The sequence below is a fragment of the Geodermatophilus sabuli genome, from assembly GCF_900215145.1.
GTDB classification, from domain to species: Bacteria; Actinomycetota; Actinomycetes; order Mycobacteriales; family Geodermatophilaceae; genus Geodermatophilus; species Geodermatophilus sabuli.
The window spans coordinates 1-223,780 of the sequence record NZ_OBDO01000009.1; the positions used below are offsets into that span (position 1 = coordinate 1).

Here is a 223,780-nt window from a genome sequence, read left to right on the forward strand (position 1 = left end):
GTGGTCACCGACACCATCGAGACGTTCACCGAGAACGGCGTCCAGGTCTCCTCGGGCGAGGTGCTCGAGGCCGACGTCGTCGTCACGGCGACCGGCTTCGACCTCAGCGTCTTCGGCGGCATCGCGTTCACCGTGGACGACGAGCCGGTCGACTTCCCGGACACCGTCACCTACCGCGGGCTGATGTTCAGCGGCGTGCCCAACATGGCCTACGTCTTCGGCTACTTCCGGCACAGCTGGACGCTGCGCGCCGACCTCATCGCCGACTTCGTGTGCCGGCTGCTGCAGCACATGGAGGAGAAGGGGTCGACGATGGTCGTCCCGACGCTGCGGGAGGACGAGGTCGACATGCCCCGCCGCCCGTGGGTGGACCCGGAGAACTTCAACCCCGGCTACCTCGCGCGCTCGATGCACCTCATGCCCAAGCAGGGCGACCGCGAGCCCTGGATGCACCTGCACGAGTACTACGAGGAGAAGGACATCCTCCCCGTCGCCGACCTCGACGACGGGACGCTGGTCTACAAGTGAGCCCGGTGCCGCGGCGCCCGGCATGCAGCCGGGTGCCGCGGCGCCGCTCTCGACGTGCGGCGCCGTGCCGGGTCAGGCGGCGGCGGGCGCAGCGACGAGGCCGTGCTCGACCAGCGTGTCGTGGACGGCCACCGCGAGCACGGCGATCTGGTCCTCGACCGACGCGCTGTTGAGCCCCACCGCCATGATCAGCCCGGACTCCGGCAGGAAGATGTGCAGCGTCCGGAAGCCCAGCGTGCCGCCCTCGTACATCCAGAAGGTGCCGAAGCCCTCGGCGGTGAGCTGGACGACGCCCAGGCCGAACCCGCTCGGGTCGGCCGGTGACGTCGACGCGATCGGCTCCCCGGTCGCCGTCGACACCAGGCTGGTCAGCTCCGCCTGCTGCTCGGCGGGCAGCAGGCGGCCGGAGTAGAGCGCCCGCTCCCAGCGGGTCAGGTCACCCGTCGTCCCGATCATGCCGCCGGCCCCCCGGCCCCAGGACAGCGTGTCCCGGCTGACGTCGCGCCCCAGCAGCGGGGCCAGCTCCGGGATGTCGTCGCGGGCGAAGTACCCGGCCGGTTGCCGTTCGGCCAGCCCGGGTGGGTAGAGGTGCGGGCGGTAGTGCAGGTCGTCGAGGTCCAGCGGGTCAAGGAGGCGTTCGTAGAGCTCGTCCTCGTAGCTCTCGCCGGTGACCCGCTCGACGACCATCTCGGCGAGCACGTAGTTGGTGTTCGAGTAGCGGTAGCCGGAGGTGGCCGGTGCGCCGACCGCGTAGCCGACCAGCTGCTCCGCGGAGAAGTACCGCATCGGATCGGCGAGGTAGTCGGTCCAGAACGCGGGCCGCTCGTCGTAGTCGGGGATGCCGCTGGTCATGTTGAGCAGCCGCCGGATCGGGACGTCGGCCCACTCCGGGTACTCCGGCAGGAAGGCGCCGAGCGGGTCGTCGATGGACAGCCGGCCCTCCGCCTCGAGCTGGAGCAGCAGCACCGAGGTGAACGCCTTGGTGTTGCTGCCGATCTGCCACAGGCCGTCCTCGGGCACCGGCTCGTCACCGTCGACGGTCGTCGTCCCCGCGGCCACGTCGACGCGCGGACCGCCGGGCAGGCTCACGGTCAGCCCCACGGCCGAGACGTGCTCGGCCGCGCCGCGGTCGCGGAGGTACGTCTCGAGGTCGGCCCGCAGGTCCGCCCGGAGGGCGTCACCCCCCGGGGGCGTCGCGGCGGCGGGGAGCACCCCGACCTGCGGGGCGACCAGCCCCGCGAGCACCACCAGCACGGCGAGGACGGCGCGGGCCGCCTGCGCGGGCGCGGACAGGGATCGGGCTCGCTGTTCGGTCATCGGGGCTCCCCCGGCGAGGACGCGGACGGATCGGGTGCCTGCCCCCGGCAGGCTCCTCCGTCCGGCCCGTTTCCGACACCCCCCGGTCCGTTCCGGGATCAGCCGCCCACCAGGTCGGCGGCCGCCTCCCGCCACCGCTGACCGGCGGGTGGGCCGCCGCGACGTCGTCCGGTGCAGGCCGCTCTGGCCGTTGCCGCGGTAGCCCACCGGCCCCCGCGGTGAGCAGGGTGCGGTCGTCGGGCAGCGTGACGGCGTTGATGGAGCGGACGGGGCTCGGGTACTGCCCGGCCGGCTCGTACCGCGGGGCGGGGTCGGTCAGGTCCGCGACGTCGGAGGTTGCCGTGGACTCCTCGCTGTCGCCGACCGGGCCGCCGCCGACGATGCCGACCCGCTGGTCCTGGGCGGGGGCCAGCAGGAAGGAGGTGCCGGCCTCGGGCGGGAGGGTCCTTCGACCCTGCGCCCGTGCCGAGCGCTGCGTCCGCAGCCCCCTCGCCGTTGCCCCGACCGGGGCGGGCCGTGCTTCGTTGGGGTGACCCGAGGGCTCCCACCGTTGTGATGTGGCTCACCGACGCCGAACGCTCCCCCTTCGAGCCGACTTGGGGGACGTGGTGGCGATGGCGTGGTGGAACTGGGCTCTGGTCCTGTGGGCGATGGGAGCGACGGCGGGGGCGGCCTGGCTCGCCGTCGTCCTGGCTCAACGTGTCGAGCGGCGGGAGGGGCAGCACCAGGAGTCCGACGACCTCGGCTGGCTCCTCGACGAGGACAGCGGACGGCTCGCCCCCGCGCGGATCCCCACGCCCCTGTTGCTGCTCGCCCGGCTGCGCCACGCCGTTCCCGACCGGAGCCGGTGACGCCCCCGGTCCTCGCGGCGCCGCGGCGGCCGGTCAGGACCAGACGTCGGGGGTGAGGAGGCCGGGGTCCCGGAGCGCCCGGCCGATCGCCATCGCGGTGACGCGGACGGGGTGGACGAGCAGGGGCGCGCTGCCCTCCGCGTGCTTCACGACCAGCGACAGCGCCGCCACGACCGACCCGTCCGGCCCGACGACGGGCGCGGCCACGCTCACGTAGTCCAGGTCGACCGTCCGGTCGGCGAGCGCGTAGCCCCTCTGCCGGACGTCGGCCAGCACGCGCACCAGCTCGGCGGGGTCGACGCAGGTGTGGCGGGTGTACCGCCGCAACTCCCCCGCCAGCACCTCCTGGCGGACGTCCTCCGGCGCGTGCGCGAGCAGCACCAGCCCGATCGCCGTCGCGTGCAGCGCGTAGCGCCCGCCGACGCGGGGGCGGTGGCGGGCCTGCCGCGGGTGCTGGAACCGCTCGATCGACACCAGCTCGGAGCCCTCGCGGATCGCCAGCTGCACGCTGCAGTGCGTCGTCTCGTAGAGGTCCTGCATGTACGGGCGCGCGACGCGCTGCAGCCCCATCGACCGCGGCGCCAGGGAGGCGACCTCCCACAGCCGCAGGCCGATCCGGTACCTGCCGTCGTCGTCGCGTTCCAGCGCGCCCCAGTCGCTCAGCCGCCGCACGATCCGGTAGGCCGTGGCCACCGGGATCCCCGAGCGGCGGCTGAGCTCCGACAGGGACTGCCGCACCCGCCCGCCCTGGAAGGTGCCGAGGATGGCGAGGGCGCGGTCGACCACCGACCGGGACGAGCCGGCCTCGCCCGCGCCGTCCAGCTCCTGCGCCGTCACCTCGCCATCCTCTCCTCCGTGCGGGCCGCGGGTCACCCGCCGATCGGCGGGGCCTCCACCCGCGCGATCGACGCGGGCCACTCGCGGGGGTGGCCGAAGACCTCGACCACGGCCGACACCCCGGCGTTGTCCGCGCCGGCCACCACGACCTGCACCGAGCCGGGCGAGCCCAGCACCGGCACGAGGTCGGGGTCGGTCCCGCGGCCGGCCTGGTCCGGCACGGCGTCCGGGTGGTCGGCGGGCAGCCGCCAGCGGGTGTGCCGGGAGATGGCGTCCTTGCCGACCGCGGCGAGCTCGGCCCTCGGCCGGACGGCGTGGGTGAGGAGGAACCGCCGGGTGTCCTCCTTGCTCCAGCCGGCGTCGGCGAACACCCGGGCGTGCTCGGGGCCGAGGACGACGAAGGCGCTGGTGTACTCGTGCAGCAGCGCGCCGGTGCGGGTGATGGTGTCGACGACGTCGCGGGCCAGCTGCTCGGGCGAGTGCGTGTGGCGGGCCTCGACGTGCACCACCGAGCGGATGACCGTCGCCGTCACCGTGCTGTCGCCCGCGGCCAGGCCGCGCTCGACGTGCAGCGGCTCCCACGGGCTGTCCTCCTCGTTCGCGGCGATGCACGCCGTGTACTTGGCCGGCGTCGCCTGGGTCGCCTGGTCGAGCTGGTGCGGCTGCAGGCCGAAGACGTTGATCGCCGCGAGCCGGATCGCCCGCCCGATGGTGGCGTTGGCCGGGAAGCCGGAGCCGAACACGTTGCCGCGGCTGTTGAGGCCGATCCGGTCACGCACCGGCCCGTTGACGATCAGGAACGGGGCCGTGCCGGTCGTGCTCTGCCAGATCCCGCGGACGGGGTACGGCTCGGTGGCGAGGGCGTCCCAGGCGGCGAGGACGACCGGGAAGAAGTCCGGCCGGCACCCGGCCAGGGCGGCGTTGACCGCGGCGAGGCGGACGGTGAGCTGGCGGTTCAGGTGCGCCATGGTCAACAGCACCTCGTCGGGGTCCCGCGTGGTGACGGCGAGGAACTCCTGCAGGTACTCCTCGGTCACCGGCACCACGGGCAGGCCGTCGGAGAGGCCCTGGCGGGTGTAGTGGTCCATGGCCGCGCGGATCTGCGCCGCGTCGACCAGCGGAGCGTCGGCGAGCGGCGTGCCGGGGGCGTCGTCGAGAGCGGTCATCTCAGGCCTCCACCCCGAGGATCCGCAGCACCTCGGGCATCGCCCCGCGGGCGCGCTGGGCGATCTGCTCGCCGTCGAGGCTGGCCACCGGGTGCTGCACGGCGATGAACTCGAAGCCGGGGAAGCCCTCCAGCCCGGCCATGGCGCGAGCCGACATCAGGAAGGAGTCCGAGCAGATGCTCACGGCGGGCAGCCCGGCCCGCTCGAACAGGACGCCGTCGGCCACGGTGGCCGCGCTGCACGAGCCGCAGTCCCCGATCGCGGTGATGACGACGTCGCACTCGCGGACGATCCGCTCGATCAGTTCCGGCTCGGCGGGGGTCCCGAAGTAGTCCTTGACGTAGGAGCGGGGCTCGGCGACGTCGTAGCGCTGCCGCAACTCGCCGGCGATCGCCGTGAGCAGCGCTGTCGCGTTGGGCTTGGTGTTGTCCAGCAGGCCGACGGTCAGGCCGCGCAGGCTCGTCGGTCGCGGGGCGAGCGTGCTGTCGGCGGCCTTGTTCCGCCGGCCGGTCGGGTCGACGAGCGGCGCCAGTGTGGCCGTGGCTGTCATGTCCCGGGCACCTCCAGATCGCGTTCAGGGGCGGGTGAGCGCGATCACGGAACCAGCGCGGCAGGGTGGGCGGGCAGTGGGGTTCTCAGCAGGTGAAAAGCCGTGCCGCTTCACGTGGCCGGCGCCGCCCGACCGGCCCGGCCACCGGCAACGGCACGAGGTCACGGGAGGCCGACGAGACCGAGCGGTGCCGTCACAGCAGGTGACGCTCGCTGGCGAGTCGTGGCTCGGCACGTCAGCACGTGCCGACCACTCGGGTGGAGATGGCGTTCACTGCTCGAACTGCAGCCGCATGCCCGGAGACGACCGGATGGTCGGACAGTGACCCACGGACTGGGGACGCCATGGAGAAGGCACCTGCATCGCCGCTCGGTCGAGTGCTGTACTTCGCGTCCTCAGCTGTCGGCGGCGTCTTCCTGGCCACCTTCTGGTGGAACCTGTTCCCGGGAGACCTCGTGTTCGGCCTGGTGCGTTGCTTCAACGAAGGATCCGCGACGTGCCCCCCGAAGCCGACCTTCCCGTGGGCCTTCGTGATCGGCTGCGCGGTCGTCGGAGTGGCACTGGGGCTCGGCTCATCGCTGATGCAGACGCAGCCGGCGAGAGGCCAGGGAGCTCCGCGCCCGCCCCGCCCAGGCCCTGCTCCGGCGCAGCAACCGGGGTACACCGTGCCACCACCCCCCACACGGCCCACCTCGCCCGGTACCCGAACCGGGGCGCCGACTGCCGGGACAGGGCCGGCCGAGCAGGCTGCGACGCCTGGGGCACGTCCTCCCGGCAGCGCTTCGGCGGGCGATCGGAAGCCCCGCGGCATGTTCCTCGCCGATGCCCGGTTCAACGGCCTCATGACCGCCAGTGGCCTCGTGGTGGCCATCATCGCCCTGTTCAAGTGACTGCCGCAGGCCCCCACTCAACGACGCTCTCGTGACGAGCGCGCCAGGGACCATGCGGATCTGCTCCTGCACCTCACCGTGCACGGCGGCACCGAGATCGACGTGACAGTCGCGCTCGACGACGAAGCCGGCACGAGGAGTGCGCGTCGCTGGTGACCAGCTCAACTCCGGTCAGGCCGCGGGCGGTCAGGTCCCGAAGAATGCCAGCCAGCCGGCGCCGTCCTCGGCACTGGTGACCTGCAGGCCCCGAATCCGGCTTTCTTCGCCGTTGTTGACCTCGTACCGCACGCCCTCGGTCGGTGACTGCGTCCAGGCAACCCGGATGGCAGTCGTGCTGATCGCACCGACCGTGAACCCGCTCGGCGGCGCAGGTGCCGCCTGTGCGCTCGCCGTAGCAGGGAGCGCCCCCATTCCGATCGAGCACGCGAGTGCCGTGAACGCCGCGAACAGCCCACGTCTCCGACCCGCACGACCGCGTGTTGCCGTTCCGGCCATCCCAACCACCTCCGCTGCAGCGCTCGCTGCCGCTGTCACGCCGGAGAAGGCGCCGGACCGCAGTGCCACCGCCCGGGCGCAGATCGCGTCGCCCTCCCCTCGGCGCGGGCGTTGAGCACCGGTGCCTGCCACCGCGGGGTTGACCTCACCCGCGGTCACGTGTCTCGGATCCGCGTAGCGGCGCGGTTGCCTCCGCCGCCGTTTCGCCCGGCCGCTCCGGCTCGGCGGCAGGACACTCAACCAACAGCACAGCACCCACGAACAGAGCGAAAGGTCCCCGCCGCCCGGGCCGCGGGGACTGCTTCTACCACCGTGATCTCTCCCAGCCCTTCCGTCGCGGCCCCAACGACGGTGGTCGAGCCTGGGCGCCGCTGCCCGGGCTCGTGCTCCCTCGTGGGCCGTCCATCAGAGGCCCTGCCACTGCGACTGCTGTCGCGAACGCACGAGGGGCGAGGCGTCACATCTGTCGACTCCTCCGCCGATGTCTACGCCATGAGCCAGGTTCGAGAGCCGTTCCCCGGAGATCCGGTGCCCGAGTGGGTCACCGATCCCAACATCGCGGAATTCATCCTCAACTACCAGGGCAACAATGATCGCTTCGACACCTGGCTCATGAAGATCAAGGAGGGGGCGGTCGCCCAGGCGCAACTCGACACCCTCAAGGAACAACGGACAACGCTGAAATGGCAGAAGGCTTCGACGGCCCTAGCGGTGGTGGCCGCTCTCCTCGCAGCGCTGAGCGTCCTGCTGCAGGTCCTTCTCGATTAGCCCCCCGGTCAGGGTCCCAAGCCTCCAAGGCCAACCGCCGCCGTCCCTCGACCCGTTTCAGCGGTCGGGGTCAGCGAGCACGTCAGAAGCGGGATAGCCGGATTGGACGCGAGGACAGCCACGGATCCCTGACTCGAGGCCATCCGGACTGTTGGTATCGCCGATGGAGGCTCAGCCCACCTGTGGTGTGCTCAGCGCCCGCCCTGCCCTTGGTCGCCGATCTCGGACCAAGGTCATACCCGGTTCACCATGAAGTGTCTCGACCTCCGGGTCGTCGAGGTGCCGCTGCAGCGGCCCGAACCCGGCCACCCGGTCCAGCACGTCGCGGACCACGGAGTCGGCGTTCCCGATCGGCGGCAGCGCCGAGGTCAGCGACCGCTCGGAGTAGTCGGCGACGACGTCGCGCACGAGCAGCCGCACCGGCGCCGGGTCGGTGAACGGGTCCAGCCCACGGTGGCGGATCGGCTCACGCACCTCGCCGTCGGCCCGTCGAGCTCCTTGCACGACCGCCGAGCGCGGGAGAACCAGACCGTGGTCGCGAAGTCCGTCCGAGCCTCCTTTTGCCGGCGTTCCTCGTGGGTTGCCGGTGCTGCAGGACCGGCAGTGCGCGAGGAACGCCGGCAATGCACCGGCCGCTCAGGGGTCGACGTAGCGGTCGCGCTCGACGACGAACTGACCGGTCGCGGTGTTGGCGTCGATGAACTCCGGCAGCAGCGGGATCCGCACGGTCACGGTGACGCAGACGGAGAACTCCTCCCCCGGCGTCAACGACGGCGTGTAGCTGCCCGCGGCGGCGCAGTCCGCACCCGATGGCGCGTAGGCCAGCCGGACGTCGGTGGCGTCGACCGCCTGGTCCTCCACCGCGAGCCGCGCCGCCAGCTCCGCCCGCGTCGCACCACTGACCGGATCGGGCGCGGTGCCCATCGCCCGGCCGGCCTCCCGCGCCGCCGCGGTCGAGGCGAACACCCCGCGCTGCACGGCCGAGAACCCGGCCACGATGTAGACCAGCGGCACGAACACCACGATCGCGATGAACACGAACTCGACCAGCGCCGAGCCGCGCTCCCCCTCGAGCCGGCCCAGCCGGGCGCGCAGCCACCTCACGCCGCGGCCTCCTTGACCGCCCGCCCGGTCACCTCGACCGGCAGCAGGTTGCCCAGCCCGGCCAGCAGCGTCGGCACCGACCCCGAGCAGCGGACCACCACCAACGTCAGCCCGGATCCGTCGGTCTCCTCGAGCGAGCTGCAGACCAGCCCCTCGGCCGTCTGCACCGACGTCGCCCGAGCCACCGTCGCCACCGTGCGGTCCGCGCCCGTCGACGAGGCGACGTCGGCCAGCGCCGCGTACCGGGCGCCCTCCTGCGCGCTCGCCGTCACCACGTTGCGTACGTGCACGTAGACCGCCACCTGCAACACCGCCAGCAGCAGCACCACGACCAGCACCGACACGAACACGAACTCCACGACGGCGCCGCCCCGCTCGCCGTCGTCCCCGGGCGGCCCCTCTGCAGGGTCGCGCCGCGAACCTGCGAGTGGCCGGGGGCAGAGGGGTCGCTTCTCAGCCACCCGTCGTGACGGAGTCCAGCGCGTTGGTCACCGCGGAGACGATCGCCTCCCGGAACGGGATGAGGATGGCCAGCACCAGCGCGGCCGTCATCACCGTGATCATCACCCAGCCCGGGACGTCACCCCGCTCGGGGTCCTCCCCCCTGAGCCGGTCGCCCAACGCGGCCAGCACGGCCAAGACCCCCGTGAACTGCGGCATCAGATGTCGTCCTTCCTGTCGAGTCCGCCGGCTCATCGCGCCAGCGAGACGATGCTGATCAACCCCGGGAACAGGGCGAAGAGAACGGTGACCGGGAGCACCAGGAAGACGACCGGGACCATCATCGCGATCTCCTTCCGGCCGCCGGCCTCCAGCAGCCGGCGCTTGCCGGCCTCGCGCACGTCGGCCGCCTGCGCACGCAGCACCTCAGCCAGCGGGGTGCCGCGCTCGATGGCCACCAGCAGGCCGTCGATGAAGCGGGCGAGCGCGTCGACCGAGGTGCGGTCGGCGACCTGCTGCAGCGCGTCGACCAGGGGCACCCCGGCCCGCGCCCGGCCGAGCGCGGAGCCGAGCTCGCGGGCCAGCTCGCCGCCGGAGAGACGGGTGACCCGGGCGATCGCCGCCGTCGGGCTCTCCCCCGCCGTCACCGCCAGCGCCAGCAGCTCGGCCACCACCGGGAACTCCGCCAGCAGCAGCTCCTCCCGCCGGCGCACCTGCTGGGTCAGCCACCAGTCCCGGCCGAGCACCCCACCGACCAGGCCGGCGACACAGAGCAGCGCCGCCGAGAGCACGTTGAGGTTGCCGGCCAGCAGCGAGCCGACCCCGGCGACCAGCGCGGCGCCGAGCAACCCGAGTCCGCCCCAGACCACCTGCTCGATCCGGAGGTCCTCGACGGTGGTGTCGCCGCCGAGCGCCTCGAGGCGGCGGCGGACCGCCGTCCGGCCGCCCAGCACACGGTCGACCAGCCGGGCGCCGTCTGCGATCACCGGCCCGAACACCCGCCGGGCGGCGTTGAGCAGCCCGGTCTCGGTGGCCGTCCCCAGCAGCCGGGACGGCGGTGGGGTGTCGTGCACGTACGGCGCGAGCCGGTCGACCAGTCGCACCGACCGGAACGGCGGGGCGAACGTGACCACCAGAAGGACGCCGGCAGCCACCGCGAGGCCGAGCAGCATCCCGGCGAGAGCCGCACTCACTGCGTCACCCCGCCGCTCCGCGGCCCCTTCGCCCCGTTCCCGCGGCGCTGCCCGTCGACGCTCACTGGAGCACCCGCACGTCCTGCGGCAACCGGCCGATCTGCAGCATCACCCGGTAGGCGACCAGGCAGACCGCCGCGCCGCCGATCAGCAGCGCGGTGCCGAGCGGCGAGTCGTAGGCGTCCAGGGTCGTCGACTGGGTCGCGAGCAGCAGGAGCACCACCCAGGGCGCGGCGACCGCCAGCCGGGCCGCCTGGACCACCCACCCCTGGCGCGTCTCCAGCTCGGCGCGGGCGCGGGCGTCCTCGCGGAGGAAGGTGGCCAGCGTCCGCAGCACCCGGCCCAGGTCGCTGCCGCCCACCTCCCGGGCCACGCGCAGCGTCTCGACGATGCGGTCACCCACCGGGTCGGCCAGGTTCTCCTTCAGCCGGTCCAGGCACTCGCCGAACCGGCCGCTGGAGCGGTACTCGGCGGCGAAGCGGGCGAACGGCGTGCGCAGCGCCTCCGGGCCGCGGGTGCCCAGCGCCGCGAGCGCCTCGGGCAGCGACAGCCCCGCACGGACGGCGGAGGCCAGGTTGTCCACGGCCTCCGGCCACACCTCGCGCAGGTCCGCCTGCCGCTTGACCGCCAGCCGCCGCACCTGGACCGCCGGCAGCGCGGAGCCGAACGCCGCGAACACCAGGCTGACCGTCACCGTGCCGGTGGTGAGCAGGACGACCACCAGCACCAGCATGCCGAGCCCCACCTGCAGCGCCGTCAGCTGGGCGGCGTTGATGCCGGTCAGGCCGGCGGCCGCGAGCCGCTGCTGGCGACGTGACGGGCTGCGGGGACCGGTTCGGCGCTGCGGCGCGCGGGGACCGCTGCGCCAGACCAGCAGCAGGCCGACGCCCAGCAGCAACCCCAGCAGTGGCCCGGTCGGGGTCACGACCTCCACCGGGCGTCGTCGAGCAGCGCCGGCAGGTCGAAGCCGTGGGCGGCGAAGCGCTCCGGGTGCGGCGGGTAGCCGTCGGCCCGCACCAGCCGGCCCTCCCGGGTGGTGAAGACGTCGGCGAGTTCGATGACGCCGTCCTCGGCTCGGCCCGGGAGCGCGGCGATCTCGCGCACGCGCCGCCGCCCGTCGGGGTCGCTGCCGACGTGCACCACGAGGTCGACGCTGGCCGCCACCGTCGGGACGACGAAGGCGTGCCCGATGTTCTCGCCGGCCAGCAGTGGCAGCGTGCACATCTTCACCACGGCCTCACGCGCGCTGTTGGCGTGCAGCGTGCACATGCCCGGCAAGCCGGAGTTGAGCGCGATGAGCAGGTCGAGGCATTCCTCCTGGCGCACCTCGCCGACGACGATCCGGGAGGGCCGCATCCGCAGCGCCTCCTTCACCAGCCGGCGCAGCGGGATCTCCCCGGCACCCTCGAGGTTGGGCTGGCGGGTCTGCATCGCCACCACGTCGGGCAGCGGCACCCGCAGCCGGAAGCTAGTCCCGCTGCACAGGTTCCCGCAGACCTGACCTAAGGAGAGGCCGGCATGCGAAGCCGGGGCGCCCACCGGAACCACCTCGAATGACCCTTACGCAGGGCCGCGGAGGAGGCCCGGTGGGTCCGCGGGGTCCCGACGCTCACGGAGTTACAAGGATCACCATGAACATGACGGACCAGCCGACGGCGCACATGCCGAGGAACAACCCGGCCCAGGCCATCCCGGTCGGCGCGCGTACCGCCCGGGCGGCACCTATGCCAAGGGCACCGAACACGGTGCCGAGCACGCCGAGGACCAGGCCGATGACCGGTAGCCAGAACAGCACTGCGCCCAGCAAGCCACAAATGAAGCCGGCGATAGCCTGGCCACTGGCCACCCGTCGTGGAGGAGACCAGTGCCCCGGCGGCGGAGGAGGCGGCCAGTATCCAGGCGGCGGCGGAGGCTGGTGCACCGTCTCAGCATCCTGATGAGCCGCTGCCATGTCGTCCCTCGAAAGACTGACTCATGGTCAGCTCGGGTCTTCTCTGCCGTACCGTCCCTCGACTTGCCAAGGCCCCGCATCCCGGCGGGCCACCCCACTGGGCGCTCCTAGGCCGGGCGCGATGTGCATGGCGAGCACATTAGGTCGGGGCACGTGGAGCTCGAAGACAAGCCAACTACACAGGCCGGACTGATCTTCACCCATTTGGGGGCTCGTAGCCCTGTGGTATCGCAGTACAAGATCACCGAGTTACAGCTACGAGCCGCGAGGAAGTCCTGTCATGCCTGTCCGACCATCCTTGCCGGTCGCGTTCATGTTGACGGCACTCACGACCGTGGCAGGACTAGGACTCACGGGCTGCTCAAGCGAAAGCAACGCTCCGACGGTTGGCGAGATGGCTGAGGTATTGATGCCCATCCCAGCACCGGGCCAGACCGAGGCGGAGGCTCGAGACGAGGCCTACCTGCGCATCCTTGCTCAGCGACCAAACCTGAGCACAGATGCCACCAGACTTTTTGACCTGGCGGATGTGACCTGCAGGGGCTTCGTGACCGGCGGAACCGGCGAAGACGTCGCAGCGGACCTCCTCGACCGCGGACTCTCGGGCGCCGACGCCTCGTTCGTTGCTGCGCTGGCGACGTATGCCTACTGCCCCCTGTTCTTCGAAGACGTCGTGTATCTCTAAGGCTGCACGGCCACCGACTGCTCTCGGCCGGCCCTCATCGCCAAGGGTCCCTGCCGGTCCCACAAGCCCGCGTCTGCACAACGTAACGTCCGAGCAGCGTGCAGTTGGCTGATAGCCAATCCGGGGAACTTGTCATGCGGTTGACGGATCCATCGCCGCGAGCGGCACTTAGGTAATCCGTCAGCGATGAAACGGGCTAAACGTGCGGTGGGCCCCCACCCATAGGGGTGGGGGCCCACCGAAGCCCTTCCGGTACGCCGATTACCGGTGCGTCCGCCCTGATTTGCGTTCGCCTGGTCTATGCCCGGCCTAAGCCGACCGCCTGCCGCCCTTCCCCAGCAGCATGTAGATGCTCACCAACAACAGGGTCGCCACCATCGTGGCCAACCCGCACGCTGACCCACTGGCCTGCCACCCCAGGACACCGGCGACGATGCCCAGGAGGCCGACCACTATGGTCAGCGCCCGCTGCGAGCCCCGGAACTCCGACCGGAGCCGACCCTCCAGCACAAGGGCCCAGCGGACCTCGGCCTTATCCTCGATGAGCTGACCGCCGTACTCGGCGCCCTCCTCCTCGGGCTCGTCGGCCGACAGGGATTCTGGTGGACTGGCTGACACCAGCGCCTCCGTCCTCCAACTCACGCGGTATCAGGGGTTCGTCCCCCGACGTGGGACCGCGTGCTTGGTCTGATCGGTCAGGGATCGATCACGTGCCGCTCACCTGACCAAGGACACATCGCTCGGTTTCTCACGGGTTCCTCCTCCTGTGGGGTTCCTCGGGCCGGATGCCCGAGGTCGTGCGTACCGGAGCTCGCTCGGCTCCGGTACGCATGCCTGACTGTACCCAGGGTGTTAGTTTTCTGCCACCTTCTAGGTTCGGCATGCAGTCATCTGATCGTCAGCAGCGCGAGGAGAGTGCGTCTACAGCGGGAGGGCCGAGCTCGATCGAGGGCATGCCGACGCCGAGAACCAGCAGGTCCGACGGGGGTGCTTGGCAGGGTGAGGGTGGGGGGAACTTCCACGCCTGCTGCACAAGCAAGTGACAACCGTAGACCTGGGGCATACAGTGTTGTGTCAGTGGCGATGGTCCACCCGACACACAAGCGGTTGCAGAAGCGCAACCAGTTAGGGAGTCCTAATGGCAGAGCGGAGAGGGAGGTCGGTGCGGGTGGTTGACAGCTCGCCCGCCCCTGAGGCGCCTCGCCGACTCGTGGTCGAACTAGGCCGCAAGACGGCCGAGGACCTGGCCTGGTTGGTCGAGGCCGACAACCTCAACAAGACGACAGTCGTCAATCGCGCCGTGCAGGTCCTGCGTCGCGTGATGGAAGCGCAGCATCACGGCGGCAGCGTGACGATCGAGGATCCCGTGCGGGGGAAGACGGAGACCTTCGTCATCGTCTAGCCGCGGGGCACTTACAACGAGGCTGCGCCCTCCCGGACAGTCCGGGAGGGCGCAGCCTCCTTGTTTTGGGGTCGGGATAGGCCCGCTAGCGATGGGCGTTACGCCTCGGCCCGCACTGGGGTCCCGGGACTCCAGGAGTTCCTGGCAGCGCGCACAGCCTGAACCCCATACCGATCCCAGGGCGGGCAAGGTGGACATGTCGACCTTGCCCACATACCGGTCGGGTGCGGCCACCTCCAGGAACACCTCTCGCTTACCGTGGGTGGCCCAGCAGTTGACTGCCCTCAGGGGGCCGACGGGTCGGGCTCAAGGGGAGGCCATCCCCAGCGCTCTCGGCGGTTGTCGTCCGCGATGCTGATGCTGACGTTCGTGATGCGCGCCCCCGGCAACTCCTTCGGCTCGTATCGCAACAACGTCAGTAGCGCCGTGTTCACCGCAGATTGGGCTTCCTCTCCAAGCTCGACGGCCGCTCCCTGCCCCTGTCGCGCCGCGATGAAGCCCGCGTCCCGCAGCTCCAGCTGATTCGTTACCTCAACCAGCAACTCGATCGTGATGCGCTTCTCTCTGCTTTCCGCCACAGAGGAGCACTCTTCCGTCTCCCTCCGACGTGACGGCAGCCGACACGCTGGTCGGGACGGGTCGCCGCTGCTCCCAAGGCTGAGCGGCTCTGGACTGTCCGACAGCGGGCGGGCCCCGGGGGGAGAGAGATGTTTCATCCCGGGGTCAGGGTTTCCAGCCCCTAGCAAGAAACACGAGCAGCGAGCGCCTGTGACAGCTTCACCAGCTTTGCCGAACTGCAGCGCCGGGACTACAGGCTCAAGCCATCCCGCTCCGAGGTCCGGAGTTCTTCGATCCCTCGTTCGGCATCCTGGATGCGCGCAAGAGCAAGAGCATGGAAGATCCGCACGTGCTCCGCCCTTATGTTCGCGCTCTCCTGCGTCGGAAGCAGCTTGCTCCCAACGGCTGGCGCTGCCCCCACGCCTTCATTGGCGTCAATCAGTATCGGAATGCCACTCCACCAAGAGCTGACTATCACATCGGGGCCCGCGTAACCGCCCGTGGGGTACCGCTCTCGGTGGTGGCGACGCACAGAGGGCAGCACGTTGCCCTTCTCACGGCCCTCCCGCGCCTCCCGCATGGCATCGCGTAGTGTTGCAAGGAGTTTGCTAGCGCGTAGGGACGCGTCTTCCGACGTTGCAATCGTCGACTGGCGCTCGGCTGGCTTGGCGTCCGCGATCACTCTGAGCCGCTCGTCTACTGGCCGGCCGAGGCGCTCAAGCAGCTGGATCTCCAACTTGGCGGCCGCAACCTCGTCCTCGGTGACGCGCACGTGCCTGACGTTGTCGGCCACGGTCACACCACCTTCCTCGGCTAGTCCGAACCCTCAGCCTCCATGGGAAGAGGGAGTTGTGCAACGTTCTCATCCGCAGCGTCACCCAGGCGATCGAGGGCGGCAGCGGTTGCCGACCGCACAACGCCGGCGGCTGCTGCGAGGTGCGTCGGGTGGATGTCGGGATCTTCAAGCATCGACTCGAGGACCTTGATGCCAACCAGGCGCTTTCTGGCGTCCTCCGAGGCGACCATCTCACAGGCCCAGTGGAAGTGGCTGAGGAACTCGGCCTGCGCGCTGGTCTGTGCGGCGAGCGCTGCGGTGTCGCGGCTGGCGTTGGCGGCTTCCACCGCGGCTGCCACCTGCGCGTCCGCGGCTCGGATGGCGGCGGTCACCTGTGCTTCGGCCGCCTGTATCGCGGCCGCCACGTTTGCCTGGGCCGACTGGACCGCTGCATAGACGGTGGTCTTGTTGGTGTGTCTCACGCCGAGCCAGGTGAGGAGCGGAGTGCCGACCAGCACAGCAAGGCCCACGATGGCCTCGATAGTCCCCAAGCGTTCCCCCCGTGCCGAGCGGTGTGACAGCAGCGCTACGAGGACGGTAGTGGGCGGGTTTGACACGCTAGGGACCGTTGGGACAGATCAGCCGGTTCTGAACGATTTGCCCCTAGGCATCGTTGCCGCATCGTGATGTCCCACCCCATCGGCTCATGACTTCCTCGTAGCGGGATGAAGCGACGTCCGTCCTGAATGTCGTGGCCCTCGCCTAGACCCGGACGCCGCTTTGGTCCACCACCCGGAAGGTGCCACTGCCAAGGAATTGCGTGCGGCAGACCTGTCCCATGCCAGCCGCGGTGGCCGGCATGGGACAGCCGCAGTCCGCGGTGGTTAGGGCACGGGGCGGCCGTCGATGCACATGACCCGGCCCATGAGGCGGGTTTGTCGTCCATCGGACGTGACCGTGCCCCGGATCACGGTTCCGTCGCGTCCCGCGGTCGCCGGCCAGGCGGACACGGCCGACTCGGGCTCGACGTGCGGACCAAGCAGCGCCCGGGCGTTGCGGCTACGCGGGTGCGGTGGGGGCAGACTGGCGCGGCGGACAGTACTGACCCGAACCGGGTCGTCGCAGAACGCCAGGTGCTGCACCTCCACGCCCTGCCGGACCAATTGACCAGGGCTGTAGCGCAGCATCCGGAGGTCGTCGCGGAACTGGATGGAGGTTCCCAGCGGCTTGTCCTGGAAGTAGGCACGGGCAAGCAGCTCGTCCTGCCGCTCCCCCTCGTCGAGTTCAACCCACATGTCCAGGTCCATCGGCCTCAGCTCGGCTGCGACCACGGTGCCAATCTGCGGACCGTCGTGCTCGTCCACCACGGGTACCGCGCCGCGTGCAAAGGTCAGCGCCTGGTCGCCGATCACCTCATGCAGCCAGGTGTCCCCGAACGGGACCAGCTCGGGACGGCGCAGGTCGTAGGAGACGAGCAGGATGCGCCCTGCCGGTTCAGTGCGGCCGCGCACGGCGCGCGACCGGCTCAGGGCGTTGGCCAGCCGCAGGTCCGGGGACTGCACCCGCCGGTCGTCCCAGTGGTCGTGGGCAGTCAGCGCGCGCAGCTTGTCCCACACGTCCCAGCGGTCCACGCCGCTGCGCTCGAGCAGATCCAGCGCGCGGGCCTGGCGGGCGAACGTGTAGCCCCGGGTCTGCTCCAGCTCCATCGCCAGGGTGTGCAGCTCCAGCGGCATCGGCGGGGTGTCGTCGTAACGAATCATTGCCCTGGCTCCTGCGGTCGTTTCGGGTGGCTGGCCGGATGGTTCGGCCAGTCGTCGTGGGGGTGGTCCATCGGCCAGCGGGCGCAGCGCCGGGCCGCATCCAGGTGGCCACAGGCGGCCGTCAGCACGTTCGTGGCCGTGGTCAGGTCCCGGTGAGCCGCAGCCATCGCTGCCGCGTCCTCGGGGCCGCTCTTGAGGTGCCAGAACGCCCGTGCCAGCAGCCAGTCCGTCTCCGCGGTCAGGCTTACGACCGCGGTCAACGCGTCCAGCTCGGTGCTCACGGCGCGCAGCAGGGCGTCCGGGTCGGTGCTGCGCTCGGAAGGTTCACGGGGCATGGCGCGCATAACCGCACCCCCGGGTGGACCCGGGCGGCTGTCCGGCTGGCCACGCCAGTAGGGCGTTCAAAACGTCCGCGGCGACTCTTCGGCGCTCGGAGTGGCCGCTGCCCCCTGTGGCTGGCTGTGGCTGTCCATGCCCGGACTGCCCGTCTGTCCGTCCTAAAGGACGGACAGACGGAGGACATGTCCGCGGACGGGCGGACACTCGCGGACGCTCGGACATCAGAGGCCCTCGCCCTTGCGGTAAAAGGGCCGCGAGTCACTGCCCTCGTTGACCAGGGCACCTGCGCTGACCAGCTCGTTCAGCGATCGGTGGAAGCTGGCGGGCGGTAGGTCGGCGACGTTTCGCAAGTCGGCCTTCGAGGCCCCGGTCGCCCCGAACGCGGACATGAACACGGACATGAGGGCCTGCGCGTTGGGCTTCATGTCCGCGGCCAGCGCGGACACGACGACCCCACTGTCTAGGACGGGGCTGAGCTTGAGCTGCAGGGTGTCCTCGCGCGGCCCGTCCTTGCGCTTGGTGCGGCTCATCTTCATCAGCCGCGGATCGCCGTCGGTGGTGTAGACGGTGTCCACGCCGGCCTCCAGGGCGCTGCTGCCCCGGATCGTTGACCTGTCCTTGCCCGTGTGGTGGGCAAGGACGACCGTGCCATCCCCGGTGGCCGTTCGAAGTCGATAGAGGGCGTCAACGGCCATGCCCATGTCGCGGGCGCTGTTCTCGTCAGCGCCAACGATGCAACGAGCCAGGGTGTCCAGGACGACGAGGCTGTGGCCGGCGGCCAAGGCACACAGCTCGGCGACGGCGCCTTCGTCCAGCAGGTTCACCGGCTCGGGTAGGACAGAGAGGGCGTCGTCAGGGATGGTGCGCCGCCATCCGTACTCCCAGGCCGCCCAGCGCGCGTGCAGGCCGTGGGCTCCCTCGGCCGCCACGTACAGAACACGGCCCTGCTCGACAGGTCGGCTTATCCACGGCCTGCCGGTGGCGACGCAGGCGGCCCAGTCCTGCAGCACAAACGACTTCAGCGAGCCGAAGTGCCCTGCGACCACGGTGACGGTGCGACGGTCGATTGTGTCGGCAATCAGCGGCTGAGGCTTGGGGAGGCTGGCAAGGGCGCCCCGACTCAACAGGCGCTCCCTCAGCCTGGACGACCCCGCAGGCCGGTCCGCCTCAGGTAGGCGGGCAGCGGCCAGGCGATCGGTCAAGTCGGTCAGCGGGGTCGGGGCCACGTCGTCGTCTCCGTTCGGCAGGTCGGTGGCTGGCCCGCGACGCAGCGCCCCGTCGCGGGCGGACCGCAGGGTCTTGCGGCACTCCCCCTCCGCCAGCCCGGCTCGCATCCCGGCGGCCACCAGTCGCTCGGTGACGTCCTTCGCTAGCACTGCACGGGCCAGCGCCACCCGGTAGCAGCGCAGGCCGGCGCTGTTCAGCGCACCGTTGCGCGCCCCCTCCGGGGTGCTGGCCACGGTCTCCGCCTCCCCGGTCAGCACCGCCTCACCCCAGCGCCGCTCCAGTTGGGATGACGTCAAGTCGCTGGGGAAGCCCACCGCGGGCGCCTCAGGGGCGTGGCGGCCGCCGTAGGCGCGCCGCTCATCCCAGGCGCGGAGGAAGTCGATCCCCCGGCCCTCGTCGTCCGCAGCTCCCGGGTCGCCAGCCCGCTTGGCGTCCCACGCGGGGTAGGTACCGCGTGGCTGCTCCGGAGTGCTTGTCGGCCGCTGGCCGGCACGGCGCTCCCGCCAGGCGGCCAGGTAGTTCACCGGCTGGTGCTCGTCCGCGGGCTCTGCTGGAGCCACGTCCTCCGCGTCGGCCAGTTCCGCAAGGTGTGCCTCGCGCTCACTGGTCGGGCCGCTCATCGGTCGGCTCCCGGCTCATTGGCGAGCGTCGCGCTCAGGGCGTCCGCGGTCAGGCTCAGGTGGATGCTGTGGAACCGCAGCGCCTCGCGCAACGGTGCGGACAGCTCTCCCCGCCTGGTCGCCACGACGGATGCCGCGTGTTCGGCGAGGTCCAGGGCGTCCAGCAGGCGGCAGCGGGCCGACAGCAGCGGCCACGGGTCGCCGTAGACGGCGTGCTCAGGCAGGGCGTCGTGCTGGCCCGGGTCGATGGTCGGTCGTACTGTCACGGTTACTGACTCCTTGGCCGGTGGTCAGCTGCGGCGCCGCGTTCCCATCCACGGGGACGCGGCGCCGACCCGTTTCGCGGGCGCACCATGGGCCCGCGGCCGGGTCAGGCAGCGGGCTGGGTGGTGGAACGGGTCGGTGAGGCGGACGCACCTCGCAGCAGCAGCGCCAGACGGTCACGCTGCTCGCCGGACAGCTCAGGGGCCTGGGCGACGGTGCGCCGGATGTAGTGCTCCACGCGGGCGACCGCGAGGTCGCGGCGCGCTTCTTGCGTCTGCTGAGCGTCGGCCCCGTGGTGTCGGGTGTGGACGGCTAGGCGGGCTCGTTCCCGCTGCCAAGTGGTTGCGGACAACCCTCGGTCCTCCGGTGGGCGCGCTTGTAGCGCCCACCGGGTGAGCGGGCCTGGCTCGGCGAACGTCCCCGTCGCCGCACAGGGCTCGCATCACTGCGAGTAGTCGAGAGCTTACTAGACGCTCTAGAACGGGGTCGGGATCAAGACGCTGATGTCCAGGTGCGCCACCCCTCGCGTGTGCAACCAGGTCAGGAGCGCGTCGAGCTTCTCCGCCCGGAAGTCAACCGTGCGGCACTGGCCCGGCACAGGACCTGGGCAGCGCGGGCACTGGAACCGCCAGGAGGTCCGCGAGGTGCCAGAGCCCTTTCCGGCAGCCGGGTCAGGGGCGGTCACCCACCGCCCGCCAGAGGCGATAACCCAGGGCCCGCCAGGTGCGTCGGCTTCCGCTGCATGATCCAGGGTCCACAGGTCGGCGATGTGGAGGTGCTTGTGGGTTCCCACGCCGGTGCAGTGCACGTCGATGAGGGCGGGGAGAGGGCCGTCTGTCTTGGGACCAACCTGCTCAAGCACGGCGGTCAGGTCGGCCGGGATCAGACCCCGTGGTGCGCTCGCGATGTCCCTGGCCATCGGTTCGCGCCACTCGGGGGGACGGTGGCTCAGGCCCTCAGCCAGCCACCTGTTCAGGTCCGTCACTCCGGGGTCCTCCAGTTAATCCGCACCGTCTCGGGGTCGAACCGGCGGGCACCGCGTCCTGGCGGCAATAGGGAGACCGCCATGAGGGTGTCGATGGCCGCGCGGCGCCGGTCCAGGTCCAGTGCGTCCCACGTAGCGCGCACATCGTCCGCGGTGACCAGCTCGCCGAGCACCGGTATGCGGCCGGCATCGGCCATCTGCCTCTCGATGGCATCCAGGCGGGTGCGCGCCCGCTCGGTACCCCGAGCCAGCTGCGCCGCCGTGATGGCACCGTCGGCGAACAGGTCTGACAGCTCCCCGAGCCGAGCCCGCAACGCGCTGGCTTCCTCACGCAGCACCCCCACGTCCGGCCCCTCCCCCGGCACCGTCAACAACTCGGCCGCGTCCGGCCGGGACAGCCGAGCGACCACCAGTGCGGCCACTAGCTCGTCAATCGGCACGGCCCCTCGGGAGAGATGCCCGCGGGAACGCCCGCACCGGTAGGTGCGCTGCCCGTGCTGCGTGCGCCCGGTGATGACCACGGCCCCGCAGTGGCAGCGAGCCAGCCCAGCCAGCAGGTAGCGGCGGGCGGTGGTGGGGGTGGTGCGGCGCGACGGCTCGTCCAACAGCGCCACGGCGGCCCGGTAGGTGTGTTCCGGGACGATGGCGGGCCAGGCGCCCGCGCCGTACTCCTGCCCGCAGTGCACGACGATGGCGGCATTCCGCGGGTTGCGCAGCGTGTAGCGCACCCCGTCCGGCCGCCAAGCTCCCCCGACTGCCGTGGTGAACCCAGCGGCGTTCCACTGCGCCGCGATGCCTCGCAGGCTGGCCCCCGCCAGCAGGTGCCGGTACCCGTCCCGGATCAGCGCCGCCTCGAACTCGCGCAGCTCCATGCCACCGGGCTCGTAACCGACCGCGCGGCGGCCGCCCGCCGGCGGCTTGCCGAGCTCGGCGCGCTGGAGGTTGGCCCGCTTCTGCCGGGCCGACTTCCGCTCGATCTCGCCCCGAGCCACGGCCCCTTTGATCCGGGCAAACAGACGGCCATTGTCGGTGGACAGGTCAGCGTTCCCACCCACGGTGGCCAGCGCGAGCCGGTGGCGGTCGGCCAGATCGATGAAGTGTTCGAGCTCCACGGGCCGTCGGTGCAGCCGGTCGAGGTCCCATGCCACGACCGCGCCGACCCGGCCAGCCTCCACGTCAGCCAGCATCCGTGTGTAGGCAGGTCGCGCCTTGCCACTGGAGGCGCTGGTGTCGTTGTCCACGTACTCACCCGGCTCCCAGCCGCGATCAGCACAAAGCTTTAGGCAGTCCTCGCGCTGACGGGCGATGGCCAGACCGGTGCCGTCTCTGTCGAGCGACTGGCGTAGGTAGACAGCAGCGCGCAGGTATGGATCGTCAAGTCCCACATGCGCAACGTTACGGTGTTCCGCAGCTCGAAGACCTCCTCGCAGGTGACCACCCGCTCCCGCGCCGGGATCGCGGCACACAAGCAGTTCAGGAGCGTCGTCTTGCCGGCCTGGGTGCCGCCGGCGACGAGGATGTTCAGCCCGGCCGCGACCGCGGCCTCCAGGAACCGGGCCGCGTGCGCCGTCAGCGTGCCGAGCGCGACCAGCTCGTCCAGCGAGTGCGCCTGCAGCACGAACTTCCGGATGTTGACCGCCATGTGCCGGCGGGTGATGTCCGGGATCACCACGTGCAGCCGCGACCCGTCCGGCAGGGTGGCGTCCACGAACGGCGTCGACATGTCGACCCGCCGTCCCGAGGTGCGCAGCATCCGCTCCACCAGGTCCGCCAGCTCGCCGGCGCCCAGGATGGTCGTCGTCAGCTCGCTGCGGCCCCGCCGCGCGACGAAGACCCGGCCCGGCTCGTTGACCCAGATCTCCTCGACCTCCGGGTCGTCGAGGTGCCGCTGCAGCGGCCCGAACCCGGCCACCCGGTCCAGCACGTCGCGGACCACGGAGTCGGCGTTCGTGATCGGCGGCAGCGCCGAGGTCAGTGACCGCTCGGAGTAGTCGGCGACGACGTCGCGCACGAGCAGCCGCACCGGCGCCGGGTCGGTGAACGGGTCCAGCCCACGGCGGCGGATCAGCTCGCGCACCTCACCGTCGACCACCTCCAGCGCACTGGTCGCAGTCGGCACGCCCACCCCCGTCGGCCCTCGAGTTCCTTGCAAGACCGACGGACTGTAAGAGAACGGGACCGTCCGCAGGGCCCGCTGCTGACGGTCTGTGGACGGCCACGCGGAACGGCCACCCGGTCGGGTGTCACCCACGCCGGGCCTCGACGGCGGGACGGCGACCGGGTGTGATCGCGGGCACTCGTGCCCTGCGTGCCGGGGGCGCGCAGGGCACGAGCCTGCGCCTGGCAGACTGCGCAGGGCGGTTCAGCCCACCGGCGCGGCCATCACCACGACGTTGTCGGCGTAGTTCCCGGTCCGCTCGTCGAACGCCCCGCCGCAGGTGATCAACGCCAGCTGCGGCGGCCCGTCGGTGCGGAACAGCTCCGGCGGCAGCGCCGACTTCGGGAACGAGGTCCGCGAGACGACGGCGAACCGGTGCACGGCGCCCCCGGCGTCGGTCACCTCCACGACGTCCCCCTCGCGCAGGGACAGCAGTCCCTCCAGCGGGCCGGACCCGTAGCGCGCCGAGTCGACGTGCCCGGCGACCACCGCCGTGCCCACGGCGTTCCCGGGCACCGCTCCCCCGGCGTACCAGCCGAGCACCGTCGGCCGCTCCGGCAGCTGCAGCGACCCGGATGCCAGGACCCCGACCGGCACCAGCGGCACCGGATCGGCCGTGGCCGGCAGGACGACGGCCGTCGGCGCCGCAGCGACCGGCGGGGGCGGGAGCGGTGCCTCGACCGGAGCAGCCGGGACGACCGGTGGAGCCGGTGACGGCGCCACCGCCGCCACCGGCTCCCCGATCTCCGGCGCGTCGGCCCGGGGCGGCGCCTGGGTGAGCGCGAGCCCCGAGCCGACCAGCACCGTGCCCGCGACGACCAGCACCAGGTGCCGGGCGCGCGGCCGGCTCACTCGACGGTCGCGCGCCGGCGGACCAGCCCCGCCGTCCCGGCCACGAGCGCCAGCGCGCCGATCCCGGTCAGCACCCACCCGGTCGTACCGAGCCCGTCGGTGGCCGCCTGGCCGCCGGTGCCACCGGGCACCGACGTCGGGACGCCGTACGTCCGGGCCGCGTCACGCAACTGGGCCAGGTGCTGCTCGACGACCGGGGTCGCCGTGCGGGCCAGCTCCAGCACCGTCGGGTCCGAGCCGCCCTGCAGCTCCCGCTGCGTCGCGGCCAGCGTCGTGGAGTGCGACCCGATCTGCTGGGCGATCCAGGCGGTGTCGAACTCCTGGCCGCTGTTCTGCTGCACCTCGGCCAGCTGCTGCTGCTGGGTGGCGCTCGGCTCGGCCGGCAGCTCGACGCCGAGCTGCTGGGCCGCCTGGGTGAGCTGGGTGTCGAGCTGGGTGTGCATCTCGATGAACATCGCGCCGAGCTCACGCACCTCCGGCGTGGTGGCCGCCTGCTGGGCGGCGTTGCCGGCGGCGATCTCGGCGAGGTTGCTCTGGTGGGCGGCCTGCATCCAGGTCACGTCCTGGTCGGACGGCGCCGCCAGCGCCGGGCTGGAGGTCAGGACGACGGCACCGATGACGGCCGCCGGGACGAGGGCGAGACGGGACAACACGCGCATGCGGGGACTCCGATGGGCTGAGCGACGACGGCCGGACTCCCGCCCGGCGCCGGTGAGGACGCGCCCCGGATACCCCGGTCGACTGTGAGCCACGCCACAAGAACGGCGGCCATCATGTTGATCACCGCGGGACGGCGCCGGCCCGGCGCCACTCCTGCGGCGACGTCCCGTGCGCGGCCCGGAACCGGCGGATCAGGTAGCCGGCGTCGGCGTAGCCCACCCGGCCGGCGATCGCCTGCACGGTCAGGTCCGTCTCGGTCAGCAGCCGGCGCACCTCGGCCAGCCGGCGCTCGGTGATCCACTGCTGCACTGTCCGCCCGGTGCGCTGCCCGACCACCGTCGTCAGGTGGCCCGCCGACAGCCCCACCTCCGCGGCCACGTCCCGCAGCGAGATGGGCTGGGGATACCGCCGCTCGACCACGTCGAAGACGGCGGCCAGCAGCGGCTCGTCCCGCAGCCGCAGGTGTCCTGGGACGTCGGCGGCCGCCCGCGCGAGCTCGACCAGCAGCAGCGTCAGCTGCGCGAGCGCGGCCTCGACGTGGCCCTCGCGGCGCTCCCGCAGCTCCCGCTCCAGGTCGGCGAAGCGCCGCACCCACGCCGCGCGGTCGGCCTCGGCCACCGACAGCCGCTGCACGCCGCCCGCCCGGTGCCCGACGAACGGGAACAGCAGCGGGTGCGCCCGCCACGACCCGAGCGAACCGGGGCTGCGCCGCTCCACGGCGTCCGGCGGGAAGGACGCCGTCCACACCGCCGCGTCCTCGTGCGACGTCGAAAACTCGGGGTCCACCACCTCCCCGGGGGCGACCACGACGACGTCCCCCGCCGAGAGCTGCCACGTCCGGCCGTCCAGCACGAGGACGCCCGAGCCCCGCTCGACGTAGCTGAGCGAGAGGAAGTCGTGCGCGTGCGCCCGGTTCGGGAACCCGGGCGGCTCGTGGTCGCCCTCGAACCGGGAGACCGTCACCGGGGGCAGCCCGGGCACCCGTGCGTAGCCGTAGACCGGTGCCCCGTGGACCGTCCGGCCGGTCGGCACAGAGGTCGGCACGGAGGTCGGCAGAGCACCCGAAGAACGTCCCATCGCGTCCGAAGCACCGCCCTTGTCGCCCGGGGGGACGGGGCCGAGGGTAGTGGGACCACAGGAAGATCGGACAGGAGACGACATGGGCGAGACGACCACCGGCCCCCGGCCGCGGACGACGGTGAGCGGCGCCGGGCGCGAGTACCTCCCCGGGATGAGCCGGGCCTGGCTGCTGCCCCTCTACGACCCCATGACCCGGCTGATGGGTGTCGAGCGCATCCACCGGCGGCTGCTCGACCAGGCCGCGCTGCGCCCCGGGCAGACCGTCCTGGAGATCGGCTGCGGCACCGGCAACCTGCTGCTCGCCGCCAAGGAGACCCAGCCCGCGGCCACCGCTGTCGGCGTGGACCCGGACCTCGCCGCGCTGGCCCGCGCCGACCGCAAGGCGCGCCGCCGCGGCCTCGCCGTCCAGCTGGACCGCGGGCACGCCGAGGAGCTGCCCTACGCCGACGACAGCGTCGACGTCGTGCTGTCCTCCTTCATGCTCCACCACGTGCCCGCCGACCAGCAGGAGGCGGCGGTGCGCGAGGTGGTGCGGGTGCTGCGGCCCGGGGGCGCGCTGCACCTGGTCGACATCGCCGGCGACGAGCACGGCCACGACCACGCGCACCGGGGCCACCGCGGCCACCAGCACAGCCTCGCCCGGCACGTCGTGGCGAGCCTGCCCGACCTGCTGCGCCGCGCCGGATTCGGCGAGGTGACCGAGACCGGCTCCGGCACGCACCGCTGGGTCGGCCGGTTCAGCTACCTCCGCGCGACCCCCTGAGCCGCCACTGCCCGTCGGACCACCAGGTGCGGCGGGCGGGCCAGGGTCTGGGCGACCACGCAGTACCGCTCGGTCAGCTGCCCGAGTTTGGCCAGGGTGGCGTCGTCGGCGTCGGTGTCGAGCTCGGCGTCCACGGTGATCTGCGCCAACCCGACCGGCGCGTCGCGGGAGACGCCGAGCGTGCCGCGGGCGTCCATGTCGCCGCGGGCGGACAGCCGGGCGGAGCGGATCTCCACGCCCATCGCGGTGGCGACGCTGCGCATCGTGACCCCCGCGCAGGCCACCAGGGCCTGCAGCAGCATGTCGCCGGAGCAGGCGTCGCTGCCGTCGCCGCCGGTGGCGGGGTGCAGCCCGGCGCGGACCGGCCCGGCCCAGGTCTGCACCGTGCACGTGATGCCGGGGTCGGAGAACTCCGCCTCGGCGTGCATCGGCACCCGGGCGTGCTCCGGGTCGTCGCGGTAGCGCTGCTTGAGCGGCGCCTGCAGGTCTCGGAGCGCAGCGGCGTCCACGGGGTCTCCTCCTCGCCGGGGCTCCCATGCTGGCCCGGCGGCACAGCCCCCGCCAGGGCCCGCGGCGCCGCTACCCTGCCGCGCATGGCCACCTGGTCCGACGTCCGGGACGCGGCGCTGGCCCTGCCGGAGGTGGCCGAGCGGCCCGGGCAGGAGACGCTCCAGTGGCGGGTCCGCGACAAGGGCTTCGTGTGGGAACGCCCGCTGCGCAAGGCCGACCTCGCCGCCCTCGGCGACACCGCGCCCGACGGGCCGGTCCTCGCCGCGTGGGTGCCCGACCTCGGCGCCAAGGAGGCCCTGCTCGCCGACGACGCGGGCGTCTACTTCACGACCCCGCACTTCGACGGCTACCCCATCGTGCTGGTGCGCCTGGCGGAGATCGACGCCGGCGAGCTCGCCGAGCTGGTCACCGAGGCGTGGCTGGCCCGCGCACCGAAGCGGCTGGCCCGGCAGTACCTCGACGGCCCGCCGGACGAGGTCGACTAGGCCGCGGCCGGCACGACCGGCTCATCCCGCGACGTGCCGCGCCAGCTCCACCACCGCGTCGACGAACACGTCGCCGTCGAGCAGCGCGCGGTCATTGTGGTCTGCTCCCGGCACCTCGACCAGCCGGTGCAGCCGCGCGGCCGCCCCGGCGACGGCGCGGCTCTGCGCCGGCGGCACGATCGAGTCGGCACCGCCCAGCACGACCGTCGTCGGCACGCGCACCGTCGCGATCCGCTCGGCCACCGGGAAGCGGTCCCGCAGCAGGGCGCGGACCGGCAGGAATGGGTAGTGCACGCTCCCCACGGCGGCCAGGTCGACGAACGGCGAGCGCAGCACCAGCCCCGCGGGCGGGTGCTCGGTCGCCAGCTCCGTCACGACCGCCGCGCCGAGGCTCTCCCCCAGGTACAGCAGCCGGCCCGGCGGCACCCCGGCGTCCTCGACCAGGTGGGCGCGGGCCGCGCGCACGTCCCTCGCCAGGCCGGCCTCGCTGGGGCTGCCCGGGTTCCCGCCGTAGCCGCGGTAGTCGAACAGCAGCACCGCCAGGCCGTGCCGGGCGAGGGCATCGGCGAGCGGCGCCCGCACCCCGCGGTGCCCACCGTTGCCGTTGGCCACCAGGACGGCGGGCGCGTCGGGGCCGGCCCCGGGCACGAACCACGCCCCCAGCCGCAGCCCGTCGGAGGTCTCGAGGACGACGTCGCGCCCGCCGGGCAGCACCGACGCCGCCGGCGGCACCGGCCCCTGGTCGGGCAGGTACACCAGCCGGCGCTGCAGCCCCCACAGCAGCCCGGTCAGCACGACCAGCACCACCGCGAGGACCGCCCCCGCACGCACCGCACGCCGGAGCCCGCGCGGCGCGACCATCTCACCGGCGGCCGGGCAGCACCGCGTCGATCAGGTGCGGGCCCGGCTCGGCCAGCGCCGCGCGCACCTGGTCGGCCAGCTCCTCGGCGGTCGTGGCCCGGGTCGCCGGCACGCCCATCCCGGTGGCGAGCGCCACGAAGTCCAGCCCCGGCCCGCCCAGGTGCAGCAGCTGCCCGGCGCGCTCGCCGTCGCCCTGCGCACCCACCCGCGACAGCTCGTGCTCGAGGATGGCGTAGGAGCCGTTGTCGCAGACGATCGTGGTGACGTCGAGCTGCTCGCGGGCCTGGGTCCACAGCGCCTGGACGGTGTACATGGCGCTGCCGTCGGCCTGGAGGGCGATGACCGGCCGGTCCGGGCAGGCGACCGCCGCCCCGACCGACATCGGCAGCCCGTCGCCGATGGCCCCGCCGGTCAGCGACAGCCAGTCGTGCCGCGGTGCGCCCGAGGTCAGCTCGGCCAGCCCCACCCCCGAGGTGAGCGCCTCGTCGACGACGATCGCCCCCTCCGGCAGCAGCGCGCCGACCACCGCCGCCAGGGCCCGCGGGTCCAGGTCGCCGGTGGGCAGCTCCGGGCGGGCCGCCTCCAGCAGCCGCGGCTCCGCGTCGGGGGCGGCCAGCGTGGCGAGCGCCTGGGCCGCGGCGACGCCGTCCTCCCCCGGTGCCGACAGCACGTGCACGGTGCACCCCTCGGGCACCGGCGTCCCCGGGACGTCGGGGTAGCCGAAGAAGTGCACCGGCGCGGTCGCCCCGGCCAGCACCAGGTGCGCCGTCCCGGCGAGGGAGGCCATCGCCATCTCCGGCGGGTAGGGCACCTTCGCGACGTCGGGCAGCCCCGCTCCGCGCACCATCCGGGCGGGGAAGGTCTCGCTCATCAGCCGGGCGCCGGTGCCGGCCGCGACCCGGCCGGCGGCGAGCAGCCCCTCCTCGCAGGCGACGACGTCGCCGCCCAGGAGCAGCACGGCCGGCTCCCCGGACGACAGCGCGGCCGCGACGTCGGCGACCACCTGCTCGGGCACCCGCGGCGCCGGGCGCACCGGGACCGGGTCGGCCGGCTCCGCACCCTCCTCCCACGAGACGTCCGCCGGCAGGACGAGGGTGGCGACCGCGCCGCGGGCGGCCTGCGCCACCGCCTCCGCGGCGTCGGCGGCGACGTCGGCGGGCGCCAGCGAGCGCCGTACCCAGGCCGACACCGCACCGGCGAGCGCGTCGATGTCGGACTCCAGCGGAGCGTCCAGCCGCTTGTGCGACCGCGCGTGGTCGCCGACCACGTTGACGACCGGTGCCCCACCGCGCCGGGCGTTGTGCAGGTTCGCCAGCCCGTTGCCCAACCCCGGCCCGAGGTGCAGCAGGGTCGCCGCGGGACGGCCGGCCATCCGGGCGTACCCGTCGGCCGCGCCGGTGGCCACCCCCTCGAAGAGGGTCAGCACCCCCCGCATCTCCGGGACGTCGTCCAGCGCGGCGACGAAGTGCATCTCGGAGGTGCCGGGGTTGGCAAAGCAGACGTCGACGCCGGCGGCGACCAGGGTGCGGATGAGCGCCTGGGCCCCGTTCACCCGCGACCGCCCGGCCGCCGCCGCTGGATCGCCGTCACGGGAGGTTGGGCATCCCGACCTTGATCTCGCGCACCTCGAAGTGCGCCATCGTCGCCCCGCCGGTCGCGAAGTTCGCGACGTCGGCAGCGGCCGACTGCCCCTCCGGGGACGCGAAGGCCTTGCCCATCGCCTCCTCGGACTCGAAGTCGATCTCGGCGACGAAGTAGGGCGCCGGCTGGGAGGGGTCCAGCGACTTGCCGTGGCCCACGGTGAACCCGATTACGCCGGGCATCTCCATCGCCAGCGGCGCGTGGGTGTCCCGGTAGTACTCGTCGAACGCGCCGGGGTCGGTGGGCTGTCCGTAGCTGACCACGAGCCGGTGGACCATGTGTGCACCTCCGCATCGGCCGGGCCTCGCTGCCCGGGAGTGGCCCCACCTTGGCAGGTCGGGGGCCACTCCCGCGACCGCTAGAAGGTGATGACCAGGCGCCCGCGGACGCCGCCGGCCTCGAGTACGCGGTGCGCCTCGGCACCCTGCTCGGCCGGGAACGTGCGCGCCACGCGGAGGGTCACGACGCCGTCCTCCACCAGCTGCCGCAGCTGGTCGAGTTTCTGCTGCTCCTCGCCGTAGCTGCGCACCAGGACCGGGTGCACCCGCAGCCCGCGCTGTCCGTCGCCCCGGTAGCCGCGGACGGTCGTCACGGTGCCGCCGTCCTTGACCGCGGGGAGCACGAGCTCGTCCTGCACCGAGCCGTCGGCCAGCCCGTCGACGCCGTCGGGGTACAGCTCGCGGATGCGGGCGGCGACGTCGTCCCCGCGCCGGACGACGACGTCGGCGCCGAGGTCGCGGACCAGCTGCTCGTCGGCCTCCGAGGCGTCGGCGACGACGGTCAGGCCTTCCTGCTTGGCCAGCTGGACGACGTAGCCGCCGAACGCGCCGGCGGCGCCGGTCACGGCGAGCACCTGACCGGGCTCGAGCGCCATGAGGTCCAGCGCCAGCCGGGCGGTGAGGCCGTTCATCGGCAGGGTCGCCGCCTCGGCGTCGCTGGCGCCCTTCGGCGAGCGGGCCACCGACGCGGCCGGGACGACGAGGTCCTCCCGGTAGCCGCCGTGCGCACCCGAGGGCAGCACGATCGCCATGACCCGCTCCCCCACCTGCAGGTCGGTGTCGACGTCCGGGCCGATCTCGACCAGCTCGCCGGCGGCGTCCATCCCGGGCACGTAGGGGAACTGCTTGACCGGGTCGCGCTGGGCGTAGGCGCCGTTGCGGGCGTGGGTGTCGGTGGGGTTCACCGTCGCCGCGGTCACCTGCAGCCGCACCTGCCCCGGGCCCAGCGGCTCCGCGGGGACGTCGATGACGTGCAGGGCCTCCGGCCCACCGAACTCGGTCACTCCGACAGCTCTCATGCCCGCAGCCAAGTCGGTGGCGGCCGCTGGTGTTCCGGGGCTTCCGCACCGCAGAACGCGACGCGCCGGCGGACGGGGAATGGCGGGCCCTCGTCCGTCGCTGAACACCTCGACCGCCCGCACGACCCGCGAGAGGTGCCGCATGCCCGCACTCCTGCAGGACCGGTCCACCGACGGCTCCCCCGCACGGTCGTCGCGGCGCCGCCGGCGCCTGCGCCGCCGGCTGGTCGCCGCCGGCATCGGCCTGGCCGTGCTCGTGCCCGTGTCCGCGCAGCTGCGGGACTGGCTGCCCGACAACCCGTTCGGGCAGGAGGTCGTGGACCGCAGCACGACGCCGCTGCTGCTGGCCCTCGACGACCTGCACGAGTACCACGCGGCCACCGGCACCTTCCAGGTCGTCGTCGACCGCGAGGTGGACACCCGCTACGTCCCCTCGGTGATCAGCGGTGAGCGGGTCACCTACCTGGCCACCGGCACCGCCGACGCCTCGGTCGACTTCGAGGGTCTGGACGACGGGCGGGTGAGCCTGTCCGACGACGGGCGGACGGCCACGATCGTGCTGCCGGCCCCGCGGATCGGCGAGGTGCGGATCGATCCCGCGGAGAGCCGCGTGCTCGACCGCGACCGCGGGCTGGTCGAGCGGCTCGGCGACGCCGTGGGTGACGACCCGGCCGCCGACGACCCCGAGCTGTTCGTCCTGGCCGAGCGCCGCCTCGCCGCCGCGGCCGCCGAGAGCGACCTCCTGGCCCGTGCGGAGGACAACACCCGCACGATGCTGACGACGCTGGCGCGGTCGCTGGGCGTCGACGAGGTGGCGGTCCGGTTCGAGGCGGCCCCCGGCACCGATGGCTGAGGCCCGTTCGCGGACTGTCGTGCCCTGCCCGCCGGCGTGGCAGGGCACGACTGTCCGCGGAACACCCCTCCGAGAAGGGGGCGGAGCCGCCGGCGTCAGCGCTTGAGCGCGTACTCCTTCAGCAGGCCCCGGCTGATGATGGTCTTCTGGATCTCGCTGGTGCCCTCGCCGATGAGCAGGAACGGCGCCTCGCGCATCAGCCGCTCGATCTCGTACTCCTTGGAGTAGCCGTACCCGCCGTGGATCCGGAAGGACTGCGTGGTCACCTCGGCGCAGTACTCACTCGCCAGCAGCTTCGCCATGCCGGCCTGGACGTCGTTGCGCTCGCCGGAGTCCTTGCCGCGGGCGGCGTGGACCATCATCAGGTGCGCGGCCTCGACCTTGGTCGCCATCTCGGCCAGCTGGAAGGCGATCGCCTGGTGCTGGGCGATCGGCTTGCCGAAGGTCTCCCGCTGCTGGGCGTAGGCCACCGCCAGCTCGAAGGCCCGGATCGAGATGCCGCAGGCGCGGGCGGCGACGTTGACCCGGCCCACCTCGACGCCGTCCATCATCTGCGTGAAGCCCCGGCCCGGCGTCCCGCCGAGGACGTCGGCGGCCGAGGCGCGGAAGCCGTCGAACACCAGCTCGGTGGTGTCCACGCCCTTGTAGCCCATCTTGTCGATCTTCCCGGGGATGGTGAGCCCGGGCAGCACCTCGCCGAAGCCGGCCGGCTTCTCGATGAGGAAGGTCGTCAGGTTCTGGTGCGCCTTCGCCGCGCCCTCCTCGGTGCGCACCAGCGCCGCGACCAGGGTGGAGGACCCGCCGTTGGTCAGCCACATCTTCTGGCCGTCGATGACGTAGGAGTCGCCGTCGCGCACCGCCTTGGTGCGGATGCCCGCCACGTCGGACCCCAGCCCCGGCTCGGACATCGAGAACGCCCCGCGCACCTCACCGGCGGCCATCCGCGGCAGCAGCCGCTGCTTCTGCTCCTCGGTACCGTGCTGGACGAGCATGTAGGCGACGATGAAGTGGGTGTTGATGACGCCGGAGACGCTCATCCAGCCGCGGGCGATCTCCTCGACCACCAGCGCGTACGTCAGCAGCGACTCCCCCAGCCCGCCGTACTCCTCGGGGATCGTGAGGCCGAAGATGCCGAGCTCCTTCAGGCCCTCGACGATCTCGGTCGGGTAGACGTCGCCGTGCTCGAGCTCCTGGGCGTTCGGGATGATCTCCTTGTCCACGAAGCTCCGGACCGTCGCCAGGATCTCCTGCTGGACGTCGGTCAGGTCAGCGGTCTGCGCCAGACGGGTCATCGCGTCGCTCCTCCGGGACTCCGGTGTCCGTGGTTACCGGTGAGTATGGAGCACTCCCTCCGGCGCCCGTCGTGGCCCTCGTCACGTCCGGCCGGACGGTCGGCGTCGTGCGGGTGACCGCCCGGCGCGCCGCCGTCCTCACCGCCTGCCTCCTGCTGGCCGGCTGCGGCGGCGAGGCCGCTGACCCGGAACCGCGTGCGGAGCCGGCCCCCGCCGAGGCCGGGCAGTCGGCGGCGTCGACCGCCGACCCGGCGACGGCGACCACCCCCGCGGAGGCCGCGCTGGCCGTGGCGCTGCGCGCCGAGGACCTCCCCGCCGGCTGGACGGTGCAGGCCAACCCGGTGGCCGACGGCGACCTGTCCGACGACCCGAGCCTCGAGGGCATCTGCGGTGTCTCCTTTCCCTCGGAGGCACACCGGACGGCGAAGCACCCCGTCGTCGGGCTGGACCCCGAGGGCACCGCGACGGTGGTCTCCGAGGCGATCGCCTACGACTCCGCCGACGCCGGCGCACTCGCGCTGACCGAGCTGCGTGACGCCTTCGAGTCCTGCCCGGCCGGCGACCGGACCCTCGTCGAGCCCCCGGCCGTCGAGGGGCTCGCCGGCACCGTCGTCGCCGTCCGCTACCGGCTGGCGGACGGCACGACCCAGGACGTCGTCGCCCAGGGGCGTGGCGCGGTGGTGTCGGTGCTCATCGCGGAGGATCCTGCGGCGGGCGCAGCGGCGGCCGGGAGCATCGCCACCCGGATGGCGGCCCTGCCCGCGCCGGCGATCGGCGGCTGAGCCGCCCCACGACGAGAGGACCCGCATGAGCAGCGACGACGGCCTGTACCGGGGCGATGCCCCGAGCTCCCCGCCGCCGCACCAGCCGGCCGTCGGCGCCGCGCCGGGCCACGGCGCACCGCCCGGCTACGGCCCGCCCCTCGGGTACGCCCCGCCGCCCGGACACGGCGCCGGCTACGGCCCGCCTCCCGGCTACGGCCTACCTCCCGGCTACGGCCCGCCTCCCGGCTACGGGCCCCCGCCCGGCTACCCCGGCCACTTCCGCCGGCCCACCAACACGATGGCCATCCTCGCCCTGGTGATGGCCTTCGTCTTCGCCCCGGCCGGCCTGGTCCTCGGGGTCGTGGCCCGCCGGCAGATCCGGGAGACCGGCGAGGAGGGCGACGGCCTAGCCCTGGCCGGGATCATCATCGGGGCGATCGCCTGCGCGCTCGTCGTCCTCGCGTTGGTGCTGTGGTTCGTCGCGCTCGCCTCGCTGTCGAGCGTCTCCTTCGGCCCCTGAGGAGGCTCCGTCAGGACTCCGGCGGGGTGAAGGACGTGGTGCGCTGCATGCCGGCGGCGCGGCCCTTGCCGGCGATGACCAGGGCCATCTTGCGGCTGGCCTCGTCGATCATCTCGTCGCCCAGCATCGCCGAGCCCTTGGCGCCGCCGGCCTCCGAGGTGGACCACTGGTAGGCGTCGAGGATCAGCTCGGCGTGGTCGTAGTCGGCCTGGGACGGCGCGTAGATCTCGTTCGCCGCGTCGATCTGGCCCGGGTGCAGCACCCACTTGCCGTCGAAGCCGAGCACCGCCGAGCGCTTGGCCACCTCGCGGAACGCCTCCACGTCGCGGACCTGCAGGAACGGCCCGTCGATGGCCTGCACCCCGCGGGCGCGGGCGGCCATCAGGATCTGCATGAGGATGTAGTGGAACGGGTCGCCGGCGTAGTCCGGATGCAGCGCGCCCACCACGAGTGACTTCATGTTGATGCTGGCCATGAAGTCGGCCGGGCCGAAGATGATCGTCTCGATCCGCGGGCTGGCGAACGCGATCGCGTTGACGTTGATCAGGCCCTGCGCGTTCTCGATCTGCGCCTCGATGCCGATCCGGCCCACCTCCAGGCCGGTGGACTTCTCGATCTGGGTGAGCAGCAGGTCCAGCGCCTGCACCTGGGCGGCGTCGACCACCTTGGGCAGCATCAGGCAGTCCAGGTTCGCCCCGGCGCCCGCCACGACCTCGATCACGTCGGAATAGGTCCACTCCGTCGTCCAGTCGTTGACCCGGACGGTGCGGATCTTCTCCCCCCACCCGCCCTCGTTCAGCGCCGCGACGATGTTCTTGCGCGCACCCGGCTTGGCCAGTGGCGCGCAGGCGTCCTCCAGGTCGAGGAACACCTGGTCGGCCGGCAGGCCCTTCGCCTTCTCCAGGAACCGCGGGTTGCTGCCCGGGACGGCGAGGTTGGAACGGCGGGATCGGAGCTCGGCCACGGTGCCTCCGCTTCAAGGGATCAGGTCGTCACCGGAGACTAGCCAGGAGGGCAGAAATGGCCATTTCCGCCCCTCAGGTGGCCGGTTCCACCAGGGTCGAGGGCCGGCTGGCCCGCACCACGAGCGCGACACCGACGACGACGAGCAGCACGCCGGGCAGCGCGAGCAGCGGCGGCACCTGCCCGAGCAGTACCACCGCGAACAGCAGCGCCCCGGGCACCTCGAGCAGGACGACGAGGGAGACGACCGTCGGGCCGACCGAGGAGAGCACCAGGTTGAGCAGCGTGTGGCCGAGCAGCTGCGCGCAGACCGTGATCGCCGCGATGAGCAGCCAGTCCCTCCCGCTGAAGCCGGCCAGCGGGGCGTCGACCACGACCGCGCCGACGGCGATGGCCAGCGCGCAGACGGAGTAGCAGACCACCGCGTACGCCGAGGTGGTCAGCCGCTGCCGGGCCCGCGCGCCGGCCAGCACGTACCCGCCGGCGCAGATGGCCCCGAGCAGCGCCAGGGCGTCCCCGGCCAGCGCCCGCACGCTGACGCTGACGTCCACCCCGGCGATGAGGGCGACGCCGACCACCGCGAGCACCAGCCCCCACCAGATCGCCGCGGGCAGCCGCACGCCGCTGAGCCGGGTGGCCAGCGCCGTCCAGACGGGGGTCGTCGTGACCAGGGCGGTCGAGGCGGCGACCGTCGTCATCGACAGGCTGGGCAGCCAGGCGGCGAAGTGCGCGGCGAGGAACAGCCCGGCCACCACCGAGCTGCCGAGGTGGCGCGGGCGCAGGCCGGCCAGGGTCGACCGGTCCCGGAGCAGCAGCACCGGGAGCAGCACCGCCGCCCCGCCCACGTTGCGCCAGAAGGCCAGCGCCAGCATCGGCGCGGTCACCAGGGTGGTCAGCGGCGCCGACAGCGAGATGCCGAGGACGGCCAGCGCGATGATCCCGACGTCCCGGCCGCCGGGCCGGTGCACCGCCCACGCGGCGGAAGCGGTGGACGCGGCGGGAGTGCTCAGCGCGGCACCCGGATCCGGCCCCGGGCGACCGGCACCACCGCCCCCTGCACGGTGGCCGCGGTGGCCCGCCCCCCGGCGGCGGTGACGGTGCAGGTCAGCACCGACGGGCGGCCCAGCGCCTCACCCTGGCGGACGACGTAGGACGACGTGCCGTCGGGGGCGAGCAGCCCGGCGGCGACCAGCCAGACGCCCGCGCCCAGGGCGGCCGAGCCGGTGGCGGGGTCCTCGCCCCACGCCAGGTCGTTCGCGAACACCCGCGCGTAGGCGGTGGAGGTCGCGGCGTCCCACGACAGCACCGAGACCCCTTCCCCCACGCCGAGCTCGCCGAGGAGCGCGGGGACCGGCGCCGCGTCGTCGACCACCTCGGGCCGGACCGCCAGGAAGCCGAACGGCAGCCCGCACCCGGCGACGTGCGCGGGCAGGCCGACGACGTCGGCGGCCGACAGGCCCATGGCCTCGGCCAGCACCCCCGGCTCCGGGCCGTCCTCGAGCGTGGGCCGCCCGCCGGAGAGGGTGGCGCCGTCGTCGTCCACCACGACGTCGAGGACGCCGGCGCCGCACTCCTGGCGCACGGTGCCCGCCGGTGACCGTCCGGCCCGGACCAGCGTGTGTGCCGCGCCGACGCTCGGGTGGCCGGCGAAGGGCAGCTCGGCGAACGGCGTGAAGATGCGCACCCGGTACGTGGCGCCGGAGCCCTCGGTCGGCGCGCACAGGAACGAGGTCTCCGACAGGTGGAACTCGAAGGCCAGCGCCTGGCACTGCTCGGTGGTCAGCCCGTCGGCGTCGAAGACGACGGCCAGCGGGTTGCCCGCGAACGCGCGCGGGGCGAAGACGTCGACGACCTCGTACTCGAGTTCGGGTCCAGGGGACGACACGCCGCCGACGGTAGCCTCAGCGCCGGCGACCTGGCCTCGTGAGGTCACGCGCATCCAGCTACCGCACCCTCGGCACGGAGCCGACGAGCGCCATCGAGGAGGTTCCGTGACGACGGTGACGAGGGCCTACGTGTCCCGGCTGGCCGGGCTGCCGGTGTTCGACCCCAACGGCGACCGCGTCGGCAAGGTCCGCGACGCCGTCGTCGCGCTGCGCGTGGGGACGGCGGCTCCCCGGGTGCTGGGGCTGGTGGTCGAGGTCGCCGCCCGCCGGCGCATCTTCGTGCCGATGGGCCGGGTGACCGCGGTCGACACCGGCGCGGTCGTGCTGGCCTCGGGCACGCTGAACCTCAAGCGCTTCGAGCAGCGGGCCGGCGAGACCCTGGTCCTCGGCGAGCTGCTGGACCGCTCGGTGCGCATCGCGGAGTCCGACCGCCCGGCGCACGTGGTCGACGCCGGGATGGAGCAGACCCGCACCGGCGACTGGGTGCTGTCCCGGCTCGCCGTCCAGGAACCCGGCCGGCTGGGCCGCCGCGGGCAGCTGCACACGCTGGCCTGGGACGAGGTCACCGGCCTGGCGCTGCCGCAGACCGGCCAGGGCGCCGAGACGCTGATCGCCACCTACCGCGAGCTCAACGCCGCCGACCTCGCCCACGCGCTGCAGGACCTGCCGATCAAGCGCCGGCACGAGGTCGCCGAGGCGCTGGACGACGAGCGGCTGGCCGACGTCCTCGGGGAGCTGCCGGAGGCCGACCAGATCACCATCCTCGGCACCCTCGCCGAGTCGCGCGCCGCCGACGTCCTGGAGGTGATGGACCCCGACGACGCCGCCGACCTGCTCGCCGAGCTGTCCAACGTGGACCGCAACCGGCTGCTGGAGCTCATGGAGCCCGACGAGGCCGAGCCGGTGCGCCAGCTGCTGCAGTACTCCGAGGACACCGCCGGCGGGATCATGACCAGCGAGCCGGTGATCCTCTCCCCCGACGCCACCATCGCCGAGGCGCTGGCCCGGGTGCGCGAGCCGGAGCTGACCCCGGCGCTGGCCAGCCAGGTGTACGTGTGCCGGCCGCCCTCGGCCACGCCCACCGGCCGCTACCTCGGGCTGGCCCACATCCAGCGGCTGCTGCGCGAACCGCCGTCCACGCTGGTCAGCGGGGTTCTCGACGACCTGGAGCCGCTGCGTCCGGAGGCCCCGCTGGCCGAGGTGACCCGCTACTTCGCCACCTACAACCTGGTCGCCGCCCCGGTCGTGGACACCCAGGGCCGGCTGGTGGGCGCGGTCAGCGTCGACGACGTGCTCGACCACCTGCTGCCCGAGAACTGGCGCGAGCGGGCCCGCCGTGGCTGAGGGCCGCCGCCTCGACGTCCCCCGGGGTGCGCGCGGGTTCGGCAGCTTCCTGCGGCTGGACCCCGACGCGGTCGGCCGGTTCGCCGAGGGCATCGCCAGGTTCCTCGGCACCGGCCGGTTCCTCGCCGTCCAGACGGTGATCGTCATCGTCTGGATCGTCCTCAACGTCTTCGCGATCCGCCTGCAGTGGGACCCCTATCCCTTCATCCTGCTCAACCTGGCGTTCTCCACCCAGGCCGCCTATGCGGCGCCGCTGATCCTGCTGGCCCAGAACCGGCAGGCCGACCGCGACCGGGTGCAGGCCGAGGAGGACCGCGCCCGCGCGGCGTCCACCCGCGCCGACACCGAGTACCTGGCCCGGGAGCTGGCCTCGCTGCGGGTCGCCGTCGGTGAGCTGGCCACCCGCGACTTCATCCGTGGCGAGCTGAACCGGCTGGTCCACGACGAGGACGACGAGCACGGCGACCGGAAGAAGAAGGGCGGCGGCAAGAAGCGCCGGGAGGTCGTGGACCCGACCGTGTGACCACCCCGGGCCCGCGACGGGCGGGCCCGACCCGACGTGACACGCTGCACTCCCTGCAACGTTGCACACTGTGCAGCCCGGGTGCATGATCGTCGCCGTGGCTGAACGGGGTCTGCGCGAGCGGAAGAAGGCCGGCACCCGCGAGGCGCTGGCCGCCGCCACGCTGCAGCTGGCCGTGGAACGCGGCTGGGAGCACGTGACCGTCGAGGCGATCACCGCCGCGGCGGACGTGTCCTACCGGACGTTCTTCAACCACTTCTCCGCCAAGGAGGAGGCGCTGCTGGTCCCCGCCGGCCCGGACCAGCCCCGCCTGTCGGCCCGGCTGCGCGCCCAGCCGCCCGGCACCGCGGTGCTCGACGCCGTCCGGGCCGCGCTGCACGAGGAGCTGGCCGAGCTCGAGCGCGACCCCGCTGCCCTGCGGGACCGGATGACCGTCGTCCTGGCCACCCCCTCGCTCATCCCCCGGCTGGTCGAGATGGGCTCGGCCGACGAGCGGGAGACGGCCCAGGCCATCGCCGAGCGCACCGGCCAGGACGTCGAGGCCGACCTCTACCCCGCCCTGCTCGCCGCCGTCGTCTCCGCCGCCGTGCGGGTGACCCTGTGGCGCTGGCAGCAGCTCGGCGGCGCGACCGGGCTGGTGACGGTGGTCGACGAGGCGCTGGACGCCCTCGCCGGCGGGCTCCCGCCCCCTCCACCGGTCGCCTGACCCCTCCCGCACGCCTCTCCCCCGACACCCCCACCGACAGGAGCAGCATGTCCACGACCGCCGAGTCCGGCACCGCCGGGGCGGCCACCACGCAGGCCAGGATGAGCCGACGGGAGGTCCTCCAGGCGCTGTCCGGCCTGATGCTGGGCATCTTCGTGTCCATCCTGGCGGCGACCGTCGTCTCCAACGCCCTCCCGGTGATCATCGCCGACCTGAACGGCAGCCAGTCCATCTACACCTGGGTGGTCACCGCCGAGCTCCTGGCCATGACCGCCTCGGTCCCGCTGTGGGGCAAGCTCGCCGACCTGGTGAGCCAGAAGCTCCTGGTCCAGCTGTCCCTGGCGCTCTTCGTCGCCGGCTCGCTGCTGGCCGGGTTCTCGCAGGACACCGGCACGCTGATCGTGGCCCGGGTCATCCAGGGCCTGGGCGCCGGTGGCCTCACCGCGCTGGTCCAGATCGTGATGGCGGCGATGATCCCGCCGCGCGAGCTGGGCCGGTACGCCGGCGTCTTCGGCGCCGTCTTCGCCGTCGCCACGGTCGCCGGGCCGCTGATCGGCGGCGTCATCGTGGACACCTCCTGGCTCGGCTGGCGCTGGTGCTTCTTCATGGGCGCCCCGTTCGCCCTGGTCGCGATCGTGCTGCTGCAGAAGACGCTGAAGCTCACGCAGGTCCGCCGCGGCGGCGTGCACATCGACTGGCTGGGCGCGCTGCTGATCACCGCCGGGGTGAGCACCCTGCTGATCTGGGTCACCCTGGCCGGCAACGAGTTCGACTGGGCGTCCGGCACGACGGCACTCATGGTCGGCGGCGCGGTCGTGCTGCTGGCGCTGGCCGTGCTGGTCGAGTCCCGGTCGCCCGAGCCGGTCATCCCGCTGGACATCTTCCGCAACCGCACGGTCACCCTCACCACGCTGGCCAGCGCCCTCGTCGGCATCGCGATGTTCGGCGGCACGGTGTTCCTGTCGCAGTACTTCCAGATCTCGCTGGGCTACTCCCCCACCGAGGCCGGGCTGCTCTCGCTCCCGATGATCGCCGGCCTGCTCGTCTCCTCGACGGTGGCCGGTGCACTGATCACCAAGACCGGCACCTGGAAGCGGTTCCTCGTCGCCGGCGGCGTCCTGATGACCGTCGGCTTCGGGCTGCTGGCCACGATCGACGCGCAGACCTCGATCTGGGTGCTCGGCGCGTACATGGTGGTGCTCGGCGTCGGCGTCGGCCTGCTCATGCAGAACCTCGTCCTCGCGGCGCAGAACGACGTCCCGGCCCGTGAGCTGGGGTCGGCCACCTCGGTGCTGTCGTTCTTCCGCAGCCTCGGCGGCACGGTCGGGGTCAGCGTGCTCGGCGCGGTGCTGGCCAGCCGGGTCGCCGGCGACCTGAGCGTCCTCGGTGGCGGTGCGGCCGAGGGTGGGACGACGGTCCCCGACGTCTCCAGCCTGCCGCCGGAGATCGCCGGCCTGGTCCAGGACGCCTACGGCAACGCGACCGCGGAGCTGTTCCTCATCGCCACCCCGCTGGCCGCCCTGGCGCTCCTCGTCGTCCTCTTCATCAAGGAGAAGCCGCTGAAGACGACCTCGGGCGCGGAGCGGCTGGCCGAGGAGCAGGCCCAGCTGCCCCTCGCGCACTGACGCACCCTGATCGGCGAGCTGCCGTGGTCCTCCCCGCGGAGGGCCACGGCGGTTCCGCGTGCGGGGCCGGTTGCGTCGTACCCCCGCGGCACGATCGGCCCGTGACGCGCACGCACACCGTCACCGGGTCGCCGATCGGCCCGCTGACGCCGGTGACCGAGGACGGCGCGCTGGTCGCGCTGTTCATGGAGCTGCCCGGCCGCACTCCCGACGCGGCCGTGCTCGGGCAACGGGACGACGCCTCGTCCGCCGACGTCGTCCGCCAGCTCGGCGAGTACTTCTCCGGCGAGCGGACGGCGTTCGACCTCCTCCTGCGGCCGTCCGGGAACGAGCTGCAGCTGGCCGTCTGGCGGCTCATGGCGGAGATCCCCTACGGCGAGACCCGCTCGTACGGCGCCCTCGCCCGGCAGCTCGGCGACCGGACCCTCGCCCAGGCCGTGGGCGCGGCGTGCGGGCGCAACCCGCTGCCGGTCGTCGTCCCGTGCCACCGGGTGGTCGGTGCCGACGGGAGCCTGGTCGGCTTCGGTGGCGGGCTGCCCCGCAAGCGGTTCCTGCTCGACCTGGAGCAGCGCGCCCAGCGGCTGTTCTGACGCCGGATCAGCCGGCGAGGACGTGCACCAGCGCGCCGGCAGCCCCGGCGAGCACCAGGACGACGATGAACGGCGCCCGCAACGCCAGCGCGACCGCGGCCACGGCGAGCCCGGCCAGCCGACCGTCGACGACGATCGCGCCGTCGGTCGTGGCCGCCTGGACGGCGACCAGCGCGGCCAGCAGTGCGGCCGGGACGAAGTCCACGACCCGCGCCACCCACGGCTGCTCGACCCAGGCGGCGGGCACCGACAGGCCGGCCAGCTTGAGCAGGTAGCAGCCCACCGACCCCGCGACGACCGCCACCCACAACGCGGTGCCGGTCACGCCGCCCCCTCCGCCGCCGCCGTCCTCCGGGGCCGTCCGGCGAGGGCCACGGCCACCACCGCGGCGATGACCTGCACCCCTACCGGCACGAACGGCGTCAGCGCCAGCGCCACCACCGCCCCGCCCACGGCGACCCGCCGCTGCACCGCCGCCTCGGGGTACGACCGCCGCAGCCGCGGCCAGAGCAGGGCGAGGAACGCGGCCGGGACGACGGCGTCCAGCGCGGCCAGCGCGGCACCGCTGAGCGCGGCCGCGCCGAGCGAGCCGACCACGGTGGTGAGGTTCCAGACGACGAAGATCGTCGCCCCGCCGGCGAGGAAGGCCAGCCGCGCCAGCTTCCGGTCGGGCGCGGCGATGGCCAGCGCCGTCGTCTCGTCGATGATCCAGTGCGCCGTCCCGAGCCGGGGCACGACGCCCCGCAGACGCAGCAGCGGGACCAGCCGGACGCCGTAGACGGTGTTGCGGGAGCCGAGCAGCAGTGCACTGCCGACGGCGGCCAGCGCGCTGCCGCCCGCGCCGAGCACGCCGACGAGGGCGAACTGGCTGGCGCCGGTGAACATGAGCAGCGACATCGTCACGGCCTGCCACAGATCCAGACCCGCGGCGTCGGCGGCCGCGCCGAAGGCCACGCCGTAGAGACCGACCGCCAGCCCCAGGCCGACCGCGTCGCGGAGGGTGGCGGAGCGCTCGGCGGACACGGCGTCGAGGTTAGGACCGCCGGCCGACGGTCCTGCCGACCCCCTCGGTGCGTACCGGATCACTCCGTCGGCGGCGCGGCAGCCCCCGCGCGCCGCCGTACAGTGGCAGGTGACCCGTGCGCGCAGGTCGCCGCCGCCTCTCGGCGGGCCGGCCCGGGTCCCCCGTCGAAGGAGACAGACGCAACGATGTCCGCCCCGCTGACCGGCACGCCGGCGCTCGACGCCGTCACCGCCGCTCTGGCCACCGTGCAGGACCCGGAGATCAACCGCCCGCTCACCGAGCTGGGCATGGTCAAGGACGTCCAGATCGCCGAGGACGGCGCCGTCCGGGTCGAGGTGTACCTCACCGTGTCGGGCTGCCCGATGCGCGACACCATCACCAACCGGGTCACCCAGGCCGTCTCGGCCGTCCCCGGGGTGACCTCGGTGCAGGTCGGCCTCGACGTGATGGACGACGAGCAGCGCGCCGAGCTGCGCCGCACCGTCCGTGGCACCGACGCCGCCGACCCGGTGATCCCGTTCGCCCAGCCGGGTTCGCTGACCCGCGTGTACGCCGTCGCCTCCGGCAAGGGCGGCGTCGGCAAGTCGTCGGTGACCGTCAACCTCGCCGCGGCGCTGTCCAGGCGCGGGCTGTCGGTCGGCGTGGTGGACGCCGACATCTACGGCCACTCGGTGCCGCGGATGCTGGGCGTCGACGACAAGCCGACCCAGGTCGACAACATGATCATGCCGCCGCAGGCCTACGGCGTGAGGGTCATCTCGATCGGCATGTTCACCCCCGGCAACACCCCGGTCGTGTGGCGCGGGCCGATGCTGCACCGTGCGCTGCAGCAGTTCCTCGCCGACGTGTGGTGGGGCGACCTCGACGTCCTCCTGCTGGACCTCCCGCCCGGCACCGGCGACGTCGCCATCTCCATCGCCCAGCTGCTGCCCAACGCCGAGATCCTCGTCGTGACGACGCCGCAGCTGGCCGCGGCCGAGGTGGCCGAGCGGGCCGGCGCGATCGCCACCCAGACCCACCAGCAGGTGGTCGGCGTCATCGAGAACATGTCCTGGATGGACCTCCCCGACGGCTCCCGCGTGGAGGTCTTCGGGTCCGGGGGCGGCCAGACCGTCTCCGACGCGCTGACCCGCACCCTCGGTGCGCGGGTCCCGCTGCTCGGCCAGATCCCGCTCGACACCCGGGTGCGCGAGGCCGGCGACGCCGGTGCCCCGGTCGTGCTGGCCGACCCCGAGTCCCCCGCCGCCCAGGCGCTGACCGCGATCGCCGACGGGCTGGCCAGCCGTCAGCGCGGGCTGTCCGGCATGTCGCTGGGGCTCACCCCGGTCCGCCGCTGACCTGACCGACGCCTCGAGAGGCCGGCTCCCCACCCGGGAGCCGGCCTCTTCGCGGTCGCCGGACCGCCCGCATCGCCGGCGTTCCTCGTGCCCAGCCGGGGCTGCAGGACCGGCGATCTGCGAGGAACGCCGGCAATGGGTGGACTACGTCGCGTCGGGGTCGAACGGCGGCGGGGTGGCCGCGTCGCGGGAGCGGACGGCGTCACGGCCGGCCACGGTCGCGCCCGCGCCGGCCGTCGCCAGCCCGGCCGACCCGGTGGCGCTGCCGCGGCGCACCGCGGGGGCCCCGTCGTCGGCGAGCAGCTGGTTCCGGATGAACGTCTTGGGGTGGTACTGGCGCAGGTCGAGGTCGCGCAGCCTGGCGAGGTCGTCGCCCAGGGACTCGTCCATCTGGGCGCGGACGCCGGTGATCGCCTCGCGCACCTTCCTCAGCCCCGTCGCGGCGTCCTTGGCCAGGTCCGGCAGCCGTTCGGGCCCGAAGATGAACAGCGCGGCGAGCGCGAGGACGATGATCTCGCCCCAGCCGATCGAGTCGAACACGAAACCGCTCCCGTCGTCCCGCGGACCACCTGCCGCCGCGGTCCTCCAGCCTAGGCGCGCGAGAGCGCCGGGTCAGTGCCCCGATCCGGGGGGTGGCCGGGGTCTCAGGCCTCGTCGAGCGTGGCCTCGACGGTCGTGGAGGCCCCGCCGCGGATGAGCTCGATGCGGACCGTCTCGCCCGGTTCGTGGGCGTCGACGGCGACGACGAGCTCCTCGGAGCTGCCGACCGCGTCGTCGTCCACCGCGATGATCACGTCCTGCTCCCGGATGCCGGCCTCCGCCGCGCCGCTGCCGGGCTCGACGTTGACGACGAGCGCGCCGTCCCGGGTGCCGTCGGTGACCGAGCGGGCGTTGACACCCAGTGCGGCGTGCACGGCACGGCCGGTGCTGATCAGCTGCTCGGCGATGTCCCGGACGGTGTCGATGGGGATGGCGAAGCCGAGGCCGACGCTGCCGCCGCCGAGGGAGGCGATGGCGGTGTTGATGCCGATGACCTCCCCGGAGCCGTTGACCAGCGCGCCGCCGGAGTTGCCGGGGTTGATGGGGGCGTCGGTCTGGACGGCGCTGATGACGGCGTTGGTGTCACTGCCCTCCCCCGACAGCCGCACCGGCCGGTCCAGCGCGCTGACGATGCCGCTGGTGACCGTGCTGGCCAGGCCCAGCGGGGAGCCGATCGCGACGACGGGGTCGCCGACGACGACGTCGCCGGACTCGCCCAGCGCCGCGGTGAGCAGGCCGGGCTTCTCGACCTTGAGGACGGCGATGTCGCTGGCCGGGTCGCGGCCCACGATGCGGGCCGCGGAGCCGCTGCCGTCGGAGAAGACCGCGCGGATCTCCGCACCCTCGACGCCGTCGGCACCGGAGATGACGTGGTTGTTGGTGACGATGTAGCCGTTCTCGCCGTCGACGACCACCCCGGAGCCGGTGGCGCCGGCCTCGCCGAGGCGGACCTCGACGGAGACCACCGTCGGGGTGACCCGCTCGGCGATGTCGGAGACGGAACCCGGTTCGCGGGAGACGCCCTCGCTGGTCTCGTTGAGCTGGGCGCCGGGCGCCAGCAGCGGGGTCTCGCTCGCGGTGCGGGTCAGCAGGTAACCGGCGGCGCCGCCGATGGCACCGACCAGCACGACGGCGAGCAGGACCAGGACCGACAGCCGGATCGACAGGTCGCGCAGCCGCAGCTTCCGGCGGCCCCTCGCGTCGACGACGACGGGGCCGGGCTGGTCCTCCGGCTCCTCGAAGACCGCCGGACCGGTGAGGCCGGCCGGGGCGTGCGGGTCCCGCCAGGGGTCGGAGCGGGCGTCGGGCTTCCACCACGGCCCGGTGGCGGTGCGGCGGCGTCCCGGCCGGCCGCCCGGCGGCTCTTGGAGCCCGCGCCGATCCGGTCCGGGCGGCGCGAACGCGCGCAGCACCGCCTCGGGCGGCGGCGGCGGGAGCGGGCGCGCCGGCGGGGCCGGTCGGTCGCCGGCGAAGCTGCCCTGGACGGCGGCCGGCCGCCCGAAGGCGGCTCGCTGGGAGGGATCGGGCGCCGGAGGGCGCAGGACGGCGGGGCGGGTGCCGCCGGGCGGGGGGTCGAAGCCGCCGACGCCGGCCCCCGGGCGCGCGAAGACCTCGTCGGGGACCGGTGCCTCGTCGGCCGGCCGCGACTGGTCGGGGGCCTCCGGGTTCTCGGGCAGCGGGTCCTCCCCGGACGCGGTGTCGGTGCGGCTGTTCAGGGTGTTCCGCCGGGGCGACCGACGGTGGTGTCCAGGATGATGGAGCGCACCACCGGCGGGGCGATCTCGGTGCGCTGCTCCGAGGAGGAACCGGCCACCGAGGCCGGCTCCCGGGGATCGGTGTCCGGGACGTCGGCGGGGAGCCCCAGGGCCAACACGGTGACACCGAGGCCGAGCCCGGCGATCGTGCCGGCGACCCCGCGCCGCAGCCACCGGGCATGGCCGGGGCGCTCGGCGGCCGGCGGGGGCGGCGTCAGAGGCACCGACCACGAGCCGGTGGGGCCGGAGACGGTCAACTGCCCGGGCCCGGCGCTCAGCCCGCCGCCGGCACCGGGGACGTCTGCGGTGAAGGGGATCGCGCACAGCCGGGAGAGCAGGTCACCGGGCACCGCGACCTCGGAGCAGGTGTGCAGGGCGTCCTTGGCCTCCCGCTGGGCCTGTACGGCCATCCGGCACTGGGCGCAGCCGGCCAGGTGCCGGGCGGCGCGGGCAGCGGGACCGCCGGCCAGCTCGCCGTCCACCAGGGCGGCGATGGCCTCCTGGGCCAGGTGGCTCTCGGGGATGTTCACCCCGCGCTCCCCTCCGCGACCACCGGGCGGCGCGGTGCCAGGTGCGCCAGGGCCTCGCGCAGCTGGACCCGGCCGCGGTGGATGCGGCTGCGGACCGTGCCGAGCTTGATGCCGAGGGTGGCCGCGATCTCCTCGTAGGTCAGCCCCTCGATGTCACAGAGGACGACGGCGACGCGGAACTCCGGTGACAGCGCGTCCAGCGCCGCCTGCACCTGCGGGTCGAGGTGGGTGTCGGAGTAGACCTGCTCGGGGCTCGGCGCGGTGCCGGGCAGGCGCTCGGTGTCCTCGGGCAGCGCGTCGAAGCGGATCCGCTGCCGGCGCCGCACCATGTCGAGGAACAGGTTGGTCGTGATCCGGTGCAGCCAGCCCTCGAAGGTGCCGGGGGAGAAGTCGGCCAGCGAGCGGAACACCCGGACGAACGTCTCCTGGGTGAGGTCCTCGGCGTCCTGCGGGTTGCCCGACAGCCGGTAGGCCAGCCGGTACACGCGGGCGGAGTGATCGCGCACGACCTGCTCCCAGGTGGGCGCGACCCACACCTCGACGCCGGACACGGCGGCCGGCTGCGCGGGGACGGCGGGGTCGGACACGGCTCCAGGATCGCAGACGGGGGCCGTTGCCTGCCCGCCCACGTCGGCGGGGCGGGGCGGGGCAGCTCGCTCGGGGCGCACGTCTTGCTCAACGGGCGGTTCGCCGCCCCGTGTTCCCGTTCACAGCAAGCTCACAGCCCAGCCGGTCGTGGGCGGTCACCGGCCGGCGGGCCACTACCCTCGCCCGTGATGAGCGCCGCGACGACGACAGGGCAGCGGGCACCGCGGCGCGCGCCGGCGAGCGAGGAGCGGAACCGGTCCGGAGCCGGGCGGTGAGCGCCCCGGGACCGCGGTCCGGGAGGGACGGCGCCGCCTACGCCGACCGCTTCGCGGCCGAGACGCCGGCCCTGGCCACGGCCCGGGCGCGGGCGGCACGGCTCGGCGGCCCGGCGCCGGTGGAGCCCGCGGTCGGCGCCGCCCTGGCCGTCCTGGCCGCCACCGGCGGCGCCCGCGCGGTCGTCTCGATCGGCAGCGGCGCCGGCGTGGTCGGGTTGTGGCTGCTGGAGGGCATGCGGCCCGACGGCGTCCTCACCGCCCTGGACGGCGACCCCGAGCAGCTGCGCGCGGCCCGCGTCGCCTTCGCCGAGGCCGGGCACCCGGCCGGCCGCACCCGGATGATCTTCGGGACGCCGGGCGAGGTGCTGCCCCGGCTGTCCCCCGGCGCCTACGACATGGTCGTCTGCGCCGGGCGCCCCACCGACTACGCCCGCCACCTGGACTCGCTGCTGGAGCTGGTGCGGGTGGGCGGCACGCTGACCTGCCACGGGCTGCTCGAGGACGACCGGATCGCCGACCGCACGGCCCGGGACGAGCAGACCGTCACCTGGCGGGAGCTGGCCCGCAGCGTGCGGGAACACGAGTCCCTGACGTCCGCCGTCCTGCCCATCGGGGCGGGCCTGCTGGTGGCGACCCGCCGCCGCTGAGGCGGTCCCCGGCGCCGGGGCGGCTACCGGGTCAGTCGGTGCCGGACTCCATCGCGGCGCGGTCGAGCAGCTCGTCCTCCTCGGAGACCGCTCCGCGCGAGGCGATCGCCTGCGCCCCGCCCGCGGCCATGGCGCCGATCAGCCCGGTCTTGGCCGCCTGCGCGGCCCCGATCGATGCCGGGGCGACGCCGCCGACCATGCCGATCGCCGCGTACTGCTCGAGCTTGGCCCGCGAGTCGGCGATGTCCAGGTTGCGCATGGTGAGCTGGCCGATGCGGTCCACCGGGCCGAACGCGGAGTCCTCGGTGCGCTCCATGGACAGCTTGTCCGGGTGGTAGCTGAACGCGGGGCCGGCGGTGTCGAGGACCGAGTAGTCCTCGCCGCGCCGCAGCCGCAGGGCCACCTCGCCGGTGACGGCCATGCCGACCCACCGCTGCAGCGACTCCCGCAGCATCAGCGACTGCGGGTCCAGCCAGCGCCCCTCGTACATCAGCCGGCCGAGGCGCCGCCCCTCGCTGTGGTACGTGGCGAGGGTGTCCTCGTTGTGGATCGCGTTGACCAGCCGCTCGTAGACGATGTGCAGCAGGGCCATCCCGGGTGCCTCGTAGATGCCCCGGCTCTTGGCCTCGATGATGCGGTTCTCGATCTGGTCGGACATGCCCAGGCCGTGCCGGCCGCCGATGGCGTTGGCCTCCAGCACCAGGTCGACGGCGGAGTCGAACTCCTTGCCGTTGATGCTGACCGGCCGCCCCTGGGCGAACCCGATCGTGACGTCCTCGGGGGCGATCTCGACGGCGGGGTCCCAGAACCGCACGCCCATGATCGGCTCGACGACCTCGATCCCGGCGTCCAGGTGCTCCAGCGACTTGGCCTCGTGGGTCGCGCCCCAGATGTTGGCGTCGGTGGAGTAGGCCTTCTCGGCGCTGTCCCGGTAGGGCAGGTCGTGGGCGAGCAGCCACTCCGACATCTCCTTGCGGCCGCCGAGCTCGGTGACGAAGTGAGCGTCCAGCCACGGCTTGTAGATCCGCAGGGAGGGGTTGGCGAGCAGGCCGTACCGGTAGAACCGCTCGATGTCGTTGCCCTTGTAGGTCGAGCCGTCGCCCCAGATCTGGACGTCGTCCTCGAGCATGGTGCGCACCAGCAGGGTGCCGGTGACCGCCCGGCCGAGCGGGGTGGTGTTGAAGTAGCTGCGGCCGCCGGAGCGGATGTGGAACGCGCCGCAGGTCAGGGCCGCGAGGCCCTCCTCCACCAGCGCCGCCCGGCAGTCGACCAGGCGGGCGATCTCCGCGCCGTACGCCGTGGCCCGCCCCGGCACCGAGGCGATGTCCGGCTCGTCGTACTGCCCGATGTCCGCGGTGTAGGTGCAGGGCACCGCACCCTTGTCGCGCATCCACGCGACCGCCACCGAGGTGTCGAGTCCGCCGGAGAAGGCGATGCCGACGCGCTCGCCGACCGGGAGTGAGGTGAGGACCTTGGACACGAGAAGAAGTATGCACGCCGCTGCATGATCATGCACAGGCGGGGGGGCGCGCCCACCCCGGCGGCCTACACCAGGGCGCGGGCCCCCTTGCCGAGGACGGTCACCCCGCCGGCGCTCACGTGGTAGCGCTCGCGGTCGCTGGAGAGGTCGACGCCGAGGCGCGCCCACGGCGGGACGACGACGTTCTTGTCGAGGATGGCCCGCCGGACGTAGGCGCCCTCACCGACGAACACGCCGTCCATGAGCACGCTGTCCTCGACCCGCGCCCCCCGCTCGACCCGCACGCCCGGGGAGATCACCGAGTTGTGCACCGACCCGCCACCGATGATCGCGCCCGCACTGACCATCGACTCCTCGGCCCGGCCGCCGAGCACGAACTTCGCCGGGGGCAGTTGCGGCGGGAGGGTGAGGATCGGCCAGCGGTCGTTGTAGAGGTTGAAGATCGGGGTGACCGACACGAGGTCCATGTGCGCGTCGAAGTAGGAGTCGATCGTCCCGACGTCCCGCCAGTAGCCGTGGTCCCGCTCGCTGGCACCCGGGACGATGTTGGTGGAGAAGTCGTAGACCCACGCGTCGCCGGCCTCGGCCAGCATCGGCATGATCGAGCCGCCCATGTCGTGGGCGGAGTCCTCGTCCTCCGCGTCGGCCCGCAGCGCCTCCAGCAGCGCGTCGGTGGTGAACACGTAGTTGCCCATGGAGGCGAAGCTCTCCTCGGGCGAGTCCGGCAGGGCCGGCGGGTCGGCGGGCTTCTCCAGGAACCCACGCACCTTCCCCTCGGCGTCGGCGTCGATGACCCCGAACTCGGTCGCCTCGGCCCGCGGCACGCGCAGGCCCGCGATGGTGACCCCCGCCCCGGTCTGCACGTGCTGGTCGATCATCTGCGCCGGGTCCATGCGGTAGACGTGGTCGGCGCCGAAGACCATGACGATGTCGGGCCGCGCGTCGTAGATGAGGTTCAGGCTCTGGAAGATCGCGTCGGCGCTGCCGGTGTACCAGCGCGGCCCGAGCCGCTGCTGGGCCGGCACCGGGGTGATGAAGTTCCCCAGCATCTGCGACAGCCGCCACGTGGTGGTGATGTGCCGGTCGAGGCTGTGGCTCTTGTACTGGGTGAGGACGGCGATCTGCCGGACCTCGGCGTTGACGAGGTTGGACAGCACGAAGTCGATGAGCCGGTAGTTGCCGCCGAACGGCACCGCCGGTTTGGCCCGGTCCGCGGTCAGGGGGGCCAGCCGCTTGCCCTCACCGCCGGCCAGGACGATGCCGAGAACCCGAGGACCGCCACGCATGTCACGCAACGTAGCCGCTGGGCGGGGCTGTCGCCGCCTCACGGCGCATGGCGGTCATCCCGAGTAGGAGACGGCTGCCTGGTGCCGGACGGAGCCGCCCCCCGCGGGGTACCGCCGCGAGCCTGCGAGCGGTGGGGGCAGGAGGTCCTCCTAGGGTGCGGCGCGTGCGCATCGGCATGGTGACCCGCGAGTGGCCGCCGGACGTCTACGGCGGCGCCGGGGTGCACGTGGAGCACCTCGCGGCGGCCCTGCGGGCGCTCCCGGACGGGCCCGAGCTCGACGTCCACTGCTTCGGCGGGCCCCGGGAGGACGCCACCGGGCACGCCGTCCCGGCCGGCCTGTCCGGTGCCAACGGCGCGCTGCAGGCCCTGGGGGTCGACGTCGAGATCGCGGGAGCGCTGGCCGGCGTCGACCTGGTGCACAGCCACACCTGGTACGCCAACGCCGCGGGCCTGTTAGCCGCCCTGGTGCACGGGGTGCCGCACGTGGTGACCGCCCACTTTCCCGAGCCGCGCCGGCCGTGGAAGGCCGACCAGCTCGGCGGCGGCTACCGGCTCTCCTCGTGGGTGGAGCGCACCGCCCACCTCACCGCCGACGCGGTGGTGGCGGTCAGCGCCGGTATGCGCGACGACGTGCTCGCCGTCTACCCGGAGCTGGACCCCGCCCGGGTGCACGTGGTGCACAACGGTGTCGACGCCGAGGCCTACCGGCCGGTCGAGGCGCCGGACGTCGTCCGGAGGCTGGGGGTCGACCCGGCCCGGCCCTACGCGCTGTTCGTCGGGCGGATCACCCGGCAGAAGGGCGTGCCGCACCTGCTGGCCGCCGCCGAGCAGCTGCCCCCCCCCGACGACCCCACCACCTTCGAGGCCGGGCTCGCCACCCGCGTCGCCGAGCTGCTCGCCGATCCGGACCGCGCCGCGGCGATGGGCGCGGCCGGCCGGGAGCGGGTGCTCGCCGAGTTCGGCTGGCCGGCCGTGGCGCGGCGGACGGTCGACGTCTACTCCGCCGTCCTCGGCGCGCGGAGCTGACCGCGCCGCTGGGGTACCGTCGCTGCGCCGGCTCGTGCCGGCGACGCCCGTGCAGCGAAGTCCGGTGGGAACCCGGCGCTGTCCCGCAACTGTGAGGGTCCTCGTGGCCTGAGCCAGATCGCCTGCCGCGCGTCCTGTACCGACCCTCGCGGCAAGGGTCGCGCATCGGGCGTCGGGTGCCCGTGGGCGGCACGCGCTGCCTCCCAGAGAGACCTCCCTTGCCCCGAACGACTCCGCGCCGGTCCACCCCCGCCGCGCTGCTGCTCCCCCTGCTCCTCGCCGTGTCCGCGTGCGCCGGTGACGACGCCGCCACCGGGGACGCCGGTGCCGCGACCACCGCCACCGGGGCCTTCCCGGTCACCGTCTCCGGCGACGCCGGCGAGCTCACGATCGACGAGCGCCCGGAGGCCATCGTCTCGATGTCGGCCTCGGCCACCGAGATGCTCTTCGCCATCGGCGCCGGCGACCAGGTCGAGGCGGTCGACACCACGTCGGACTTCCCGGCCGAGGCACCGACCACCGACCTGTCGGCCTTCACGCCCAACGCCGAGGCGATCGCCGCCCACGCGCCCGACCTCGTGGTCCTCAGCGACGACCTCAACGGCATCGTGGACGCCCTCGACGCGCTCGAGGTGCCCACCCTGCTGCTCGGCGCTCCCGACACCCTCGAGGAGAGCTACGCCCAGGTGCAGACCCTCGGTGCGGCCACCGGCCACCCCGACGAGGCCGCCGACGTCGTCGCCGACGTGCAGGACCGGATCGCCGCCGCCGTCGAGTCCGTGCCGGCCGAGGTGCAGGGCATGCGCGTCTACCACGAGCTCGACCCGAGCTTCTACTCCGCGACCAGCGAGACCTTCATCGGCAGCGTCTACTCCGCCTTCGGCCTGGAGAACGTCGCGGACGGCGCGGCTGATGCCTCCGGCGGCTACCCGCAGCTGTCCGCGGAGTACGTCGTGGGTCAGGCGCCGGGCCTCGTGGTGCTCGCCGACACCGTCTGCTGCGGGCAGACCGCCGCCGCGCTGGCGGAACGGCCCGCCTTCGACACCGTGCCGGCCGTGCGGGAGGGCCGGGTGTTCGAGGCCGACGACGACATCGCCTCCCGGTGGGGCCCGCGGGTGGCCGACTTCGCCGAGTCGCTGGCCGCCGTCCTGCGGGGCTGAGCGGAGCCGATGACGGCCACCGCGGACGGCACCCGCAGCCCCGCCGCACCCCCCGCTGCCCGGACCCGCCACCGGGCGGCGCTGGTGCTGTGGGCCGCCGGGGTGGCGCTGGTGCTCGCGATGCTGGCCGGGGTGTGGGTCGGCGCGCTGCCGCTGCCCCCCGGCGCGGTCGTCGCCACCCTCGCCGACCGCGCCCTGGCGCCCCTGGGCGTCGACGTGGGCGGGGGGCTGGAGGGCACGGGAGCCGCGGTGCTGCTGCAGCTGCGGCTGCCGCGGGTGGTCCTCGCCGCCCTCGTCGGCGCGGGGCTGGCCGTCGCCGGCGCCGCCTACCAGGGGGTCTTCCGGAACCCGCTGGCCGACCCGTACCTGCTGGGCGCGGCCGCCGGGGCCGGCCTCGGCGCCACCCTCGTCATCGCCTACGCGCCCGGGACCTCGCTCGGCCCGGTCGGCGTCGTCCCGCTGGCGGCGTTCGCCGGCGCCCTGCTCGGCGTCGGCTCCGCGCTGGCGCTGGGCACCGCGGCCGGCGGCTCGCACGGCCCGACGCTGCTGCTGGCCGGCGTCGCCGTCGCCTCCTTCCTGGCCGCCGCGCAGACCCTGGTCCAGCAGCAGAACACCGATGACCTGCGCGAGGTCTACGGCTGGCTGCTCGGGCAGCTGGGCCGCGCCCAGTGGTCCGACGTGCTGCTGGTGCTCCCCTACCTCGGCGTCGCGTGCGTGGTGCTGCTGCTGTGCGGGCGGGCCCTCGACGTGCTGGCCGTCGGCGACGACGAGGCCCGCTCCCTCGGCGTCCACCCGGGCCGGATGCGGCTGCTGGTCATCGTCGCGGCGTCCCTGGCCACCGCGTCGGCGGTCGCGGTGAGCGGGCTGATCGGGTTCGTCGGGCTGGTGGTGCCGCACATCGCCCGCCGGCTGGTCGGCGGCTCCAACGCCCGGGTCCTGCCCGCGGCCCTGCTCACCGGCGGCGCCTTCCTCGTGGTCGCCGACCTGGTGGCCCGGGTGGTGCTCGCGCCGGCCGAGCTGCCGATCGGCGTCGTCACCGCCTTCGTCGGCGCCCCCTTCTTCGCCGGGCTGCTGTGGCTGGGGGCGAGGCGGCGGTGAGCACCCCCGGTGCCGGCGGCGCCCGCGTGGAGGTCCTGGGACTGAGCGCCGCGTTCGGCCGCACGCGCGTGCTCGAGGACGTCCGGCTGGCGGTGGAGCCCGGCGGGTGGACGGCGGTCATCGGCCCCAACGGGTCGGGCAAGTCCACCCTGCTGCGCTCGGTGCTCGGGTTCCACCCGCACGAGGGGATGGTCCGCGTCGACGGCGTGCCGACCACCGGGATGCCCCGTCGCGAGCGCGCCCGCCAGCTCGCCTACGCCCCGCAGCGCCCCGTCGTCCCCGAGGGCGTGAGCACCGCCGACTACGTGGCGCTGGGCCGGACGCCGCACCGCTCCCTGCTGGCCGCGCCCCGGCCGGGCGACCACCGGGTCGTGGCCGAGGTGATGGGCCGCCTGGAGCTGACCGGGCTGGCCGACCGGCTGGTGACCACGCTCTCCGGTGGTGAGCAGCAGCGCGCCGTCCTCGCCCGGGCGCTGGCCCAGCAGCCACGGGTGCTGCTGCTGGACGAGCCCACGGCGGCGCTCGACCTCGGCCACGCGCAGCAGGTGCTCGACCTCGTCGACCGGCTGCGCCGCCAGGACGGCCTCACCGTCCTCAGCACCCTGCACGACCTCAGCCTGGCCGGGCAGTACGCCGACCGGCTGGCGCTGCTGTCCGCCGGCCGCGTCGTGGCCGAGGGGCGCCCGGCCGACGTCCTGACCGCCGACGCGCTGGCCAGCCACTACGGCGCCCGCGCGGAGGTGGTCGCCGGCCCGCACGGCCCCGCGGTCCTGCCGCTGCGCGCGCCCGACGGCGACCGGGGATGATCGTCGGCCGGACCGCTGCCCGGGGCCGGCCACGCGCGGCGGGCCGGCCGGGCGGCCCGGACCCCCGAGGAGGAACCGCGTGTCGCAGGCCGCCGCGCCGGTGCTGCAGGTCGGCCTGCTCGCCGCCCCAGGCGCCCCCGCCGAGCCGGCCGGGTGGCTGGCCACCGAGCTCACCACCGAGCTGACGGCGGCGCACCCCGAGGTCCGGTGGGAGCTGCGGGCCGTGGAGGACGGGCTGGTGCAGCCCCCCGCGGACGACGACGGAGATCGTGGTGGCCACCCGGCGCCGGCGGCTGGCCGAGGACTGGGACCTCGCCGTCGCGCTCACCGAACTGGGTCCGGCTCACCGCGGTCGCTGGAGCTGGCCTGGCTGACCTGCTCGCTGGCCACCGTCGGCGGCGCCCTCGGTGCCGGGCTGGAGTCCGACGAGGCGGTGCGAGGCCGCCTACACCTACCGGTCCGGCCAGGTCGTGGAGGAAGCGGGAACGGCCGGGTCCGTTTCGTCGAGTGCCCGGCGCGGCGATGACGGATGATCGGCCCGTGTCCATCGCCGAGCGCTTCTCCGCCGCGGTGGGCGACGTCTCCGACGCCGACCTGGCCGGGCCGGAGCTGCTGCCCGTCCGGCTGTCCCGCGCGTGCGCCCGGATGCTGGGCGTCGACGCCGCCGGGCTGAGCGTCCTCGACAGCTCCGGCCGGCGCGTTCCGCTGGGGGCCAGCTCGGACGCGGCCGAGGTCGCCGAGCGGCTGCAGTTCACCGCCGGCAGCGGCCCGTGCCAGACCGCGCAGGAGCACCGGGAGCCGGTGTTCGCCGTCTCCGCCGACCTGCACCGCCGGTGGCCGACGTTCGCGTCCCTGCTCGCCGAGCGCACCCCCTTCCGCGCGGTGGTGGCCCTCCCCCTCGGCGAGACGCTCGCCGGCCGGGGTGCCCTGGACCTCTTCTTCGCGGACGAGACGGCGGTGACCGGGCTGGACGTGTTCGAGGCCATGGCCGTCGGCGACCTGGTCACCTCCGCGCTCGGCGAGGCCGCCGTGTGGTCGCCGTGGTCACCCGACGGCGGGCCGGCCTGGTTGCACGGCCCGGTCTCCCGGCGCCGGTCAGCGGTCTGGGAGGCGATCGGCCGGCTGAGCCTGGCCCTGGACACCGGGGCGGCTGCGGCTCTGGACCTGCTGCGCGCCGCGGCCTGGTCGGCGGACCGGTCGGTCGATGACCTCGCGTCCGACGTGGTGTCCGGCCGGCTGGACCCCACGACACTGCACCCGGGGGCCGCCGACCCCCCTCGGTGAGGCCCCGGCCCGCCCCTCGGGCACCGGCGACGGCGGTGCTCCCCGCGATTGGGGGTCGGCCACCCCCGCCGTTCGGCTGTCGCGGCGCGCCGGGACGGCGACGACACTGTGCGTACACGGGCGCAACCCCCGTGCGACTGGCCGGACAGTGGCGTGGGTACGGTGCCCACCGCTCGGTCCCCGGAGACGATGGAGGAGGTGGCGCGTGATCAAGGTCCTGCTGGCCGACGACCACGCGTTCGTCCGCGACTCGCTGACCGAGTTGCTCTCGGCGAGCGGGGACGTCGACGTCGTCGCCCAGTGCGAGGACGGCGAGCAGGTCCTCGACGCCGCCCGGCGCACCCACCCCGACGTCGTCCTCCTGGACCTGGCCATGCCCCGGGTCACCGGGTTGCAGGCAGCGCGCGAACTGCTGGCCGCCCACCCGGACACCCGCGTCGTCGTCCTGACCGGCTCTCTCACCCCGGCGCTGGTGGCCGAGGCCCAGGAGATCGGCGTCGTGGGCTACCTGCTCAAGGACGACGACCCGGGCGCCCTGCCCGGACACGTGCGGGCGGTGGCCGCCGGTGGCACGGCGTGGAGCGACGCCGCAGCGTCAGCGGCCACCCCCCGGACGGGTGGAACCGGCTGTGATGAGAGGAACTGAACGGCACAGTCTCGTGCACTCTGTGTGTCGATCCGCTCATGGCACGGTGCACCCACCGGGATCCAGGTCCTGACCTGTCTCGTGACCCCTGGTCAGGTGCTCGTCACCCAGGTGCTGTGTGCGGGCTCCCCCCGCGCGGCGGCCGGGAGACGGGGTACGACTACGGGGGTAGGACATGACGCTCGCCCAGCTCGACGGCAGCACCCGCATCGACCAGATCCGGGTCCTGGTCGTCGACGACCACCGCACCTTCGCCGAGCTGCTCTCCGGCGCGCTCGCGTCCGCGGGCATGCAGGCGGTCGGGACGGCGCACTCCGCGGCCCAGGCCGTGGCGATGGCCCAGGACCTCCAGCCCGACGTCGTGGTCATGGACATCGAGATGCCGCGCCAGGACGGGCTGGCCGCCACCCGCCGGCTGCGTGAGGTCGCCCCGAACGCCGTCGTCGCCGTGGTGACCGCCCATCGCGACCCCGACTGGGTGGTCCGGGCCGCGCAGGCCGGCGCCTCGGCGTTCATCCCCAAGGACGGCTCGCTGGCCGAGATGATCGACGTCCTGTCCCGGGTGCAGGCCGGGCAGATGCTCGTCGCCCCCTCCACCTTCGCCGGTGGCCCGACGTGCGCGCCGGCCGCCTCGCCCGACCGCATGGCCCCGCCGCAGCTGACCCGCCGCGAGCAGGAGGTGCTCGACTGCCTCGGGCGCGGCATGCAGGTGAAGGCCATCGCCCGGGTCCTCGGGATCACCCTGGAGACCTGCCGCGGTTACGTGAAGTCGCTGCACGCGAAGCTCGGTGCCCGTTCCCAGCTCGAGGCCGTCGTCAAGGCGCAGCAGTTGGGGCTCCTCGGCTCCCTGAATGAGCACTGAGACGCCCTCTGCGCCCGCTACCGCCGCTCCCGCCGGCACCACGGGTCGTTCGCGACGCCGCGCCCCGGGCGTCCGGCGGGAGCTGGCGGCCTTCTGCCTGACGGCGCTGCTGACGCTGCTCGTCGTGTCGGCGGGCACCATCTGGCTCAGTGAGCGCATCGCCCGGACCAACGCGCTCGCCGAGGCCGAGCGCGCCGCCGAACGGCTCGGCGAGATGCTGGTGACGCCGGTGCTGACCGAGGCGCTGGCCGGGGTGCCGGATCGGTGGGAGGAGCTCGACCGCGACGTCCGGAACCGGATGAGCGACGGCTCGGTGACCAAGATGGTCGTCTGGCGCGCCGACGGCCGGATCCTCTACGCCAGCGACCCCCAGCTCATCGGGCAGGTCCTCCCCCCGTCCGACGAGCTGCGCGCGGCCATCGCCGGGGAGACGGTGTCCTCCGTCGACGAGGCCCCCGAGACCGCGACGGGCGCGGATGGCGCGCTGCTGGAGGTGTACGCCCCCCTGCGGGTGCCCGGCGAGGAGCTCGCCTTCGAGGCGTACTTCGCCTACGCGGGCATCGACCGGCAGGCCGCGCTGCTGCGCGGCGAGATCATCCCGATGGCGATCGGGGCGCTCGTCCTGCTCCAGGTGGTGCAGATCCCCATCGCCGTCTCCCTGGCCCGGCGGGTGCGCCGGCAACAGGCCGAGCGCGCCGCGCTCATGCAGCGCACCGTCGAGGCCTCCGAGCGCGAGCGCCGGGCGATCGCCGCCGACGTGCACGACGGTCCGGTGCAGGACCTCGCCGGCGTCAGCTACGCCCTCTCCGCCCTGCGCGGCGCCCTGCCCGAGGACCGCCAGCCGACGGTCGACAAGCTGGTGGGTGCCGTCCGGCACGCCGTGCAGTCGCTGCGCCGGCTGATGGTCGACATCTACCCGCCCGACCTCAGCGGCCCCGGCCTGGGTGCGGCGATCTCCGACGCCGCCGAGCCGCTGCGGACCGAGGGCGTGACGGTGCTCATGGACGCCGCGCCGTTGCCGGACATGACGCCGGACGCTGCCGCGACGCTCTACCGCACGGCCAAGGAGGCGCTGGCCAACGTGGCGCAGCACGCGGGTGCCACGCACACCTGGATCACCCTCGAGGGCACCGACCTGCTCGACAGCGGCCCGGCGGTGCGGCTGGAGATCGCCGACGACGGGGTCGGGTTCCCCGCCGGCGGGACGGACCGGCGCCACGAGGGGCACCTGGGCCTGTCCCTGCTGCGCGACCGCATCGTCGACCTGGGCGGCACGATGACCCTCGGCGAGCGCAGCGGCGGCGGCGCCCTGCTGACCGCAGTGGTACCGCCGAGTCACGGTCAGTGACGCAAACGGCCGTCTGACCTGCACAGACCCCCCATTTGCGGGAGCCCCGCATCCCCTCGGAACGGGCTGTGACGAGGGGGGCCTGAACGGGAGAGTTCCACTACCGCGTCCGAGCCCGCGGCAGTGAAGGAGCCTTCCCGATGGACCTGCCCAGCCTGAACCGCCGTGACGTCCTGAAGGTGTCGCTGGCCGGCACCGCAGTGATGGCACTGCCCTTTCAGGCCGTGCTGTCGGCGAAGAGCGCCTCCGAGCTCGACGAGTCGAAGCTGCCGAAGCCGTACGCCGCCGCGTTCCGCGCGCCCCGGGTCGCCACGCCGGTCGCCACGGACGACGTCCCGGGCAACGACTACGGAACCCGGCCCGACACCGGCGCCGTCATCCCCGGTGGCGCGTACAGCGGCACCGACTACTACCGCATCGAGCAGAAGCCCACGACGGTCGAGTTCATCAAGGGCATCAAGACCACGATGTGGGGCTACAACGGGGAGGTCCCCGGCCCCACCATCCGCACGTACGTCCAGAACGGCCAGGCGCGCCGGGTGGTCATGCAGCAGATCAACCGGCTGCCGGCCAAGCACCCGACGCTGGGCTACGTCCCGTGGACCTCCACGCACCTGCACGGCTCGCCGTCCAAGCCGCAGTTCGACGGGTACGCCGGCGACCTCACCCAGCCCGGTGAGTGGAAGAACTACGAGTACCCGAACAACTGCACCCCGCGGACGGCCTGGTACCACGACCACGGCGTGCACCACACCGCCCAGAACGTCTACATGGGCCTGGCCGCGCAGTACCACATCGTCGACGAGGCGCTCGAGCAGCAGCTCGGCATCCCGCGGCACCGGCGCGACTGGCCGGCCGGTCACCCCCAGTACGAGTTCCCGCTGATCATCAGCGACGTCATGTTCGCCAGCAACGGGCAGCTGATGTTCGACGCCGACGGGGAGTCCGGCCTCTACGGCGACGTCATCCTCGTCAACGGCGTGCCGTGGCCGAACATGAAGGTCGAGCCGCGCTCGTACCGCTTCCGGGTGCTCAACGGCTCCCTGGCCCGCGGCTACAAGCTGCGGCTGAGCAACGGCAGGCCCTTCACGGTCATCGCCACCGACGGCGGCTTCGTGCACGAGCCGCAGACGGTCACCTCGTTCACCATCGGCATGGCCGAGCGCTACGAGATCGTCATCGACTTCACCAGCATGAAGGGCTCGAAGGTCCAGCTGCTGAACAGCGGCGTCAAGAACGCCCGGGACTTCGCCCACACCGGCAAGGTCATGCAGTTCGAGGTCGGCACCGCGGCGCCCACCAGCCTGGAGGGCAACGGCCCGCTCGACACGGCGGCGTTCGCCGCCCTGGAGCACCCGGCGATGAAGCTGACCACCGGCGAGTCCACCGCCACCCGGCACATGCGGCTGGAACGCACCAACGGCCTGTGGGTGATCAACGACCAGACCTGGGACGACGTCGTCCGGTCCAACTACTCCAAGGTCTTCGCCAACCCGGCGCCCAACTCGGTCGAGATCTGGGAGATCGAGAACTCCTCAGGCGGCTGGTTCCACCCGCTGCACGTGCACCTCGTCGACTTCCAGGTGCTGGACCGCAACGGCCAGCCGCCCCGCCCCGAGGAGCGCGGCCCCAAGGACGTCGTCTACGTCGGCGAGAACGAGACCATCCGCGTCCTCATGCGCTTCGAGCACGAGGAGGGGCGGTACATGATCCACTGCCACAACCTCTCGCACGAGGACCACGACATGATGATCCAGTACCAGGTGGGTCATCACGACATCGACTGCGACTCGATCAACACCTGCCCGCCGCAGGGCGGTGAACCGCCGGAGCTGACGCCGCGGACGCCGCCGGCCGAACCCGAGGCCCCCGGTGGGGGCAGCGAGCTGCCGGGCGACGGGGAGGTGCCGGAGACGCCGGAGACGCCGGAGACGCCGGAGGTGCCGGAGGTGCCGGAGACGCCGGAGGTGCCGGAGACCCCGGCGCCGACCACACCGTCCACGCCGCCCCGGCGGGGCACGGCGCCCACGACGGCGCCCACCACCCCGGCGCCCACCACCCCGGCACCGACCACCCCGGCACCGGCACCGGCCCCCACCACGTCGGCCGCGCCGACCACGCCCACACGGCGTACGCGGTGACCGCCGTCCACGCCGCCCCGGCGGGAACCGACCGGGCGGCCGCGCCGGCCCGCCGCGTCTCCCGCTGGCAGCTGGTGGCGGCGCTGGGGCTGGCCGCCGCCGGCGGGCTGCACGTGGCCGCCGCGGTGGACCACCTGGAGTCCGGTGAGCTGGCCGTCGGCTTCTTCCTCCTGACCGCGCTGGCCCAGGTGGGCCTGGCCGCCTGGCTGGCGCTCAGCGCCCTCACCGGCCGGCGGCCCAGCCCGGAGCTGACCGCTCTCTCCGTGCTGGGCACCGTGGGCCTGCTCGCGCTCTACGTCGTCGCCCACACGACCGCCCTGCTCGACGCCTTCGCGGTGACCGACCCGGGCACCGGGGGCCACGCGCACGACGTCCCCGGGCGGGAGATGCTGACCGTCGACCCGGTCACGGGCGTCGACTTCACCCAGGGCATGCCGGTCGCCGTCGACGGGCCGGTGGCCATGGACGGCGAGCCGGTCGCCGCGGCCGGGCACGGGCCGGAGTCGGTGGGCACGGCCACGGTCGGCGCCGAGCTGCTGGCCCTCACCGCACTCACGGCGCTCCTGCCGGCCACCTGGCGCGGCCGGGCCACCAACGGACTGCTGGCCCTGGGCGGGCTCGCCTGGGTGCTCTGGTTCACCGGCGTCCTCGGGTGAGGAGCGCCCCTCGGACAACCGCTGCGGTCGCTGGTGACCCCCGCACCAGTGACCGCAGCGGTGGGCGGCACCGGGCTCCCCGCCCGGGTACCGCCGCCCGATCGGCCGCCGTGGTCACCGGTGACCCCCGCACCGGTGACCACGGCGGTGCCGTGCCCGACGTCGGGGACGGCGCCCCCCGGTCACCTGCCGCGACTCCCGGTGCACCCCTGAGCCGCGGCGGCGCGCTGCGGCGGCGGCTCGGCAACCTGGCGGTGTGGGCGGCGGCCGGGACGGCCCTGCTGCTCGTGGCGTCGATGGCCGGCCTGCTCCCGCTGCAGCTCATGCGGGTCGACTCCGGCAGCATGATCCCCACCATCGCCTCCGGGGACCTGCTGGTGGTCCGGCACGGGCACGGCCCGGTGCAGCGCGGGGACGTCGTCGCCGTGCACCACCCGCTGGAGGACGGGCTGCTGGTCAAGCGGGCCGTCGCCGTCGGCGGTGACCAGGTGGGCCTCGAGGACGGCGTCCTGGTGGTCAACGGCGAGCCGGTGTGCGAGCCGGCCATCGACCCCGCCCTGATGGACGGCGTCTGGTTCGGGCCGGTGACCGTGCCCGAGGACGCCCTGTTCCTGCTCAGCGACAACCGCGACGGGTCGATCGACTCCCGCGCGTTCGGGCCGGTGCCCACCGACGGCCTGGTGGGCTCGGTCGTGGGCCGCGCGTGGCCGCACCCGGGGGCGCTGCCCTCGCCGTCCGCCGGCTGCTGACCGCACCCGTCCTGCTCCGTTGCGCGCCCGCGTCGGGACCTGCGTACTCGTGGCCATCAGCGCCCGGTGGCGGGTCAGAGTGCCTCCCGGATGTCGCGCGGGACGGTGAGGTGCGCCGAGGGGACGATGCCCAGCGGCAGTGCGGCGGCGAATGCCGGCGAGCACCGAGGAGAGACCTCGCCTGACTGTGGGCCGGAGCGCACCTCCCGCCGGAACAGCCGTTCGCGTGGGGCCGCTGTACCGGGTGTGGGAGCCGACCCGACCCCGACCGCCGTCCACCCCGACCTCTCCCGGCTGCTGCCGGTGCGCGAGATCCACGCCGAGCCGGCCGCCCTCGCCTCCCCCCGGGGTCAGGCGGTCCTCGCCCGGTTCCCGGGCGCCGAGGTGGTCGAGGTGGCCTCGCACTGGCAGATCCCCACGCTGCACGGCAACGCCGGCAACGTCGACCGCTGGGTCCGGGTGAAGTCCGAGACGCTGGTGCTCGGCGTCAAGAAGTCGCTGTCGGCGCGGCCCAACGGCCGCTCGGCGAACTGGATCGCGCCCTCGACCGCCAACGGGTGCGCGATGGCCTGCGCCTACTGCTACGTGCCGCGGCGCAAGGGCTACGCCAACCCGATCACGGTCTTCACCAACATCGAGCAGATCACCGGCTACCTGCGCCGGCACGCCGCCCGGCAGGGCCCGAAGCCGCAGGCCGACGAGTGCGACCCGGGGAGCTGGGTCTACGACATCGGCGAGAACAGCGACTGCTCGGTCGACGCCCTCGTCAGCGACAACGTGGCCGACCTGGTCGCCACCTTCCGCGACCTGCCGGCCGCGAAGGCGTCCTTCGCCACCAAGTTCGTGAACCGGCAGCTGCTCGACCTCGACCCGCAGGGGCGCACCCGCATCCGCTTCTCGGTGATGCCGGAGGCCGACGCCAGGGTGCTCGACGTGCGCACCAGCCGGGTGGGCGAGCGGATCGCCGCGGTCGACGACTTCGTCGCCGCCGGGTACGAGGTGCACCTCAACCTCTCCCCCGTCGTGCTGCGGGACGGCTGGGAGGTGGACTGGACCCAGCTGCTGCAACGGCTGGACGACGAGCTGTCCCCGGAGGCCAAGGCGCAGGCCGCCGCCGAGGTGATCATGCTGACCCACAACCGCGAGCTGCACGAGGTCAACCTGGGCTGGCACCCGAGGGCCGAGGAGCTGCTGTGGCGGCCGGACCTTCAGCAGCCCAAGCGCAGCCAGAACGGCCAGTGGAACGTGCGTTACCGCAACGACGTGAAGCGCGCCGGCCTCGACCGTCTCCAGACGCTGATCGCGCGATGGACGCCGTGGCTGCGCGTCCGGTACGCGTTCTGAGCTCGTCTCCCTGTCGACATGACCACTTGTCGACGAAGAGTGCTGGGAGGATGACCGACCGTGTGGGATCGTTGAGCTCCCAGCTCGAGGAGAAGAGGAACACCGAGGCGATGGCGTCCGAGTTCGACTCCGCCGTCGCTGCACCCTTCCTGCTCACCGCCCTCCCGGACACGGTGGTCGTGGCCGACGCCACCGGCCACATCTCCTACGTGAACCCCGCGGTTCGGGTGCTGCTCGGGTACGAGCCCTCGGCGGTCCTGGGGCTGCCGCTGGAGGCGCTCGTGCCCGAGCGCGTCCGCGGAAGGCACGGTGCCGACTTCGCCCGTTTCCTGACCACGGGGCACGGCGAGCTGGCCGGGCGCACCACCCAGCTGCCGGCGCTGCACGCCAGCGGGCACGAGGTCGCCGTCGACGTCACCCTGGCGATGCTGCCGCCGCCCCCGGGCGGCGGGGCGGAGCAGGCCGGCGTCGTCGCCGTCCTCCGTGACGCCAGCACGACGATCCTGCTGGAGCGCCAGCTGCTGGTCGGCCGCTACCTCACCGCGACGCTGCGGGTGACCGAGGCACTCACCGAGGCGCCCGACGCCGACGTCGCCTTCCGGGACCTGTTGCCGACGCTGTGCACCGAGCTCGACTGGGACACCGCCACCCTGTGGCAGCCGGACGCCGCGACCGGCCGGCTGCTCCACGCGCGCACCTGGACCGCGCCCGGAGAGCAGCCCGGCGCCCTGCACGCGGAGTCCCGGACCCGGCGGTTCCGGCGCGGGGAGGGGCTTCCGGGGCTGGCCTGGGCGCAGCGGTTGCCGGTGGGCGTCGAGGACGTGTGCAGCGACCCCCGCTTCACGCGCGCCGCGGCCGCCCACTCCGACGGGCTGCGCAGCGCGGTTGCCTTCCCGGTGCTCACCGGCGACACCGTCCTCGCCGTCTGCGAGCTGTTCTCCCGCGGGCAGCGGTCGGTGCCGCCGGAGCTGGTGGAGGTGCTGGCCCACGCCGGCCGGCAGATCGGTCAGTTCCTGGGCCGGCTGCGCGCGGAGTCCGACGTGCGCGAGCTCGCCGACACCCTCCAGCGCAGTCTGCTGCCCTCCCACCTGCCCGCCATCCCGGGCGTGGAGCTGGCCGCCCGCTACCGCCCGAGCGGGGGTTCGGCACTGGTCGGCGGCGACACCTACGACGTCATGCCCCTGCCGGACGGCCGGTGGATGGTGCTGATGGCCGACGTCTGCGGCACCGGCGCCGAGGCCGCGGCAGTCACCGCCCTCACCCGGCACACCGCCCGGGCGGCGGTGGCCTCCGGCGACCCGGCGGAGGTGCTCCGTGCCGTCAACGCCGCCCTGCTGCACGAGCAGGCCGACGGTCCGCTGCGCTTCGTCACCGCCTGCTGCCTGGTCCTCTCCCCCGGCCCGGACGGCGTGCGGGCGACGGTCGGCGTCGCCGGCCACCCGCTGCCGCTGCTCACCACCCCGGCCGGCACCACGGAGGTGGGCGTCGTCGGGCGGCCGCTGGGAGTCGACGCGGACCTGCACCTCGACGTGGTGGACGTCGAGGTACCACCGGGGTCGACGCTGGTGCTCTACACCGACGGGGTGACCGAGGCCCGCGACGACGTGGGCGCCCAGTTCGGTGAGGAGGGGCTGGCGCGGGTGGTCAGCAGCGCACCGGCCGGCGCCGAGGCCACCGTCGCGGCCGTGAACAGCGCCGTCGACGAGCAGTTGCACCGTTCCCGGCACGAGGCCGACGACCTCGCCGTCCTGGCCCTCGCCGTCCCCACCTGAACGCGGCGCTGCTCGAGGCACAGGAAGCCGTTCCCCACGTCTCGACGCCTCGGACGTGGGAACAGCCTCCCGTGCCTCATCCGGTCTGGCCGGTGTCGGCGTGCGCCGTCCCCACCGGCTTGGACTCCGGCGACCCGCGCTGGCGCAGGTACACCGAGAACACCGCCATCGACCCCACGGCCAGCATCTCCGACTGCCAGTTCTGGAAGGACCGGTTCCAGAAGTCTGCCTCCCCGAGGTAGCCGACCCAGCCGACCGGGTCCTGCCGGTCGGCGAGCTGCTCGGAGTTGAACGCCGCCCAGCCGGCGATCGACGAGGCGACCCAGGTCAGCAGGAAGAGCCCGCCCATGACCAGCCCGAGGGAGCGGGAGAACAGCGCCGTCCGCCACCCGCCGGTGCGCGCCCACGCCGGGGAGTCGTGCTGCGCGTGCGGGCCCATCCGCTGCTCCCGCGCCGACTCGGTGCCCTCCTTGCCCGGCTCCTTCGACTCCGAGGAGCCCCGCTGCACCAGCCACACCGTGGCGAAGGTGTACAGGAAGAACTGCAGGTACTCCGACTGCCAGTTCTCCATGACGTCCACGCCGAACGACGACGAGGTGACGTAGTCGAGCAGCGACACCGGCGGCAGCCCGTTGGCGACCTGCTGCGCGTTGACGTCCGCGGCGCCGGAGATCGCCTGTCCCACCAGCGTGACGAGGAACAGAGCCCCGAACGCGAGGCTGAGCGCGTTGGCGCGGAGGAAGCCGTACCGGGCCTCGCTCATCGGCCCATCAGTCCCAGCGCGGTCACGTAGACGACGCCCAGCAGGACGACCAGCAGGAACCCGACGAACACCGCACGGACGCCGTTCACGACTCCACCTCGCAGTCGTAGGGGGCCTCGCCCCGGGCCTGGCAGGCGGCCGCGACGACCCGCCACCCCGCGGCGGTCTCGGTGAGGAACACGGTGTCCCCGCTCAGCCGGACCTGCGCGTTGCCGCCCCAGACCTCCACCCCCTCCACCGCACCGCCCTGCAGGGGGATCTGGCCGATCGCGTCGGCGCACGAGGCCGACTCCTCCGACTCCAGCGCCGTCAAGGTGGCCGGAGTCAGCAGCGCGCACCGGTCGGCCGGGTCGGCGGCGTCGTCCTCGAACGCGGCCGCCACCGCACCGGCGTCGTCCGCCCCCTGGCCCGCGCAGCCGGTCAGCAGTGCCACGGCCGCCAGCGCGCCGGCGGCGGCACGGCACCTCCTCGTCGAGGTCCTCACGTGCCCTCCCGCTCCTCAGCCGGGTGCCGGCGGTGCTGGCCGGACCGACCGCCTACCCGGCCCCGGCCCGACCTGAAACGATCTTCACCCGGCCGGGCGAAACCGGGTGCCGTGCCGGGTGCGGCTACCGTCGCAGTGTGGCGCGGGTGGTGGTCGTCGGCGCCGGGATGGGCGGCCTCGCGGCGGCGGCCCGGCTGGCGGCCCTCGGCCACCGGGTGACCGTGCTGGAGCAGGCCCCCGGGATCGGCGGCAAGCTCGGCTGGTTCGCCCGCGACGGCCACGCCTTCGACACCGGGCCGAGCCTCATCACCCTCCCGCAGGTCCACCGCGACCTGTTCGCCGCGACCGGCGTCGCGCTGGAGGACGTCGTCGACCTCGTCCGCCTCGACCCCGCCGTCACCTACCGGTTCGCCGACGGGACGCCGCTGGCCGTGCCCGGACGCCGCGCGGATGTCCCGGACGCCGTCGACGCCGTCCTCGGCCCGGGGACGGGCGGGCAGTGGGCCGCGCTGACCGCCCGCGCCGAGGCGATGTGGCAGGTCACCGAGCAGCCGTTCCTGCGCTCGCCGCTGGCCGGCGCGGCCACCCTCGCGCGGCTGGCCCGCCGCGCCTCCGACGTCGCCACGGTCGCGCCGTGGCAGACGCTGCGCGGCGTCGGGACGGCGTACCTGCGGCATCCCCACCTGCGGACGCTGCTCGACCGGTACGCCACCTACTCCGGCTCGGACCCGCGGCGGGCCCCGGCCGTGCTGGCCACGGTGCCCTACGTCGAGCAGGAGTTCGGTTCCTGGTACGTGCGCGGCGGCCTGCGCCGGCTGGGCGAGGCCGTCGCGGCGCGGGCGGTCGACCGGGGCGCCGTCGTGCGTACCGGGTGCGCGGTGGAGCGGGTGCTGGTCGAGGGCGGGCGGGTCTGCGGGGTGCGGCTGGCCGGCGGCGAGGTGCTGCCGGCCGACGCCGTCGTCTCCGGGGCCGACGCCGCCGCGCTCTACGCCGACCTGCTGCCGCCGTCCCGGGCGACCCGGCGGGTGCGCCGCGACCTGGCCCGCAGCACGCCCTCGCTGTCGGGCTTCGTGCTGCTGCTGGCCCTGCGGGGGCGGACGCCGGGGCTGGCCCACCACACCGTGCTCTTCCCCGCCGACTACGACGCCGAGTTCGACGCGGTCTTCGGCACCGGGCGGTACCGCGGCGCGCCGCGGCCGGTCGACGACCCGACCGTCTACGTCAGCGCCCCCGACGACCCCGCGACCCGGCCCGACGCCGGCGCCGAGTCGTGGTTCGTGCTGGTCAACGCCCCCCGGCACGACCCGGACGGCGGCGTCGACTGGGACGCCCCCGGGCTCGCCGACCGCTACGCGCAGCGGGTGCTGGACGTGCTGGCGGCGCGCGGCCTCGACGTCCGGGACCGGGTCCGCTGGTGCGTCGCCCGCACACCGGCGGACCTGGAGCGCGACACCCGCAGCGTCGGTGGCTCCATCTACGGGACGTCGAGCAACGGCGCCCGCGCGGCGTTCCTGCGCCCCGGCAACGTGGGGCCGGTACCCGGGCTGTTCCTCGTCGGCGGCTCCGCCCACCCCGGCGGCGGGCTGCCGTTGGTGGCGCTGTCGGCCGAGATCGTCGCCCGCCTCGTCGGCCCCGCCTGAGCGGATCGGCAGCACCGGCCCGGGCGCCGACCCGGCGCCGAGATCGGCGATCTCGGCGCCATGGGCGTCCGATGCCGCCGAGATCGGCGATCTCGACCCGCCGGTGGGCGATGTCAGCTGCGGGCGGCGCCGTACCCGAGCAGAGCGGCCAGGCCCAGCGCGCTGCGTGGCGCGTAGGCGCTGCGCCAGAGCCCGCCGTGGGCCGCGGCGTGCGCCTCGTCCTGCCACGGGTGCTCGCACGCGGGGCCGCCGCCGGTGTGCAGGTCGTGCACCAGGAGGGCTGCCATGAGCACGTTCGAGGTGGCCGGCTCGAACACCTCGACGCCGAACCGGTGGGCGCCGGCGTAGGCCGCGGCCAGCGCCCGGTTCTTCACCACCGAACGGGTGCGGGTCGGGGGTGCCACGTTCATCGACACCGTCGTCCCGGCCGCCCGCGCGGTCGTGGCCCGCCACCGCTGCAGCCGCTTGGCCAGCGCGTAGTTGGGGCCCTGCTGCGCCACCAGGCTGTCGGCGACGCCCGGGTCGGAGCCCGGCACGTAGGCCCGCTGCAGCAGCCGGCCGGCCGAGAGGGTGCGCAGCGGCCGGCCGACCAGCTTGCCCACCCGCGACCGGGCGGCGTAGGCGCGCACCGACTGCTCCACCGCCTCCGCCGGGACGGCGAAGACGTCGGTCGGCGTGGCGAGGAAGGCCAGCGCGAGGTCCTCGCGAGCTGCGGCCAGCCGCGCGGTGAGGGCGTCGACGGCCACCGACACCCGCACGTTGGTGGCGCCGTCCGCGTAGACGTAGTTGCCCAGCACCAGCCGGCCGGGCAACCCGGTGACCCACTCGGCGACCGCGGGCACCTCGGCGATGAGGTCGGCGCCGGCCGCGGCCGTGACGTCCCCCGCCCCGACCCCGGCGGCGGGGTCGCCCACCGGCAGCAACAGCGTCCCGGCCCCGCGGCGGGCGGTGTCGAGCACCCGCTCCCACAGCGGTGCGCGCGGCAGGTCGACGCCGGCCACGCGGGCACCCCAGCGCAGCAGCGCGGTCAGCGGCCCCATCTCCGCGCCGGCACCGAGCACGACGACGGTGGTGTCCGGCAGCGCCAGCCACTCCGGGTGCGCGGCCACCGTGCGCACCGCCTCCGCGCACGACGGCTCCACCACGCCGGCGGCGACCCAGGCGTCCAGTTGCCGCAGCAGCGCGTCGCCCTGCAGTCGTCGGCCGTGGAAGGGCAGCGTCAGCTCCCGCTCCGGCTCGGCGGTGCCGCGCACCTCGGCCGTGCCCAGGGCGCGGCCGGCGGGCCCAGACCCCAGGACGTCGAGCCCGGCCTCCCCGTCCGCGCCGGCCACCCGCATCCGCGCGTGCACGGCGGCCAGCCCGGCGTCGGCGACGGACAGCGCCGCGGCGCGCGAGGAGAGCCCGGCCTCCACCAGCCGGCGGAAGTGGGTCAGGTAGCCGGCCCGCCAGTTGGTCTCGCGCTCGGCGGCGGCCGCCCCGGTCGGGTCCACCGGGCGCAGCGCGTCGGCGACGACGGCCCGGCCCAGCGCCGCGGTGCTGCGCCGCCCGTCCGGGCCGGCCGGGAAGACGACCCCGCGCTCCTCCCCGGCCATCAGTCGACGGTCATCGGGGCGTCGACCGGCGCGCCGGCCTCCAGCCACCGCAGCAGGGTGCGGGCGCCGTAGCCGGTGCCGCCCTTGACGACCTCCGCGTCGTCGGAGCCGGCGCGGGCCGGGCCGGCGACGTCGAGGTGGGCCCACGGCAGCTCGCCGGCGAACGGGCGGAGGAACAGCGCGGCGGTCGTGCCGCCGGGGTTGCCCGGCGCGTTGTTGGCGTCGGCGACCGCGCTCTCCAGCAGGTCGGCGTGCTCCTCGGCCAGCGGCATCCGCCAGACCGGCTCGCCGGCGTGCCCGGCGGCGGCGCGCAGCGCGTCGGCCAGCCCGTCGGAGGTGGCGTACAGACCGGCCGTGCGGGTGCCCAGCGCCACCTTCATCGCACCGGTCAGCGTGGCGACGTCGACCAGCACGGTGGCGCCCAGGTGCAGGCGCGCGTGCGCCAGGCCGTCGGCGAGCACCATGCGCCCCTCGGCATCGGTGTTGAGCACCTCCGTCGTCCGGCCGCCGACGTGCCGGACGACGTCGGACGGCCGGTACGAGGAGCCGGAGACGGCGTTCTCCGCGGCGGGGACGACGGCGGTGACGGCGACCGGCAGCGCCAGCCGGGCGGCGGCGTCGACGGCGGCCAGGACGGCGGCGCCGCCGGCCATGTCGGTCTTCATCTCGCGCATACCGGCGGTGGGCTTGATCGAGATGCCGCCGGTGTCGAAGGTGATGCCCTTGCCGACCAGGACCGGGTGGTGGCCCGCGGCGGCGCCCGGCGGGCGATAGCTCGCCACGATCACGCAGGGCGGGGTGGCCGAGCCGCCACCGACGGCGAGGACGCCGCCGAAGCCGCCGGCCCGCAGGTCGTCGGCGTCGAGCACGTGCACGGTGACGTGGTCGAGGCCGGCGAGCCGCTCCCCTGCCTCGGCGGCGAGCCAGGCGGGGTCCTTGGTGTTGCTCGGCGTGTTGACCAGGTCGCGGGCCCAGGCGACCGACCGGCCGGCGACCTCGCCCGCGCGGGCGGCGGCGACCGCGGCCGGGTCGCCGGCGTCGGTGGCGACGACGGTGACGGTGGCCAGCCGCGGCGGGTGCGGCGCCGACGTGTCACGGAAGCGGTACCCGGCCAGCAGCGCGGTCTCGACGGCGACGCGGACCTCCTCGGCACCGGCGGGCGCGGCGGCGTCGTCGACCGGCAGCACCAGGCGGCGGGCGCCGTGCTCGGCGAGGGTCTGCGCGCGGCGGACGGCGACGCCGACGCAGTGGCGCAACTCGGGCAGGGTGGCGTCGCCGACCCCCACCGCGACCACGCTGCGCGGGCGCCGGCCGGGGACCGGCACGTTGGTGACAGCGCCCGGCCGGCCGGTGTTGCCGGTGTCGCGCAGGGCGCCGGCGAGCAGTGCGGCGTCCACCGGCGCGCCCGGCCCGGTCAGCCAGGCCGGCAGAGCGGCGCCGGAGCCGACCGGCACGGCCAGGACGTCGTCCTCCCCGAGCTCGGGGAGGGTGGTCAGGACCTCGACCCGCGGCAACGGCGCGGCCCCGGTCGCCGGCGTGCTGCCGGCGGCCGGGGCCGTGTCGTCCTGCGCGGGGCTGCCCGGGGGCAGGCTCGCAGGGGTGTTCAGCTGGTCGCGCCCTTCAGTGCCTCGGACAGCGCCGCGGCCTCGTCGGGCGACAGCTCGACGACCAGGCGACCGCCGCCTTCGAGCGGTACGCGCATGACCAGGCCGCGCCCCTCCTTGGTGACTTCCAGGGGACCTTCACCCGTGCGCGGCTTCATGGCCGCCATGCGTGCCTCCTTCATCGGCCACCCGCAAGCCTGGTGAGCTGCGGTGCGGCTGCTCGTCGATGCTGTGAGCTCCACTGCCCATGATCCCGTATCCGGCGCTCAGGACCAACACGAGCCCCCCTGCGTGCCGCGACGGGGTGACACCGTTCCTCGCTGCGATGCTCCCGCGGCTGTCCTCAGGCGATGCCTCCCGGCCTGACTCCGCGCCCCGGTCCGCTCCTCGCTCGTTCCTCGCTGCGATGCTCCCGCGGCTGTCGTCAGGCGGGGGCGGCGCGGAAGCAGTCGGCGACGTGGTCGTCGACCATGCCGGTCGCCTGCATGAGGGCGTAGGCGGTGGTCGGGCCGACGAAGGCGAACCCCCGCCGCTTGAGCTCCTTGGCCATCGCCACCGACTCCGGGCTGGTGGCCGGGACGTCCGCGAGCGTGGCCGGGCGGGGACGCGGCCCGGCCGGCGCGAAGGACCACAGCAGCGCGTCCAGACCCCCGGGGACCTGCTGCGCCGCCCGCGCGTTGGCGATCGCCGCCCGGATCTTGGCGCGGTTGCGCACGATGCCGGCGTCGGCCATCAGCCGGGCCTCGTCGTCCTCGGTGAACGCCGCGACCGCGTCGATGGCGAACCCGGCGAACGAGGCCCGGAACGCCGGCCGCTTGCGCAGGATGGTGATCCAGGACAGCCCGGACTGGAACGCCTCCAGGCAGAGCCGCTCGAACAGGGCGTCGTCGCCGTGCAGCGGCGTCCCCCACTCCTCGTCGTGGTAGACGACGTACTCGGGCGCGCTCTCGCCCCATGCGCACCTGACGAGGTCTGCACCACGGGTCCGTTCCACGCCCGGGACGCTAGCCGCGGCCACCGACGGTCCGGGCCGGTTACGGTCCCCGGGATGACCGGGACGGCGGCACCCCCGCGGCCGGCCGCTCCGGAGCGGCCGGCCGTGGCCCGGCTCCCGCTGACCGGGCTGGCCGCCGCCGTCGCGCTGCTGCTCCTCGCCGTGTCGGGCCGCTACGGGTACCACCGCGACGAGCTGTACTTCCTGCGCGCCGGGCGGGAGGCGGCGTTCGGCTACGTCGACCAGCCGCCGCTCACCCCGCTGCTGGCCGCGACGGTCGACGCGCTGGCGCCGGGGTCGCTGGTGGCGCTGCGGGTGCCGTCGGCCCTGGCCGCCGGGCTGGTGGTGGTGCTGACCGGGCTGCTCGCGCGGGAGTTCGGCGGCGGGCGGGCGGCACAGCTGCTGGCCGCCGCCGCCATCGGCGTCTCCGCCTTCCTGCTGGCGGTCGGCCACCTGCTGTCGACGTCGACGTTCGACCTGCTGGCGTGGACGGCGCTGTCCTGGCTGCTGGTGCGGGCCTTGCGCGACGGCGGCGCGGTGTGGCTGGCCGCGGGGGCGGTGGCCGGGGTGGCCCTGCAGAACAAGGTGCAGCCGGCCTTCCTCGTGGCCGCGGTGCTCCTCGGCGTCCTGGTCGCCGGACCACGCGTGGTGTTCCGCTCACCCTGGCCGTGGCTGGGCGGCGCGCTGGCGCTGCTGCTGTGGGCGCCGAACCTGGCCTGGCAGGCGACGAACGGCTGGCCGCAGCTGGCCCTGGCCGAGGCGATCGCCGCCGGCAGCTCGGGTACCAGCGAGCCCTGGTACCTGTTCCTGCCCTTCCAGCTGGTGCTGGTCAGCCCGCTGCTGGTGCCGGTGTGGGGAGCCGGCTGGGTTCGCCTGGCCCGCGACCCGGGGCTGCGGCCCTGGCGGGCGTTCGCGGTCGCCTACATCGCCCTGGCGGCGGTGTTCCTGCTGACCGGCGGCAAGCCCTACTACCTGGCCGGGCTGTACCCGGTGCTGCTGGCAGCCGGGGCGGACCCGGTGCTCCGGTGGGTCCGGCGGGGCGCCGGCCGCCTCCGGGCCGGGCTGGTGGCGGCCGCGCTGGTGCTGAGCCTGGCGATCGACGCGCTGCTGATGCTGCCGCTGCTGCCGGTCGGGGCGCTGGCGGGCAGCCCGGTCCCGGCGGTCAACTACGACGCCGGCGAGACCGTCGGGTGGCCGGCGTTCGCCGCCACCGTCGAGAGCGCCCGCGACCGGCTGCCGGCCGGCGAGCCGGTCGCCGTCCTCACCCGCAACTACGGCGAGGCCGGCGCGGTCGACCGCTTCGCCCCCCGGCTGGCCCCCGCGTACAGCGGGCACAACGCCTACTGGTCGTGGGGGCCGCCGGGTGAAGAGGTCACGGCCGTCGTCGCCGTCGGGTTCCCGGAGGAGCAGCTGCGGCGCTGGTTCGGCCGCGTCGAGCCCGCCGGCCGGGTGGACAACGGCGTGGGGTTGGACAACGACGAGCAGGGCGTGCCGGTGTGGGTGGCCGCCGACCGGCTGGTGCCCTGGTCGCAGCTCTGGCCGCAGCTGCGCCGGCTCGGCTGAGCCGGCCGCGGCCCGGGCCGCTCAGCTCCGCAGGTCGAGCACGCCGATCGGGACGTCGGCCCACAGCTCCCGGGACACCTGCTCCGGGTAGCGGCGCACCCCGCCGCGCTCGCCGACGTCGAACACCCGGGTCAACTGCCGGTCGTCGTCGTGCGCGGGCCAGCCGGGCTCCCCGTCGCGGGCGAACGCCGTCCAGGCCGCACGCAGCTGCGCGGACACCTCGGCCGCCTCGGGCGGGGGCGTGGGGCCCAGCAGCTGCAGGGCGATCCCCTGGTCGAGGACCCCGAACACCAGCGGGACGTCGAGCACGTGGCAGGCGCCCAGGACACCGCCCGCCCCCGGGGCCGGCCAGGTCAGCTCGTAGAGGTGGCTGCGCCCACCGCCGGCGCTGTGCGCGCGGACCAGCTGCAGGCTCGGCATCCGGAACATCCGGTCGGAGTGGACCAGCACGTACCGCTCCTCGGCCCCGGCGCCGGGGAACGCCGCCCGCATCCGCGCCGGAGCGTCCGGGCCGGGGCCGAAGACGGCGGCCGCCTCGTCCGCCAGCTCGTCGGTGACCTGCCCGACGAGGCCGCCGAGGGCGAGGAAGAGCCGCCACTCGTCCCGGTTGTGCCCGACCACCAGGGGGACGTCGCGCGCGGCACCGGCGGCCAGCCCGGTCCAGGGATCGGTGGGCAGCACCTCGCCGTCCACCACCGGCGAGTAGGGCGTGGGCGTGTGCGCCACGAGGCCCCAGCGGTCGAGGGAGGCCATCCGCCGGTCCAGCTCCGACAGCGCGGCCACGAGCCGCTCCGGCGGGACGTCGGCGAGCGCGGCCGCCGACGGGGCCAGTCCGAGCGGCGCGGTCAGCTCGGCGCTGACGTCCCGGGCGAGCGCCGGGGTGAAGTACGTGCCGGGCACGCTCTGCGCGACCGCGTGGGCGAACAGGCCGGCCGCCGCCGGCATGACCAGGAGCGAGGCGATCGCCCCGGCGCCGGCGGACTCGCCGAACAGGGTCACCCGGGCGGGGTCCCCGCCGAACGCGGCGATCTCCTCCTGCACCCAGCGCAGGGTGGCCACGACGTCGAGCAGCCCCCGGTTGGCCGGCGCACCCTCCAGCTCGGCGTAGCCCTCGACGCCGACCCGGTGGTTCGCGGTGACCACGACGGCCCCGGAGCGGGCCAGCGCCGAGCCGTCGTAGCCCGGTTCCGCCGACGACCCCATCCGGTAGGCGCCGCCGTACACCCAGACCAGGACGGGCAGCCCGGCGGCTCCCGGGTCCGGCGTCCAGACGTTGAGGGTGAGCCAGTCGGTCGGGTCGTGGCGCACCGGCCCCGTCGCGGCGGGAGCCGGGGGCGGCGGGCCCATCCACGCCTGGGGTGGGGGCGGCCCGAAGACGTCGGCCTCCCGGACGCCGTCCCACGGCTGCGGCGGCCGCGGCGCCTGGAACCGCTGCCCACCCACGGGGGGCGCGGCGAACGGGATGCCGCGGAACACCGCGGTCCCGTGCTCGGTGCGGCCGCGGACGGCGCCCGCGCGGGTGCGGACGACCGGCTGTTCGGTCAAGGAGTTCCTCCGTTGCTCAGGGGACGGCGGCGTCGACGTCGGACAGTTCGCAGCGGGCGCTGCGCACGGGGCTGCGGCGGGTGGCGAGCACGCAGCCGAGCACGATGAGCGGCAGCCCGACGGCCAGGCCGAGGGTGAACGGCTCGTCGAGCAGCAGCACGCCGAGCAGCACCGCGACCGCCGGGTTGAGGAAGGTGATCACCAGCGCGCGCTGCGGGCCCACCTCGCGGATGAGCGCGAAGAACAGCGCCAGGGCGACCGCGGTGCACAGCACGCCGAGGGCCAGCACCGACAGCAGCGCGTCGGCCGGGGCCCAGACCGCCTCGTCCAGCTGCGGGGCGGCGAACGGTGCGTAGACGACGGCGGTGACGGTGAGCGCGATCGCGCTGGCGGCCACGCCCGGGACGTCGGGCAGCTTGCGGCTGACGATCATCGGCGCGGTGGCGTAGCCGACGACCACGAGCGCCACGGCCAGCAGCGGCGGCAGCGCCAGACCCTCGACGTCGAGGCCGAGCAGGACGGCGATCCCGACCACGCCCAGCCCCATGCCGGCCAGCCGCACCGGTGTGAGCCGCTCCTCCTCCCCCGCCAGGCGGGCGGCCAGGGCGGCGACGAAGGGGACGCCGGCGACCAGCAGGCCGGTGAGCGAGCTGGACAGCGTCTGCTCAGCGTAGGAGAGCAGCAGCCAGGGGCCGGTCATCTCCAGGACGGTGAACGCCAGCAGCGGCTTCCAGTGCCGCAGCGCCGGGCGCAGCTGGCCGCGGGCCACCGTCCAGGGCAGCAGCAGGGCCGCGCCGAGGACGCAGCGGGCGAAGACCACCATCACCGGGGAGAGCTCGCCGACGGCCACCTTGATGAGCAGGTACGGCACACCCCAGATGAGCGCCATCGCCAGGAACAGCGCCCAGCCCCGGCGGCTCATCGCTGCCCGCGCGCAGCGCTGCACGACTCCACGGCGGACATCCTGCACGACCCCACCGACGTCCCCCCGGCGGTTTCCGGCCGCGACATGCGACGGCCGGGGAGGCCGGCCCGTTTCCGGCCGTCCCGCGGGGGCACCGGTCGGCCGTGACCGATGCCCGCGTCGTGCCCGGCCGGCTGCTGCTCTCCGGGTTGCTGTCGGGCGCCGGCCTCATGGGGGCGGTCGACGAGATCGTCTTCCACCAGCTGCTGCACTGGCACCACTTCTACGACCGGGCCAGTGGTGCGGCCGGCCTGGTCTCCGACGGGGTGCTGCACGCGGCCACGCTCTCCGCGGTGGTGGCCGGGCTGGCGCTGCTGGCCGACGTCCGGCGCCGCGGGGAGTTCGACCGGCTGCGCTGGTGGGGAGCAGTGCTGCTCGGCGCCGGCGCCTTCCAGCTGTGGGACGGCGTCGTGGACCACAAGCTGCTACGGGTGCACCAGGTCCGCTACGGCGTGGACCTCGCCCCGTACGACGCCGCGTGGATCGGTGCGGCGGCGGTGCTGGTCATCGCCGGCGCGCTGCTCACGCTGCGGACCCGCCGCCGGTGACGGCGCTCGCCGGCCTGCTGACGGCCGCGGTGCTCTACGTCGCGGCGACCTGGCGGTGCCGGGCGCCGTGGCCCCTGCGGCGGACGGCGTGCTGCCTGGCCGGCCTGGCCGCGGCCGGCGCGGGGTGGGCCCTGGCCGGCGCGCACGGCGACCTGCGGACGCACATGGCCGGCCACCTGCTGCTCGGCATGCTCGGACCGCTGCTGCTGGTCCTCGCCGCACCGGCGACCCTCGCGCTGCGGGCGCTGCCGGTGACCGTGGCGCGGCGGCTGGCCCGGGCGCTGCGGACGCCGCCGGTCCGCTGGGCGACCGACCCGCTGGTCGCCGTCCCGCTCAACGCCGCCGGCCTGTGGGTGCTGTACGGCACCGGACTGCACGCCGCGGCCGCGCACCGACCGGCGCTGGCCGCGCTGGTCTCCCTGCACGTGCTCGTCAGCGGGTACCTGGCGACCGCGTCGGTACTGGCCGTCGACCCGGCGCCGCACCGGCGCGGGGTCGGGGTGCGGGCCGGGGCGCTCGCCGCGGGCACGGCGGCGCACGACGTCCTGGCGAAGTGGCTCTACGCCGCACCGCCGGCCGGGGTCCTCGCCGCCGAGGAGGGGGCGCGGCTCATGTACGACGGGGGCACCGTCGTCTCCCTGCTCACCGCCGCGGTGCTGTGGCGGCGCTGGTACGTCAGCCGCGCCGTGGTCCGGCCCGCGGCCGCAGCGCCTGCCCGACCATGGGCGGCGTGGACGCCCCGGACCGCTTCGCCGCGCTCGTCGACGCCCTCGCCACAGACCCCGGGGTGACCCCGCCCGACGCCGACGGCGCACGCCGGTTCGGCTCGGGCACCCTGCGCGCGGGCGGGTCGATCTTCGCGATGCTCGCCGTGGACGCGGTGGTGCTCAAGCTGCCGAGCGACCGGGTGGCTGCGCTGCTGGCCGACGGCGCCGGGCGACCGTTCAGCAGCGGGAAGGGGCAGCCGTACCGGGAGTGGGTGGCCCTCCCGGACGGGGACCCGGCGACCGACCTGGCGCTGGCCCGTGAGGCACTGGCGTTCGTCCGCTCCCGCCGCCGCTGAGCTCCGGGTCACCGCGCGGGCCGGTCCACCGGGACGAGGACGCCAGCTCGAACGGGCGTGGTGACCGTGGACGGGAACACCGGACAGGACACTATCCTGCATGATAGTATCGTCGATGACAGTGACATGGAGGCCTCGTGGTCGTCTTCATCGGGCGCGACGAGCAGCTCCGCCTGCTGGACCGTCAGCTCGACGTGGTCCGCACCGGAGGTGCCCGGCCCGGTCGCGCGCTGTTGGTCCGTGGCCGGCGGCGGGTGGGCAAGTCGCGACTGATCGAGGAGTTCATCGAGCGCGCGGGCGTGCCGCACGTGTACTTCACCGCCTCCAAGCAGCCGCCCGCTGAGGAGCTGCGCCTGTTCGCCGCAGAGGTCGCCGCCTCCGACCTGCCCGGCGCGGCGACGTTCGCCGCAGTCACCCCCTCCACGTGGGAGGCGGCGCTGAACCTGCTCGCCACCGCGATCCCACCGGATGCGCCCAGCATCCTGGTCATCGACGAGCTGCCGTACCTGACCGGCGACGACGATGCGTTCGAGGGGACGCTGCAGAAGGTGTTCGACCGGGTGCTGGCCAGGCACCCGGTGCTGCTCATCGGTGTGGGGTCGGACCTGGCGATGATGGAGGCGCTCAACGCCTACGGCCGCCCCTTCCACCAGCGCGCCGGGGAGATGGTCGTTCCCCCGCTGAGTCCGCTGGAAGTGCAGGCGATGCTCGACCTGGAGCCCGCGGACGCCTTCGACGCCTACCTGGTGACCGGGGGGCTCCCGCTGATCTGCGACGAGTGGCCTCGCGGCCTGTCACTGTGGGAGTACCTGGAGGAGGCGCTCGCGCACTCCACCTCGGCACTGCTGGTGAGCGCGGAGCGCGCACTGGCTGCTGAGTTCCCCACCGAGGCCCAGGCCCGCCGCGTCCTGTCGACGATCGGCGCCGGAGAACGCACGTTCAGCACGATCGGGCAGAGGGCCGGCGGGCTGCAGCAGGCGTCGCTGAACCGCTCGCTGACCCAGCTGAAGGACAAGCGCGTCGTCGCCGCAGACACGCCGCTGTCGACCAGACCGTCCCGGGAGACCCGCTACCGGGTCGCCGACCCCTACCTGCGGTTCTGGCTGAGCTTCCTCGGCCCCCACCTGGCCGAGGTCGAACGCGGGCGGGGTGACCGGGTACTGGCCCGCATCCAGGCGTCGTGGACCTCCTGGCGCGGCCGGGCCATCGAACCGGTCATCCGCGAGAGCCTCGTGCGCCTGCCCGCCGAAGACCGCGGCGGCGCCGACGGCGTCGTCGGGGGGTACTGGACCCGCACCAACGACCCGGAGATCGACCTGGTGATCGCCGACCGCGAGCCCGTGGCCAAGCGCATCGACGCCGTCGGGTCCATCAAGTGGCTGGAGGACGAGCCGTTCGACAGCAGCGACCTCGGCGCGCTGGTGACCCACCGCGGCCGGCTGCCCGGCGCCGCTGCCGACACGCCGCTGCTGGTCGTCTCCCGCAACGGCAGCGCCGTCAGCGGTCCGACCGTCCTCGGCCCCGAGCAGCTGCTGGCCGGGTGGCGCCGGCGTCGGTAGCGGCGCCGACCGCAGCGATCGTCGCCCCGCGCGGGTGAACCCGTGGCTCTGCCCCGCTCGGGCCGGACGCCCGGGTCACCCGCCCTTCCACCCGGAAGACTCCTCGCATGGTCGATGGACGGTCCGTGGGGGGCGAACGACTCGCGTGGTCCGGTCGCGACTGGCGGATGCCGGCATGGCTCTGGGTCGGCCTGGCGACGATGTTCGTCAGCGTGCTGCACATCGTCATCGACTTCGGTGTCGGCCTGTTCGACCTGCACGGGACGCTGAGTCCGACCGAGGCGGCGACGCTCGTCGGCGTTGCGCTCATCCAGGTCTGGTGGGCGATCTCCTTCATGGCGGGCGCTCTGGGCAACGGCGGCGGCGTTGCCAGCGCCGGGATCCTCGGCGCCGGCTGGGCGGCGCTGACCAACGGCTTCCCGATCGTCTACTGCCCGCCCGTGTGCGAAGAGGCGCGGCCGCTGACCGACCTCGGCCACGTCGGCAGCATCGTGTTCGGCATCCTGCTCGCGATGGTCGCCATCTGGTCGCTGTGGCGCGCCCGGACACGCCCTGGTTGGTTCATGCCGGCCGTTGCGGCAGCCCTGGTGGTCGGGACCGTCGTCTCGCTGGCGAGCACCCCCCATCACACAGGCGCGCTGACAGCGGCACGTGCCGTCGATCGAGAAGCGCCCCCACCCATGGGACGCACCCGGTCAGACGTCCCCGGCGAGGTAGGCGCGCCGCCGGTCGGACGGGTACCTCTCGATCGCGTAGCGCAGCATCGTCCGCGGCATCCGCCGGTAGCGGGGGCCGAGGAACTCCTCGGCCAGGGCACGGTCGCGGTTGCCCACCTCGCGCAGCATCCAGCCGACCGCCTTCTGCACGAGGTCGTGCGGGTCGGCCAGCAGCCGGTCGGCGAGGCGCAGCGTCGGCTCGAACCGGCCCGCCCGGACGGCGGCGAAGGTGGCCATCACCGCGATCCGGCGGTCCCAGACCGACGCGGATCCGGCGAGCTGGTCCAGCACCGCGGGATCGACGTCGCCCAGCAGGCACGGCGCCGAGGCGTCGACCAGGTCCCAGTTCGACACGTGCGCCCGGCAGCGCAGGTAGAGCTCGACGATCCGCGCCCGCTCGTCGTCCCCGGCGGCCTCGAACCGCCGCACCAGCACGAACAGCGCGGCCAGCCGCTCCTCGTGCAGCGGACTGGTGAGCAGGTCCTCCGCCTCGGCCAGGGACGTCGCCGCCGCGTGCCGGCGGGCGATCCGGCGCAGCTCCGGCACGGCGATGCCGAGGAACCGGTCGCCTTCCCCGTAGCCGCCCGGGCGGACCTGGAAGTAGCGCGCCATCCCGGCCGCCCGCTCGGGGTCGGCGGCCACCGCGAGGTCGGCCCTGATCGCCGCTGCGGTCACCGACCGGGGTGCCTGGCGGCGAAGGCGGCGAACCGCCGCAGCGACCGCCGCACCCCGGCCACCATGAAGGGGCGCACCAGCGGCCAGCCCACCACGCCCAGCAGGCCGAGGGGCAGGTACAGCCGCTCGGTCCAGGTGAACGTCGTCCGTTCCCCGTCGGGCACCAGCTCGAAGATGCCCGGGCCGCGCACGACGCGGCCGGTGTGCTGGACGACGACGCGCCGCGGCGGGTCCCACTCGGTGATCACCATCGTGTCGAGGACGCCGAGGTGCCGCCCGCGCCGCCACGGGATGCCGGTGCGGGCGGCCAGCCGGCCACCGAACCCCTGCGCGTCCCCGCCGACGGTCTCCACGTCGGTGAGGAGCATCCACTCCCCCTGCCGGGTCCAGTCCGTGAGCGCGGCCCAGACCCGCTCCGGCGGGGCGTCGACCTCGATCGTCTCGACGAGCTCAGGCATCGGCATGCGTCCCGTTCCCGGTGGCGGGCGCCGCGGGCGGGACGTCGTCCCGCGCCGGGGCCGCGCCGTCCGTCAGCCGGCCGCGCAGCTCGGCCAGCTGCGCGTCCCGTTCCTCCAGGGTCTGGGCCAGCTGCTCGACCAGCCAGTCGACCTCCGTCATGCGGTACCCCCGGACGGTGACCGACATCCGCACCGCGCGGAGGTCCTCGGCGGTCACCGGCCGGTCCTCCGGCAGCTGCAGGGGCGAGCGGTCCGCGTCGGCCGGCGGCTGGGTCTCCCCGCGGCCGAGCAGCAGCGAGCCGCCGAGGAACACCAGCGCGCCGACCACCAGGACGGTGACGACGAAGACGACGGCGGAGAGCACCTCGGGTGGACCTCAGGCGTCGCTCGGACCGCTGTCGGCCGGCACCGACCGCATGCCCCCGCCGTTGTCACCGGCCTGACGGGCCGCCTCGGCCTCCTGGATCACCCGCACGACCTCCTCGACGTCGTCGGTGACGGTGAACAGGTCCAGGTCGGACTCCTTGACGGTGGCCGCGGGGACCATCGTGCTGCGGATCCAGTCGACCAGCCCGGACCAGTACTCCGAGCCGAACAGCACCACCGGGAAGCGGGTGACCTTGCGGGTCTGCACCAGGGTGAGCGCCTCGAACAACTCGTCGAGGGTGCCGAAGCCGCCGGGGAGGATGACGAAGGCCTGCGCGTACTTCACGAACATCGTCTTGCGGACGAAGAAGTAGCGGAACGCGATGCCGACGTCGACCCACTCGTTGAGCTCCTGCTCGAACGGCAGCTCGATGCCGAGGCCGACCGACAGGCCACCGGACTCCGACGCCCCCCGGTTCGCCGCCTCCATCGCCCCCGGGCCGCCGCCGGTGATCACCGCATAGCCGGCGCGGGCCAGCGCCGCCCCGATCTCGACGCCGGAGGCGTAGTGCGCGGAGCCCCGCGGGGTGCGGGCGCTGCCGAACACGCTGACCGCGCGTGGCAGCTCCGACAGCAGCCCGAAGCCCTCGACGAACTCGCTCTGGATGCGCAGCACCCGCCAGGGGTCGGTGTGCACCCAGTCGGTCGGTCCACGCCGGTCGAGCAGCCGGGCGTCGGTCGTCGTCCCCTGGGTCCGCGGGTCCGGCTCGCCACCGCGCAGCATCACCGGCCCGCGGTGACGGGTGGGGCGCGGCCTGCGGCCGTCGGCGGGCTGGGGGGTGGTCGTCATGCGCGGCTCCTCAGGCGGAGGGGGTCGACAGGTAGGCGACGAGCGCGTCCTCGGCCGGCTGCAGCCGCTCGACGACGACGTGCTCCTCGCGGGTGTGCGCCAGTTGCGGGTCACCGGGGCCGTAGTTGACCGCCGGGATGCCGAAGGCGGCGAAGCGGGCCACGTCGGTCCAACCGAGCTTGGCCCGGGCCGGGCGGCCGACGGCGGCCACGAACGCTGAGGCCGCCGGCTCGGCCAGCCCGGGCAGCGCGCCGCCGGCGTTGTCGACGACGGTCAGCGTGGCGCCGGCCGCGACCGCGTCCGCGAACACCTCGCGGACGTGGGCTTCGGCGGCGTCCTCGTCCCGGTCGGGGGCGTAGCGGAAGTTCACCGTCACCGAGCAGGCGTCGGGGATGACGTTGCCGGCGACCCCGCCCTCGATGCGGACGGCGTTGAGCCCCTCGCGGTACGTGCAGCCGTCGATCTCCACCTCGCGCGCCGCGTAGGCGGCCAGCGTGGCGAGGATCCCGGCCGCCCCGTGGATCGCGTTGACGCCCAGCCAGCTGCGCGCGCTGTGCGCCCGGCGCCCGGGGACCTCCAGCACCGCCCGCAGGGTGCCCTGGCAGCCGGCCTCGATCTCACCACCGGTCGGCTCGAGCAGGACCGCGAGGTCGCCGTAGAGCCAGCCCCGGCGCTCCCGGGCCACCCGGCCGAGACCGTTCTTGACCGCCTCGACCTCCTCGTTGTCGTAGAAGACGAAGGTGAGGTCGTGCCCGGGCTCGGCCCCCGGGACGCCGAAGCGGCCGGCCAGCCGCAGCATCACCGCGTCGCCGGCCTTCATGTCGCTGGTGCCGCAGCCGTAGAGCCGGCCGTCCTCCACCCGGCTGGGGAGGTTGTCGGCGATCGGCACGGTGTCCAGGTGGCCGGCGAGCACCACCCGGCTGGGCCGGCCCAGGTTGGTGCGGGCCAGGACCGCGTCGCCGACCCGCTCGACCTCCAGCCCGCCCAAGCCGCGCAGCGCCGCCTCCACCGCATCGGCCAGCGCCGTTTCGGCGCCCGACACCGACGGGGTGTCGACCAGCGCGCGGGTGAGGGTGAGGACGTCGGCGGAGAGGTCCAGGCTCGGTGCGGAACTCACGGTGGACGACCCTACGGGCGCCGTCGCGGTCCGGCCGCGGCACCGCGCCAGGGCACCGGTTCGCCGTCTCGCGTTCACCCGCCGGAGGGACCGCCTCGCCGGCCGGGCCCGCGCCGGCGCTCGGTAGCGTCCTCCCCGTGACCCACGCCGCCCCGCTCTCCGCCGTCGCCGCCGGTCTGGCCACCGTGACCCCCTCGGGGACGGTCCTCGACACCTGGTACCCCGAGCCGCGCCTGGGCGCGCCCGAGGGTGCCGCCGCCGGGACGACCCGCCTGGGCGCGCTGGAGCTCTCCGGTGAGCTGGGCCCCGACTACGGCGGCCTGGTGCGCCGCGACGAGGCGCGCGGCGTCGAGGTGATCGCCGTCCGCACGGTCATCCCGGACCTCGCCGCACCCCCGGTCGACACCCACGACGTCTGGCTGCGGCTGCACCTGCTGTCCTCCCGGCTGATCCGCCCGCACGGCGCGGACATGACCGGCGTCTTCGGGCTGCTCACCAACGTGGCCTGGACCAGCGCCGGTCCGGTGGAGGCCGCGACCTTCAACGTGCACCGGCTGCGCGCCGCCCTGGGCCACGTCACCGTGTTCGGCGTCGACAAGTTCCCCCGGATGGTCGACTACGTCATCCCCTCCGGGGTGCGGATCGCCGACGGTGACCGGGTGCGGCTGGGCGCGCACCTGGCCGAGGGGACGACGGTCATGCACGAGGGTTTCGTGAACTTCAACGCCGGCACGCTCGGCCCGTCGATGGTCGAGGGCCGGATCAGCGCCGGTGTGGTCGTCGGGGCCGACAGCGACGTCGGGGGCGGCGCCTCGATCATGGGCACCCTCTCCGGCGGCGGGAAGCAGGTCATCTCGATCGGCGCGGGCTGCCTGCTCGGCGCCAACGCCGGCATCGGGATCTCCCTCGGGGACAGGTGCGTCGTCGAGGCCGGCTGCTACGTGACCGCCGGTGCCCGCGTCACCCTGCCCGACGGCTCGACGGTGAAGGCCGCGGAGCTGTCCGGGCGCGACGGGCTGCTGTTCCGGCGCAACTCCGTCTCCGGTGCGCTGGAGGCCCTGCCCCGGGACGGCGACTGGGGTGCGCTGAACGCCGAGCTGCACAAGAACTGAAGAAGAAGGACCCCGTCCTCCTCACCGCTCGCCGGCTCGCGGCCGAGGGCCCGTCGGGCCGTGTCGGTTTCCGCGGGGACCGACACGGCCGGGTTCAGTCGATGTCGCCGGGCCCCGGGGTCTCCGGGGTGTTCGACGGCGCCGCCGCCGGGTGGTCCAGGTGCTCGAGCAGCGCGACGACGAACTCCTGCGGGCGCTCGACGTGCGGCGAGTGCCCGACCCCGGGCAGCACGACCTCCCGGTAGGAGCCCCCGGTGGCCGCGTACCGGTCGAGGACGGCGCGGGTCTGGGTCACCATCGGCTGCGGCGGGCAGACCTCCTCCCCCGGCCAGCCGGGCAGCGCGCCCAGCGCCCCGAGCTGGGCCAGGTCGAACACCGACGCGTCCGACACGATGGCGTCGGCGTCCCCGCGGACCCACAGGACCGGGGGCTTCACGGGCAGGTCGACGATCCCCGTCAGGTCGAGGACCGTCGGCGCCATCGTGTTGAGCACGCCGCGCGCGCCGGGGGCAACTCCCGGCCAGGTGGCCGTCGTGGCGGCCTCGCCCGGGTAGTGGTCCTCGCCGGTGCGGGTGCTGAGCATCGCCGCCACGAAGACGTCCTCCAGGCGCGGGTCCAGTGGCAGGGAGCCGGGGGCGACGTAGAACGCGCGCAGGATCGACCGCGGGCTGGTCGGCTGCTCGGCCGTCGTGTCGCCGGCGGCCAGGGCCGCCACGAAGGCCGGGTTGGCTGCACCCGCGCCCGACCCGGCGCCGTCGTCGGACAGCCGCCGGCCCTCCACCCCCGCCGTGCCGCCGAAGCCGTACGGGGAGACCGGCGCCACGAGGACGACCGAGGCGACCCGACCGGGGTGGTCGAGCAGGTACTGCAGGACGACGCCCGCGCCCATGCTCCAGCCGACCAGGTGCACCCCCTGGAGACCGAGCGTCTCGACCAGTGCGGCGAGGTCGTCGGCCCAGTCCCGGACGCCGCGCCGGGCGTCGATCGGCAGGGGGTCGGTGTCGCCGTAGCCGCGCAGGTCCACGGCGAGCGGCCGGACCCGCCCGGCCTCGGCGAGGGCCAGTAGCGGCTGCTGCCAGAACAGCGACGAGCTGACGTTGCCGTGCACGAACAGCACCACCTCGCCGACCCCGGCCGGGTCCACGCCGTCGGGATGCAGCACGTTCTGCGTCAGGCGCGGGGTGGTCACCCGGGTGGCGGTGATGCCGGGCAGCAGGACGTCACTCATCGGATCTCCTCGCGGGGTGGGCGGCGGGCACACCGTAGTGGTCGACACCCCGTCCCGACATCGCCACAGATTCCGGAGACGCCCAGGGAACCGACCTAGAGTCGAGCCGATGAGTGCCCGCACCGGTGGCGGAACCGCGGTCCGGCGGCCCTCCCCCGCCCGATCCGGCAGCCGCCGCCCGGCGCGGCGACCGTCCCGGCGGCGGTCCGGCGCACGCCGGCCCGCGCCGCGGTCCCGCGGAGGTCGGCGGGCGCCCGCCCGGCGGGACGTCGCGGCCTGGGCGTGGCTGGCGGTCGTGGTGGCCGTGGCGCTCCTCGTGGCGCTGTCCTGGACCGCCTCGCGGGAGGAGACCGGCATGGCGACGGCGGAGTGCCGGCTGCCCGCCACCGGCGTCGAGCTCACCCGCGAGCAACTCGCCAACGCCCACACCATCGCGCAGGTCGGCCGCGACCGCGGGCTGCCGGAGCGGGCCGTCGTCATCGCGCTGGCCACCGCGATGCAGGAGTCGACCCTGCGCAACCTCGACTACGGCGACCGCGACTCCCTGGGTCTGTTCCAGCAGCGTCCCTCCCAGGGGTGGGGCACTCCCGCACAGGTGCAGGACCCCGTCTACTCGGCCGGCATCTTCTACGACCGCCTCGTGCGGGTGCCGAACTGGGACGGCATGCGGCTGACCGACGCCAGCCAGCTCGTGCAGCGCAGCGGCTTCCCCGAGGCCTACCAGAAGCACGAGGGCCTGGCCGTCGAGCTGGCCGCCGTCACGGCGAGCGGCGACTTCGCCTGCTCCTGACCCGGCCGGGCGACCCGGGCACCCGGCGGGCCCGCGGTGACGACGGCCTCATCCGCCCGTGTCGCTGAGCGCCTCCGCCAGCGCCAGGACGTCGTCATCGCGCCGGCCGTGGTCCTGCGCCGTCCACACCGCCGCGACCGTCGCGCTGACGAACCCCCATGCCCGCACCCGGGCCGCCGGCACCCGGAGACCGGCAGCGAGCAGCGCCACCCGGCGGTCCAGCAGGTCCCGGAGGCCGGGGACGGTGGCCCAGGCCCGCGGCGGGTTCAGCAGGGCCGTCCCGGCGTCGAGCGCGGGCTCTCCCCACACGCCGTGCGGGTCGATGGCCACCCAGCCGCCGACGTCCCGCAGCACGTTGGCCGCGTGGAGGTCACCGTGGCAGAGGACCGGAGCGGCGGCGCTGTCGAGCAGTCGCTCCAGCACCCCGGCCGCACGGTCGGTGAGCGCGGCAGGCACGAGCGGTGAGCCGGCGCGGAGGAGGGCGACGCGGCGGCGGCTGTCGGGCACACCGTCCGGTCGCGCGGCGCGAGTTCCGTGCAGCCGCCGCGCCACCGCCGCCAGCACCGGGAACGCCCGTTCGTCGGGCAGGGTGCAGAGATCCGTGCCCGGGCGTGCGGCGCGCACCAGCAGCGCCATCGTGCCCCCGTGGTCGGGCTCGGCCGCGAGCAGGTCGACCGCCCCCTGCCCCTGCCAGGCGGCCAGCGTCACCGCCTCCTGCGCCAGGGCCCCGGACAGCCCCAGTTTGAGGACGACGACGGCCCCGTCGACCCGCACCGCCGGCGCCACCCAGTGGTACGAGGCCGGGTACGGCGGCCCCACGTCGAGGCCCCACCGGGCCGCGGCCCTCTCGACCGCCGCAGGCAGGGTGGCGCACCAGGCCCGTCCCGCGTCGCCGTGGAGGTCGCCCATCGCTGCGACCAGCGCGGGCGGGACCACGACCGGCGGCATCCCGAGGGGCTCAGCCCGCCAGGCGCTCGACGGCCGTGGCGATCCGCTCGTCGATGGCGGTGAGCGCCATGCGGACGTGCTGCGCACCGGCCGGGCCGTAGAAGGACCCCGGCGCAGCCACGATCCCGAGCCCGGCCAGCCAGTCGATCGTCGTCCAGCAGTCCTCGTCGCGGGTGACCCACAGGTAGAGCCCGGCCTCGGAGTGGTCGATGCGCGCCCCGGCGCCCCGGACGGCGGCGGCCAGCTGCTCGCGGCGGGCCCGGTAGCGCTCCCGCTGGGCGTCGACGTGCGCGTCGTCGGCGAGGCCCGCGGTCATGGCCACCTGCACCGGCGTGGGCACCAGCAGGCCCAGGTGGCGGCGGACCTCCCACACGGTGCGGACCAGCGCCGGGTCGCCCGACAGCAGCCCGGCGCGGTAGCCCGCGGCCGTCGACTGCTTGGACAGCGAGTGCACCGCGAGCAGGCCGCTGTGGTCGGCGCCGGCCACGTCGGGGTGCAGCAGCGAGCGGGGCTCGACGTCCCAGCCCAGGGTGATGTAGCACTCGTCGGCGATCACGGGGATGCCGTGCGCCCGGCCCCACTCCACCCAGGCCCGCAGCTGGTCGTCGGTCAGGACCCGGCCGTGCGGGTTGCCCGGGGAGTTCAGCCAGGCCAGGACGACGCCGGTCGCGTCGGCCGGCGGCGTGTCGGTGCGCCGCACCGCGAGCCCGGCCAGGACCGCACCGACCTCGTAGGTGGGGTAGGCCACCTCGGGTACCAGCACCGTGCCGCCACCCCGCAGGCCCAGCATCGTGGGCAGCAGCGCGACCAGTTCCTTCGAGCCCACGGTGGGGATGACGGACGGGTCGGTGCCGAGCGGGTCGGCCACCTGCACGCCGAGCCGACGCCGCAACCACGCCGCCGCCGCCGTGCGCAGGGCGGCGGTGCCCAGGGCCGTCGGGTAGCCGGGGGCGTTGCCCGCGCCGGCGAGCGCGGTGGCCAGCACCTCAGGGGTGTCGTCGACCGGCGTCCCGATGGAGAGGTCGACGACGCCCCCGGGGTGTTTCGCGGCCTTGGCCCGCGCGGCGACGAGGGAGTCCCAGGGGAAGTCCGGCAGCCGGCCGGCCGGCGTCCCCGTGACGGTGGTCGTCAGTGCCCTTCCGCCTGGGGCGGCAGCGCGGCCACGAGCGGGTGGTCCTTCCCGATCCTGCCGGTCTTCGCGGCACCGCCGGGGCTGCCCAGGTCGGAGAAGAACTCCACGTTGGCGTTGTAGAAGTCCTTCCACTTGTCCGGGACGTCGTCCTCGTAGTAGATGGCCTCCACCGGGCAGACCGGCTCGCACGCCCCGCAGTCCACGCACTCGTCGGGGTGGATGTAGAGCATCCGGTCGCCCTCGTAGATGCAGTCCACCGGACACTCGTCGATGCACGCCTTGTCCAGGACGTCGACGCAGGCCTGGGTGATGACGTAGGTCACGGGGGATCCCTCCCGGGGATGCGCAGCAGGGCACTGGCTCGCGGGCCAGGCCGGTTGTATCGCTGCTCAGTATGGCGCGTGGTGCCCGGTCGGGGCGCGACGGGTGCGCGCCGGGGACCCGGGAGGACGACGCCGGGCCGGGCACCGCAGGATCGCGGCATGGGACAGAGCCGCTCACCCCTGGACGTCGTCGGCCTGGAACGTGTCGCCGCCCGCGGCTGGCGGGGCTCCGAGGAGGCGGCGCTCGGCGAGTGGCTGCTGCGCGCCGGTGGCGGCTTCACGGGGCGGGCCAACTCGGTGCTGGTCGCGGGGGACCCGGGCCGCGCCCTGCCGAACGCGGTCGACGCCGTCACCGCCTGGTACCGCGAGCGCGGCCTGCGCCCCTGTGCCCAGCTGCCGGGCCGTCAGGCGCGGCCGGCCGACGCCGCCTTCGCCGCCGCCGGCTGGGAGCGCGACGAGGACGTCCTGGTGCTCACCGCCCCGCTGACCTCCGGGCCGGACGGCGGGGTGCCGGTCGACCTCTCCCCCACCCCGGACGACGCCTGGCTGGCCGGCTACCACCACCGCGGGCGTCCCCTGCCGCCCACGGCCCGCGCGGTGCTGACCAACGCCGAGGACGTCGTCTTCGCCTCGGTCCGCCTCGACGAGGGCCCGCTGGCCGCCGTCGCCCGGGGCGTGGTCACCGACGACTGGCTGGGCGTCGCCGCGGTCACCGTCGCCGAGGAGCACCGCCGGCGTGGCCTGGCCACCGCGGTCATGGCGGCGCTGCAGCGCTGGGGGGCCGAGCGCGGCGCCACCTGGGTCTACCTGCAGGTCACGTCGTCCAACGCCCCCGCCCGCGCGCTCTACCGCAGCGCCGGCTTCATCGAGCACCACCGGTACCACTACCGGTACGCCTCGGACTGAGCGACGCTGCGGCCAGCACGCGGCCGACGGCGAACGCCGCGGCGACCACGCCGCAGAGCAGGAACGCCAGGTTGACCAGCCCGGTCGCGCCGCCGCCGGTCACCAGCAGGTCCCCCTCCGGACGGCGGATGCTGCCGGCCACCGCGACGGTGAGCCACACCAGCGCCGGCAGCGCCGCTACCAGCCGCGAGCCGGTGAGCCGGTGGGCCAGCGGCACCAGCAGCAGGTTGCCGGTCACGGCCGCCACCACCGACACCGGCACGAGGACGCCGGCCACGCGCAGCGGCAGCCAGAACACCTCGACCAGCGCCAGCCACGCCGCGGCCGCGACGACCAGCAGCCCCGCCCCGGCGCGCGCCCCGAGGCGCCGGCTCATCCCGGCAGACCGGCGAACAGGTCGTCCTCCCAGCCGTGGGGGGCATCGCCGGCCGGCCCGCGCTCGCCCCGCACCAGGCGGTAGTACTCGGTGCCCAGCACCTCCAGACCCAGGTTGTTCGACAACGCGAAGAAGGGGCCGTCGACGGTGATCTGGGTGGCGTGCGCGCGCATCGCGGCGTCCTTGCGGCCGGCGTGCGGACGGCCGTCGACCGCGGCGGTGACCACGTCGTCGGGGACCGCGAACGGCACCTCGTCGAGGTCGCCCAGCGCCTGGAACGGGGAGTCCTCCCCCAGCGCGGCCATCGCCTCCACGCCCTTCCGCAGCACCGACCGCGGCATGCAGCACCAGTAGACCTTGGCGACGTCCCAGGCCGCGCCGAGGTCGGGCCGGTAGGAGGGGTCGGCGGCCCGCTCCACCGCGCCCATCGCGACCCGGTGCGCCTGGATGTGGTCGGGGTGGCCGTAGCCGCCGTTCTCGTCGTAGGTGACGACCACCTGCGGCCGGACCTCCCGGACGACGGCGACCGCGTGCGCCACGGCCTCGCCGAGGTCGGCGTTCCAGAACGCCCGCGGCTTCTGGTTGGCGGGGGTGCCCATCATCCCGGAGTCGCGGTAGCGCCCCGGCCCGCCCAGGAACCGCCAGTCGGTGACGCCGAGGGCCGCCATCGCCGCGCCCAGTTCACCGATCCGGAAGCCGCCCAGCTGGTCGGCGTGGTCGGGGGCCAACAGCTCCAGCTCGGGGACGAGCACCTCGCCCTCCTCGCCCAGCGTGCAGGTGAGCAGGGTGACGCCAACCCCCTCGGCGACGTACCGCGCCATGGTGGCGCCGTTGTTGATCGTCTCGTCGTCGGGGTGGGCGTGCACGAGCAGCATGCGGCGGTCAGCGGTCACGAGAGGGCATTCTCCCCGGAGCACACGAGCCGGGGACGCGCACCTGCGGTGTCGTGCCCGAGTGGGCCCCGGAGGGGTCCGCGAAGGGTGCGGCGGCCGGGCTCAGCGCGAGCCGGGGACGGCACGTGGCCGCGGTGTCGTGCCCGAGTGGGCCCCGGAGGGGTCCGCGAAGGGTGCGGCGGCCGGGCTCAGCGCGAGCCGGGGACGGCACGTGGCCGCGGTGTCGTGCCCGAGTGGGCCCCGGAGGGGTCCGCGAAGGGTGCGGCGGCCGGGCTCAGCGCGAGCCGGGGACGGCACGTGGCCGCGGTGTCGTGCCCGAGTGGGCCCCGGAGGGGTCCGCGAAGGGTGCGGCGGCCGGGCTCAGCGCGAGCCGGGGACGGCACGTGGCCGCGGTGTCGTCCGGTAGGACGACGGTGTCATCGCCTCACTCCACGTCCACCGGGACGACCGTGCGGGCCTCGGCGAAGTGGCACGCCGACGGGTGCCCCTGGCCGCGGTCCACCAGCGCGGGCGCCTCCTGGGCGCAGATGTCCTGCGCCTTCCAGCACCGGGTGCGGAACCGGCAGCCCGAGGGTGGGTCCGCCGGGCTGGGGACGTCGCCCTGCAGCAGGATGCGGTCCTTCTGGCCCCGCAGGTGCGGCTCGTGCAACGGCACCGAGGACAGCAGCGCCTGCGTGTACGGGTGCGACGGCGCGGTGTAGACCTGCTCGTCGGTGCCCTCCTCGACGATGCTGCCGAGGTACATGACCGCGACGCGGTCGGAGATGTGCCGCACCACCGACAGGTCGTGGGCGATGAACAGGTAGGAGAGGCCGAACTCGTCCTGCAGGTCCTCGAGCAGGTTGACCACCTGCGCCTGCACCGAGACGTCGAGGGCCGACACCGGCTCGTCGCAGACGATGATCTCCGGCCGCAGCGCCAGGGCCCGGGCGATGCCGATGCGCTGCCGCTGGCCACCGGAGAACTGGTGCGGGTAGCGGTTGACGTAGTCGGGGTTGAGGCCGACCCGGTCGAGCAGCTCCTGGGTGCGCTGCAGCCGGCCCTTCTTCGGGGCGACGTCGGCGTGCACGGACCAGCCCTCGGCGACGATGTCACCCACGGTCATCCGCGGGTTCAGCGACGCGTACGGGTCCTGGAAGATGATCTGCACCTCGCGGCGGTACTCCTTCAGCGCGCGGCCGCCCATCTTCGCGACGTCCCGGCCCTTGTAGAGGATCGACCCCGCGGTCGGCTTCTCCAGGGCGACCAGCAGCTTGGACACCGTCGACTTGCCGCAGCCGGACTCGCCGACCAGGCCGACGGTCTCCCCGCGGTGCATCGTCAGGTTGACGCCGTCCACGGCACGGACGTGGCCGACGGTCCGCTTGAACAGGACGCCCTGGGTGAGCGGGAAGTGCTTCTGCAGGTCACGGACCTCCAGCAGCGTCTCGCCGATGGCACCGCGCAGGGCGCCGCTCGCGGCCGTGGCGCCGGTCGTGGACTCAGACACCGAGGACCTCCTCGCTGTAGTGGCACGCCGCCTCGCGGCCCGGGACGACCAGGCGCAGCGGTGGCAGGTCGGTGGCGCACTCCCGGCCGGGCGTGGCGGCGGCCCCCAGCCGGCGCCGGGAGCAGCGTGGGTGGAACGGGCAGCCGCTGGGGATCGCGGCGAGGTTCGGCGGCTGGCCGGCGATCGGCAGCAGCCGGCCGCCCTTGGCCTCCACCTGCGGCACCGAGCTCATCAGGCCGTCGGTGTAGGGGTGCGCCGGGTTGGCGAAGACGTCGTCCACGGTGCCGCGCTCGACGATCCGCCCGGCGTACATGACCGCGACGTTGTCGGCGACCTCGTTGACCACGCCGAGGTCGTGGGTGATGAGGATGAGCCCCATCCCGGTCTCCCGCTGCAGGTCCTTGAGCAGGTCCATGACCTGCGCCTGCACCGTGACGTCGAGCGCGGTGGTCGGCTCGTCTGCGATGAGCACCCTGGGGTCGAGGGCGATGGCCATCGCGATCATCACGCGCTGGCGCATGCCGCCGGAGAACTGGTGCGGGTAGTCGTTGACCCGCGCGCCCGCTCCCGGGATGCGCACGCGGTCCATGAGCTCGACCGCGCGCTTCTTGGCGTCCTTCTTCGACATCCCCCGGTGGGCGCGGAACATCTCACCGATCTGGTACCCGACGCTGTACACGGGGTTCAGCGACGACAGTGCGTCCTGGAAGATCATCGAGATCCCCGGGCCGCGGACCTTGCGCTGCTCCTCCTCCGACTGCTGGAGCAGGTCGCGGCCCTCGAACCAGATGCCACCGCCGGTGATGACCGCGGGTGGGGTGTCGAGGATGCCCATGATCGCCTGGGCGGACACCGACTTGCCGGAGCCGGACTCCCCGAGGATGGCGAGGGTCTCGCGCTCCGCGAGGCGGTAGCTGACGCCGTTGACCGCGTTGACGACGCCGGAGCGCGTGCGGAACTCGACGTGCAGGTCGTCGACCTCGAGGACGGTGCCGCCGGTGCCGGGCGCCGCGGCCCTGGGCTGGGAGAGGTCGGGTCGGGTCATGCGCGCTGCCTCGGGTCGAGGGCGTCGCGCAGGGCGTCGCCCATCATGATGAACGCCATCACGGTCAGGGTCAGGACGATGCTGGGGAACAGCACCAGGTGCGGCGCGGTGCGCAGCAGGGACTGACCCGCCTCGATCTGCAGCCCCCAGGAGATGGCCGGCCGCTGCAGGCCGACCCCCAGGAAGGTCAGCGTCGCCTCCGCGGCGATGAGCACGCCGATGGTGATGGTCGTGTAGACCAGCACCGGCGCGATCGCGTTGGGGAGGATGTGCCGCACCAGGATGCGCCCGTTGGACGCCCCCATCGCGCGGGCCGCGGCGACGTAGTCCGAGCTCTTCACGGCGATCACCTGCGAGCGCACCAGCCGCATCGCCGTCATCCACCCGAACAGGGCCAGCGCGATGGCCACGGCGGTCACACCCCGGCCCAGGGTCCCGGTCCGGAGGACGACGAGGGCGCCGAGCACCAGCGGCAGCGCGTAGAAGATGTCGGTGATCCGGGACAGCAGGCTGTCGGTGAGCCCGCCGTAGAACCCGGCGATCGCCCCCACGACGACGCCCAGCAGCAGCACCACGAGGACGGCGAGCACACCGATGATGAGCGAGTTGCGGGCGCCGTAGACGACGTTGGCCAGGTAGTCGCAGCCCTGCTGATCGAAGCCGAACCAGTGGCCGGCCGACGGCTTCTGCTGGCTGTTGGACAGGCTGCACTCGCGCGGGTCCACGCCGCGCGCGAACACCTGCGGCAGGAGGGCCATCGCCAGGAAGACCAGCATCAGCAGGCCGCCGATCCAGAACAGCGGGTTGCGCTTGAGGTCCTTCCAGGCGTCGCTCCACAGACTGTTCTGACGTGCGTCGGTGGCGTCGACCGACGGGCTGGCCAGGCCGGTGGTGGTGCCGGCCTCCACCTCGTCGTGCCGCAGGTCGGCCTGCTGCTGGTCAGTCATAACGGATCCTCGGGTCGAGGACGGCGTAGAGCACGTCGACGACCAGGTTGAAGAAGATGAAGAAGAACACCATCAGCGTGACGATCCCGACGACGACGGCGCCCTCCTGGGCGCGCACCGCGTCGAAGATGGCGCGGCCGATCCCGGGCAGGTTGAACACTGACTCGGTGACGATCGCCCCGCCCATCAAGGTGCCGATGTCGGCGCCGATGAAGGTGACGACCGGGATCAGGCTGTTGCGCAGGGTGTGCCGGACGATGACCGTCCGCCTGGGCAGCCCCTTGGCCTTCGCCGTCCGCACGTAGTCGGCGCGCATGTTCTCGGCGACGCTGGTGCGGGTCAGCCGAGCCACGTAGGCCAGCGAGCCCGCGGCCAGCACCAGGCCAGGGAGCACGAAGCTGTACCAGCCCTCTCCGATGCCGGAGATCGGGAACCAGCCCAGTTGCAGGCCGAAGACGAACTGGGCCACGAAGGCGAGCACGAGGATCGGGACGGACACGACGATCGTGCTCGAGACCAGCACGACGTTGTCCAGGAAGCCGTTGCGCCGGATACCGGCGAGGACGCCCGCGATGATGCCGATGACGGCCTCGAACAGGATCGCGACCACGGCCAGCTGGATGGTCACCGGCAGCCGCTGCTCGATCGTGTCGAGCACCTCGCGGCCGCGGAAGTCGGTGCCGAAGTCCCCTTGCAGCAGGTCGCCGACGTACTTGGCGTACTGGACGACCAGGGGGTCGTCCAGGTTGTACTCGTCCCGCAGCTGGGCGACGACGGCGGGGGCCAGCGGGCGGTCACCGCCGAGAGCCCGGATCGGGTCGCCCGGGAGGGCGTACACCATCGCGAAGATCAGGAACGAGGCCCCGATCAGGACCGGGATGGTGAGCAACAGTCGGCGCGCGACGTAGCGGCCCATGTTCCCCCTCGGTTGTGAGCGCCGGGCGCAGGTGCGGTCGGCGCCGGTTCCATCGTGCCCGGTACGGGGCACGTGCGCCGCCGGGGGCGGCTGTCCAGGATCGGACAGCGCCCCCGGCGGGTGGTGCGGGTCCTGCTAGGGGGTCGTCAGGAGACGACCTCGACGGCGGCGGCGTCGATCCGACCGAAGGCGTCGATGATCACGTTGTCGACGTTCTCCGAGTGCGCGCCCTGGTTGAGCCGGTAGAACAGCGGAGCCGAGGGCAGGTCGGCGATGAGGACGTCCTCCGCCGCCTGGTAGGCGGCGACGGCCTCGTCGTCCGAAGCGGCCGCGTTGCCCTGCTGCAGCAGCTGGTCGAACTGCGGGTTGCTGTAGAAGGTGTAGTTGGAGCCGGCCGGCGGCAGCGCGACCGAGGAGTACAGCGGGCCGAGGAAGTTCTCGGCGACCGGGTAGTCCATGATCCACGCGTCGCGGAACGGGCCGGTCATGCCCTTCGCGTCCTTCAGCGGCAGGAACTCCGCCTGGGGCAGGTCGCCGCGCAGCTGGTACTCGACGCCCAGGTTCTCGCGCAGCTGGTTGCCGACGGCCTCCATCCAGGCGTCGTGGCCGGCACCGGCGTTGAACCAGAGGTCCACCGGCTGGCTGCGGTCGAAGCCGGCGGCGTCGAGCAGGCTGTTGGCCTCCTCGACGTTCAGCTCGCAGGCCTCACAGGCGCCCTCGCGGTAGCCGGGGACGACGGGGCTGATGAAGGACGTCGCCGGGGTGCGGGTGCCGTTGAAGATCGCGTCGCTGATCGCCTGGCGGTCGATCGCCATCGAGAAGGCCTTGCGAACGTTCGGGTCGGCGAAGCGCTGGTCGTAGGTCGGGAAGCCCAGCGAGGTGATGTCACCCTGAGCGGTCTCGATGTACCGGTCCCCGAACTCCGACTCGGCGGACGCGATGGCGTCCGGCGGGAGGGTGTCCATGATGTCGAGCGAGCCGCCCTGCAGGTCGGTGTAGGCGGTGTCCTGCTCGACGTAGACGCGGTACTCGACGGACTCGGCCTTGGCCGGCTCGTCACCGGCGAAGTCCTCGTAGCGGGTCAGGGTGACGCCCTGGCCCGGGACGAAGGGCTCCACGGCCTGGAACGGGCCGTTGCCGATGGGCTGCTCACCGAAGGCCGCGGGGTCGTCGAAGAACGCCGGCGGCAGCGGGAAGAAGGCGGTGTAGCCCACGGTGGTCGGCCACTGGGCGTACGGCGAGGAGAGCGTGACCTCGAAGGTCAGGTCGTCGACGACGCGCAGGCCGCTCATCTCGGTGGCCACGGGGTCGCCGCCGGCCTCGGGGGCCTGCAGGTCGCCGTAGCCCACGATGTTGGCGAAGAAGTACGAGTTGCCCTGCGCGTTCGGGCTGTACGCGGTGTAGTTCCACGCGTCGACGAAGGACTGCGCGTTGACCGGCGAGCCGTCGTGGAAGGTCCAGCCGTCGTTGAGCTTGACGGTCCAGGTGGTCTGGTCGTCGCTCTCGATGGACTCGGCGACACCGGTGAAGGCGGCCTCGTTGGTCTCCGGGTCGTACTGCACCAGGCCGGTGAACAGCGAGTCGAGGACCTGGCCGCCCTCGGTCTCGTTGGTGTTCCCCGGCATCAGCGGGTTCTCGGGCTCGCCGATGTAGATGCTGAAGCTGCCGCCGTCGGCGCTCGAGCTTCCTTCGTCGTCACCTCCACCACAGGCCGACAGCACCATCACGCCGGACAGGCCGGTCGCGATGAGCGCAGCAGTGCGCTTGCTCAACTTCACGTGCAATGCCTCCCTCGTCCCGCGGTGCGGGGGGAACGGACTGGTTCTCCCAGGTCGCCGGCGCCGTCAGCGCGCCAGCTGGAGGACCTGCGGACAGGTACCGAGTCTCGCCGGTACGACGGGCGACCCTAGGCGGGCCCCGCGGAGAGCGTCCACGACTGACACCGACTTGTGACCTCGGCTCAGGATCTCACAGGATGGAATCTCGCTTGCCTGCGACGCCCGGTCCAGGCTCCTTGAGGAGTTGCGGCGCAAGTCGCATCACACCGCAAGTGTTCCGCCGTCTCCCGGCACGGGTGTCGGGATCAACCGGGCTGGGTAGGTCTCGGCCGGAACCGACGAGAGGAGTCCGGCATGAGCGGCGTGGACAAGATGAAGGACAAGGCCCAGGAGCTGTCCGGCCAGGGCAAGCAGGCAGTGGGCGAGGCGACCGACGACCGCGACCTGCAGGCCGAGGGCAAGAAGGACCAGGCGGCCGGCAGCATCAAGCAGGCCGGCGAGAAGGTCAAGGACGCGTTCAAGTAACCGTCCAGCACACCGTCGCGGACGCCGCCCCGGACCTCCGGGACGGCGTCCGTCGCCGTCTGCGTCGGTTTCCGCGGAAACCGACGGGCCTCACCAACCCACGGCGGTGGCCGTGCGCAGCGCCTCGCCGATCCGCTGGACGACGTCGTCCATGGCGCGCAGGTCAGCGGCCGCCAACCGGATGACGGTCCACCCGGCGGCTACGAGCCGTTGCAGCCGCGCGTCGTCGCGGACGATCTGCACTCCCTCGAAGTGGTACTCCCCGTCGTACTCGACGATCACGCGGTGATCGGGCCAGGCGAGGTCGACCCGGGCGAGCCACGCGCCCTCGTGCACGACCTCGTACTGCGGCACCGGGGTCGGCAGCCCTCCGAGCACGCAGGCCACCCGCACCCACGACTCGGGTGGGGACTCGCTGGGCCCGTCCACGAGGTCGAACGCCTTCTCCGCACGCCGCAGGCCCCATCGGCCGGCACGCCGATCCAGGAGAGAGACGAGTCGTCCCTTCGTCGTGAGGCGGCCGCGCACCATCCCGTCGAGCACGCCCACAGCCGTGGGAGTCGGCTCCAGCACTGCGACGTCCCAGGTGGTGCGGAGGGCCGGCGTGACCGGTGGACCGTCCACCTCCCACGGGGCGTCCGACCCGTCGAGGTCCGTGCGGTGGACGCGCACGCCCTTCGGCCCCCTCCACGTGAGCGGCGCGGCGAGCACCACGGTGACCGGATCGCCGTAGGACGGCGCCGGTGCGCCGAGGACCGCCGCCGCTGATCGCCCGCCCAGTACGGCGCCCCGCGGCATCAGCAGTGCGGCCGCGCGGCAATGCAGCACGTGGTCCCGGGGGATGGAGGGGTCTGCGTAGACCCCGTGGAGTACCCGGACGAGGGATGCGGTCAGAGCCGGGTGAGCAGGTCCTGGACGGCGGGCAGCAGGGGCCGGTCGGCGGGGATCCACTCCAGCGCCTCGAGCTCGTCGGCGCGCAGCCACCGCAGCTCGGCGTGCTCGTGCGCCGTGAGCTCCCCACCGTCGGCGATCCGGGCCCACCACACCCGCAGCGTCGAGGCGCCGGGCAGGCCACCGGCGACGACGCCGTCGAGCACCACCTCCCCGAGGAACGCCTGCGGGACGACGACCGCGCCGAGTTCCTCGCGGATCTCCCGCACCAGCGCCGCGAGGTCGTCCTCCCCCGGCTCGACCTTGCCGCCGGGGAACTCCCAGCACCCGTCGTAGGGGCCGCCCGAGCGCTGGGCCACCAGCACCCGGTCGCCGTCGACGAGCGCAGCCCCCACCACCTGCACGACGTCGAGCGCCCGCCGGGCGGCCGCGGCCGCGTAGGCGTCGAGGTGGGCCTGCATCGCGCGCTGCACCCGTCGGCGCAGCACGCGGTCGAGGACCCACCCGAGCACGCCGGGCAGCGAGGTGGCCCAGTCGACCTGTTCGTCGACCAGGGTGCCGGCGCCGGTGGCCGAGAACCGGCGGGAGTGGGTGAGCCAGCGCCATCCCCGGCCGGGGCCGACGGCGTACACGTCGCGCACCGGGCGGACCGAGACGACCTCCTCCAGCGGGACCGGCCAGGGGCGGCCCAGGGAGCGTGCGACGTCGAACGCCACGGTCAGCGGCGCCTCCACCACAGTGGTGAAACGCAGCTGGAACACGCCCCCACCTTCCCAGACCCGGCAGGATGACCCTGCAGGACTCGGCAGGGTGACCCTGCAGGACTCGGCAGAAGGGAACACTGTGCGCATCACCGCCCGGGTCGACTACGCCGTCCGTGCCGCCGTCGAGTTGGCCGCGGTCGCGCCGGGCGCGCTGACGTGCGACCGCATCGCCACGGCCCAGAACATCCCCTCGCGCTTCCTGCAGTCGATCCTCGGCGACCTCCAGCACGCCCGGCTGGTCACCAGCCAGCGGGGCCGGGAGGGCGGCTACCGGCTGGCGCTGCCCCCCGAGGAGGTGTCGATCGCACGGGTCATGCGGATCGAGCAGGGGTTCCTCGCCGAGGTCCACGGCCAGCGCCCCGAGGACGTCGAGTACCCGGGTGCGGCCGAGTGCCTGGCGGCCGTCTGGGTGGCCGCGCGCGAGGCGTACCGCCGGGTGCTGGAGGAGGTCACGCTCGCCGACGTCGTCGCGGGGAAGCTGCCCGGGCCGGTCGCCGAGCTCACCGCCCTGGAGGAGGCCTGGCGCTCCTTCAGCGAGCCGCCGGGCGACTGACACCCGGGCGGGTTCCCGGCCGGGAGTGCGCCTGCGGGAGACTGGCGACATGTCAGCTGCGCACCGCCGGGGCGTCACCGTGTTCCTGACCGGCCTGTCCGGCGCGGGGAAGTCCACGATCGCCGACGCCCTCGTCGCCTCCCTGGAGGCCGACGGGCAGCCGGTCACCGTCCTGGACGGCGACGTGGTGCGCACCCACCTGTCCAGCGAGCTCTCCTTCTCCCGCGCGGACCGCGACCTGAACATCCGCCGCATCGGGTTCGTCGCCGGCGAGGTGGTCAAGCACGGCGGCACGGTCGTCGTCGCGGCGATCGCGCCCTACGAGCAGGCCCGCGAGGACGCCCGCGCCCTCGTCGAACAGCACGGCCGGTTCCTGCTGGTGCACCTGTCGACGCCGCTGGAGGTCTGCGAGGGTCGCGACGTGAAGGGCCTCTACGCCCGGGCGCGGGCCGGCGAGATCCCTGGCTTCACCGGGATCGACGACCCCTACGAGCCGCCGGTGCGTGCCGAGCTGGTCATCGACACGTCGGTCACCCCGCTGGAGGAGTCGGTCGCGCGGATCCGCGCCGCCATGGACGGGCAGCCGGCGACCGTATCCTGAGTCACACTCCGCCGCGCGCCCGGGATGTGGGACCATGGAGGACGTGACCTCCCGCGGCCTGCTCCTCGTCGCGCGCCGTCACATCGATCTGGCGCTGGTGAGCAGCGCGGTCTGTCGCTCCGCGCGCTGACACCCCGGTTCCCCGCGCAGCCCTCGCTGCGCCCTCCGATCTGGCAGCGCCCACCCCGTCCTGGTCTCGGTGCCGGACGGACGGCGCAGAAGGAAGTGCCCTCGTGACCGCCTCCCCAGGCACCAGCCCGACCCGCACCAGCAACCGGCCCCAGCGTGCCCAGGGCCAGTGGGCGCTGGGCTACCGGGAGCCGCTGAACCCGAACGAGCGGATGAAGCGGGACTCCGACGGGCTCGAGGTCCGCCAGCGGATCCTCGACATCTACGCGTCGACCGGCTTCGACGGCATCGACGCCGGCGACCTGCGCGGCCGGATGCGCTGGATGGGTCTCTACACCCAGCGGGCCCAGGGCATCCCCGGCGGCAAGACCGCCGTCCTGGAGCCCGAGGAGCTCGAGGACTCCTACTTCATGATGCGGGTGCGCACCGACGGCGGGTCGCTGACCAGCGCCCAGCTGCGGACCATCGGCGGCATCAGCACGGAGTTCGGTCGTGACGTCGCCGACGTCACCGACCGGCAGAACATCCAGTACCACTGGATCCGCATCGAGGACGTGCCGGAGATCTGGCGGCGGCTCGAGGAGGTCGGCCTCACGACCACCGAGGCCTGCGGCGACACCCCGCGCGGCATGCTCAACTGCCCGCTGGCCGGCGTCCTCGAGGACGAGGTCCTCGATGCCACCGACGTGATGGCGCAGACGGTGGCCAAGTACGTCGGCAGCCCCGAGTTCAGCAACCTGCCGCGCAAGTGGAAGACCTCGATGTCCGGGTGCGTCGACCACTGCACCGAGCCGGAGATCGACGACGTCTCCTTCGTCGGCGTGCGCAACGAGGCCGGGGAGGCCGGCTACGACCTGTGGATCGGTGGCGGGCTGTCGACCAACCCGATGTTCGCCCAGCGCGTCGGCGTCTTCGTCCGCCCCGAGCAGGTCACCGACGTGTGGGCGGCCTGCACCTCGATCTTCCGCGACTACGGCTACCGCCGGCAGCGCAACCGCGCCCGCATCAAGTTCCTGATGGCCGACTGGGGCCCGGAGAGGTTCCGCCAGGTCCTCGAGGAGGAGTACCTCCACCACCCGCTGCCCGACGGCCCCGCGGCCGCGCCGCCGAAGCACGAGCAGCGCGACCACGTCGGCGTCGCCCGGCAGAAGGACGGCGCCAACGCCGTCGGCTTCGCCCTGCGCACCGGCCGGATCGCCGGCACCCTGCTGACCCGGATCGCCGACCTCGCCGACGAGTACGGCCAGGGCCGGACCCGCACGACCACGCAGCAGAAGATGGTCATCCTCGACGTCCCGGACGAGCGGGTCGAGGACCTCGTCTCCGCGCTGGCCGAGCACGACCTGCTGGTGCGCCCCAGCGCGTTCCGCCGCGGCACCATGGCGTGCACCGGCCTGGAGTTCTGCAAGCTCGCGATCGTCGAGACCAAGCAGCACGCCCAGGACCTCTACGCCGAGCTCGAGAAGCGGCTGCCCGACTTCGACGAGCCGATCGGCATCAACGTCAACGGCTGCCCGAACAGCTGCGCCCGCTTCCAGACCGCCGACATCGGGTTCAAGGGCTCCATGGTCCGCGATGACTCCGGCGAGATGGTCGAGGGCTTCCAGGTGCACCTGGGCGGCCACCTCGGCGTCGAGGCCACCTTCGGCCGCAAGTTCCGCGGCCACAAGGTGACCAAGGCCGAGACCGCCGACTACTGCGAGCGGGTCCTGCGCGGCTACCTCGAGCGGCGCGAGCCCGGTGAGCGGTTCGCCGCCTACGTCGCCCGCGCCGAGGAAGCCTGGCTGCTCTGACATGGACGAGGAGCCGACGGGGGGAAGGACCCGGAACCTGCCGGTGTTCTTCTGCCCGTACTGCGGGGACGAGGAACTGACCCCGCACGGGGAGGACGGCGCGTGGCACTGCGCCGCCTGCCTGCGGACCTTCACGGTCCGGCTGACCGGGACAGGAGTGCAGCACCCATGACGACCGCGATCGCCGCCACCCCCGAGCTCGCCGCGGAGGCCGACGCCCGTTTCGAGGGCATCGCGGACCCGGTCGAGCAGGCCCTCGCCGTCCTGCGCTGGGCCGGCGAGACCTTCGGGGACGACTTCGCGATCACGTCGTCCATGGCCGACGGGCTGCTGGCCCACCTGGCCAGCCGGGCCATCCCGGGCGTGAACGTGGTCTTCCTCGACACCGGGTACCACTTCGCCGAGACCATCGGCACGCGCGACTGGATCAGCGGCGTACTGCCGATCACGCTGGTCAACGTGCGTCCCGTCCAGACGGTGGCCGAGCAGGACGCCGAGCACGGCCCCGAGCTGCACCAGCGCGACCCCGACCTGTGCTGCTCGCTGCGCAAGGTGCAGCCGCTGGCGCAGGCGCTGGCCGGCTACACCGCGTGGGGCTCTGGCGTGCGGCGGGACGAGGCGGTCACCCGCGCCGGCACGAGGGTCGTCGACTGGGACGCCAAGCGCGGCATGGTCAAGGTCAACCCGCTCGCCGCCTGGACCCAGGACGACGTCGACGCCTACATCGCCGAGCACCAGGTGCCGGTCAACCCGCTGCAGGAGATCGGCTACGCCTCGATCGGCTGCGCGCCGTGCACCCGTCCGGTGGCCCCGGGCGAGGACCCGCGCGCCGGTCGCTGGGCCGGGCGCGGGAAGACCGAGTGCGGTCTGCACCTCTGATGAAGGACCTCGTCCCACCCCACGACGCGCTCCGCGCGCCGCGGGCCCCTGGGACGAGGCCGTCGGGCGCGGGACACTGACGTCGTGCCCCGACCGCCACGCCTGTCCCCCGACGAGCTCACCGCCGCCCTCTCCGGGCTGCCGCTGTGGTCGGGGGACGGCACGGGGTTGCACCGCAGCATCGAGCTGCCCGGCTTCCCGGACGCCGTAGCGGCGCTCGTCCGGATCGGCTTCGTCGCCGAGGAGCTGGACCACCACCCCGACGTCGACCTCCGCTGGCGCACGCTGCACGTGACGTTGGTCACCCATTCCGCGGGTGGGGTCACCGGGCTCGACGTGGACCTCGCCCGGCGGGTGGACGCCCTCTTCCCCGGCTGATCCTGCCGGCGCCGCCAGGAGGGGTCGTCACCCGATCGACGGACGAGCACCACCTGCCACGGCGAACTCTGAGCCACAACAGGTGAACGCTCCGTGGCCGCAGCGCGGCCGATTGCCTATGGTCAGCAACATGTCCCGCGCCCTACGCCGGAGCCAGCAGCCCGCGACGGTTCCGACCACCGAGAGCCCGGTCGGGAACGGGACGGCGCCGGACCGGCGGGCGTCCGCCACGGCACGACCGGAGGCGGCGCGCCTGGCGACGTGGCTGCCGATGGTCGCGACCCTGTCCGTCGGGGTCGTCGTGCTCGCCGCCACCGTGCTGGCCGCGCGGTGGTTCGACGAGCCCATCGCCACGTTCACCCGAGACGTCCAGGACTACGCCGGTGTCCCCTGGTACGCCGGCGCGGTCAACACCTTCAACATCATGGCCTGGACCGTCTTGACCACGCTGAACCTGACGGTCGCGTGGCTGGAGCGAACCGACCGGCGCCGGCTGATCGTGTTCGGTGCCTTCACGCTGCTCCTCCTCGTCGACGACGCCTTCCTGCTGCACGAGGCGGTCGGGCCGGAGAACGGGATCCCGCAGGTGCTGTTCCTCGGGTTGTACGGCCTCATGGGAGCCGCCCTCCTCGTCGGCTTCGCCCGCGCGCCGCGGACCGGCCGGTCACTGGCCTTCCTCACCGGTGGCACCCTCCTCGCGATCTCCGTCTTCACGGACGAGTTCGTGCGCGGACGGTTCCTCATCGAGGACGGCACCAAGCTCCTCGGCTGCCTCGTCTGGATCGCCGTCCCGCTGCTGTCCCTCCGGAGACCGCACCTGCCCGGCTGACCCTCACGGCAGGGGGCAGAACAGGTCCACCGAGTACCCGTCGGGGTCGACCACCGTCGCGTACCGCTGGCCCCAGGGCGCATCCCACGGCGGGGTGGCCACCCCGTACCCGGCCGCGGCGACCCGGCCGGCCACCTCGTCCACCTCGGCCGGGGAGTCGTACAGCAGGGCGAAGCCGGGCGCCCCGCCGGGCGTCGGGGGCTCGCCGGTCAGCTGCTCGATCAGCGAGGCGGCGTCGATCATCAGCCGGATGCCGGCCTCGGCCTCCACGTGCAGCGCATCGGGCTCCAGGGGCGGGAACCGGAAGCCGAGGACCTCGTAGAAGGCGATGGCCCGGGACAGGTCGGTGGCGCTCACGGCCACGGCGGCGATCTCCACGGCGCAGGCCTACACCCGGCCACCGACACCGATCGGGCGCCGCGGCCCGGACCGCGGCGCCGGAGCGGTCAGGTGCCGATCACCCCGCCGTCGTCCTTGGTGATGACGACGGTGGCCGAGCGGGGCGTGGCCAGGCCGTCCTCCGCCGGCCAGACGCTCCGCCCGTCCTCCCCCGGGTGCTGCACGTTGACGAACAGCGTGCGCTGGTCGGGGGTCATCGCGATGCCGGTGATCTCGCTCTGGCGCGGCCCGGTGAGGAACCGGCGGACCTCCGGTGCGCCGTCGGCGCCGGTGCGGGTGGGGTCGGCCGCCAGCATCTGGTTGTTCGCCGCCCCCGGCTGGGTGCCGTCGGTCTGGATCCAGGCCCGGCCGTCGGGGTCCAGCCACAGTCCGTCGGGTGAGCCGAAGGCGTCGTCGGCCGCGACGGTGGAGCCGTCCACCCCACCGCCGGGGCCGGCGAGCAGGAAGACGTCCCAGGTGAAACGGGTGGCGGTGTGGTCACCGTCCTGCTCGTCCCAGCGGATGATGTGACCCCACGGGTTGGCCGCGCGCGGGTTGGCCGCGTCCGGCGCGGTGCGCTCGGTGTTGTTCGTCAGCGTCAGGTACGCCGTCCCGGTGCGGGGGTCGACGGCGGTCCACTCGGGCCGGTCCATCGGCGTGGCCCCGACCAGCGTCGCCGCCTGCCGGGTGTTGACCAGCACCGCACCCTGGTCGGCGAAGCCGTTGGCCGCCGTCAGGGGACCCTGGCCGTGCACGAGCGGGATCCAGGTGCCGCGCCCGTCGGCCTCGAAGCGGGCGACGTAGAGGGTGCCCTCGTCCAGCGGGCTGCGGCCGCGGGCCTCCATCGACCGCCAGTTGTCCCGGCTGACGAACTTGTACAGGTACTCGAAGACCTGGTCGTCACCCATGTAGACGACGACACGGCCGCCCTTCGTCACGTGGACGGTGGCGTCCTCGTGCTTGAGTCGGCCCAGCGCGGTGCGCTTGACCGGCGTGGACCGCGGGTCGAAGGGGTCGATCTCGACGACCCAGCCGAAGCGGTTGGGCTCGTTCGGGTCGTCCGGGGTGACGACGAACCGGGAGTCGTGCGCCGCCCACCCGTTGCGGTCCCCGCCCACGCCGTAGCGCTCGACCAGCGCGGCGTCGGCCGGTGCCAGCGTGCCGTCGACCCGGAAGTAGCCGTTGAAGTTCTCCTCGCAGGTCAGGTAGGTGCCCCACGGGGTCTCGCCGTTGCCGCAGTTGTTGATCGTGCCCAGCGGGGTGCGGCCCCCGGGGTCGGCCGCGGTACGCACGAGCGGGTGGCCCGCGGCCGGCCCGGAGAAGGCCATATCGGTCGTGGCGGTGATGCGGCGGTTGCGCCGGGAGCGCACGGGCACCCACTCCCCCGAGCGCCGGCGCTCGATCTCCACGACGGAGACGCCGTGCGCGGCCTGCGACTTGCGCACGCCCTCGGCGGTGGTCGGCCTGTAGCCGGCGGTGTGGCCCCCGGTGTGCAGGTAGAACTCGTCGGTGTACTCGTGGTTGAGGACGAGCAGGCCGCGCTCACTCACCTGCCGCCCGTTCCCCAGGGGGAAGTAGGTCATGCCGTCGTGGTGCATGCCGACCTGCTCGGCCTGCTGCGCCGCGGTGTTGCCCCCGGCGTCGCCACCCGGCTCGCCGGGGGTGCCGGGCACGAACGCCGGGTACGAGCCGGTGATGGGCGTGCCCCACGGGATCAGCACGCGGGCGGTGTAGCCCGCGGGCACGTGCACGACGTCGTCGGTGCTCGGTCCGACGGCCGGGAAGCCGAGCAGCCCCCGGGCGCCGCCACCCCCTCGGCCGCCGCCCGGGGCGGCCTGTGCGGCCGGTGGCGAGACCAGGCTCGTCGTGAGGAACCCGGCGGCGGCCAGCATGCCGCCCGCCAGCACGGAGCGGCGGGACAGCCGCGCGCCCACCAGGTCCGACAGCGGGGTGCTGCCGGTCGTGTTGGACGCGAGGTCGTCGGGATCGACGGCGCCGGCGCGGGCGGGGTCGGACGTCAACGTCACGGAGGGGGCTCCTGTTTCTCGGCGGTGGACCGCCGCGGACGCTAGGGAGCCGGATCGACGCGACCGTGACCGTCACGGGGCCGGCCGGTGAACGCCGCGGTCACCCGCCGTTCACCTGTCGTGATCATGCCACCGTGACCACTGGCCGGGTGGTCCAGCGGGTTCCGGCGCCATGATCGCCGGGGCGGGGCGATCAGCCCTCGACGGGCAGCACCAGCAGGCGCAGCAGCCGGTCGGCCTCGGCGTCCGGGTCATCGGTGAGCCCGGTGTGCACCGGACCCGCCTGCACGACCGTGCTGCGCGGCGCGGTCAGCCAGCGGAACCGCGCCCCGAGCGCCTCCCGCCCGGCCGCACCGACGCCCGGGTCGGCGGCGCAGACGTCGGCGGCCACCTGCAGCGCGCGCCGGATCGCCTCGGCGTCGGCGGTCGGGTCCAGCGCGTGCAGCCGGTCGACGTCGAGGTGCACCCGCGAGCCGAGGTAGTCCCGCTGCCGGCAGTAGACCAGGACGCCGGCGTTCAGCGTCTCGCCCCGCTCCACGCGCGGCACCACCCGCAGCACGGCGTACTCGAAGGTGTCCCGGCTCATCGCTGGGTGATCCCCTCGGGTGGCGGGGGCCCCAGCCACGACGGCCGGTTCTCCCCGACCGTGCGCCGCCGCCGCGACCCGCCGGCGGCCGCCGTGGCGAGCAACGGCGGCAGCCAGGCGTCCCGGGCGGCGAGCCGGGCCAGCAGCTGGTCGACGTAGCGGGCACGGACCTCGTCCGGGGCGTCGTCGAGCGAGGGACCCTCCAGCCAGTCGTCGGGCACCTGGGCCAGCACGCCCGCCAGCAGCTCGGCGGTCACCCGGGGACCGAGCGCGGCGTCGGCAGCCCGCACGTCGGGGTGGCAGTCGACCAGCGCGTGCTGGGCGGCGTCGTAGGGCCGGGCGACCGAGGCGGCGGCGCCGGGCCAGTGGTGGTGGAACGTCAGCGCCGCGCCGTGGTCGATCAGCTGCAGCCGGCCGTGCCAGAACAGCATGTTCGGGGTTGCGCCAGGAGCGGTCCACGTTGCCGATCAGCGCGTCGAACCACAGCACCCGGCCGGCCGGCTCCGGCTCCACCGACGCGACGCCGGCCTCGAAGTCCAGCGCACCCGGCAGGTAGTCCAGGCCGAGGTTGCGCCCGGCGGAGCGCTGCAAGAGCTCCTGGACCTCGGGGTCCGGTTCCCCCACCGCGAGCTCGGGCGCGACGTCGACCGTGACCAGGGCGGGCACCGGCAGCGACAGCGCCCGGGCCAGCTCGCCGCACACGACCTCGGCGACGAGGACCTTCACGCCCTGCCCCGCAGCCCGCCACTTGACCACGTAGGTGCCGAGGTCGTCGGCCTCCATGAGCCCCGGCAGCGAGCCACCCTCGCGCAGCGGGGTGACGTAGCGAGTGGCGGTGACGGCGGGCAGCACAGTGGCCGCGACCCTACCGGCGCCGCCACCGGGGAGACTGCCGGCGTGGGCCTCCTCCGCGCGACCTCCCCCGCCGACCTCGCCGCCGCGCCGTTCACCTACCCCGAGGTGGGCGCCACGCGCGACGCCGAGCTGCCGGCCGGCTACGACCACGTCGAGCGGTCGGTGGTGGTCGGCCGGGGCGACGAGGCCTTCGAGCGGGCCGTCGCCGCGGTGTTCGGCTGGCGGGCGCAGCGCGGCGTCGGGCTGCGGGTGCGGGCCACCGGACCGGCGTCCGAGCCGGGCACCGTCGTCGTCCTCACCGCCGGCCTGCCGCGGTTCGGCTACGACATCCCCTGCCGGGTGGTGTGGGCGCAGACGTCCGGTGACGAGCGGGGCTTCGGCTACGGCACCCTGCCCGGCCACCCGGAGAGCGGCGAGGAGGCGTTCATCGTCCGGCGCGAGCCCGGCGGCGACGTCGTCTTCGCCCTGCGGGTCTTCGCCCGGCTGGCCTCACCGCTGGCCCGGCTCGGTGGGCCGGTCAGCACGGTGGTGCAGCGCCTGGCGACGGCGCGGTACCTCGCGGCCATCCGGGCGGCGGCGCGCGGCTAGACGTCGCGCCGTTCGAGCAGGACCGAGCCGATCGCCCACGCGCCCAGCGCCCAGGCGCCGCAGACGACCAGGCCCACCGGCCAGGCCGTGGGGACGGCGAGGAACGCGTCCTCCCCCACCCGCAGCGCCGGCAGCCCCTGGGACACTCGGGAGGCCGGCTCGCCGCCGGCCAGCGCCAGGACCGGCGGCAGCACGAACACCAGGGCGACCCCGAGCCCGACGCCGCCGGCCGTCGACCGCAGCACCGTCCCGAGGCCGACGGCGAGCACGGTGACCAGGACGGCGGAGGCCACCTGCAGCCCCAATTCGCGCAGCACGTCCGGATCGCCGAGCGGCACCCCGCCCGGGACGGCGGTCAGCGTGCGGGCGGCCAGCCAGCAGGACAGGGCGAGCACCGTGGTGAGCAGCGCCGCCCACCCCGCGACGACGACGGTCTTGGCGGCCAGCAGCCGGGTCCGCCGCGGGACGACGGTGAGCGAGACCAGGGCCGACCCGGTCGCGAACTCGGCCGACACCGCCAGGACGCCGAGCACCACCAGCACCAGCTGGCCGAAGCCGAAGCCGGTCATCGCCACGCCCACGGCGAGGTCGGCGCGCACCGCCGCCGGCGTGCTGGCCGCGGCCAGCCAGCCGAACGCCACCACGACGACGAGGTACACGACGGTGCACCACCAGGTGGAGCGCACCGAGCGCAGCTTGGTCCACTCGCTGCGCAGCACCGCCCACGCCGGCACGCCGGCCCGTGACCGGCCGGTGCGGGAGCCCCCCGTCCCGCTCACCGGGCACCGGCCCGGTACTCGACGTCCTCACCGGTCAGCTCCAGGTAAGCCGCCTCCAGTGAGGCCACGACCCGGGTGAGCTCGTGCACCCGGACCCGCGCGGCGAAGGCGACGTCCCCCACCCGGGCGGCGTCGAGCCGCTCCACGCGCAGCGCGCCGTCGACCTCCAGCGTCACGTGGGCGCCGGCGTCCCGCAGGGCCGCCGACAGCATCGGCGCCTCCGGGCTGCGCACCCGGACGGCGGCGTGCGCACCCAGGAGGTCGGCGATCGAGACGTCGGCCAGCAGCCGCCCGCGGCCGAGGACGACGAGGTGGTCGGCGGTGTCCTCCATCTCGCTCATCAGGTGGCTGGAGACCAGCACCGTGCGCCCCTCGGCGGCCAGGGTGCGCAGCAACTCCCGCACCCAGCGGATGCCCTCGGGGTCCAGCCCGTTGACCGGCTCGTCGAGCAGCAGCACCTCCGGGTCGCCGAGCAGCGCCGCGGCGATGCCCAGCCGCTGCCCCATGCCGAGGGAGAAGCCCCGCACCCGTTCGTGCGCCACACTGTCGAGCCCGACCAGCTCCACCACCTCGTCGACCCGCCGCATCGGCAGCGCGTTGCTCTGCGCGAGCACGGCGAGGTGCTGGTAGGCGGTGCGGCCCGGGTGCCGGGCCCGGGGGTCGACCAACGCGCCGACCCGCCGCATCGGGTGGTCCAGCTGCCGGTAGGGGACGCCGAGCACGGTGGCCGAGCCGGCGGTCGGGCGGGTCAGGCCCAGCACGCAGCGCATGGTCGTCGTCTTGCCCGAGCCGTTGGGCCCGAGGAAGCCGGTGACCCTCCCCGGACGGATGTGGACGGTGAGACCGTCGACGGCGACCCGGTCGCGGTACTGCTTGGTCAGGCCGTCGAGCTCGATCACGCGCGCCAGCATGGCGAGCGCCGGGCCACCCGCGCGGGAGGCTCGGCGGAACGGCGTCCTCAGGCCCCGGCTCCCCCACGCGCCTCAGGCCCCGGCGGCGGCCCGTTCCCGCTGGATCAGCTCCTTGCTGCGCACCAGCCGCAGGAAGGTGACCACGAGCAGGCCGCCGGCGACGTTGAGCAGTGTGGTGTACCAGAACCAGGCCAGCCACTCGCCGTAGCCGTAGGGCGCACCGGCGTGGATGGCGCCGAAGAGGATCAGCGAGTCGAGGATCGAGTGGAACAGCACCAGCCCGGCGAGGAGGAACCCCCCGGCCACCGCCGCGGCGAGCTTGCCGGCCTCGGAGTCCGCGCCGTGCTGCATCCGGGTCATCAGGGTGATGAAGGCGCCGGCCAGCAGCGACAGGCACACCGCCTCGAGGTCCAGCGGCGCGTCGACGAAGGTCCGCCCCGACTCGATTGCGGTGGCCCCGACCCCGGGGAGCGCGTGGACGACCAGCCACATGACCACCCACCCGCCGACGAGGTTGGCGACCAGCGTGCCGGCCCACAACTTCCCCAGCTGCGCGGCGCTGGCCCGGCCGGCGACCACCGCGGTCACCGGCACGAGGAAGCCCTCGGTGAACAGCTCGCTCTTGGCCAGCATGAGCGCGATGAAACCGATGCCGAACGCCAGCCCGGCCAGCAGGTGGCTGCCGGTCTCGGCGTACACGGCCAGCAGCGCCACCACCCCGGTGGCCACCTCCAGGCCGCCGGCGAGGCCGGTGGTGAGCACCTCCCGCCAGGAGCGGTGCAGTCGCTGCGCGCCCTCGTCGACGATCCGGTCGAAGGCCTCGACCACCTGGTCCTCGACCGGGGCGTCGGTCTCGCCCAGCTCCTCGCGTGCGGTGTCGGCCACGGTGCTCCCTCCGCCGGTGGCCCACGGCGGGACCGGCGGGTGCGCCTCTACCCGGCGCCGCGCCACGGCACGCCGGGTCCGGGGAGGATGGCCCGGTGACGAGCCGACGGGTGACCTCCCTGCACGTGTGGGGCGTGCCCGGCCGCGCCGTGCCCGCGGCGCTGCTCCGGATGGCCGCCGACCGGCGTCCGCTGCGCCGCACGCCCGGCCTGCGCTTCGCCAAGCTGCTGGGCACCGGCAGCGGGCGGACCTTCACCGTCCGGGACGCCGACACCCGCCACTGGGCCCTGCTCGCCGTGTGGGACGACGCCCGCGCGGCCGACGCGTTCGAGGCCGGCCCGGTGGTGGCCCGGTGGCGGCGGATCGCCGACGAGCAGTGGAGCGCCCGGCTGCGCCCGCTGGCCGCCCGCGGCCGCTGGTCGGGCGAGGAGCCGTTCGGCCGGCCGTGGCCGCAGCGGTGGGACGGCCCGGTCGCGGCGGTCACCCGCGCCCGGCTCACCCCCCGCAAGGCGCTGACCTTCTGGCGCGCCGTCCCCCCGGTCTCGGCCGACCTGCACACCGGCCCCGGCCTGCGGTTCGCCCTGGGCATCGGGGAGGCGCCGCTGGGCCTGCAGGGCACCTTCAGCGTCTGGGACTCCTCGGCGGCGCTGAACGCCTTCGCCTACGACCGCGCCCCGCACGCCGCCGTCATCCGGCGGACCGCGCAGGAGGGCTGGTACGCAGAGGAGCTGTTCGCCCGCTTCGGGCTGCTGTCGGCGGCGGGGACGGTCGGCGGCCGCGACCCGATCGGCTGAGCCGGCGGAGGGCCCGCCGTCAGCCCGGCGTCGCGACGTCGGCCAGGGTGAGCGGCGGCCCGACGATCTCGTTGCGGTAGCGGCCCTGTGCCTCCAGCAGACGCGGGACGTCCGGCGCGCTGGGCTCCGGCAGGCCCGGGCCCGTCGCCGGCCGGCCGAGCTCGGCGACGAAGTCCTCGAAGCCGGCCGGAGCGGTGATCTGGAGCCCGCGGACCGGCCCCTGGGAGACCACGAAGACGTGCGGGACGCCGTGCGGGAGGAAGACGAAGGCGCCGGGCCCGGCGGTCCACCGGTGGTCGCCGCACTCCACGACCAGCTCGCCGTCGAGGACGTAGAAGCACTCGTCCTCCACCTGGTGCAGGTGGCGCGGCGGCCCGAAACCGAGGGGCGCGGACCACTCGAGGAGCGTGAACGCCCCGCCGGTCTCGGCGCCGCCGGCCTTGACCGTCATCCGCGTGTCGAGGAACCAGACGGCCGTCCCCTCGCCCTCGCCCAGGACGTAGCCGCGCTCGTCGAGACTCATGCCGGTCCCCTCCTGCCTGGGATCCCCGTGCGGCACAGGGTCCAGCGCGGACGACGGCCGGCACAGGCCCCGGCGCCCGCGGACCGGACGGGCGGGTCCCGCTCCGGGCCGTCGCCGCAGCCGGTGACCTCGCCATCCGTCTCGGTACGCGATGAGGCGCCGCTAGAGCCGGCAGGTCAGGTGGAGCTCGTCGCGGTCGTCGCCCGGCGCGACCCGGATGGCGCCGGGCATCCGGCCGAACTCCTGGTAGCCGAACCCCTGGTAGAACGCCTCGAGACCGGTGCCGCCCCGCACGGTGAGGTGCAGGAACTCCATGCCCCGCGCCCGCGCGATGTCGTGGACGCCGCTCATGAGGACCCGCCCCAGCCCCTGCCGCTGCCGGCTCGGGTGCACCTGCACCCGCAGCACGGTGGCCCAGTGCCGCCGGAGCGGGCTCAGCGACAGCGACAGGACGGCGAACCCCGCGACCTCGCCGTCCACCCGCAGCAGGGCGATGAGCGCACGCCCCTCGTGCACCCGGTCGACCACGGCGGCGAGGAGCGGCTCGACGTCCGCGGCCGTCACCGGCGCGACGAACCCGACGGCGCCGCCGGCGTTGGCCACGTCGGTCCAGCAGGCGAGCAGCTGGGCGCGCAGTCCCTGGTCGACGTGCGACTGCGCGGTCACCTCGGCGTGCGGCATGGCGCCGATTCTCCGGGTGCCCCCGGTCGCCTCCGGACACGGGCGGTCCGCGACGCCTCCCCGGTCAGCCGCTGGGACCGAAGCGCTCCACCCGGATGTCCGGCGCCGGCACGCCCATGCCCACCAGCAGCTGGCTGGCCGCCTCCGCGAAGGACTCCGACCCGCACACGTAGGCGGTCTGCTCGGGTTCCCACAGCGGCACGAGGTCGGCGGCGGTGAGCCGGCCGGCGGGCCGGATGCCGTGCGCCTCCCGGCTGCTCACGACCAGCGCACCGGCGTCGACCAGCTCGTCGGCGTAGGGCAGCCCGGCCAGGGTGCGGGTGGCGGCGGCCACCCGCAGCAGGTCGGTGCGGCCCAGCGCGCGGGCGGTGCGCAGCATCGCGACGAACGGCACCACCCCGGTGCCGCCGCCGACCAGCAGCGCGGGGCACTCCCCCTCCCAGACGAACCAGCCCCCGATCGGGCCGCGGACCTCCAGCTCGTCGCCGGGCTCCACCACGTCGGCCAGGAAGGTGGACACCTCGCCGTCCTCGAGACGCTCGACGAACAGCTCCACCAGCGGGTCCCCGGGCGCCGAGGCCACCGAGTAGGACCGCTGGGCGGTGTAGCCGTCGGGGGCGGTGAGCCGGACGACGTAGTGCTGCCCGGGCAGGTGGTCGACCCGGTCGTGGACGTCGAGCCGGAGCTCGACCGCCCCCTCGAGGGGGTGACGGACGCCGGCGACCGTGGCCGTGCGCCAGCCGCCGCTCGGGGCGCGCGGGCCGGCCGGCAGTTCAGTCACCCTGGTACCGCTGCTCACGCCAGGGGTCGCCGCGGTCGTGGTAGCCGTTCTGCTCCCAGAAGCCGGGCTGGTCCCGCTGCATGAGGGTGAGCCGGCTGACCCACTTCGCGCTCTTCCAGAAGTACAGGTGGGGCACGAGCAGCCGCACCGGCCCACCGTGCTCGACCGGCAGCGGCCCGCCGTCGTACTCCCAGACGACCCACGCCTTGCCGCCGGTGACGTCCTCCAGCGGCAGGTTGGTCGTGTACCCGGTCTTCGACGTCGCCATGACGAAGTGCGCGTCGGGTGTCGGCCGGGCCGCCTCCAGGAGCGTGTCGACGCTGACCCCGGCGAACCAGGTGTCGAACTTCGACCAGGTCGTGACGCAGTGGATGGCCCCGCGGTACTCCGACCGCGGCAGCCGGTGCGCCTCGTCCCAGCTCCAGGTCGTCGGCGTCTCGACCCGCCCGTCGACGGTGATGCTCCACGTCTCCGGGGAGATCCGCGGCGTGGGCTCGGCGGTCAGCACCGGCCACTCGCGCCCGGCGTCGTACTGGCCAGGCGGGAGACGGGTGTCCCGCTCGCGGCGGCGGCCCAGGAAGCCGCGGGTCGGTCCAGGCACGGGGTGCTCCTCCCCCTCCGGGGTGTCCGGCAACCCTCCGCGGGGCCTCCGGCGCTGGCACCCTAGCGGGATCGGGCGGTTAGGCAAGCCTTACGAGAGCTGTGTCACCACGCGTTAACTTGGCCGTCAAGACGGCAAAGACCTAGCGTTGGTGCTCGTGGTGACGGTGACAGACTCGGCCCAGCGCAGGACCCCCAAGGCCGCGAAGACCAGTTCGGTCTTCAAGAAGGTGGTGATGGCGGTCAGCGGCATCATCCTGGTGCTGTACCTGATCGCCCACATGATCGGGAACCTCAAGGCCTTCACCGGTCGCGAGTCGTTCAACCACTACTCGGAGTGGATCCGGACTATCGGTGAGCCGGCGGTCCCCGCGCAGACGACGCTGTGGATCATCCGGGTCGTCCTGCTCGCCGCCGTGGTGGCCCACATCTGGGCGGCCGTCACGCTGTGGCGCCAGGCCAAGCGAGCCCGCCCGCAGGGGTACGTCACCAAGAAGGCCGTGGCGCAGAGCTACGCCTCGCGCACCATGCGCTGGGGCGGCGTCATCATCTTCTTCTTCGTGATCTACCACATCCTCGACCTCACGGTCGGGGCGGTGAACCCGGACGGCACCGGCAGCACGCCCTACGACCGGCTGGTCGCCGGCTTCTCCAACCCCTTCGTCACCGCCTTCTACGTGATCGCCCTGTTGCTGCTGGGCATGCACCTGCGGCACGGCATCTGGAGCGCCACCCAGACGCTCGGCCAGAGCAACCGGCGCCGCGAGGTGACGGTCAACGCCTTCGCGATCGTCTTCGCCTCGTTGCTGACGCTCGGCTTCCTGCTCGTGCCGTTCTCCGTCCTCTTCGGGCTCATCGACTAAGGAGCTCCTCCGCGATGCCTCTCGACCTCTTCACCGTCGGCGACCCCATCGCCGACACCAAGGCACCCATGGACGTGCCGATCGGCGAGCGCTGGAGCACCCGCCGCTTCCGCGGTCGGCTGGTCAACCCGGCCAACCGCCGCAAGATGACGATCATCGTCGTCGGCACCGGCCTGGCCGGCGGCTCGGCCGCCGCCACGCTCGGCGAGGCCGGCTACAAGGTGAAGTCCTTCTGGTACCAGGACAGCCCGCGCCGCGCGCACAGCGTCGCCGCGCAGGGCGGGATCAACGCCGCCAAGAACTACCGCAACGACGGCGACAGCGTGCACCGGCTGTTCTACGACACCGTCAAGGGCGGTGACTTCCGCGCGCGCGAGAACAACGTGCACCGCCTCGCCGAGGTCAGCGTCAACATCATCGACCAGGCGGTGGCCCAGGGCGTGCCGTTCGCCCGCGAGTACGGCGGCCTGCTGGACAACCGCTCCTTCGGTGGCACCCAGGTGTCGCGGACCTTCTACGCCCGCGGCCAGACGGGGCAGCAGCTGCTCTATGGCGCCTACCAGGCCCTGGAGCGGCAGATCGCGGCCGGCAACGTCGAGCAGCACGCCCGCACCGAGATGCTGGACCTGATCGTCGTCGACGGCCGGGCCCGCGGCATCGTCGCCCGCGACCTGGTCACCGGTGAGATCAGCACCCACTACGCCGACGCGGTCGTGCTCGCCAGCGGCGGCTACGGCAACGTCTTCTACCTGTCGACCAACGCCAAGGGCTCCAACACCACGGCGATCTGGCGGGCGCACAAGCGGGGCGCGTACTTCGCCAACCCCTGCTACACGCAGATCCACCCGACCTGCATCCCGGTCAAGGGCGACTACCAGTCCAAGCTCACGCTGATGAGTGAGTCGCTGCGCAACGACGGCCGCGTGTGGGTGCCCAAGGAGCGCGGCGACACCCGCGACGCGCGGCAGATCCCCGAGGACGAGCGTGACTACTACCTCGAGCGCATCTACCCCGCGTTCGGCAACCTGGTCCCCCGCGACATCGCCTCGCGGCAGGCCAAGAACGTCTGCGACGAGGGCCGCGGCGTCGGCCCCGGCGGGCTCGGCGTCTACCTGGACTTCGCCGAGGCCATCCAGCGGATGGGCCGCCCGGCGGTGGAGGCCAAGTACGGGAACCTGTTCGACATGTACGCCCAGATCACGGGCGAGAACCCGTACGAGACGCCGATGCGGATCTACCCGGCCGTCCACTACACGATGGGCGGGCTGTGGGTCGACTACGACCTGCAGTCGACGATCCCCGGCATGTTCGTGATCGGTGAGGCCAACTTCTCCGACCACGGCGCCAACCGGCTCGGCGCCAGCGCCCTCATGCAGGGCCTGGCCGACGGCTACTTCGTCCTGCCGTCGACGATCACCGAGTACCTGGCCGACGGCCCGTTCGAGAAGGTCGACGACAGCCACCCGGCCGCCGCCGAGGCCATCGCCGGCGTGCGCGACCAGGTGCAGCGGTTGCTCAGCATCAACGGCACCCGCTCCCCCGCCTCGTTCCACCGGGAGCTGGGCAAGCTGATGTGGGACCTCTGCGGCATGGAGCGCTCCGAGGAGAGCCTGCGCAAGGCCCTGGACCGGATCCCCGAGATCCGCCAGGAGTTCTGGACCAACCTGAAGGTGACCGGGACCGAGGGCTCCTTCAACCAGACCCTCGAGCACGCCGGCCGGGTGGCCGACTTCATCGAGCTCGCCGAGCTGATGTGCGTCGACGCCCTCCACCGCAACGAGAGCTGCGGTGGGCACTTCCGGGCCGAGAGCCAGACCCCCGAGGGGGAGGCGCTGCGTGACGACGAGAACTTCGCCTACGTCGCCGCGTGGGAGTGGACGCCGGAAGGCGCTCCGCCGGTCCTGCACCGCGAAGCCCTCGAGTACGAGTACGTCCACCTCGCCCAGCGGAGCTACAAGTGACAGCCACACGTGAGGGCGCGATCCGCGTCGGAGACGCGACCGACACGCCCGCCGAGAAGCGCGGCATGACCCTGAACCTGCGGATCTGGCGGCAGAACGGGCCGTCGGCCAAGGGCAAGATGGTGACCTACAAGGTCGCCGACATCTCCCCGGACATGTCGTTCCTGGAGATGCTGGACGTGCTCAACGAGCAGCTGATCCAGGCCGGCGACGACCCGGTCGCCTTCGACCACGACTGCCGCGAGGGCATCTGCGGCATGTGCGGCGTCATGATCAACGGCATGGCGCACGGTCCGCAGCAGACCACCACGTGCCAGCTGCACATGCGGTCGTTCAAGGACGGCGACACGATCGACATCGAGCCGTGGCGCGCGACCGCTTTCCCGGTGATCAAGGACCTCGCCGTCGACCGGCGGGCGTTCGACCGGATCATCCAGGCCGGCGGGTACATCAGCGTCCCGACCGGCACCGCCCCCGAGGCGCACTCCGTGCCGGTGCCGAAGAAGGACGCCGACTCCGCTTTCGACGCCGCCACCTGCATCGGGTGCGGCGCCTGCGTGGCGGCCTGCCCGAACGCGTCGTCGATGCTGTTCACCGCGGCCAAGGTCACCCACCTCGGGCTGCTCCCGCAGGGCCAGCCCGAGCGCAACGACCGCGTCGTCAACATGGTCGCGCAGCAGGACCGCGAGGGCTTCGGCGGCTGCACCAACATCGGTGAGTGCTCGGCGTCGTGCCCCAAGGGCATCTCGATGGAGACCATCTCCCGGCTCAACCACGACCTGCTCGGCGCCCTGCGCGCCGGCGCCCGTCCGAAGAGCTGAAGAAAGGACCCTTCTGCCCCCCACCGCTCGCAAGCTCGCGGCGGGCCCCTGCAGAAGGGCCATTGCGGGCGGGGATCCCTCTCGGGGTCCCCGCCCGCTGGCGTCGGTGCACTCGGGGGATCAGACCTCAGCGGGAGCCTGGTCGGCAGTCCGCTGCGCCGGCACCGGCGCAGTCCTCCCCGCCTCCGGTTCCAGACCCCAGAGGGTGGGGTCCTGGCCTGCGATCTCCACGCGCTCGTCCACCCGGAGGCCACCGATGCGCTCGAAGAACAGCGCCATCACCAGTGCCGGGACGCCGGCGAGCAGGACGATCGTCACGACGCCGACGAGCTGCCACCAGGGCGTGATCTCCGCGTGCTGGAAACCGAACTCACCCTCCAGGCCGAAGTACCCGCCGGTCTTCTCCCCCCAGGCGAAGAAGCCGGTCGCGATGGCGCCGACGATGCCCGGGCCGAGCGCGAGCGGGACGACCTTGCTCTCGTCGATCCGCAGCCGGCGCATCAGAGCGGCCGTCCCGAGCGCGACCAGCGGGCCGGCCGCCCCCAGCACGAGGCACTCCCACGGCCGACCGACGTCGAACAGGGCCCCGCAGATGACCAGACCGCAGACCGGGCCGAGGAAGGCATAGGTCGGGTTCTTCTGACGGTGGGCGATGATGCCGCCGACGACGCCCCCGGCGAACACCGCACACGACCAGTTCAGCATCACCAGGCCGATGCCGGACGACGTCATGGAGATGCCGAAGTACCCCTGCCCGGGGATGATGTAGCCGCTGCCGATCGAGATGATGGGCTTCGCGAAGAGGATCAGCAGCACGCCCACCGCGACCAGGCCGGGAGCCTGGGCCATGGGCCGCGCGCCGCTGGGGTGCGGGGTGAACGCCCCGAGGCGGGGGCGCAGCCGCCAGGCCAGCACGAGCGCGAATGTCCCGGCGAAGATGTACAGCGGGAACACGCCGTCGTAGTCGTGCACGCCACGGTTCGTGAGCGGCGACAGGCTGCCCCAGCAGAGGTACCCGGCCAGGGGCGACAGGACGGCTCCCACCACGAAGGACATGACGTAGAGCGGGCCGGACCGGATGCGCTCCACCACGCCGGAGTGGATCAGCGCCATGGTGGCCATGCCGAAGGTCGCGAAGAACGGCACGAAGACCTGCAGGACGTCGGCCTCGGGCAGCACGGCCGGGTCGATGCGGTTGCCCGGCGTGTTCATGAACGCGCCGAACAGCCACCAGTCGCTGACCGCTCGACTCAGCGGGTCCGGGACGCCGAAGGCCTGGTTGAACTGCCACTGCCAGAGGGCGTAGCCGCCGAGCATGAGCCCAGCGCCGGCGATCATGACGGCCACCAGCTTCTGCACCCACGTGTTCACGACGTTCTGGCGGCGGACCAGACCCGCGTCGACCAGCCCCAGCCCCAGGACGACCATGATGATCGCCACGACGCCGAGCACGTACACGAAGGCCAGCGTCATGAACTCGAACGTTGCCTGTTCTTCGAACATGTTCCGATCCCTCCCAAACCGCCCCGGCCGACCCGGGGGTGGACTGGTGCGTCCCCGGGCACCCCGGGGACGGACTGCGACGTGCACTCCTCCGGCTGGCGGGCAGCCCTCACCCAGGCAGGAGCAGTTCAGGAGCGGGCACGCCCGCGGAAGGCCCTTCCGGGCCGGCCCGGCAGACCGGGTGTCAGCCGATGACCGCGACCTCGTCGTCGCCTCGGACACCCGCCGCGTCCTGTACCGGCGGCGCCGACTCGACCATGCAGTGACGCATCTGCCCCACACCCTCGATGCGGCTCTCGACGACGTCGCCCGGCTGCAGGTAGCGGGCGGGCGTCCGGCCCATCCCGACGCCCGGCGGAGTCCCGGTGAGGATCACGTCCCCAGGCAGGAGGGTGACCACCCGGGAGAGGCGGGCGATGAGCTCCGGCACGGGGAAGACCATGTCGGAGGTCCGGCCGCTCTGGACGGTCTCCCCGTTGACCCGGCACTCGATGGCCAGGTCGTCCGGGTCCCCCACCTCGTCCAGGGAGACGACCGCGGGCCCCAGCGGGGTGAAGCCGGGGAAGGACTTGGCCAGGCTGAACTGCGGCGCCGGCCCGCTCAGCTGGCTGGCCCGTTCGGAGAGGTCCTGACCGACCGTGAGGCCGGCGACGTGCGACCACGCCCGGTCCTCGGAGACCCCACTGGCGGTCCGGCCGATCACCGCCACCAGCTCCACCTCCCAGTCGACGTTGCCGGGCGGCAGACCGATCCAGCCGGCAGGGCCGGTGAACGAGCTGAGGAACTTGGTGAAGACCACCGGCTCGCTGGGGACGGCGAACCCGGACTCGCCGGCGTGGTCCACGTAGTTCAGCCCGATGGCGAAGACCTGCCGCGGCCGCGGGGTCGGAGCGGAGAGACACGCCGGGTCCACCACGAGACCGCCGTCCGCCGGGAGCCCGGCCGCCCAGTCCCGGAACTCGTCCCAGCGCTCGTAGAGGGCCTGTGGGTCGGAGGTGAAGCGCCCGGTGCTCGCCTCGGCCACGTCGACGAGCCGGTCGGCCGAGGCGATGAGAGCCCTTCCGGCCACGTTGTAGAGGCGCACGTCAGCACACCCCCGTGACCCGGTTCGTCGCCGCGATCACGAGTGCACCGCCGCGACGGCCTCGATCTCGACGGCCGCGCCGGGAACGGCGAGTGCGGAGACCTGCACCAGCGTGCTCGCCGGCCGGAACTCGCCGAAGAACTCCTGGCGTACCGGGTTGATCCGCGTGCGGTCGGAGATGTCGGTCAGGAACACCGTCACCTTCAGGACGTCGGCCAGCGAGGAGCCGACCGAGCGGAGCGCGAGCTGCATGTTGCACAGGCTCTGCCGGGTCTGCGCCACGACGTCCCCTTCCCCCACCAGCTGCCCCGCCTCGTCGACGGAGATGCAACCGGAGACGTAGGCGACCCCCTGGTGGACGACGATGTCGGTGTAGTGGCTGAGCGGTTCTGCCAAGCCGTGAACGCGGACCTCGCGTCTGTCGCCACTGCTCACCTGGATCTCCTCACGGCCTGGGGTGGAGGACGGGCGCGCCGCTGCGTCCGTCAGGAAGTCGACGACCGCGCGGTTGAACGCACCTGGGCGCTCCAGGTACGGGGCGTGCCCGGCGCCCTCGACCAAAACCAACTGCGTGCCGGCCGGCAGGACTGCCAACGCCGGCTGTGCCAGCTCGGTCGGCACGAGCAGGTCGTCGCTGCCCCAGACCAGCAGGCACCGGACTGTGGGGACCGAGCGGGCGAGTTCGCCGCCGACCAGGTCGTCGTCGATGCGTTCGGCGAAGTAGGCCGCCAGCGAGGACATCGACTCGACGGCACCTCCCGAGTTGTTGATCCGCCACTCCTCCTCGACCCAGGACTCGGTCACGAGGTCCTCGTCGTGGACGAGCACCCGCAGCTTCCGTGCGATGGCCTCGCGGCTGGTTTCCACGACGGCGTCGGCGAGGGCCTGCCGGGCGCCGGCGCCGACCGGGACCAGGCCCATGGGACCGACCAGGACGACGGCGGTGACGCGATCCGGCTCGTCGACGGCCAGGCGGGCGGCGACGTGGCCGCCGAGGGAGGTGCCGACGATCGCCACCGACGCGATGCCGAGGGCGTCGAGGACCTCCCGGACGAACTGCGCGAAACCGGGGACGGAGTGGTCGAGCCCGCTCCCCTTCTGCGCGAACCCGTGACCGGGGAAGTCGAGCGCGAAGACGTGGAAGCCGGCATCCACCAGGGCGGCGAGGTTGTCGCGCCAGCGGTCGGCCCGTGCGCCCACACCGTGGAGGAGGACCACGGCGTGCTCTCCCTCCCCGGCCTCGATGACCCTCGTCTTCCCCGAGGGGACGGTCAGGGGATACGAGAGTGGGCCGGAGGCGCTCCGCGGGCCGGGTGCTCCCCGCCCGCGGAGCGCCTCGCAGCGGTGGCTGTCGGTCACAGCCCGCTGCGGGGGTCGATCAGGTCCGGGACCGTCCAGCCCTCGGTGTCGTACTCGGACATGCACTGGTCGACGAACGAGACGAACTCGTCGACGCGGCCGGCGGCGGTGGCTCCGAGGTAGGCGTCGACCTGGACCTGCTCGTGGTTGCCGGCGTAGTTCCGCTCGTAGAGCTCGTGCCGGCTGCCGAAGTCGGTGCCGATGGCATCCCAGGCGAGCTTGAGGACCTTGACCCGCTCCTCCGCGGAGAAGCCGTTCGACCCGCGGACGTACTTGTCGAGGTAGGGACGCAGCTCCTCCACGCCCCAGTCCATGGCGGAGGAGTTGGTGTAGATCAGCGCGCTGGCGATGTCCTTCTGGAAGATGTCCCGGATGCGGGGGTACAGCTGCCCGCCCATGATCCGGTAGACGGTGACGGCCTCGACGTTGGGCACGTACGTGCCGTCCGACCACTTGGTGGCCCCCTGCACCATCGCGGTGACCAGCGACCAGAACAGGTGCCGGTAGGTGATCAGCTCGCCGATCCGGGTCTGCACCCCGCGGAAGTCGCGGGTCCCGGTCATCTCCAGGCTCTTGAGCAGCACGCCGCAGAGGAAGTCCAGCTTCACCGCGTAGCGGATGCAGCCCTGCAGGAGTCCGCGCCAGATGAACCCGGAGCCCATGTAGAACTCCGAGGCCTTGTCCGGGTCGTAGCAGAAGACGTTCTCCCACGGGACGAAGACGTTGTCGAAGATGAAGACCGAGTCGTTCTCGTCCAGGCGGCTGGACAGGGGGTTGTCGAACGGGCTGCCGGTCCGCCCGGCGGCGTACTCGTAGGAGGGCCGGCTGATCAGCTTCACTCCCGGCGTCGCCATGGGGACGGCGAACATCGCCGAGAACTCCTTGGTCTTGATCGGGGTGGGCGAGTAGTTGCCGATGAAGTTGTACTGGCACAGGACGGAGCCGGTGGCCACGACCTTGGCGCCGGAGACGAAGAGACCCGCGTCGGTCTCCTTCTCGACGTGCATGTACACGTCCTTGACCTGCTCCATCGCCTTGTTGCGGTCGACGGGCGGGTTGACGATCGCGTGGTTGAAGTAGAGGACCTTCTCCTGGCCCTCCTTGTACAAACGGCGCGCGTTGTCCTGGAACGGCGCGTAGTACTCGGTGTTGGAGCCGAGGGTGGAGAGGAAGCCGGCCTTGTAGTCCGGCGTGCGGCCCATGAAGCCGTAGGTCTGCCGGGCCCACTCGGCGCAGGCATCGGCGCCCGCCTGCAGCTCCGCGATGGAGTAGGGCGCCTTGAAGAAGGCGTGGGTGAACCCGCCGTTGCCCGTGTCGGTCGGCACGATCAGCTTCTGGTTGCGGCTCTCGTCGTGCAGTGCGTCGTAGAGGCGGGCGATCATCCGCGTGCTGTTGCGGAACGCCGGGTGGGCCGTGACGTCCTCGACCCGCTCACCGCGGAACCACACCTCGCGGCCGTCGCGCAGGCTCTCGAGGTACTCGTCCCCCGTCTGGGGCCGGGTGGTGACGGGCTCGGGCATGGTCGTGGGCTCGGACAACAGTTGCTCGGTCATGTCTGCTCCTCAGGTGTAGCCGGTCGTGGGCTCGGGCTGGACGGTCCGGTGGGCGAGACGGGAAGCCCCGTGGGGAGCCTTGGCAGACCGCCGGATCGACGGCAGAGTGACCTGCCTGAGCCGGCGGGCGCCGTGGCTTCCCGGGGTTGGCGTGGCGCTGAACGTACTCAGCGATGCATACAAGTCAAGCGGTCGCTGCATACACAAAATCTGTTGCCTGTATGCACTGCACGTCGGTGCACGGCCACCCGTGTCGGCGACCCGCTACTCTGCGACAGCCGGCGATCGTGATCCACCGACGCCCAGCCCCCGGAACGACGACGACCGCACAGCGAGGTGGCCATGATCCTGCGAGCCCCGGGCCAGGCGACGGCGGCGGAACTGGCGACCGCCGCCATCCGGGAGGCGGTGATCACGGGTGCACTCAAGCCCGACGAGCCCGTGTACGAGGAGGAGTGGGCGGCTCGCCTGGAGATCAGCCGCACGCCGGTGCGCGAGGCGATCCAGGAGCTGGTCGCACGTGGCCTGCTGTCCCGCCGCGGACGCACCGCCTACGTGTTCCGCCCCTCGCTCGGCGAACTGCTCGAGATCTACGACATCCGGCTGCCGATGGAGCAGCTCGCCGCATCCCGGTGCGCCACCGTCGCCGACGACGCCCTGGTGAGGGATCTGGAAGCGCGCTTCGCGAAGATCCAAGAGCACCGCGTGGACTCCGGCTGGTACGCAGACCACGAGGCCTTCCACATGCGGCTGTTCGAGGGCAGCCGCATGCCGCGGCTCACCTCGCTGATCCAGTCACTGCGGGCCCAGTCCGAGCCCTACGTCCGCCTGGCAGTGACCGTCGACCAGGAGTTCCGGGACAACTCCCGGGTGCAGCACCACTCCCTCGTCGATGCCGTCCGGGCGCATGACCCGGACATGGCAGCGGCCATCGTCGAGGAGCACCTGGCGACCACGCGCCGCAAGCTGTCCGAGATCCTGCAGGTCTCGGCCGAGGGCCTCCTGCCCCTGAGGTGAGGCCGGGGACCCCGGCCTCACCTCAGGGGACGCGCCTCACCAGGCGGAGTAGGCCAGAGCGTGGTCCTCATCCGACGTCGCCAACTGGAGCGCCGGCACGGTGCGCTGGTACTGCCGCGAGCCGTACAGGAGCGGGGCTCCGGTCGCGGGGAAGGAGATGCCTCGGACGCGCCCGAGGTAGATGACGTGGTCGCCGGCCTCGACCTGCTCGACCACGGCACAGTCCAGGTGGGCGATGGAACCACTGACACACGGCGTGCCGCCCGCACCGGGGATGACGCGACCCACCTCGTCCAGGAACTTCGGGACCCCCGGCGCGGCGCCGAACTTGGCCGTCTCGATGCCGTGCGCCCCCAGCAGGCACAGCCCGTACTCACCGAGCTCGGCGATCGCCCGCGCCGGCACGCAGGTCCGCGCGAGGGAGACCAGGACCATGGGCGGGTCGGCGGAGACCGAGCAGGTGGCGGTGATGGTCATCCCCCAGGGCCGGCCGGCCACGTGGGTGGTCACGACCGCCACCCCGGCGGTCAGCAGGCTCATCGAGTGGCGGAAGGCCCCGCCGAGGTCGGATTCGTCGCGGGACCGCACTGCCACATCGCTCATGCCGACTCCTTGGCGCCGATTTCCACGAATTCCATGTATACAAGCGCCCGACCTTTCCCTGAGTCAAGACGTCGGGCCGGGATGCGTCGCCTGCGTCACCTCACCCGGCCGACACAGTCTCGGTTCAGTGTGCGAACCTAGCGGGGTGACGAGAGAGCAGACCGACTCCCCGACCTCCACCGCCGCGTGGGGCGAGCCCCGCTCCCGCACCGTGACCTGGCACGACCCGTTCATCGTGGCGGCCGGGGCGCTGGAGCGCAGCGGCCTGGAGACCCTCGAGGCGCTGCGCGACGGCGTCCTCCCGCCGCCGCCGATGGCCCGGCTGTTCGCCATGGACGTCGTCGCGGTGAGCGAGGGCCGGGTCGAGTTCCGCTGCGAGGTCGACGAGTCGGCCTACAACCCGATCGGCGCCGTCCACGGCGGGCTGGTCTGCACGCTGCTCGACACCGTCGCCGGGTGCGCGGTGCACTCCACCCTCCCCCGCGGTACCGGCTACACCTCCATCGAGCTGAAGGTGAACTACCTGCGACCGGTCCAAGCCGGCAGCGGGCCGCTCACCGCGATCGGGACGGTGGTCAAGCCGGGACGGCGGGTGGCGTTCGCCGAGGGTGAGGTGCGGGACGCCGGCGGGGCGACGGTGGCGACGGCGTCCAGCTCGCTGCTGGTCTTCCCCATCCCCGGCTGACCGGGCCTCAGCCGGCCGCACCCCGGCCGGTGGTGCCGGCCGGGACGTCCCAGCGGTCCGCCCAGGCGGCCAGCTGCTCCGGCGGCAGCGGGCGGCTCAGGTGGTAGCCCTGCACGACGTCGCAGCCGAGGGCGGCCAGCGCGTCGACGGTGGCCTGGTCCTCGGCGCCCTCGGCCACCAGCGTGAGCCCGAGGGCGTGCGCCAGTCGCAGCGTGGAGGTGACGATCGCCGCCGCGCGGGGGCTGGCGGTCAGGTCGGCGACGAAGGTGCGGTCGAGCTTGAGCTCGGTCACCGGCAGCTCGGCGAGGTAGGCCAGGCTGGAGTAGCCGGTGCCGTAGTCGTCGATGGAGACCCCGACCCCGGCGTCCCGGAGGCGGGCGAGGACGCGGACGGCGCGCTCCCGGTCCTCCATGAGCAGGCTCTCGGTCACCTCGAGCACCAGCGCGCCGGCCGGCACCCCGTGCTGGTCCAGCAGCTGGGCCACCTCGTCGGGGAAGTGCTCGTCGACCAGGTTCGACGGGCTGACGTTGACCGCGACGACCAGCTCGCGGCCCGCGTCGGCCCACGCCCGGCGCTGGGCCAGGGCCAGGCCCACGACCCGTGAGGTGAGCGCGGACATGAGGCCGACGGACTCGGCGAGGTCGATGAACGCGTCGGGGAAGAGCAGTCCGCGCGTGGGGTGCTGCCAGCGCACCAGCGCCTCCACGCCGTCGATCCGTCCGGTGGCCAGCGCGACCTTGGGCTGGAAGTGCAGCACCAGCTCACCGTCGCTGATGGCCCGGCGCAGCTGGTCGACGGCCTCCAACCGGTACCGACCCGACCCGTCGCGGTGCTCGTCGTAGACGACGGCGCCCTGCCGGGCGGACTTGGCGCAGTACATCGCCAGGTCCGCCATCTGCATCAGCTCCTCGGCCGACGTCGAGTGCTGGGGTCCGACGGCGATGCCGATGCTCGCGTCCACGCTCAGCGACATGCCACCCAGCCGGAACGGCTGCCGCAGGGCGGCGCACAGCCGCTCGGCGAGGGCGAGCGCGCCGGTGTCGTCGAGCTCCGCGGCGAGCACGACGAACTCGTCGCCTGCGAGCCGGGCCAAGAGGTCCCCGCGGCGCAGTTGGGTCTGCAGGCGCGGTCCGACCTGGCGCAGCAGCGCGTCCCCGACGGAGTGCCCGAGCGAGTCGTTGATCTCCTTGAACCGGTCGAGGTCGATGACCAGCACCGCGGCGGCCCCGCCCGCGGCGAGCTGCTGCTCGACGGTGGCCAGCGCTTCGAACACCCGGCGGCGGTTGGGCAGCCCGGTGAGGTCGTCGGTCCGCGCCTGACGCCGGCTGTCGGCCAGCGCCCGCACGTCCCGGAAGGTCAGCCCCGTGCGGGCCAGCGCGGCCAGCACGGCGCAGAGCGCGAGGACGCCGGCCAGCGGGTCGCCCTCGTCGAGGTAGCCCAGGAACAGCAGCACCAGCGCCGCCAGCGAGCACGCGCCCGGGATGGCCAGGGAGCCCACGCCCCGCAGCCGGCGGGTGGAGCCGGAGCGGGGGGCCTGGCAGGCGGCCATCCCCAGGGAGGCGAAGGCCAGCCCCCAGCCGAGGTCCAGCGGGCCGCCGGAGGTGAAGGAACCGGTCACGACCTGGTGTGCGTAGACGACGTCGGTCACGACGAACAGCCCCATGCCGCCGCTCAGCCACCACCAGACGCCGCCGGCGCCGCGGCCGATGACCGTGATGGCGCCGGCGATCAGCGCCAGGAGGAGCAGGTCGGCGACCGGGTAGGCGGCGGCCGTGAGGGACGTCCCGACCGAGCCGTCGTCGGCCCGCAGCAGGGCGCCGAGGCCCGAGGCGGACGCGAGCGCGGCGGCGGTGCAGCCGCCGACCACCCCGTCGAGCCACATGCTGGGTGTGAGCCGCTGGACGCGGGCGCGGAACAGCAGGAGCAGGCCCGCGCAGGCCAACGGGTACAGGCCCATCCAGCCCAGGTCGGCCCACGACGGCCGGGGCACCACCGCCAGGCCGGCGTAGTGGAACTGCTGGAGCAGTGCGCCGGCGAGATAGGAGGCGACCGCGGCGGCGAAGCAGAGCCAGGCGGCGCGGTCGTGCGGTGAGACCAGTGCCCGGGTGACGAGGAGGGCGACGAGGCCGGCGAGGAACAGCAGCTTGCCGCCGCCGGCCAGCACCCCCAGGACACCGGTGGCCTCCAGGCCGAGGGCGACGAGGGAGGCCACGTACGCCCCGCCGAGGACGGCCGCGACGACGCGCACCACCCGCAGCCACCGACCGGCCGGCCGGGGCGCGTGCCCCGCCCGTTCGCCCCGCTGCGCCAGTTCGACCACGGATGGGACATCGGCCGCGCGGCGGTCACCCTCCACCCCAGCCGGGCGCCGAGCCCACCGGCTCATCCGAAGGGGGCACGGCGCGCGACCCGGCTCAGACGGCGGCCGCCGACGGGTCGGCGGAGGGGACGACCGCCGCGGTGCCGTCGGCGGAGGGGACGACCGCCGCGGTGCCGTCGCCGGAGGGGCCAGCCGCCCCGTCGGCGACGTGCGTCCGCGGCACGGACGGCACCGGCGGCATGATCCGCTCGAGCAGGTCGGCCGGCACCAGCCCGGCGGCGCCGAAGCGGCGGCCCACCTCCACGAACTGGGGCGCGACCTCGGCCAGCTCGGTCAGCAGGGTCCGCGCGGTGTCCTCCCTCCCGGCCAGGCCGGCGACGACGGCGCGCCACAGCACGTGGTCGGGCTCGGTGTGCGGGTCGGGCAGGCGCAGGTCCTCGAGGACGAGGTCTGCGGTGACCGGGTCCCCGCCGATCGCCTGCTGGAAGGCGCGGACGACGTCGTGGTAGCGGGCCAGCCGCGCGACGAGGTCGCCGAGCTCGGTGACCGGGTCCGGCGAGTCGTCGACGCGCAGGTCGACGACGGTGTCGTGCCACGGGCGACCGGTGGTGACCGACCGCACCACCATGACCGCGGCCGACCGCCGGCCGCGGAGGTCGCCGCCGGCGTCCTCGGCCGCGCGCAGCGCGCTGAGCAGCCGGCGCGCCATCGGGCCGTCGGAGGTCTCGAACGTCGCCACCATCGACTCCCACACCTGCGGTGAGGTGACCATGTTCGCCAGCGCCACGCACCCCTCCCCCACGAGGTGGCCGGCGGCGGCGACGCAGTTCCCGCCGGTGTAGACGGCCAGGTCACCGGAGACGTCGAGGACCGCCACCTGCCGGCGCTCGGGGTGGGGGTCGACGCTGCGCAGCGCGGTGAGGGCCTCGTTGGCGGTGAAGCCGCCGCGCATGAGGTCCAGGCCGATCTGCCCGTACATGGGTTCGGCCATCGACTGGGTGGCGATGACGCCCTGGCCGGGCAGGGCGAACGGCACGCTGTTGCCGACGGCGAAGGCCTGCGACTGGGTGGCGACGCCCATCTCTCCGGTCTGCGTGTCCCGGGCGACGATCGAGTAGGTCACGGTGCACGCCTACCCCTCCCCCCGCGGCGGACACGCCTGCCGGGCACCGGCGCACCCACCCCCGCGGGGGAGGTCCTCCACCACCCCTCTCCAGACCGGCGGCTCGCGGGCCGATGAGGGGACGGACACCGCACCGCGATCCGAGGGACCCCGATGACCAGCACCGCAGCACCGTCGCTGTGGCGTCGCCTGCGATGGCTGGTGGTCCCTCCCGCCGAGCTGGTGCAGCGCACGCGCTGGCTGTTCTGCGCCATCGCGGTGTGCTCGCTGCTGCTGACCACCCCCGCGGCTCTCGCCGGCGCCGGACCCTCGCGGGTGCTGCTGGTGGCCGTCAGCGGGCCGGTGCTGCTGCTGTCGTGGGTGCACCGCTGCCGCGCCGAGGCGGCCGCGCCGGCGCTCGACGTCGTCGAGGTGCTGGCACTGGTCGCCTTCACCCTGGCCTGCCCGGCGCCCGTGGTGGGCTTCGGTGCCACCTTCCCCGCCGTGTGGTTCCGCGTGATGTACGGCCGCACCCGGCACGTCGTCACGTACGCGGCGGCGTTGAGCGCCGCGCTGCTGGGCGTCACCTCGGTCGCCCGGGCCCTGCCGGGGCACTTCACCGCGGCCGACCCGCGATTCGTGCTGACCGCGATCTCGGTCCTGCTCCTCAGCGGCCTCGGCGCGCGGCACCTGGCCCTCGTCCTGTTCGCGCGGGAGCAGACCCGCGCCCGCGACGAGGCGCTGTTCGCCCTCGGGACCAGCCTGCTCGGCGTCGTCGACCTCATGGAGATCCGCCTGCAGGGCTGGGCCGCCGTCCAGGAGATCTGCCGGATGACCCCCGGGCTGCGCGGGATGGTCGTGGCCGACGAGGGCGCCGGCCGGCCGCTGCGGGTCGCGGCGCAGACCGGGGGCTTCGCGCGGCCGTTGCTCGACCTGCCCCGGGCGTTGCTGCCCGCCGGCGACGTGCCCAACGAGATCTACGGGTTCGCCCCACCCGCGGTGCTCACCGCGGCCGCCGGCTTCACCCGGCAGTGGGTCTGCATGCCGCTGCCGGCCTCCCCGGCGCGCTACATGCTGCTGGGTGCGCCCGACGGCGTCCCCGCCGACGCGGTCACCGCGATCCAGTCCCTGAACAACCAGGTGGCCCTGGCCATGCGCACCACCCAGGCGCACCGCGACCTCGAGGTGCAGGCCCGCACCGACGCCCTCACCGGGCTGGCCAACCGGGCGGCCTTCACCGCCGCCCTCCAGGCCGCCACGGGCGACGCCGCCGGCGACACCTGGGTGCTGTTCCTGGACCTCGACGACTTCAAGGTCGTCAACGACGGCCTCGGGCACGCCGCCGGGGACCGGCTGCTGCAGCACGTGGCCACCCGGGTGTCGGGCGCCCTGCGCGGCCAGGACCTGTGCGCGCGCCTCGGCGGTGACGAGTTCGGCGTCCTGCTGCGCGGCGCCGGCCAGCACGAGGCCGAGCAGATCGGCCGTCGCCTGGTGGAGCTGCTGTCGGCCCCGTTGCGCCTGGACGGGCGGCCCACCCAGGTGGGTACCAGCATCGGCATGGCCGTGCTGCGCCCGGGGATCTCCGAGACCGAGGTCGTGCAGCAGGCCGACACCGCGATGTACGCGGCGAAGGCGGCGGGCAAGAACCGCGTGCAGGTCTTCTCCCCCGCCCTGCTGGACGGGGACCAGACGACCGCCCTGGAGACCGAGCTGCGCACGGCGGCCAGCCGCGGCGAGTTCGTCGTGCACTACCAGCCGATCGTCGCCACCCGCGACGGCCGGTGCACCGCGGTGGAGGCGCTGGTCCGCTGGGCGCACCCGACCCACGGGCTGCTCGGGCCGGACGCCTTCCTCGACGCCGCGGAGCGCACCGGCGTCATCAACCGGATCGGCGAGCAGGTGCTCCGCCAGGCGTGCGCGGCCGCGGCGTCCTGGGAGGACGGCGGCCGGCCCGTGGCGCTGCACGTCAACGCGTCCCCGTCGCAGCTGGCGCACCCCCGCTTCGTCACCGTCGTCCGGGAGTGCCTCACCGAGCACGCGCTGGCGCCCAAGCAGCTGATCATCGAGATCACCGAGTCCACGGTGCTCGACTCGCCCTCGGTCCAGGCGACCCTCGACGTGCTCGCCGGGCTCGGGGTCGGCCTCGCGGTCGACGACTTCGGCACCGGCTACTCGGCGCTGACCACCCTGCGCACCCTGCCGGTGGACATCGTGAAGATCGACAAGTCGTTCGTGGCGGGCGCCGCCACCGAGGTCGCCGACCAGGCGGTGCTGGAGGCCATCGCGCAGATGGCCGCCCGGCTCGGCCTGGAGACGGTGGCCGAGGGCGTGGAGGACCTCGACCAGCAGCGGTTCGTCGAGCGGGCCGGGATCACGGCCGTCCAGGGGTACCTGCACCAGCACCCGGTGCCCGCCGCGGAGCTCACCGCCTGGCTCGCGCGGGCACACACGGATCAGCCGGTCTCCTCCCGCGCGTAGCTGCGTTCCCCCCACCAGGCCCACTCCTGCGCGTTGGGCAGGACGCTCATCAGGTCGTCGATCGTCCAGCCGTGCAGCCGGAACGGCAACCACTTGATGTCCAGGGCGTACCCGGCGAGGTTCGGCGGCCGGTTCCGGGTGTCGTAGGAGACCCACCACAGCCGGTTGAGCCCCGCGGCCGCGGCGAAGGCGAGGACCGCCTCACCGGTGGCCCAGTGGTCGGGGTGGTCCCCCGGGTTGGCGCCACGGTCGTGGTCGGCCGTGTTGACCCACGGGCGAACCGTCGTCCCCCGCTGGGAGGCGACGATGGCACGGAGGGTGGCCACCAGGTCTGCCCACCCGGTGTAGGTGGTCGAGCCGTCCACGGCCGACATCGAGCCGATCGACCCGTTCCGCAACTTGGTCAGGGAACGGTTGCCCGTGGCAGGGAAGCCGTTGCCGTCCAGGTTGCCGTCGGGCAGGCGGAGGGCGAAGACCACCCAGGTCGGCGCGGTGTAGCGCTGCATCCGATGCCCGTTGACGGTGACCTTCGCCGAGGTCACCGGTCCAGGGGTGAGTGTCCCGGCCATGGCCTCCAGGCAGGCGGTCTCGCGCGCCTCCCACCAGCCGTCGGTGCGCCCGGCGTCCCCGGCCGTCACCAGGATCTGGACGGTCTTGACGTCCGGCGTGTGCAGGTCGGTGAACAGCCCCTCCCCGCGGAACAGCAGGGCATCGTCGGCGTGGGCGCTGACGTAGAACACGCTGTCGGGCACGGGCCGCCTCCTGGCCGGTCGCCGGCCGCCCCCGCGGCCACTCGCGGTGAGCATGCCCGCGCTGTCCGCGACACGCCCAGGGGGCGGTGTGCGACACCCCTGGACGGCGGCCCTGCCGACGGCGAGCCTGGGACCGGCCGGCCCGAGGAGGCACCGTGCGACACCCCGACCCCGACGACTGGGCCGGTCCGGCGCGGCGGGTGCGCGTCGGTGACCGCGCGCTGGCGCTGCCCCTGCGCTATCCCGACAGCGCCTGCTTCGCCGCGGTGCACCCCGCCTCCCACCCGGCCGTCGCCGCCGCCCTCCCCGGGGACGCGCTGAAGCCGGTGCGGTGGGTCGACGGGCGGGCGCTGCTGTCGGTCGCCGCCTTCCGCTACCGCGCGGTGACCACCGCCGACTCCCCCGCGGGACGGCTGGCGCCGTACGGGGAGGTGTCGGTCGCCGTCGTGGTGACCCGCGGGCCGGCCCCGCCGGTGCTGCCGCTGCTGCGCCGCCGGCTGTCCCTGTTCGTGCTGCACCTGCCGGTCACGACCGCCGAGGCGCGGGACGTCGGTGCCACGCTGTGGGGTTTCCCGAAGTTCGTCGCCGACATGGACTTCGTCGAGGAGCGGCCGGCCCGCCGGGTCACCGTGACCGAGGGCGGCGCGACGGTGCTGGAACTCGCCGTCCGCGGCGGCGGACCGGTGCTCGCCGACCGGCGGCCGGCGGTCATGTACACGACACTCGGCGGGGAGCTGCTGGAGACGGTGGTCCCGATGGCCGGCCGGCTGCGGGTGGCCTTCGGCGGGGGTGCGGGCACGCTGCGGCTGGGCGAGCACGCGGTGGCCGACTCGCTGCGCGCGCTGGAGGTGTCCCCGGCCCCGGTGGCGGTGTTCGACTTCCTGGACCACCGCAGCGTGCTGCCGGCGGGCCGGCCGGTGGGGCCGGCGCCGGCCTACCGCGGTCACCGGGGCGGGGAGCGGGCGGCCGGCCGGTTCACCGTCCGCTACCGGCACACCCCGCCGCTGGACCTCTCGGCCCCCGCCCCGGTCTGAGGTGCGCGGCTACTCGAAGAAGGCGAAGGTGCGGAACTCGATGCTGTGCCGAGGCACGGTGGCCTGCGCGGTGGGGTCGAGGAACGCCGAGTGCGGCACCCGCCAGGCCCGGCTGTGGTCGGAGTCGTGGAAGACGAAGAAGAGAACCTCGTCGCGGGTCATGTCCGGGAAGTACCACCACCGGTGGTCGGGGTCGTGGTGGAACTCCGAGCCGCTGGTGATCCGCCGCATGCCGTCGACCGGGCCGAGCGGGTCGTCGGGGACACGGTCGACGAAGTACAGCGTGTTGGGCAGGCCGTCCTCGGGCGCGACGCTGCGGAAGTCGCACAGCGCGAGCGGCCAGTCCTGCGGGGGCGGGCTGAAGACCCGCCAGGTGCTGGTGGCCACCGCCCGGGTGAAGCCCGGGCCGTCGGGGCAGTGCTCGGCGTAGACCGCCGCCGCCATCTCCTCGGCGCCCTCGGGTGCGTAGTCGATGTGCACCAGCCCGGCCTGCGGCTGGGAGGCGTTCTCCCCGGGGGCGGCCGAGCGGCGCAGCACCCAGCCGCGGGAGACGACCCGGTCGGCGCCCAGTTGCTGCTCGACGAAGTCGAGGACCTCGGGGACGTAGACGGCGTCGACCTCCGCCTTGTCGGTGAAGTCCCGGACGGCGCTCTCGTGCCGGACGATGCGGAAGCCGTTGGTCTCGACGGTGAACTGGTCCTGCACGGGACGGCCGTTGCGGATCGGGACGACGTGGGTCTCGTACCGCCCGGTGTTGATGCTGTGCCCGGGGGCGGTGAACCGGCGCAGCACGGTCGACCCCTCGGCGAGGTAGCTCAACTCGGCCTGGACGGCGGTGTCCTGGTCGGGCACGGGGGTCGGCGTCATCGTCGTCCGTCTTCTCTCGGGGGCCGGGCGTCGACGAGTCTGGGCGGCGCCCGGGCGGTCGGCACCACCCGGTTCGGTCAGGCGGAAGACCGCTCACTCCCCGGCGGCCTCGACGTGGCTGCGGTCGAGCGCGCCGGCCCCGACGAGCACGTCGAGCGCGGGCTGGAGGCCGGCCAGGGCGCGGGCGAGGTCCTCCGGCCGGGCGATCGTCCACGCCTGGGTCTCGACGTAGCACCGGATCGCCTCGTCGAAGGCCTCCGGCCCGGCCGCGTCCCGGGCGGCGTGGAGGGCGGCGGCACCCTTGGAGTAGGCGCGCCACTCGTAGTCGTCCTGGTCGGTGAACTCGGCCATCGTGCCGGCGACGGGGCCTCCGCGGTCCAGGTCGTCGTCGTGGCCGCGGTCCTCGTCGGCGGCGATGCTCTCGGCGTAGGTGGCGAAGGCCTCGTCCAGCCACGGGTCGCGGAACTGGGAGTTGCCGACCATCCCGTAGAACCACATGTGCGCGACCTCGTGGACCACCAGGCCGAAGTCCTCGTTGCCCAGCAGGATCGACGACGGGTACTCCTCGCCGCCACCGTCGTCGGCCACCAGCGGAACGGTGAGGGTCGGGTACGGGAAGGGGCCGAAGCGCGCCTCCAGGAGGGCGATGGCCGCGGCGGTGTCCTCGGCCAGCTCCTCGGCGGAGGTGTCCGCCCCCGGCAGCACGCCGGCGGTCACCGCGGTGTCCCCGGCCTGCACCTGCGCGGTCTCGAACTCCCCCACCGCGACGTTGACGTCCCGGGCCACCGGCTCGTGGGACTCCCACAGCCGGCGCCCGCCGGCCTCCGCGCGCGCCTCCTCCTGGGCGCCGGTCATCAGCACGGTGAGGTCCCCGGGTGCCGAGACGCGGATCGTCGTGTCGGCCACCGTGGCCGCGGTCGTCTCGCCGCTGATGTCGCTGAACGGGTCCCGCGCCCAACCGTGGCCGGGCTCCCACGTCAGCAGCGGGAAGCCGCCGGCCCACCAGGTGACGCCCTCGGCGACGCCGAGCCGGTCGAAGCCCGCGGGGGTGCCCCCGGTGGTCAGCCGCAGGGTGAAGTCCAGCTCCACGGAGACGGTCTCCCCGGCCTGGACCGGCTCCCGGAGGCCGACGCGGTAGAGGCCGCCCGGGGTGCCGGATGCGGCCTCGGCGTCCACGTGCCGGCCGCCGGCGACGAGGTCGCCGCGCACGGCATCGACGCGCAACTCGTGCCCGGCCGACTGCGGCGCGTTGGGGATGAGCCGGAACCACAGCTCGCCGACCTGCCGGTCGGGGGTGAAGGCGAGGGTCTCCGTGCCCGTCACCGTCCGCAGGTCATCCTCGAGGCGGAAGTCGAGGACGACCCGCGGCCGGTCCGGGTCGGGCGCCGCCCGCTCGGCCGTCGCGCAGTCGGCGGCCGGGCCGGCCTCCTCCGCGCGCTCCTCCGGGGAGGAGGTGCACCCGGCGAGGAGGAGGAGGGCCGCGCCGCAGCCCGCGGCCCATCGGCGTCCCGGGGCCCAGCGATCGGTTCCGTCGAGCATCGTCTCTGCCCACCCGTGAGCGCGGCCGGGCCCGTGCTGCACGGGTCCGCTCGCGACCGCCCCCGCTGCCCGCAATCTAGGCCGCCGGAGCGCCGCCCGGCACCCCTTCGACGGGCGGACCTCAAATCGTCAAGTACCGGTCAGCTCTCCGGCTCCCAGAAGAACTCCTCGACGGTGGGCACCTCGCCGAGGATCTCGTACTCGACCGCCTTGGTCGGCGCGGCCTCGTACTCCTCGGGCTCGAGGTCGGACTTGAACAGCGGCATGGTCAGCCGCTCCACCAGGGCCGGGTCGATCTCGGTGTACTCGGGGATCTGCGCCCGCCACTCGTCGGGGTGCGCGGCCGAGTAGTCCAGGGACTCGTAGATGGCGGCCTGGATGTCGGCGAACAGGGCCGGGTCGGCCTCGATCTGGTCGGTCGTGGAGAAGTAGACCCCGGACAGGCCGATGCCCTCGGGCACGAGGTCGAGCCAGTTGTCGGCGACGACCCGGGCCCCGGCGTCCTGGGCGAGTGTGCAGAACGGCTCGCCGCAGACGAAGGACTGGATCTGGTTGCTGCCGAGCGCCGTGACGGCGTCGGGCAGGGACATCTCGACGAAGTTGACGTTGTCGGGGTTGCCGCCCGCGACCTCGACCGAGTTGCGAGCCAGGGTCTCGACCTGGCTGTTGAGGATGTTGAGGGCGACGGTCTTGCCCTCGAGGTCGCCGGCGTCCTGGATGGCCGGGTCGCTGGCCATGAGGGCGTTGATGTGCTGGCCCTCCTCGCCGTTGCTCCACGAGGTGGGCGCGATCGCGGTGACCGGGAGCCCCTGCTCGCGGGCCTGCAGGATCGAGACGATGCCGCTGAACCCGAACTGGTAGTCCCCGGTGACCACCGCGGGCACCAGCGCCGCGCCGCCCTGACCGAGGTTGAACTCCAGCTCGATGCCGCGCTCGGCGAAGAAGCCCTGCTCCTGACCGAGGTGCAGGATCGCGACGTCGCTCACCGGGATGATCCCGACCTGGACGGTGCGGGTGCCGGACGCGGAGTCGCCCCCGTCTCCGGCCTCCTCCCCACCGGAGTCCCCGCCACAGGCGGTCAGCAGCAGCGCGAGCGCGGCCGCGAGGGAGGTGGCGCGGGCCCTGGTCGATGTGCGCAACGGTCCTCCAAGGAGAGCGGCGCACCGGCGAGGACGCGTGGCGTGCGGCATCCGTACGCCGGTGCGGTTTGCGGACAGGTAGTCCGCAGCGGAACCTAGGTGATGACCATCACACGGTCAACTGTCCGCCCCGGCCCGTCACCGGCTCTGCAGCGCGTCCAGGGCGACCGCCATGGAGGCCGCGACCCGGAAGTCCAGCCGCGGGTCGGGGACGGTCACGGTGTAGCGGTCACGAACGGCCCTCTGCCGCTCGCTGACCATGACCGGGGCGCCGGTGGCGGTGTCGACGAAGTCGAAGTGGAAGACGAACGGCACCCACACGTCGCCGACGTACGGGATCAGGTCCCACACCCGGCGCAGGATCGCGACGCTCAGCCGCCGCTCCTGTCCGACCGCCTGGATGCCGGGCGCCATCAGGGTCCAGGTGGAGCGGAGCAGACTGGCGCCGAACTGCTTGCTGAACGTGCCCAGCGCCCGGCCGTGCTCGTCGAAGACGTCGTGCTCGGCGTGGACGTCGAGCCGCTGCCGGGCCTTGAAGGAGAACACCGCGCGGCTCTTGCCCGCGTCGGCGTAGAAGACGACCTCCTCCTTGAGCTTCATCCGCTTCTGCTCGGCGAAGGCCAGCAGCTGCCCCTCGGAGCCGTCGGGGTTCGCCGCGACCACCTCGTAGCGGTTGACCATCATCGTGATCCGCTGCTTGACGAGGAACTGCGGTACGACCATCGCGGCCGGCGGGCGCGTTCCGGGCGGCACGGCTCCAGGGGGCATCGTCACGGGCGTCTCCTCGGACGTCGGCGGTGGTGGCGGCCCATCGTCGCGCACCCCGCAGTCGCGACACACCGGCGTCCGCGCCAGGCGGAATGAACGGCGTGCGGGCCGGCTTGGCAGCCGACGTACGTGGCCGACGAGGGCCTCGTCCGCGATCGTCCGAGCCGGGGGGCCCGTTGTCCGCCACCACCACCGCGCCATCGGCCACCACAGCCGACGCGCCGCCCGTGGGCGGCCGCCGCCAGGCGCTGTTCACACTCGTCCTCGGGGCGTTCGTCGCCGTCGGACCGCTGACCATCGACATGTACCTGCCGGCGCTGCCGACGATCACCGCCGACCTGGGGACGACGTCGGCGACGATCCAGCTCACGCTGACCGGCACCCTGGTCGGCCTCGCGCTCGGGCAGCTGGTCCTCGGGCCACTGTCGGACGCGCTGGGCCGGCGCCGCCCGCTGCTGGCCGGCACCGCCCTGTACGTCGTGGCCTCCCTGCTGGTGCTCGTGGCCCCGGGCGTCGGCGTGCTCGGGGTGCTGCGGGTGCTGCAGGGCGTGGGCAGCGCAGCCGGCGCGGTGATCGCGATGGCCGTCGTCCGGGACCTGCTCACCGGGCGGGCCGCCGCCACGATGCTCTCCCGACTGTTCCTCGTCCTGGGTGCCGCTCCGGTCCTGGCGCCGACCATCGGCGGCGAGGTCCTGCGGTTCACCTCGTGGCGGGGCATCTTCCTGCTGCTCGCCGTCTACGGCGTGCTGCTGCTCGCCGTCGGGGCGGTCGTGCTGCGGGAGACCCTCCCGGTCGAGCGGCGCAGCAGCGACGGCGTCCGCGGCACGCTGCGCACCTACCGCGGGCTGTTGCGCGACCGCGTCTACGTGGGGCTCGTGCTGGTCGCCGGGCTGACGATGGCCGGGCTGTTCAGCTACGTGTCCGGCTCCTCGTTCGTCTTCCAGCGGGAGTTCGGCCTCGACGAGCAGCAGTTCGGGCTGCTGTTCGGTGCGGGGGCGTTCTGGCTCATCGCGGCCACCCAGCTCAACCCCGTGGCGCTGCGCCGCTGGTCGTCGGCGCAGATCCTGGTCGCCGGCATCGTGGCCGGGACCGTCGCCGGCGCCGTCCTCCTCGTGCTGGCCACCACCGGCACCGGCGGGCTCCCCGGCGTGGTGGTCCCGCTGTGGGCCGTGCTCTTCGCCTGCGGCCTGGCCCTGCCCAACGCCCCCGCGCTCGCGCTGTCCCGCCACGGCGAGGCGGCGGGGTCCGCGGCGGCGCTGCTGGGCGCGGTCCAGTTCGGCGTCGGCGCCTCGGTCGCCCCGCTGGTGGGCGTGCTGGGCAACGACGCCGCCGCGATGGGGACGGTCGTCGTCGGGGCACTGCTCGTCGCGATCGCCGTGCTGATCACCGTCGTGCGCCCCTGGCAGCTCACCGAGACGGAGGAGCAGCCCTCCCCCGCCGCCTGACCCGGCTCAGTTGCGGCGGCGCGCGGGCACCTCGGCGTTCCCGCCGACCGCCGGCTGCTCGCTGGTGCTGTCGTCCAGCGGCACCTCGCGCGCGACGTTCGGCGTGCCGGGCGCCGCGGTCACGGCCGGTCGCTGGGCGGGCGTCCGCAACGGCAGCTGCTGCAGGGTCGCGGGATCCGCCCGGCCCCACTCGGTCTCGACGTCGGTGAGCAGCGCCTCCAGGTAGGAGCGCAACTGCACGCGGCAGGCCTGCGCGAAGGCCTTGAGGTAGGCGACCTGCTCCTCGAGGTCCTGGGTGGTGCCGCGCTCGCCGCCGTCCCCGGCGGGGGCCGGCTGCCCGCCGCCGGCCACCATCCGCGCCGCGGCCTCCTGTGCCGCCTGGATGGTCGCGCCGGCGTTCTCCCGGGCCCGGCGCACCTGCTCCTCGTACTGGGCGCGGGCGTCGGCGGTCATCTGCCGGCTGAAGTCCTCGGCCTCGGCCACGTAGCTGTCGGCCGTCTGCTGCGCGGTGGCGAGGATGCGCACCGCCTGCTCGCTGGGCGGCTCCACGGCGGTCGCGCCGGCGACCTGTTCCTGCAGCGCGACCACCTGGTCCTGCAGGGCGAGCACCTGGTCGCGCAGCTGGGCCTCCTCCGCGTGCAGGCGGGCCAGCTCCCCCGCCATCCGGACGAGGAAGCGGTCGACCTCCGCGTCGTTGTAGCCAGGGTGCAGCATCGGCGCCCGCGAGAAGCGGACGTTCTGGACGTCGGCCGGGGTCAGCCGCCGTTCGCCGGCCCCGGACCCGTGGTCGTCGGTGGTCATTGGGTCACCTCTCCGTCGAGACTGGGCCCCAGGCGGCTGGGGGCGAACACCTCGCTGCGGAGGCGTTCTGGGCGGAGGCCGTCCTTGAGCAGCCGGGTCGTCGTGTCCTCCACCATCGCGGGCGGTCCGGCGACGTAGACGTCCCGACTGTTCCACGGGCCGTGCCGGGCCACGACCTCGCCGATGTCGCCCTGCTCCAGGGTGGAGAGGTCGTCGTGGGAGACGGCGAAGGTGACCGTCAGCCAGGGGTGCTCCTGACCGAGCTCCTCCAGGGCGGCCCGGTCGTAGATGCGTTCCTCGGTGCGGGACCCGACGTAGAGGTCCACGCGGCGTGCCGGGCCGTACCGGGCGACCTGGTCGACGACCGCCTTGAGCGGCGCCAGCCCGGTGCCGCCGGCGACCAGCAGCAGGTCCCGGTCGGACTCCTGGTCGAAGGCGATGTGCCCCATCGGCGGGCCCAGCCGCAGCACGTCGCCGGGCCCGACCCGGCGGACCAGCGCGGTGCTGACCGGACCGCCGTCGTAGGCGCGGACGTGGATCTCCAGCAGGCCGTCCGGGCGCGGCGCGTTGGCCGGCGAGTAGTAGCGCCACAGCTTCGGCCGGACGTCGGACTCCAGCGAGATCGACTGGCCGGCCTGGTAACTGAACCCCGGTTCCGGGCGCAGCCACATGATCGCCGTGTCGATCGTGCGCCGCTCGTGGGACACGACCTCGGCGTCCCACCACGGGGGCTGGTCCGAAGCCGCCTCGGCCGCCTCCATCATGACCTTCGCGACCAGCCCGTAGGCGTCGGACCAGTCCTTCTCGAGCGCGGGGTTCCACTCGTCGTCGAAGTGCCGCAGCGTCGCGAGGAGGCTCGCCCCGGCCGCCGGGTAGTGCGCGGGGACGATCCCGAACTTGCGGTGGTCGCGACCCAGCGCCTGCAGCATCGGCACGACCCGGTCGAGGTCGTCGACGTGGGCCACGACCTCGCCCAGGGCGTGGAAGAAGCGGTCCCGCTGGTGCGCCATGGAGACGGGGAACATCTTCCGCGTCTCGGGGTGACTCAGGAACAGGTGGGAGTAGAAGTACAGGGGGGCCTCGTCGCCGGTCGCCGTCGCCTTGGCGAAGCTGGCCCGCATCGCGGGGATGTCCATGCGCGCTTCCTCGACAGGTGGTGCCGCGGCCGGTCAGCCGGCCGCGGGAGGTCTGGCGACGGTTCTCGTACCCGCCGTGCCGATGGCAGGTCCCCGGCGGCGACGTTCGTGGACGGACATCAGCACCTCCGCTCCCCCGTGCTGGTCGGATCCCGTCTGCGGCGTCGTGCCCGACCTCCTCGCAACCGGACACCGCCTCCCCTGCTCCGGCGACCACGACCCCCGCCCCGGCCTGCGCACTCTCGCTCGCCGTGCCCTACAACCGGTGATGGGGACGTGGCTACCGGCAACCGTAGCGAGGCGCCGCCCGGATGGCGATTCGCGGCGATCACCGCACGCGGGGCGGTCCTGCAGGACCACCGCCCGCGCCATCGGCGGTGGCGCCTCAGGCCCGTGCCTCGGGGGGTGGCGCCGCGCGCCACGGGGCGCGCCAGTCCGGCGCCGCCCACCCCTCGGCGACGTAGATCGACTCCCGGCTCACCCGGTCGCCGTCGAACTCGAGGACGTCGACGGCGTACTGCCACGGCCCGCCGTCGTAGCGGATGCGCAGCTCGGCGACCCAGACGTCGCCGGAGCCGCGGAGGCGGTCCAGCGCGTACTCGATCGTGGCGGCCGGGTACTCCCGGCGCCAGGGCAGGAAGTGGTCGACGCCCTCGAACCGCTCTCCGGACTGCGGGAACTCCAGGACGGCGTCCGCGTGGTAGATGGTGCTCGCGGTCTCCTCGTCCCCGGCGGCGCTGCGGTCCAGGTAGTGCAACAGCGCCGCCCGCACGGCCTCCTCGGTCATGACCTCCGACGCTCCTCGATGCCGGTGCCCCGTCTGCACGGGAAGCGTCCCACCGCCGGCGGTCGCTGTCGCCGGCACCCGTGCGCCGGCGCCCGGTCCGGGGCCGCCGGACCAGGCGCCGGCGCACCCGGCGGCCGGCCGGTCAGCCGCGCGGGGCGTCCGTCCGGCTGGTGACGGCGTCGTGGATGCGCTGCGCGAACTGGTCGAGCGGGCCGGGCACCTGACCCGCCGGCAGCGGCGCCGCCGGCATGAGCACCCACAGCACCAGGTAGACCAGGACGCCGGCACCACCGGCCAGCGTCACGAGGACGAACGCGACCCGCCACAGCACCGCGTCGATGCCGGTGTACTCGGCGAGGCCACCGCTGACGCCGCCGACCATCCGGTCGGTGCTGCTGCGGCGCAGGGTGCGGACGGGCGGCGGGCCCCAGGCCTGCGCGTCGGCCGGCGGGGTGGGGGGAACGGCTGATGTCATGGCACGAGCCTCGCCGTCCGGGCTGCTCGGGACCATCGGGGATCGCCCCGATCCGTCCCTGGTTCCCGGCCTCGGGGGACGCCCTCAGCCTCAGAGGCCGAGGAGGTGGCCGATCCCGCCGACGACGACCCCGACGGTCAGGAGGACGACGACGACCCCACGGTCGAACCGGCTGCCCAGGAGCGCGTCCACGAGCCCGGCCCGACCCCCGTGGGGCCGGTCGGTCCGCGGCGCGATCCCGGCACTTGACCCCCCGGGGCCGGGCGTCCCCGGCCCGATCGGCCCCGGCTCGGCATCGCGCCAGTGACGGAGTGCGGCGCCGGTCCGCCGCCCCTCCGCGACGAGGACCCCGAGCGCGGCCAGCTGAGCGAGGGCCGCCACGGCGTAGCAGAGGACGGTCAACGCGGTGCGCGCGGTGTCGCTCATGACGGGGAGCGTGCCCGATGCGCAGCGATCGCGGCGCCGTCGCCCGCCGTGGGACGGGTTGGCCGCGAGGTGCGCCTGGAGCCGGCCGGCGGGGTCCGCGGGCGCGCCTCCCGGGCGTTCCCGTCCGGCGGCCGGCCCCGGTCGTAGCGTGCGGACTCCGGGGTCCGGCCCGGTGGGCGTTCCTCGCCAGCCGCCGGGTGGCGGTACCCGTGGCCGCCGACGGGGTCATCGCCACGGTGGCGGGGCCGTCGGCACCCCGGCCGCGCCTGCGGCCGCCGCGGGGCGACGTGGGGACCCGTCAGGTCGGGCTGCACGTCCGCGCACGACACGCCCGGGCACGACGACGCGCCCAACCGGTGTTGACGACCGTCCCGGTTCATGGGTTCGGTTCATCGTGCAGTGGGTGCCTGCAGAGCACTCCGGAGAGGATGGGCACGACATGCCGGTGTGGACGGTGCAGACCACGAACGGGGACGACGAGCGGGTCGAGGCGGGCCTGCTGGCCACCGAGGGCGGGGCGCTGGTCGCGCTGTCGGAGGAGGGGCTGATGGTGCGGGCCTGGGCGCCGGGGCAGTGGCGCACGGTGCGGCACGTCGGAGGCGCGGGAGCGGCGACGAGCGGCCGGGTCGGCGTTCTGGTCGGCTCTCCGCAGAACTGACCGGCGGCCGCAGGCCGGCGCGCGTGCAGGACCGCCGGCCGGGCGGCATCCCCGGCAGGGCACCGGGTGACGGCCGTATCGGCAGAGGGCAGCCCGTCCTCGCGCCGAACGGTCGACGTCCGTCCGACGGCCCCGAGGTCCCGCGGGGTCGTGGCGACGGGCCACGGTGTGCGCCGGGGCCGGGTCCCGGCTGGGGAGACCGGGCCCCGGCGCACACGGTCGCCGTGGTCAGGCCGCGGACGCCTCCCCGCCCAGCGCGTCGGCCGGGGTGAACTTCTCGCGGTGGATCTGGCGCGGGGCCAGGCGGCGCCGCTTGAACGCCTTGACCCCGGCCTCGACCATGGCCGGCGGGCCACACAGCCACCCCGACCAGCCCCGCGCGCTGGCGACGTCGTCGAGGAAGGCGTCAGTCGGGAAGCCGGTCCGATGGCCGGAGCCGCCGTCGACCTCGTCGGAGAGCACCGGCACGAAGCGGAACCCGTGGTGCCGGGCCGCGAGCTCGGTGAGCCGGTCGACGTCGTAGAGGTCCTCGGCGGCGCGCACGCCGTGGTACAGCACGATCTCGCGGTGGGGGGTGCGCTGCAGGGCGGTCCGCACCATGCCGACGAACGGGGCCAGGCCCGTCCCGCCGGCGATGCAGACCATGGGCTCGCCCTCGTCGTCGGCCGCGTCGGGGAGGGAGAAGTCCCCGAGCGGCCCGGTCAGCTCGACCCGGTCGCCGGCCAGCACCGACCCGAACAGCCAGGCGTCGCTGGCCACGCCGCCCGGCACGCGGCGGACGTGCAGCTCGAGGGTCGTGTCCTCCTCGGGGGTGTTCGCCAGTGAGTACTGACGGCGCACGCCGCTGCCCGGGACCACCAGCTCGACGTACTGGCCGGCGGAGAACGCCAGCGGCTCGTCCAGGTCGAGCAGCAGGCGGCGGGTGTCGCGGGCGACGTCCGCCACCTCCCGGACGGTGCCGACGAGGTCGCGCAGGGCGTGCGTGCCCCGGACGTCGCCGGAGCCGGCCGCCGGCGAGCTGACGACGGCGTCCCCGCACGGGGTGGCCTGGCAGGCCAGTGCCAGGCCCGCCCGTCGCTCCTCGTCGGTGAGGGTGTCCGGCGGCGAGCCGCGGTGGTCGACCTCGCCCCGCAGGACCCGGAGCTTGCAGGTACCGCAGGTGCCCTGGTTGCAGGAGTTGGGCATCCACACCCCGGCCCGCAGGAAGGCGTCGAGCAGCGACTGCCCGGGCGCGCACTCGACCCGCCGGTCCCCGACGGTCAGCGACCGGGGGGTCCCAGCCGAGGCCATCCCGGTCGAGGTCATCCCGGTCGAGGTCATCTCCGTCGTGGTCATCAGACCTCCCAGGTGACGTGCAGGCTCGTCGGTCCGCGGAAGCCCCAGCCCCAGAACTCGACGCCCGCACCGGTGTCGCGCTCCAGGACGGGGATGGACTCGAACAGCTCCTCCAGGCCGATGCGCATGACGTGGTTGGCGAAGTAGATGCCGGCGCAGGCGTGGCTCCCGGCGCCGAAGGCCAGGTGCGGCAGCGGCGGGCGGTGCAGGTCGTAGGCGGTCGGGGCCTCGTAGACACCGGTGTCGTGGTTGGCCGACCCGTAGGACAGGATCACGGGGGTACCGGCCGGGAGGTCGACGCCGGCGACGGTGACCGGCCGGGTAGAGATGCGGGCGGTGGCCGACCAGATCGGCGAGGTCCACCGCATGCCCTCGGAGATCGCCCGCGGGATCAGGGTCGGGTCGTCGACGACCTCCTCCATCTGCTCGGGCCGGCTGAACAGCCCCACCAGGGTGGAGGCCATGCCGTGGCCCGGCTCCTGCATCGCACCCAGCAGGTACACGTAGATCGTCGGGTAGATGTACTCCCGGTCGCGGGTCTGGCCGGGCGGCATGCCGTCGTGCAGCCAGTGGGAGATGGCGCTGTCGTCGGGCTCGGCGATCCACCGGTCGATCAGCGGGTCCACCGTCGCGCGGATCTCCGCCTTGGCGGCGTCCCCCTCGGCGAAGCCCTCGGGGTTGGCGAACTCACCGTCGTCGTCCATCGCGGCGTTGGTGAACGAGCGGTTGAGCTTGTGGAACCAGTCGCGGAGCTGGTCCGACGACACGTCCTGGAGCCCCAGCAGGTCGCCGAGTGCGCGCACGCTGACCGGCTCGCAGTACTGCGAGACCAGCTCGGCGCGGCCGTCGTCCTCGAAGTGCTCGAGGAAGTTGCGGGCGATCGGCCGCACGAGGTCCTCCACCCAGCGGTCCACCTCGACCGGCTGCAGACCCGGCTCGACCATGGAGCGCAGATCGGCGTGGACCTCGCCGTTGACGCCGATGATCGCCGGGTGGCCGAAGGTGCGGCCGCCGGCCGGCGTGATGACGCCGTCGAAGTCGGGGCTGGTCGCGACCTCGCGGCACACCTCCGCGGTGCTGGCGACGTACGAGCCGAGCACCGGCACGAACGCCAGCGGCGCCTCGGCCCGGAGCCGCTCGTAGACGGGGTACGGGTTGCGCTCGAGCTGGGTCATGGTGACCTCGTCCAGCCAGGACAGGTCGCGCTGCTCCGTCGCGGTGGCGGGCTGTTCGGTGATCGTCATCAGGTCCCCTCCGTGCTCTCGTCTGCTCCACGGGCGGCCGTGGTCGACGGGAAAGGTAGGGAGCGCGCCGGTGAGCTGCGACACAGGAAGCGCGGTCCCGGTACCGATCGCGCGGCGGCTGTGTAACGCGCGTCGCAGGTAACCTGCGACGCATGTCCGGACGGCGGCGCCGCGGGCCCTCGGACTGGGGCCAGGCCTCCCGCGTCGTCGCCGAGGCCTACTTCCCGCACGAGCTGCACCTCGTGGGTGGTGCCTCGCAGCCCCGGCTGACGCTGCGCACGCTGGACCTCGGCCCCGTGCTGATCGGGCACGTCGGATGGGGTGCCGACGTCGCGGTCGAGTGCGACTACCCGGGCGCCTACGAGGTCAACATGCCGCTGACCGGCCACCTGGAGAGCCGCGGGCGGCACAGTCCGGTCACGTCGGTGCCGGGGCAGGCGACGGTGTTCCGGGCCGACACCCCGTCGTTGATCAGCCACTGGGACGCGACCTGCACCGTCCTCGGGGTCAAGTTCTCCAGCGCGTGGCTGGAACGGGAGGCCGAACGGGTCCTCGGCGCCGACCGGGCGACCACGCGCGTCACCCTCCCCGACCAGCTCGACCTGAACTCCGGCCAGGGACTGGCCTGGCGGCAGCTCGTCGCGGGCCTCGCGGCGCACCTGCGCGCCCCTGACCTGTTCGGGGACAGCACCCTGGTGCGCGACCAGCTCGCCGGGGCCCTCACCGCCGGCTTCCTGCTCACCGGTTGCCCGCCCGGCGGGCGGGGTGCGACGCCGCAGCCGCGCACCGTCAAGCGGGTCGTGGACGCCGTGCGCGACGACCCGGGCCGGCCGTGGACCGCCGGGGAGATGGCGGAGCTCGCCGGCACCAGCGTGCGGCGCCTGCAGGAGGGCTTCCGCGAGTGGCTCGACTGCACGCCGACCGAGTACCTCGTCGACATCCGGCTCCAGCGCGGCCACGCCGACCTGCTGGCCGACCGGACGGTCACCGTGAGCGACGTCGCCGCCCGCTGGGGCTTCTCCAGCGCGAGCCGGTTCGCCGCCGCCTACCGGCGGAAGTACGGCTGCTCCCCCTCCGAGGCGCGCCGCTGAACCGTACGTCCCACCGCGCCGACGCGCGCTTCCGGCGCGGAGCGCGCCGCGACCACGCGTCCCCCGGATCGATGACTCCTGCGGTGGCCCGCGGTCTGACGTGCGTCGGGTCCCCTCCAGCCCCGGGAGCAGCCGTGCCCACCGTCCGAGACCTCAGCGCCGTCGGCGTCGCCGCCGCGGCGTCCGTCGCCGCCAGCGGAGCCTGGTACGCCGCCTTCGGCACGCGCCTGGCCCGGCTGGACGCGGCCTACGCCGACCCCGCGCCGCCGCCCTGGCTGCTGCCCGTGGAGTTCGCGCGGAGCGCCACGGTGGCGGCGACCGTCGCGACCCTCACCGCGCGCGCCGGCGTCCGCGGTCCCGCGGACGCCGCCGCGCTCGGGCTGGCGCTGTGGGCGGGCTTCCCCGCCGTCCTGCTCACCGGTTCGGTGGTCCACGAGAAGGTGCCGTGGCAGCAGGCGGCGATCCACGCCGGCGACTGGCTGGTCAAGCTGCTGCTCGTCTCGGTCATCACCGGGAGGGGGGCCGCGTCCCGCCGGTGACGTGCGCCGTCCCCGTCTGGCCCGGCCCGGTCCCCCGGTCCGACGTACCGTCGACGAGGTGAGCATCGCCCCGACGCCGACGGTCACCCTCGACAACCGCTTCGCCCGCGAGTTCCCCGAGATGGCCGTCCCGTGGCAGGCCGACCAGGCCCGCGACCCGCAGCTGCTGGTGCTCAACGAGGCGCTGGCCGCAGACCTCGGCCTCGACCCGGCCTGGCTGCGCACGCCCGAGGGCGTGCGGCTGCTGGTCGGCGACCTGGTGCCCGACGGCGCCACACCGGTGGCGCAGGCGTACGCCGGGCACCAGTTCGGCGGGTTCAACCCCCGGCTCGGTGACGGGCGCGCCCTCCTGATGGGCGAGTTCGTGGACGCCGAGGGGCGCCTGCGCGACCTGCACCTGAAGGGCTCCGGCCGCACGCCGTTCGCGCGGGGCGGCGCCGACGGCCTGGCCGTGGTGGGCCCGATGCTGCGGGAGTACGTCGTCAGTGAGGCGATGCAGGCCCTCGGCGTCCCCACCACCCGCTCCCTCGCCGTGGTGGCGACGGGGCGCCCGGTGCGCCGGGAGACGGTGCTGCCCGGAGCCGTGCTGGCCCGGGTGGCGAGCAGCCACCTGCGCGTGGGCAGCTTCCAGTACGCCCGGGCCACGGGCGACGTCGACCTGCTGCGCCGGCTCGCCGGCTCCGCCATCGCCCGTCACCACCCCGCCGCCGCGGATGCCCAGCACCCCCACCGTGCGCTGTTCGAGGCCGTCGCCGCCGCCCAGGCGTCACTGGTGGGCCAGTGGATGCTGCTGGGCTTCATCCACGGTGTGATGAACACCGACAACATGACGATCTCCGGCGAGACCATCGACTACGGGCCGTGCGCCTTCATGGAGGCGTTCGACCCGGCGACGGTCTACAGCTCGATCGACCACGGCGGCCGCTACGCCTACGGCAACCAGCCGCTGGCGGCCGAGTGGAACCTGGCCCGGTTCGCCGAGGCCCTCCTCCCCCTGCTGGCCGACGAGCAGGAGCAGGCGGTCGCGATCGCGACGGAGTCCCTCGGCACCTTCCGGCGTGAGTACAACGCGGCCTGGTTGGCCGGGATGCGCGCCAAGCTCGGCCTGCCCGAGGGCCTGGACGACGAGGTGGCCACGGCGCTGCTCGACGAACTGCTCCCTCTGTTGCAGGCGGGGCACGTCGACCACACGTCGTTCTTCCGGCGGCTCGGGACGGCCGCCCACGGCGACGCCGAGCCCACCCGGTTGCTGTTCCTGGACCTCGCCGGGATCGACGGCTGGCTGGAGCGGTGGCGCGCCCTCGGTCCGGACGCCGACACGATGAACCGGGTCAACCCGGTCTACATCCCACGCAATCACCTGGTCGAGGAGGCGCTCACCGCGGCTACGGACGGCGACCTGGACCCGCTGGAGCGGCTGCTGGATGCGGTGAGCCGGCCCTACGAGGAGCGTCCCGGGCTGGAGCGCTACGCCGCCCCGGCCCCGCAGGACTTCGGCACCTACCGCACCTTCTGCGGCACCTGAGGCCACCCGGCCGGTGGAGGAGGCCGTGCCTCCTCCACCGGCCGAGGGGTCAGCGGGCTCCGCCCCCGATCGCGGGGCCCTCGTCGACGTCCCGCGCGGTCTTCTCGACGCCTTCCGTCGACGAGCGGGTGGTGTAGCCCTCCGCGTCGGACTCCTCGACGAGCACGTCGTCCCGGACGGCATCCGGCGGCGGCTGCGGGACGACGGCGACCTCCTGCGGCTGCCCCACCTCGTCCGGCCGCTCCGTGCTCCGGCCGCTCTTCGACGTGGCCGCGGCGACGCCTGCCACCGCGGCACCGGCCACCGCTGCCGCACCGGCGACGGCTTTCGCCGAGACCCCCGCCTTGCCGCTGTCGCCCTCGGAACCGAAGGCGGCGCCCGCGCCGGGGGTGCCGACGTCGAGGTGCTCGTTCACCGAGCCACGCCACGCTCCGCTCTCATAGCCCTGGTCCTCGATCAGCGCCTTGAACCGCTCCAGGTCGGACTTCACCTGTCGCTCCACGATGCCGAGCTTGTCGCCGACCTGTTCCACGACGCCCTCGGGCTCGTACTCGAGCTCCAGGTAGACGATCGTCGAGCCGGCCCCGGCGGGCTCGAAGCGGACCGCGCCGGCGTTCGTCGCGCCGCTCGTGGCGGCCCAGGCGACCTTCTGGTCAGGCACCTGCTCCAGGATCGCGGCCTCCCACTGCCGCCGGACGCCCGCGATCTCGGCGACCCAGTGCAGCCGCTGGTCGTCGAGCTGGCGGACCTCCTTGACCCCGCCCATGAAGTGGGGGAAGTCCTCGAACTGGGTCCACTGGTTGTAAGCCGTGGTCACCGGTACGTCGACCTGGATCGACTTCTCGACCTTGGTGCTCATCGCTCGTACTCCTCCGTCGGTGGTCCCCGCTGGACTACGCAGCAACGGCGCTACCCGCGACAGGCGCTCGTGACGCACGCCACGACCACCCGCGGTCGGCGTCCTGGTCCGCACGCAGGCGGCGCCCCGGGCGTGTCGGCCGTCCCGAAGCGCGCTCGGACCGCCGATGAACTGGGCATGCGCCTCAGCCACGTCGCCACCGCCCTCGCCGCCTTCACCGCCGGCGTGACCGCCGCGGAGACCCTGCGTCGCCGCTCCACCGCTGCCCGCCCCGCCACCGCGGCCACGTCCGCGACCGTCGCGCCCCAGCTGGCGGTCCCCCCGGTGCAGGACGACGACGGCGTCGTGCTGCCCTTCGTCCGCCCGGCCGCCCCTGCCCCGGCATCCGAGCAGCCGGCCGCGCCTGCCCGGTGCGGGGACAGTGGCGGTCGGACGAAGGCCGGTGCGCCGTGCGCGGCCCGGGCCACCCGCGGTGGCCGCTGCCACCACCACCCCCTGGCCGCGTGAGCGCCGGCGCTCGGGTGGCTCCCCCGCTGCGGTAGACAGCGGGGGTGGGCGCCGAGCGGAGGCACGTCACCCGGTTCGTCCCGCACGTCGCGGCCGCGCGGCCGGCGGAGCCGGTGGGTGGCCCCCGTGCCTGAGGTCCTCGACCGGCGCACGCTGAACCGCGCGACGCTCGAGCGGCAGTTGCTGCTGCGCCGCGACCCACGCGGGGCGCTCCGCGCCCTCGAGCACCTGATCGGCGTGCAGGCGCAGGAGCCTCAGGAACCGTATGCGGGGCTGTGGTCGCGGCTGGCCGGCTTCCGGCCGGCCGAGCTGGTCGACCTGCTCGAGAGCCGGCGCGCCGTGCGGACGCTGCTCATGCGCCGCACGCTGCACCTGGTCACCGCGGAGGACTGCGTGGCCCTGCGACCGGTGCACCAGTCCATGCTGGTCGCCCGCGCGGTCGGCACGCTGGGGCGCCGGCTCCCCGGGGTCGACCTCGACGAGCTCGCCGCCGCCGGGGAGCCGCTGTTCGCCGAGGTGCCGCGGACGTTGCCGGAGGTCGGCCGCATGCTGGCCGACCGGTCGCCGGGGGCCACCGCGCGGGACCTCGGCGACGTCCTCTCCAGCCTGGTCCCACTCGTGCAGACGCCGCCCCGCGGGCTGTGGCGCCGGCAGGCGCCGGCCCGCAACACGACGGTCGGGGCCTGGCTCGGGCGCGACGTCGACGTGTCGCGCGCACCGGACGAGGTGCTCGAGAGCCTGGTGCTGCGCTACCTGCGGGCCCACGGCCCGGCCACGACGTCGGACCTGCGCGCGTGGTGCGGGCTCACCGGCCTGCCGGCGGTGGTCACGCGCCTGCGGCCACGGCTGCGGACGTTCCGGGACGCACGCGGCCGCGAGCTGCTGGACGTGTCCGACGGCTCGCTGCCGGACGGCGAACAGCCGGCGCCCGTCCGGTTCCTCCCGGCCTTCGACAACGCCGTCCTCGGGTACGACGACCGGTCCCGGCTGATCAGCGACGAGCACCAGGGTCTCAGCGTGACCGGCGCGCGGTTCGTGCTGGTCGACGGCCACGTGTCCGGCGTCTGGACGACGACTGCCGACGACGACGGTCGGGTGGAGGTGACCGTCCAGCCGCTGCGTCCGCTGACCACGCACGAGCGTGCCGACGTCGCGGACGAGGGTCAGCAGCTGGCCGCCTTCCTCGGCGACGGCGTGCCCGGGCGGCTCACGGTGACCGACCCCGGATGAGTCGTCCGGCGGCGCTGTCAGCTGTCGAACTCGGGACCACCGAAGCCGAACGGCGGCTGCTCCGACGGCTCCCCGGGCAGCTGCCGCACCCCGAAGGCGACCACCTGGTCGACGCGGATCATGCGCCAGGCGTCGACCAGCAGCCACGGGTGCCCGGACTCGCGGACCCGTGCGAGCCCGTCGCTCACCCACCGGGTGATCTCGCGGGGCTCCTGCTTCTCGAGGTGGTAGACGCGGCTGAAGGTCGTCGTGGGCGCCCAGGCCACCGTGTAGTCGATCGAGACCCACATGCCGTCGTCGTCGCTGGTCACGGTCGCACGCTAACCGGATCGGCCGCCACCGACTCCTCGAGACCGAGCACGGCCGGAGCGCGCAGTGGGTCGTGTGGTGCACGCGGGACCGGCCGCGCGGGTGGAACGGCCGCGGGTCCCACGGCCGTTCCGCGCGCGGGTCAGACCGGCGAGGTGAGCAGCTCGGTGAGGTTGTCGTCGACCTCCTTGAGGTAGCTCTCCTCGAAGCCGAGCCGAGCCGTCCGGCCGGCCCGCGCCACCCGGCGCCGGCTGCCGGTCAGACCTCCGGAACCGTGAACTCGGTCAGCGTCGCTCCGCCGGGCGCGAGGTCGGCGAACGGCCCGGCCAGGTCGAACACCGCGACCCCGCCGGCCGGGACCCCGTTCCGGGCGTCCTGCCGGGCCACCGGGGTGCCCTGGCCGTCGTCGAGCACCGTCACGAGCTGCCCGACCGCCGGGTTGTGCCCGACCACGGCCAGGGTGTGGACCTCGTCGGGGGTCTCGCGGACGGCCGCGAGCACCGCCCCGACGGTGTTGTCGTGGATCCGCGCGTCGAGGACCGGCTGGAGTCCCGGCACCAGGACGACGCCCGCCCGCTCCCAGGTCTGCACCGCCCGGCGGGCCGGTGACACCAGCACGGCGTCGGGCACCAGCCCGGCCCGCCCCAGCCAGGAGCCGATCGCCGCGGCCTGCCGCAGGCCGTGCTCGGTCAGCGGCCGGTCCACGTCGACCGGGGCGGAACCGGCCTGGGCGTGGCGGATCAGGACGAGCCGGTGCGGCGACACCCGCCGAGTCTGGCACCCGCCCGCGGTCCGGCGTCAGCGCTCGGCGTGCGCGACGGCGCCCTCCCCGGCCGTCGCCGTCGCTACGTTGACGCGGTCCGCGCACCCCTTCCGGAAGGACCGTCCGTGACCTCTCGCCTCAACCCGTACATCAACTTCTCCGACACGGCCCGGCCGGCCCTGGAGTTCTACCGGGAGGTGTTCGGCGGGGAGCTCGCGATCAGCACCTTCGGCGAGGCCGGTGGCGCCGACGGCCCCGACGCCGACAAGGTCATGCACGGCCAGCTGGAGACGCCGGCGGGGTACACGCTGATGGTGTCCGACGCGCCCACCGGCATGGACCTCGACACCGGCACGAACATCTCGATCAGCCTCAGCGGGGACGACGGCGACGAGTTGCGCGGCTACTTCTCGAAGCTCGCCGACGGCGGATCGGTCAGCGTGCCGCTGGAGAAGCAGATGTGGGGCGATGAGTTCGGGATGTGCGTCGACCGGTTCGGCATCGCCTGGATGGTCAACATCAGCCAGCCGGCCGGCTGACGCGCCACTCTCCTCCCGCGCGCTCCGGCCCGGGCCGAGTGCACCGTGGGCGACCGGCGAGGATCGGCTCGCCCGCGACGCACGAGAGGACCCCACGAGCATGACGACGAACCCCCGGATCGGGCCCGTGGAGCGGGCCACCGGCCGGACCTGGGCCGACTGGATGCGCTTCATGGACGGCATCGGCGCTCGGGACCTCGACCACAAGGCGATCGCCCTCCGGGTCTACGAGGAGCTCGAGGGCACCGTCGAGCAGCCCGGGTGGTGGGCCCAGTCGGTGACGGTCGCGTACGAGCAGCACATCGGCCGGCGGATCCCCGGGCAGCGCTCCGACGGCACCTTCCAGACGAGCGTGAGCCGGTCGACGTCGTTCGGCATGCAGGAGCTCATGGACCGGTGGCAGGAGTTCGCCACCGGGGACGAGGCCGTGCAGGGCATCGTCGACGGCGACCTCCGGGTCAGCGGCACCGAGCGGCGCATCACCTGGCGGACGAAGGCTGCGGACGGTTCCTCCGTCGTCGTCACCAGCGAACCGAAGAAGAACGGGACGGCATCGCTCGTGGTGACCCAGGTCGGTCTGCAGACGCTCGAGTCGAACGACGAGGCCCGGGAGCGGTGGGCATCGATCGTCTCCCGTTTCCTGGACGGCGCGTAGCCCTCCGCCCTCCGGCCGGTGACCCCGGCCGGGGCGGGTGGCTGCCGTCCCCGCATCTCGTCGAGCGCCCCCCTCCCTCCAGGGGCGGTAGCGTGGGTCCGAGCGCCGGGCAGGCCCCGGGTTCCTCGTGCGTCACCTCGGCGGCGTACCCGAGCACCGGCCCCGGCTCGCGGGGTCCTGGAGCCGAGGTCGTCCAGCCGCCCCCGGCGGGTGACCGGAGGTCGACGTCATGTCGAGTACCGACCCATCGGGCGCCCTGGACCCCGTCGAGGCCCTGGAACGGCTGGGCCGCCTCGCCCTCCGCGAGAACTGCATGCGGTCCCTCTTGCAAGCGGTGGCCGACCTGGCCAAGGAGGTCATGCCGGGCAACCCCGAGGCCTCGGTGTCCCTGCTGATCAACGACAAGGCCAGTACCGCGGTGTTCACCGGCCAGCTGGCCCGCGACTGCGACGAGAGCCAGTACGGTCGCGGCTACGGACCCTGCCTGCACGCGGCCGGCACCGGCGAGCTGGTCGAGGTCGCCGATGCGCAGACCGAGACCCGATGGCGGGACTACATGGAGCACGCGGTCGAGTGCGGCGCCCTCAGCTCGCTGGCGGTCCCGCTGCCGATCAACGAGGGCATCGCCGGGGCGCTGAACGTCTACGCCCGCAAGCCGAACGCCTTCGACGAGGACAGCCGGTCCGTGGCCACCCGGTTCGCCGCCCACGCCGCCGTCGTCGCGGCGAACATGTACGCCTACGAGGAGGCCCGCGACCTGGTCGACCACCTGGAACGCAGGGTGGAGTCCCGGGCGGTCGTCGAACGGGCGACGGGCATCCTCATGGAGCGCCACGACTTCACCGCCGACCAGGCGCTGCAGGCCCTGACCCGGGTGGCCCGCGAGACCGGCGCCAAGGTCAGGCAGGTCGCGGACGCCCTCGTGCGCACCGGCGAGCTGCCGCCGGCATAGGTCCCGCCGTCGCTCGCCGCCTCGGCGTCGTCCTCCGTCGTCGAGTACGCCCTGCGCGATCCGCACGAGGCGGGCAGGCTCGCCAGGATGGCCGAGCCGCGGCGCCGACGGAGTCCGTGGCCCTTCTCCGGGAGCGGACGTGGAGCACTCCGAGGTACTGATCGTCGGTGGCGGCAACGCCGGCATCTCGCTGGCGGCGCGGTTGCTGCGCGACGGCGTCCGCGACGTCACCGTCGTGGTCCCGCAGCCGGTGCACCGCTACAAGCCGCTGCTCAACTACGTCGCCGGCGGGCAGGCCACGATGGCGGACCTGGAGCGCCCGATGGGGGACGTCGTCCCCGACGGGTGCGGGTGGGTCCGCGACAGCGTCGAGACGGTCGACCCGGACGCCATGACCGTGCGCACGCGCGGAGGGCGCACCCTGCGCTGCTCGACCCTCGTCCTCTGCCCCGGCCTGGTCGAGGACTGGGAGGCCACGCCGGGGCTGCAGTCGGCGTACGCCGACGGGTGGGCCGCCTCCTCGTACGTCCCGGGCAGTGCGCCGCAGGTGTGGCCGAGACTGACCTCGCTGCGTGCCGGTTCGGTGCTGTTCACCGTGCCACCGGAGCCCGCGTCCTGCGGTCCGACCGCGCTCAAGCCGCTGCTCATGGCCTGCGACCACTGGCGGCGCGCCGGCGTGCTGCGGGACCTGGAGGTCCGGCTGGCACTGCCCGCCCCGACCGCGACCGGCGTCCCGGCAGCCGACGAGGTCCTCGACCGCGCCTTCGCCGACCACGGCGTCGAGGTGCTGCGTGAGGCCCGCATGGAGCGGGTGGACGGGGACGCCCACACGGTCACCCTCGCGACAGCCGCCGGGCGGCGGGTGCTGGAGGACGTCGCCTTCGCGCACGCCGTCCCGCACTACCGGGCGCCGCGGTGGATCGCGGACGGGGGACTTGCCGTGGACCCGGCCCCAGGCCTGGTCGACGTCGACCCGTACACGCTGCGGTCCCGTCGGCACGAGTCGATCTGGGCGATCGGCGACGCAGCCGCCGTGGCCACCCGGCCCTCGGGCGGGGCACTGCGACGCCAGGTCGACGTCCTGGCGCGGAACATCGCGGCCGCGCGGGACGGCGGGGCGATGCAGCGGTACGACGGGTACACGGTCATGCCGATCACGCTGAACCGCCGGGAGTTGATGCTCGTCGAGGTCGACCGCGACGGGCGGCCGTCCCCGTCGGTGCCGTTCCTCGATCCGGTCAAGCCCCGCCGCACGACCTGGTTCGTCGACCGGTACGTGCTGCCGAGGATCTACTTCCGCCGGATCCTGCGGGGCAGGGTGTGACCGCCGTCAGACGTCGCCGTCCTGCCCGACGTGGTCCTCGCCCCCCGCGCGCACCCGGCCGCGGCTGTGTCGGCGCCCGGGGTGCGTCACGACGTTCAGGCGTGCTCGTGCAGCTGTCGCGTCAACCTCTCCACCAGCTCCGCGGAGTGCTCGTTCGTGTTCGCGTTCTGCCACAGCTCCTGGACGACCACCCTCGAGGCGAACTCCTCCAGCAGCGTGTCGAAGGCAGCTCGTAGCGCCTGGTCGTCGACGTCGAAGAAGGACTGGAGGAAGTCCTGCTTCTCCTTGCCCAGGCTGCGGGCGTTGACTGCTAGGCACTCCTTGATCTGCTGCGGATCCGTGACGGGCACCAGGCGCGATCGCTCGACCGAGGGATCGAACCGGGCGACGAGGAAGAGGTCGATGGCCGCGACGTGCTGGATGGGCACGCCGAGCTGCGCGGCGAGTTCCGTGGCGAGCAGCACGATCTTCTCGGGCCTGCTGCCCAGTTCGTCGGCGGGCGTGGTGGCGACGACATCGCGGTACGTCTGGGCGTCCATCTGCGGGTAGAACGAGTCGGTGGTCCTCCCGATCCAGTCCACCAGCCGGGGATAGGCCGCGAGGGCACCGATGCGCAATCCGGCCTTGTTGGGGAAGCCGCATCCCTCGATGCACGCGCCCCCATCGCGCAGGAACACCGTGTCGTTGCTGACCAGTCGGGCGCCGGGCCGGGCGAGCAGGTTGACGAGCGTGCTGGTCTTGCCGGCGAACTTCCCTCCGAGGATGCAGATGCCGGTGTCGTTCCAGACGCACGCGGCCGCGTGGAACGGGAACCAGCCCCTCTCCATGAAGAGCAGCTTCATCAGGTTGCGAAGGGAACGCTTGACGGTCCTCCGGCGGTCCTTGGCCGTGCCGGGGGACGCAACCAGCACGTTCCTGCCCGGCTGCGAGAGCACGAAGCAGTTCTCCTCGACCTCACCCTTCGCGTCGTCGACCTCACGGCTGTGGACGATGCGGTGTCGACCATCGACGGCCCACTCGGTCTCGTACTCGGAGCGAGGTCGTCCGCGGGACGTCGCCCACTCCTTCAAGCGCTGGAAGACGGCGGGGTCCTGGGTGCTGTACACCGCCGCATCGGTCTGCTCGTTCGCCGTCACGGTGAAGTAGCCGCCGAAGAACGTGCCGAACCAGTCCAGCAGGTCCGGCTCATCGCTGTACAGCCCGAGGGAGACGCCCTGGTACTCGAAGCAGCCGTAGGGCCCGGCGTCCGCCACGCCGGCGAAGATCCGCTCGAGGTCGCTTGCGGTGATGTGGTCCATCGATGCGAGGTCCTCTCCCGCACCTGGCCACGGAAGACGCGTGAGGCAGGCGGCCGTTGCGGCCGCAGGCACCCGCAACTGCGACGGGTGACCACCCGCGGGTGCCCGTGCGACGTGTCGGGTCATCCCCGCCGCGAGCATGGTGCTCCGGTCGCGCACGGGCGTGCAAGGCCTCGGCGGAGCACCGGTCGGCGACCTCACGTCAGCCGGCGAGGATCAGCGTCGAACGGCCTCGACCCAGGTGCCCTCCGGTGACCGGTGCGGAGCCCTCGGTCAGACGTTGAAGCGGAACGAATCCGGGGTCGCCGGACGTTGACAAGCGACGGACATGGTCTCTGAGCTGCGCATATACCGTTGAGCAAGATCGGCAGTGATGGGCCCCGAGACCGTTTTGCGGATTGTGCGCGGACTGCCCATGGCTCGGCTCACTCCTCCGCCGACCCCATGCGGCCGTGCCCGCCGCGCAGGGGGAGCTGTTCGCCGCCTACCGCTGCGGGCTGGCCTCGACCTTCCACGCCAAGGCCACCACCGTCACCCTCGACGTGTCGCCCCAGCCCGCCAGCCGTCCGCTCACTGACACGGCCCCGGAGATCGGTGGACCGAGCCTCAGCGCGGCCGCGGCACGACGTGTCTCTCCGATCGAGCGGGTCGATGTGACATGCGGGACGTATCACCTGATCCGTGACATCCCTCTCCCAGGCAACCGCTCTGGAGGATGAGGCGACATCGGTGGACGAGCGACGGTGCACGATGCCACGCGGTGCCGCGACCGTGGGTGCAGAAGGCAAGGGCATGGCCGGTTCTCGCTCCGGCAGGACGCCGGGCGCGCGGCCGAGGCCCGGGACCCCGGGAGCGAGGTGAGAGCATCGGCCCGGCGCGGCGCCCCGCAGGCATTGCAGGACGACCCCGGCGCGCTGATCCGGCGTGGGAGGTACGCGCTGGACGTGGTCGGCAACCTGCGCGCTGCTCGCGCCTGCTTCGAGCTGGCATTTCGCACGGCGCAGCGCGACGGCGACCACGAGGGCATGGCGGAGGCCGCGCTGGGCGTCGGCGGAGTGTGGCTGTACGAGCAACGCGGCGTGGGGATCGTGGCCGGGATACTGTCGATGCAGCGCCAGGCCCTGGCCGCGGTCCGGGCTGATTCGGTCCTCGCCGTCCGGCTGCGGGCCCGGCTGGCGGCGGAGGCCGACTACCACGTCGGCGAGCACTCGCGCGTGCTCGAGAGCCTCGCCGAGGCACGGCAACACGGTGACGCGCAGGCCGTCGCGTCGGCGCTCAGCCTGGCGCACCACTGCCTGCTGGGTCCCGAGCACGGGAGCCTGCGCCACGACCTCACGGAGGAGCTGTTGCTCACGGCCGTCCGCACGGGGCGACCCATCGATCAGCTCATGGGCATGCTGTGGCGCACCGTCGACCGCTTCCTGGACGGCGATCCGCACGCCGAACGGTCCCTCTCCGAGCTCTCGGACACCCTTCGGCAACAGCGCCACCAGGCCGTCGGCTTCGCCACCGAGGCCATGCGCGTCATGCTCGCGATCCGTGCGGGCGACTTCGATCGGGCGGAGGTCATGGCGGCGGACTGCGCACGCCGCGGCGAGGCATGCGGGGACGCCGACGCGCCGATCTGGTACCGCGGCCATCTCTTCGCCATCCGGTGGTTCCAGGGACGGGTCGGCGAGCTGCTCCCGACGGTGCAGCAGGAGGCACACTCACCGGGCCTGGGGCCCATCGACGACTCGCACTTCGCGGCGATGGCGACCATCGCCGCCGGCGAGGGGGACCACCGGCTGGCCGCCGGCGCGCTGGCTCGCCTGGGCCGAGGCGACCTGACGCGGATCCCGTCCTCCAGTTCCTGGCTGGTCACCTTGTACGGCGCCGTCGAGGCCGCCGCAGAACTAGGGGACGCCGAGACGGCCGCCACGGCGTACCGCTTGCTGCGCCCTCACGCCCGGCTGCCCGTCGTCGCAGGCCTCGGCGTCGTGTGCTTCGGCTCCGTGGAGCACGCTCTGGGTCTGGCATCCCTGACCCTCGGCAACGCCGACCGCGCCGTCGCGCACCTTCGGTCGGCGGTCCGCGAGAACCTGGCCCTCGGCCACTGGCCCGCCGCGTGCCTGTCCCGGCACCGACTCGTCCAGGCGCTCACGCTGCGCGGTCAGCCGGGAGACGAGCGCGAGGCGGCCGCGGAACTGGCCACGGCGGACTGCGAGCGTGCCCAGCTCGGCATGAGGTCGCCCCGGACACGGCCGCACGTCATCGTTACGGCCGCCACCCCGGCGCGCCCGGCCACCGACGCGCCAGAGTCGCAGGTCAGGGTCCTCGGCCCGGTCGACCTGACCGTCGACGGCAGCGTTCGCGAGGTGTCGGGACGGCGGCGTCAGGCGGTCCTCGCGGTCCTGGCGCTGCATGGCGGTGACGTGATCGGCACGGACCAGATCATCGACATCGTCTGGGGCGATCACCCACCGGTCACGGCCACGAACACCTTGCAGAGCCACGTCTCGCACCTCCGGCGGCTGTTCGGCACCAGGGTGGCCATCCTCGCGCGCGCACCCGGCTACGCACTGAACCTGGATGTCGATGCCACGGACGTCACCGTGGCCGAGCGGCTCATCGACCTGGGAACAACCGCTGCCGATCCCGCCGAGCGCGCCAGGCACCTCCAGGCCGCCGTCCGGCTGTGGCGGGGGCGGACCCTGATGGGTCTGTCAGGGTCGAGGTGGCTGGAGGGAGAAGCGGAACGCCTGGACCAGCTGCTGGTGCACGCGCGCCAGGCGCTGGCTCGGGCACGGCTGGACCTCGGCCAGCACGTGCAGGCGCTCGGAGACCTCGAGGCGCTGGTGCGCGAGCACCCCCTGCACGAGCAGACCCACGGGACGCTGATGCTCGCCCTCTACCGATGCGGTCGCCAGGGGGACTCGCTCGGGGCCTACCAGCGGCTGCGGGCAGCGCTGCGCGACAACCTCGGTGTCGAGCCGAGCCAGCCCCTGCGAGATCTGGAGGCCGCCGTCCTCCGCCAGGACGGCGACCTCGATCTGTCGGGGACACGGAGTGCATCGGTGGCGTGGTCGTGAGCCGGACCGACTCGTACGGAGGGACGCGAGCCCGGCAGTACTGGGTCCGTCACGGGCCCGTCCTCGGGCTCGTCCGTCGACGTTGGGGTCAGCGAGAGCCCAGAACCGCCGGCCCCCAGAGACTCTGCCGAGGGCGGAGCAGGGGACGCGTCCGAACCGGTCGCCCCGCCGTGACGAGGGACCGGCCCAGGGCGTCGCCGGCCTAGAAGGGCCAGTTGCCGAAGATCTGGTGCGAGATGAAGGGGCTCCCCTCACCCTTGTCCTCTTCGCCGTTGTCGGTGTCGATCAGCTGGACCTGGGCGAAGATCTCGTCCCTGCCGCCGCGGTCCTCGTCGAGATCCCTGCCGGCCACGACCGTGTCGAAATCGGCGCTGAGTCCGGACTCGGGGGTCGCGACCAGGGTGCCGGGGGTCATCGGCACCGAGAAGAGGTTCTCGTCGTGCTTGCCGTCCTCACCGCGGATCCAGACGGTGAACGGGTCACCTTCGTCGTCGACGTACTCCTGGGCCTTGTCCAGGGGCATGTGCACGTCGATGCCGACGTGGACGTCGAAGTTCCCGTCAGCACGCTGGTTGATCGACAGGCACAGGTTGCTGCCCGTCACGGGCTTGCACGTCTGCGCCGCGGACGCCGGTGCCGCCGTCAGTGCGACGGCGCCGAGAACCGCCGTGGCAGCGATCGGCAGCTGCAGCAGTCGGCGCTTGGTGCGGCCGCGGGGTCGGACGTCCGTCGCGGGGAAATCGATGATGGGCATGGTGATCCCTCTGGTATCGGCACCGCCGCCGGTTCGGTGTGCCTGGTGCCGGTAACCGTGACAGGGGGCGCTGATGCGGCCCTGAAAGCGTGCTGAAATCGCAGCTGGAACCATCCCGCCCGTCGAACGGGAAACGCCGGGGCCAGGCACCCCGACACTCTGAGCCGCGCTCGACCTTGCGACCGGTGAGGGCGCCGACGGCGATGGCGTGCAAGAGGGCCGAGCGCAGGTCTACGGAATGGCAGCGACGGACCGTACGGCCCTCGTCTCCTGCCGCTGCAGTCAGCGTCGGCGACAGGGGCACCGGCAGCGCGTACACGGTGTCCGTCATCAGGTGCCGCATCACCCAGCCGACTCCGAGCGGCGCGGAGAGCAGCGCCGGCGGCCGACTCGTCAATCCATGGTGAGCAAGCGTTCTGAGGCCCGGACGGCCGTGCCCTCCGCGTGCCCGTAGTACGGGCACGCAGCGGCTACTGGCGGCACCCGCCGATCTGAGCGATACCGCTGTTGAACTGCGCAAACAGTTGGTCGGTGTTGGTTGGAGAAGTCCCTGTGCCAGGCTTGAAAGCCGCCATGGGGTGACGCCCATCGCGGGTTCCAAACCGCTTCCCTGCTGCTGCGCCGCCGCATACAGCTCAATAAGCAAAGCGTCGGCAACGCTATTCTTTGGGAGATGAGAGGTCGCCTTCTTGTTTAACGCTCGGTCAATGACTCGCTGGTGCTCCTTGGCGGTGGCTTCGCTGAGTACACCCGTCCCCGGCTCCGATACTCCCGACGCGTCTCCGGTTCTCCTCCAGCCCGTCCTTCGTAGAGCAGCGCTGCGTGAGGTCCAGCGGCCTCCCCGCCGTACTGCAGCAGGTCGCGCGCGACAACCTGCGGCACTTCTACGCCTCCGGGCTGATCGCCTCCGGCTGCGACGTGGTCACCGTCCAGCGGGCTCTCGGGCACGCCAGCGCCACCACGGCGCTGAACACCTACAGCCACCTCTGGCCCACTGCGGAGGACGCACGAGGCGCGCCGCCGAGGAGCTGTTCGCGGACAGTTGCGGACTGGGTGCGGACTCGGCCACCTCGACGAGTCGCTGAACTGCGGAGATGCCGCCTGCTACACGTTGAAGCGGAACTCCACGACGTCGCCGTCCTGCATGACGTACTCCTTGCCCTCCATGCGCACCCAGCCGCGGGACTTCGCCTCCGGCATCGACCCGGCCTCGACGAGCTGGTCGAAGGAGACGATCTCGGCCTTGATGAAGCCACGCTGGAAGTCGGTGTGGATGACACCGGCCGCCTGGGGCGCGGTGGCGCCGATCGGGATGGTCCAGGCGCGGGCCTCCTTGGGCCCGGCGGTCAGGTAGGTCTGCAGGCCGAGGGTGGCGAAGCCGATGCGGGCCAGCTGGTGCAGGCCGGGCTCGTCCTGGCCGATGCCGGCGAGCAGCTCGGCGGCCTCCTCCTCGGGCAGCTCGGCGAGCTCGGCCTCGATCTTGGCGTCCATGAGGATCGCCTCGGCCGGCGCGACCATCGCCCGCAGCGACGAGATCAGCTCCTCGTTGGCCAGCTCCTCCTCGTCCACGTTGAAGACGTAGAGGAACGGCTTGGTCGTGAGCAGGGTCAGCTCCTGCAGCGGCTCGGGGTCGACCCCGGCGGCGAAGAGCGTCTTCCCCTCGTCGAGCACCTTCTGCGCGTCGAGGGCGGCGGACAGCAGCGCCGCGCGCTCCTTGTCCTTCCTCGCCTCCTTCTCCAGCCGCGGGATCGCCTTCTCCAGCGTCTGCATGTCGGCGAGGACGAGCTCGGTGTTGATCGTCTCGATGTCGTCGGCCGGGTTGACCTTGCCCTCCACGTGCACCACGTCCGGGTCGGTGAACACCCGGATCACCTGGCAGATCGCGTCGCTCTCGCGGATGTTGGCCAGGAACTTGTTCCCCAGCCCCGCGCCCTCCGACGCGCCGCGGACGATGCCGGCGATGTCCACGAACGACACCGTGGCCGGGATGGTCTTCTGCGAGCCGAAGACCTCCGCGAGCGTGCCGATCCGCGGGTCCGGGACGCCGACCACGCCGACGTTGGGCTCGATGGTGGCGAACGGGTAGTTCGCCGCCAGGACGTCGTTCTTGGTCAACGCGTTGAACAGCGTCGACTTGCCGACATTGGGCAGCCCGACGATGCCGATGGTGAGACTCACGGGGATCGAGGGTACGGCCCCGACCGGGGCTCGCCCGCCGGGCCGCCCGGGCCTTGTACCTTCCTACAACCGGCCCCCCGCGGGCCACTGGCCCCTCCCGCGGTCGCTTCCTAGCGTCGTCCCCGTCGGGGTCGCCGAGTCGCGGCACCCGACCGTCGACATCCCCCCGCGCGAAGCTGATCGAGGAGGCCGCATGGCCTGGGACTTCTCCACCGAACCGGACTTCGCCGCGAAGCTCGACTGGGCCCGCGAGTTCGTCCGCACCGAGATCTACCCGCTGGAGACCCTGGACCTCGACCACCACCAGTTCCGCCGGCTGGCCGCCCCCCTGCAGGAGCAGGTGAAGGAGCAGCAGCTCTGGGCCGCCCACCTCGACCCCGCCCTCGGCGGTCAGGGGTACGGGCAGCTGCACCTCGGCCTGCTCCACGAGATCCTCGGGACGACGGAGCTCGCGCCCTACGTCTTCGGGTGCCAGGCGCCGGACTCCGGCAACGCCGAGCTGCTCGCCCTGGCCGGCACCGAGGAGCAGAAGCAGCAGTGGATGCACCCGCTGCTCGACGGCCGGCTGCTCAGCGCCTTCTCGATGACCGAGCAGGGCACCGGCTCGGACCCGCGCCAGTTCACCAGCAACGCCCGGCTGGTCGACGGCGAGTGGGTGCTCAACGGGCGGAAGTGGTTCGTCGGCAACGCCGGCCGCGCCGACTTCCACATCGTCATGGCGGTCACCGAGCCCGACGCCCCGCCGCACCAGCGGATGTCGATGCTGATCGTCCCGCGGTCGACGCCGGGCATCGGGATCCGGGAGCTCGGCCTGATGAACGACACCGACGGCCGGCACCCCGTGTGGTCGCACTGCGAGGTCACCTACGACGACGTCCGCGTGCCCGCCGAGAACCTGCTGGGCGAGCGCGGGCAGGCCTTCACGCTGGCGCAGAAACGGCTCGGGCCCGGGCGCATCCACCACTGCATGCGCTGGGTCGGCGTCTGCCGGCGCGCGTTCGACATGCTCTGCGAGCGCGCGGTCAGCATCGACGTCCACGGCAGCCTGCTGTCGGAGAAGCAGACGGTGCAGAACTGGGTCGCCGACTCCAAGGCGGCCATCGAGGCGGCCCGCCTGCTCACCCTGCAGGCCGCCTGGAAGATCGACCAGGTCGGCGCGTCGGCGGCCCGCACCGAGATCGCGATGATCAAGTACCACGGCGCGACCGTGCTGCACGACGTCATCGACCGGGCGATCCAGGTGCACGGCTCCCTCGGCTTCTCCACCGACATGCCGCTGGAGCAGATGTACCGGTGGGCCCGGGCCGCCCGCATCTACGACGGCCCCGACGAGGTGCACCGGGTGACCGTCGCCCGGCGGGTACTGCGCGACTACACGCCGCGCGCGGTGCCCACCGAGCACGTCCCCACAAGGCGGGCCGAGGCCCTCGCCCGCTTCCGCGACCACCTCGAGGTCGCCGTGGCCGCCCAGTGACCGGCACGACGACCGGCACCCGGGTGGCCGACGCGCTCGCCGGGTGGCTCACCCGGCACACCGGCTCCCCCGGCCCGTGGGAGCTGGCCCGCCTGACCGGCGGCAACTCCAACGAGACCTGCCTGGTGCGCGGCGACGGCGTCGAGTACGTGCTGCGCCGGCCACCGCAGCACGCCCTGTCGACGTCGGCGCACAGCGTCGCGCGCGAGCACCGGCTGCTCACCGCGCTCGCCGGCACCGCCGTCCCGACCCCGGCACCGGTGGCGCTGTGCGAGGACCCCGCCGTCCCCCTCGCCCCCTTCCTGGTCATGGACCGCGTCCCCGACGCCGTGTCGATCACCGACGCGCTGCCCCCCGCCTACGCCGACGACCCTGCCGCACCGGCCGCGCTCGCCGACGCCGTGGTCGACGCGCTGGCCGCCGTCCACCGGGTGGACTGGCGCGCGGTCGGGCTGGAGGGGTTCGGCCGGCCGGAGGAGTTCCTCGCCCGCCAGGTGCCGCGCTGGTACGGGCAGTGGCAGTCCGTCGCCCGCCGGCCGCTGCCCCGCATGGAGGCGCTGGCCAGGTGGCTGGAGGACCACCGCCCCACCGACCCGCCGCCGGCGCTGGTCCACGGCGACTTCCACCTCGACAACTGCCTGTTCTCGACGGCGAGCCCGCGGCTGCTCGCCGTCATCGACTGGGAGATGGCGACGATCGGCGCCCCGCTGCTGGACCTCGGGCTGCTGCTGGCGTTCTGGGGCGAGCGGCCGGTGGCCCCCTGCGCGATGCCGCGGATCCAGGCGGTCTCCCGGGCACCGGGCGCCCCGCCCCGCGAGCACCTGCTGGCCCGGTACGAGGAGACCACCGGGGCCGCCGTCCCGGACCTGCCGTACTACCAGGGCCTGGCCTTCTTCAAGCTCGCCGCCATCGTCGAGGCCGCGTACACCCAGCACCTGGACGGGCAGCTGCGGACCGAGTACGCCGCCGCGCTGGAGGACGACGTCCCCGCGCTGCTGGAGGAGGCGGCCGCGACCGTGGGTCTCGGCGTCGCCCGCTGAGGCCGGACGGTTGGAGGGCGCTACAACCGGGCGCCCACCCGACCGGTGACGGCTCCCGGTGTCCCGCTCCAGGCTGTGCCGCGACGATCCCCGCCCCCGGGCGGGTCCGGCGAGCACCTCGAGGGAGACGCCCGTGAGCGAGCGCGACTGCACCTTCGGCCTCTGGTACGACTTCCGGAACCCCGCGCGCTGGCCGCGCTCCTTCAGCACCCTCTACGCCGAGGCGCTGGACCAGATCGCCTGGGCCGAGTCACTCGGGCTGGGCTCGGTGTGGCTCACCGAGCACCACTTCGTCGAGGACGGCTACACGCCCTCCCCCTTCGTCCTGGCCTCCGCGATCGGCCAGCGCACGAGCACCATGCGGATCGGGACCAACCTCATCGTCGCCCCGCTGCACAACCCCGTCCGGCTGGCCGAGGACGCGGCGACCGTCTCGCTGCTCACCGGCGGGCGCTTCGACCTGGGCCTCGGCCAGGGCTACTGGGCGCCGGAGTTCGCCGCGTTCGGCCGCGAGCTCAAGCAGCGCCCCAGCCTGCTGGAGGAGAGCGTCGAGCTGATCCGGCGGGCCTGGTCCGGATCGCGGGAGCCCTACGAGGGCAAGCGGTTCACCCTCCCCGGCGTCCCGGTCACCCCGGTCCCCGAGCAGACCCCCAGCCTGCTCGTCGGGGCGATGGCCGACCCTGCCATCGAGCGCGCCGCGCGGATCGGTGACGGGTTCCTGAGCACGCAGAACGCCCACCAGCAGTCCTACCTGGACGCCCTGGAGCGGCTCGGCAAGCCGGTCGACGAGGGGCGCATCTACGCCGGCCAGTGGGCCGTGATCGCCGACGACCCGGAGCGCACCTGGGCCCGCATCGGGGAGCACGCGCTCTACCAGATCAACAACTACGTCGCGTGGGGAGCCTTCGGCCCCGCCGACCAGGTGCCCCAGTTCGCCGACCCCGACCAGCTGGTCGCCGGCGGCGCGTTCACGCTGTGGGACCCGGCCACGGCGGTCGACGAGCTCACCGCCCTGCTGCGCGACCGCCCCCAGATCAAGGACGTCCACTTCTGGGCGCAGCTGCCCGGCGAGTCCGTCGACAGCGGATCGGAACGGATCGAGGTCCTCGCGACGAAGGTCGTGCCGCAGGTGCGGCAGCGACTGGCGGCCGAGGCGGAGGCCGTGGCCGTGGTGGCCGGATGAGCAGCCCGCTCCTGATCACCGGTTTCGTCCGGCGGGCCGGCGAGTTCTTCGGCGACCGCGAGGTCGTCGAGTACCGCGCGGGCACCGAGGTGCACCGCTGTACCCACCGCGAGCACCACGCCCGCGTCGTCCGGCTGGCCGGGGCGCTGGTGCGCCTCGGGGTCCGCCCCGGCGACCGGGTCGCCACCCTGGCCTGGAACCACCACCGGCACCTCGAGCTCTACTCGGCCGTCCCGCTGGCCGGCGGGGTGCTGCACACGGTGAACCTGCGCTTGGAGCCCGGCGAGATCACCTACATCGTCGAGCACGCCGAGGACCGGGTGGTCTTCGTCGACCGGTCCCTCCTGCCGCTGCTCGAGCAGGTCCGGGCCCGGCGCCCGGACCTGCTCGTCGTCGTCACCGACGGTGGGGGCGGCGAGCCGGGGGTGCTGGACCACGAGGACCTGGTGGCCGCCGGCCCGGACCTGGACGCCCCGCCCGCGGTCGACGAGGACGACCTCGCCGCGCTCTGCTACACCTCGGGCACCACCGGCCTGCCCAAGGGCGTCGGCTACTCCCACCGCGCCCTCTACCTGCACACCTTCGCCGCCTGCCTCGCCGACGGGCACGCGATCTCCGAGCGGGACACGGTGCTGCACGTCGTGCCGATGTTCCACGCCAACGCCTGGGGCATCCCGTTCGCGGCGCTGATGTCCGGCGCGCGCCAGGTCCTCCCCGGCCCGCACCCCACGCCGGCGGACATCGCGCGGGTCATCGAGGCCGAGCGCGTCACCTACGTCGGCATGGTCCCCACGGTCGCCGTGGACCTGGCCCGCCACGCGAAGGCCACCGGTGCCGACCTCAGCAGCCTCCGGGCGCTCGTCCTGGGCGGCTCCACCCCGAGCCTGGAGCTGATCCGCACCCTGGAGTGCGACCTCGGTGTCCCGGTGTACCAGGGCTGGGGCATGACCGAGATCTCCCCCATGGGCACGTTCGCCCGGCCCCCGGCGCGCACCGACGGCGACCCGGCCGCCCGGCACGCCTACGTCCGCACGCAGGGCCGGCTGCTGCCGGGCCTGGAGTGGCGGCTGGTCGACGACGACCTCCGCGACGTGCCCCACGACGGCGTGCACCGCGGAGAGCTGCTGATGCGCGGGCCGTGGGTGGCGACCCGGTACTTCCGCGACGAGCACCCCGAGTCCTTCCACGAGGGCTGGCTGCGCACCGGCGACATCGCCACCATCGACCCTGAGGGGTGCCTGGAGATCGTCGACCGGAGCAAGGACCTGATCAAGAGCGGCGGCGAGTGGATCAGCTCCGTCGAGCTGGAGCAGGCGCTGCTCGCCCATCCCGCCGTCCGGGAGGCGGCCGTGGTCGCCGTGCCGCACGAGCGCTGGCAGGAGCGACCGGTGGCCATGGTGGTCCTGGACGACGGCGCCCCGGCCGGCCCGGCGGAGCTGCTCGACCACCTCCGCGAGCGCGTGCCCGGCTGGTGGTTGCCCGAACGCGTGCTCGTCGTGCCGGAGCTGCCGCGGACCAGCGTCGGGAAGATCGACAAGAAGCGGCTCCGCGCGACCGTGCCGGTCGACCGGCCGGGCCCGCCGTTGTAGGGGCCTCCAAGGCCGCTGCCGAGGAACCGGTGCCCCGCGGCGGCCGGCGCCCTAGCGTCCGCCGCACCGCTGCGAGCCTGGAGGAGACACCATGGCATTCCTGGAGGTCGAGGGGACTCGACGCATCTACTTCGAGCACCACAAGGGGTCCGGCCGGCCGATCGTGCTGATCCACGGCTGGGGCATGGCCACCCGCTGCTGGGACGGCGTCCTGCCCGCCCTGCGGGCCAACGGCAACGCGGTGGTCACCCTCGACCACCGCGCCTGCGGCCGCTCGGACAAGGACTTCGACGACGTCAGCACCGCGGCCATCGGCGCCGACGTGGTCCGGCTGTGCGAGGAGCTGTCCCTGGACTCCCCCGTGCTCAACGGGTGGTCCTTCGGCGGGGCGGTGGCCGTCGAGGCCGCGGCCCGGCTCGGCTCGAGGATCTCCGGCCTCGTCCTGACCGGCGGGGCCACCCCGCGCTACACCGCCGCCCCGGACTGGCCGCACGGCGGCGGTGTGGCCGACGTCGAGGGCGTGCTCGCCGGCGTGGAGAGCGACCCGGCCACCACGTTCAAGGGCGTCGCCTCCGCCGTGTGCGCCGCCCCGGTCAGCCCCGAGGTCATCGACTGGATGTGGGCGATGTTCCTGGAGATGGGCCCCCGCGGCACCGACTCGCTGCGGGACCTCGCCGAGCTGGACCAGCGCAAGACCCTCGCGACGATCGAGGCGCCCGTCTTGGTGCTGCACGGCCGGCAGGACGCCTTCGTGCCGTTCTCCGGCGCCGAGGCCGCCGTGGGCCTGTGGCCGGATGCCCGGCTGGTCGAGTTCGAGCACAGCGGCCACGCCCCCTTCATCGAGGAGCGCGACAAGTACCTCGCGGAGCTGGTCGGCTTCCTCAACCGGTGAGCACGCCGGCGGAACGGGCGCGCACCTGGCTGGTCACCGGCGGCTCCCGCGGCATCGGTCGCGCCGTCGCGGACCGGGCCGCCGCGCTCGGGGACCGGGTGGCGACGTTCGCCCGGTCCCCGGCCGGGGGCGCCGACCGGCTGGAGGTCACCGCCGACGTCACCGACGCGGCCTCGGTGCGGGCCGGCCTCGACGCCGTGCTCGAGCGGTTCGGGTCCCTCGACGTCGTGGTCAACTGCGCCGGCGTCCACCGGGGCGGCCGGGTGGAGAACCTCACCCGCGAGGCCTGGGACGAGGTCCTCGGCACCAACCTCAGCGGCGCCTTCGAGATCTGCCGCGCCGCCGTCCCCCTGCTCGGCCCGGGGTCGGCGGTGGTCAACGTCGGCGCGGTCGTGGGCTTCCGCGGCTTCCCCGGCGACGTGGCCTACGGCTCGGCCAAGGCCGGGCTCAGCGGGCTGACCCAGGTCCTCGCCGTCGAACTCGCGCCGCGCGGCATCCGGGTGAACCTCGTCATCCCGGGGTTCGTGGACACCGAGATGACCGCCGGCCTCAGCGGCCGGGCGCGGGAGAGGATCCTCGCCGCCATCCCCGCCGGGCGGGTCGGCACGGCCGAGGAGATCGCCGACGTCGTCGTCGCCGTGGCCGGCGCCGGCTACATGACGGGGGCGACCGTGCCGGTGGACGGCGGGCTGCTGGCCTCCTTCGGCGGCACGGCCCGGTAGGCGGTTGTGCGGACCTCCAACCGCCGCACCGCGCGGGGATGGCCGCCCCGTACCGCCGTCCCTAGCGTCGGGACACCGCTGGAGGTCCGGCCCGCCGGAGACGCCGATGACCCGCGCACCGAGACGAGGAGCCGCACATGAGCAGCACCCAGGAGGAGACCCGCAGCCGCGAGGAGGCGAACAAGGCGCTGGTGGCGGAGTTCATGGAGGTGTTCTCCGCCGGCGACGTCGAGGGGATCCTGTCCTTCCTGTCGGACTCGGCCACGTGGTGGGTCGCCGGGACCATCGAGGGCATCTCCGGCACCAAGGACAAGGCCGCGTTCGGCGAGATGCTCGCGTCGCTGTCCGGCCTCGCCACCACCGGGGCCATCCGCCTCACGCCGCACGCCTGGACCGCCGAGGGCGACCGGGTGGCCGTGGAGACCGAGTCCTACTGCGAGTTGCGCAACGGCCGCGTCTACAACAACGCCTACCACTTCCTCTTCACCGTCCGGGACGGCCGCATCCAGAGCGTCAAGGAGTACCTGGACACCGAGCACACCCGCGCGGTGTTCGTCACTCCCTGACCGTCCCGCCCTGCCCCCGCCACATCCGGAACCGCATCAGAGGAGATCGTCCATGGACGTCGGTGTGCTGCTCGTCTTCCAGAACTGGTTCGAGGACATGAGTGACGAGGAGGTCTTCACCCGAGACCTCAACCTCGGCGTGCTCGCCGAGGAGTACGGGTTCGACTCGGTGTGGTCGGCCGAGCACCACTTCGACGACTACTCGATGTGCCCGGACAACCTGCAGATCATGTCCTACCTCGCCGCGCGCACCTCGCGGATCAAGCTGGGCACCGGAGCGGTGATCCTGCCGTGGAACGACCCGCTCCGCGTCGTCGAGAAGGCGATCATGCTCGACCACATGTCCCAGGGCCGGGTGCTGCTGGGCATGGGCCGGGGGCTGGCGAAGATGGAGTACGAGGGCTTCCACACCGACATGAACCAGGCGCGCGAGCGCTTCGACGAGGCCGCGGCGATGGTGATCCGCGGCCTGAACGACGGCTTCGTGCAGAACGACGGCCCGCTCTACCCGCAGCCCCGTGTCGCCGTGCGCCCCGGGCCGGGCAGCAGCCGGACGTGGGACGGCCGGCTGTTCGGCGTGGCGATGTCCCCGGACTCGATCCCGCCGATCGCCGACCTCGGCGTCCAGCTCATGACGTTCATGCAGTACGACATCGAGACCCACGCCGAGGCGCTGACCCGCTGGCGGGACCTCCACCTCGAGAAGCACGGACGGCTGCCCGGCCCTCCCCTCCTGCAGGACTTCACCTACTGCCACGAGGACGAGGAGGAGGCCCGCCGCGTCGCGCAGGAGTACATCTCCAAGTACTTCCTGTCGGTCATCAAGCACTACGACTTCGCCGGCAAGCACTGGCGGGAGACGAAGGGCTACGAGGCCTACCAGGCCGGCGCCGACATGATCCGGGAAGCCGGCATGGAGACCGCCGCGGCCGCCTACGTGGAGGCCAACGTCTACGGGACGCCGGAGCAGATCGTCGAGAAGTACGCCCACCGCCGCGAGGTCGCGGGTGACTTCCTGGCCAACGCGGCCTTCTCCTACGCGGGGCTGCCCTACGACAAGGTCGAGGCCAGCATGAAGCTCTTCGGCGAGAAGGTGGTCCCCGAGCTGCACAAGATGAAGGCCAAGACCCCGGTCGGCGTCTGACCGGGTCCGGGTCCGGGTCGGGAACGCCGGCCCGGACCCCGGCCGGGAGCCTCCGCGCAAGCCCCACCGCGGCCGGCGAGCGGGCACACTGCGACGCAGCAGAGGCTCGCACAACGAGGTGGTGGCCCGTGCACGTTGCCGTGTCGTCGACCCTGCCCGCCCCCCGGGAGACCGGACGGTCCGCCCCGCAGGGGGACGGCGCGCAGGCGGCCCGCCGCGAGCGGGAGGTGATCGCCGCCTTCAGCGAGATCACCACCGAGGCGATCACCGCCGCCTCGCAGGAGGACCTCCTCAAACTGGTCGGCAAGCAGCTGTGCCACCTCCTCGGCGTCAGCCGGTGCTCGCTGTACCTGCGCCGCGACGACGGCCGCTTCTTCGGTGCCGCCGGTCACTGCGAGCGCGAGGGCGACATCACCGAGGCGGTCAAGGCGCAGGAGGCCGGCATCCCGGACGACGACTTCAGTCGTGAGGTCATCACCAGCATGACCCCGGTGCTGATCAGCGACGTCACCCGCGACCCGCGCCCGCACCGCCGCACGATGGAGCGGTGGGGCGTGCGCGCCATGCTCGGCGTGCCGCTCGTCTTCGACGACGAGGTCATCGGCCTGGTCTTCGTCGACGACGTCGACCGGGAGCACGCCTACAGCGACGAGGACATCGCCCTCACCACGCTCTTCGCCCGGTTGGCTGCCCTGTTCATCCGGCAGGCGATGCTCAACGCACGGCTCAAGGACAAGGTCGCTGAGGCGGTACGGCAGCGCAACGTGCTGGAGTACCTGGCCGACGTCCACCGGGAGCTGACCAACGCCGTCCTCCAGGGCGCCGACATCCGCGCCGTGGTGAGCTCGCTCAGCCAGCTGTCGGCCAAGCCGGTGGTGCTCTACGACGAGGACTTCCAGGTCGTCACCTGGGCGGCGCCCCCCGGGCTCAGGATGGCGGCCCCGCCGGTGCTCGCGCCCGAGACCCTCGCCGTCCCCTCGGTGCGCGCCGCACTGTCCGCCCTCCGCACGGGCCGCCCCTCCGCGGTGGTCCCGCCCACCCGGACGCTGGGGCTCGGCCCGCGCAACCTCGTGTGCCGGCTGGTCATCGAGGGGGCGCCGAGCGGCTACCTCAGCATCGTCGAGGTCGGCCGCAGCCTCAGTGACCTGGACACCAAGCTGGCCGAGCGCGGCGCGACCGTCCTGTCCCTGCAGGTGCTGTCCGAGCGCCGGCAGGTGGAGGCCGAGGGCCAGGCCCGCGACGACTACCTCTCCGACCTGCTGCGCGGCTCCCGCGACGAGGACCAGATGACCCGGCGCGGCCTCCAGTTCGGCGTGGACCTCTCCGAGCCGCACGCGCTGGTCCGGGTCTGTCTGGCCAGCGGCGGGCAGCAGCCCAGCGCCTCGGCGGTCCGGAACCTCGTGGTGCGGCAGTTCGCCACGTCGCTGCGCGGCGGCGAACCACCCGCGGTCAGCCTCCCCGGTGCGGTCATCGTCCTGGTCCGGCTGGACCGGAGCGCGCCCCACGCCGGGCCGGAGGGGCTGCGGCCCGCGGTCGAGTCCGTCGTGGCCACCCTCGCCCCGGCGTCCGGCATCCGCAGCGCCGTCATCTCCAGCGTCTGCCGCAGCGCCACCGACTTCACCGTCGCCCACCGCGAGCTGCGCGACGTCGACGACCTCGCGCGGGCCTTCGGCTGGACCCAGGGGGTGCTCACCGTCGACGAGCTCGGGCTGTTCCGGGTCGTCCTGAGCACCGGCCGCGTCAAGGAGGCCCTGCGCTTCGCCCACGATCTCGTCCGTCCGCTGCGCGAGCACGACGGCGACGACGGGGCCCTGCTGGCGACCTGGCGGGCGTTCCTCGCCGCCGAGGGCCGCGTCCAGCCGACCAGCGCCGCGCTGGGGGTGCACGAGAACACCGTCCGGTACCGGTTGAGCCGGATCCGGGAGATCACCGGCCAGGACCCCGCGAGCCTCGACACGCTCCTGACCGCCCGGCTGGCCTTCCAGGTGCTCGACCTGGCCGGCGGGTAGCCGCCCGGCCCTCGTCCCCGCCTTGGTGACACCTCCAACACCGGCTCCACGAAGGTGGTGCCAGGCCACGCCCCCTTCCCTAGCGTCCGGGGCGACACCAGGTCCGAGGGAGAAGGAGACCGGCATGGGCGCACTGACAGGGCGCGTGGCCATCGTCACCGGCGGCGCGCAGGGGATCGGTCAGGCGACGGCCCGGCGGATCGCTGGAGACGGAGCCGTGGTGCTCGTCGCCGACCTCAAGAGCGACGAGACCACCGTCAAGTCCATCCTCGACGACGGCGGGCAGGCCGAGCACCACGTGGTGGACACCCGGCGGGCCGCGGACTGGCGAGAGCTGGTCGAGCACGCCGTCGCCACCCACGGCAAGGTGGACCTCCTCGCCAACGTCGCGGGAGTGGTGAACACGCAGTCCCCCGACGAGGTCGTCGACCTGACCGAGGAAGCCTGGGACACCGTCCTGGACACCGATCTCAAGGGCGTCTGGCTCGGGATGAAGCACGTCATCCCGTCGATGATCGAGGCCGGTGGCGGCAGCATCGTCAACGTCTCCTCGCTCGCGGCGCTGAAGGGGATGCTCAACCTCGCCTCGTACTCCGCGGCGAAGGCCGGGGTCATCGGCCTCACCCAGCAGGTCGCCTACAGCTACGCCGAGGCGAACATCCGCGTGAACGCCGTGGCGCCCGGGACCATCGACACCCCGATCCTGCAGGACATCACGCCGGAGCAGAAGCAGATCAACGCCAACGCACACCTCATCAAGCGGCTCGGCCGGCCCGAGGAGGTCGCTGCCGCGATCGCGTTCCTGATGTCGGACGACGCCTCGTTCGTGACCGGCCAGACCCTGCCGGTCGACGGCGGTTGGGCGATCAACGGCCGCAACTACTGATGCCCTCCGACGGCCGGCTCGCGGCCACGGTGGGTCTGCCGGCCGCGAGCAGACTGGGCGGAAGAACCCGCAAGTGAGCCCCAGCTCCCCATGTAGGGCCTGGTCAGCCGACCGGGCCCTACATGGGTCTGTGGCTGCCGGCGATGGTGGCGTCAGGCGTTGGCCGGGGTGTCGTCGTGGGCTAGGGAGCTGGACAGCTCGCGGTGGGCGTCGGCCTGGGCGAGCAGCTGCTGGGCCTTCTGCTCGAACGCCCCGACGGCGTCGACGCCGGCGGCCCAGCGCAGCGGCGGCTCGGCGGAGCCGGCGAGCTGGACCAGCGCGCGGGCGAGCTTGGCCGGGTCGCCACCCTGCCGGCCGTTCATCCCGGTCCAGGCGGTGACCGTCTGTCGGGTGCGCTCGGCGTAGTCGGCGATCGTGGGCTCGGCGTAGCGGGTGGAGTCCTGGGTGAGCAGTTCGGTGCGGAAGAAACCGGGCTCGACGAGCATCGTGCGGATGCCGAAGGGGGCGACCTCGGGGGTCAGCGACTCGCTCCACCCCTCGAGGGCGAACTTGCTGGCGGCGTAGGCGGTGCAGAACTCCTGTCCGACGATGCCGGCGGTGGAGCTGATGGTCACCACGAGACCGGAGCGCTGGGCGCGCATGACCGGCAGCACGGCGCGGGTGACGTTCAGCGGGCCGAACAGGTTGGTCTCCATCTGCGCCTGGTAGTCCTCGGGGGTGATCTCCTCGAAGAAGCCGGCGTAGAAGTTCCCGGCGTTGTTGACCAGCACGTCGATCCGGCCGAACCGCGCGACGGCGGCGTCGACCGCCGTCTGCACGCCGGCCGGGTCGGTGACGTCGAGCGCCGCGGTCAACAGGTCGTCGTGCGCGCCGACCGCGGTGGTCACCCGCTCGGCGTTGCGGCCGGTGGCGACGACGGCGTGGCCGGCGGCCAGGGCGGCGCGGGTGATCTCGGTGCCCATGCCGCGGCCGGCGCCGGTGACGAGCCAGACCTTCTTGTCAGTCATGTCGTTGTCCTTCGGTGTCCGGGAGGCGAGGCGGCGCCTGCAGGGGGCGAGCGGCTGTGCGAACTCGCTGGAGTCGAGGGAACGCCGGTCGTCGGCCGTGTGGCAGAGCCTGACGTGAGGGGGTACTGGCAGGGACCCCCTCACCGCTGCGAGCGGACCTAGCCTCGGTGTCGTGGACACCCGGAAGGACCTGCGCGAGTTCCTGGCCACTCGACGGGCCAGGATCACCCCGCAGCAGGCCGGCCTGCCGACCTACGGCGGGCACCGGCGCGTGAAGGGCCTGCGCCGGGAGGAGCTGGCGCTGCTGGCTGGAGTCAGCGTGGAGTACTACACCCGGTTGGAGCGCGGCAACGCGCACGGCGTCTCCGACAGCGTGCTCGAGGCCCTCGTCCGGGCGCTGCAGCTGGACGAGGCCGAGCGCGCGCACCTGTACGACCTGGCCCGTACGGCCGACGCAACGGCCCGCAGCCGTCGCCGGCCGCCGCAGCAGCGCGTCCGTCCGGGGATCCAGCGGTTGCTCGACGCGATGACCAGCGTCCCGGCGTTCGTCCAGAACGGGCGGCTGGACGTCCTGGCCGCCAACGCCCTTGCCCGCGCGCTCTACACCGACCTGTTCGACGACGCCGGATCCGGCCGGGGTACCGGACGGGCGCCCAACCACGCCCACTACACCTTCCTCGACCCGCGGGCCGCCGACTTCTATCCCGACTGGAACCGCGCCGCCGCCGACAGCGTGTCGCTCCTGCGGGCCGAGGTCGGCCGCAGCCCCGACGACCGGGAACTCACCGAGCTCATCGGGGACCTGACCACCCGCAGCGAGCGGTTCAGCGCCCTGTGGGCCACCTACAACGTCCGCTGGCACACCACCGGCACCAAGCTCTTCCACCACCCCGTGGTCGGCGACCTGTCACTGGCCTACGAGGGGCTGGGTCTGACCGCTGACCCCGGCCAGACCCTCATCACCTTCACCGCCGAGCCCGGCTCGCCGTCCCAGCAGGCGCTGACCTTCCTCGCCAGCTGGGCCACCTCGCCCGAGCAGACGACCGCCTACGACTGGACCAGCGAGGATCACACGGCCTGACGGCTCGGCTGCTGTCCCCGAGCGGGTCTCGGGGGAACGGCCGGAGGCACGGTGTGAACAGGTCGCGACGTTGACGTGACAACCGGTCCAGGAAGATCGACTGCGAGTCTGTGACCTGGTGGGTTCGCCTTCAGGGCAGAACCCCCACATGGTGCAGCTGGCGTTCCGGTTCCTCCGCTCCGCCTCGTTGCCCCGTTGATCATCGTCGTCCGGCTGCTCCCGTCGGCGCGCCGGGCAGCCACCATCCGATGATCAACGGGGAGCTCCGGAGCTCGGGAGCTCAGCGGCTCAACCCCTGCCACCGCCGGACACTGAGCGCCGCGAACAGCACGGTCAGCACCACCGGCCAGGCGACGGCGAGCACGAGCGCGTGCTCGGTCGCCCAGCCGCCCCCGGCGTCCACCGGCTGACCGAACAGCCCTCGGACGGCCGTGACCGTGGCCGCCAGCGGGTTCCACTCGGCGATCGTGGCCAGCCAGCCGGGCATCGTGGACGCCGGTACGAAGGCGTTGGAGAGGAACGCGAACGGCCACACCAGGACCTGCACCGCGGTCACCGTCGCGGGATCCCGGGTCAGCAGGCCGAGGAAGACCCCCATCCACAGGAACGCCGACCGCAGGAGCAGGAGCAGGCCGACCGCGGCCAGCACCTCCGCCGCACCACCGGGCCGCCAGCCCACCGCGAACGCTGCCGCCACCAGCACGGCGAGGCCGAGCACCGAGGAACCCAGGTCGGCCAGGCAGCGACCCGCGACGACGGCGGACGGCGCCATCGGCAACGACCGGAAGCGGTCGGTGATCCCCCGGGTCGCGTCAGTGACCACCGAGGTCATGGTCGCCTCGAGGCCGAAGACCATCGCCAGGCCGAACAGCCCGGGGACGAGGAAGTCCCGGTAGTCGCCGCCGGGCACCACCATCGCCCCGCCGAACAGGTACACGAACATCAGCAGCAGCAGGACCGGGAACAGCGCCCCGACCAGCACCACCGCGGGCTGCCGGCGCCAGTGCGCGACGTCCCGGCCGGCGACGGTGACCGCGTCGGTGACCGCCCAGCGCAGCCGCTCGACGAGGTCGTCCTCGGCGACGGGGGGCAGGACCGCGCTCATGCCGGCACCTCCGCCCGCGCGTGGCCGGTGATCCGCAGGTAGGCCTCGTCCAGCGTGGTCGGGCGCAGCACCAGGTCGTCCACGTCGATGCCCGCCCCGTCCAGCGCCCGCACGACATCGCCGACGACGCCGGGGCGCCGATCGACCGGCACGACGACGCTGCGACCCGGCGCAGCCTGCCGAGCCCCGCCCCTCGGACGGCCGCCGGCCGGCCCGGCCGCGGCCCGCTCGGCCAGCGCGGCGGCCTCGGCCGCCCGCGCGGGGTCGCTCACCACGAGCTCCAGCCGGTCGCCCCCGATGGCGGCGGTGAGCTCGCGTGGGGTGCCGCGGGCGGCGACGCGACCGCGGTCGAGCACGCAGACGTCGTCGGCCAGGTGCTCGGCCTCCTCGAGGTACTGGGTGGTGAGCAGCACGGTGGTGCCGCCGGCGACCAGGGTCCGCACGGCGTCCCAGACGTCGCGCCGGCCGGCCGGGTCGAGCCCGGTGGTGGGCTCGTCGAGGAACAGCACCTCGGGGGCGAGGACCAGGGCGGCGGCGATGTCGAGCCGGCGGCGCATCCCGCCGGAGAACTGCCGCACCGGGCGGTCGTCGACGTCGCCGAGGCCCACCTGCGCCAGCAGCTCGCCGGCCCGGCGCCTGGCCGCCCGCCGGTCCAGGTGGTGCAGCCGGGCGAACAGCACCAGGTTCTGCCGGCCGCCGAGGACCTCGTCCACCGCCGGCTGCTGGCCCACCATGCCGAGGCGACGGCGGACCGCCCGTGGCCGGCGTACGACGTCGAGACCGGCCACCTCGACCGTGCCGCCGTCCGGGCGTAGCAGCGTCGTCATGATCCGCACCGCCGTCGTCTTGCCCGCCCCGTTCGGACCGAGGAGGGCGCACACCGAGCCGCGCGCCACCTCCAGGTCGACGCCGTCGAGCACCGCCGTCCCGCCGTAGACCTTGCGCAGACCCAGGGTCCGGATCGCCGCCACCGCCACCTCCGTACGCTGTACGACATCGAGTCCGAGGGACACGGTACGCCGTACGGAGATGGGCTGCGAGAGGCTGGCGACATGGCAAGCGAGTTCACCGGCACCGGCGACCCGGCGCGCAGCATGGCCCTGCTGTGGCGCGGTGCCGCCGAGCCGGGCCCGCGCCCCGGCCCCCGGCCCGGCCTGGACGTCGACCGGATCGTGTCCGCGGCCGTGCGCCTCGCCGACGCCGAGGGGCTGGTGGCCCTGTCGATGCGCCGGGTGGCCGCGGAGCTGGGCGTCGGCGCGATGACGCTCTACACGCACGTGCCCGGCAAGGGGGAGCTCGTCGACCTCATGCTCGACTCCGCCCTCGCCGAGATGTACCCGGACGAGCGGTCGGTCGTCACCGGCGGCTGGCGGGCGCGCCTGGAGGCCGTCGCCCGCGCCAACTGGGACCTCTTCCTCCGCCACCCCTGGGCGTTGCACGTCGCCACCGGCCGGCCGCCCCTGGGTCCGGGCCTCATGCGCAAGTACGAGCTGGAGCTGCGCGCCGTCGACGGGCTCGGCCTGCCCGAGGTGCAGATGGACCTGCTCGTCACGGTCGTCACCGGCTTCGTACGCGGCACCGTCGGCGGCGTGCAGGAGAAGGCCGACGCCGAGCGGGTCACCGGCATCACCGAGGACCAGTGGTGGGCGGCGACCGAGCCCTACGTCGCGCAGGTCTTCGACGCCGAGCGCTACCCGACCGCCGCGCGGGTGGGCCCGGTCGCGGGCGAGGAGCTCGGCGCCTACGACCCGGAGCGGTCCTTCGAGTTCGGCCTGGTCCGGCTCCTCGACGGCATCGGTGTGCTGGTCGAGCGCCCCTCGAGGGGCTGACGGCTCCGTCCGAAAACCGCCAGTCCACCAGTCGCCCGGCTGCCATGCTCGGTGCATGACGCAGTCCCTCGACGCCGAGCGCTGCTACCGGGCGGTGGCCAGCCGCGACGCCCGGTTCGACGGCTGGTTCTTCACCGCCGTCGCCACCACCGGCATCTACTGCCGGCCGTCCTGCCCGGCACGCACCCCGCTGGCCCGCAACGTCAGCTTCTTCTCCACCGCGGCCGCGGCACAGTCCGCCGGCTACCGGGCCTGCCGCCGGTGCCGTCCCGACGCGGTCCCGGGCTCACCCGAGTGGGACGTCCGCGCCGACGTCGTCGCCCGTGCCATGCGGCTGATCGGGGACGGCGAGGTGGAGCGCTCCGGCGTCCCCGGGCTGGCCGCGCGGCTCGGCTACTCCGAGCGTCAGCTGCACCGGCTGCTCGTCGCCGAACTCGGCGTCGGGCCGCTGGCCCTGGCCCGCGCACAGCGCGCCCAGACCGCCCGGGTGCTCCTCGAGACGACCGGCCTGCCCGTGGCCGACGTCGCCTTCGCCGCCGGGTTCGCCAGCATCCGCCAGTTCAACGACACCGTCCGGGAGGTGTTCGCGACCACCCCGACCGGGCTGCGGCGCACCGCGCCCCGCACCCCGTCCGGCACGCCCGGGGAACTCGTCCTCCGCCTGGCCGCCCGCGCCCCGTACGCCGTCGACGAGGTCCTGCACTTCCTCGGCGCGCACGCCGTCCCCGGCCTCGAGGAGTGGGACGGGACGACGTTCTCCCGCGTCCTGGACCTGCCGCACGGACCCGCCGTCGTCCGGCTCTCCCCCGCCGCCGGCGCCCCCGGGGTGACCGCGCGGCTGCGGCTGACCGAGCTGCGCGACCTCGGGGTGGCGGTGGCCCGCTGCCGGCGGCTGCTCGACCTCGACGCGGACCCCGCCGCGGTCGACGACGTCCTCGGTGCCGACCCCGCCCTCTCCGCGCTGGTCGCGACGGCGCCCGGCCGCCGGGTGCCCGCCTCCCCCGACGCCGCCGAGCTCGCCGTGCGCGCCGTCCTCGGCCAGCAGGTCTCCGTCGCCGGCGCCCGCACCCTCACCGCCCGGCTGCTGACGGCGGCCGGGACGCCGCTGCCGGAACCCGTCGGCACCCTCACGCACGCCTTCCCGCGCGCCGCCGCGCTCGCCGAGGCCGACCTGACCGCGGTGGGGCTCACCGGGGCACGCCGGGGCACCGTGCACGCGCTGGCCGCCGCCGTCGCCGACGGCGCGGTGCCCCTCGACGCCGGCGCGGACCGCGACGAGGCGACCGGGGCGCTGCGCGCGGTGCCCGGCATCGGTCCGTGGACCGCGGCCCTCGTCGCCCTGCGCGGCCTGGCCGACCCCGACGTGTGGTTGCCCGGTGACCTCGCGTTGCGGCGCTCGCTGGTACAGCTCGGCAGCTCCGACTCCGATGCGGCCACCCGCTGGCGCCCGTGGCGTTCGTACGCGGTCATGCACCTGTGGGCTCTCGCCGTCCCCGACCTGTTCCCCCACCGCCCGCCGTCCCTCCCTGAACGGAGCGCCTCATGACCGCCCAGCCCGCCAGGTTCGCCACCGTCGGCACCCCACCCGGACCGTTCACCGTGGTGGTCACCTCAGCGCCCGACGGCCCCGACGTCGTGCTCGCCAGCGGCTGGACCGACGACGTCGCCGACCTGCTGCCGGTGGTGCACCGGTCGCTGCGACCCACCTGGGTCGAGCAGGCCGAGCACCTGCCCGTCCTGGACACGGTGAGCGCCTTCGTCGACGGGGACGTCACCGCGATCGACGACGTCCCCGTGCGGCAGCGCTCGGGCCCCTTCCTCGAGGACGCCTGGGAGGTGCTGCGCACGGTCCCGGCCGGTGAGCCGGACACCTACGCCGCCTTCGCGGCGCGCTGCGGCCGGCCGTCGGCGGTACGAGCGGCGGCGAACGCCTGCGCCCGCAACGCGGCCGCGCTGTTCGTGCCCTGCCACCGGGTGCTCGGTTCCGACGGCGGCCTCGGCGGCTTCCGCTGGGGGACGCCGGTGAAGCGGTGGCTGCTCGACCATGAGGCGGCCGCCACGCCCCGCCGCCACCTCACCCTGGTCTGAGCCGCCTCCCCGGAACTGTCGGACCCGTCCGGCAGGCTCGGCGCTCATGGACGCCGCCTCTCTGCTCACCGGTCTCCTCATCGGCGCGCTGCTCGCCACCGCGGCCACCCTCGGCGTCGTCGCGCTGCTCTCCCGGCGCCGGCCGGCCGAGGAGGGGCTGGACCCGTTGCACGAGTCGCTGGACCACCTGCACCGGCTGCTGGCCGGCATGGAACGGGCCCGCGCCACCGCGCACGGGGAGCTGCGCGAGCAGATGGGCACCGTCGGGCAGGCGTCGTCGCTGCTGCGGCAGGAGACGGCGGCGCTGGTGACGGCCCTGCGCACGCCCCACGTGCGCGGGCGCTGGGGGGAGGTGCAGCTGCGCCGGGTGGTCGAGGTGGCCGGCCTGCTCGAGCACTGCGACTTCGTCGAGCAGCCCAGCGGCACCAACGACGCCGGCGCCGGCGTCCGGCCCGACCTCGTGGTCACCCTCTCCGACGGCCGGCAGGTGGTGGTCGACGCGAAGGTGCCGTTCACCGGCTACATCGAGGCGGTGCAGGCGGAGGACGTCGCCGTCCGCGCCGAGCGGATCGCCGCGCACGCCCGCCAGCTGCGGGCCCACGTCGACGCGCTGTCCGCCCGGCGCTACCCCACGGCGTTCCGTCCGGCCGCCCCCTTCACCGTGCTGTTCGTCCCCTCCGACGGGTTCCTCACGACCGCCCTGGAGGCCGAGCCCGGGCTGCTCGAGTACGGCTTCGCCCGCGACGTCGTGCTGGCCACGCCGAGCACGCTGCTGGCCCTGCTGCGCACGGTGGCCTACTCCTGGCGGCAGGAGCGACTGGCCCGCGACGCCGACCAGGTGCTCGAGGTGGGCCGCCGGCTGCACGCCCGGCTGACCACGCTGTCGGGTCACCTGATCCGGCTGGGCTCGGCACTCAGCTCGACGATGACCCGCTACAACGAGACGGTCGGGTCCTACGAGGGGTCGGTGCTGGTCGCCGCCCGCCGCTTCGACGACCTGGGCGTGTCCGAGATGCCGGTGCCGACCCCGCCGCCGGTGGAGGCCACGATCCGGACGCTGCGGCCGACCGAGCTGCCCCTCCCCGGGCAGCGCCCGGACGGCGTCGACGCCGACCGCGACGGCACCACGGGCTGACATCCCGGCGGCGTCACAGCCGCCGCGCCAGCACCGGTCCGTCACACCCGCCCCTGCACCCCCACCGGATGTGCGCTCAGCGCCGTCGTTTTGGCAGGTCTGCACAGCGTGCGGGCGGGTGGTCCTCCCGGCGGCCGCAGGCTCCCGTCGCTACCGTTGCCGCAGACGCAGAGCCCCACGTCGGGGCTCCGCCACGAGCAACGGGAGGTGCGCCATGGCCTCGGTGAGCACGGCCGACACCTGGCGGGAGTCCGGCATCCGCACCGGTCCCCGGGCGCCCCGCCCCGAGGCCGCGGAGTACGTGTCCCGCATCCCCCGGCCGCCGGTGCCCCCGCGGGCGCGGCCGGCCGGACCCATGCGCTCCACCGACATCCCCCCGATGCCCGAGCACCTGGCCCGACTCGAGCGCCGGCGTTCCGACGACGACCGCTCCGGCCACACCCGGCCGCCGGTGCCGCACCGCTCGGCCGCCGTCCCGCCGGTCAGGCCGGGCCGCTCCGAGCGTGCCCGTCACCCGCAGCGCGACGAGCGCGACGCCCCGCGCCGCGCTCCCCGTCCGGCCGAGCCGCGGGCCGCGGGTCGGGTCGTCGACGAGCCGGAGCGCGGCAGCCGGCTGCGCGGCTGGGCGGCCGCCCTCGCCGTCCTCGTGATCACCCTCGCCGGCGCCGCTGCGGACTCCTACCTCGGCCCCGGGCTCGGCATCATCACGCTGGGCACGCTCACCGCGGCCGCCGGGCTGGGCACGCTGCTCGTCCGCCGTCGCGACCTGACGACGATGGTGGTGACCCCGCCGCTGGTGTTCATCGTCGCCGCCGTCGCCGTCAACGCCGTGTTCGCCTCGGTCAACCTCGCCGGGCTGGCCACCCTGCTCGTCCGCGGCTTCCCGACCATGGCGGTCGCCACCGGGGTCGCCCTGGTGCTCGCCCTCGTCCGCTGGGCCGCCGGCCGCTGAGCCGCACAGCCTCGAGGACGACGGTGGCCCCCTCCCGTGCGGGAGGGGGCCACCGCCGTCCTCGAGCTCAGGCCGGGTCGGCCGCCGGCTCGGCCCGGCGGACCCGCAGTTCGTGCGGCAGCGCGAAGACCAGCTTCTCCTCGGCCGCCTTCACCGTCTCGACGTCCGGGTAGCCCCGCTCGGCGAGGAGGTCGAGCACCTCGCTGACGAGCACCTCCGGCACCGAGGCGCCGCTGGTGACGCCGACGGTGGTGACACCGTCGAGCCAGGCCGGGTCGATCTCGGCTGCGTAGTCGACCAGGTGGGCGGCCCGGGCGCCGGCCTCCAGCGCGACCTCGACCAGCCGGACGGAGTTCGACGAGTTCGTCGACCCCACGACCACCACCAGGTCGCACTCGCCTGCCATCTGCTTGACCGCCTGCTGACGGTTCTGCGTGGCGTAGCAGATGTCGTCGCTGGGCGGGGACTGCAGACCGGGGAAGCGCGACTTCAGCCGGTCGACCGTGGCCAGCGTCTCGTCCACCGACAGCGTGGTCTGCGACAGCCACACGACCTTCTCCGGGTCGCGCACCTGCACGTTCGCGACGTCGTCGGCGCCGTCCACCAGCTGGATGTGCGCCGGCGCCTCGCCGGAGGTGCCCTCGACCTCCTCGTGGCCGCGGTGGCCGATCAGGAGGATGTCGTAGTCCTCCTTGGCGAACCGCTTGGCCTCCTGGTGCACCTTGCTCACCAGCGGGCAGGTGGCGTCGATGGTCTTCAGCCGGCGGTCGGCGGCCTCCTGGTGCACCGCCGGGGAGACGCCGTGGGCGCTGAAGACGACCACGGACCCCTCGGGGACCTCGTCGGTCTCGTCGACGAAGACCGCGCCGCGCCGCTCGAGCGTGGCCACGACGTGCTTGTTGTGGACGATCTGCTTGCGGACGTAGACAGGAGCGCCGTGGATCTCCAGGGCCCGCTCGACCGCGACCACCGCCCGGTCCACGCCGGCGCAGTAGCCCCGGGGGTCGGCCAGCAGGACGCGTCCGCGCGGGTCAGCCATGCCCCCATGGTAGAGAAGGGACCCGCTGCCCCCAGGTGTTCGCACGCTCACACCGGGTCCCTGCAGCGGGCCGCCCCCAGGAACGAGACGAAGGCCACGTCCGGGTGGAGAGGCACCGGCCGGGTGTGTCGAGGCGGGCGTTCTGGGGCAGGGTGGGCGCATGTCGCGTGAGATCCCCCAGGCCGTCCGCGCCGTCGCCGGCCTGGCCGCCACCGTCCTCGACGAGGCCCGCCGGCTCCCGCAGACGCTGCCGGGGCTGCCGATCCGCGTGATCGGCCTGGCGATGCAGGCCACGATGAAACTGCAGCAGCACTACTCCGGTCTGGTCGCCCGCGGCGACGAGGTGCTGACCGGGCTCCGCGGGGAGGACGAGCCCGGGCTGGCCACCTTCGACGAGGACCTGCCCGAGGCCACGCCGGACACCCGCGTCCACACGTCGGCCTTCGACCGCGCCGGTGACGCCGCCGGCGACGACTCGGCGATCGCCGCGCAGGTCACCACGCTGATCGACGACGAGGTGTCCGGGCTGCCCCCCGAGCCGGCGCCCGAGGAGGTCGTCGAGGCCCTCCAGGACATCACCGAGGAGGTGCAGGCGGCGGGCCTGCAGCTGCCCCAGCCCGGGCTCACCGCCGAGGACGCCCTGGAGACCGCCCTCCTGGAGGCCGACGGCGCACCCGACAGCGCACTGGTCGACGGCGGCACCACCGAGGCCGCGCTGGTCGACGCCGACCTGATCGCCGAGAGCCCGACGACGCCCCCGGCCCCCCTCACGGCGGACGACACGTCCGGCCCGGCGCTCGACACGGCGCTGCCCGAGGAGACGCCGGACGTCGCCACCGACGTCGACGTGCTCACGGCCGACGGGGGGATCGCGACCGTCGAGGGCACCGTGACCGACGAGGGCGTCGCCGCCCCCGAGGCGCCCGAGGTGACCGGCGCGGCGACGCCGGCCGCCCCCGAGGGCGCGGTCACCGACCAGGAGGCGCGGGTCGACGAGGCTCTCGGCAGCGAGGAGAGCGCCGAGGAGAGCCGCGCGACGGCGACGGAGGACACCGGGACCACCGGGACCACCGGGACCACCGGGACCACCGGGGCCGACACCGACGCCACCGGCCGCGGGGACGAGGTCGTGACCAGCGAGGGCGCCCGGGTGGACGACGCCCTCGGCGGCGGGGACGACGCCGCCCCGGAGGCGCCCGAGGCCCCGCCTGGGGCACCCGCGGACACGCTGGTGGCCACCGACGAGGGCGGCACGCCGGTGGCCGCGGCGACCGGCGGGGACCAGCCCACCGGAGGCGAGCCCACCGGAGGCGAGCCCACCGGAGGCGAGGCCGCCGGTGACGGGGCCGCCGGTGATCGGCCCGCCGCGCCGGTCGAGGGGTACGAGGACTTCACCGTCGCCCAGCTGCGGGGGCGGCTGCGCGGGTACCAGGCCGTGACCGTGCGCGAGCTCCTCGACTACGAGGAGGCGAACCAGGCCCGGGAGCCCTACCTGCGCATGCTGCGCAACCGGCTGGAGAAGCTGGACCGGCTGGCCGTGGAGAGCAGCCCGCTCGCCCCGCGGGGCGTCTGAGGGAGGACCCCTGCCCCACCCGCTCGCACGCTCGCGGCGGGTCCCTGCACGGGGCCGGGGCGGGGGTGTCGGACTCGTCTGACACGCTTGGGGCGTGACCTCACCGTCCTCCCCGGAAGCGCCCTGGCCGGTCCGCACGGTGGCCCGGAAGGTCGCCGAGTGGATCGGCCGGCTGGGTGAGGTGTGGGTCGAGGGCCAGATCGCCCAGCTGTCCCGGCGCGGGGCGGCCACGGTCTTCCTCACCCTGCGCGACCCGGCCGCCGACCTCTCCGTGCCGGTGACCTGCTCCCGGGAGGTCGCCGACCGTCCCGGGCTGGAGCTGACCGAGGGCGCGCGGGTCATCGTGCGGGCCCGGCCCGACTACTACATCGCCCGCGGCTCCTTCTCGCTGCGGGCCACCGAGATCCGCGCCGTCGGGCTGGGTGAGCTGCTGGCCCGGATCGACCGGATCCGCCGGCTGCTGGCGGCGGAGGGCCTGTTCGACGCCGCCCGCAAGCGCCCGCTGCCGTTCGCACCCGCCGTGGTCGGGGTGGTCACCGGCCGGGACAGTGCCGCCGAGCGCGACGTGCTGGTCACCGCCCGGCGACGCTGGCCGGCCGTGCGCTTCGCCGTCCACCACAGTCTGGTGCAGGGACCGAGCGCCGCCGCCTCGGTCATCGACGGATTGCGCCGGCTGGACGCCGACCCGGCCGTCGAGGTCATCGTGATCGCCCGTGGCGGCGGCTCGGTCGAGGACCTCCTGCCCTTCTCCGACGAGGGCCTGGTCCGCGCGATCGCCGCCTGCCGCACGCCGGTGGTCACCGCAGTCGGGCACGAGACCGACACCACGCTGGTCGACCACGTCGCCGACGTCCGGGCGGCCACGCCCACCGACGCGGCGCACCGGGTGGTCCCCGAGATCGGTGAGCAGCGCCGGCTGGTCGACGGTCTGCGGGCCCGCGCCCGGCACCTGCTGACCGGCCGCCTGGACCAGCAGCAGCGGTGGCTGGAGAGCGTGCGCAGCCGTCCGGCGCTGGCTGCGCCCGAGCGGCTGCTCGACGGCCGCGCGGAGGACGTGCTGGCGCTGCGCACCCGGGCCCGCCGCACGCTCACCCACCGGGTGGAGGGTGCCGAGCGCGACCTGGAGCACGCCCGCGCCCGGGTGGCCGCCCTCTCCCCCGCGGCCACGCTGCAGCGCGGGTACGCGGTGCTCCAGCGGGCCGACGGCGCGCTCGTCCGCGACCCCGTCGAGGTGGCCGACGACGAGCGGCTCACCGTGCGGGTGGCGGGCGGCCGGCTGCCCGTCCGCGTCGACCGGCAGGATGCGGGGTCATGAGCGAGCCCTCGACCGAGCCCTCGAACGAGCCGACGACGACCTACGAGCAGGCCCGCGAAGAGCTCGCGGACGTCGTCCGGAAGCTGGAGGCCGGCGGGCTCACCCTCGAGGAGTCGCTGGCCCTGTGGGAGCGCGGCGAGCAGCTGGCCGAGCTGTGCCAGCACTGGCTGGACCGCGCCCGCGAGCGGCTGTCGGCCCCGGCTCCGGCGGAGTCCTCCGAGCGGGGCTGAACGCCCGGCGGGGCCCGCGGGCCCGACCGGGCTCAGGCGGGCAGCCGCGCCCCGTGCCCCGGAGCCACCGACAGCCCGGCCGCCGCGGGCAGCCGGTCGGCGACCTGGGCGGGGCCGGCCGCACCGTCGCCGGGTCAGCCCGTGTAGGGCCGCACCGCCGTCGCCACGGCCGCCAGCTCGTCGTCGTCCGCGGAGCCGGTGACGAGCACCGTGACCCCGGCGTCCTCCCGCCACAGCGCCGTCTCCCCGCGTCCCGTGGTCGACCGGGTCCAGTCCTGCCCGCCCAGCTCGACGGTGCCCTCGGTCTCCGCGTCGTCGAGGACGTCGGTGAGGGCGTCGGCGCGGGCGTCGTCGCTGACGACGAAACCGGCGAACTCCGCCGACGGCGTCAGGTACCCCACCTCGACGGTCACCGGGTCGCCGGGATCCGCGCCGCCGGCGTCGGTGCGGGCGCTGGTGACCCGGTAACCGTCGGGCAGCCCGGCCGGGGCGACCACGGGGTAGCCCGCGCGGGCGGCGGCCAGCTGCAACGTGCCGGCGGGGTCGACCTCGCGGACCGGGTCCACCTCCGCCTGCCGGAAGGTCGCCCAGCCGACGAGCACCAGGCAGATGACCACCAGCGGCGCGAGCGACCGGATCATGTTGGCCGCGCTCATCCGGTTGGCCCGCTGGATCGCGGGCGAGGGGGTGGGCGGTGCGCCCGCGGGGGGCTGGCTCGTCGGGCCGACTCCGGTCATTCCCCTAGGATCGCAGCACTGCGCCTGCACCCTGTCGCCATGCGTCCGTGGCCCCGTCCCGGGCCCCACCCTGAACTTGCGAGGGGTGGGGAGGACGGGGTCCCTTCCCAGGAGGTCCCGTGTCCTTGCCGCTCCCCGATGGCCCCCTGATCTCGCGTGGCAGCACCTTCCGTGCCGACCGTCCCGCCCCCGACCGCAACCTGGCGATGGAGCTCGTGCGCGTCACCGAGGCGGCGGCGATGGCCGCGGGCCGGTGGGTCGGCCGGGGGGACAAGAACGGCGGGGACGGCGCCGCGGTCGACGCGATGCGCGCACTGATCGGCACGGTGAGCATGAAGGGCGTCGTCGTCATCGGGGAGGGCGAGAAGGACGAGGCCCCGATGCTCTACAACGGCGAGGCGGTCGGTGACGGCAACGGCCCGGAGTGCGACGTGGCGGTCGACCCGATCGACGGCACGACCCTCATGGCCAAGGGCATGCCGAACGCCATCGCCGTCATGGCGGTCGCCGACCGCGGGGCCATGTACGACCCCTCGGCCGTCTTCTACATGGAGAAGCTGGCCACCGGTCCCGCCGCCGCGGACGTCGTCGACATCACCGTCCCGGTGGCGGAGAACATCCGCCGGGTGGCCGGGGCCAAGCACTGCTCGACCGAGGACGTCACCGTCTGCATCCTCGACCGCCCCCGGCACGAGCAGCTGGTGCACGAGGTGCGCGAGGCCGGCGCCCGCATCAAGTTCATCACCGACGGCGACGTGGCCGGTGCCATCGCCGCCGCCCGGGAGGGCACCGGCGTCGACCTGCTGCTGGGCATCGGCGGCACCCCGGAGGGCATCATCGCCGCCTGCGCGCTCAAGTGCATGGGCGGTGCGCTGCAGGGCCGACTGTGGCCCAAGGACGACGACGAGCGGCAGAAGGCCATCGACGCCGGGCATGACCTCGACCGGGTGCTGCACATCGACGACCTGGTCCGCGGCGACGTCTTCTTCGTCGCGACCGGCATCACCGACGGCGAGCTGCTGCGCGGCGTCCAGTACCGGGCCGGGGGCTGCACCACGCAGTCGCTGGTGATGCGCTCCCGGTCGGGCACCATCCGCTCGATCGACAGCCTGCACTCGCTGGCCAAGCTGCGTGCCTACTCGGCGGTCCCGTTCGACCGGTCGAACTAGCCCAGCCGCCCCGGGGCCGGTGGCGCGGGCGGAGGCGGCGGCAGGTGCCGCTGGGCGAGCCGGTCCATGACCGCCCGCCAGCGGCTCGGCGACTCCCCCGGCGCCAGGCTGCGCAGCCGGAGGTCGCCGAACACCGCCCGCGCGCGGACGACGACCCGCGGGGTGCCGGCCACCCGGGGCACCGGCGCCAGCTGGGTCTTCTTGTCGCCGAACAGGGTCCACCCGGACAGCTCCCCGTCGACCCCCTCGGCGACGATCACGTCGACGTCGCCGAAGACGGTGCCCAGCACCAGCTCCACCCGGTCGGCGTCGGTGCGCAGGTTGCGCAGGTCCAGCCGGATGTCGCCGAAGACGGTGGAGGCGTTCCGGGGGACGTCGGCGGTCCCCTCCATGCGGATGTCGCCGAACACCGACGTCATCGTCTCCGGTACGCGGCTGCCGACGATCTCCACCGGCGGCGGGCCGTCGGCGGGCAGGTCGGCGACGAACGTCCCCAGCTCCGCGGTGGTGACGGCCGCGTAGACGCCCTCCACCCGCTCGCCGAACTCGTGCAGGTCGATGCGGCCCTCGGCGAGCGCCTTCTGCAGCCGGGTGACGAGGACCTCGCGGTCGGCGTCGGAGGCCCGCACGGCGGCGGGTTGGTCGGGCTCGGGGACGGCGTCCGGACTGGTGCTCACGGGGCCCGACGCTAGTGGACCGTCCCCGGGCGGAGGGCCGTCGTCGGCCCCACCCTCGGCGGGCGGGCGGGACCCACGCGGCTCACGCCGGGTAGAGCTCGCTGCAGGCGGTCTCGGTCGGCTCGTTGCGGCCGCCGCAGGTGAGCCCGTAGTCGCCGTAGGGCTGCAGCGCCGGGTCGCTCTGGTTGAGCGCGGCCAGGCGGAGGATGTCGCAGTACGCCATGACGCCCTGCTCGCAGCCGTCGGCCACCTCCTGCACGTCGGCGTCGGCGATCCCGGTGGGCGCGGGCTGGGCCGGCGGCAGGTCGGCCGGGATCCCGCCGGGCTGACCGCTGGCGCCCCCGCCGGTGTAGCGGCCCACGCAGTTGCCGCCGTCGGGGTCGTTGCGCCCACCGCAGGTCTCGCCGTACGTCTCGTACTCCGACCCGATCTCGCTGTCGAAGTAGAGGGTGTCGCAGGCGGCCCAGTCACCCTCGAAGCAGGACCCGGCCAGCGCGTCGAGCGTGGGGTCGTCGCCGAGCGTCCCCGGCGGCCGGCCGGCCGGCACGTCCTCCCCGCCGGAGGGCTCGGGCGTCGGGCTGGGCGTCGGGCTGGGCGTCGAGGACCGGCGCGGAGGTCCCGACGTCGCGGGGCCCGACTCCGAGGCGGACGTCTCCGTGGCGGTCGACGCGGGGTCCCGGCCCTCGTCCTGCAGGAGGAAGAACAGTCCCACGGCGACGGCCGCGAGCACCACGACGCCCGCCACGACCAGGGCGATCACCTTGTTGCGCCTGCCGGAGCCCGCACCCCCGGGAGCGCCCGGGGGGCCCTGCCCAGGGCCGGGTTGCCCGTACGGCGGCTGGCCGTAGGGCGGCTGCTGCCCGTAGGACTGGCCGTAGGAGGGCGGGCCGTACCCCGGGGGCGGGCCGTACCCCTGTGGCTGCTGCCCGTAGGTGGGCTGCCCGTAGCCGGGGAGCTGCCCGTAGCCGGGCTGCTGCTGACCGTACGGCGGCTGGCCGGGCGGGTGCTGCCCGTACCCCGGCGGCGGGCCGTACCCCGGGGGCTGCTGGCCGGTCTGCGGCGGGTGGAACTGCCGCGTGTCGTGCCGCTCCGCGCCCGGGGGCGGCGGCGGGAGGCGGTCGCCCGGCCGGATCTGCCGCGTCGTCCCGCCCGAGGGGCCCAGCTCCTGCGTCGTCACGTCGTCCTGGGCGGCCGGGGAACCCAGCTGCTGGGTCTCGTCGTCCTCGGGAGCCGGCTGCCCCCAGCCCTTCCGGCCGGGCTGCTCGCCCGAGGGGTCGTGGCCGCCCTGGGGCGGGTTCGGCGGCTGCGACATGGTCGGTGCGCTCCTCGGGTCCGTGGGACGGGCCGGACGGCGGTCGGGATGCTAGGGCCCGCCCGCCGTCCCGACCAGGGCTGTCGGCTCCGCGCGGAACGGCCGTCCGGAGAGCCCTCTAGGGTCGCGGGCGGAGCACTGGACCGACACACCACACCGGGAGCGCAGCGTGGCCCCACAGCAGGACGGCGCAGGGCAGGACGAGTACCGCATCGAGCACGACTCCATGGGCGAGGTGCGGGTCCCCGCCTGGGCGAAGTGGCGGGCGCAGACGCAGCGCGCCGTCGAGAACTTCCCGATCTCGGGCACGCCGATCGAGCGCGAGCTGATCGGCGCGCTGGCCGCCATCAAGGGCGCGGCCGCCGCGGTCAACGCCTCCCTCGGGGTGCTGCCGGAGGAGGTCGCCGATGCGATCGGCACCGCGGCCGGCGCCGTCGCGCGCGGCGACTGGGACCAGCACTTCCCCATCGACGTCTTCCAGACCGGCTCGGGGACCTCGAGCAACATGAACACCAACGAGGTCGTCGCCACCCTCGCCACCGAGGCGCTGGGGTCGCCGGTGCACCCCAACGACCACGTCAACGCCTCGCAGTCGTCCAACGACGTCTTCCCGTCGGCGATCCACGTCGCCGCGACCGGTGCGATCGTCCGCGACCTCGTGCCGGCGCTGCAGCACCTGGAGGCCTCGCTCGCCCGCAAGGCCGAGGAGTTCGCCCAGGTCGTCAAGAGCGGGCGCACCCACCTGATGGACGCCACCCCGGTCACCCTCGGCCAGGAGTTCGGCGGCTACGCCGCGGCCGTGCGCTACGGCATCGAGCGGCTGCAGGCCTCCCTGCCGCGCATCGGCGAGCTGCCGCTGGGCGGCACCGCCGTCGGCACCGGGATCAACACCCCGCCCGGGTTCGCCGCGGCCATCATCGACAAGCTCGCCGGCGAGCTGGACCTCCCGTTGACCGAGGCCCGCGACCACTTCGAGGCGCAGAGCTCCCGGGACGCGCTGGTCGAGGGCTCCGGTCAGCTGAAGACCATCGCCGTCGGGCTGATCAAGATCGCCAACGACCTGCGCTGGATGGGCTCCGGCCCGCGCACCGGCCTCGGCGAGATCCAGCTGCCGGATCTCCAGCCGGGCAGCTCGATCATGCCGGGCAAGGTCAACCCGGTGATCCCCGAGGCGGTGATCCAGGTGGGCGCGCAGGTGATCGGGAACGACGCCGCGGTGACCTACGCCGGCACCACCGGCGTCTTCGAGCTCAACGTGACCCTGCCGCTGATGGCCCGCAACGTGCTGGAGTCGATCCGCTTGCTGGCCAACGTCAGCCGGCTGCTCGCCGACCGCTGCGTGGACGGGATCGTCGCCAACGTCGAGCAGTGCCGGGAGTACGCGGAGTCCTCGCCGTCGATCGTGACGCCGCTGAACAAGTACATCGGCTACGAGGAGGCCGCCAAGGTCGCCAAGCAGTCGCTGGCCGAGCAGAAGACGATCCGCCAGGTCGTCGTCGAGCGCGGTTACGTCGAGCAGGGCAAGCTCACCGAGGCCCAGCTCGACGAGGCACTCGACGTCCTCTCCATGACCCACCCGTGACCCCCGCTCGACGGAGTGGGCGGGTGCACAGCCCCGTCCCACTCCGTCGAGGCGGGGGTGAGGGCGCACACCAGCCAGAAGCTGAGTAGCGTGCGCACCTGATGAGCGAGACAGCGAGCGCACCCGCCGGCACCGCCGACGTATCCCTGCGCTATCCCGGTGGAGACCTGCCCCTTCCCGTCGTCCCCGCGACGGAGGGCGCGGACGGCATCGACACGAGCAAGCTGCTGGCCACGACCGGCCAGGTCGCGCTCGACATCGGTTTCGTCAACACAGCGGCCTGCACCTCGGCGATCACCTACATCGACGGTGACGCCGGGATCCTGCGGTACCGCGGCTACCCGATCGACCAGCTCGCCGGCAAGGCCAGCTTCGCCGAGGTCAGCTACCTGCTGATCTACGGCGAGCTGCCCACGGCGCAGCAGCTGGCCGACTTCGACTCCCGGCTGCGGCGGCACACGCTGCTGCACGAGGACCTCAAGCAGTTCTTCAAGGGCTTCCCTCGCGACGCGCACCCGATGCCGGTGCTGTCGTCGGCGGTCAGCGCCCTGTCGACCTTCTACCAGGACTCGCTGGACCCGTTCGACGCCGAGCAGGTCGAGATCTCCACACATCGGCTGCTGGCCAAGCTGCCGACGATCGCCGCCTACGCGTACAAGAAGTCGGTCGGGCAGCCGTTCCTCTACCCCGACAACTCGCTGGGGCTGACCGAGAACTTCCTGCGGATGACCTTCGGGTTCCCCGCGGAGCCCTACGAGGTCGACCCCGAGCTGGCCGCGGCGCTGGACATGCTCTTCGTGCTCCACGCCGACCACGAGCAGAACTGCTCGACCTCGACGGTGCGACTGGTGGGCTCCTCCCACGCCAACCTCTTCGCCTCGGTCTCGGCGGGCATCAACGCGCTGTTCGGACCGCTGCACGGCGGCGCCAACCAGTCGGTGCTGGAGATGCTGGAGTCCATCCAGCGCGACGGCGGCGACATCAACCGCTTCGTCGAGCGGGTCAAGAACAGGGAGCCCGGCGTCAAGCTCATGGGCTTCGGGCACCGGGTCTACAAGAACTACGACCCGCGCGCGGCGATCGTGAAGCAGACCGCCGACTCCGTGCTCGACAAGCTCGGCGGGGACAACCAGCTGCTCGACCTGGCCCGCCAGCTGGAGGAGATCGCGCTCAGCGACGACTACTTCGTCCAGCGCAAGCTCTACCCGAACGTCGACTTCTACACCGGGCTGATCTACCGGGCGATGGGCTTCCCGACGCGGATGTTCACCGTGCTGTTCGCCCTGGGCCGGCTGCCCGGCTGGATCGCCCAGTGGCGCGAGATGATCGCCGACCCGTCGACCAAGATCGGTCGCCCGCGGCAGGTCTACACCGGCGCCCCCGAGCGGTCCTTCGTGGAGATCGCCGACCGCTGAGCCCGGCCCGCCGAGGTCCCGTCGTCCGCCCGGACGACGGGACCTCGGCGTCTCGGGCAGCATGAGGTCCGTCCAGCCGTCCACCGGGGAGGAGCCCCATGGCCGAGTCCTCCACCGGGGACGACCTGACCCTCCCTCCCGTCCCGCTGGCCACCGGCGCGGTGGTCCGCCTGGGCGGTGCCGACCGCCGCGTGACGCTGGTCGAGCTCGTCGTCTCGACCGAGGACGGCGGCGAGCTGCGCATCCCGCTCGAGCACCACCACGGCGGCTGGTGGCCCCCCGCCGACCGCACCCCCGCCGGTCCCTGACCCGTACGCCCGATCGGGTGCCACCCGCGTTCCACCCTCCCCCGGAGGGGTGACCCCGATCCCCGAGTCCCTCCGGGGGACCGCCCCGCCCGTCGATACGACGGCCGAGAGCTCCGCTGCACACCGCGGAGCCGGCCACGTACGACGAGACCGCCGGGGGATCCGCAGTGCCCGCACCACGCACGGGAGGACCCCGGGGCGGCTCTGCGCCGGCCGACCGCCAGGCCGCGCTGATCGCGGCCGCACGGCAGGCCGCCGCCCGCCGGGCCGCCGGGCCTGCCGTCCGCGCCACGACGCCGCGCACCCCGGCCGGCCGGGCCAGCACTCCCCGCACTCCCGCCCGCGCGGCGACCCCGCGCGCGGCCTCCACCCGTTCCCCGGGCACCACCGCATCGGCGGCCGCGGCCCGCCCCCGGCTGACCCCCGAGCAGGCCCAGGCGCTGCGGGCCGCCCTCGCCGCCCGCGCCGCCGGGTCGGCCACCGCGGGTCGGGGCACCCGCACCGGGACGGCTCCCCGGCGTCCGACGGCCGGCACGAGCCGCTCCCGCACCGCCCAGCGGTCCCGGCGCCGGACCAAGCGCTCGCGGACGGCCCGGCCCGGCGTCCCCCCGGTCGGCCGCCGCCGCTGGCAGGTGCGGCTCACCCTGGCCGCCCTCGGCCTCGTCCTGCCGGTGCTCGCCGGCCTGCTGGCGCCGGGCACGCAGGCCACCGGGACCGCCGCCGAGCCCACCGACAGCACCAGCCTGGCGCTCGCTGCCCAGGGCACGATGCTCGACGGTGCCGTCCGGTACCGCGCGCTGCAGGCCGACCTCGCCGCGCGGCGGGCCGAGTTCCAGCAGGCGCAGGACGCCGAGCGCGTCGCCCGTGACCGGCTGGCCACCTCGCGGGCCGCCGTCGGGACGCACGCCGCGGCGCTGTACCGGAGCTCCCCGGAGTCGCGGTACCCCCTCCTGTCGCTCAGCGTGCAGCGGCCGGCCGCCACCCCGGACGTCCTGCACAGCGAGGCGCTGGCCGAGCAGGCCGGACGCGACCTCGAGCGGACCGTCGTCCGGGCCGACCGCGCCCAGGCGGACCTGGCGCTCGCCACTCGGCGGACGGCCACCGCGCAGGCGGCCGTGGCGGCCGTGGAACGGCAGGCCGCCGCCGTCCTCGAGGGCGTGCGGGAGCACGCCGACGGGCTCCGGACCGACGTCACCGCGCAGCTGGCGGCACTCGGCACCGGCCCGTCCGCGGGTCCGCAGCAGACCACCAACCAGCAGGCGCTGCGCCGCTGGCAGGACTACCTGGGCGGGCTCACGGTCGCCGGCATCACGCCGCCGCCCGCGGCCGCCCTGGCCGACCCGGCGGCGCTCCCGCCGGGGCTCTCCCCCGCCCTCGACGGGGCCGGCCAGCCGGTGCCGGGCGTGGCGTGGGCCGTCGTCGGCAGCCAGCCGGTGACCGTGCTGCCGGCCGAGACGGTGGCCGCGGTCAGCAGCGCACTGGCGCAGGTCGGCAAGCCGTACGTCCCCGGTGGCGCCGGTCCCGACGTCTACGACTGCGGCGGGCTGGCCGCCGGCGCCTGGCTGCTGGCCGGGTACGCGCTGCCCACCGGCTCGAGCGACCAGTGGGCCGGAGGCGCCGCGGTCCCCCTGGCGCAGCTCCAGGTCGGGGACCTCGTCTTCGCCGACGGCGGGGCCGACGTCGGCGTCTACCTCGGTGAGGGCCAGGTCGTCGCCGCCTCGGCCGCCACCTACCAGGTGGGCGTGCGCGCGCTGCCCGACGGCGCTGCGGCGGTGCGGGTGACCCTGCCCGCACCGGCCCAGACCAACCCGGCGCTCCCCGCCGGCACCGCGGGCCGGGGCGCGTGCGGTGCCCCGCCGGCGCCGGTGGGCCCGGTCAGCCCCGCGTGGGGCGGCTGGTCGAACGGGCGGATCCCCTCCGGGACGCTGTGCTCCATCGCCCGCGGGCACGCCCTGCGGTGCGACGCCGCCGCCGGTTACACGGCGCTGGCCACCGCCTTCGAGACGGCCTTCGGCCGCCCGTTGTGCATCACCGACTCCTACCGGCCCCACGCCACCCAGGTGACGGCGTTCCGGGCCAAGCCGGCACTCGCCGCCGTGCCCGGGACGTCGAACCACGGCTGGGCCCTGGCGGTGGACCTCTGCGGCGGCATCAACGTGGCCGGGACCGCGCAGAACGCCTGGATGGCCGAGAACGCGGGCCGCTTCGGGTTCGTCCAGCCGGACTGGGCCCGCCCCGGCGGCGAGAAGCCGGAGCCCTGGCACTGGGAGTTCGGTCTGCTCAGCTGAGCGGCAGCCGCTGTACAGAGTCCGGGCGAGCGGCCCTGGTGCAAGGCCCCACCCGCGAGCCTGCGAGTGGTGGGGGGCAGCGGGGTCCTTGTTCAGATCCAGCGCAGTCGGGCGAGGTGCTGCCACGGCAGGCGCACGCAGGCTTCACCGGTCTCACCGGCGAGGCGGGCGGCGACACCCGCTCCGGCACACGCCAGCGCCGAGCTCGGGGTCACGACCACGTGCGGGTCGCTCACCGCCAGGCCCGCCGCGGCGATCCGGTCGAGCAGCCGATCCGGCCGCACCAGCACCGCCGAGGCCAGCAGCGGCACCTGGGGGTGTGACCACAGGGCCACCGGGCCCTCGACGCGGAGTTCCCCGGGGACGTCCGCGGACCGGGCGGCGGCCGCCTCGCGGACCCGGCGCAGCTGTTCCCGGCCGAGGTCGGCTGACGGCGTCCAGGGCAGGGCGGTCCGCCCCCGGCGGACGACGACGCGCCAGCCGATCGCGGTCCGGGTCCGATCGGTCCAGTCGAGGACGGCGACGCCGGTCTCCGCCGCGGTCGCGTCCGGTACCGGGCGGGCCTGCACCCAGGCCACGAGGGCGGCGCCCACCGCGTCCGGGCCGGGCGCGACACGGGCGTCGGTCATGTCCTCGGCGAGGTCCTGGAGCGGCACCCGTTGCCGCCGCTCCCCCTCCTCGACGACGAGGACCGGACCGTCGATCCGGTCCTCGACGACGGCGATCCGCAGCCGCGGGGTCGTCAGCCGGGGCAGCACCCCGGACACGGCGTCGCGCAGGTCGGCCACGGTGACCGGTGCGGGGCGCAGCCGCTGCAGCAGGCCGGGGCCACCGCCCGGTCGGGCGTTCACGCGCGTCCCCGGCCGAGCGCGGTGCGCACCGGTGCCGGCAGGGCGGGCAGGTCCAGGACGCTGGCCAGCTCCCGCGCGGACAGCCGGACCGGCAGCACGTCGGCACCCCAGCCCGTCACCCGCCGCACCCGGGCGGCCGGGGCCGGCCACACCGCGTCGCGGGCAGCTGCGACGTGCAGTTCGGTCAGGACGTCGGCCAGGTGCACGGCGGCCACCGGGTGCACGCTGGAGTCGGCCAGTGCACCGCGGACGACGGTCGCCAGCTGCTCGCGGTCGACGGCGGCCAGCCAGTGCGGCAGCAGGACGTCGGGGGTCGGCTCGTCCGCCGCGAGGGCGCTCACCGGGCGCCCTGCCCCGGCACGGGCCCGCTGGTGCGGCGGGGTCCCGTGCGTTCCATCACGATGGAGATATCGGCAGGCCGAGGCGGTATTCGACCCGGAGAACGGCCCATTTCCGCAGACGGAACAGATCAGTCCGCGAGCTCGACCAGACGTTGCTTGAGGCTGCGCTCCACCCGGTCGGCGTGCACGTTCATGTTGCGCACCGAGGTGCCCAGGTCCGCCGACAACTGCGTCTTGGTCCGCCCGCCCCAGGTGGTGAGGTACCAGGTCGCCCAGCCCAGCACGTTGGGCTGCCCGGCCCTCTGGTCCGCCCGCGCGGCCGGGTCGGGGGCGCAGGCGGCGGTCAGCGCGTGCGACAGCAGCGTCTGCTCCGCCTCCCCCATGATCTCGTCCGGCGCCTCGTGCGTGTCCGGGAGCATGATCTCGGCGCCCTCGGGTCCGCCGTCCAGGGACTGCAGGTTGCGCAGGCCGTTGAGCGTCGCCACCGTCTGCGAGTTGCGCCGCAGCGTCGCCACGCTCTGCCCCATGTAGGCGGCCAGTTCCTTCTCGCTCGGCTTGCGCTGGTGCTCGGCGAGGAAGGCCGCGATCGCCTTCTGCTGCTTGTTCTCCGTGTCGGCGGCGGTACGCCCGTGGGCGTTGCGCCCCAGGTCGTGCACCCACTTGGACAGCTGCGTGGCGAGGAACGCGCCGAACGGCACACCCTTGGTCTCGTCGTACTGCCCGACCGCCTTGAGGATCCACTCGCTCACCTGCTGGGTGAGGTCGTCCGGGTCCGGCAGGTGCAGCCGCAGCGTGCTCATGTTCCGCTGCAGCCGCTTCAGGCTCACCGGCAGGTAGTGGCGGCACAGCGCATCGAGGTAGGCCGGCGGCAGGTCCCGGGGCGCCCGGCGGCGCACGCCGGCCTCCGCGCGCAGGCCCACCGTGCCGATCCCGCGCCCGGCGCACCACGCCCGCACCCAGTCGGCGAGCACCGGCCCCGACCCGCACGCGCCGTCCACCCGGTACAGGCCGTCGCCCTGGTCGTAGGTGACCGTGACGCCGTCGGGCAGCTCCCGGCGGAACTCGTCGAGCGGGAGCTCCCGGTCGACGCGGAAGTGCACCCGGTCGCGGGGCGTGATGGGGGCGAGGGTCCACCCCTCGGCCTCGGGGATGCCGCCGAAGACCAGGGGTCCCCGGCCGCGCGCGGCGGCGGACCGGTCGGCGGAGACGGCGGGAGAGGTGGGGATGCGGTCGGACACGGAGAGCTCCTGGCGACTGTGTGGGGAAGACGAGGCCGCGTCGGGCACCAGGACGGCGCCGGGGAGGAGGTCAGCCGGCGAACTGCTCGGCCGGCAGGGGCTGGCGCGGCGCGGGGACGGCGACCTCGGCAGCCGACTCCAGGCGGGCCACCAGGTCGACCGCGGCGGCACGCTCGGCCCCGCTCGGCTCGACCGTGTAGACCGGCATGTGGTCGTACAGCGTCGTGAACACCGCGCTGACGAAGGCGTACGCGGCCTGCGCCTCGGGCGAGAACCGCGCGACGGCCGCCCGCGGGCCGAGCTCGACCCCGACGGTGACGCGGACGACGCGGTCGTCCTTGCTCAGCCCCGTGAGGTCGAAGGAGACGTCGGGGTGCTCCCCGGCCAGCTCGGCCAGCGCGGCGAGGCAGCGCCGGGTCGACCCGCGGCGCGGCCGCAACTGGACGTGCACGACCACGGTGTCGGACTCCGCGTCGAACGCTGCGGTACCGGACTCAGTGACTGCGCTCTGTTGCATGGTGATCGCCCCCTGTGACGTGCTTGGGGCAACTCTCGCGCATGCACGGTGCGGAAACAGCACAACACTCGCTGTGCAGATCGCAGTAGTCGGGCAGTCACTTCGGCAGTTCTTGCCCGTGTCGATAGCGGAACCTGCTGACCCGCTGAGGTGGTCAGCAGGATCCGCCAACAGCAGGGGGTGCTCCCCCGGCCAGTTCTGTCAGCCCGCGGTGTCCTTCGTGACCTGTTCGTGACCTGCCGGCTCTGGCTCGGGAGCGGCCTCCGGTCCGCCCGCCGCCGCGGGGACGAACGCTGCCAGGGCGCTGAGGGTGTCCGCGGTGACCTGCGCCGCCAGCAGGTTGGCCTCGGCGATCTGCCGGTACACCTCCTCGCGGTGGATGGTCACCTCTCGCGGGGCCTTGAAGCCGAGGCGGACGGTGCCGCCGCGGACCTCGACGACGTGCACCTCGATGTCGTCGCCGATGCGGATGGTCTCGCCGACGCTGCGGGTGAGAGTGAGCATGGGTACCCCTCCATGGGTTGTGTGGGAGCCGTCCGTGGCGGTGGTGCTGGCGGGATCCGCCGGGCGCCGTGTGCGCCCGGGGGCGCGGATCGCGCCCCGTGCAGTTATCGGCGCAGGGGACGCCGGATGGGATGGGTGCTGTCCGGCAGGACCACCTGGGTGGCCCGCCAGTTCTCCGGGTTGACCACGATCGGCGCCCGCAGGTTCGCGGTGGCCGCCGCTGGCCCCTCCGGCGGCACCGTCACCAGGCAGTACAGGCGGGCCTCCGTCGACCCGGTGAGCGCCAGGTCGGCCCGCACCGACGGGGGCAGCACGGGCGCGTACCCCGGGAAGTACATGCCCGGGTCGACGGCGAGGAACCGCGGCCCCTCCGGCGCCATGGACTGCAGCCAGAAGAGCCGGCCGTCGCCGTCGGCCGTGACGAGCACGTAGTCGCGGTGCCCGGGGAAACCGGGCAGGGCCTCGGTGAGCGACAGCAGGGGCAGCGTCGCGACGGCCGACAGCGTCATCGCAGGAAGTCCACGAGCGTCGGCTGCAGGGCCTTGGCGGTTGCGGAGAGGGCGGCCTCGTAACCGACCTTCTGCATCTCGAGCTCCATGATCGTCTTCGGCAGGTCGATGCCCTCGACGGCGGAGAGCTGGGTCGTCAGGTCGAGGCCGCGGTCGGCATTGACCTGCTCCGCCTTCTCGATGCGCAGCGCGCGGGCCCCGACGCCGGCCATGGCGGTCAGCATCTGCTCCGTCACCGCGTCGAGCTCGGTCAGGTGGCCGGCCAGCCGGGCCGGGTCCGCGGTGATGTCCCGGCCGATGCGCTCGATGACCGCGAACAGGTTCTCGTCGTCGGCGCCGAACACCTCAGGTCCCGTGACGTCGATCCGTACGACCTCGGTGTCGGAGATCCGGCGCTTCACCTGGTTGCTGGCATCGCCGATGAACTCCCCCGCGTCGTTGTAGGCCTTGCCGCCGTTCGTGACCCCGCCGAACAGCGGACGCCCCTGGATGGTCTGGTTCGCCACGGCGAGCAGTCCCTCCCGCAGCGTCTTGACCTCGGCGGCGAGCGCCTCCTTGCTGGCTGCCGACAGCGCGCCGGTGTTCTGCGCCTGCACGGTGAGGTCGCGGATGCGGCGGGTCATGTCCGTCATGCTGGTGAGGGCCGTGTCGGTCGCCTCGACCCAGCTCCTGCCGTCGGACAGGTTGCGGGCCTGCTGCGCGACGGCGGCCTGGTCGCCACGGGTCTGCATCGCCCGGTTGGCACCCGTCGGCGAGTCCGAGGGGGCGCTGATGGCCCGGCCGGAGGTGAGCTGCTGCTGGAGGTGCCCGACCGCGTCGAGGTTGCGGTTGAGGCCCTGGAGGCTGGTGAGCGCGACCGCGCGCTGGGTGATGCGCATCAGGTCACCGCCCCACGACGCCGGTGCGGTTGATCAGCACGTCGAGCGCCTCGTCGATCGCCGTCACCATTCGGGCCGCCGCCGAGTAGGCGTGCTGGAACTGCAGCATGTTGGACATCTCCTCGTCGAGGTTCACCCCGGCGACCGACTCCCGCGCGGAGTCCACCTGGTTGGTCACCACCGCCTGGATCTCCAGGCGGCGTCCGGCGACGGCGGACTGCACACCGAGCTCGACGATCGCCGCCCGGTAGTTGGCGTCCGGGCCTTCGGCCCCGAGCCGGATCTGGGAGATCCTGTCGGCGTTGCCGCCGTCGAAGGTCGTCGTCCCCACTGCCGCGGCCGAGGCGGCGATCTCCCTGGGGTCGCTGATCATCAGTCGGATGTTGCCTGCGCTCAGCGGTTCCGTCGGGTGCCCGAGGAGAGACTTCCCGGCGACGCCGGCCAGGTCCACCCCCAGGGCGTGGGCCGTGTTGAGCTCGGTGGCCAGCTGCACGGCGATGCCGTCGAGCTCGTCGCGGTATCCCGGCAGGATCTCGCGCAGCGCCGACAGCTGGCCTCCGGCCTTCCCGCCCACCTGGACGGTCACGCCACCGGGATCGGTGACGATGGACGGCGACGTGGCGGAGGCGTCGTCAGCGGTGGCGGCCTTGGCGAGCGTGAGTCGCATGGCCGAGTCGCCTGCCACGAGCGTCAGTCCACCGACGACGACGTTCAGCCCGCCGTCCTTCGTGGGCATGGTCGTGGCGCCGATCTTCTCGGCCAGGCCGACGATCAGCAGGTCGCGCTGGTCGGCCAGCTCGTTGGAGGGGAGCCCGGACAACTCGGCCAGCCGCACCGACTGGTTGAGCTTGGCGATGGCGGTGGTGGCGCTGTTGACATCCTCCACCAGCGCGTCGAGGTTCTCCTGGGTCTGCCCCCACTGCTTGTCGAGCGCGGCGTGGGTGCTGCGCAGCCCCCCGGCGAGCGTGTCCAGGCGCTGCAGCAGCTGACTGCGGGCGGCGAGGTCGTCCGGCGCGTTCACGACGTCGTCCCAGCCGGCCCACATCTCCGACATGACGCTCTGCAGGCCGGTGTCGCCGGGTTCCCGGAACGCCTGCTCGATCGCCTTGTAGGCGTCGTTCTGGGCGGTGAGCAGCTGGCTGCTCGCGCGCTCCACGTGCGCCCGGCCCTCGAGGAAGGTGTCGCGGATGCGCAGCACCTCGTCGGCACTGACCCCTGAGCCGACGCTGTTGCTGACCGAGTAGAAGGCCGCGACCGCGTTGCCACCCTCGGCGCGCAGTTCCGCCCGCTGCCGGGAGTAGCCCTCGGTGTTGACGTTGGCGATGTTCTGCCCGGTGACGTCGAGTCCGCGACGCTGCGCCCAGAGGGCGGTGGTCGCCGTGTTGAGGCCCGAGAAGGTGCTCACAGGGCACCGTCCAGCGTGACGGCGCGGGTCGACTGTGTCGTCGACCGGCCGGTCGAGCCGTACGTGCCGGCCGACGGGGTCTTGACCGACAGCAGCGCGTCGCCGAGAGCGGCCAGGCCACCCTCGATCAGCTCACGGTTGGCGTCGGAGAGGCTCCGCAGTTCGGTGACGAGGACCAGCAGCGCCTCGTGGTGCTTGGCGAACAGGTCGTTCCACGGCGCGGGAGCCGCCTCGGCCAGCTTCCGCAGTGACGGATTGGCGTCCACCCCCAGGCGGGCGGCGATCGCCTCGGTGGTCGCAGCGCGCTCCACCTCCAGCGTGCGCAGCTGGTCGAGGACGACCTCGATCTCGTGCGCGATACGCGCCAGCCAGCGGGTCTTCCCCGTGACGATCAGGTACTGCTTCTCCTCGGCCTTGAACAGCAGCAGGTCCAGCAGCTCCTGCTCGCGCCAGAGCAACGTCGACAGGTGCTGGTAGTCCATTCCCGCCACCGTCCTTCCGTCCTCGCCCCGCGTGCCAGACGTCGGTGCCGCCAGCGGGTTCTCGCTCCAGCCATCGGCACGGGCGCGGGCGAGGTCAAGCCGAGGTGCTCAAGTCCGTCGGGATCCCGTCCGACCAGGAGGTCCCGTCCGCGCTCGCACCTGCCGAGGAAGGGGACGTGAGAGCATCGCGTGCCCCGGTGACCGAGCGGACCCCTGCCTCCCGGCCCCCCACCCTCGCGCGGGGCGGCGCCTCCTCCGGCGCACCGGGTCAGGACGTCGACGCCCTGGTGACCGAGCACCTCCCCCTCGCCGCGTTCGCCGTCAACGCCGTGGCCTCCCGCATCTCCCTCCCCGGTCACGTCAGCCGCGAGGACCTCCTCTCCTGCGCTCGCGTGGCGCTGGTCGAGGTGGCGCGGCGCTTCGACCCGTCGGCGGGTGCCTCGTTCGCCACGTACGCACTGGCGCGGCTGCAGGGCGCGGTCCTGGACGAGCTGCGGTCCGGGGACTGGGCGAGCCGCAGCGTCCGGGCCGCGGCGCGACGCACGGACGCCGCCGCGGACGCCCTCGCGATGTCCCTGGGCCGGCCGCCGACGCGCGAGGAGCTCGCCGCCAGCCTGGGCATCGCCCGGAGCGACCTGGAGTCGCTCCAGGTCGACGTGCACCGGGCGGTCATGGTGAGCATCGACGCCGAGTCCGGGCCGGACGGCTCCTCCCTCGACCTGCCCGACACCGGGGAGTCCCCCGAGCGGGCCCTGCTGCGCAGCGAGCGCAGCCGCTACCTGCACGAGGCGATCCAGGCTCTACCGGACCGGCTGGACGAGGTCGTCGAGCGCAACTTCTTCGGCGGCGAGTCGCTGACCGACATCGCCGCGGACCTGGGCGTCACCCTCTCCCGCGTCTCCCAGATGCGTGCCCGCGCCCTCACCCTGCTGCACGCGGCGATGAGCGAGGTGTGGGAGGGCAAGGCCGTCCCGGCGGACGGCGGTGTGCGGGCACGCAACCAGCAGCGCTCCTACGTCGACCGGGTCGCGGGCCGCAATGCCCCGCCATCGGCGGCACCCCCCGTCCCGCACACGGCGCCGCCGCTCCCCCGGCAGCGGAACCCATGGGCGGACGTCGCTCGGAGCAGCGCCCGACCCGCCTGAGTGAGGTTGCACGAAAAAGATCCGGCACTCGCCTCAAGAGCCGGCTCCAACCGGCCGTAACCACTCATGCACCACCCGCAGCACGGATGCAGCGGGCAACGGGAGAACGACCCGATTCCAAGGAGGAACACAGTGGGTCTCAGCGTCAACACCAACGTCGCGGCACTCAACTCGTACCGCAACCTGTCGGTCACCGACGGCCAGATGAACAAGTCGCTGGAGCGCCTGTCCAGCGGGTTCCGCATCAACCGCGCCGCCGACGACGCGGCCGGCCTGGCCATCTCCGAGGGCCTGCGCTCACAGATCGGTGGCCTCAAGGTCGCCGTCCGCAACACCCAGGACGGCATCTCGGTCGTGCAGACCGCTGAAGGTGCGCTCACCGAGACGCACAGCATCCTCCAGCGCATGCGCGACCTGGCCGTGCAGAGCGCCAACGACACGAACGACAACGCCTCTCGTGACGCCATCAACGCGGAGGCCACCGCGCTCGAGGCCGAGCTGACCCGCATCGCCGAGAAGACGACCTTCAACAACGTCAAGCTGCTCGACGGCAACTACACGGCCAAGTCCTTCCAGGTCGGGTACGCAGCCGGGGACACCATCAGCGTCGACATCGTCTCCACCGGCGCGCAGGGCGTGAAGGCGACCTGGGCCAACGGTGCCGCCAGCACCGCGGCCGCGGTCGCCACGCTCGAGGTCGGCGGGGTCTCCGTCACCACCGGCACCCTGTCGGTCAGCACGGACGCCAACAACATCGCCGACCAGCTGAACAACGACGGCGCGTTCTCGGCGGTCTTCACCGCTTCGGTCACCTCTGCGGGTGGCCTCGAGATCCGTGCCAACGACGCCAGCCTGGCCGACACCGCCATCACCATCACGGGCACCGGCCTCGCCGGCGCCAAGACGGACACGGCCAACGCCACGGGCACCGGCGGCTTCTCCGCCACCGCCCTGGGCGTCGACGTCAACCTGTCGACCAAGGCCGGCGCCAACGCCGCGATCACCGCCCTGGACACCGCGATCAAGGCCGTCTCGACCTCGCGGGCCAACCTGGGTGCGCTGCAGAACCGGTTCGAGCACACCATCAACAACCTCAACGTGACCGCCGAGAACCTGACCGCCTCGGAGTCGCGGATCCGCGACACGGACATGGCCAAGGAGATGACCAACTTCTCCCGCACCCAGATCCTGTCGCAGGCCGGCACCTCGATGCTGGCGCAGGCCAACCAGGCCTCGCAGAGCATCCTCAAGCTGCTGGGCTGATCGAGGAGCACCACCTGAGCAGGACCTAGCACCACCCGGTGAGGGGGGAGGCCCCGGCCTCCCCCCTCACTGCGCTCTCCCCCCACCGCACCACCCGAGCCCCGAGGAGCTGTCTTGGCAGGCATGAGCGTCGGCGGACTGGTGTCCGGCATGGACACCCAGACGATCATCAGCCAGCTGATGCAGATCGAGGCCAATCCGCAGACGCTGCTCAAGCAGCGCCTCTCGGCCACGCAGTCCCAGGCCACCGCCTACCGCGCCCTCAACACGCGTTTCGACGCGTTGCGCAGCGCCGCCGAGGCGCTGACCACCGACGCCAACGCCTGGAAGCCCGCGAAGGCCACCGCCTCTTCGACCACCGTCACCGCGAGCGCCTCCGCGGGCGCCGCGCCGGGGTCGGTGACCTTCACCGTGAACAACGTCGCCACCTCCCACTCGGTGCGCAGCGACAAGATCTGGACGGTCACCGGCACCCAGACCGCGGCCGACCTCGACTACGGCGCGACGACCCTCGACATCACCATGGGTGGCACGACGACCACCCTGGACCTCGATCGCGACGGAAACGGCACCGCCACGCTCGCCGAGGCCGCTGCCGCCATCAACGCCAAGACGGAGCTCGGGCTGACCGCGACAGCGGTCAGGGTCTCCCCCACCGAGTACCGGCTGCAGGTCGCGACCAGCAAGACCGGGGCGAGCTCCGAGTTCACGGTCGGTGCGGCCGGCACCTTCGACCCCGTCACCCAGGGGGCCGACGCCAAGCTGACCGTGGGCACCGGGCCCGGCGCGTTCACCATGACCTCGTCCACCAACACCTTCACCGGGCTGCTGGACGGCACCGTGATCACCGTCAGTGAGCCCGCAGCGGCCGTCACCCTCAAGGTGGCCGCCGATCCCGAGGCCCTCGCGACCAAGGTCGCGGCCCTGGTCAACGCGGCGAACGGCCTGCTGGACTCGATCAGCTCCTACACCGACTACGAGAGCACGTCGGCGGCGCTCAAGGGGGACGCGACCCTGCGTCAACTGTCGGGGCAGATCCTCGACACGGTCGCGCGGGCACTGGGGTCGAACGGGTCGTTGTCCGTCGCAGGGGTGGAGCTCAGCAAGGACGGCCAGCACCTGGACTTCGACAAGGCCACGTTCGTCAGCAAGCTGACCGCCGAACCGGCTCTCGTGCAGGGTCTCTTCACCGGGACGAGCAGGACGAACGGCCCGGACGGAACCGCCGGCACCACGGACGACGTGACCACACCCACCGGTCTCGCCGCCCGTCTCGCGGCGCTGGCCAAGACGGCCTCGGATGACACCACCGGCACGCTGACGCTGCTCGCCAAGGGCAAGGACTCGACCGCCGAGGACCTCCAGGACCGCATCGACGCCTGGGACATCCGCCTCGAGTTGCGGCGCACCACGCTGACCCGGCAGTTCACCGCCATGGAGGTCGCGCTGAGCTCCCTGCAGAACCAGTCGTCCTGGCTGTCGTCGCAGATCAGCAGCCTGCCGTCGTGGAACACCAACTCCAAGAGCTGACGTCCAAGGACCCCGCACCACCCCTGATCCACCCCTGACCCAGGAGTACCCCATGAGTGCCGCCGCCCTGCGCGCCCGTTACCTGGGCGACACGGTCGCCACCGCCTCGCCGCAGCAGCTCCTCGTCATGCTCTACGACCGCCTGGCTCTCGACCTCGAGCGGGCAGAGACCGCGCTGGCCGCCCGCGACCGCGAAGAGGCCAGCGCCCAACTGCAGCACGCCCAGGAGATCGTCTTCGAGCTGCGCAGCAGCCTGCAGGTCGACGTCTGGGAGGGCGGCCCACGCCTGGCTGCGCTCTACACCTGGCTGATCGGCGAGCTCATCCAGGCCAACGTCAAGGCCGATCGCAACCGGGTCGTCTCCTGCCGCCAGGTCGTCGAGCCGCTCCGCGACGCGTGGCGGCAGGCCGCCGTCTCGCTGGCCGCCGCGCCCGCATGACCGCCGACCGCCCCTCCCCCGGTCGGGACGGCGATCCCCACGCGGAGTGGGCGACCGTCCTCGACGAACTGGAGGGCGAGGTCCTCGCCGCCGAGGCGAGCATGGACGCCGAGCGGAACGAGGAGGTCGAGGCCTGGGGACGCCGGTCCGCGGACTGGGTGCCGCCCACCGGTCTCGGCCCCGTCCCGGCCGACCTGCGGGAGCGCGCCGCCCGCCTGCTCCAGCACCAGCTCGCCGTCGCCGAGGCACTGGTCGAGGCGATCATCCAGTCCCGCCGGCAGCGCGACGTCGCCGCCCGCATGACCTACGCCGCGCCGCGGCCCGCAGCCTCCTACATCGACCAGGCCCTCTGACGCCCGGCCCGCCCGAACCCCACCCGCACTCCCCGCCCCCCGCGGTCACCGGTCCCCCGGTGCCGCGGGGGGCGTGGTCGTTCCCCGGACCTGCTCACTCCCAGCAGTCACACCCGCCTCGTTCACACCATCTGCCAACTCCGGCCACTCCCGTGGGCGACATCTGGTCATGCCTGGGACTCGGGATGCCGATGGAGCAGGAGCACGGACAGCACAGCCCCTCGCCACGGATCGGCGGACCCCTCACTCGCTCGCGAGTGTCTTTCCGCGTACCCGGAGGTCGATCGTGTCCTGCCCTGCCCACCTGGCGAGCGCCCGATGATCGGCGACGTCACCTCGACAGTGCTGCACGCCGCCCTGAGCGGGCTGGCCCAGCGGCAGCGCGTCACCTCCGACAACATCGCGAACGTCAACACCCCGGGCTTCCTCGCCGGCCGCGTCGCCTTCGAGTCCGACCTCCGCAGCCAGCTGCGCAACGGGCAGACGCCGACCGTCAGCGGCGGCACCGTCGCACGGTCGCTGGAGCCGACGAACACCAACGGCAACAACGTCAACCTCGACAGCGAGACGATCATCGCCACCGAGACCGGTCTCCGCTACCAGCTGGCCCTCAACGCGCTCGACGGCAAGTACAGCGTCCTGCGCACGGCCCTGCGGACGGCGTGACCGGCGTGTTCGACAGCCTGAACGTCGCCGGCTCCGGCCTCCTCGCCCACCGGAAGTGGCTCGACGCCGTGTCCGACAACGTCTCCAACCTCAACACCGTCACCAGCACCGACGAGGAGGCGTTCCGCGAGCGCTTCGTCGTCGCCCAGGCCGTGGACTACGGCTCCGGTGAGGGCGGGGTGCGCGTCGCCAGTGCCGAGTTCGGCAGCGGCGAGGGCCGGCCGGTCTACGCGCCCGACCACCCGCTGGCCGACGCCGAGGGCTACGTGAAGTACCCCGACATCGACCTCGGTGAGCAGATGACCCAGATGGTCATGGCCCAGCGCGGTTACCAGGCGAACATCGCGACCGTCGAGCGCGCCACGAACGCGTACCAGGCCGCCCTGCAGCTCGGGAAGAACGCGTGACGTCGCCGATCGGGGGCGTCGCGTTCCCCACGATGTCCATGCCGTCGATGTCCATGCCGTCGATGTCCATGCCGTCGATCGGTGCGATCGGTGACGTCGCCGCCACCACCGAGGCGGCCGCCGGCACGCAGTCGGCCACGGGGTCCGGCTTCGCCGGCGTCCTGGCCACCGCGCTGGACCAGCTGCAGACGACGCAGTCGGCGACCAACGACCTGGCCACCCAGGCCGCCACCGGCGACCTGCGGGACGTGCACGACTACATGATCGCGGCCAACGAGGCGAAGCTCGCCACCGAGATGGTCGTGACCGTCAAGAACAAGGCAGTTGAGGCCTTCAACGAGATCATGAGGATGCCGGTCTGATGCCTGCCGCCCTCGCCGGGCCGCTGGAGCGCATCCGCTCCGCGCTGTCCACGATCAGCCTCGGCCAGAAGGTCGTCATCGGCCTCCTGGCCGCGGGGCTGCTCCTCGGTGGGTTCTTCTTCGTCCGGTGGACGACCGCCCCGACGATGGCTCCGCTGTTCTCCAACCTGGCCTCGACCGACGCGTCGGCGATCGTCGACGAGCTCAACGCCGCCGGCGTCGCCTACGAGCTCGCCGACGGCGGCGGCACGATCATGGTCGCCAACGACGCCGTCTACGACCTGCGGCTGTCGATGAGCGGCAAGGGCCTGCCCGCCGGCTCCGACACCGGGTACGCGCTGCTCGAGGAGCAGGGCATCACCACCAGCGAGTTCCAGCAGCAGGTGTCCTACCAGCGTGCCCTCGAGGGCGAGCTGGCCAAGACGCTGGAGGCGCTGGACGGCGTCCGGTCGGCGGTCGTGCACGTGGCCCTGCCCGAGGACGAGGTCTTCGTCTCCGACGAGCAGGAGCCCACCGCCTCGGTGCTGCTGGACCTGGCCCCGGGCACGTCGCTGTCCGGCGGGCAGGTCCAGGCGGTCACCAATCTCGTCTCCTCGAGCATCGAGGGGATGGAGCCCGACCAGGTCACCGTCGCCGACTCCACCGGCACGGTGCTCTCGGCGCCGGGCCAGGGCGTGACCTCGGCCGCCGGTGACGCCCGCTCGCAGCTGGAGCAGGAGTACGAGGACCGGCTGGCCAGCAACGCCCAGGTGATCCTCGACCGGGTGCTCGGCCCGGGCAACGCCCAGGTGTCGGTGCGCGCCGACCTGGACCTCAACCAGCGCGACACCACCTCGAAGACCTACACGTACGAGGAGGGCACGCCACCGGTCTCGGAGAGCACCAGCACCGAGGAGTACACCGGCACCGGCGCCACCGTCGGTGGCGTGCTCGGTCCGGAGAACACCGCCGACGCCGGCGGGAACGGCGAGTCGACCTACAACAAGGAGTCGACGACGTCCAACAACGCCGTCGGCGAGACCGTCGAGACCGTCCAGGGCGCACCGGGGGCGATCAACCGGCTGACCGTCTCGGTGGTCATGGACCAGGCGGTCGCGGGCAACCTCAACCAGAACCAGGTCCAGGACCTCATCGGCAACGCCGTCGGCCTGAACGAGGCCCGCGGGGACGACATCACCGTCGCCTCGATGGCCTTCGACACGACCGCTGCCGACCGGGCCGCCGCCGAGCTGGAGGCCGCCGAGGAGGCGGAGAGGCAGGCCCAGCTCTGGTCGATGATCAAGACCGGCGGCATCGCGCTGGGCATCGCCCTGCTGGTGCTCATCGTCTGGCTGCGCTCGCGCCGCAACCGGGAGGACGACGAGGACTACGAGGAGCTCGGGCTGCCCGACGACGTGCTCGCCGAGCTGGACCGGATCCGCATCGAGAGCACCCGCGAGATCCCGGTCGACAACGCCCGGGCCGAGCTCGAGGCCGCGGAGCGGCAACGGGTGCGCGGCGAGATCGCCACCATGGTCAGTGAGAAGCCCGACGAGGTCGCGGCGATGCTCCGCGGCTGGTTGAGCGAGGGGAGCAGGTCGTGACGCTGGCCAGCGTGGAGCAGATGGTCGGGATCTCCCCGGCCGCCCAGACCGCCGCCCTGCCGGCGGTGCGGCAGGCCCCGGACATGCCGGGGATCCGCAAGGCCGCGGTGTTCATCGCGCAGCTGAGCAAGGAGGAGGCCGGCAACCTGCTGGCCAAGATGCGCCCGCGCGAGGTCGAGCAGATCACCCGCGAGCTCATGAAGCTGGGCACGGTGGAGCCCGACGACGTCGACGGGGTCCTCGACGAGTTCCACCACCTCATGACCGCCCAGCGCTTCGTGGGCCGGGGCGGGCTGGACTTCGCCCGCGAGGTCCTCGCCGCCGGCCTCGGGGAGGACAAGGCGGAGGGCATCCTGTCCCGGTTGAACGTCGTCTACTCCGAGGTGCCGTTCTCCTCGCTGCGCAACGCCGACGTCCGTCAGCTGGTGACCTTCCTGAAGGACGAGCACCCGCAGACGATCGCGCTGGTGCTGGCGCACCTGACCGCGGCGCAGTCGGCCGAGGTGCTGTCCGGGTTCGCCCCGGAGCAGCAGGCCGCGGTCGCGCACCGCATCGCGACCATGGACCGCACCTCCCCGGAGATGGTGCGGCTGGTCGAGGAGGAGCTCGGCCGCCGCATGGGGTCGCTGCTCGCGCACCAGGACATGAGCACCGTGGGTGGCGTCGAGACCCTCGTGGAGATCATCAACCGCTCCCCGCGCCCGACCGAGCGGTCGATCCTCGAGTGGCTGGACGCCACCGACCCGGACCTGGCCGACCAGGTCCGGTCCCAGATGTTCGTCTTCGAGGACATCGTCACCATCGACGACCGGTCGCTGCAGCTGGTGCTGCGCGAGGTGGAGGCCAACGACCTGGCCACCGCGCTCAAGGGCGTCCGGCCCGACGTCCGGGACAAGGTGGTCCGCAACCTCTCCGAGCGGGCCGCGGAGAACCTCGCCGAGGAGATCGAGCTGCTCGGCCCGGTCCGGACCCGCACCGTCGAGGAGTCCCAGGCCAAGGTCGTCGGGATCATCCGCACCCTCGAGGAGCAGGGCGTGCTGACCATCTCGCGTGGCGGGGACGATGAGTTCGTCGCGTGACGACGGCAGCCCGCGGGAGAGCGCGCTGCTGCGGGGGGCCTCCGCCGCGGCGGCGGCGCCGTACCGCGGCACCGTGCCCCCGCCGCGCGAGGCCCCGCCCCCGGTCGAGCGACGGACGACGATCCGCCGGGCCGCCGACATGCCGGTGCCGGCCAACCGCCCCTCCTTCCGGCTGGGCGACGTCTATGCCGAGGAGCTCGCCCGGCTGCGCGAGCACGCCCGCCGCGAGGGGTACGCCGCCGGCCACGCCGAGGGTGTCCAGGCGGCCGGCGCGGTCGTCGCCGAGGCCGAGCGGGCCGCCGAGGCGCGCCTGGCCGAGGTCCAGGCCCGCTGGGAGCGCCGCCTGGTGTCGGCCACGGCAGCCCTGGGCGCGGCGGTCGACCAGCTGGAGGAGGCCGCCGTCCCGGTGGCCGAGGACGTGCGCGACTCGGTCATCTCCATCGTGCTGACCCTCGTCGAGGACCTGCTCTGCCGGGAGCTGGCCATCGCCGACTCCCCCGCGCTCGACGCGCTCCGGCGGGCGCTGACCCTGTGTCCCGCCGAGGCGCCGACCGTCGTCCGGCTGCACCCGGACGACCTCGCCGAGATCCCCGAGGAGGCGCTCGTCGCACTGCCCGACACCGTGCGGGTCGTCGGTGACCTCTCGGTGGAGCGGGCCGGCGCGGTCGCCGAGACCGGCCCCTCCCGCGTCGACGCCCAGCTGGGCAGCGCGCTCGAGCGGGTCCGGGCGGTGCTCGCCCCGTGAGCGGGCTCGGGCTGCTCGACCGCGCCCGGGCCGCCGCCCGGCCGCAGGTCACCGGCCAGGTGGTGGGGGCGATGGGCCTCACCCTCTCCGTCGAGGGCATCGTCGCCTCCGTCGGCGACCTGGTGGAGGTCAACCCCGGCCCCCGCGGGTTGCTCGCGGAGGTGGTGGCGGTCACCCGCGACCGGCTGACCTGCATGCCGCTCGGCGAGCTCTCCGGCGTGCACGCCGGCGCCCGGGTGCGCGCCACCGGCATGCCGCTGCAGGTCCCGGTCGGCGAGGCGCTGCTCGGCCGCGTCCTCGACGGCCTGGGCCGGCCGGTGGACGGCGGCCCGCCCCTGGAGGGCGGGCTGGAGTTCGTCGACCTGGTCAGCGAGACCCCGCACCCGCTGGCGCGCAGCCGCGTGCAGGAGCCGCTCACCTTCGGCGTCCGCGCCCTGGACACGCTCGTCCCCTGCGGCAAGGGTCAGCGGCTGGGCATCTTCGCCGGCTCCGGCGTGGGCAAGTCGACGCTGCTGTCCCAGATCACCCGCGGGACCGACGCCGACATCCGGGTCATCGGTCTGATCGGTGAGCGTGGCCGCGAGGTCAAGGAGTTCCTCGAGGAGAACCTCGGCCCCGAGGGCATGGCGCGCACCGTCGTCGTCGTCGCCACCTCCGACGAGCCGCCGCTGGTGCGGCTCAAGGCGGCGTTCGTCGCCACCCGGATCGCGGAGGGCTTCCGGGACCAGGGCCGCGACGTACTGCTGCTCATGGACTCCATCACCCGGACGGCGATGGCCCAGCGCGAGGTGGGCCTCTCCGCCGGGGAGCCGCCCGCCACCCGCGGCTACCCGCCGAGCGTCTTCGCGATGATGCCCAGGCTGCTGGAGAAGGCCGGCACCGCCGCCACCGGGTCGATCACCGGCCTGTACACGGTGCTCGTCGACGGCGACGACCACAACGAGCCGATCGCCGACACCGCCCGTTCCATCCTCGACGGCCACATCGTGCTGACCCGCAAGCTCGCCACCGCGGGGCACTTCCCGGCCATCGACGTCCTGGAGTCGATCTCTCGCGTGGCCGGCGCCGTCGTCCCGCCACCGCAGATGACCGACGCCCGCGAGGTCCGGCGGCTGATGGGCGCGCTGCGCGACGTCAAGGAGCTCATCGAGATCGGCGCCTACCAGGCCGGCAGCGACCCGCTGGTCGACCGTGCCCGGCAGCTGGCCCCGGCGATCGAGGCGTTCCTGCAGCAGCCGACCGGCGAGCTGACCCCGGCCCCGGAGTCGTGGGCGTGGCTCAACCGGATCGTGAGCGCGGCGTGACGCTCCCCCGGTCCACCCGGTGAAACGGGGACGGTTCCGCCTGCAGCCGGTGCTCGAGGTCCGGCGGGTCGAGGAGCGCGCCGCTGCCCTGGCCGCCGCCGAGGCGGCCCGCGCGGCCGCCGACGCCGACCGCCGGGCCGCCGAGGCCGAACGCGCCGTCGCCGCCACCGTGCCGACCGGGGCCGTGAGCTCCGGCGTCTTCCGCGCCGGGATGGTGCTCGCCCGGGTGGCGGCCGAGGACGCCGCGGCCGCCCGCGCGCTGGCGACCGCCTCCGCCGAGCAGGCCGAGCTGGTGCGCGCTGCCTGGACGGCGGCGGCGCAGCGGACCAAGGGACTGGAGCGGTTGCGCGAACGTCACCTCCAGGCGGTCCGACTGGCCGAGCAGGCTGCCGAGGAGAGGACCGTGGACGACCTCGTGACCGGCCGATCGGGCCGCCGCACCCCCGCCGGGGAGGTGCCGTGGACGGGCTGATGGCCGTACAGGCCCGGATCAGCGAGATCCAGACGCGGTTCGCCGTCCCCGTGCAGGTCTCGACCGGCAGCGCGTGGGCGGCGGCGGCCTCGGCCGCCGGGCTCAGCGGCACCGGCTCGACGTCGGCCGCCGCCACTGGCTCGGCCGGCGCCGCCTCGGAGCAGGCGGTGGTCGCGGAGGCGCAGAAGTACCTGGGTGTCCCCTACCTGTGGGGCGGGACGGACCCGGCGAAGGGCCTGGACTGCTCCGGCTTCACCAAGCTCGTCTTCGGCAACCTCGGGATCGACCTGCCCCGCACCTCCTCCCAGCAGGCCACCGCCGGCACCGCCGTGGCCTCGCTGACCGACGCCCGCCCCGGCGACCTGGTGTTCTTCGACCACTCCTCCCGTCCCGGCATCGACCACGTGGGCGTCTACATCGGCGACGGGAAGATGATCGCCGCGCCGCAGGAGGGCGAGACGGTCAAGGTGCAGTCGGTGGGGAACCCCACCGTCATCCGCCGGGTCCTGCCGGAGCAGGCCGTGGCGGCGGTCTCGGTGTCCCCCGGCGCCGCGCTGTCCGGCGTCCCCTACGCCGACCTGTTCACGCGGGCCGGCAACCGGCACGGCGTCGACCCGGCGCTGCTCGCGGCGGTGGCCTCGAAGGAGTCCGGCTTCAACGCCTCGGCGGTCTCGCCGGCCGGCGCCCAGGGCCTCATGCAGTTCATGCCGGCCACCGCGGCCGGGCTCGGGGTGGACCCGTTCGACCCGGCCTCTGCGGTCGACGGCGCGGCCCGCTACCTGAGCCAGCTGACCGGCCGGTTCGGCTCGACCGAGCTGGGGCTGGCCGCCTACAACGCCGGGCCGGGAACGGTGAGCCGCCACGGCGGCATCCCGCCCTACCCGGAGACCCAGGACTACGTCCGGTCCGTGATGAGCAAGGCGGCGACGTACCGATGACAGTTCCCGTGATGCCGGCGGCGCCTCCGGCCGTCCCCGGCGCCGGCACCGCAGCGGCCGACCCGGCCGCCGGGCAGGAGTTCGCCTCCGCCCTGGACGACGCGGTCGCCGGCAACCCGGGCCGCGGCCGGGACGACGCGCCCGCGGCCGAGGCCACTCCCGACGACGAGACGACCACCGCCCCCACCGACGCGCCTCCGGCCGACGCCACGGTGCCCGCGGTGACGGGGATGCCCCCAGCCCTGTGGCTGCTGCTGCACGGCGGGGCGACCACCCCCGCGGAGGGGACCGCCTCTGGCGCGGCCGACGGCACCGCGGTGTCGGCCACCAGCTCGACTGCGCCCGGCGCCCCGGCCGTCCCGGCCGTCCCGGCTGCTGGAGTCCCCGGTGCCGCCGTCCCGGCGGAGTCCCTCGGCGGCGCCCCGGTGCTGCCCGGCCCGGCTCCGACCGGCAGCCCCGCTGTCCCGGAGCCCGCGGCGCGGTCCACCACCGTCGCCACGCCGATCCCCGCGATCCCGGCGGACGGGACCGGCCCACTGCCGGGGCTCACCGTTGTCCCCGCGCCCCCCGCCGCCACCGACGGCGCGCCGACCCCCACGTCGGCCACGACGGGCCCCGGCGCCACCGCACCCGGCCCACCGCCGGCCGACACCGCGTCGACCGGCACGGGCACCGGCGCCGGCGCGGATCCCGGGCAGGACTCCCCCGCGCCGGCCGCACCGACGCCCACGAGCCCGACGCCTCCCGGTCCCGTGCCGGTCCCGACGATCGTTGCGCCGCAGGCGGCGGCCGCCCCGGCCGGCGCCGTACCGCCTGTCGCCACCCAGGTCGCCTCGCACGTCGCCGTCCTGCGCACCGCACCCGACGGCGTGCACACGATGACCGTCGTCCTGACGCCGGAGACCCTCGGTCAGGTCGAGGTGCAGGTGACCCTCCAGCACGGCGCGGTCGACCTCACCCTGCGCGGCGCCACCGAGGCGGGGCGGAACGCCCTCCTCGACGCCCTCCCGGAACTGCGCCGGGACCTGCAGAACGCCGGCCTGAACTGCACCAACGCCTCGGTCGACCGCGGACCGGGCAACGGCTGGGCCGCCGCCCAGCAGCACGCCTTCGGCGACCGCAACGGGGGTCAGGACCGCGGCGACGGCCGCCCCCGGCCGTGGTCACGGGCCGGCGACCCCGGTGGGGGCCGCCCGGCCCCCACCGCCCTTCCCTCCACGTCCACCGGCGTGGACGTCCGCGTCTGAGAACGGAGAACGGCGACCATGCCCGACGCAGTCAGCAGCGCCGGGGCGGCTCACACCCCGCCCTCGACGACGGTGGACCGGCCCGACCAGATGGGGAAGGACACCTTCCTCAAGCTCCTGGTGGCCCAGCTGCGCTACCAGGACCCGTCCAACCCGGCCGACAGCAGCCAGATGATGTCGCAGACCGCGACCTTCAGCCAGGTCGAGAAGCTCGAGCAGATGGTCGAGCAGAACGCCTCACTGCTCGCGCTGCAGCGGTCCAGCAGCGCCGGCGCGCTGGTCGGCCGGACCATCACCTACACCGACACGACCGGTGCCAGCGCGTCCGGGGTCGTCACCTCCGTCCGGCTCGGCACCGACAGCGCCGACGCCGTCGCGATGATCGGCTCGACTCCCGTCGAGATGGGCCGCATCACCGAGATCGCCCAGACCACCACGTCCTGACCCGCCCGGTCGGTTTCCGCGGAAACCGTCGTCCCTGAGGAGTCCCTCCCGATGCTTCGCTCCATGTTCTCGGCCATCTCCGGCCTCCGCGCGCACCAGACCAAGATGGACGTCACCGGCAACAACATCGCCAACGTCAACACCGTCGGCTACAAGAGCCAGCAGACGGTCTTCGAGGACACCCTGTCGCAGGTCCTGCGGTCCGGCGGGTCGGCGAACCAGGACCGCGGTGGCACGAACCCCGCGCAGGTCGGTCTCGGCGTCAAGCTCGGTGGCATCACCACCAACTGGACCCAGGGCGCCACGCAGAACACCGGTCGCTCCACCGACTTCATGATCGAGGGCGACGGCTTCTTCGTCGTGCAGGCGGGCAACGAGCAGCTGTTCACCCGCGCCGGGTCCTTCAGCTTCGACGCGGCGGGCAACCTGGTCACCAACAGCGGCGCGATCCTGCAGGGCTGGACCGCGGAGAACGACGGCACGGTGAACGCCAACGGCCCGATCAGGAACCTGTCGATCCCCTACGGCCAGGGCACCGCGCCCAGGCCCACCGGGGCCGGCGCCGTGGAGGGGAACCTGAAGGCCGGTCCGCTCACCGCTCCCCCGACGACGGTGGAGACCAGCATCACCATGTACGACGACCTGGGCGTCGCGATCCCGGTCACCTACACGTTCATCCAGACCGGCGAGAACGCCTGGACGGTGGAGGCGACGACCCCGGACCCCGCTGACCCGACCACGCCGATCAGTCTCGCCCCCGCCACGGCGGTGACCTTCGACGGGACAGGCGCCCTGCTCACCGGCGGGAGCCTCACCCTGGGCACCGCCGCTGCAGCCGGGATCGACTTCGCGGCCGACGTGACGGTCGACCTCACCGGGTTGACCCAGTACGGCAGCGCCTCCACCGCCACCGCGTCGGACCAGGACGGCTACAGCGCCGGCACCCTGCAGTCCTTCAGCCTCGGCAGCGACGGCACGATCACCGGCATCTTCTCCAACGGCGAGCGGAAGACCCTCGGCCAGCTCGCCCTCGCCTCCTTCGACAACCCCAGCGGCCTGGAGAAGGCCGGCAGCAGCACGTTCCGCGCCGCCAACAACTCCGGGCTCGCCGCCATCGGGCAGGCCGGCGCCGGCGGCCGGGGCCTGCTCGCCGCGGGCGCCCTGGAGATGTCGAACGTCGACCTCTCCGAGGAGTTCACCGGGCTGATCGTCGCCCAGCGTGGCTTCCAGGCCAACAGCCGCGTCATCACCAGCTCCGACGAGATCCTGCAGGACCTGGTGAACCTCAAGCGCTGATGGAGGACCTCCCCCAGGGGTCCACCACTCGCACGCTCGTGGCCGGCCCCCCGGGGGAGGCCACCCGGCCCGGTCCCTCCTGCGAGGGGCCGGGCCGTCGCGCGTCCGGACGACGTTCCCGCAGGTCACCCCACGGGGTGAGGCCACCCGTTCGGCTCAAGGCACCCGCCCGCGGGGCCGATGTACCACCACAGACCGGTGACGCTCCGGCGACACACCCGCCCCCTCCGATCGAGCAAGAGGACCCCACCCGTGATCCGTGTGACGCGCCTGAACGGAGAGCGGTTCGCGCTCAACCCCGACCTGGTCGAACGGGTCGAGGGCCACCCCGACACCGTCGTGTTCCTCGTGGACGGCACCAAGTACGTCGTGACGGAGAGCGTCGAGGAGGTGCTCGTGGAGATCCGCGAGTACCGGGCCAGCATCCTCGCCACCGCCTACGAGATGGACCGCGGCACCTACCGCTCCCCGGTGCGCGCCGCCGACGACGACGGTCGCGCCGCCGTCGTCCCCTTCCCGGCGCGCGAGGAGCGCTGACCCATGGACCCGGCCACCCTCATCGGCATCGTCGTCTCGATGGTCGCCCTCCTGGTCTTCATGGTCCTGGAGGGCGCCGACCCGAGCTCCCTGATCTTCCTGCCGGCGATCATCCTCGTCATCGTCGCCACCTTCGGCGCGGCGATGTCCAGCCAGACGATGGCCGACCTCAAGAAGATGCCGGCCTGGTTCAAGATGGCCGTGCTCCCGGCGAAGGTGCCGCCGGCGTCCGAGCAGATCCAGACCCTGGTGAGCCTCGCGGAGAAGGCCCGCAAGGAGGGCCTGCTGGCGCTGGAAGCCCAGGTCAAGCTGATCGAGGACCCGTTTCTCAAGCGCGGGCTGCAGATGGGCATCGACGGCACCGACCCCGAGCAGCTGCGCGGGGTCCTGGAGGGCGAGATCTCCGCCAAGAAGGCGGAGGACAAGGTCGCCGCCAAGTTCTTCAACGCCATGGGCGGCTACGCGCCCACGATCGGCATCATCGGCTGCGTCGTCGGCCTGATGAACGTGATGGGCAACCTCGAGGACCCGGCGTCCCTCGGCCCGATGATCGCCTCGGCGTTCGTCGCGACCCTCTGGGGCGTCATGTCCGCGAACTTCTGGTTCCTCCCGATGGGCGCCAAGATCCTGCGCGTCAGCGAGCTGCAGGCCGCGCAGATGGAACTGCTCGTCGAGGGCATCGCCGAGATCCAGGCCGGCACGAGCCCGCGCGCCGTCCGCCAGAAGCTCATCTCCCTCGTGCCCCCCAGCGAGGTCGCCAGGGAGGCCGCGTGAGCGAGCTCGCGAGTTCCGCCGGGGGGGCGCAGTGAGCGCCGGCGGCCACCGCCGCCGCCGCGGCAAGAAGCACGAGGAGGAGGAGCACGAGAACCACGAGCGGTGGATGGTGTCCTACGCGGACATGATGACGCTGCTCCTCGTCCTCTTCATCGTGCTCTTCGCGATGAGCCAGGTCGACCAGCAGAAGTTCGCCGCGCTCGCCAAGGGCCTGGCGGCCAGCTTCG

234 protein-coding genes and 2 pseudogenes (1 of these 236 cut by a window edge) are annotated in these 223,780 nt (G+C 73.9%); 113 read left to right on the forward strand and 123 right to left on the reverse strand.

The annotated features are described in order from the left end of the window. Positions 1-528: pseudogene (locus CRP39_RS18565) on the forward strand (FAD-containing monooxygenase EthA); the annotation flags it as partial. 72 nt (positions 529-600) lie between these two features. On the opposite strand, the gene CRP39_RS18570 reads toward CRP39_RS18565, so the two are convergent. Further along, positions 601-1,845: a serine hydrolase domain-containing protein gene (locus CRP39_RS18570; protein WP_097207884.1), complete on the reverse strand. Its 1,245-nt coding sequence runs from the start codon at positions 1,843-1,845 to the stop codon at positions 601-603. Positions 1,846-2,441: 596 nt separating this feature from the next. On the opposite strand from CRP39_RS18570, the gene CRP39_RS18580 reads away from it, so the two are divergent. Next, positions 2,442-2,696: a hypothetical protein gene (locus tag CRP39_RS18580; protein ID WP_143426700.1), complete on the forward strand. Its 255-nt coding sequence runs from the start codon at positions 2,442-2,444 to the stop codon at positions 2,694-2,696. 33 nt (positions 2,697-2,729) lie between these two features. On the opposite strand, the gene CRP39_RS18585 is transcribed toward CRP39_RS18580, so the two are convergent. The 4 genes from CRP39_RS18585 to CRP39_RS18600 form a co-directional block, all read right to left on the reverse strand. Then, a complete protein-coding gene (locus CRP39_RS18585) occupies positions 2,730-3,533 on the reverse strand; it encodes an IclR family transcriptional regulator (RefSeq protein WP_216359814.1) in 804 nt (267 codons plus the stop codon). Positions 3,534-3,565: 32 nt separating this feature from the next. Continuing rightward, positions 3,566-4,699 (reverse strand): hypothetical protein, encoded by a 1,134-nt coding sequence (locus tag CRP39_RS18590; protein WP_097207887.1) that lies wholly within the window; start codon positions 4,697-4,699, stop codon positions 3,566-3,568. Position 4,700: 1 nt separating this feature from the next. Further along, a complete protein-coding gene (locus CRP39_RS18595) occupies positions 4,701-5,249 on the reverse strand; it encodes a UGSC family (seleno)protein (protein WP_097207888.1) in 549 nt (182 codons plus the stop codon). 1,076 nt (positions 5,250-6,325) lie between these two features. Further along, positions 6,326-6,634: a hypothetical protein gene (locus tag CRP39_RS18600; RefSeq protein WP_143426701.1), complete on the reverse strand. Its 309-nt coding sequence runs from the start codon at positions 6,632-6,634 to the stop codon at positions 6,326-6,328. A 528-nt stretch (positions 6,635-7,162) separates the two neighbouring features. Between CRP39_RS18600 and CRP39_RS18605 the strand changes: the two genes are divergently transcribed. Next, complete coding sequence (locus CRP39_RS18605) at positions 7,163-7,402, forward strand: hypothetical protein (protein ID WP_097207890.1); 240 nt, start codon at positions 7,163-7,165, stop codon at positions 7,400-7,402. Positions 7,403-7,573: 171 nt separating this feature from the next. On the opposite strand, the gene CRP39_RS18610 is transcribed toward CRP39_RS18605, so the two are convergent. The 8 genes from CRP39_RS18610 to CRP39_RS18645 all read right to left on the reverse strand — a co-directional run bounded on the left by CRP39_RS18610 (position 7,574) and on the right by CRP39_RS18645 (position 11,947). Beyond that, positions 7,574-7,876: a hypothetical protein gene (locus CRP39_RS18610; protein ID WP_245853966.1), complete on the reverse strand. Its 303-nt coding sequence runs from the start codon at positions 7,874-7,876 to the stop codon at positions 7,574-7,576. A gap of 162 nt (positions 7,877-8,038) precedes the next feature. Then, complete coding sequence (locus tag CRP39_RS18615; protein ID WP_097207891.1) at positions 8,039-8,506, reverse strand: hypothetical protein; 468 nt, start codon at positions 8,504-8,506, stop codon at positions 8,039-8,041. After that, the gene (locus CRP39_RS18620; protein ID WP_245853967.1) at positions 8,503-8,865 is read right to left on the reverse strand and encodes a TadE/TadG family type IV pilus assembly protein; all 363 of its coding nucleotides are present in this window, start codon (positions 8,863-8,865) and stop codon (positions 8,503-8,505) included. The genes CRP39_RS18615 and CRP39_RS18620 overlap by 4 nt, the downstream gene beginning before the upstream one ends. A gap of 94 nt (positions 8,866-8,959) precedes the next feature. Further along, positions 8,960-9,166, reverse strand: a complete 207-nt coding sequence (locus tag CRP39_RS18625) for a hypothetical protein (protein WP_097207893.1) — start codon at positions 9,164-9,166, stop codon at positions 8,960-8,962. 32 nt (positions 9,167-9,198) lie between these two features. Next, complete coding sequence (locus CRP39_RS18630) at positions 9,199-10,140, reverse strand: type II secretion system F family protein (RefSeq protein ID WP_097207894.1); 942 nt, start codon at positions 10,138-10,140, stop codon at positions 9,199-9,201. A gap of 61 nt (positions 10,141-10,201) precedes the next feature. Further along, positions 10,202-11,065 (reverse strand): type II secretion system F family protein, encoded by an 864-nt coding sequence (locus CRP39_RS18635; RefSeq protein ID WP_097208134.1) that lies wholly within the window; start codon positions 11,063-11,065, stop codon positions 10,202-10,204. Further along, positions 11,062-11,595, reverse strand: a complete 534-nt coding sequence (locus tag CRP39_RS18640; protein ID WP_245853968.1) for an ATPase, T2SS/T4P/T4SS family — start codon at positions 11,593-11,595, stop codon at positions 11,062-11,064. The genes CRP39_RS18635 and CRP39_RS18640 overlap by 4 nt, the downstream gene beginning before the upstream one ends. Before the next feature lie 154 nt (positions 11,596-11,749). Next, the gene (locus CRP39_RS18645; protein WP_143426702.1) at positions 11,750-11,947 is read right to left on the reverse strand and encodes a hypothetical protein; all 198 of its coding nucleotides are present in this window, start codon (positions 11,945-11,947) and stop codon (positions 11,750-11,752) included. Positions 11,948-12,485: 538 nt separating this feature from the next. Between CRP39_RS18645 and CRP39_RS18650 the strand changes: the two genes are divergently transcribed. Then, positions 12,486-12,776, forward strand: a complete 291-nt coding sequence (locus CRP39_RS18650) for a DUF732 domain-containing protein (protein WP_172442515.1) — start codon at positions 12,486-12,488, stop codon at positions 12,774-12,776. A 309-nt stretch (positions 12,777-13,085) separates the two neighbouring features. Here the strand turns inward: CRP39_RS18650 and CRP39_RS18655 are convergent, their stop codons facing one another. Continuing rightward, positions 13,086-13,394: a hypothetical protein gene (locus CRP39_RS18655; RefSeq protein WP_097207897.1), complete on the reverse strand. Its 309-nt coding sequence runs from the start codon at positions 13,392-13,394 to the stop codon at positions 13,086-13,088. Positions 13,395-13,938: 544 nt separating this feature from the next. Between CRP39_RS18655 and CRP39_RS18660 the strand changes: the two genes are divergently transcribed. Further along, the gene (locus CRP39_RS18660; RefSeq protein WP_143426703.1) at positions 13,939-14,178 is read left to right on the forward strand and encodes a hypothetical protein; all 240 of its coding nucleotides are present in this window, start codon (positions 13,939-13,941) and stop codon (positions 14,176-14,178) included. Positions 14,179-14,462: 284 nt separating this feature from the next. Here CRP39_RS18660 and CRP39_RS18665 read toward each other — a convergent pair whose 3' ends face one another. The 13 genes from CRP39_RS18665 to CRP39_RS18725 form a co-directional block, all read right to left on the reverse strand. Next, complete coding sequence (locus CRP39_RS18665) at positions 14,463-14,756, reverse strand: hypothetical protein (RefSeq protein WP_097207899.1); 294 nt, start codon at positions 14,754-14,756, stop codon at positions 14,463-14,465. Between the two features lie 230 nt (positions 14,757-14,986). Continuing rightward, positions 14,987-15,529 (reverse strand): hypothetical protein, encoded by a 543-nt coding sequence (locus CRP39_RS18670; protein ID WP_143426704.1) that lies wholly within the window; start codon positions 15,527-15,529, stop codon positions 14,987-14,989. A 20-nt stretch (positions 15,530-15,549) separates the two neighbouring features. Then, positions 15,550-16,041: a hypothetical protein gene (locus tag CRP39_RS18675; RefSeq protein WP_143426705.1), complete on the reverse strand. Its 492-nt coding sequence runs from the start codon at positions 16,039-16,041 to the stop codon at positions 15,550-15,552. 354 nt (positions 16,042-16,395) lie between these two features. After that, on the reverse strand, positions 16,396-17,271 hold the full coding sequence (locus tag CRP39_RS18680) for a hypothetical protein (protein ID WP_097207902.1): 876 nt from the start codon (positions 17,269-17,271) through the stop codon (positions 16,396-16,398). Then, positions 17,268-17,615 carry a hypothetical protein gene (locus tag CRP39_RS18685; RefSeq protein WP_097207903.1) on the reverse strand — a complete coding sequence of 116 codons (348 nt, stop codon included), beginning with the start codon at positions 17,613-17,615 and terminating at the stop codon, positions 17,268-17,270. Before CRP39_RS18685 ends, CRP39_RS18680 begins: the two co-directional genes overlap by 4 nt. A gap of 216 nt (positions 17,616-17,831) precedes the next feature. Continuing rightward, positions 17,832-19,457, reverse strand: coding sequence for an AAA family ATPase (locus CRP39_RS18690; RefSeq protein ID WP_097207904.1), 1,626 nt, complete (start codon positions 19,455-19,457; stop codon positions 17,832-17,834). Continuing rightward, a complete protein-coding gene (locus tag CRP39_RS18695; protein ID WP_097207905.1) occupies positions 19,454-19,723 on the reverse strand; it encodes a hypothetical protein in 270 nt (89 codons plus the stop codon). The genes CRP39_RS18690 and CRP39_RS18695 overlap by 4 nt, the downstream gene beginning before the upstream one ends. Before the next feature lie 104 nt (positions 19,724-19,827). Beyond that, positions 19,828-19,959 (reverse strand): hypothetical protein, encoded by a 132-nt coding sequence (locus CRP39_RS28125; protein WP_260179441.1) that lies wholly within the window; start codon positions 19,957-19,959, stop codon positions 19,828-19,830. A 743-nt stretch (positions 19,960-20,702) separates the two neighbouring features. After that, on the reverse strand, positions 20,703-22,091 hold the full coding sequence (locus tag CRP39_RS18705; RefSeq protein ID WP_216359815.1) for a recombinase family protein: 1,389 nt from the start codon (positions 22,089-22,091) through the stop codon (positions 20,703-20,705). Beyond that, positions 21,986-22,825 (reverse strand): TadA family conjugal transfer-associated ATPase, encoded by an 840-nt coding sequence (locus CRP39_RS18710; protein WP_245853969.1) that lies wholly within the window; start codon positions 22,823-22,825, stop codon positions 21,986-21,988. Before CRP39_RS18710 ends, CRP39_RS18705 begins: the two co-directional genes overlap by 106 nt. Before the next feature lie 243 nt (positions 22,826-23,068). Continuing rightward, positions 23,069-23,716 carry a class F sortase gene (locus CRP39_RS18715; RefSeq protein ID WP_172442516.1) on the reverse strand — a complete coding sequence of 216 codons (648 nt, stop codon included), beginning with the start codon at positions 23,714-23,716 and terminating at the stop codon, positions 23,069-23,071. Next, positions 23,713-24,375 carry a DUF4142 domain-containing protein gene (locus tag CRP39_RS18720; RefSeq protein ID WP_097207908.1) on the reverse strand — a complete coding sequence of 221 codons (663 nt, stop codon included), beginning with the start codon at positions 24,373-24,375 and terminating at the stop codon, positions 23,713-23,715. The genes CRP39_RS18715 and CRP39_RS18720 overlap by 4 nt, the downstream gene beginning before the upstream one ends. Before the next feature lie 121 nt (positions 24,376-24,496). Then, the gene (locus tag CRP39_RS18725) at positions 24,497-25,420 is read right to left on the reverse strand and encodes an AraC family transcriptional regulator (RefSeq protein ID WP_216359816.1); all 924 of its coding nucleotides are present in this window, start codon (positions 25,418-25,420) and stop codon (positions 24,497-24,499) included. A gap of 115 nt (positions 25,421-25,535) precedes the next feature. Between CRP39_RS18725 and CRP39_RS18730 the strand changes: the two genes are divergently transcribed. Beyond that, positions 25,536-26,219 carry a class I SAM-dependent methyltransferase gene (locus CRP39_RS18730; protein ID WP_097207910.1) on the forward strand — a complete coding sequence of 228 codons (684 nt, stop codon included), beginning with the start codon at positions 25,536-25,538 and terminating at the stop codon, positions 26,217-26,219. Here CRP39_RS18730 and CRP39_RS18735 read toward each other — a convergent pair. Beyond that, entirely contained in the window at positions 26,198-26,728 is a 531-nt protein-coding gene (locus CRP39_RS18735) for an OsmC family protein (RefSeq protein WP_097207911.1), read from the reverse strand. The two genes, CRP39_RS18730 and CRP39_RS18735, sit on opposite strands and share 22 nt — an antisense overlap. Before the next feature lie 84 nt (positions 26,729-26,812). On the opposite strand from CRP39_RS18735, the gene CRP39_RS18740 reads away from it, so the two are divergent. After that, the gene (locus tag CRP39_RS18740) at positions 26,813-27,214 is read left to right on the forward strand and encodes an MmcQ/YjbR family DNA-binding protein (RefSeq protein WP_097207912.1); all 402 of its coding nucleotides are present in this window, start codon (positions 26,813-26,815) and stop codon (positions 27,212-27,214) included. A 21-nt stretch (positions 27,215-27,235) separates the two neighbouring features. Here the strand turns inward: CRP39_RS18740 and CRP39_RS18745 are convergent, their stop codons facing one another. The 4 genes from CRP39_RS18745 to CRP39_RS18760 all read right to left on the reverse strand — a co-directional run bounded on the left by CRP39_RS18745 (position 27,236) and on the right by CRP39_RS18760 (position 31,013). Beyond that, complete coding sequence (locus CRP39_RS18745; protein WP_097207913.1) at positions 27,236-28,075, reverse strand: alpha/beta hydrolase; 840 nt, start codon at positions 28,073-28,075, stop codon at positions 27,236-27,238. A 1-nt stretch (position 28,076) separates the two neighbouring features. Next, positions 28,077-29,627, reverse strand: a complete 1,551-nt coding sequence (locus tag CRP39_RS18750) for an acetolactate synthase large subunit (protein ID WP_097207914.1) — start codon at positions 29,625-29,627, stop codon at positions 28,077-28,079. A gap of 34 nt (positions 29,628-29,661) precedes the next feature. Next, positions 29,662-29,994 (reverse strand): EthD family reductase, encoded by a 333-nt coding sequence (locus tag CRP39_RS18755; RefSeq protein WP_097207915.1) that lies wholly within the window; start codon positions 29,992-29,994, stop codon positions 29,662-29,664. 80 nt (positions 29,995-30,074) lie between these two features. Then, positions 30,075-31,013, reverse strand: a complete 939-nt coding sequence (locus CRP39_RS18760; RefSeq protein ID WP_097207916.1) for an NADP-dependent oxidoreductase — start codon at positions 31,011-31,013, stop codon at positions 30,075-30,077. Between the two features lie 142 nt (positions 31,014-31,155). Here CRP39_RS18760 and CRP39_RS18765 point away from each other — a divergent pair, with 142 nt between their 5' ends. Continuing rightward, on the forward strand, positions 31,156-31,866 hold the full coding sequence (locus CRP39_RS18765) for a DUF4230 domain-containing protein (protein ID WP_097207917.1): 711 nt from the start codon (positions 31,156-31,158) through the stop codon (positions 31,864-31,866). A 95-nt stretch (positions 31,867-31,961) separates the two neighbouring features. Here the strand turns inward: CRP39_RS18765 and CRP39_RS18770 are convergent, their stop codons facing one another. Continuing rightward, complete coding sequence (locus CRP39_RS18770; protein WP_097207918.1) at positions 31,962-33,158, reverse strand: acyl-CoA dehydrogenase family protein; 1,197 nt, start codon at positions 33,156-33,158, stop codon at positions 31,962-31,964. Positions 33,159-33,229: 71 nt separating this feature from the next. Between CRP39_RS18770 and CRP39_RS26455 the strand changes: the two genes are divergently transcribed. Continuing rightward, entirely contained in the window at positions 33,230-33,940 is a 711-nt protein-coding gene (locus CRP39_RS26455; RefSeq protein WP_097207919.1) for a hypothetical protein, read from the forward strand. A gap of 25 nt (positions 33,941-33,965) precedes the next feature. Next, positions 33,966-34,442: a DUF4190 domain-containing protein gene (locus CRP39_RS18780; RefSeq protein ID WP_097207920.1), complete on the forward strand. Its 477-nt coding sequence runs from the start codon at positions 33,966-33,968 to the stop codon at positions 34,440-34,442. A 10-nt stretch (positions 34,443-34,452) separates the two neighbouring features. Here the strand turns inward: CRP39_RS18780 and CRP39_RS18785 are convergent, their stop codons facing one another. The 3 genes from CRP39_RS18785 to CRP39_RS18795 form a co-directional block, all read right to left on the reverse strand. Beyond that, the gene (locus CRP39_RS18785) at positions 34,453-35,406 is read right to left on the reverse strand and encodes an HpcH/HpaI aldolase/citrate lyase family protein (RefSeq protein ID WP_097207921.1); all 954 of its coding nucleotides are present in this window, start codon (positions 35,404-35,406) and stop codon (positions 34,453-34,455) included. A gap of 73 nt (positions 35,407-35,479) precedes the next feature. Beyond that, positions 35,480-36,373 carry a DMT family transporter gene (locus CRP39_RS18790; RefSeq protein ID WP_245853970.1) on the reverse strand — a complete coding sequence of 298 codons (894 nt, stop codon included), beginning with the start codon at positions 36,371-36,373 and terminating at the stop codon, positions 35,480-35,482. 38 nt (positions 36,374-36,411) lie between these two features. Further along, complete coding sequence (locus CRP39_RS18795) at positions 36,412-37,290, reverse strand: PhzF family phenazine biosynthesis protein (RefSeq protein ID WP_216359817.1); 879 nt, start codon at positions 37,288-37,290, stop codon at positions 36,412-36,414. A 106-nt stretch (positions 37,291-37,396) separates the two neighbouring features. Between CRP39_RS18795 and CRP39_RS18800 the strand changes: the two genes are divergently transcribed. From CRP39_RS18800 to CRP39_RS18820, 5 genes are all read left to right on the forward strand, one after another. Continuing rightward, positions 37,397-38,635, forward strand: coding sequence for a magnesium transporter MgtE N-terminal domain-containing protein (locus CRP39_RS18800; protein ID WP_097207923.1), 1,239 nt, complete (start codon positions 37,397-37,399; stop codon positions 38,633-38,635). Continuing rightward, a complete protein-coding gene (locus tag CRP39_RS18805) occupies positions 38,628-39,158 on the forward strand; it encodes a DUF1003 domain-containing protein (protein WP_097207924.1) in 531 nt (176 codons plus the stop codon). Before CRP39_RS18800 ends, CRP39_RS18805 begins: the two co-directional genes overlap by 8 nt. Positions 39,159-39,255: 97 nt before the next feature. Next, positions 39,256-39,864 carry a TetR/AcrR family transcriptional regulator gene (locus CRP39_RS18810; protein WP_172442517.1) on the forward strand — a complete coding sequence of 203 codons (609 nt, stop codon included), beginning with the start codon at positions 39,256-39,258 and terminating at the stop codon, positions 39,862-39,864. Positions 39,865-39,911: 47 nt separating this feature from the next. Continuing rightward, positions 39,912-41,489 carry an MDR family MFS transporter gene (locus CRP39_RS18815; RefSeq protein WP_216359818.1) on the forward strand — a complete coding sequence of 526 codons (1,578 nt, stop codon included), beginning with the start codon at positions 39,912-39,914 and terminating at the stop codon, positions 41,487-41,489. A gap of 101 nt (positions 41,490-41,590) precedes the next feature. After that, the gene (locus CRP39_RS18820; RefSeq protein ID WP_245853971.1) at positions 41,591-42,079 is read left to right on the forward strand and encodes a methylated-DNA--[protein]-cysteine S-methyltransferase; all 489 of its coding nucleotides are present in this window, start codon (positions 41,591-41,593) and stop codon (positions 42,077-42,079) included. A gap of 7 nt (positions 42,080-42,086) precedes the next feature. Here the strand turns inward: CRP39_RS18820 and CRP39_RS18825 are convergent, their stop codons facing one another. Together CRP39_RS18825 and CRP39_RS18830 are read right to left on the reverse strand one after the other, a co-directional pair. After that, complete coding sequence (locus CRP39_RS18825; RefSeq protein ID WP_097207926.1) at positions 42,087-42,404, reverse strand: AzlD domain-containing protein; 318 nt, start codon at positions 42,402-42,404, stop codon at positions 42,087-42,089. Then, positions 42,401-43,102 carry an AzlC family ABC transporter permease gene (locus tag CRP39_RS18830; protein WP_097207927.1) on the reverse strand — a complete coding sequence of 234 codons (702 nt, stop codon included), beginning with the start codon at positions 43,100-43,102 and terminating at the stop codon, positions 42,401-42,403. The genes CRP39_RS18825 and CRP39_RS18830 overlap by 4 nt, the downstream gene beginning before the upstream one ends. A gap of 186 nt (positions 43,103-43,288) precedes the next feature. Here CRP39_RS18830 and CRP39_RS18835 point away from each other — a divergent pair, with 186 nt between their 5' ends. Continuing rightward, positions 43,289-44,440, forward strand: a complete 1,152-nt coding sequence (locus CRP39_RS18835; RefSeq protein ID WP_097207928.1) for an Mrp/NBP35 family ATP-binding protein — start codon at positions 43,289-43,291, stop codon at positions 44,438-44,440. 144 nt (positions 44,441-44,584) lie between these two features. On the opposite strand, the gene CRP39_RS18840 is transcribed toward CRP39_RS18835, so the two are convergent. The 4 genes from CRP39_RS18840 to sigE form a co-directional block, all read right to left on the reverse strand. After that, a complete protein-coding gene (locus tag CRP39_RS18840; protein WP_097207929.1) occupies positions 44,585-44,980 on the reverse strand; it encodes a twin-arginine translocase TatA/TatE family subunit in 396 nt (131 codons plus the stop codon). A 104-nt stretch (positions 44,981-45,084) separates the two neighbouring features. Further along, the gene (locus CRP39_RS18845; protein WP_245853972.1) at positions 45,085-46,392 is read right to left on the reverse strand and encodes a S1C family serine protease; all 1,308 of its coding nucleotides are present in this window, start codon (positions 46,390-46,392) and stop codon (positions 45,085-45,087) included. A gap of 299 nt (positions 46,393-46,691) precedes the next feature. Then, positions 46,692-47,264, reverse strand: a complete 573-nt coding sequence (locus CRP39_RS28130) for an anti-sigma factor family protein (protein ID WP_097207930.1) — start codon at positions 47,262-47,264, stop codon at positions 46,692-46,694. Beyond that, a complete protein-coding gene (sigE, locus tag CRP39_RS18855) occupies positions 47,261-47,851 on the reverse strand; it encodes an RNA polymerase sigma factor SigE (RefSeq protein WP_216359819.1) in 591 nt (196 codons plus the stop codon). Before sigE ends, CRP39_RS28130 begins: the two co-directional genes overlap by 4 nt. Positions 47,852-48,123: 272 nt before the next feature. Between sigE and CRP39_RS18860 the strand changes: the two genes are divergently transcribed. After that, on the forward strand, positions 48,124-48,774 hold the full coding sequence (locus CRP39_RS18860) for an O-methyltransferase (protein ID WP_097207931.1): 651 nt from the start codon (positions 48,124-48,126) through the stop codon (positions 48,772-48,774). A gap of 31 nt (positions 48,775-48,805) precedes the next feature. Here the strand turns inward: CRP39_RS18860 and argG are convergent, their stop codons facing one another. Both argG and glgC read right to left on the reverse strand, forming a co-directional pair. Beyond that, positions 48,806-50,254: an argininosuccinate synthase gene (gene argG / locus CRP39_RS18865; protein WP_097207932.1), complete on the reverse strand. Its 1,449-nt coding sequence runs from the start codon at positions 50,252-50,254 to the stop codon at positions 48,806-48,808. Between the two features lie 65 nt (positions 50,255-50,319). Then, complete coding sequence (gene glgC, locus CRP39_RS18870; protein WP_097207933.1) at positions 50,320-51,540, reverse strand: glucose-1-phosphate adenylyltransferase; 1,221 nt, start codon at positions 51,538-51,540, stop codon at positions 50,320-50,322. Between the two features lie 164 nt (positions 51,541-51,704). On the opposite strand from glgC, the gene CRP39_RS18875 reads away from it, so the two are divergent. The 14 genes from CRP39_RS18875 to CRP39_RS18940 all read left to right on the forward strand — a co-directional run bounded on the left by CRP39_RS18875 (position 51,705) and on the right by CRP39_RS18940 (position 66,434). Further along, positions 51,705-52,568: a glycosyltransferase gene (locus CRP39_RS18875; RefSeq protein WP_183358920.1), complete on the forward strand. Its 864-nt coding sequence runs from the start codon at positions 51,705-51,707 to the stop codon at positions 52,566-52,568. A gap of 218 nt (positions 52,569-52,786) precedes the next feature. Further along, the gene (locus CRP39_RS18880; RefSeq protein ID WP_216359820.1) at positions 52,787-53,728 is read left to right on the forward strand and encodes an ABC transporter substrate-binding protein; all 942 of its coding nucleotides are present in this window, start codon (positions 52,787-52,789) and stop codon (positions 53,726-53,728) included. A gap of 9 nt (positions 53,729-53,737) precedes the next feature. Then, a complete protein-coding gene (locus CRP39_RS18885; protein WP_097207934.1) occupies positions 53,738-54,826 on the forward strand; it encodes a FecCD family ABC transporter permease in 1,089 nt (362 codons plus the stop codon). Then, positions 54,823-55,632, forward strand: coding sequence for an ABC transporter ATP-binding protein (locus CRP39_RS18890; protein WP_097207935.1), 810 nt, complete (start codon positions 54,823-54,825; stop codon positions 55,630-55,632). Before CRP39_RS18885 ends, CRP39_RS18890 begins: the two co-directional genes overlap by 4 nt. A gap of 79 nt (positions 55,633-55,711) precedes the next feature. Beyond that, positions 55,712-56,158: a hypothetical protein gene (locus CRP39_RS26460; RefSeq protein WP_097207936.1), complete on the forward strand. Its 447-nt coding sequence runs from the start codon at positions 55,712-55,714 to the stop codon at positions 56,156-56,158. A gap of 14 nt (positions 56,159-56,172) precedes the next feature. Next, positions 56,173-56,916, forward strand: a complete 744-nt coding sequence (locus CRP39_RS18900) for a GAF domain-containing protein (protein ID WP_172442518.1) — start codon at positions 56,173-56,175, stop codon at positions 56,914-56,916. 205 nt (positions 56,917-57,121) lie between these two features. Next, positions 57,122-57,562, forward strand: coding sequence for a response regulator (locus tag CRP39_RS26970; protein ID WP_172442519.1), 441 nt, complete (start codon positions 57,122-57,124; stop codon positions 57,560-57,562). A 175-nt stretch (positions 57,563-57,737) separates the two neighbouring features. Continuing rightward, positions 57,738-58,424 (forward strand): response regulator transcription factor, encoded by a 687-nt coding sequence (locus tag CRP39_RS18910; RefSeq protein WP_097207938.1) that lies wholly within the window; start codon positions 57,738-57,740, stop codon positions 58,422-58,424. After that, entirely contained in the window at positions 58,414-59,772 is a 1,359-nt protein-coding gene (locus CRP39_RS18915; RefSeq protein ID WP_097207939.1) for a sensor histidine kinase, read from the forward strand. Before CRP39_RS18910 ends, CRP39_RS18915 begins: the two co-directional genes overlap by 11 nt. A 140-nt stretch (positions 59,773-59,912) precedes the next feature. Beyond that, the gene (locus tag CRP39_RS18920; RefSeq protein WP_097207940.1) at positions 59,913-61,913 is read left to right on the forward strand and encodes a multicopper oxidase family protein; all 2,001 of its coding nucleotides are present in this window, start codon (positions 59,913-59,915) and stop codon (positions 61,911-61,913) included. Further along, a complete protein-coding gene (locus tag CRP39_RS18925; RefSeq protein ID WP_097207941.1) occupies positions 61,910-62,569 on the forward strand; it encodes a hypothetical protein in 660 nt (219 codons plus the stop codon). The genes CRP39_RS18920 and CRP39_RS18925 overlap by 4 nt, the downstream gene beginning before the upstream one ends. 152 nt (positions 62,570-62,721) lie before the next feature. After that, the gene (lepB, locus tag CRP39_RS18930) at positions 62,722-63,318 is read left to right on the forward strand and encodes a signal peptidase I (protein WP_172442520.1); all 597 of its coding nucleotides are present in this window, start codon (positions 62,722-62,724) and stop codon (positions 63,316-63,318) included. 246 nt (positions 63,319-63,564) lie between these two features. Further along, entirely contained in the window at positions 63,565-64,662 is a 1,098-nt protein-coding gene (locus CRP39_RS18935) for a spore photoproduct lyase family protein (RefSeq protein ID WP_245853973.1), read from the forward strand. Between the two features lie 71 nt (positions 64,663-64,733). Continuing rightward, complete coding sequence (locus tag CRP39_RS18940) at positions 64,734-66,434, forward strand: SpoIIE family protein phosphatase (RefSeq protein WP_245853974.1); 1,701 nt, start codon at positions 64,734-64,736, stop codon at positions 66,432-66,434. Positions 66,435-66,510: 76 nt separating this feature from the next. Here CRP39_RS18940 and CRP39_RS18945 read toward each other — a convergent pair whose 3' ends face one another. Both CRP39_RS18945 and CRP39_RS18950 read right to left on the reverse strand, forming a co-directional pair. Beyond that, positions 66,511-67,197, reverse strand: a complete 687-nt coding sequence (locus CRP39_RS18945) for a DUF6766 family protein (protein ID WP_097207945.1) — start codon at positions 67,195-67,197, stop codon at positions 66,511-66,513. An 85-nt stretch (positions 67,198-67,282) separates the two neighbouring features. After that, a complete protein-coding gene (locus tag CRP39_RS18950) occupies positions 67,283-67,681 on the reverse strand; it encodes a hypothetical protein (RefSeq protein ID WP_143426707.1) in 399 nt (132 codons plus the stop codon). Positions 67,682-67,818: 137 nt separating this feature from the next. On the opposite strand from CRP39_RS18950, the gene CRP39_RS18955 reads away from it, so the two are divergent. After that, positions 67,819-69,321 (forward strand): phytoene desaturase family protein, encoded by a 1,503-nt coding sequence (locus tag CRP39_RS18955; RefSeq protein WP_097208145.1) that lies wholly within the window; start codon positions 67,819-67,821, stop codon positions 69,319-69,321. Positions 69,322-69,434: 113 nt separating this feature from the next. Here the strand turns inward: CRP39_RS18955 and CRP39_RS18960 are convergent, their stop codons facing one another. The 4 genes from CRP39_RS18960 to CRP39_RS18975 all read right to left on the reverse strand — a co-directional run bounded on the left by CRP39_RS18960 (position 69,435) and on the right by CRP39_RS18975 (position 73,511). Beyond that, on the reverse strand, positions 69,435-70,913 hold the full coding sequence (locus CRP39_RS18960) for a hypothetical protein (RefSeq protein ID WP_097207947.1): 1,479 nt from the start codon (positions 70,911-70,913) through the stop codon (positions 69,435-69,437). Further along, positions 70,913-72,427, reverse strand: coding sequence for a leucyl aminopeptidase family protein (locus CRP39_RS18965; RefSeq protein WP_097207948.1), 1,515 nt, complete (start codon positions 72,425-72,427; stop codon positions 70,913-70,915). Before CRP39_RS18965 ends, CRP39_RS18960 begins: the two co-directional genes overlap by 1 nt. An 89-nt stretch (positions 72,428-72,516) precedes the next feature. Then, entirely contained in the window at positions 72,517-72,684 is a 168-nt protein-coding gene (locus CRP39_RS18970; protein WP_012947303.1) for a DUF3117 domain-containing protein, read from the reverse strand. A 257-nt stretch (positions 72,685-72,941) separates the two neighbouring features. Next, entirely contained in the window at positions 72,942-73,511 is a 570-nt protein-coding gene (locus CRP39_RS18975) for a DNA-3-methyladenine glycosylase I (RefSeq protein ID WP_172442522.1), read from the reverse strand. Positions 73,512-73,565: 54 nt separating this feature from the next. Between CRP39_RS18975 and CRP39_RS18980 the strand changes: the two genes are divergently transcribed. Beyond that, positions 73,566-75,074: a glycosyltransferase family 39 protein gene (locus tag CRP39_RS18980; protein WP_097207950.1), complete on the forward strand. Its 1,509-nt coding sequence runs from the start codon at positions 73,566-73,568 to the stop codon at positions 75,072-75,074. A 21-nt stretch (positions 75,075-75,095) separates the two neighbouring features. Here the strand turns inward: CRP39_RS18980 and CRP39_RS18985 are convergent, their stop codons facing one another. Both CRP39_RS18985 and CRP39_RS18990 read right to left on the reverse strand, forming a co-directional pair. Beyond that, positions 75,096-76,619, reverse strand: a complete 1,524-nt coding sequence (locus CRP39_RS18985) for a carboxylesterase/lipase family protein (protein ID WP_097207951.1) — start codon at positions 76,617-76,619, stop codon at positions 75,096-75,098. Between the two features lie 16 nt (positions 76,620-76,635). Continuing rightward, positions 76,636-77,565, reverse strand: a complete 930-nt coding sequence (locus tag CRP39_RS18990) for a DMT family transporter (RefSeq protein ID WP_245853975.1) — start codon at positions 77,563-77,565, stop codon at positions 76,636-76,638. Positions 77,566-77,687: 122 nt separating this feature from the next. Between CRP39_RS18990 and CRP39_RS18995 the strand changes: the two genes are divergently transcribed. From CRP39_RS18995 to CRP39_RS19010, 4 genes are all read left to right on the forward strand, one after another. Beyond that, positions 77,688-78,131, forward strand: a complete 444-nt coding sequence (locus tag CRP39_RS18995; RefSeq protein ID WP_245853976.1) for a DUF2243 domain-containing protein — start codon at positions 77,688-77,690, stop codon at positions 78,129-78,131. Then, the gene (locus tag CRP39_RS19000) at positions 78,128-78,922 is read left to right on the forward strand and encodes a cytochrome c oxidase assembly protein (protein WP_097207953.1); all 795 of its coding nucleotides are present in this window, start codon (positions 78,128-78,130) and stop codon (positions 78,920-78,922) included. The genes CRP39_RS18995 and CRP39_RS19000 overlap by 4 nt, the downstream gene beginning before the upstream one ends. Next, positions 78,862-79,194 (forward strand): hypothetical protein, encoded by a 333-nt coding sequence (locus CRP39_RS19005; protein WP_216359821.1) that lies wholly within the window; start codon positions 78,862-78,864, stop codon positions 79,192-79,194. The genes CRP39_RS19000 and CRP39_RS19005 overlap by 61 nt, the downstream gene beginning before the upstream one ends. 137 nt (positions 79,195-79,331) lie before the next feature. Beyond that, positions 79,332-80,753 carry an ATP-binding protein gene (locus CRP39_RS19010; protein ID WP_097207955.1) on the forward strand — a complete coding sequence of 474 codons (1,422 nt, stop codon included), beginning with the start codon at positions 79,332-79,334 and terminating at the stop codon, positions 80,751-80,753. A 695-nt stretch (positions 80,754-81,448) separates the two neighbouring features. On the opposite strand, the gene CRP39_RS19020 is transcribed toward CRP39_RS19010, so the two are convergent. The 5 genes from CRP39_RS19020 to dapE are packed head-to-tail and all read right to left on the reverse strand — an operon-like array spanning position 81,449 to position 84,935. Then, a complete protein-coding gene (locus CRP39_RS19020; protein WP_216359822.1) occupies positions 81,449-82,144 on the reverse strand; it encodes a DNA alkylation repair protein in 696 nt (231 codons plus the stop codon). Beyond that, entirely contained in the window at positions 82,141-82,602 is a 462-nt protein-coding gene (locus CRP39_RS19025; RefSeq protein WP_097207957.1) for an SRPBCC family protein, read from the reverse strand. Before CRP39_RS19025 ends, CRP39_RS19020 begins: the two co-directional genes overlap by 4 nt. Further along, the gene (locus tag CRP39_RS19030) at positions 82,595-82,966 is read right to left on the reverse strand and encodes a DivIVA domain-containing protein (RefSeq protein ID WP_097207958.1); all 372 of its coding nucleotides are present in this window, start codon (positions 82,964-82,966) and stop codon (positions 82,595-82,597) included. Before CRP39_RS19030 ends, CRP39_RS19025 begins: the two co-directional genes overlap by 8 nt. A 12-nt stretch (positions 82,967-82,978) precedes the next feature. Next, positions 82,979-83,818: an LOG family protein gene (locus CRP39_RS19035; protein WP_097207959.1), complete on the reverse strand. Its 840-nt coding sequence runs from the start codon at positions 83,816-83,818 to the stop codon at positions 82,979-82,981. Between the two features lie 10 nt (positions 83,819-83,828). Further along, the gene (dapE, locus tag CRP39_RS19040) at positions 83,829-84,935 is read right to left on the reverse strand and encodes a succinyl-diaminopimelate desuccinylase (RefSeq protein WP_097207960.1); all 1,107 of its coding nucleotides are present in this window, start codon (positions 84,933-84,935) and stop codon (positions 83,829-83,831) included. Positions 84,936-85,072: 137 nt separating this feature from the next. On the opposite strand from dapE, the gene dapD reads away from it, so the two are divergent. Continuing rightward, positions 85,073-86,047 carry a 2,3,4,5-tetrahydropyridine-2,6-dicarboxylate N-succinyltransferase gene (gene dapD / locus CRP39_RS19045; RefSeq protein WP_097207961.1) on the forward strand — a complete coding sequence of 325 codons (975 nt, stop codon included), beginning with the start codon at positions 85,073-85,075 and terminating at the stop codon, positions 86,045-86,047. A gap of 94 nt (positions 86,048-86,141) precedes the next feature. Here the strand turns inward: dapD and CRP39_RS19050 are convergent, their stop codons facing one another. Then, complete coding sequence (locus CRP39_RS19050; RefSeq protein WP_097207962.1) at positions 86,142-87,275, reverse strand: alpha/beta fold hydrolase; 1,134 nt, start codon at positions 87,273-87,275, stop codon at positions 86,142-86,144. Positions 87,276-87,579: 304 nt separating this feature from the next. Between CRP39_RS19050 and CRP39_RS28135 the strand changes: the two genes are divergently transcribed. Continuing rightward, the gene (locus CRP39_RS28135) at positions 87,580-88,065 is read left to right on the forward strand and encodes a hypothetical protein (RefSeq protein WP_143426708.1); all 486 of its coding nucleotides are present in this window, start codon (positions 87,580-87,582) and stop codon (positions 88,063-88,065) included. A 48-nt stretch (positions 88,066-88,113) separates the two neighbouring features. Here the strand turns inward: CRP39_RS28135 and CRP39_RS19060 are convergent, their stop codons facing one another. From CRP39_RS19060 to fdxA, 3 genes are read right to left on the reverse strand one after another with little or no spacing between them, the layout of a single operon-like run. Continuing rightward, entirely contained in the window at positions 88,114-89,013 is a 900-nt protein-coding gene (locus CRP39_RS19060) for an aminoglycoside phosphotransferase family protein (protein WP_097207964.1), read from the reverse strand. Between the two features lie 10 nt (positions 89,014-89,023). Continuing rightward, positions 89,024-90,145 carry a succinyldiaminopimelate transaminase gene (gene dapC, locus CRP39_RS19065; RefSeq protein WP_097208148.1) on the reverse strand — a complete coding sequence of 374 codons (1,122 nt, stop codon included), beginning with the start codon at positions 90,143-90,145 and terminating at the stop codon, positions 89,024-89,026. Further along, complete coding sequence (gene fdxA, locus CRP39_RS19070; RefSeq protein WP_097207965.1) at positions 90,142-90,468, reverse strand: ferredoxin; 327 nt, start codon at positions 90,466-90,468, stop codon at positions 90,142-90,144. Before fdxA ends, dapC begins: the two co-directional genes overlap by 4 nt. 159 nt (positions 90,469-90,627) lie before the next feature. On the opposite strand from fdxA, the gene CRP39_RS19075 reads away from it, so the two are divergent. Then, positions 90,628-91,374: a GNAT family N-acetyltransferase gene (locus CRP39_RS19075; RefSeq protein WP_097207966.1), complete on the forward strand. Its 747-nt coding sequence runs from the start codon at positions 90,628-90,630 to the stop codon at positions 91,372-91,374. On the opposite strand, the gene CRP39_RS19080 is transcribed toward CRP39_RS19075, so the two are convergent. The 7 genes from CRP39_RS19080 to CRP39_RS19110 form a co-directional block, all read right to left on the reverse strand. Next, the gene (locus CRP39_RS19080) at positions 91,331-91,750 is read right to left on the reverse strand and encodes a hypothetical protein (RefSeq protein ID WP_097207967.1); all 420 of its coding nucleotides are present in this window, start codon (positions 91,748-91,750) and stop codon (positions 91,331-91,333) included. The two genes, CRP39_RS19075 and CRP39_RS19080, sit on opposite strands and share 44 nt — an antisense overlap. After that, complete coding sequence (gene mshB / locus CRP39_RS19085) at positions 91,747-92,643, reverse strand: N-acetyl-1-D-myo-inositol-2-amino-2-deoxy-alpha-D-glucopyranoside deacetylase (RefSeq protein ID WP_097207968.1); 897 nt, start codon at positions 92,641-92,643, stop codon at positions 91,747-91,749. Before mshB ends, CRP39_RS19080 begins: the two co-directional genes overlap by 4 nt. Before the next feature lie 424 nt (positions 92,644-93,067). After that, on the reverse strand, positions 93,068-94,132 hold the full coding sequence (locus CRP39_RS19090; protein ID WP_281253793.1) for an ABC transporter ATP-binding protein: 1,065 nt from the start codon (positions 94,130-94,132) through the stop codon (positions 93,068-93,070). Continuing rightward, positions 94,125-95,177, reverse strand: a complete 1,053-nt coding sequence (locus CRP39_RS19095) for an ABC transporter ATP-binding protein (RefSeq protein WP_097207969.1) — start codon at positions 95,175-95,177, stop codon at positions 94,125-94,127. Before CRP39_RS19095 ends, CRP39_RS19090 begins: the two co-directional genes overlap by 8 nt. Then, the gene (locus tag CRP39_RS19100; RefSeq protein WP_097207970.1) at positions 95,174-96,124 is read right to left on the reverse strand and encodes an ABC transporter permease; all 951 of its coding nucleotides are present in this window, start codon (positions 96,122-96,124) and stop codon (positions 95,174-95,176) included. The genes CRP39_RS19095 and CRP39_RS19100 overlap by 4 nt, the downstream gene beginning before the upstream one ends. Next, a complete protein-coding gene (locus tag CRP39_RS19105) occupies positions 96,117-97,040 on the reverse strand; it encodes an ABC transporter permease (RefSeq protein WP_097207971.1) in 924 nt (307 codons plus the stop codon). Before CRP39_RS19105 ends, CRP39_RS19100 begins: the two co-directional genes overlap by 8 nt. 146 nt (positions 97,041-97,186) lie before the next feature. Then, complete coding sequence (locus CRP39_RS19110) at positions 97,187-98,818, reverse strand: peptide ABC transporter substrate-binding protein (RefSeq protein WP_216359823.1); 1,632 nt, start codon at positions 98,816-98,818, stop codon at positions 97,187-97,189. A 354-nt stretch (positions 98,819-99,172) separates the two neighbouring features. On the opposite strand from CRP39_RS19110, the gene CRP39_RS19115 reads away from it, so the two are divergent. Continuing rightward, complete coding sequence (locus CRP39_RS19115; protein WP_097207972.1) at positions 99,173-99,343, forward strand: CsbD family protein; 171 nt, start codon at positions 99,173-99,175, stop codon at positions 99,341-99,343. A gap of 90 nt (positions 99,344-99,433) precedes the next feature. Here CRP39_RS19115 and CRP39_RS19120 read toward each other — a convergent pair whose 3' ends face one another. After that, on the reverse strand, positions 99,434-100,171 hold the full coding sequence (locus CRP39_RS19120; RefSeq protein WP_143426709.1) for an endonuclease domain-containing protein: 738 nt from the start codon (positions 100,169-100,171) through the stop codon (positions 99,434-99,436). A gap of 62 nt (positions 100,172-100,233) precedes the next feature. Then, entirely contained in the window at positions 100,234-100,995 is a 762-nt protein-coding gene (locus CRP39_RS19125) for an NUDIX domain-containing protein (protein WP_097207974.1), read from the reverse strand. 82 nt (positions 100,996-101,077) lie between these two features. Here CRP39_RS19125 and CRP39_RS19130 point away from each other — a divergent pair, with 82 nt between their 5' ends. The 7 genes from CRP39_RS19130 (at position 101,078) to CRP39_RS19160 (ending at position 106,160) form a co-directional block, all read left to right on the forward strand. Then, positions 101,078-101,551 carry an RrF2 family transcriptional regulator gene (locus tag CRP39_RS19130; protein WP_097207975.1) on the forward strand — a complete coding sequence of 158 codons (474 nt, stop codon included), beginning with the start codon at positions 101,078-101,080 and terminating at the stop codon, positions 101,549-101,551. 49 nt (positions 101,552-101,600) lie between these two features. Beyond that, positions 101,601-102,152 (forward strand): adenylyl-sulfate kinase, encoded by a 552-nt coding sequence (gene cysC, locus CRP39_RS19135; protein WP_097207976.1) that lies wholly within the window; start codon positions 101,601-101,603, stop codon positions 102,150-102,152. A gap of 233 nt (positions 102,153-102,385) precedes the next feature. Beyond that, a complete protein-coding gene (locus CRP39_RS19140) occupies positions 102,386-104,074 on the forward strand; it encodes a nitrite/sulfite reductase (protein WP_097207977.1) in 1,689 nt (562 codons plus the stop codon). Position 104,075: 1 nt separating this feature from the next. Further along, complete coding sequence (locus CRP39_RS19145; RefSeq protein ID WP_097207978.1) at positions 104,076-104,246, forward strand: Insertion element protein; 171 nt, start codon at positions 104,076-104,078, stop codon at positions 104,244-104,246. Next, positions 104,243-104,953: a phosphoadenylyl-sulfate reductase gene (locus CRP39_RS19150; protein WP_097207979.1), complete on the forward strand. Its 711-nt coding sequence runs from the start codon at positions 104,243-104,245 to the stop codon at positions 104,951-104,953. Before CRP39_RS19145 ends, CRP39_RS19150 begins: the two co-directional genes overlap by 4 nt. Before the next feature lie 84 nt (positions 104,954-105,037). Continuing rightward, positions 105,038-105,331 carry a 4a-hydroxytetrahydrobiopterin dehydratase gene (locus CRP39_RS19155; RefSeq protein ID WP_097207980.1) on the forward strand — a complete coding sequence of 98 codons (294 nt, stop codon included), beginning with the start codon at positions 105,038-105,040 and terminating at the stop codon, positions 105,329-105,331. A 130-nt stretch (positions 105,332-105,461) separates the two neighbouring features. Further along, entirely contained in the window at positions 105,462-106,160 is a 699-nt protein-coding gene (locus tag CRP39_RS19160) for a hypothetical protein (RefSeq protein ID WP_143426710.1), read from the forward strand. Positions 106,161-106,163: 3 nt separating this feature from the next. On the opposite strand, the gene CRP39_RS19165 is transcribed toward CRP39_RS19160, so the two are convergent. The 5 genes and pseudogenes from CRP39_RS19165 to CRP39_RS28250 all read right to left on the reverse strand — a co-directional run. Next, entirely contained in the window at positions 106,164-106,538 is a 375-nt protein-coding gene (locus tag CRP39_RS19165; RefSeq protein WP_097207982.1) for a VOC family protein, read from the reverse strand. A 68-nt stretch (positions 106,539-106,606) separates the two neighbouring features. Beyond that, a complete protein-coding gene (locus CRP39_RS19170) occupies positions 106,607-108,565 on the reverse strand; it encodes a PhoX family protein (RefSeq protein ID WP_216359824.1) in 1,959 nt (652 codons plus the stop codon). Positions 108,566-108,758: 193 nt separating this feature from the next. After that, positions 108,759-109,151: a DUF3037 domain-containing protein gene (locus CRP39_RS19175; RefSeq protein ID WP_097207983.1), complete on the reverse strand. Its 393-nt coding sequence runs from the start codon at positions 109,149-109,151 to the stop codon at positions 108,759-108,761. Continuing rightward, the gene (locus CRP39_RS27780) at positions 109,148-109,582 is read right to left on the reverse strand and encodes a hypothetical protein (RefSeq protein ID WP_245853977.1); all 435 of its coding nucleotides are present in this window, start codon (positions 109,580-109,582) and stop codon (positions 109,148-109,150) included. Before CRP39_RS27780 ends, CRP39_RS19175 begins: the two co-directional genes overlap by 4 nt. Positions 109,583-109,655: 73 nt before the next feature. Further along, positions 109,656-109,934, reverse strand: a pseudogene (locus CRP39_RS28250) (HipA family kinase); the annotation flags it as partial. Between the two features lie 114 nt (positions 109,935-110,048). Here CRP39_RS28250 and CRP39_RS19185 point away from each other — a divergent pair. Beyond that, positions 110,049-110,594 carry a DUF1990 domain-containing protein gene (locus tag CRP39_RS19185; RefSeq protein ID WP_097207984.1) on the forward strand — a complete coding sequence of 182 codons (546 nt, stop codon included), beginning with the start codon at positions 110,049-110,051 and terminating at the stop codon, positions 110,592-110,594. Here the strand turns inward: CRP39_RS19185 and CRP39_RS19190 are convergent. From CRP39_RS19190 to CRP39_RS19200, 3 genes are all read right to left on the reverse strand, one after another. Beyond that, positions 110,591-111,373, reverse strand: coding sequence for an ABC transporter permease (locus CRP39_RS19190; RefSeq protein ID WP_097207985.1), 783 nt, complete (start codon positions 111,371-111,373; stop codon positions 110,591-110,593). The two genes, CRP39_RS19185 and CRP39_RS19190, sit on opposite strands and share 4 nt — an antisense overlap. Next, positions 111,370-112,272: an ABC transporter ATP-binding protein gene (locus CRP39_RS19195; RefSeq protein ID WP_097208152.1), complete on the reverse strand. Its 903-nt coding sequence runs from the start codon at positions 112,270-112,272 to the stop codon at positions 111,370-111,372. The genes CRP39_RS19190 and CRP39_RS19195 overlap by 4 nt, the downstream gene beginning before the upstream one ends. 84 nt (positions 112,273-112,356) lie before the next feature. Further along, the gene (locus CRP39_RS19200) at positions 112,357-113,169 is read right to left on the reverse strand and encodes a formate/nitrite transporter family protein (protein WP_097207986.1); all 813 of its coding nucleotides are present in this window, start codon (positions 113,167-113,169) and stop codon (positions 112,357-112,359) included. Positions 113,170-113,264: 95 nt separating this feature from the next. Here CRP39_RS19200 and CRP39_RS19205 point away from each other — a divergent pair, with 95 nt between their 5' ends. Next, positions 113,265-113,963 (forward strand): monooxygenase, encoded by a 699-nt coding sequence (locus CRP39_RS19205; RefSeq protein WP_097207987.1) that lies wholly within the window; start codon positions 113,265-113,267, stop codon positions 113,961-113,963. Between the two features lie 19 nt (positions 113,964-113,982). On the opposite strand, the gene CRP39_RS19210 is transcribed toward CRP39_RS19205, so the two are convergent. The 4 genes from CRP39_RS19210 to CRP39_RS19225 all read right to left on the reverse strand — a co-directional run bounded on the left by CRP39_RS19210 (position 113,983) and on the right by CRP39_RS19225 (position 116,549). Beyond that, entirely contained in the window at positions 113,983-114,486 is a 504-nt protein-coding gene (locus tag CRP39_RS19210) for a quercetin 2,3-dioxygenase (RefSeq protein WP_097207988.1), read from the reverse strand. Between the two features lie 162 nt (positions 114,487-114,648). Further along, a complete protein-coding gene (locus CRP39_RS19215) occupies positions 114,649-115,167 on the reverse strand; it encodes a GNAT family N-acetyltransferase (RefSeq protein ID WP_097207989.1) in 519 nt (172 codons plus the stop codon). A gap of 64 nt (positions 115,168-115,231) precedes the next feature. After that, the gene (locus CRP39_RS19220) at positions 115,232-115,948 is read right to left on the reverse strand and encodes an FAD-binding oxidoreductase (protein WP_172442523.1); all 717 of its coding nucleotides are present in this window, start codon (positions 115,946-115,948) and stop codon (positions 115,232-115,234) included. Then, on the reverse strand, positions 115,941-116,549 hold the full coding sequence (locus tag CRP39_RS19225; RefSeq protein ID WP_097207990.1) for a sulfite oxidase-like oxidoreductase: 609 nt from the start codon (positions 116,547-116,549) through the stop codon (positions 115,941-115,943). Before CRP39_RS19225 ends, CRP39_RS19220 begins: the two co-directional genes overlap by 8 nt. A gap of 157 nt (positions 116,550-116,706) precedes the next feature. On the opposite strand from CRP39_RS19225, the gene CRP39_RS19230 reads away from it, so the two are divergent. The 3 genes from CRP39_RS19230 to CRP39_RS19240 all read left to right on the forward strand — a co-directional run bounded on the left by CRP39_RS19230 (position 116,707) and on the right by CRP39_RS19240 (position 120,193). Further along, a complete protein-coding gene (locus CRP39_RS19230) occupies positions 116,707-117,411 on the forward strand; it encodes a succinate dehydrogenase cytochrome b subunit (protein WP_097208154.1) in 705 nt (234 codons plus the stop codon). 14 nt (positions 117,412-117,425) lie between these two features. Further along, entirely contained in the window at positions 117,426-119,372 is a 1,947-nt protein-coding gene (locus tag CRP39_RS19235; RefSeq protein WP_097207991.1) for a fumarate reductase/succinate dehydrogenase flavoprotein subunit, read from the forward strand. A gap of 65 nt (positions 119,373-119,437) precedes the next feature. After that, entirely contained in the window at positions 119,438-120,193 is a 756-nt protein-coding gene (locus CRP39_RS19240; RefSeq protein WP_097208155.1) for a succinate dehydrogenase/fumarate reductase iron-sulfur subunit, read from the forward strand. 120 nt (positions 120,194-120,313) lie between these two features. Here CRP39_RS19240 and CRP39_RS19245 read toward each other — a convergent pair whose 3' ends face one another. The 4 genes from CRP39_RS19245 to CRP39_RS19260 form a co-directional block, all read right to left on the reverse strand. Further along, entirely contained in the window at positions 120,314-121,696 is a 1,383-nt protein-coding gene (locus tag CRP39_RS19245) for an ammonium transporter (RefSeq protein ID WP_097207992.1), read from the reverse strand. A gap of 184 nt (positions 121,697-121,880) precedes the next feature. Continuing rightward, positions 121,881-122,780 carry a fumarylacetoacetate hydrolase family protein gene (locus CRP39_RS19250; RefSeq protein WP_097207993.1) on the reverse strand — a complete coding sequence of 300 codons (900 nt, stop codon included), beginning with the start codon at positions 122,778-122,780 and terminating at the stop codon, positions 121,881-121,883. Between the two features lie 36 nt (positions 122,781-122,816). After that, complete coding sequence (locus tag CRP39_RS19255) at positions 122,817-123,998, reverse strand: alpha/beta fold hydrolase (protein ID WP_172442524.1); 1,182 nt, start codon at positions 123,996-123,998, stop codon at positions 122,817-122,819. 137 nt (positions 123,999-124,135) lie between these two features. After that, the gene (locus CRP39_RS19260; RefSeq protein ID WP_097207995.1) at positions 124,136-125,692 is read right to left on the reverse strand and encodes a 4-hydroxyphenylacetate 3-hydroxylase family protein; all 1,557 of its coding nucleotides are present in this window, start codon (positions 125,690-125,692) and stop codon (positions 124,136-124,138) included. Between the two features lie 342 nt (positions 125,693-126,034). Between CRP39_RS19260 and CRP39_RS19265 the strand changes: the two genes are divergently transcribed. Further along, positions 126,035-126,709: a GntR family transcriptional regulator gene (locus CRP39_RS19265; protein ID WP_143426711.1), complete on the forward strand. Its 675-nt coding sequence runs from the start codon at positions 126,035-126,037 to the stop codon at positions 126,707-126,709. Positions 126,710-126,745: 36 nt separating this feature from the next. On the opposite strand, the gene CRP39_RS19270 is transcribed toward CRP39_RS19265, so the two are convergent. Then, a complete protein-coding gene (locus CRP39_RS19270; protein WP_097207997.1) occupies positions 126,746-127,312 on the reverse strand; it encodes a flavin reductase family protein in 567 nt (188 codons plus the stop codon). Between the two features lie 145 nt (positions 127,313-127,457). On the opposite strand from CRP39_RS19270, the gene CRP39_RS19275 reads away from it, so the two are divergent. After that, positions 127,458-127,997, forward strand: a complete 540-nt coding sequence (locus CRP39_RS19275) for a PaaI family thioesterase (protein ID WP_245853978.1) — start codon at positions 127,458-127,460, stop codon at positions 127,995-127,997. A gap of 7 nt (positions 127,998-128,004) precedes the next feature. Here CRP39_RS19275 and CRP39_RS19280 read toward each other — a convergent pair whose 3' ends face one another. Both CRP39_RS19280 and CRP39_RS19285 read right to left on the reverse strand, forming a co-directional pair. Then, positions 128,005-130,317 (reverse strand): putative bifunctional diguanylate cyclase/phosphodiesterase, encoded by a 2,313-nt coding sequence (locus CRP39_RS19280; RefSeq protein ID WP_143426712.1) that lies wholly within the window; start codon positions 130,315-130,317, stop codon positions 128,005-128,007. A 94-nt stretch (positions 130,318-130,411) separates the two neighbouring features. After that, complete coding sequence (locus CRP39_RS19285; RefSeq protein ID WP_097208000.1) at positions 130,412-131,440, reverse strand: DUF1028 domain-containing protein; 1,029 nt, start codon at positions 131,438-131,440, stop codon at positions 130,412-130,414. Between the two features lie 153 nt (positions 131,441-131,593). Here CRP39_RS19285 and CRP39_RS19290 point away from each other — a divergent pair, with 153 nt between their 5' ends. Next, the gene (locus tag CRP39_RS19290) at positions 131,594-133,897 is read left to right on the forward strand and encodes a putative bifunctional diguanylate cyclase/phosphodiesterase (RefSeq protein WP_097208001.1); all 2,304 of its coding nucleotides are present in this window, start codon (positions 131,594-131,596) and stop codon (positions 133,895-133,897) included. On the opposite strand, the gene CRP39_RS19295 is transcribed toward CRP39_RS19290, so the two are convergent. Next, a complete protein-coding gene (locus CRP39_RS19295; RefSeq protein WP_097208002.1) occupies positions 133,873-134,649 on the reverse strand; it encodes a PIG-L family deacetylase in 777 nt (258 codons plus the stop codon). The genes CRP39_RS19290 and CRP39_RS19295 overlap by 25 nt on opposite strands. A 155-nt stretch (positions 134,650-134,804) precedes the next feature. Between CRP39_RS19295 and CRP39_RS19300 the strand changes: the two genes are divergently transcribed. Beyond that, positions 134,805-135,683 carry an acetoacetate decarboxylase family protein gene (locus CRP39_RS19300; RefSeq protein WP_172442525.1) on the forward strand — a complete coding sequence of 293 codons (879 nt, stop codon included), beginning with the start codon at positions 134,805-134,807 and terminating at the stop codon, positions 135,681-135,683. 9 nt (positions 135,684-135,692) lie between these two features. Here CRP39_RS19300 and CRP39_RS19305 read toward each other — a convergent pair whose 3' ends face one another. The 4 genes from CRP39_RS19305 to CRP39_RS19320 form a co-directional block, all read right to left on the reverse strand. Continuing rightward, a complete protein-coding gene (locus CRP39_RS19305; RefSeq protein WP_097208004.1) occupies positions 135,693-136,550 on the reverse strand; it encodes a CmcJ/NvfI family oxidoreductase in 858 nt (285 codons plus the stop codon). A gap of 93 nt (positions 136,551-136,643) precedes the next feature. Continuing rightward, entirely contained in the window at positions 136,644-138,089 is a 1,446-nt protein-coding gene (locus CRP39_RS19310) for a M1 family aminopeptidase (RefSeq protein WP_097208005.1), read from the reverse strand. 140 nt (positions 138,090-138,229) lie between these two features. After that, complete coding sequence (locus CRP39_RS19315; protein ID WP_172442526.1) at positions 138,230-139,228, reverse strand: ABC transporter substrate-binding protein; 999 nt, start codon at positions 139,226-139,228, stop codon at positions 138,230-138,232. A 138-nt stretch (positions 139,229-139,366) separates the two neighbouring features. After that, the gene (locus CRP39_RS19320; RefSeq protein ID WP_216359833.1) at positions 139,367-139,996 is read right to left on the reverse strand and encodes an LURP-one-related family protein; all 630 of its coding nucleotides are present in this window, start codon (positions 139,994-139,996) and stop codon (positions 139,367-139,369) included. A 176-nt stretch (positions 139,997-140,172) separates the two neighbouring features. Between CRP39_RS19320 and CRP39_RS19325 the strand changes: the two genes are divergently transcribed. Then, positions 140,173-141,441 (forward strand): multidrug effflux MFS transporter, encoded by a 1,269-nt coding sequence (locus tag CRP39_RS19325; protein WP_245853979.1) that lies wholly within the window; start codon positions 140,173-140,175, stop codon positions 141,439-141,441. A 6-nt stretch (positions 141,442-141,447) separates the two neighbouring features. On the opposite strand, the gene CRP39_RS19330 is transcribed toward CRP39_RS19325, so the two are convergent. From CRP39_RS19330 to CRP39_RS19350, 5 genes are all read right to left on the reverse strand, one after another. Then, on the reverse strand, positions 141,448-142,242 hold the full coding sequence (locus CRP39_RS19330; RefSeq protein ID WP_097208008.1) for a DivIVA domain-containing protein: 795 nt from the start codon (positions 142,240-142,242) through the stop codon (positions 141,448-141,450). Continuing rightward, positions 142,239-143,378, reverse strand: coding sequence for a globin domain-containing protein (locus CRP39_RS19335; protein WP_097208009.1), 1,140 nt, complete (start codon positions 143,376-143,378; stop codon positions 142,239-142,241). Before CRP39_RS19335 ends, CRP39_RS19330 begins: the two co-directional genes overlap by 4 nt. 385 nt (positions 143,379-143,763) lie before the next feature. Beyond that, complete coding sequence (locus CRP39_RS19340; RefSeq protein WP_097208010.1) at positions 143,764-144,165, reverse strand: nuclear transport factor 2 family protein; 402 nt, start codon at positions 144,163-144,165, stop codon at positions 143,764-143,766. Between the two features lie 142 nt (positions 144,166-144,307). Beyond that, positions 144,308-144,640, reverse strand: a complete 333-nt coding sequence (locus CRP39_RS19345; protein WP_097208157.1) for a PspC domain-containing protein — start codon at positions 144,638-144,640, stop codon at positions 144,308-144,310. Between the two features lie 90 nt (positions 144,641-144,730). Next, on the reverse strand, positions 144,731-145,066 hold the full coding sequence (locus tag CRP39_RS19350; protein WP_097208011.1) for a hypothetical protein: 336 nt from the start codon (positions 145,064-145,066) through the stop codon (positions 144,731-144,733). Between the two features lie 439 nt (positions 145,067-145,505). Here CRP39_RS19350 and CRP39_RS19355 point away from each other — a divergent pair, with 439 nt between their 5' ends. Further along, complete coding sequence (locus CRP39_RS19355) at positions 145,506-145,724, forward strand: hypothetical protein (protein ID WP_097208012.1); 219 nt, start codon at positions 145,506-145,508, stop codon at positions 145,722-145,724. A gap of 228 nt (positions 145,725-145,952) precedes the next feature. On the opposite strand, the gene CRP39_RS19360 is transcribed toward CRP39_RS19355, so the two are convergent. Both CRP39_RS19360 and CRP39_RS19365 read right to left on the reverse strand, forming a co-directional pair. Continuing rightward, on the reverse strand, positions 145,953-147,059 hold the full coding sequence (locus CRP39_RS19360) for a 2Fe-2S iron-sulfur cluster-binding protein (RefSeq protein WP_216359825.1): 1,107 nt from the start codon (positions 147,057-147,059) through the stop codon (positions 145,953-145,955). Beyond that, a complete protein-coding gene (locus CRP39_RS19365; protein ID WP_097208013.1) occupies positions 147,059-148,303 on the reverse strand; it encodes a cytochrome P450 in 1,245 nt (414 codons plus the stop codon). The genes CRP39_RS19360 and CRP39_RS19365 overlap by 1 nt, the downstream gene beginning before the upstream one ends. Positions 148,304-148,455: 152 nt before the next feature. Here CRP39_RS19365 and CRP39_RS19370 point away from each other — a divergent pair, with 152 nt between their 5' ends. From CRP39_RS19370 to CRP39_RS19380, 3 genes are all read left to right on the forward strand, one after another. Beyond that, positions 148,456-149,394: an AraC family transcriptional regulator gene (locus tag CRP39_RS19370; RefSeq protein WP_097208014.1), complete on the forward strand. Its 939-nt coding sequence runs from the start codon at positions 148,456-148,458 to the stop codon at positions 149,392-149,394. A 134-nt stretch (positions 149,395-149,528) separates the two neighbouring features. Beyond that, on the forward strand, positions 149,529-149,933 hold the full coding sequence (locus CRP39_RS19375) for a DUF1761 domain-containing protein (protein ID WP_172442527.1): 405 nt from the start codon (positions 149,529-149,531) through the stop codon (positions 149,931-149,933). A gap of 58 nt (positions 149,934-149,991) precedes the next feature. Beyond that, positions 149,992-151,458, forward strand: a complete 1,467-nt coding sequence (locus CRP39_RS19380; protein WP_097208016.1) for a protein adenylyltransferase SelO — start codon at positions 149,992-149,994, stop codon at positions 151,456-151,458. Positions 151,459-151,507: 49 nt separating this feature from the next. Here CRP39_RS19380 and CRP39_RS19385 read toward each other — a convergent pair whose 3' ends face one another. After that, complete coding sequence (locus tag CRP39_RS19385; RefSeq protein ID WP_097208017.1) at positions 151,508-152,317, reverse strand: SRPBCC family protein; 810 nt, start codon at positions 152,315-152,317, stop codon at positions 151,508-151,510. Between the two features lie 177 nt (positions 152,318-152,494). On the opposite strand from CRP39_RS19385, the gene CRP39_RS19390 reads away from it, so the two are divergent. Continuing rightward, a complete protein-coding gene (locus CRP39_RS19390) occupies positions 152,495-152,824 on the forward strand; it encodes a hypothetical protein (protein ID WP_097208018.1) in 330 nt (109 codons plus the stop codon). A 117-nt stretch (positions 152,825-152,941) separates the two neighbouring features. After that, the gene (locus CRP39_RS19395) at positions 152,942-154,054 is read left to right on the forward strand and encodes a winged helix DNA-binding domain-containing protein (protein ID WP_216359826.1); all 1,113 of its coding nucleotides are present in this window, start codon (positions 152,942-152,944) and stop codon (positions 154,052-154,054) included. Between the two features lie 17 nt (positions 154,055-154,071). Here the strand turns inward: CRP39_RS19395 and CRP39_RS19400 are convergent, their stop codons facing one another. Both CRP39_RS19400 and CRP39_RS19405 read right to left on the reverse strand, forming a co-directional pair. After that, complete coding sequence (locus CRP39_RS19400) at positions 154,072-154,365, reverse strand: hypothetical protein (protein ID WP_097208019.1); 294 nt, start codon at positions 154,363-154,365, stop codon at positions 154,072-154,074. Positions 154,366-154,621: 256 nt separating this feature from the next. Then, positions 154,622-155,128 (reverse strand): SixA phosphatase family protein, encoded by a 507-nt coding sequence (locus tag CRP39_RS19405; protein WP_097208020.1) that lies wholly within the window; start codon positions 155,126-155,128, stop codon positions 154,622-154,624. Between the two features lie 123 nt (positions 155,129-155,251). On the opposite strand from CRP39_RS19405, the gene CRP39_RS19410 reads away from it, so the two are divergent. The 4 genes from CRP39_RS19410 to CRP39_RS19425 all read left to right on the forward strand — a co-directional run bounded on the left by CRP39_RS19410 (position 155,252) and on the right by CRP39_RS19425 (position 158,596). Next, complete coding sequence (locus tag CRP39_RS19410) at positions 155,252-155,665, forward strand: VOC family protein (protein ID WP_097208021.1); 414 nt, start codon at positions 155,252-155,254, stop codon at positions 155,663-155,665. A 100-nt stretch (positions 155,666-155,765) separates the two neighbouring features. Next, a complete protein-coding gene (locus CRP39_RS19415) occupies positions 155,766-156,320 on the forward strand; it encodes a hypothetical protein (protein WP_097208022.1) in 555 nt (184 codons plus the stop codon). Positions 156,321-156,549: 229 nt separating this feature from the next. Next, positions 156,550-157,272: a GAF and ANTAR domain-containing protein gene (locus CRP39_RS19420; protein WP_097208023.1), complete on the forward strand. Its 723-nt coding sequence runs from the start codon at positions 156,550-156,552 to the stop codon at positions 157,270-157,272. 139 nt (positions 157,273-157,411) lie between these two features. Next, complete coding sequence (locus CRP39_RS19425) at positions 157,412-158,596, forward strand: NAD(P)/FAD-dependent oxidoreductase (RefSeq protein WP_097208024.1); 1,185 nt, start codon at positions 157,412-157,414, stop codon at positions 158,594-158,596. A gap of 95 nt (positions 158,597-158,691) precedes the next feature. Here the strand turns inward: CRP39_RS19425 and CRP39_RS19430 are convergent, their stop codons facing one another. Then, positions 158,692-159,894, reverse strand: a complete 1,203-nt coding sequence (locus CRP39_RS19430) for a phosphoenolpyruvate carboxykinase (ATP) (RefSeq protein WP_097208025.1) — start codon at positions 159,892-159,894, stop codon at positions 158,692-158,694. Positions 159,895-160,751: 857 nt separating this feature from the next. Between CRP39_RS19430 and CRP39_RS27260 the strand changes: the two genes are divergently transcribed. After that, the gene (locus CRP39_RS27260; RefSeq protein ID WP_216359827.1) at positions 160,752-162,965 is read left to right on the forward strand and encodes an AfsR/SARP family transcriptional regulator; all 2,214 of its coding nucleotides are present in this window, start codon (positions 160,752-160,754) and stop codon (positions 162,963-162,965) included. A gap of 202 nt (positions 162,966-163,167) precedes the next feature. Here CRP39_RS27260 and CRP39_RS19440 read toward each other — a convergent pair whose 3' ends face one another. Further along, positions 163,168-163,719, reverse strand: a complete 552-nt coding sequence (locus tag CRP39_RS19440) for a hypothetical protein (protein ID WP_097208026.1) — start codon at positions 163,717-163,719, stop codon at positions 163,168-163,170. A gap of 1,104 nt (positions 163,720-164,823) precedes the next feature. Beyond that, the gene (gene ychF, locus CRP39_RS19450; protein WP_097208027.1) at positions 164,824-165,897 is read right to left on the reverse strand and encodes a redox-regulated ATPase YchF; all 1,074 of its coding nucleotides are present in this window, start codon (positions 165,895-165,897) and stop codon (positions 164,824-164,826) included. A 193-nt stretch (positions 165,898-166,090) separates the two neighbouring features. Between ychF and CRP39_RS19455 the strand changes: the two genes are divergently transcribed. The 10 genes from CRP39_RS19455 to CRP39_RS19500 all read left to right on the forward strand — a co-directional run bounded on the left by CRP39_RS19455 (position 166,091) and on the right by CRP39_RS19500 (position 177,402). Continuing rightward, complete coding sequence (locus CRP39_RS19455) at positions 166,091-167,371, forward strand: acyl-CoA dehydrogenase family protein (RefSeq protein ID WP_097208028.1); 1,281 nt, start codon at positions 166,091-166,093, stop codon at positions 167,369-167,371. Next, positions 167,368-168,411 carry a phosphotransferase family protein gene (locus tag CRP39_RS19460; RefSeq protein WP_097208029.1) on the forward strand — a complete coding sequence of 348 codons (1,044 nt, stop codon included), beginning with the start codon at positions 167,368-167,370 and terminating at the stop codon, positions 168,409-168,411. Before CRP39_RS19455 ends, CRP39_RS19460 begins: the two co-directional genes overlap by 4 nt. Positions 168,412-168,544: 133 nt before the next feature. Then, a complete protein-coding gene (locus CRP39_RS19465; protein ID WP_097208030.1) occupies positions 168,545-169,594 on the forward strand; it encodes an LLM class flavin-dependent oxidoreductase in 1,050 nt (349 codons plus the stop codon). Then, on the forward strand, positions 169,591-171,183 hold the full coding sequence (locus CRP39_RS19470) for a long-chain fatty acid--CoA ligase (RefSeq protein WP_097208031.1): 1,593 nt from the start codon (positions 169,591-169,593) through the stop codon (positions 171,181-171,183). The genes CRP39_RS19465 and CRP39_RS19470 overlap by 4 nt, the downstream gene beginning before the upstream one ends. Positions 171,184-171,274: 91 nt before the next feature. Further along, on the forward strand, positions 171,275-172,075 hold the full coding sequence (locus tag CRP39_RS19475) for an alpha/beta fold hydrolase (RefSeq protein ID WP_097208032.1): 801 nt from the start codon (positions 171,275-171,277) through the stop codon (positions 172,073-172,075). Beyond that, on the forward strand, positions 172,072-172,797 hold the full coding sequence (locus CRP39_RS19480; RefSeq protein WP_097208033.1) for an SDR family NAD(P)-dependent oxidoreductase: 726 nt from the start codon (positions 172,072-172,074) through the stop codon (positions 172,795-172,797). Before CRP39_RS19475 ends, CRP39_RS19480 begins: the two co-directional genes overlap by 4 nt. 137 nt (positions 172,798-172,934) lie before the next feature. After that, the gene (locus CRP39_RS19485; protein ID WP_097208034.1) at positions 172,935-173,363 is read left to right on the forward strand and encodes a nuclear transport factor 2 family protein; all 429 of its coding nucleotides are present in this window, start codon (positions 172,935-172,937) and stop codon (positions 173,361-173,363) included. A 52-nt stretch (positions 173,364-173,415) separates the two neighbouring features. Next, positions 173,416-174,507 (forward strand): LLM class flavin-dependent oxidoreductase, encoded by a 1,092-nt coding sequence (locus tag CRP39_RS19490; RefSeq protein ID WP_097208035.1) that lies wholly within the window; start codon positions 173,416-173,418, stop codon positions 174,505-174,507. A 128-nt stretch (positions 174,508-174,635) separates the two neighbouring features. Next, positions 174,636-176,516 (forward strand): GAF domain-containing protein, encoded by a 1,881-nt coding sequence (locus CRP39_RS19495; protein ID WP_216359828.1) that lies wholly within the window; start codon positions 174,636-174,638, stop codon positions 176,514-176,516. Positions 176,517-176,640: 124 nt separating this feature from the next. Beyond that, positions 176,641-177,402, forward strand: a complete 762-nt coding sequence (locus CRP39_RS19500; RefSeq protein ID WP_097208036.1) for an SDR family NAD(P)-dependent oxidoreductase — start codon at positions 176,641-176,643, stop codon at positions 177,400-177,402. A gap of 152 nt (positions 177,403-177,554) precedes the next feature. Here CRP39_RS19500 and CRP39_RS19505 read toward each other — a convergent pair whose 3' ends face one another. Beyond that, on the reverse strand, positions 177,555-178,409 hold the full coding sequence (locus CRP39_RS19505) for an SDR family oxidoreductase (protein ID WP_097208037.1): 855 nt from the start codon (positions 178,407-178,409) through the stop codon (positions 177,555-177,557). Positions 178,410-178,581: 172 nt separating this feature from the next. Between CRP39_RS19505 and CRP39_RS19510 the strand changes: the two genes are divergently transcribed. Beyond that, entirely contained in the window at positions 178,582-179,490 is a 909-nt protein-coding gene (locus CRP39_RS19510) for a helix-turn-helix transcriptional regulator (protein ID WP_097208038.1), read from the forward strand. A 280-nt stretch (positions 179,491-179,770) separates the two neighbouring features. On the opposite strand, the gene CRP39_RS19515 is transcribed toward CRP39_RS19510, so the two are convergent. Together CRP39_RS19515 and CRP39_RS19520 are read right to left on the reverse strand one after the other, a co-directional pair. After that, entirely contained in the window at positions 179,771-180,595 is an 825-nt protein-coding gene (locus CRP39_RS19515; RefSeq protein WP_097208039.1) for an ABC transporter permease, read from the reverse strand. Next, positions 180,592-181,566: an ABC transporter ATP-binding protein gene (locus tag CRP39_RS19520; protein WP_216359829.1), complete on the reverse strand. Its 975-nt coding sequence runs from the start codon at positions 181,564-181,566 to the stop codon at positions 180,592-180,594. Before CRP39_RS19520 ends, CRP39_RS19515 begins: the two co-directional genes overlap by 4 nt. 81 nt (positions 181,567-181,647) lie before the next feature. Between CRP39_RS19520 and CRP39_RS19525 the strand changes: the two genes are divergently transcribed. The 5 genes from CRP39_RS19525 (at position 181,648) to CRP39_RS19545 (ending at position 186,599) form a co-directional block, all read left to right on the forward strand. Further along, positions 181,648-182,424: a TetR/AcrR family transcriptional regulator gene (locus CRP39_RS19525; RefSeq protein WP_097208040.1), complete on the forward strand. Its 777-nt coding sequence runs from the start codon at positions 181,648-181,650 to the stop codon at positions 182,422-182,424. Between the two features lie 55 nt (positions 182,425-182,479). Next, positions 182,480-183,970 carry an AlkA N-terminal domain-containing protein gene (locus CRP39_RS19530; protein WP_097208041.1) on the forward strand — a complete coding sequence of 497 codons (1,491 nt, stop codon included), beginning with the start codon at positions 182,480-182,482 and terminating at the stop codon, positions 183,968-183,970. Further along, positions 183,967-184,512, forward strand: a complete 546-nt coding sequence (locus tag CRP39_RS19535) for a methylated-DNA--[protein]-cysteine S-methyltransferase (protein ID WP_097208042.1) — start codon at positions 183,967-183,969, stop codon at positions 184,510-184,512. The genes CRP39_RS19530 and CRP39_RS19535 overlap by 4 nt, the downstream gene beginning before the upstream one ends. Before the next feature lie 46 nt (positions 184,513-184,558). Continuing rightward, positions 184,559-185,647, forward strand: coding sequence for a DNA recombination protein RmuC (locus CRP39_RS19540; protein ID WP_097208043.1), 1,089 nt, complete (start codon positions 184,559-184,561; stop codon positions 185,645-185,647). A 214-nt stretch (positions 185,648-185,861) separates the two neighbouring features. Continuing rightward, on the forward strand, positions 185,862-186,599 hold the full coding sequence (locus tag CRP39_RS19545; RefSeq protein ID WP_097208044.1) for a DUF6542 domain-containing protein: 738 nt from the start codon (positions 185,862-185,864) through the stop codon (positions 186,597-186,599). Between the two features lie 67 nt (positions 186,600-186,666). On the opposite strand, the gene CRP39_RS19550 is transcribed toward CRP39_RS19545, so the two are convergent. After that, a complete protein-coding gene (locus tag CRP39_RS19550; RefSeq protein ID WP_097208045.1) occupies positions 186,667-187,638 on the reverse strand; it encodes a 4-hydroxy-3-methylbut-2-enyl diphosphate reductase in 972 nt (323 codons plus the stop codon). Between the two features lie 160 nt (positions 187,639-187,798). On the opposite strand from CRP39_RS19550, the gene CRP39_RS19555 reads away from it, so the two are divergent. From CRP39_RS19555 to CRP39_RS19565, 3 genes are all read left to right on the forward strand, one after another. Further along, positions 187,799-189,211, forward strand: a complete 1,413-nt coding sequence (locus CRP39_RS19555; protein ID WP_097208046.1) for a hypothetical protein — start codon at positions 187,799-187,801, stop codon at positions 189,209-189,211. 94 nt (positions 189,212-189,305) lie between these two features. Next, positions 189,306-190,526, forward strand: a complete 1,221-nt coding sequence (gene xseA, locus CRP39_RS19560) for an exodeoxyribonuclease VII large subunit (RefSeq protein ID WP_097208047.1) — start codon at positions 189,306-189,308, stop codon at positions 190,524-190,526. Further along, complete coding sequence (locus CRP39_RS19565) at positions 190,523-190,756, forward strand: exodeoxyribonuclease VII small subunit (protein WP_097208048.1); 234 nt, start codon at positions 190,523-190,525, stop codon at positions 190,754-190,756. The genes xseA and CRP39_RS19565 overlap by 4 nt, the downstream gene beginning before the upstream one ends. Positions 190,757-190,890: 134 nt before the next feature. On the opposite strand, the gene CRP39_RS19570 is transcribed toward CRP39_RS19565, so the two are convergent. After that, the gene (locus CRP39_RS19570; protein WP_097208049.1) at positions 190,891-191,493 is read right to left on the reverse strand and encodes a DUF4245 domain-containing protein; all 603 of its coding nucleotides are present in this window, start codon (positions 191,491-191,493) and stop codon (positions 190,891-190,893) included. Positions 191,494-191,612: 119 nt separating this feature from the next. Between CRP39_RS19570 and glpX the strand changes: the two genes are divergently transcribed. Next, the gene (glpX, locus tag CRP39_RS19575) at positions 191,613-192,662 is read left to right on the forward strand and encodes a class II fructose-bisphosphatase (protein WP_281253794.1); all 1,050 of its coding nucleotides are present in this window, start codon (positions 191,613-191,615) and stop codon (positions 192,660-192,662) included. Here the strand turns inward: glpX and CRP39_RS19580 are convergent. Beyond that, positions 192,659-193,339 (reverse strand): DUF1707 SHOCT-like domain-containing protein, encoded by a 681-nt coding sequence (locus CRP39_RS19580; RefSeq protein WP_097208050.1) that lies wholly within the window; start codon positions 193,337-193,339, stop codon positions 192,659-192,661. The genes glpX and CRP39_RS19580 overlap by 4 nt on opposite strands. A gap of 82 nt (positions 193,340-193,421) precedes the next feature. Further along, a complete protein-coding gene (locus tag CRP39_RS19585) occupies positions 193,422-194,651 on the reverse strand; it encodes a hypothetical protein (RefSeq protein ID WP_097208051.1) in 1,230 nt (409 codons plus the stop codon). A gap of 169 nt (positions 194,652-194,820) precedes the next feature. Between CRP39_RS19585 and CRP39_RS19590 the strand changes: the two genes are divergently transcribed. The 4 genes from CRP39_RS19590 to CRP39_RS19605 all read left to right on the forward strand — a co-directional run bounded on the left by CRP39_RS19590 (position 194,821) and on the right by CRP39_RS19605 (position 200,244). After that, positions 194,821-196,233, forward strand: coding sequence for a class II fumarate hydratase (locus tag CRP39_RS19590; protein ID WP_097208052.1), 1,413 nt, complete (start codon positions 194,821-194,823; stop codon positions 196,231-196,233). A gap of 101 nt (positions 196,234-196,334) precedes the next feature. Further along, positions 196,335-197,648, forward strand: coding sequence for a citrate synthase (locus tag CRP39_RS19595; RefSeq protein ID WP_097208053.1), 1,314 nt, complete (start codon positions 196,335-196,337; stop codon positions 197,646-197,648). A 98-nt stretch (positions 197,649-197,746) separates the two neighbouring features. After that, complete coding sequence (locus CRP39_RS19600; protein ID WP_097208054.1) at positions 197,747-197,956, forward strand: hypothetical protein; 210 nt, start codon at positions 197,747-197,749, stop codon at positions 197,954-197,956. 167 nt (positions 197,957-198,123) lie between these two features. After that, the gene (locus tag CRP39_RS19605; RefSeq protein WP_245853980.1) at positions 198,124-200,244 is read left to right on the forward strand and encodes an NlpC/P60 family protein; all 2,121 of its coding nucleotides are present in this window, start codon (positions 198,124-198,126) and stop codon (positions 200,242-200,244) included. Between the two features lie 92 nt (positions 200,245-200,336). Here the strand turns inward: CRP39_RS19605 and CRP39_RS19610 are convergent, their stop codons facing one another. From CRP39_RS19610 to CRP39_RS19650, 9 genes are all read right to left on the reverse strand, one after another. Continuing rightward, entirely contained in the window at positions 200,337-201,095 is a 759-nt protein-coding gene (locus tag CRP39_RS19610; protein WP_097208055.1) for a hypothetical protein, read from the reverse strand. Beyond that, positions 201,092-201,436 carry a hypothetical protein gene (locus CRP39_RS19615; protein ID WP_097208056.1) on the reverse strand — a complete coding sequence of 115 codons (345 nt, stop codon included), beginning with the start codon at positions 201,434-201,436 and terminating at the stop codon, positions 201,092-201,094. The genes CRP39_RS19610 and CRP39_RS19615 overlap by 4 nt, the downstream gene beginning before the upstream one ends. 128 nt (positions 201,437-201,564) lie before the next feature. Then, complete coding sequence (locus tag CRP39_RS19620) at positions 201,565-202,674, reverse strand: sigma-70 family RNA polymerase sigma factor (protein WP_097208057.1); 1,110 nt, start codon at positions 202,672-202,674, stop codon at positions 201,565-201,567. Positions 202,675-202,744: 70 nt separating this feature from the next. Then, complete coding sequence (locus CRP39_RS19625) at positions 202,745-203,191, reverse strand: hypothetical protein (protein ID WP_097208058.1); 447 nt, start codon at positions 203,189-203,191, stop codon at positions 202,745-202,747. 201 nt (positions 203,192-203,392) lie between these two features. Then, positions 203,393-203,695 carry a carbon storage regulator CsrA gene (gene csrA, locus CRP39_RS28390; protein WP_097208059.1) on the reverse strand — a complete coding sequence of 101 codons (303 nt, stop codon included), beginning with the start codon at positions 203,693-203,695 and terminating at the stop codon, positions 203,393-203,395. A gap of 104 nt (positions 203,696-203,799) precedes the next feature. After that, entirely contained in the window at positions 203,800-204,204 is a 405-nt protein-coding gene (gene fliW / locus CRP39_RS19635; RefSeq protein ID WP_097208060.1) for a flagellar assembly protein FliW, read from the reverse strand. Then, the gene (gene flgL, locus CRP39_RS19640; protein WP_097208061.1) at positions 204,201-205,082 is read right to left on the reverse strand and encodes a flagellar hook-associated protein FlgL; all 882 of its coding nucleotides are present in this window, start codon (positions 205,080-205,082) and stop codon (positions 204,201-204,203) included. Before flgL ends, fliW begins: the two co-directional genes overlap by 4 nt. Positions 205,083-205,086: 4 nt before the next feature. After that, entirely contained in the window at positions 205,087-206,487 is a 1,401-nt protein-coding gene (gene flgK / locus CRP39_RS19645; protein WP_097208062.1) for a flagellar hook-associated protein FlgK, read from the reverse strand. Then, complete coding sequence (locus tag CRP39_RS19650) at positions 206,484-206,969, reverse strand: flagellar protein FlgN (RefSeq protein ID WP_097208063.1); 486 nt, start codon at positions 206,967-206,969, stop codon at positions 206,484-206,486. The genes flgK and CRP39_RS19650 overlap by 4 nt, the downstream gene beginning before the upstream one ends. 176 nt (positions 206,970-207,145) lie before the next feature. Between CRP39_RS19650 and CRP39_RS19655 the strand changes: the two genes are divergently transcribed. From CRP39_RS19655 to CRP39_RS19750, 20 genes are all read left to right on the forward strand, one after another. Then, the gene (locus tag CRP39_RS19655) at positions 207,146-208,114 is read left to right on the forward strand and encodes a sigma-70 family RNA polymerase sigma factor (RefSeq protein WP_245853981.1); all 969 of its coding nucleotides are present in this window, start codon (positions 207,146-207,148) and stop codon (positions 208,112-208,114) included. A gap of 132 nt (positions 208,115-208,246) precedes the next feature. Next, on the forward strand, positions 208,247-209,377 hold the full coding sequence (locus CRP39_RS19660; protein WP_097208064.1) for a flagellin N-terminal helical domain-containing protein: 1,131 nt from the start codon (positions 208,247-208,249) through the stop codon (positions 209,375-209,377). Between the two features lie 123 nt (positions 209,378-209,500). Continuing rightward, positions 209,501-210,907 (forward strand): flagellar filament capping protein FliD, encoded by a 1,407-nt coding sequence (fliD, locus tag CRP39_RS19665; RefSeq protein WP_097208065.1) that lies wholly within the window; start codon positions 209,501-209,503, stop codon positions 210,905-210,907. 52 nt (positions 210,908-210,959) lie between these two features. Further along, complete coding sequence (gene fliS / locus CRP39_RS19670; RefSeq protein WP_097208066.1) at positions 210,960-211,346, forward strand: flagellar export chaperone FliS; 387 nt, start codon at positions 210,960-210,962, stop codon at positions 211,344-211,346. Further along, on the forward strand, positions 211,343-211,699 hold the full coding sequence (locus tag CRP39_RS19675; protein WP_097208165.1) for a hypothetical protein: 357 nt from the start codon (positions 211,343-211,345) through the stop codon (positions 211,697-211,699). The genes fliS and CRP39_RS19675 overlap by 4 nt, the downstream gene beginning before the upstream one ends. Positions 211,700-212,017: 318 nt before the next feature. Then, entirely contained in the window at positions 212,018-212,365 is a 348-nt protein-coding gene (locus tag CRP39_RS19680; RefSeq protein WP_097208067.1) for a flagellar basal body rod protein FlgB, read from the forward strand. Between the two features lie 5 nt (positions 212,366-212,370). Then, positions 212,371-212,772 (forward strand): flagellar basal body rod protein FlgC, encoded by a 402-nt coding sequence (locus CRP39_RS19685; RefSeq protein WP_097208166.1) that lies wholly within the window; start codon positions 212,371-212,373, stop codon positions 212,770-212,772. Then, positions 212,769-213,134: a flagellar hook-basal body complex protein FliE gene (fliE, locus tag CRP39_RS19690; RefSeq protein ID WP_245853982.1), complete on the forward strand. Its 366-nt coding sequence runs from the start codon at positions 212,769-212,771 to the stop codon at positions 213,132-213,134. The genes CRP39_RS19685 and fliE overlap by 4 nt, the downstream gene beginning before the upstream one ends. After that, positions 213,134-214,717, forward strand: coding sequence for a flagellar basal-body MS-ring/collar protein FliF (fliF, locus tag CRP39_RS19695; RefSeq protein WP_097208068.1), 1,584 nt, complete (start codon positions 213,134-213,136; stop codon positions 214,715-214,717). The genes fliE and fliF overlap by 1 nt, the downstream gene beginning before the upstream one ends. Beyond that, on the forward strand, positions 214,714-215,796 hold the full coding sequence (gene fliG, locus CRP39_RS19700) for a flagellar motor switch protein FliG (RefSeq protein ID WP_172442530.1): 1,083 nt from the start codon (positions 214,714-214,716) through the stop codon (positions 215,794-215,796). The genes fliF and fliG overlap by 4 nt, the downstream gene beginning before the upstream one ends. Continuing rightward, the gene (locus CRP39_RS19705) at positions 215,780-216,541 is read left to right on the forward strand and encodes a FliH/SctL family protein (RefSeq protein ID WP_097208069.1); all 762 of its coding nucleotides are present in this window, start codon (positions 215,780-215,782) and stop codon (positions 216,539-216,541) included. The genes fliG and CRP39_RS19705 overlap by 17 nt, the downstream gene beginning before the upstream one ends. Further along, positions 216,538-217,845, forward strand: coding sequence for a FliI/YscN family ATPase (locus CRP39_RS19710; RefSeq protein WP_097208070.1), 1,308 nt, complete (start codon positions 216,538-216,540; stop codon positions 217,843-217,845). The genes CRP39_RS19705 and CRP39_RS19710 overlap by 4 nt, the downstream gene beginning before the upstream one ends. A 19-nt stretch (positions 217,846-217,864) precedes the next feature. Beyond that, positions 217,865-218,317: a flagellar export protein FliJ gene (locus CRP39_RS19715; RefSeq protein WP_097208071.1), complete on the forward strand. Its 453-nt coding sequence runs from the start codon at positions 217,865-217,867 to the stop codon at positions 218,315-218,317. Beyond that, positions 218,305-219,255 (forward strand): NlpC/P60 family protein, encoded by a 951-nt coding sequence (locus CRP39_RS19720; RefSeq protein WP_097208072.1) that lies wholly within the window; start codon positions 218,305-218,307, stop codon positions 219,253-219,255. Before CRP39_RS19715 ends, CRP39_RS19720 begins: the two co-directional genes overlap by 13 nt. Beyond that, positions 219,252-220,502: a flagellar hook-length control protein FliK gene (locus tag CRP39_RS19725; protein ID WP_097208073.1), complete on the forward strand. Its 1,251-nt coding sequence runs from the start codon at positions 219,252-219,254 to the stop codon at positions 220,500-220,502. The genes CRP39_RS19720 and CRP39_RS19725 overlap by 4 nt, the downstream gene beginning before the upstream one ends. 18 nt (positions 220,503-220,520) lie before the next feature. Next, positions 220,521-220,946, forward strand: coding sequence for a flagellar hook assembly protein FlgD (locus CRP39_RS19730; protein WP_097208074.1), 426 nt, complete (start codon positions 220,521-220,523; stop codon positions 220,944-220,946). 51 nt (positions 220,947-220,997) lie between these two features. Continuing rightward, positions 220,998-222,242 (forward strand): flagellar hook protein FlgE, encoded by a 1,245-nt coding sequence (locus CRP39_RS19735; protein ID WP_097208075.1) that lies wholly within the window; start codon positions 220,998-221,000, stop codon positions 222,240-222,242. 252 nt (positions 222,243-222,494) lie between these two features. After that, on the forward strand, positions 222,495-222,779 hold the full coding sequence (locus CRP39_RS19740) for a flagellar FlbD family protein (RefSeq protein WP_097208076.1): 285 nt from the start codon (positions 222,495-222,497) through the stop codon (positions 222,777-222,779). Positions 222,780-222,782: 3 nt separating this feature from the next. Next, positions 222,783-223,553 carry a flagellar motor protein gene (locus tag CRP39_RS19745; protein WP_097208077.1) on the forward strand — a complete coding sequence of 257 codons (771 nt, stop codon included), beginning with the start codon at positions 222,783-222,785 and terminating at the stop codon, positions 223,551-223,553. A 31-nt stretch (positions 223,554-223,584) separates the two neighbouring features. Further along, a protein-coding gene (locus CRP39_RS19750) for an OmpA/MotB family protein (protein WP_097208078.1) crosses the window boundary here: on the forward strand, positions 223,585-223,780 show its beginning. It continues 713 nt past the right edge of the window; 196 of the gene's 909 nt are visible here — the first part of the coding sequence; it begins with the start codon at positions 223,585-223,587; its stop codon lies beyond the right edge, outside the window.

Excerpts from the sequence above, each read along its gene's own strand:
- CRP39_RS18570 (WP_097207884.1), bottom strand. The coding sequence starts at position 1,845 with ATGACCGAACAGCGAGCCCGATCCCTGTCCGCGCCCGCGCAGGCGGCC.
- CRP39_RS18590 (WP_097207887.1), bottom strand. The coding sequence starts at position 4,699 with ATGACCGCTCTCGACGACGCCCCCGGCACGCCGCTCGCCGACGCTCCG.
- CRP39_RS18595 (WP_097207888.1), bottom strand. The coding sequence starts at position 5,249 with ATGACAGCCACGGCCACACTGGCGCCGCTCGTCGACCCGACCGGCCGG.
- CRP39_RS18600 (WP_143426701.1), bottom strand. The coding sequence starts at position 6,634 with ATGGCCGGAACGGCAACACGCGGTCGTGCGGGTCGGAGACGTGGGCTG.
- CRP39_RS18625 (WP_097207893.1), bottom strand. The coding sequence starts at position 9,166 with ATGCCGCAGTTCACGGGGGTCTTGGCCGTGCTGGCCGCGTTGGGCGAC.
- CRP39_RS18650 (WP_172442515.1), top strand. The coding sequence starts at position 12,486 with ATGGCTGAGGTATTGATGCCCATCCCAGCACCGGGCCAGACCGAGGCG.
- CRP39_RS18680 (WP_097207902.1), bottom strand. The coding sequence starts at position 17,271 with ATGATTCGTTACGACGACACCCCGCCGATGCCGCTGGAGCTGCACACC.
- CRP39_RS18685 (WP_097207903.1), bottom strand. The coding sequence starts at position 17,615 with ATGCGCGCCATGCCCCGTGAACCTTCCGAGCGCAGCACCGACCCGGAC.
- CRP39_RS18690 (WP_097207904.1), bottom strand. The coding sequence starts at position 19,457 with ATGAGCGGCCCGACCAGTGAGCGCGAGGCACACCTTGCGGAACTGGCC.
- CRP39_RS18720 (WP_097207908.1), bottom strand. The coding sequence starts at position 24,375 with ATGCGCGTGTTGTCCCGTCTCGCCCTCGTCCCGGCGGCCGTCATCGGT.
- CRP39_RS18730 (WP_097207910.1), top strand. The coding sequence starts at position 25,536 with ATGGGCGAGACGACCACCGGCCCCCGGCCGCGGACGACGGTGAGCGGC.
- CRP39_RS18740 (WP_097207912.1), top strand. The coding sequence starts at position 26,813 with ATGGCCACCTGGTCCGACGTCCGGGACGCGGCGCTGGCCCTGCCGGAG.
- CRP39_RS18745 (WP_097207913.1), bottom strand. The coding sequence starts at position 28,075 with ATGGTCGCGCCGCGCGGGCTCCGGCGTGCGGTGCGTGCGGGGGCGGTC.
- CRP39_RS18755 (WP_097207915.1), bottom strand. The coding sequence starts at position 29,994 with ATGGTCCACCGGCTCGTGGTCAGCTACGGACAGCCCACCGACCCCGGC.
- CRP39_RS18760 (WP_097207916.1), bottom strand. The coding sequence starts at position 31,013 with ATGAGAGCTGTCGGAGTGACCGAGTTCGGTGGGCCGGAGGCCCTGCAC.
- CRP39_RS18765 (WP_097207917.1), top strand. The coding sequence starts at position 31,156 with ATGCCCGCACTCCTGCAGGACCGGTCCACCGACGGCTCCCCCGCACGG.
- CRP39_RS18770 (WP_097207918.1), bottom strand. The coding sequence starts at position 33,158 with ATGACCCGTCTGGCGCAGACCGCTGACCTGACCGACGTCCAGCAGGAG.
- CRP39_RS18780 (WP_097207920.1), top strand. The coding sequence starts at position 33,966 with ATGAGCAGCGACGACGGCCTGTACCGGGGCGATGCCCCGAGCTCCCCG.
- CRP39_RS18815 (WP_216359818.1), top strand. The coding sequence starts at position 39,912 with ATGTCCACGACCGCCGAGTCCGGCACCGCCGGGGCGGCCACCACGCAG.
- CRP39_RS18835 (WP_097207928.1), top strand. The coding sequence starts at position 43,289 with ATGTCCGCCCCGCTGACCGGCACGCCGGCGCTCGACGCCGTCACCGCC.
- glgC (WP_097207933.1), bottom strand. The coding sequence starts at position 51,540 with ATGCGTGGCGGTCCTCGGGTTCTCGGCATCGTCCTGGCCGGCGGTGAG.
- CRP39_RS18885 (WP_097207934.1), top strand. The coding sequence starts at position 53,738 with ATGACGGCCACCGCGGACGGCACCCGCAGCCCCGCCGCACCCCCCGCT.
- CRP39_RS18910 (WP_097207938.1), top strand. The coding sequence starts at position 57,738 with ATGACGCTCGCCCAGCTCGACGGCAGCACCCGCATCGACCAGATCCGG.
- CRP39_RS18915 (WP_097207939.1), top strand. The coding sequence starts at position 58,414 with ATGAGCACTGAGACGCCCTCTGCGCCCGCTACCGCCGCTCCCGCCGGC.
- CRP39_RS18920 (WP_097207940.1), top strand. The coding sequence starts at position 59,913 with ATGGACCTGCCCAGCCTGAACCGCCGTGACGTCCTGAAGGTGTCGCTG.
- CRP39_RS18945 (WP_097207945.1), bottom strand. The coding sequence starts at position 67,197 with ATGAGCGAGGCCCGGTACGGCTTCCTCCGCGCCAACGCGCTCAGCCTC.
- CRP39_RS18960 (WP_097207947.1), bottom strand. The coding sequence starts at position 70,913 with ATGGCCGGGGAGGAGCGCGGGGTCGTCTTCCCGGCCGGCCCGGACGGG.
- CRP39_RS18970 (WP_012947303.1), bottom strand. The coding sequence starts at position 72,684 with ATGGCGGCCATGAAGCCGCGCACGGGTGAAGGTCCCCTGGAAGTCACC.
- CRP39_RS18980 (WP_097207950.1), top strand. The coding sequence starts at position 73,566 with ATGACCGGGACGGCGGCACCCCCGCGGCCGGCCGCTCCGGAGCGGCCG.
- CRP39_RS19025 (WP_097207957.1), bottom strand. The coding sequence starts at position 82,602 with ATGCCTGAGCTCGTCGAGACGATCGAGGTCGACGCCCCGCCGGAGCGG.
- CRP39_RS19035 (WP_097207959.1), bottom strand. The coding sequence starts at position 83,818 with ATGACGACCACCCCCCAGCCCGCCGACGGCCGCAGGCCGCGCCCCACC.
- CRP39_RS19050 (WP_097207962.1), bottom strand. The coding sequence starts at position 87,275 with ATGAGTGACGTCCTGCTGCCCGGCATCACCGCCACCCGGGTGACCACC.
- CRP39_RS19060 (WP_097207964.1), bottom strand. The coding sequence starts at position 89,013 with ATGCCGCCGGTCGTGGTCCCGCCCGCGCTGGTCGCAGCGATGGGCGAC.
- CRP39_RS19075 (WP_097207966.1), top strand. The coding sequence starts at position 90,628 with ATGGGACAGAGCCGCTCACCCCTGGACGTCGTCGGCCTGGAACGTGTC.
- CRP39_RS19080 (WP_097207967.1), bottom strand. The coding sequence starts at position 91,750 with ATGAGCCGGCGCCTCGGGGCGCGCGCCGGGGCGGGGCTGCTGGTCGTC.
- CRP39_RS19095 (WP_097207969.1), bottom strand. The coding sequence starts at position 95,177 with ATGACCCGACCCGACCTCTCCCAGCCCAGGGCCGCGGCGCCCGGCACC.
- CRP39_RS19100 (WP_097207970.1), bottom strand. The coding sequence starts at position 96,124 with ATGACTGACCAGCAGCAGGCCGACCTGCGGCACGACGAGGTGGAGGCC.
- CRP39_RS19105 (WP_097207971.1), bottom strand. The coding sequence starts at position 97,040 with ATGGGCCGCTACGTCGCGCGCCGACTGTTGCTCACCATCCCGGTCCTG.
- CRP39_RS19115 (WP_097207972.1), top strand. The coding sequence starts at position 99,173 with ATGAGCGGCGTGGACAAGATGAAGGACAAGGCCCAGGAGCTGTCCGGC.
- cysC (WP_097207976.1), top strand. The coding sequence starts at position 101,601 with ATGTCAGCTGCGCACCGCCGGGGCGTCACCGTGTTCCTGACCGGCCTG.
- CRP39_RS19145 (WP_097207978.1), top strand. The coding sequence starts at position 104,076 with ATGGACGAGGAGCCGACGGGGGGAAGGACCCGGAACCTGCCGGTGTTC.
- CRP39_RS19150 (WP_097207979.1), top strand. The coding sequence starts at position 104,243 with ATGACGACCGCGATCGCCGCCACCCCCGAGCTCGCCGCGGAGGCCGAC.
- CRP39_RS19160 (WP_143426710.1), top strand. The coding sequence starts at position 105,462 with ATGTCCCGCGCCCTACGCCGGAGCCAGCAGCCCGCGACGGTTCCGACC.
- CRP39_RS19175 (WP_097207983.1), bottom strand. The coding sequence starts at position 109,151 with ATGAGCCGGGACACCTTCGAGTACGCCGTGCTGCGGGTGGTGCCGCGC.
- CRP39_RS27780 (WP_245853977.1), bottom strand. The coding sequence starts at position 109,582 with ATGCTGTTCTGGCACGGCCGGCTGCAGCTGATCGACCACGGCGCGGCG.
- CRP39_RS19210 (WP_097207988.1), bottom strand. The coding sequence starts at position 114,486 with ATGAGTCTCGACGAGCGCGGCTACGTCCTGGGCGAGGGCGAGGGGACG.
- CRP39_RS19215 (WP_097207989.1), bottom strand. The coding sequence starts at position 115,167 with ATGCCGCACGCCGAGGTGACCGCGCAGTCGCACGTCGACCAGGGACTG.
- CRP39_RS19235 (WP_097207991.1), top strand. The coding sequence starts at position 117,426 with ATGCCTCTCGACCTCTTCACCGTCGGCGACCCCATCGCCGACACCAAG.
- CRP39_RS19240 (WP_097208155.1), top strand. The coding sequence starts at position 119,438 with ATGACCCTGAACCTGCGGATCTGGCGGCAGAACGGGCCGTCGGCCAAG.
- CRP39_RS19245 (WP_097207992.1), bottom strand. The coding sequence starts at position 121,696 with ATGTTCGAAGAACAGGCAACGTTCGAGTTCATGACGCTGGCCTTCGTG.
- CRP39_RS19260 (WP_097207995.1), bottom strand. The coding sequence starts at position 125,692 with ATGACCGAGCAACTGTTGTCCGAGCCCACGACCATGCCCGAGCCCGTC.
- CRP39_RS19265 (WP_143426711.1), top strand. The coding sequence starts at position 126,035 with ATGATCCTGCGAGCCCCGGGCCAGGCGACGGCGGCGGAACTGGCGACC.
- CRP39_RS19270 (WP_097207997.1), bottom strand. The coding sequence starts at position 127,312 with ATGAGCGATGTGGCAGTGCGGTCCCGCGACGAATCCGACCTCGGCGGG.
- CRP39_RS19290 (WP_097208001.1), top strand. The coding sequence starts at position 131,594 with ATGACCAGCACCGCAGCACCGTCGCTGTGGCGTCGCCTGCGATGGCTG.
- CRP39_RS19305 (WP_097208004.1), bottom strand. The coding sequence starts at position 136,550 with ATGACGCCGACCCCCGTGCCCGACCAGGACACCGCCGTCCAGGCCGAG.
- CRP39_RS19310 (WP_097208005.1), bottom strand. The coding sequence starts at position 138,089 with ATGCTCGACGGAACCGATCGCTGGGCCCCGGGACGCCGATGGGCCGCG.
- CRP39_RS19320 (WP_216359833.1), bottom strand. The coding sequence starts at position 139,996 with ATGCCCCCTGGAGCCGTGCCGCCCGGAACGCGCCCGCCGGCCGCGATG.
- CRP39_RS19330 (WP_097208008.1), bottom strand. The coding sequence starts at position 142,242 with ATGACCACCGACGACCACGGGTCCGGGGCCGGCGAACGGCGGCTGACC.
- CRP39_RS19335 (WP_097208009.1), bottom strand. The coding sequence starts at position 143,378 with ATGGACATCCCCGCGATGCGGGCCAGCTTCGCCAAGGCGACGGCGACC.
- CRP39_RS19340 (WP_097208010.1), bottom strand. The coding sequence starts at position 144,165 with ATGACCGAGGAGGCCGTGCGGGCGGCGCTGTTGCACTACCTGGACCGC.
- CRP39_RS19345 (WP_097208157.1), bottom strand. The coding sequence starts at position 144,640 with ATGACATCAGCCGTTCCCCCCACCCCGCCGGCCGACGCGCAGGCCTGG.
- CRP39_RS19350 (WP_097208011.1), bottom strand. The coding sequence starts at position 145,066 with ATGAGCGACACCGCGCGCACCGCGTTGACCGTCCTCTGCTACGCCGTG.
- CRP39_RS19355 (WP_097208012.1), top strand. The coding sequence starts at position 145,506 with ATGCCGGTGTGGACGGTGCAGACCACGAACGGGGACGACGAGCGGGTC.
- CRP39_RS19360 (WP_216359825.1), bottom strand. The coding sequence starts at position 147,059 with ATGACCACGACGGAGATGACCTCGACCGGGATGACCTCGACCGGGATG.
- CRP39_RS19365 (WP_097208013.1), bottom strand. The coding sequence starts at position 148,303 with ATGACGATCACCGAACAGCCCGCCACCGCGACGGAGCAGCGCGACCTG.
- CRP39_RS19370 (WP_097208014.1), top strand. The coding sequence starts at position 148,456 with ATGTCCGGACGGCGGCGCCGCGGGCCCTCGGACTGGGGCCAGGCCTCC.
- CRP39_RS19385 (WP_097208017.1), bottom strand. The coding sequence starts at position 152,317 with ATGAGCACCAAGGTCGAGAAGTCGATCCAGGTCGACGTACCGGTGACC.
- CRP39_RS19390 (WP_097208018.1), top strand. The coding sequence starts at position 152,495 with ATGCGCCTCAGCCACGTCGCCACCGCCCTCGCCGCCTTCACCGCCGGC.
- CRP39_RS19415 (WP_097208022.1), top strand. The coding sequence starts at position 155,766 with ATGACGACGAACCCCCGGATCGGGCCCGTGGAGCGGGCCACCGGCCGG.
- CRP39_RS19420 (WP_097208023.1), top strand. The coding sequence starts at position 156,550 with ATGTCGAGTACCGACCCATCGGGCGCCCTGGACCCCGTCGAGGCCCTG.
- CRP39_RS19430 (WP_097208025.1), bottom strand. The coding sequence starts at position 159,894 with ATGGACCACATCACCGCAAGCGACCTCGAGCGGATCTTCGCCGGCGTG.
- CRP39_RS19440 (WP_097208026.1), bottom strand. The coding sequence starts at position 163,719 with ATGCCCATCATCGATTTCCCCGCGACGGACGTCCGACCCCGCGGCCGC.
- CRP39_RS19455 (WP_097208028.1), top strand. The coding sequence starts at position 166,091 with ATGGCCTGGGACTTCTCCACCGAACCGGACTTCGCCGCGAAGCTCGAC.
- CRP39_RS19470 (WP_097208031.1), top strand. The coding sequence starts at position 169,591 with ATGAGCAGCCCGCTCCTGATCACCGGTTTCGTCCGGCGGGCCGGCGAG.
- CRP39_RS19475 (WP_097208032.1), top strand. The coding sequence starts at position 171,275 with ATGGCATTCCTGGAGGTCGAGGGGACTCGACGCATCTACTTCGAGCAC.
- CRP39_RS19485 (WP_097208034.1), top strand. The coding sequence starts at position 172,935 with ATGAGCAGCACCCAGGAGGAGACCCGCAGCCGCGAGGAGGCGAACAAG.
- CRP39_RS19490 (WP_097208035.1), top strand. The coding sequence starts at position 173,416 with ATGGACGTCGGTGTGCTGCTCGTCTTCCAGAACTGGTTCGAGGACATG.
- CRP39_RS19500 (WP_097208036.1), top strand. The coding sequence starts at position 176,641 with ATGGGCGCACTGACAGGGCGCGTGGCCATCGTCACCGGCGGCGCGCAG.
- CRP39_RS19505 (WP_097208037.1), bottom strand. The coding sequence starts at position 178,409 with ATGACTGACAAGAAGGTCTGGCTCGTCACCGGCGCCGGCCGCGGCATG.
- CRP39_RS19515 (WP_097208039.1), bottom strand. The coding sequence starts at position 180,595 with ATGAGCGCGGTCCTGCCCCCCGTCGCCGAGGACGACCTCGTCGAGCGG.
- CRP39_RS19525 (WP_097208040.1), top strand. The coding sequence starts at position 181,648 with ATGGCAAGCGAGTTCACCGGCACCGGCGACCCGGCGCGCAGCATGGCC.
- CRP39_RS19530 (WP_097208041.1), top strand. The coding sequence starts at position 182,480 with ATGACGCAGTCCCTCGACGCCGAGCGCTGCTACCGGGCGGTGGCCAGC.
- CRP39_RS19535 (WP_097208042.1), top strand. The coding sequence starts at position 183,967 with ATGACCGCCCAGCCCGCCAGGTTCGCCACCGTCGGCACCCCACCCGGA.
- CRP39_RS19540 (WP_097208043.1), top strand. The coding sequence starts at position 184,559 with ATGGACGCCGCCTCTCTGCTCACCGGTCTCCTCATCGGCGCGCTGCTC.
- CRP39_RS19545 (WP_097208044.1), top strand. The coding sequence starts at position 185,862 with ATGGCCTCGGTGAGCACGGCCGACACCTGGCGGGAGTCCGGCATCCGC.
- CRP39_RS19550 (WP_097208045.1), bottom strand. The coding sequence starts at position 187,638 with ATGGCTGACCCGCGCGGACGCGTCCTGCTGGCCGACCCCCGGGGCTAC.
- CRP39_RS19555 (WP_097208046.1), top strand. The coding sequence starts at position 187,799 with ATGTCGCGTGAGATCCCCCAGGCCGTCCGCGCCGTCGCCGGCCTGGCC.
- CRP39_RS19565 (WP_097208048.1), top strand. The coding sequence starts at position 190,523 with ATGAGCGAGCCCTCGACCGAGCCCTCGAACGAGCCGACGACGACCTAC.
- CRP39_RS19570 (WP_097208049.1), bottom strand. The coding sequence starts at position 191,493 with ATGACCGGAGTCGGCCCGACGAGCCAGCCCCCCGCGGGCGCACCGCCC.
- CRP39_RS19585 (WP_097208051.1), bottom strand. The coding sequence starts at position 194,651 with ATGTCGCAGCCGCCGAACCCGCCCCAGGGCGGCCACGACCCCTCGGGC.
- CRP39_RS19595 (WP_097208053.1), top strand. The coding sequence starts at position 196,335 with ATGAGCGAGACAGCGAGCGCACCCGCCGGCACCGCCGACGTATCCCTG.
- CRP39_RS19600 (WP_097208054.1), top strand. The coding sequence starts at position 197,747 with ATGGCCGAGTCCTCCACCGGGGACGACCTGACCCTCCCTCCCGTCCCG.
- CRP39_RS19625 (WP_097208058.1), bottom strand. The coding sequence starts at position 203,191 with ATGCAACAGAGCGCAGTCACTGAGTCCGGTACCGCAGCGTTCGACGCG.
- csrA (WP_097208059.1), bottom strand. The coding sequence starts at position 203,695 with ATGCTCACTCTCACCCGCAGCGTCGGCGAGACCATCCGCATCGGCGAC.
- fliW (WP_097208060.1), bottom strand. The coding sequence starts at position 204,204 with ATGACGCTGTCGGCCGTCGCGACGCTGCCCCTGCTGTCGCTCACCGAG.
- flgL (WP_097208061.1), bottom strand. The coding sequence starts at position 205,082 with ATGCGCATCACCCAGCGCGCGGTCGCGCTCACCAGCCTCCAGGGCCTC.
- CRP39_RS19650 (WP_097208063.1), bottom strand. The coding sequence starts at position 206,969 with ATGGACTACCAGCACCTGTCGACGTTGCTCTGGCGCGAGCAGGAGCTG.
- fliD (WP_097208065.1), top strand. The coding sequence starts at position 209,501 with ATGAGCGTCGGCGGACTGGTGTCCGGCATGGACACCCAGACGATCATC.
- fliS (WP_097208066.1), top strand. The coding sequence starts at position 210,960 with ATGAGTGCCGCCGCCCTGCGCGCCCGTTACCTGGGCGACACGGTCGCC.
- CRP39_RS19675 (WP_097208165.1), top strand. The coding sequence starts at position 211,343 with ATGACCGCCGACCGCCCCTCCCCCGGTCGGGACGGCGATCCCCACGCG.
- CRP39_RS19680 (WP_097208067.1), top strand. The coding sequence starts at position 212,018 with ATGATCGGCGACGTCACCTCGACAGTGCTGCACGCCGCCCTGAGCGGG.
- fliF (WP_097208068.1), top strand. The coding sequence starts at position 213,134 with ATGCCTGCCGCCCTCGCCGGGCCGCTGGAGCGCATCCGCTCCGCGCTG.
- CRP39_RS19705 (WP_097208069.1), top strand. The coding sequence starts at position 215,780 with ATGAGTTCGTCGCGTGACGACGGCAGCCCGCGGGAGAGCGCGCTGCTG.
- CRP39_RS19725 (WP_097208073.1), top strand. The coding sequence starts at position 219,252 with ATGACAGTTCCCGTGATGCCGGCGGCGCCTCCGGCCGTCCCCGGCGCC.
- CRP39_RS19730 (WP_097208074.1), top strand. The coding sequence starts at position 220,521 with ATGCCCGACGCAGTCAGCAGCGCCGGGGCGGCTCACACCCCGCCCTCG.
- CRP39_RS19735 (WP_097208075.1), top strand. The coding sequence starts at position 220,998 with ATGCTTCGCTCCATGTTCTCGGCCATCTCCGGCCTCCGCGCGCACCAG.
- CRP39_RS19745 (WP_097208077.1), top strand. The coding sequence starts at position 222,783 with ATGGACCCGGCCACCCTCATCGGCATCGTCGTCTCGATGGTCGCCCTC.